This is a genomic window from Mesorhizobium sp. M1E.F.Ca.ET.045.02.1.1 (assembly GCF_003952485.1).
Taxonomy (GTDB): domain Bacteria; phylum Pseudomonadota; class Alphaproteobacteria; order Rhizobiales; family Rhizobiaceae; genus Mesorhizobium.
In genome coordinates this window covers 3,993,061-4,223,746 of sequence record NZ_CP034447.1, presented here as the reverse complement: position 1 = coordinate 4,223,746, position 230,686 = coordinate 3,993,061, and the positions used below count along the sequence as shown (strand labels likewise).

General features: G+C 60.9%; 186 protein-coding genes and 18 pseudogenes (1 of these 204 cut by a window edge). 135 read left to right on the top strand and 69 right to left on the bottom strand.

Going from position 1 to position 230,686, the window contains the following annotated elements:
* The first annotated feature begins 69 nt into the window (after positions 1–69).
* From ntrB to EJ070_RS20315, 7 genes are all read left to right on the top strand, one after another.
* Positions 70–960, top strand: coding sequence for a nitrate ABC transporter permease (gene ntrB / locus EJ070_RS20345; protein WP_126092926.1), 891 nt, complete (start codon positions 70–72; stop codon positions 958–960).
* Between the two features lie 10 nt (positions 961–970).
* The gene (locus EJ070_RS20340) at positions 971–1,768 is read left to right on the top strand and encodes an ABC transporter ATP-binding protein (protein ID WP_126092925.1); all 798 of its coding nucleotides are present in this window, start codon (positions 971–973) and stop codon (positions 1,766–1,768) included.
* Positions 1,769–2,152: 384 nt separating this feature from the next.
* On the top strand, positions 2,153–2,332 hold the full coding sequence (locus EJ070_RS20335; protein WP_126092924.1) for a hypothetical protein: 180 nt from the start codon (positions 2,153–2,155) through the stop codon (positions 2,330–2,332).
* A 64-nt stretch (positions 2,333–2,396) separates the two neighbouring features.
* A complete protein-coding gene (locus tag EJ070_RS20330) occupies positions 2,397–3,698 on the top strand; it encodes a nitrate/nitrite transporter (protein WP_126092923.1) in 1,302 nt (433 codons plus the stop codon).
* Between the two features lie 17 nt (positions 3,699–3,715).
* Positions 3,716–6,166 (top strand): nitrite reductase large subunit NirB, encoded by a 2,451-nt coding sequence (gene nirB, locus EJ070_RS20325; RefSeq protein WP_126092922.1) that lies wholly within the window; start codon positions 3,716–3,718, stop codon positions 6,164–6,166.
* Positions 6,167–6,186: 20 nt separating this feature from the next.
* Positions 6,187–6,516 (top strand): nitrite reductase small subunit NirD, encoded by a 330-nt coding sequence (gene nirD / locus EJ070_RS20320; protein WP_126095845.1) that lies wholly within the window; start codon positions 6,187–6,189, stop codon positions 6,514–6,516.
* A 3-nt stretch (positions 6,517–6,519) separates the two neighbouring features.
* The gene (locus tag EJ070_RS20315; protein WP_126092921.1) at positions 6,520–9,189 is read left to right on the top strand and encodes a nitrate reductase; all 2,670 of its coding nucleotides are present in this window, start codon (positions 6,520–6,522) and stop codon (positions 9,187–9,189) included.
* A gap of 39 nt (positions 9,190–9,228) precedes the next feature.
* On the opposite strand, the gene EJ070_RS36355 is transcribed toward EJ070_RS20315, so the two are convergent.
* Positions 9,229–9,405 (bottom strand): hypothetical protein, encoded by a 177-nt coding sequence (locus tag EJ070_RS36355; RefSeq protein ID WP_189349970.1) that lies wholly within the window; start codon positions 9,403–9,405, stop codon positions 9,229–9,231.
* Between the two features lie 205 nt (positions 9,406–9,610).
* On the opposite strand from EJ070_RS36355, the gene EJ070_RS20310 reads away from it, so the two are divergent.
* On the top strand, positions 9,611–11,557 hold the full coding sequence (locus EJ070_RS20310) for a DUF47 family protein (protein WP_126092920.1): 1,947 nt from the start codon (positions 9,611–9,613) through the stop codon (positions 11,555–11,557).
* 131 nt (positions 11,558–11,688) lie between these two features.
* On the top strand, positions 11,689–13,164 hold the full coding sequence (locus tag EJ070_RS20305) for a PEP/pyruvate-binding domain-containing protein (RefSeq protein ID WP_127221994.1): 1,476 nt from the start codon (positions 11,689–11,691) through the stop codon (positions 13,162–13,164).
* A gap of 161 nt (positions 13,165–13,325) precedes the next feature.
* On the opposite strand, the gene EJ070_RS20300 is transcribed toward EJ070_RS20305, so the two are convergent.
* The 12 genes from EJ070_RS20300 to EJ070_RS20245 form a co-directional block, all read right to left on the bottom strand.
* Positions 13,326–14,063, bottom strand: coding sequence for a DUF1445 domain-containing protein (locus EJ070_RS20300; RefSeq protein ID WP_126092918.1), 738 nt, complete (start codon positions 14,061–14,063; stop codon positions 13,326–13,328).
* A gap of 162 nt (positions 14,064–14,225) precedes the next feature.
* Positions 14,226–15,041, bottom strand: coding sequence for a type III secretion system export apparatus subunit SctT (gene sctT, locus EJ070_RS20295; RefSeq protein ID WP_126092917.1), 816 nt, complete (start codon positions 15,039–15,041; stop codon positions 14,226–14,228).
* A gap of 9 nt (positions 15,042–15,050) precedes the next feature.
* Positions 15,051–15,320 (bottom strand): flagellar biosynthetic protein FliQ, encoded by a 270-nt coding sequence (locus EJ070_RS20290; protein WP_126092916.1) that lies wholly within the window; start codon positions 15,318–15,320, stop codon positions 15,051–15,053.
* 17 nt (positions 15,321–15,337) lie between these two features.
* Positions 15,338–15,991: a type III secretion system export apparatus subunit SctR gene (gene sctR, locus EJ070_RS20285; RefSeq protein WP_126092915.1), complete on the bottom strand. Its 654-nt coding sequence runs from the start codon at positions 15,989–15,991 to the stop codon at positions 15,338–15,340.
* Positions 15,984–17,042, bottom strand: coding sequence for a type III secretion system cytoplasmic ring protein SctQ (gene sctQ / locus EJ070_RS20280; RefSeq protein WP_189349968.1), 1,059 nt, complete (start codon positions 17,040–17,042; stop codon positions 15,984–15,986). The genes sctR and sctQ overlap by 8 nt, the downstream gene beginning before the upstream one ends.
* Before the next feature lie 79 nt (positions 17,043–17,121).
* Positions 17,122–17,610, bottom strand: a complete 489-nt coding sequence (locus EJ070_RS20275) for a hypothetical protein (RefSeq protein WP_126092913.1) — start codon at positions 17,608–17,610, stop codon at positions 17,122–17,124.
* A complete protein-coding gene (locus tag EJ070_RS20270; protein ID WP_126092912.1) occupies positions 17,597–18,949 on the bottom strand; it encodes a FliI/YscN family ATPase in 1,353 nt (450 codons plus the stop codon). The genes EJ070_RS20275 and EJ070_RS20270 overlap by 14 nt, the downstream gene beginning before the upstream one ends.
* A complete protein-coding gene (gene sctL, locus EJ070_RS20265) occupies positions 18,946–19,566 on the bottom strand; it encodes a type III secretion system stator protein SctL (RefSeq protein WP_126092911.1) in 621 nt (206 codons plus the stop codon). Before sctL ends, EJ070_RS20270 begins: the two co-directional genes overlap by 4 nt.
* A 5-nt stretch (positions 19,567–19,571) precedes the next feature.
* Positions 19,572–20,195 (bottom strand): SctK family type III secretion system sorting platform protein, encoded by a 624-nt coding sequence (locus tag EJ070_RS20260; RefSeq protein ID WP_126092910.1) that lies wholly within the window; start codon positions 20,193–20,195, stop codon positions 19,572–19,574.
* Positions 20,192–20,962, bottom strand: a complete 771-nt coding sequence (gene sctJ, locus EJ070_RS20255) for a type III secretion inner membrane ring lipoprotein SctJ (protein ID WP_126092909.1) — start codon at positions 20,960–20,962, stop codon at positions 20,192–20,194. Before sctJ ends, EJ070_RS20260 begins: the two co-directional genes overlap by 4 nt.
* Positions 20,963–21,040: 78 nt before the next feature.
* Positions 21,041–21,715 (bottom strand): hypothetical protein, encoded by a 675-nt coding sequence (locus EJ070_RS20250; RefSeq protein WP_126092908.1) that lies wholly within the window; start codon positions 21,713–21,715, stop codon positions 21,041–21,043.
* Positions 21,690–22,349 carry a type III secretion protein gene (locus EJ070_RS20245; protein ID WP_245464638.1) on the bottom strand — a complete coding sequence of 220 codons (660 nt, stop codon included), beginning with the start codon at positions 22,347–22,349 and terminating at the stop codon, positions 21,690–21,692. The genes EJ070_RS20250 and EJ070_RS20245 overlap by 26 nt, the downstream gene beginning before the upstream one ends.
* A 130-nt stretch (positions 22,350–22,479) precedes the next feature.
* Between EJ070_RS20245 and EJ070_RS20240 the strand changes: the two genes are divergently transcribed.
* Together EJ070_RS20240 and EJ070_RS20235 are read left to right on the top strand one after the other, a co-directional pair.
* A complete protein-coding gene (locus tag EJ070_RS20240; protein WP_348627507.1) occupies positions 22,480–23,292 on the top strand; it encodes a L,D-transpeptidase in 813 nt (270 codons plus the stop codon).
* Positions 23,293–23,327: 35 nt separating this feature from the next.
* Complete coding sequence (locus EJ070_RS20235) at positions 23,328–24,254, top strand: LysR family transcriptional regulator (protein WP_126092907.1); 927 nt, start codon at positions 23,328–23,330, stop codon at positions 24,252–24,254.
* A 28-nt stretch (positions 24,255–24,282) separates the two neighbouring features.
* Here EJ070_RS20235 and EJ070_RS20230 read toward each other — a convergent pair whose 3' ends face one another.
* Positions 24,283–34,491, bottom strand: coding sequence for a LysM peptidoglycan-binding domain-containing protein (locus EJ070_RS20230; RefSeq protein ID WP_126092906.1), 10,209 nt, complete (start codon positions 34,489–34,491; stop codon positions 24,283–24,285).
* Between the two features lie 76 nt (positions 34,492–34,567).
* Positions 34,568–35,653 (bottom strand): MurR/RpiR family transcriptional regulator, encoded by a 1,086-nt coding sequence (locus EJ070_RS20225; protein ID WP_245464637.1) that lies wholly within the window; start codon positions 35,651–35,653, stop codon positions 34,568–34,570.
* Between EJ070_RS20225 and EJ070_RS20220 the strand changes: the two genes are divergently transcribed.
* Positions 35,644–35,826, top strand: a complete 183-nt coding sequence (locus EJ070_RS20220) for a hypothetical protein (RefSeq protein ID WP_126092905.1) — start codon at positions 35,644–35,646, stop codon at positions 35,824–35,826. The two genes, EJ070_RS20225 and EJ070_RS20220, sit on opposite strands and share 10 nt — an antisense overlap.
* A 287-nt stretch (positions 35,827–36,113) precedes the next feature.
* Here EJ070_RS20220 and EJ070_RS37160 read toward each other — a convergent pair whose 3' ends face one another.
* Positions 36,114–36,596, bottom strand: a complete 483-nt coding sequence (locus EJ070_RS37160) for a hypothetical protein (protein ID WP_245464985.1) — start codon at positions 36,594–36,596, stop codon at positions 36,114–36,116.
* Between EJ070_RS37160 and EJ070_RS37155 the strand changes: the two genes are divergently transcribed.
* From EJ070_RS37155 to EJ070_RS20190, 6 genes are read left to right on the top strand one after another with little or no spacing between them, the layout of a single operon-like run.
* Positions 36,522–36,947, top strand: coding sequence for an EscD/YscD/HrpQ family type III secretion system periplasmic domain-containing protein (locus EJ070_RS37155; protein ID WP_348628873.1), 426 nt, complete (start codon positions 36,522–36,524; stop codon positions 36,945–36,947). The genes EJ070_RS37160 and EJ070_RS37155 overlap by 75 nt on opposite strands.
* Positions 36,944–37,387 carry a hypothetical protein gene (locus tag EJ070_RS20210; RefSeq protein ID WP_126092903.1) on the top strand — a complete coding sequence of 148 codons (444 nt, stop codon included), beginning with the start codon at positions 36,944–36,946 and terminating at the stop codon, positions 37,385–37,387. The genes EJ070_RS37155 and EJ070_RS20210 overlap by 4 nt, the downstream gene beginning before the upstream one ends.
* Before the next feature lie 17 nt (positions 37,388–37,404).
* On the top strand, positions 37,405–37,716 hold the full coding sequence (locus EJ070_RS20205; protein ID WP_245464636.1) for a hypothetical protein: 312 nt from the start codon (positions 37,405–37,407) through the stop codon (positions 37,714–37,716).
* A complete protein-coding gene (gene sctV, locus EJ070_RS20200; RefSeq protein ID WP_126092902.1) occupies positions 37,713–39,881 on the top strand; it encodes a type III secretion system export apparatus subunit SctV in 2,169 nt (722 codons plus the stop codon). The genes EJ070_RS20205 and sctV overlap by 4 nt, the downstream gene beginning before the upstream one ends.
* Before the next feature lie 57 nt (positions 39,882–39,938).
* Complete coding sequence (locus EJ070_RS20195) at positions 39,939–41,297, top strand: type II and III secretion system protein family protein (RefSeq protein WP_245464635.1); 1,359 nt, start codon at positions 39,939–39,941, stop codon at positions 41,295–41,297.
* A gap of 12 nt (positions 41,298–41,309) precedes the next feature.
* Complete coding sequence (locus tag EJ070_RS20190) at positions 41,310–41,762, top strand: hypothetical protein (protein WP_126092901.1); 453 nt, start codon at positions 41,310–41,312, stop codon at positions 41,760–41,762.
* On the opposite strand, the gene EJ070_RS20185 is transcribed toward EJ070_RS20190, so the two are convergent.
* Complete coding sequence (locus tag EJ070_RS20185) at positions 41,678–42,640, bottom strand: tetratricopeptide repeat protein (protein WP_245464634.1); 963 nt, start codon at positions 42,638–42,640, stop codon at positions 41,678–41,680. The two genes, EJ070_RS20190 and EJ070_RS20185, sit on opposite strands and share 85 nt — an antisense overlap.
* A gap of 84 nt (positions 42,641–42,724) precedes the next feature.
* On the opposite strand from EJ070_RS20185, the gene EJ070_RS20180 reads away from it, so the two are divergent.
* The gene (locus tag EJ070_RS20180; RefSeq protein WP_126092900.1) at positions 42,725–43,765 is read left to right on the top strand and encodes an EscU/YscU/HrcU family type III secretion system export apparatus switch protein; all 1,041 of its coding nucleotides are present in this window, start codon (positions 42,725–42,727) and stop codon (positions 43,763–43,765) included.
* Positions 43,766–43,927: 162 nt separating this feature from the next.
* Here the strand turns inward: EJ070_RS20180 and EJ070_RS20175 are convergent, their stop codons facing one another.
* Genes EJ070_RS20175 through EJ070_RS20150 form a run of 6 tightly spaced genes read right to left on the bottom strand, consistent with a single transcriptional unit; the run spans position 43,928 to position 50,267 of the window.
* Positions 43,928–44,383 (bottom strand): RpiB/LacA/LacB family sugar-phosphate isomerase, encoded by a 456-nt coding sequence (locus EJ070_RS20175; RefSeq protein ID WP_126092899.1) that lies wholly within the window; start codon positions 44,381–44,383, stop codon positions 43,928–43,930.
* Positions 44,384–44,395: 12 nt separating this feature from the next.
* Positions 44,396–45,163 (bottom strand): triose-phosphate isomerase, encoded by a 768-nt coding sequence (locus EJ070_RS20170; RefSeq protein WP_126092898.1) that lies wholly within the window; start codon positions 45,161–45,163, stop codon positions 44,396–44,398.
* 7 nt (positions 45,164–45,170) lie between these two features.
* Positions 45,171–46,133 (bottom strand): sugar-binding transcriptional regulator, encoded by a 963-nt coding sequence (locus tag EJ070_RS20165; RefSeq protein WP_126092897.1) that lies wholly within the window; start codon positions 46,131–46,133, stop codon positions 45,171–45,173.
* A 42-nt stretch (positions 46,134–46,175) separates the two neighbouring features.
* A complete protein-coding gene (locus tag EJ070_RS20160; protein ID WP_126092896.1) occupies positions 46,176–47,108 on the bottom strand; it encodes a TIM barrel protein in 933 nt (310 codons plus the stop codon).
* Positions 47,109–47,155: 47 nt separating this feature from the next.
* Positions 47,156–48,673: a glycerol-3-phosphate dehydrogenase gene (locus EJ070_RS20155; RefSeq protein ID WP_126092895.1), complete on the bottom strand. Its 1,518-nt coding sequence runs from the start codon at positions 48,671–48,673 to the stop codon at positions 47,156–47,158.
* Positions 48,663–50,267: an FGGY-family carbohydrate kinase gene (locus EJ070_RS20150; protein ID WP_245464633.1), complete on the bottom strand. Its 1,605-nt coding sequence runs from the start codon at positions 50,265–50,267 to the stop codon at positions 48,663–48,665. Before EJ070_RS20150 ends, EJ070_RS20155 begins: the two co-directional genes overlap by 11 nt.
* A 787-nt stretch (positions 50,268–51,054) precedes the next feature.
* Between EJ070_RS20150 and EJ070_RS20145 the strand changes: the two genes are divergently transcribed.
* The 8 genes from EJ070_RS20145 to EJ070_RS20110 all read left to right on the top strand — a co-directional run bounded on the left by EJ070_RS20145 (position 51,055) and on the right by EJ070_RS20110 (position 60,465).
* Entirely contained in the window at positions 51,055–51,711 is a 657-nt protein-coding gene (locus tag EJ070_RS20145; protein ID WP_126092893.1) for a DUF2291 domain-containing protein, read from the top strand.
* Positions 51,708–53,246: a sugar ABC transporter ATP-binding protein gene (locus tag EJ070_RS20140; protein WP_126092892.1), complete on the top strand. Its 1,539-nt coding sequence runs from the start codon at positions 51,708–51,710 to the stop codon at positions 53,244–53,246. The genes EJ070_RS20145 and EJ070_RS20140 overlap by 4 nt, the downstream gene beginning before the upstream one ends.
* Before the next feature lie 20 nt (positions 53,247–53,266).
* The gene (locus EJ070_RS20135; RefSeq protein ID WP_126092891.1) at positions 53,267–54,319 is read left to right on the top strand and encodes an ABC transporter permease; all 1,053 of its coding nucleotides are present in this window, start codon (positions 53,267–53,269) and stop codon (positions 54,317–54,319) included.
* Between the two features lie 116 nt (positions 54,320–54,435).
* Positions 54,436–55,383, top strand: coding sequence for a D-ribose ABC transporter substrate-binding protein (locus EJ070_RS20130; RefSeq protein WP_126092890.1), 948 nt, complete (start codon positions 54,436–54,438; stop codon positions 55,381–55,383).
* Positions 55,384–55,524: 141 nt separating this feature from the next.
* On the top strand, positions 55,525–56,397 hold the full coding sequence (locus EJ070_RS20125; RefSeq protein WP_126092889.1) for a DeoR/GlpR family DNA-binding transcription regulator: 873 nt from the start codon (positions 55,525–55,527) through the stop codon (positions 56,395–56,397).
* 77 nt (positions 56,398–56,474) lie between these two features.
* Positions 56,475–58,001, top strand: a complete 1,527-nt coding sequence (locus tag EJ070_RS20120; RefSeq protein WP_126092888.1) for an FGGY-family carbohydrate kinase — start codon at positions 56,475–56,477, stop codon at positions 57,999–58,001.
* Complete coding sequence (locus tag EJ070_RS20115; protein WP_126092887.1) at positions 57,998–58,765, top strand: DeoR/GlpR family DNA-binding transcription regulator; 768 nt, start codon at positions 57,998–58,000, stop codon at positions 58,763–58,765. Before EJ070_RS20120 ends, EJ070_RS20115 begins: the two co-directional genes overlap by 4 nt.
* On the top strand, positions 58,762–60,465 hold the full coding sequence (locus EJ070_RS20110; RefSeq protein ID WP_126092886.1) for a glycerol-3-phosphate dehydrogenase/oxidase: 1,704 nt from the start codon (positions 58,762–58,764) through the stop codon (positions 60,463–60,465). Before EJ070_RS20115 ends, EJ070_RS20110 begins: the two co-directional genes overlap by 4 nt.
* A gap of 148 nt (positions 60,466–60,613) precedes the next feature.
* Here EJ070_RS20110 and EJ070_RS20105 read toward each other — a convergent pair.
* Positions 60,614–60,835: pseudogene (locus tag EJ070_RS20105) on the bottom strand (GNAT family N-acetyltransferase); the annotation flags it as partial.
* A 412-nt stretch (positions 60,836–61,247) separates the two neighbouring features.
* Here EJ070_RS20105 and EJ070_RS20100 point away from each other — a divergent pair.
* The 3 genes from EJ070_RS20100 to EJ070_RS20090 all read left to right on the top strand — a co-directional run bounded on the left by EJ070_RS20100 (position 61,248) and on the right by EJ070_RS20090 (position 65,042).
* Positions 61,248–63,965, top strand: coding sequence for an AAA family ATPase (locus EJ070_RS20100; RefSeq protein WP_348627519.1), 2,718 nt, complete (start codon positions 61,248–61,250; stop codon positions 63,963–63,965).
* A 163-nt stretch (positions 63,966–64,128) separates the two neighbouring features.
* Complete coding sequence (locus tag EJ070_RS20095; protein WP_245464631.1) at positions 64,129–64,530, top strand: hypothetical protein; 402 nt, start codon at positions 64,129–64,131, stop codon at positions 64,528–64,530.
* Positions 64,531–64,628: 98 nt separating this feature from the next.
* The gene (locus EJ070_RS20090; protein WP_126092884.1) at positions 64,629–65,042 is read left to right on the top strand and encodes a c-type cytochrome; all 414 of its coding nucleotides are present in this window, start codon (positions 64,629–64,631) and stop codon (positions 65,040–65,042) included.
* A gap of 144 nt (positions 65,043–65,186) precedes the next feature.
* Here the strand turns inward: EJ070_RS20090 and gfa are convergent, their stop codons facing one another.
* A complete protein-coding gene (gene gfa / locus EJ070_RS20085) occupies positions 65,187–65,756 on the bottom strand; it encodes an S-(hydroxymethyl)glutathione synthase (RefSeq protein WP_126092883.1) in 570 nt (189 codons plus the stop codon).
* A gap of 67 nt (positions 65,757–65,823) precedes the next feature.
* Positions 65,824–66,951 carry an S-(hydroxymethyl)glutathione dehydrogenase/class III alcohol dehydrogenase gene (locus tag EJ070_RS20080; protein WP_126092882.1) on the bottom strand — a complete coding sequence of 376 codons (1,128 nt, stop codon included), beginning with the start codon at positions 66,949–66,951 and terminating at the stop codon, positions 65,824–65,826.
* A gap of 387 nt (positions 66,952–67,338) precedes the next feature.
* Between EJ070_RS20080 and EJ070_RS20075 the strand changes: the two genes are divergently transcribed.
* The 5 genes from EJ070_RS20075 (at position 67,339) to EJ070_RS20055 (ending at position 71,938) form a co-directional block, all read left to right on the top strand.
* Entirely contained in the window at positions 67,339–68,577 is a 1,239-nt protein-coding gene (locus EJ070_RS20075; RefSeq protein WP_126092881.1) for an ABC transporter substrate-binding protein, read from the top strand.
* Positions 68,578–68,596: 19 nt separating this feature from the next.
* Complete coding sequence (locus EJ070_RS20070) at positions 68,597–69,568, top strand: PQQ-dependent catabolism-associated beta-propeller protein (RefSeq protein WP_126092880.1); 972 nt, start codon at positions 68,597–68,599, stop codon at positions 69,566–69,568.
* An 80-nt stretch (positions 69,569–69,648) separates the two neighbouring features.
* Positions 69,649–70,437 (top strand): ATP-binding cassette domain-containing protein, encoded by a 789-nt coding sequence (locus tag EJ070_RS20065; protein WP_126092879.1) that lies wholly within the window; start codon positions 69,649–69,651, stop codon positions 70,435–70,437.
* A gap of 11 nt (positions 70,438–70,448) precedes the next feature.
* Entirely contained in the window at positions 70,449–71,309 is an 861-nt protein-coding gene (locus EJ070_RS20060; RefSeq protein WP_189350674.1) for an ABC transporter permease, read from the top strand.
* Positions 71,309–71,938 carry a hypothetical protein gene (locus EJ070_RS20055; protein ID WP_126092877.1) on the top strand — a complete coding sequence of 210 codons (630 nt, stop codon included), beginning with the start codon at positions 71,309–71,311 and terminating at the stop codon, positions 71,936–71,938. The genes EJ070_RS20060 and EJ070_RS20055 overlap by 1 nt, the downstream gene beginning before the upstream one ends.
* 77 nt (positions 71,939–72,015) lie before the next feature.
* Here EJ070_RS20055 and EJ070_RS20050 read toward each other — a convergent pair whose 3' ends face one another.
* Both EJ070_RS20050 and EJ070_RS20045 read right to left on the bottom strand, forming a co-directional pair.
* Complete coding sequence (locus EJ070_RS20050) at positions 72,016–72,216, bottom strand: hypothetical protein (protein WP_059185947.1); 201 nt, start codon at positions 72,214–72,216, stop codon at positions 72,016–72,018.
* Between the two features lie 228 nt (positions 72,217–72,444).
* The gene (locus EJ070_RS20045; RefSeq protein ID WP_126092876.1) at positions 72,445–73,434 is read right to left on the bottom strand and encodes a LysR family transcriptional regulator; all 990 of its coding nucleotides are present in this window, start codon (positions 73,432–73,434) and stop codon (positions 72,445–72,447) included.
* A gap of 120 nt (positions 73,435–73,554) precedes the next feature.
* Between EJ070_RS20045 and EJ070_RS20040 the strand changes: the two genes are divergently transcribed.
* The 10 genes and pseudogenes from EJ070_RS20040 (at position 73,555) to EJ070_RS19995 (ending at position 83,589) form a co-directional block, all read left to right on the top strand.
* Positions 73,555–74,604, top strand: a complete 1,050-nt coding sequence (locus tag EJ070_RS20040; RefSeq protein ID WP_126092875.1) for a class 1 fructose-bisphosphatase — start codon at positions 73,555–73,557, stop codon at positions 74,602–74,604.
* A gap of 8 nt (positions 74,605–74,612) precedes the next feature.
* Positions 74,613–75,485 carry a phosphoribulokinase gene (locus tag EJ070_RS20035; protein ID WP_126092874.1) on the top strand — a complete coding sequence of 291 codons (873 nt, stop codon included), beginning with the start codon at positions 74,613–74,615 and terminating at the stop codon, positions 75,483–75,485.
* Positions 75,486–75,495: 10 nt separating this feature from the next.
* Positions 75,496–77,502, top strand: a complete 2,007-nt coding sequence (gene tkt, locus EJ070_RS20030) for a transketolase (protein ID WP_126092873.1) — start codon at positions 75,496–75,498, stop codon at positions 77,500–77,502.
* 11 nt (positions 77,503–77,513) lie between these two features.
* Complete coding sequence (gene fba, locus EJ070_RS20025) at positions 77,514–78,593, top strand: class II fructose-bisphosphate aldolase (RefSeq protein WP_126092872.1); 1,080 nt, start codon at positions 77,514–77,516, stop codon at positions 78,591–78,593.
* A 34-nt stretch (positions 78,594–78,627) separates the two neighbouring features.
* Positions 78,628–80,063 (top strand): annotated as a pseudogene (locus tag EJ070_RS20020) (form I ribulose bisphosphate carboxylase large subunit); the annotation flags it as partial.
* Between the two features lie 33 nt (positions 80,064–80,096).
* A pseudogene (locus EJ070_RS20015) lies at positions 80,097–80,513 on the top strand (ribulose bisphosphate carboxylase small subunit).
* Between the two features lie 20 nt (positions 80,514–80,533).
* Positions 80,534–81,471, top strand: a pseudogene (gene cbbX, locus EJ070_RS20010) (CbbX protein).
* Positions 81,468–82,157, top strand: coding sequence for a ribulose-phosphate 3-epimerase (rpe, locus tag EJ070_RS20005; protein WP_126092871.1), 690 nt, complete (start codon positions 81,468–81,470; stop codon positions 82,155–82,157). Before cbbX ends, rpe begins: the two are co-directional and overlap by 4 nt.
* Positions 82,154–82,858: a phosphoglycolate phosphatase gene (gph, locus tag EJ070_RS20000; RefSeq protein WP_126092870.1), complete on the top strand. Its 705-nt coding sequence runs from the start codon at positions 82,154–82,156 to the stop codon at positions 82,856–82,858. Before rpe ends, gph begins: the two co-directional genes overlap by 4 nt.
* On the top strand, positions 82,858–83,589 hold the full coding sequence (locus tag EJ070_RS19995) for an HAD-IA family hydrolase (protein WP_210211956.1): 732 nt from the start codon (positions 82,858–82,860) through the stop codon (positions 83,587–83,589). Before gph ends, EJ070_RS19995 begins: the two co-directional genes overlap by 1 nt.
* A gap of 529 nt (positions 83,590–84,118) precedes the next feature.
* Here EJ070_RS19995 and EJ070_RS19990 read toward each other — a convergent pair.
* Positions 84,119–84,811 (bottom strand): DUF4760 domain-containing protein, encoded by a 693-nt coding sequence (locus EJ070_RS19990; RefSeq protein WP_126092868.1) that lies wholly within the window; start codon positions 84,809–84,811, stop codon positions 84,119–84,121.
* Between the two features lie 300 nt (positions 84,812–85,111).
* Here EJ070_RS19990 and EJ070_RS19985 point away from each other — a divergent pair, with 300 nt between their 5' ends.
* A complete protein-coding gene (locus EJ070_RS19985; RefSeq protein ID WP_126092867.1) occupies positions 85,112–86,560 on the top strand; it encodes a sigma-54 dependent transcriptional regulator in 1,449 nt (482 codons plus the stop codon).
* A gap of 211 nt (positions 86,561–86,771) precedes the next feature.
* Here EJ070_RS19985 and EJ070_RS36350 read toward each other — a convergent pair whose 3' ends face one another.
* A complete protein-coding gene (locus tag EJ070_RS36350; RefSeq protein ID WP_189349966.1) occupies positions 86,772–87,023 on the bottom strand; it encodes a hypothetical protein in 252 nt (83 codons plus the stop codon).
* Here EJ070_RS36350 and EJ070_RS19975 point away from each other — a divergent pair.
* From EJ070_RS19975 to EJ070_RS19895, 17 genes are all read left to right on the top strand, one after another.
* Positions 87,022–87,984, top strand: a complete 963-nt coding sequence (locus EJ070_RS19975) for a hydrogenase (protein WP_126092865.1) — start codon at positions 87,022–87,024, stop codon at positions 87,982–87,984. The genes EJ070_RS36350 and EJ070_RS19975 overlap by 2 nt on opposite strands.
* A 42-nt stretch (positions 87,985–88,026) precedes the next feature.
* Positions 88,027–89,625, top strand: a complete 1,599-nt coding sequence (locus EJ070_RS19970; RefSeq protein ID WP_126092864.1) for a nickel-dependent hydrogenase large subunit — start codon at positions 88,027–88,029, stop codon at positions 89,623–89,625.
* A gap of 83 nt (positions 89,626–89,708) precedes the next feature.
* On the top strand, positions 89,709–90,023 hold the full coding sequence (locus tag EJ070_RS19965) for a hypothetical protein (protein ID WP_126092863.1): 315 nt from the start codon (positions 89,709–89,711) through the stop codon (positions 90,021–90,023).
* A 38-nt stretch (positions 90,024–90,061) separates the two neighbouring features.
* On the top strand, positions 90,062–90,379 hold the full coding sequence (locus EJ070_RS19960) for a hypothetical protein (RefSeq protein ID WP_126092862.1): 318 nt from the start codon (positions 90,062–90,064) through the stop codon (positions 90,377–90,379).
* Positions 90,380–90,392: 13 nt separating this feature from the next.
* On the top strand, positions 90,393–90,869 hold the full coding sequence (locus EJ070_RS19955; protein ID WP_126092861.1) for a hydrogenase maturation protease: 477 nt from the start codon (positions 90,393–90,395) through the stop codon (positions 90,867–90,869).
* Complete coding sequence (locus EJ070_RS19950; protein ID WP_126092860.1) at positions 90,866–91,183, top strand: hypothetical protein; 318 nt, start codon at positions 90,866–90,868, stop codon at positions 91,181–91,183. The genes EJ070_RS19955 and EJ070_RS19950 overlap by 4 nt, the downstream gene beginning before the upstream one ends.
* A 93-nt stretch (positions 91,184–91,276) precedes the next feature.
* On the top strand, positions 91,277–92,299 hold the full coding sequence (locus EJ070_RS19945) for a hypothetical protein (protein ID WP_126092859.1): 1,023 nt from the start codon (positions 91,277–91,279) through the stop codon (positions 92,297–92,299).
* Between the two features lie 28 nt (positions 92,300–92,327).
* The gene (locus EJ070_RS19940; RefSeq protein WP_245464629.1) at positions 92,328–92,531 is read left to right on the top strand and encodes a hypothetical protein; all 204 of its coding nucleotides are present in this window, start codon (positions 92,328–92,330) and stop codon (positions 92,529–92,531) included.
* Between the two features lie 9 nt (positions 92,532–92,540).
* Positions 92,541–92,765, top strand: coding sequence for a hypothetical protein (locus tag EJ070_RS19935; RefSeq protein WP_126092857.1), 225 nt, complete (start codon positions 92,541–92,543; stop codon positions 92,763–92,765).
* A gap of 13 nt (positions 92,766–92,778) precedes the next feature.
* Complete coding sequence (locus EJ070_RS19930) at positions 92,779–93,648, top strand: NifU family protein (RefSeq protein WP_126092856.1); 870 nt, start codon at positions 92,779–92,781, stop codon at positions 93,646–93,648.
* Complete coding sequence (locus EJ070_RS19925; protein WP_126092855.1) at positions 93,645–94,835, top strand: NHL repeat-containing protein; 1,191 nt, start codon at positions 93,645–93,647, stop codon at positions 94,833–94,835. Before EJ070_RS19930 ends, EJ070_RS19925 begins: the two co-directional genes overlap by 4 nt.
* Positions 94,832–97,288 carry a carbamoyltransferase HypF gene (gene hypF / locus EJ070_RS19920; RefSeq protein WP_245464628.1) on the top strand — a complete coding sequence of 819 codons (2,457 nt, stop codon included), beginning with the start codon at positions 94,832–94,834 and terminating at the stop codon, positions 97,286–97,288. The genes EJ070_RS19925 and hypF overlap by 4 nt, the downstream gene beginning before the upstream one ends.
* On the top strand, positions 97,258–97,539 hold the full coding sequence (locus EJ070_RS19915) for a HypC/HybG/HupF family hydrogenase formation chaperone (RefSeq protein ID WP_126092853.1): 282 nt from the start codon (positions 97,258–97,260) through the stop codon (positions 97,537–97,539). The genes hypF and EJ070_RS19915 overlap by 31 nt, the downstream gene beginning before the upstream one ends.
* An 11-nt stretch (positions 97,540–97,550) precedes the next feature.
* Positions 97,551–98,243 carry an SIS domain-containing protein gene (locus EJ070_RS19910; RefSeq protein ID WP_126092852.1) on the top strand — a complete coding sequence of 231 codons (693 nt, stop codon included), beginning with the start codon at positions 97,551–97,553 and terminating at the stop codon, positions 98,241–98,243.
* A complete protein-coding gene (gene hypD / locus EJ070_RS19905) occupies positions 98,240–99,388 on the top strand; it encodes a hydrogenase formation protein HypD (RefSeq protein WP_126092851.1) in 1,149 nt (382 codons plus the stop codon). The genes EJ070_RS19910 and hypD overlap by 4 nt, the downstream gene beginning before the upstream one ends.
* A complete protein-coding gene (hypE, locus tag EJ070_RS19900; protein WP_126092850.1) occupies positions 99,385–100,449 on the top strand; it encodes a hydrogenase expression/formation protein HypE in 1,065 nt (354 codons plus the stop codon). Before hypD ends, hypE begins: the two co-directional genes overlap by 4 nt.
* Positions 100,450–100,455: 6 nt before the next feature.
* On the top strand, positions 100,456–100,794 hold the full coding sequence (locus EJ070_RS19895) for a hydrogenase maturation nickel metallochaperone HypA (protein WP_126092849.1): 339 nt from the start codon (positions 100,456–100,458) through the stop codon (positions 100,792–100,794).
* Positions 100,795–100,844: 50 nt separating this feature from the next.
* Here the strand turns inward: EJ070_RS19895 and EJ070_RS37145 are convergent, their stop codons facing one another.
* On the bottom strand, positions 100,845–101,012 hold the full coding sequence (locus tag EJ070_RS37145) for a hypothetical protein (protein WP_245464984.1): 168 nt from the start codon (positions 101,010–101,012) through the stop codon (positions 100,845–100,847).
* Between EJ070_RS37145 and hypB the strand changes: the two genes are divergently transcribed.
* Together hypB and EJ070_RS19885 are read left to right on the top strand one after the other, a co-directional pair.
* On the top strand, positions 100,965–101,741 hold the full coding sequence (hypB, locus tag EJ070_RS19890) for a hydrogenase nickel incorporation protein HypB (protein ID WP_245464952.1): 777 nt from the start codon (positions 100,965–100,967) through the stop codon (positions 101,739–101,741). The genes EJ070_RS37145 and hypB overlap by 48 nt on opposite strands.
* 77 nt (positions 101,742–101,818) lie before the next feature.
* A complete protein-coding gene (locus tag EJ070_RS19885; protein ID WP_126092847.1) occupies positions 101,819–102,871 on the top strand; it encodes a HoxN/HupN/NixA family nickel/cobalt transporter in 1,053 nt (350 codons plus the stop codon).
* A gap of 403 nt (positions 102,872–103,274) precedes the next feature.
* Here EJ070_RS19885 and EJ070_RS19875 read toward each other — a convergent pair whose 3' ends face one another.
* Both EJ070_RS19875 and EJ070_RS19870 read right to left on the bottom strand, forming a co-directional pair.
* On the bottom strand, positions 103,275–104,204 hold the full coding sequence (locus tag EJ070_RS19875; RefSeq protein ID WP_126092846.1) for a LysR family transcriptional regulator: 930 nt from the start codon (positions 104,202–104,204) through the stop codon (positions 103,275–103,277).
* The gene (locus EJ070_RS19870; protein ID WP_126092845.1) at positions 104,107–104,742 is read right to left on the bottom strand and encodes a DUF4158 domain-containing protein; all 636 of its coding nucleotides are present in this window, start codon (positions 104,740–104,742) and stop codon (positions 104,107–104,109) included. Before EJ070_RS19870 ends, EJ070_RS19875 begins: the two co-directional genes overlap by 98 nt.
* 428 nt (positions 104,743–105,170) lie before the next feature.
* Between EJ070_RS19870 and EJ070_RS37140 the strand changes: the two genes are divergently transcribed.
* The 9 genes from EJ070_RS37140 to EJ070_RS37635 all read left to right on the top strand — a co-directional run bounded on the left by EJ070_RS37140 (position 105,171) and on the right by EJ070_RS37635 (position 121,145).
* Positions 105,171–105,374, top strand: a complete 204-nt coding sequence (locus EJ070_RS37140) for a hypothetical protein (protein ID WP_245464627.1) — start codon at positions 105,171–105,173, stop codon at positions 105,372–105,374.
* Between the two features lie 185 nt (positions 105,375–105,559).
* The gene (locus EJ070_RS19860) at positions 105,560–105,721 is read left to right on the top strand and encodes a hypothetical protein (RefSeq protein WP_245464626.1); all 162 of its coding nucleotides are present in this window, start codon (positions 105,560–105,562) and stop codon (positions 105,719–105,721) included.
* A gap of 23 nt (positions 105,722–105,744) precedes the next feature.
* Positions 105,745–108,849, top strand: a complete 3,105-nt coding sequence (locus EJ070_RS19855; protein ID WP_126092843.1) for a DUF499 domain-containing protein — start codon at positions 105,745–105,747, stop codon at positions 108,847–108,849.
* The gene (locus EJ070_RS19850) at positions 108,825–109,529 is read left to right on the top strand and encodes a DUF3780 domain-containing protein (protein WP_245464625.1); all 705 of its coding nucleotides are present in this window, start codon (positions 108,825–108,827) and stop codon (positions 109,527–109,529) included. Before EJ070_RS19855 ends, EJ070_RS19850 begins: the two co-directional genes overlap by 25 nt.
* A gap of 12 nt (positions 109,530–109,541) precedes the next feature.
* Positions 109,542–112,463 carry an anti-phage-associated DUF1156 domain-containing protein gene (locus EJ070_RS19845; RefSeq protein ID WP_126092842.1) on the top strand — a complete coding sequence of 974 codons (2,922 nt, stop codon included), beginning with the start codon at positions 109,542–109,544 and terminating at the stop codon, positions 112,461–112,463.
* A 17-nt stretch (positions 112,464–112,480) separates the two neighbouring features.
* Positions 112,481–115,216, top strand: coding sequence for a helicase-related protein (locus tag EJ070_RS19840; RefSeq protein ID WP_245464624.1), 2,736 nt, complete (start codon positions 112,481–112,483; stop codon positions 115,214–115,216).
* Positions 115,213–115,854, top strand: a complete 642-nt coding sequence (locus EJ070_RS19835; RefSeq protein WP_189349964.1) for a GIY-YIG nuclease family protein — start codon at positions 115,213–115,215, stop codon at positions 115,852–115,854. Before EJ070_RS19840 ends, EJ070_RS19835 begins: the two co-directional genes overlap by 4 nt.
* A 326-nt stretch (positions 115,855–116,180) precedes the next feature.
* Positions 116,181–116,390: a transposase gene (locus EJ070_RS19830; RefSeq protein ID WP_245464623.1), complete on the top strand. Its 210-nt coding sequence runs from the start codon at positions 116,181–116,183 to the stop codon at positions 116,388–116,390.
* A 357-nt stretch (positions 116,391–116,747) separates the two neighbouring features.
* Positions 116,748–121,145, top strand: a complete 4,398-nt coding sequence (locus EJ070_RS37635) for a hypothetical protein (RefSeq protein ID WP_126092840.1) — start codon at positions 116,748–116,750, stop codon at positions 121,143–121,145.
* Positions 121,146–121,276: 131 nt separating this feature from the next.
* On the opposite strand, the pseudogene EJ070_RS19820 reads toward EJ070_RS37635, so the two are convergent.
* Positions 121,277–122,432, bottom strand: a pseudogene (locus tag EJ070_RS19820) (RHE_PE00001 family protein).
* 95 nt (positions 122,433–122,527) lie between these two features.
* Between EJ070_RS19820 and EJ070_RS19815 the strand changes: the two are divergent.
* From EJ070_RS19815 to EJ070_RS36345, 4 genes and pseudogenes are all read left to right on the top strand, one after another.
* Positions 122,528–124,178 (top strand): annotated as a pseudogene (locus EJ070_RS19815) (transposase family protein).
* 2 nt (positions 124,179–124,180) lie between these two features.
* On the top strand, positions 124,181–125,059 hold the full coding sequence (locus tag EJ070_RS19810) for a TniB family NTP-binding protein (protein WP_126092839.1): 879 nt from the start codon (positions 124,181–124,183) through the stop codon (positions 125,057–125,059).
* Positions 125,060–125,107: 48 nt separating this feature from the next.
* Entirely contained in the window at positions 125,108–126,049 is a 942-nt protein-coding gene (locus EJ070_RS19805) for a TniQ family protein (protein ID WP_245464621.1), read from the top strand.
* A gap of 259 nt (positions 126,050–126,308) precedes the next feature.
* Positions 126,309–127,613 (top strand): DUF5623 domain-containing protein, encoded by a 1,305-nt coding sequence (locus tag EJ070_RS36345; RefSeq protein WP_245464620.1) that lies wholly within the window; start codon positions 126,309–126,311, stop codon positions 127,611–127,613.
* 26 nt (positions 127,614–127,639) lie between these two features.
* Here the strand turns inward: EJ070_RS36345 and EJ070_RS19795 are convergent, their stop codons facing one another.
* Together EJ070_RS19795 and EJ070_RS19790 are read right to left on the bottom strand one after the other, a co-directional pair.
* Positions 127,640–128,353, bottom strand: coding sequence for an SMC-Scp complex subunit ScpB (locus EJ070_RS19795; protein WP_126092838.1), 714 nt, complete (start codon positions 128,351–128,353; stop codon positions 127,640–127,642).
* Between the two features lie 3 nt (positions 128,354–128,356).
* The gene (locus EJ070_RS19790) at positions 128,357–129,388 is read right to left on the bottom strand and encodes a DUF1403 family protein (protein ID WP_126092837.1); all 1,032 of its coding nucleotides are present in this window, start codon (positions 129,386–129,388) and stop codon (positions 128,357–128,359) included.
* A gap of 497 nt (positions 129,389–129,885) precedes the next feature.
* On the opposite strand from EJ070_RS19790, the gene EJ070_RS19785 reads away from it, so the two are divergent.
* The 5 genes from EJ070_RS19785 (at position 129,886) to EJ070_RS19765 (ending at position 134,999) form a co-directional block, all read left to right on the top strand.
* The gene (locus EJ070_RS19785) at positions 129,886–130,134 is read left to right on the top strand and encodes a hypothetical protein (protein WP_126092836.1); all 249 of its coding nucleotides are present in this window, start codon (positions 129,886–129,888) and stop codon (positions 130,132–130,134) included.
* Between the two features lie 370 nt (positions 130,135–130,504).
* On the top strand, positions 130,505–131,563 hold the full coding sequence (locus EJ070_RS19780) for a tyrosine-type recombinase/integrase (RefSeq protein WP_245464951.1): 1,059 nt from the start codon (positions 130,505–130,507) through the stop codon (positions 131,561–131,563).
* 289 nt (positions 131,564–131,852) lie between these two features.
* Positions 131,853–132,947 carry a hypothetical protein gene (locus EJ070_RS19775; protein ID WP_126095834.1) on the top strand — a complete coding sequence of 365 codons (1,095 nt, stop codon included), beginning with the start codon at positions 131,853–131,855 and terminating at the stop codon, positions 132,945–132,947.
* Between the two features lie 9 nt (positions 132,948–132,956).
* The gene (locus EJ070_RS19770) at positions 132,957–134,126 is read left to right on the top strand and encodes a tyrosine-type recombinase/integrase (RefSeq protein ID WP_126092835.1); all 1,170 of its coding nucleotides are present in this window, start codon (positions 132,957–132,959) and stop codon (positions 134,124–134,126) included.
* Between the two features lie 222 nt (positions 134,127–134,348).
* Positions 134,349–134,999 carry a hypothetical protein gene (locus tag EJ070_RS19765; RefSeq protein ID WP_126092834.1) on the top strand — a complete coding sequence of 217 codons (651 nt, stop codon included), beginning with the start codon at positions 134,349–134,351 and terminating at the stop codon, positions 134,997–134,999.
* 14 nt (positions 135,000–135,013) lie between these two features.
* On the opposite strand, the gene repC is transcribed toward EJ070_RS19765, so the two are convergent.
* From repC to EJ070_RS19720, 7 genes are all read right to left on the bottom strand, one after another.
* Entirely contained in the window at positions 135,014–136,219 is a 1,206-nt protein-coding gene (repC, locus tag EJ070_RS19760) for a plasmid replication protein RepC (RefSeq protein ID WP_126092833.1), read from the bottom strand.
* Positions 136,220–136,373: 154 nt separating this feature from the next.
* The gene (repB, locus tag EJ070_RS19755) at positions 136,374–137,378 is read right to left on the bottom strand and encodes a plasmid partitioning protein RepB (RefSeq protein ID WP_126092832.1); all 1,005 of its coding nucleotides are present in this window, start codon (positions 137,376–137,378) and stop codon (positions 136,374–136,376) included.
* A 67-nt stretch (positions 137,379–137,445) separates the two neighbouring features.
* Entirely contained in the window at positions 137,446–138,651 is a 1,206-nt protein-coding gene (gene repA / locus EJ070_RS19750) for a plasmid partitioning protein RepA (RefSeq protein WP_126095833.1), read from the bottom strand.
* 1,881 nt (positions 138,652–140,532) lie between these two features.
* Entirely contained in the window at positions 140,533–140,817 is a 285-nt protein-coding gene (locus tag EJ070_RS19740; RefSeq protein ID WP_126092831.1) for a type II toxin-antitoxin system RelE/ParE family toxin, read from the bottom strand.
* Complete coding sequence (locus EJ070_RS19735) at positions 140,814–141,068, bottom strand: antitoxin of toxin-antitoxin stability system (RefSeq protein ID WP_245464619.1); 255 nt, start codon at positions 141,066–141,068, stop codon at positions 140,814–140,816. Before EJ070_RS19735 ends, EJ070_RS19740 begins: the two co-directional genes overlap by 4 nt.
* Positions 141,069–141,433: 365 nt before the next feature.
* Positions 141,434–141,643 (bottom strand): hypothetical protein, encoded by a 210-nt coding sequence (locus EJ070_RS19725; protein ID WP_126092829.1) that lies wholly within the window; start codon positions 141,641–141,643, stop codon positions 141,434–141,436.
* 262 nt (positions 141,644–141,905) lie between these two features.
* The gene (locus tag EJ070_RS19720) at positions 141,906–143,048 is read right to left on the bottom strand and encodes a site-specific integrase (RefSeq protein ID WP_126092828.1); all 1,143 of its coding nucleotides are present in this window, start codon (positions 143,046–143,048) and stop codon (positions 141,906–141,908) included.
* 650 nt (positions 143,049–143,698) lie between these two features.
* Here EJ070_RS19720 and EJ070_RS19710 point away from each other — a divergent pair.
* The 7 genes and pseudogenes from EJ070_RS19710 (at position 143,699) to EJ070_RS19680 (ending at position 151,130) form a co-directional block, all read left to right on the top strand.
* Positions 143,699–144,028 carry a hydantoinase B/oxoprolinase family protein gene (locus EJ070_RS19710; RefSeq protein WP_126092826.1) on the top strand — a complete coding sequence of 110 codons (330 nt, stop codon included), beginning with the start codon at positions 143,699–143,701 and terminating at the stop codon, positions 144,026–144,028.
* A gap of 59 nt (positions 144,029–144,087) precedes the next feature.
* Positions 144,088–144,381, top strand: a pseudogene (locus EJ070_RS37135) (transposase); the annotation flags it as partial.
* Positions 144,382–144,629: 248 nt separating this feature from the next.
* On the top strand, positions 144,630–145,403 hold the full coding sequence (locus EJ070_RS19705) for an SDR family oxidoreductase (protein ID WP_245464618.1): 774 nt from the start codon (positions 144,630–144,632) through the stop codon (positions 145,401–145,403).
* Positions 145,404–145,519: 116 nt separating this feature from the next.
* Positions 145,520–146,326: an SDR family oxidoreductase gene (locus EJ070_RS19700; protein WP_189349961.1), complete on the top strand. Its 807-nt coding sequence runs from the start codon at positions 145,520–145,522 to the stop codon at positions 146,324–146,326.
* Positions 146,327–146,372: 46 nt separating this feature from the next.
* Positions 146,373–147,395, top strand: a complete 1,023-nt coding sequence (locus EJ070_RS19695; protein ID WP_126092825.1) for a hypothetical protein — start codon at positions 146,373–146,375, stop codon at positions 147,393–147,395.
* Positions 147,396–147,739: 344 nt separating this feature from the next.
* Positions 147,740–149,581: an HAD-IA family hydrolase gene (locus EJ070_RS36680; protein ID WP_210211955.1), complete on the top strand. Its 1,842-nt coding sequence runs from the start codon at positions 147,740–147,742 to the stop codon at positions 149,579–149,581.
* Between the two features lie 784 nt (positions 149,582–150,365).
* Positions 150,366–151,130: a GntR family transcriptional regulator gene (locus EJ070_RS19680; protein ID WP_126092824.1), complete on the top strand. Its 765-nt coding sequence runs from the start codon at positions 150,366–150,368 to the stop codon at positions 151,128–151,130.
* A 575-nt stretch (positions 151,131–151,705) separates the two neighbouring features.
* Here EJ070_RS19680 and EJ070_RS19675 read toward each other — a convergent pair.
* The 3 genes from EJ070_RS19675 to EJ070_RS19665 all read right to left on the bottom strand — a co-directional run bounded on the left by EJ070_RS19675 (position 151,706) and on the right by EJ070_RS19665 (position 154,702).
* On the bottom strand, positions 151,706–152,056 hold the full coding sequence (locus tag EJ070_RS19675; protein ID WP_126092823.1) for a hypothetical protein: 351 nt from the start codon (positions 152,054–152,056) through the stop codon (positions 151,706–151,708).
* Positions 152,057–152,474: 418 nt separating this feature from the next.
* Positions 152,475–153,509, bottom strand: coding sequence for a proline racemase family protein (locus EJ070_RS19670; protein ID WP_126092822.1), 1,035 nt, complete (start codon positions 153,507–153,509; stop codon positions 152,475–152,477).
* 458 nt (positions 153,510–153,967) lie between these two features.
* Positions 153,968–154,702 carry a GntR family transcriptional regulator gene (locus EJ070_RS19665; RefSeq protein ID WP_126092821.1) on the bottom strand — a complete coding sequence of 245 codons (735 nt, stop codon included), beginning with the start codon at positions 154,700–154,702 and terminating at the stop codon, positions 153,968–153,970.
* A gap of 1,178 nt (positions 154,703–155,880) precedes the next feature.
* Here EJ070_RS19665 and EJ070_RS19660 point away from each other — a divergent pair.
* The 9 genes from EJ070_RS19660 to EJ070_RS19615 all read left to right on the top strand — a co-directional run bounded on the left by EJ070_RS19660 (position 155,881) and on the right by EJ070_RS19615 (position 167,825).
* A complete protein-coding gene (locus EJ070_RS19660) occupies positions 155,881–157,101 on the top strand; it encodes an acetyl-CoA carboxylase biotin carboxylase subunit family protein (protein ID WP_126092820.1) in 1,221 nt (406 codons plus the stop codon).
* A gap of 727 nt (positions 157,102–157,828) precedes the next feature.
* Positions 157,829–158,749: a hypothetical protein gene (locus EJ070_RS19655; protein WP_245464617.1), complete on the top strand. Its 921-nt coding sequence runs from the start codon at positions 157,829–157,831 to the stop codon at positions 158,747–158,749.
* Between the two features lie 1,005 nt (positions 158,750–159,754).
* On the top strand, positions 159,755–160,723 hold the full coding sequence (locus tag EJ070_RS19650) for a hypothetical protein (protein WP_245464616.1): 969 nt from the start codon (positions 159,755–159,757) through the stop codon (positions 160,721–160,723).
* A 339-nt stretch (positions 160,724–161,062) separates the two neighbouring features.
* Positions 161,063–161,974: a dihydrodipicolinate synthase family protein gene (locus tag EJ070_RS19640; RefSeq protein WP_126092818.1), complete on the top strand. Its 912-nt coding sequence runs from the start codon at positions 161,063–161,065 to the stop codon at positions 161,972–161,974.
* A 28-nt stretch (positions 161,975–162,002) separates the two neighbouring features.
* The gene (locus EJ070_RS19635; RefSeq protein ID WP_126092817.1) at positions 162,003–163,481 is read left to right on the top strand and encodes an aldehyde dehydrogenase; all 1,479 of its coding nucleotides are present in this window, start codon (positions 162,003–162,005) and stop codon (positions 163,479–163,481) included.
* Positions 163,482–163,536: 55 nt separating this feature from the next.
* Positions 163,537–164,709 carry a Xaa-Pro peptidase family protein gene (locus EJ070_RS19630; protein WP_126092816.1) on the top strand — a complete coding sequence of 391 codons (1,173 nt, stop codon included), beginning with the start codon at positions 163,537–163,539 and terminating at the stop codon, positions 164,707–164,709.
* Positions 164,710–164,905: 196 nt separating this feature from the next.
* A complete protein-coding gene (locus EJ070_RS19625; protein WP_126092815.1) occupies positions 164,906–165,778 on the top strand; it encodes a dihydrodipicolinate synthase family protein in 873 nt (290 codons plus the stop codon).
* 126 nt (positions 165,779–165,904) lie between these two features.
* Complete coding sequence (gene alr, locus EJ070_RS19620) at positions 165,905–166,978, top strand: alanine racemase (protein ID WP_189349959.1); 1,074 nt, start codon at positions 165,905–165,907, stop codon at positions 166,976–166,978.
* Complete coding sequence (locus EJ070_RS19615) at positions 166,971–167,825, top strand: HAD family hydrolase (RefSeq protein WP_126092813.1); 855 nt, start codon at positions 166,971–166,973, stop codon at positions 167,823–167,825. Before alr (EJ070_RS19620) ends, EJ070_RS19615 begins: the two co-directional genes overlap by 8 nt.
* 594 nt (positions 167,826–168,419) lie before the next feature.
* On the opposite strand, the gene EJ070_RS19610 is transcribed toward EJ070_RS19615, so the two are convergent.
* Positions 168,420–169,100, bottom strand: a complete 681-nt coding sequence (locus EJ070_RS19610; RefSeq protein ID WP_189349955.1) for a transposase — start codon at positions 169,098–169,100, stop codon at positions 168,420–168,422.
* A gap of 431 nt (positions 169,101–169,531) precedes the next feature.
* Between EJ070_RS19610 and EJ070_RS19605 the strand changes: the two genes are divergently transcribed.
* A complete protein-coding gene (locus EJ070_RS19605) occupies positions 169,532–170,323 on the top strand; it encodes an SDR family oxidoreductase (RefSeq protein WP_126092812.1) in 792 nt (263 codons plus the stop codon).
* A gap of 926 nt (positions 170,324–171,249) precedes the next feature.
* On the opposite strand, the pseudogene EJ070_RS19595 reads toward EJ070_RS19605, so the two are convergent.
* The 5 genes and pseudogenes from EJ070_RS19595 to EJ070_RS37120 all read right to left on the bottom strand — a co-directional run.
* Positions 171,250–171,453, bottom strand: a pseudogene (locus tag EJ070_RS19595) (integrase); the annotation flags it as partial.
* A 151-nt stretch (positions 171,454–171,604) separates the two neighbouring features.
* Positions 171,605–172,574 (bottom strand): annotated as a pseudogene (locus tag EJ070_RS19590) (site-specific integrase).
* Positions 172,571–172,954, bottom strand: a complete 384-nt coding sequence (locus EJ070_RS37130; RefSeq protein ID WP_348639558.1) for a tyrosine-type recombinase/integrase — start codon at positions 172,952–172,954, stop codon at positions 172,571–172,573. Before EJ070_RS37130 ends, EJ070_RS19590 begins: the two are co-directional and overlap by 4 nt.
* Positions 172,955–173,510: 556 nt before the next feature.
* Positions 173,511–173,993 carry a site-specific integrase gene (locus tag EJ070_RS37125; protein ID WP_245464615.1) on the bottom strand — a complete coding sequence of 161 codons (483 nt, stop codon included), beginning with the start codon at positions 173,991–173,993 and terminating at the stop codon, positions 173,511–173,513.
* A 248-nt stretch (positions 173,994–174,241) separates the two neighbouring features.
* A complete protein-coding gene (locus tag EJ070_RS37120; RefSeq protein WP_245464614.1) occupies positions 174,242–174,685 on the bottom strand; it encodes a hypothetical protein in 444 nt (147 codons plus the stop codon).
* Positions 174,686–174,834: 149 nt separating this feature from the next.
* Between EJ070_RS37120 and istB the strand changes: the two genes are divergently transcribed.
* From istB to EJ070_RS37115, 5 genes and pseudogenes are all read left to right on the top strand, one after another.
* Positions 174,835–175,716, top strand: a complete 882-nt coding sequence (gene istB, locus EJ070_RS19570; protein WP_126092810.1) for an IS21-like element helper ATPase IstB — start codon at positions 174,835–174,837, stop codon at positions 175,714–175,716.
* A 51-nt stretch (positions 175,717–175,767) separates the two neighbouring features.
* A pseudogene (locus EJ070_RS19565) lies at positions 175,768–176,077 on the top strand (transposase domain-containing protein); the annotation flags it as partial.
* A 65-nt stretch (positions 176,078–176,142) separates the two neighbouring features.
* Positions 176,143–176,674 (top strand): annotated as a pseudogene (locus EJ070_RS19560) (UPF0149 family protein).
* Positions 176,675–176,786: 112 nt separating this feature from the next.
* A pseudogene (locus EJ070_RS19555) lies at positions 176,787–177,123 on the top strand (DDE-type integrase/transposase/recombinase); the annotation flags it as partial.
* Positions 177,124–177,180: 57 nt separating this feature from the next.
* Positions 177,181–177,395: pseudogene (locus EJ070_RS37115) on the top strand (IS5/IS1182 family transposase); the annotation flags it as partial.
* A 25-nt stretch (positions 177,396–177,420) separates the two neighbouring features.
* On the opposite strand, the pseudogene EJ070_RS37110 reads toward EJ070_RS37115, so the two are convergent.
* Positions 177,421–177,494 (bottom strand): annotated as a pseudogene (locus EJ070_RS37110) (hypothetical protein); the annotation flags it as partial.
* 458 nt (positions 177,495–177,952) lie between these two features.
* On the opposite strand from EJ070_RS37110, the gene EJ070_RS19545 reads away from it, so the two are divergent.
* The 8 genes from EJ070_RS19545 (at position 177,953) to EJ070_RS19510 (ending at position 187,571) form a co-directional block, all read left to right on the top strand.
* Entirely contained in the window at positions 177,953–179,125 is a 1,173-nt protein-coding gene (locus EJ070_RS19545) for a Xaa-Pro peptidase family protein (protein WP_189349951.1), read from the top strand.
* Positions 179,126–179,289: 164 nt separating this feature from the next.
* A complete protein-coding gene (locus EJ070_RS19540; RefSeq protein ID WP_126092807.1) occupies positions 179,290–180,477 on the top strand; it encodes a serine hydrolase domain-containing protein in 1,188 nt (395 codons plus the stop codon).
* Positions 180,478–181,064: 587 nt separating this feature from the next.
* Positions 181,065–181,703 (top strand): gamma-glutamyl-gamma-aminobutyrate hydrolase family protein, encoded by a 639-nt coding sequence (locus tag EJ070_RS19535; RefSeq protein WP_210211954.1) that lies wholly within the window; start codon positions 181,065–181,067, stop codon positions 181,701–181,703.
* A 396-nt stretch (positions 181,704–182,099) separates the two neighbouring features.
* Positions 182,100–183,683 carry an ABC transporter substrate-binding protein gene (locus EJ070_RS19530; protein ID WP_126092805.1) on the top strand — a complete coding sequence of 528 codons (1,584 nt, stop codon included), beginning with the start codon at positions 182,100–182,102 and terminating at the stop codon, positions 183,681–183,683.
* A gap of 21 nt (positions 183,684–183,704) precedes the next feature.
* Positions 183,705–184,643, top strand: coding sequence for an ABC transporter permease (locus EJ070_RS19525; RefSeq protein ID WP_126092804.1), 939 nt, complete (start codon positions 183,705–183,707; stop codon positions 184,641–184,643).
* Positions 184,644–184,645: 2 nt separating this feature from the next.
* Positions 184,646–185,539, top strand: a complete 894-nt coding sequence (locus tag EJ070_RS19520) for an ABC transporter permease (RefSeq protein WP_126092803.1) — start codon at positions 184,646–184,648, stop codon at positions 185,537–185,539.
* Positions 185,540–185,562: 23 nt separating this feature from the next.
* Entirely contained in the window at positions 185,563–186,546 is a 984-nt protein-coding gene (locus EJ070_RS19515; protein WP_245464613.1) for an ABC transporter ATP-binding protein, read from the top strand.
* A complete protein-coding gene (locus EJ070_RS19510; protein WP_126092801.1) occupies positions 186,543–187,571 on the top strand; it encodes an ABC transporter ATP-binding protein in 1,029 nt (342 codons plus the stop codon). The genes EJ070_RS19515 and EJ070_RS19510 overlap by 4 nt, the downstream gene beginning before the upstream one ends.
* A 490-nt stretch (positions 187,572–188,061) precedes the next feature.
* Here EJ070_RS19510 and EJ070_RS19505 read toward each other — a convergent pair.
* The 3 genes and pseudogenes from EJ070_RS19505 to EJ070_RS19495 form a co-directional block, all read right to left on the bottom strand.
* Positions 188,062–189,062: pseudogene (locus tag EJ070_RS19505) on the bottom strand (4-hydroxyproline epimerase).
* Between the two features lie 14 nt (positions 189,063–189,076).
* Entirely contained in the window at positions 189,077–190,303 is a 1,227-nt protein-coding gene (locus EJ070_RS19500; protein WP_126092800.1) for an FAD-binding oxidoreductase, read from the bottom strand.
* Positions 190,304–190,880: 577 nt separating this feature from the next.
* A complete protein-coding gene (locus tag EJ070_RS19495; protein ID WP_245464612.1) occupies positions 190,881–193,058 on the bottom strand; it encodes a CocE/NonD family hydrolase in 2,178 nt (725 codons plus the stop codon).
* Between the two features lie 807 nt (positions 193,059–193,865).
* On the opposite strand from EJ070_RS19495, the gene EJ070_RS19485 reads away from it, so the two are divergent.
* A complete protein-coding gene (locus tag EJ070_RS19485) occupies positions 193,866–194,705 on the top strand; it encodes a reverse transcriptase domain-containing protein (RefSeq protein ID WP_126092799.1) in 840 nt (279 codons plus the stop codon).
* On the opposite strand, the pseudogene EJ070_RS19480 reads toward EJ070_RS19485, so the two are convergent.
* Positions 194,652–194,903 (bottom strand): annotated as a pseudogene (locus EJ070_RS19480) (ATP-binding protein); the annotation flags it as partial. The gene EJ070_RS19485 and the pseudogene EJ070_RS19480 sit on opposite strands and share 54 nt — an antisense overlap.
* 5 nt (positions 194,904–194,908) lie before the next feature.
* Here EJ070_RS19480 and EJ070_RS19475 point away from each other — a divergent pair.
* Positions 194,909–195,282: pseudogene (locus EJ070_RS19475) on the top strand (recombinase family protein); the annotation flags it as partial.
* 90 nt (positions 195,283–195,372) lie between these two features.
* Here the strand turns inward: EJ070_RS19475 and EJ070_RS19470 are convergent.
* From EJ070_RS19470 to EJ070_RS19460, 3 genes are all read right to left on the bottom strand, one after another.
* Positions 195,373–196,422: an aldo/keto reductase gene (locus EJ070_RS19470; protein WP_126092798.1), complete on the bottom strand. Its 1,050-nt coding sequence runs from the start codon at positions 196,420–196,422 to the stop codon at positions 195,373–195,375.
* 71 nt (positions 196,423–196,493) lie between these two features.
* Positions 196,494–197,279, bottom strand: coding sequence for a hypothetical protein (locus EJ070_RS19465; RefSeq protein ID WP_210211953.1), 786 nt, complete (start codon positions 197,277–197,279; stop codon positions 196,494–196,496).
* Positions 197,280–197,837: 558 nt separating this feature from the next.
* Positions 197,838–198,869 (bottom strand): IS110 family transposase, encoded by a 1,032-nt coding sequence (locus EJ070_RS19460; protein WP_126092797.1) that lies wholly within the window; start codon positions 198,867–198,869, stop codon positions 197,838–197,840.
* A 360-nt stretch (positions 198,870–199,229) separates the two neighbouring features.
* Between EJ070_RS19460 and EJ070_RS19455 the strand changes: the two genes are divergently transcribed.
* Positions 199,230–200,321, top strand: coding sequence for an IS5 family transposase (locus EJ070_RS19455; protein WP_126092796.1), 1,092 nt, complete (start codon positions 199,230–199,232; stop codon positions 200,319–200,321).
* Positions 200,318–200,662 carry a hypothetical protein gene (locus EJ070_RS19450; protein ID WP_126092795.1) on the top strand — a complete coding sequence of 115 codons (345 nt, stop codon included), beginning with the start codon at positions 200,318–200,320 and terminating at the stop codon, positions 200,660–200,662. Before EJ070_RS19455 ends, EJ070_RS19450 begins: the two co-directional genes overlap by 4 nt.
* Positions 200,663–201,516: 854 nt before the next feature.
* On the opposite strand, the gene EJ070_RS19445 is transcribed toward EJ070_RS19450, so the two are convergent.
* The 3 genes and pseudogenes from EJ070_RS19445 to EJ070_RS19435 form a co-directional block, all read right to left on the bottom strand.
* On the bottom strand, positions 201,517–202,560 hold the full coding sequence (locus tag EJ070_RS19445) for a Gfo/Idh/MocA family oxidoreductase (RefSeq protein WP_126092794.1): 1,044 nt from the start codon (positions 202,558–202,560) through the stop codon (positions 201,517–201,519).
* Positions 202,561–203,071: 511 nt separating this feature from the next.
* A pseudogene (locus tag EJ070_RS37105) lies at positions 203,072–203,557 on the bottom strand (DDE-type integrase/transposase/recombinase); the annotation flags it as partial.
* Between the two features lie 511 nt (positions 203,558–204,068).
* A complete protein-coding gene (locus tag EJ070_RS19435; RefSeq protein WP_245464611.1) occupies positions 204,069–204,920 on the bottom strand; it encodes a hypothetical protein in 852 nt (283 codons plus the stop codon).
* 610 nt (positions 204,921–205,530) lie between these two features.
* Here EJ070_RS19435 and alr (EJ070_RS19430) point away from each other — a divergent pair.
* The 3 genes from alr (EJ070_RS19430) to EJ070_RS19420 are packed head-to-tail and all read left to right on the top strand — an operon-like array spanning position 205,531 to position 208,507.
* On the top strand, positions 205,531–206,697 hold the full coding sequence (gene alr / locus EJ070_RS19430; RefSeq protein ID WP_126092791.1) for an alanine racemase: 1,167 nt from the start codon (positions 205,531–205,533) through the stop codon (positions 206,695–206,697).
* A 20-nt stretch (positions 206,698–206,717) separates the two neighbouring features.
* Positions 206,718–207,572: a DMT family transporter gene (locus EJ070_RS19425; protein ID WP_126092790.1), complete on the top strand. Its 855-nt coding sequence runs from the start codon at positions 206,718–206,720 to the stop codon at positions 207,570–207,572.
* 59 nt (positions 207,573–207,631) lie between these two features.
* Positions 207,632–208,507 carry a TIGR01459 family HAD-type hydrolase gene (locus tag EJ070_RS19420; protein ID WP_126092789.1) on the top strand — a complete coding sequence of 292 codons (876 nt, stop codon included), beginning with the start codon at positions 207,632–207,634 and terminating at the stop codon, positions 208,505–208,507.
* 191 nt (positions 208,508–208,698) lie between these two features.
* On the opposite strand, the gene EJ070_RS19415 is transcribed toward EJ070_RS19420, so the two are convergent.
* From EJ070_RS19415 to dctP, 3 genes are all read right to left on the bottom strand, one after another.
* The gene (locus EJ070_RS19415; protein ID WP_126092788.1) at positions 208,699–209,847 is read right to left on the bottom strand and encodes a mandelate racemase/muconate lactonizing enzyme family protein; all 1,149 of its coding nucleotides are present in this window, start codon (positions 209,845–209,847) and stop codon (positions 208,699–208,701) included.
* Positions 209,848–209,875: 28 nt separating this feature from the next.
* Positions 209,876–210,898: a C45 family peptidase gene (locus EJ070_RS19410; protein ID WP_245464610.1), complete on the bottom strand. Its 1,023-nt coding sequence runs from the start codon at positions 210,896–210,898 to the stop codon at positions 209,876–209,878.
* Between the two features lie 77 nt (positions 210,899–210,975).
* Positions 210,976–212,157, bottom strand: a complete 1,182-nt coding sequence (gene dctP, locus EJ070_RS19405; protein WP_245464609.1) for a TRAP transporter substrate-binding protein DctP — start codon at positions 212,155–212,157, stop codon at positions 210,976–210,978.
* 147 nt (positions 212,158–212,304) lie between these two features.
* Between dctP and EJ070_RS19400 the strand changes: the two genes are divergently transcribed.
* Genes EJ070_RS19400 through EJ070_RS19365 form a run of 8 tightly spaced genes read left to right on the top strand, consistent with a single transcriptional unit; the run spans position 212,305 to position 221,152 of the window.
* Positions 212,305–213,549: a Xaa-Pro peptidase family protein gene (locus EJ070_RS19400; protein WP_245464608.1), complete on the top strand. Its 1,245-nt coding sequence runs from the start codon at positions 212,305–212,307 to the stop codon at positions 213,547–213,549.
* Entirely contained in the window at positions 213,539–214,852 is a 1,314-nt protein-coding gene (gene hutI, locus EJ070_RS19395) for an imidazolonepropionase (RefSeq protein ID WP_126092785.1), read from the top strand. Before EJ070_RS19400 ends, hutI begins: the two co-directional genes overlap by 11 nt.
* Positions 214,853–214,878: 26 nt before the next feature.
* Positions 214,879–215,928, top strand: coding sequence for an ABC transporter substrate-binding protein (locus EJ070_RS19390; protein ID WP_126092784.1), 1,050 nt, complete (start codon positions 214,879–214,881; stop codon positions 215,926–215,928).
* 31 nt (positions 215,929–215,959) lie between these two features.
* Positions 215,960–217,042, top strand: a complete 1,083-nt coding sequence (locus EJ070_RS19385; RefSeq protein ID WP_126092783.1) for an ABC transporter ATP-binding protein — start codon at positions 215,960–215,962, stop codon at positions 217,040–217,042.
* Positions 217,039–217,875, top strand: a complete 837-nt coding sequence (locus EJ070_RS37100; protein WP_126092782.1) for an ABC transporter permease — start codon at positions 217,039–217,041, stop codon at positions 217,873–217,875. Before EJ070_RS19385 ends, EJ070_RS37100 begins: the two co-directional genes overlap by 4 nt.
* Positions 217,872–218,990, top strand: coding sequence for a Gfo/Idh/MocA family oxidoreductase (locus EJ070_RS19375; protein WP_126092781.1), 1,119 nt, complete (start codon positions 217,872–217,874; stop codon positions 218,988–218,990). Before EJ070_RS37100 ends, EJ070_RS19375 begins: the two co-directional genes overlap by 4 nt.
* A gap of 3 nt (positions 218,991–218,993) precedes the next feature.
* Positions 218,994–220,334: an MmgE/PrpD family protein gene (locus EJ070_RS19370; protein WP_126092780.1), complete on the top strand. Its 1,341-nt coding sequence runs from the start codon at positions 218,994–218,996 to the stop codon at positions 220,332–220,334.
* Positions 220,331–221,152 carry an ABC transporter permease gene (locus EJ070_RS19365; protein WP_126092779.1) on the top strand — a complete coding sequence of 274 codons (822 nt, stop codon included), beginning with the start codon at positions 220,331–220,333 and terminating at the stop codon, positions 221,150–221,152. Before EJ070_RS19370 ends, EJ070_RS19365 begins: the two co-directional genes overlap by 4 nt.
* A gap of 20 nt (positions 221,153–221,172) precedes the next feature.
* On the opposite strand, the gene EJ070_RS19360 is transcribed toward EJ070_RS19365, so the two are convergent.
* Both EJ070_RS19360 and EJ070_RS19355 read right to left on the bottom strand, forming a co-directional pair.
* Positions 221,173–221,985, bottom strand: coding sequence for an IclR family transcriptional regulator (locus EJ070_RS19360; RefSeq protein WP_126095825.1), 813 nt, complete (start codon positions 221,983–221,985; stop codon positions 221,173–221,175).
* 70 nt (positions 221,986–222,055) lie between these two features.
* On the bottom strand, positions 222,056–223,441 hold the full coding sequence (locus EJ070_RS19355; RefSeq protein WP_126092778.1) for an MmgE/PrpD family protein: 1,386 nt from the start codon (positions 223,439–223,441) through the stop codon (positions 222,056–222,058).
* A 424-nt stretch (positions 223,442–223,865) separates the two neighbouring features.
* Here EJ070_RS19355 and EJ070_RS19350 point away from each other — a divergent pair, with 424 nt between their 5' ends.
* From EJ070_RS19350 to EJ070_RS19330, 5 genes are all read left to right on the top strand, one after another.
* Positions 223,866–225,002, top strand: a complete 1,137-nt coding sequence (locus EJ070_RS19350) for a Xaa-Pro peptidase family protein (RefSeq protein ID WP_126092777.1) — start codon at positions 223,866–223,868, stop codon at positions 225,000–225,002.
* A 40-nt stretch (positions 225,003–225,042) separates the two neighbouring features.
* Positions 225,043–226,152 (top strand): extracellular solute-binding protein, encoded by a 1,110-nt coding sequence (locus EJ070_RS19345; RefSeq protein ID WP_126092776.1) that lies wholly within the window; start codon positions 225,043–225,045, stop codon positions 226,150–226,152.
* 81 nt (positions 226,153–226,233) lie between these two features.
* Entirely contained in the window at positions 226,234–227,313 is a 1,080-nt protein-coding gene (locus EJ070_RS19340) for an ABC transporter ATP-binding protein (RefSeq protein ID WP_126092775.1), read from the top strand.
* Complete coding sequence (locus tag EJ070_RS19335; protein WP_126092774.1) at positions 227,310–228,203, top strand: ABC transporter permease; 894 nt, start codon at positions 227,310–227,312, stop codon at positions 228,201–228,203. Before EJ070_RS19340 ends, EJ070_RS19335 begins: the two co-directional genes overlap by 4 nt.
* Positions 228,200–229,036, top strand: coding sequence for an ABC transporter permease (locus tag EJ070_RS19330; protein ID WP_126092773.1), 837 nt, complete (start codon positions 228,200–228,202; stop codon positions 229,034–229,036). The genes EJ070_RS19335 and EJ070_RS19330 overlap by 4 nt, the downstream gene beginning before the upstream one ends.
* 43 nt (positions 229,037–229,079) lie before the next feature.
* Here the strand turns inward: EJ070_RS19330 and EJ070_RS37095 are convergent, their stop codons facing one another.
* Positions 229,080–229,322, bottom strand: coding sequence for a hypothetical protein (locus tag EJ070_RS37095; protein WP_245464606.1), 243 nt, complete (start codon positions 229,320–229,322; stop codon positions 229,080–229,082).
* 131 nt (positions 229,323–229,453) lie between these two features.
* Between EJ070_RS37095 and EJ070_RS19325 the strand changes: the two genes are divergently transcribed.
* Positions 229,454–230,455 carry an amidase gene (locus tag EJ070_RS19325; protein ID WP_348639598.1) on the top strand — a complete coding sequence of 334 codons (1,002 nt, stop codon included), beginning with the start codon at positions 229,454–229,456 and terminating at the stop codon, positions 230,453–230,455.
* 148 nt (positions 230,456–230,603) lie between these two features.
* A protein-coding gene (locus EJ070_RS19320) for a dihydroxyacetone kinase subunit DhaK (RefSeq protein ID WP_126092772.1) crosses the window boundary here: on the top strand, positions 230,604–230,686 show its 5' end (the start). The gene runs 916 nt beyond the window's last position; the window shows 83 of its 999 coding nt (coding positions 1–83); its start codon is at positions 230,604–230,606; its stop codon lies off the right edge, out of view.

Below are 230,686 nucleotides of genomic sequence, written 5' to 3'. Positions count from 1 at the left end.
CAACCCAAGCGCAACGGCGCTCGCGCCGTTGTCGCTCCACCGGACTGCCCCACGGAGATTTTCCACGACATGTCCATCCAAACCGTCGAGGACACCAAGGTGAAGGCATTTCCTGCGAAGCCCGCCGAGGTGATTGCCTTCACCGCAAAAGCGCGGCGCCGCATCGACCTCACGGCCATTGTCGGCCGGCTGGCGACGGCACTGGTACCGCCGGCCGTCGTCATCCTCGTCCTGCTCGTCGTCTGGCAGGTGGCCTGCTCTTCGCCGACGGCCAGCCTGCCGCCGCCGAGCCAGGTGTGGAACGAGGCTTACGACCTGATCGCCCATCCGTTCTTCGACAATGGCCCGCAGGACATAGGCCTCGCCTGGCGAGTGCTGATCTCGCTGCAGCGCGTCGCCATCGGCTTCGGCATGGCGGCGGTGGTTGGCGTTGCGCTGGGCGCCCTGGTCGGTCAGTCTGTCTGGGCGATGCGCGGTCTCGATCCGGTCTTCCAGATCCTGCGCACCGTACCACCGCTCGCCTGGCTGCCGCTGTCTCTCGCCGCCTTTCGCGACTCCAACCCGTCGGCGCTGTTCGTGATCTTCATCACCTCGATCTGGCCGGTGATCATCAACACCGCCGTCGGCGTCCGCAACATCCCGGAGGACTACCGCAACGTCGCCCGCATCCTGCGGCTCAACCAGCTCGAGTTCTTCTTCAAGATCATGGTGCCGGCCGCCGCGCCCTACATCTTCACGGGCCTCAGGATCGGCATCGGGCTCTCCTGGCTCGCCATCGTCGCCGCCGAGATGCTTACCGGCGGCGTCGGCATCGGCTTCTTCATCTGGGACGCGTGGAATTCCTCGCGGCTGCCAGACATCATTGTCGCGCTCGTCTATATCGGCGTCACCGGCTTCTGCCTCGACCGGCTGGTTGCGGCGATCGGCGCCTTCGTCACCCGCGGCACAACGGCAAAGTGAGGACGGCGCCATGACCGCCTATCTGAAGCTCGACCATATCGACAAATCCTTCTCTCGTGGCGGCCAGTTCAGCGAGGTGCTGAAGGATATCAGGCTCACCATCGATGCTGGCGAGTTCGTCTCCATCATTGGCCATTCCGGCTGCGGCAAGTCGACCTTGCTCAACCTGATCGCCGGGCTGACCAAGGTTTCCAAGGGCGCCGTGCTGCTCGAGAACAGGGAGGTCGACAGCCCCGGACCGGAGCGCGCCGTGGTTTTCCAGAACCACTCGCTGCTGCCCTGGCTTACCGTCTACGAGAACATCAACCTCGCCGTGTCCAAGGTCTTCGGCCAGACAAAAAGCCGGGCCGAGCGGCATGACTGGATCATGCGCAACCTCGACCTCGTCCAGATGGCGCATGCCAGGGACAAGCGCCCGGCCGAGATATCGGGCGGCATGAAGCAACGCGTCGGCATTGCGCGCGCCCTCGCAATGGAGCCGAAGATCCTTCTGCTCGACGAGCCCTTCGGCGCGCTCGACGCGCTGACCCGCGCCCATCTCCAGGATGCGGTGATGGACATCCACGCCAGGCTGGGCTCGACCATGATCATGATCACCCATGATGTCGACGAGGCGGTGCTTCTGTCCGACCGCATCGTGATGATGACCAACGGCCCGGCGGCCACCATCGGCGAGGTGCTTCCGGTGCCGCTCGCCCGGCCGCGCCGACGCATCGAGCTTGCCTCCGACAGCACCTTCCTGCGCTGCCGCGAGGCGGTGCTGAAGTTCCTCTATGAACGCCACCGCTTCGTCGAAGCGGCGGAGTAAGGCCATGACCGAAAAGCGCACCGCATTGACAATAGGCAATCTACCGCATTGCACAAATATTATGCTGCCCTGCAAGGCATTCTGACTAATCTTTGATCCGCTGCCGGGCTTGGTCAAAAGTCGCACGACAACGTCTTCGTTTTGATTTCATTAGATAATTTAGAGCGCTGTCGAATTGGCACGCTTCCTGCTTTTGAGAATGCAGGCCCGCAAGGGCCAAGAGACACAGGCGTCCAATGGTGGGCGCCACAGGCAAAGCTGCCGCTCAGGTCGACACGCGATCCCGGATGTACGGACGCAAGACCTGGACGGCAGCTTTTTTGTTTTGGACCGAACACGAAAAACGACGGCGCCGATCCCAGGCGGCGCCAGGCGGAGACGAAGATGACGAAACGGATCGGAACTGCGACAACCCTCAAGGATTTCACGCGCCGCGATTTTATCGCCAGCAGCGTCCTGACGGCGGTGCTGTTCACCGCGGCGCTCCTGCTGTTCCCGGCCAATCACGAAACCGAGGGCAAGAGTCCGCAAGTGACCGCGCAAGTCCCGGTCTCGCCGCGCTGACCGATGCCGCGCCTCTGACCAACACAACGCGCGGTGCCTCCCACGCCGCAAACCGGAGCCCAAGATGACCGCAAATCTCCCAGCCGCGCCAAGCCAGGACAGTGCTCCCCGGCAGGCGCTCGTCATGTCCACCATCGCCTTCACCGTCTGCTTCGCGGTGTGGACGATCTTTTCCATCATCGGCGTGCGCATAAAGCAGGAGCTCGGCCTGAACGAGACCGAGTTCGGCCTGCTGGTCGGCACGCCGATCCTCACCGGCTCGCTCGTGCGCATCGTGCTCGGCGTCTGGACCGACCGCTACGGCGGACGTCTGGTCTACACCATGACCATGCTCGCCGCGGCGGTCGCGACCTTCCTGCTCAGCTTTGCGCACACCTATGAGCAGATGCTGATCGCGGCCCTCGGCGTCGGGCTCGCGGGCGGCTCCTTCGCCGTCGGCGTCGCCTATGTCTCGCGCTTCTTCCCGGCCGGCAAACAAGGCACCGCGCTCGGCATCTTCGGTGTCGGCAATGTCGGCGCCGCGGTCACCAAGTTCCTGGCGCCGTTCGTGCTCCTTTCCTGGGGCTGGCAGTCGGTCGCGCTGATCTGGGCGGCCGCGTTGGTCATCATGGCCGTCGCGTTCTGGTTAACCACCAGCGACGATCCGGTCATCCGCGAGCGCCGCGCCGGCAAGGCAGCGCCCGCGAGAAGCTTCTGGCAGGAATTCGCGCCGCTCAAGAACCTGCAGGTCTGGCGCTTCGCCTTCTACTACTTCTTCTCCTTCGGCGCGTTCGTGGCGCTGTCGCTCTGGCTGCCGCGCTACCTCATCGGCGTCTACGGTTTCGGCATCGCCACCGCCGGCATGATCGGCGCCGCCTATTCAATTCCCGCAAGCATCTTCCGCGCCTATGGCGGCGTGCTTTCCGACCGCATCGGCGCCCGTACCGTGCTCTACTGGACCTTCACGGTCTGTGCCGTCGCGACTCTCGTTCTGTCTCTCCCCTCGGCAGACTACGTCGTGCGCGGCATCAGCGGGCCGATCCCCTTCCACTTCGAGATCGGCCCGCTCGCCTTCATCGCCGTCGCCTTCGTGCTCGGCTTCTTCATGAGTCTCGGCAAGGCCGCCGTCTACAAGCACATCCCGGTCTACTATCCGCAGAGCGTCGGCGCGGTCGGCGGCGTGGTGGGCATGATCGGCGGCCTCGGCGGCTTCATCCTGCCGATCGCCTTCGGCGCGCTGAACGACCTCACCGGCGTCTGGTCGAGCTGCTTCATGCTGCTCTTCCTCATCGTCGTCTCGTGCCTGGTCTGGATGCACGTCACCATCCGCCAGATGGAGCGCGCTGCCGCCGCCGAGACCGCACCCCTTTCCTACGCCGCCGAATAGATCGGAGCTGACCGGACATGAGCGAAAAACTCGTCATCATCGGCAACGGCATGGCGCCCGGCAGGATGCTCGAGCATCTGCTGGAGGCAGCACCTGACCGCTACAGCGTCACCATCTTCAATGCCGAGCCGCGCGTGAACTACGACCGCATCATGCTGTCGCCAGTGCTTTCGGGCGAGAAGGCGTTCGAGGAGATCGTCATCCATGGCGACGGCTGGTACATCAAGCACGGCATCACCCTCTACAAGGGCCACAAGATCGTTGCCATCGACAGGGAAGCGAGGACCGTCACCTCGGACCACGGCGTGACCGAGAGCTACGATCAACTCGTCATCGCCACCGGCTCGGTTCCCTTCATCATCCCGGTGCCGGGCAAGGACTTGCCCGGCGTGCTGACCTATCGCGACCTCGACGACGTCAACGCCATGCTGCTCGCCGCGCAGTCGCGCGCCAAGGCGATCGTCATCGGCGGCGGTCTGCTCGGCCTCGAAGCAGCGGCCGGGCTCAAGGAGCGCGGCATGGACGTCACCGTGCTCCACGTCATGCCGACGCTGATGGAGCGCCAGCTCGACCCGGCCGCCGGCTACCTGTTGCAGAAGGCCGTCGAGGCGCGCGGCATCAAGGTCATGACCAAGGCCAACACCAAGGCCATTTTCGGCAATGGCAAGGTCGAGGGCGTCGAGCTCATGGATGGCACGGTCATCCCGGCAACGCTGGTGGTGATGGCGGTCGGCATCCGCCCTAGCATCGCACTCGCCAAGGAGGCAGGGCTGGAGGTCAATCGCGGCATCGTCGTCGACGACCGCATGCAGACCTCCGATCCTACCATCATGGCGCTCGGCGAATGCGCGGAAGTCGGCGGCCACGTCTACGGGCTGGTTGCCCCTCTCTACGAGATGGCCCGCGTCGCGGCGGCCAGGTTGACCGACAGCGAGGACAGGCGTTTCGTCCACTCCGACACGCCGACCAAGCTCAAGGTCACCGGCATCGACCTCTACTCGCTGGGCGATTTCGCCGACGGCGAGGATCGCGAGGAGATCATCCTGCGCGACGCATCAGCGGGCATCTACAAGCGCGTGGTGCTGCAGGACAACCGCATTATCGGCACGGTGCTGTTCGGCGAGACCGCCGACGGCGCCTGGTTCAACGACCTCAAGAAGAAAGCGACCGACATCTCGGAGATGCGCGACACGCTGATCTTCGGACAGGCGTTCCAGGGAGGCACCTCCTCGGACCCTTTGGCGGCCGTTGCGGCACTGGCGGATGATGCGGAAATCTGCGGCTGCAACGGCGTCTGCAAGGGCAAGATCACCGGCGCGATCACGGGCAAGGGGCTGACCGGGCTCGACGACGTGCGCGCCCAGACCAAGGCCTCGGCCTCGTGCGGCTCGTGCACGGGTCTCGTCGAGCAACTCCTGAAGCTCACGCTTGGCGACGCCTACAACCCCGCGGCGGTGCAGCCCATGTGCGGCTGCACGAGCCTTGGCCACGACGACGTGCGCCGCCTGATCAAGGCGAAAGGACTGAAGACGATACCCGCCGTCATGCAGGAGCTCGAATGGAAGACCTCCTGCGGCTGCGCCAAGTGCCGGCCGGCGCTGAACTATTATCTCGTCTGCGACTGGCCGGACCAATATGCCGACGACTATCAGTCGCGGTTCATCAACGAGCGTGTGCACGCCAACATCCAGAAGGACGGCACCTATTCGGTCGTGCCGCGCATGTGGGGCGGGGTGACCAGCGCCGGCGAATTGCGCGCCATCGCCGACGTGGTCGACAAGTTCCGCATCCCGACCGTGAAGGTGACCGGCGGCCAGCGCATCGACATGCTGGGTATCCGCAAGGAGGACCTGCCGGCGGTCTGGGCCGATCTCGGCAAGGCCGGCTTCGTCTCCGGTCATGCCTATGCAAAGGGATTGCGCACGGTGAAGACCTGCGTCGGCTCCGACTGGTGCCGGTTCGGCACACAGGATTCGACTGGTCTCGGCATCCGCATCGAGAAGTTCATGTGGGGTTCGTGGACACCGGCCAAGGTGAAGATGGCGGTGTCGGGATGCCCGCGCAACTGCGCCGAAGCGACCTGCAAGGATGTCGGCGTGGTGTGCGTCGACTCTGGCTACGAGATCCACTTCGCGGGCGCTGCCGGCCTCGACATCAAGGGCACGGAAGTGCTCGGCCTGGTGAAGACCGAGGATGAGGCGCTGGAGGTGATTGTGGCGCTCGTCCAGATGTATCGCGAGCAGGCCCGCTACCTGGAGCGCATCTACAAATGGGTCAAGCGCGTCGGCACTGCCGAGATCAGAAGGCAGATCCTGGATGACGTCGAGCGCCGCAAGACCTTCTTCGACCGCTTCGTCTTTTCCCAGAAATTTGCGCAGGTCGATCCCTGGTCCGAACGCGTCTCCGGCAAGGACAAGCACGAGTTCCGGCCGATGGCGTCGGTAGGGTTCGCGGAGGCGGCGGAATGAGCCGACAGGATAGAGACAACATGAACTGGATCGCCATCGGCTCCATCGCCGACATTCCGCCGCGCGGCGCGCGTTGTGTCGAAACCCCGCAAGGCAAGATCGCGGTCTTCCGCACTGCGGACGATCAGGTTTATGCCATCGACGACCACTGCCCGCACAAGGGCGGGCCGCTCAGCCAAGGCATCGTCCATGGCGCGGCGGTGACCTGTCCGCTGCACAACTGGGTGATCTCGCTGGAGACCGGCGAGGCGCTCGGCGCCGACGAAGGCTCGGTACGGACGATCCCGGTCAAGGTCGAAGGCGAACGGCTTTTCATCGCGCTCGAAGCGCTGGCCTCGAAAGCGGCCTGAGGCATGGAAGAAGCACGCGAGGTGAGGACCGCCTGCCCCTATTGCGGGGTGGGATGCGGCGTGCTGGCCGGGATCGCCGCAGACGGCAAGACGACCGTCCGCGGCGATCCCGAGCACCCGGCCAATTTCGGCCGCCTCTGCTCGAAGGGTGCCGCGCTCGGCGAGACGCTTGGTCTGGAGGGCCGCCTGCTTCAGCCGGAAATCAGCGGCACGCAGACGAGGTGGGAGGAAGCAGTCGACCTTGTGGCCGCGAAATTTTCGCAGGCGATTGCCGAACACGGACCGGACTCGGTCGCCTTCTACGTCTCCGGCCAGTTGCTCACCGAGGATTACTACGTCGCCAACAAGCTGATGAAGGGCTTCATCGGCTCGGCCAACATCGACACCAATTCGCGGCTCTGCATGGCGTCGTCCGTCGCCGGCCACCGCCGCTCCTTCGGCGAGGACATCGTTCCCGGCGTCTATGAGGATTTCGAGCGCGCCGACCTCATCGTGCTCACCGGCTCCAACACCGCATGGTGCCATCCGGTGCTCTACCAGCGCATGCTGGCGGCGCGAAAGGAACGCGGAACCAGGATCGTCGTCATCGATCCTCGCCGCACGGCCACGGCCGACGAGTGCGACCTGCATCTGGCGCTCGATCCGGGCACGGACGTGCTTCTGTTCAACGGGTTGCTCGCGCATCTTGTGCAAGCCGGAAAGATCGATGCCGGCTTCGTCGGCGACCATACGTCCGGCTTCGACGCCGCAGCTTCTTTGGCCGGCGCCGACGCGCCGTCGGTCGCGCGCGTCGCAAAAGGCTGCGGGCTCGCGGCCGCCGATGTCCAGGCCTTCTATGACCTCTTCGCCGGCATCGAGCGGACGGTCACCGTCTATAGTCAGGGCGTCAACCAGTCGGCGCATGGAACCGACAAGGTCAACGCAATCATCAACTGCCATCTCGCCACCGGCCGCATCGGCGAGCCCGGCATGGGGCCGTTCTCGGTCACCGGGCAGCCGAACGCCATGGGCGGCCGCGAGGTGGGAGGCCTGGCAAACCAGCTTGCCGCGCATATGGACTTCGCGGATGGGACCAATATCGACCGGGTCTCCCGCTTCTGGAATGCGCCCAAGGTTGCGCGCCGCGCCGGCCTGAAGGCCGTGGACATGTTCCAGGCGGTTGCCGATGGCCGCATCAAGGCGCTGTGGGTCATGGGCACCAATCCCGCGGTCTCGATGCCCGACGCGTCTCGCGTGCGCGCCGCCTTGTCCAAATGCGATTTCGTCGTGGTCTCGGACGTGACCCGCACCGACACCACACGCTATGCCGACGTGCTGCTGCCGGCCGCAGCCTGGGGCGAGAAGGACGGCACTGTCACCAATTCAGAACGGCGCGTCTCGCGTCAGCGGCCGTTCCTGCCGCCGCCGGGCGAAGCGAAAGCCGACTGGCGCATAATCTGCGATGTAGCCGAACGCATGGGCTTCGGCGATGCCTTCGCCTACCAAGCTCCGGCCGAAATCTTCCGCGAGCACGCCGCGCTCTCGGCCTTCGAAAACGATGGCGAGCGCCTGTTCGATCTCGGCGGCGTGGCCGACCTCAGCGACGTGGACTATGCCTCCTTCGCGCCGCGCCACTGGCCAGCGCCGGACCAAAACGAGCAGCAGACAAGGCTGTTTGCCGATGGCCGCTTCCCAACGCCCGACGGCCGTGCGCGGTTTGTGCCGGTGCGGCAGGAGGCAACGGCTTTCACGGTCGATGCGGACTATCCGCTTGCCCTGAACACTGGCCGGCTGCGCGACCAGTGGCACACAATGACGCGGACCGGAAACGTGCCGCGCCTGATGGCGAATGCGCCGGAGCCCGCAGTCGATCTCAATCCGGCGGATGCGGCCGCGCACCACCTCAAGGACGGCGACCTCGCCCATCTGTCGACGCGCTTCGGCTTTGTCCGCGCGAGGGTCCGCGTGGCCGACGCGCAGCGGCGCGGCCAAGCCTTCATGCCCATGCATTGGAGCGGCCAGTTCGCAGCCAGGGCCGCGGCGGGCCTGCTGTCGTCGCCGGTCACCGATCCGCATTCCGGCCAGCCGGAGCTCAAGCATGTGCCGGCGAGAATCGTGCGCGAAAATACCGGCTGGGCCGGCGTGCTGATCACGCGGCGCGATCTCCGGCCGACAGGTTTCGTTCACTGGAGCCGGTACGCGGTCGAGGGCGGCTGGGTCTACGAACTGACCGGAACTGAGCCGCCGGACCAGGGCATTCTTCTGGCGCGCAAGCTGCTCGGCGTTCAACGGCAGGATCAGCTTCTGGAATACACCGATCGCCGCGGGCTCGCCTATCGCGCGGCTGCGGTCGATGAAGGCGGCGCCATGGCCGAAGCCTTGCTGGTCGCCGCTCCAGACCAATTGCCGATGCGCGACTGGCTGGTGTCGCTCTTGGCCACCCGCCAGCCGCTGTCGGCCGTCGATCGTCACGCGCTGTTGTCGGGCCGCTCGCCCGCACCCATGCCCGCCATCGGCCGGGTCGTGTGCTCGTGCTTCCATGTCGGCGTCAACCAGCTCGCTTCGGCTGTCGCCGCCGGATGCGACAGCCTGGAGGCGATCGGGTCGACACTGTGCGCCGGCACCAACTGCGGTTCCTGCCGCTCGGAGATACGGGCGATCATCGACGCCCGCCAGGTTCAGGCGGCAGAGTGAAATCCGCTGGAGCCGCTTCAAGGTGTATTGAGATTCAGCTCAGGCCGAGCCGAGAACGGTGGCTTCCGAGAACCGGCCTACGCCAGCCGTAGCATTGTCGGGCGCTTCCCCGGCAATCTTGTTCCTGTCGGCATTGTTGAGCTTTGCCGTCGCACGCAGATCCTTCAGCACGGTTTCGCAAGGCGTCGCTGCCGTCGCTGCCGTCGACTTCGACACTCCGCCAGCCGCGATGCCCGCAAAAATCGCGGAGCGTTCTTAACCCGAGACCATCGAAATCCGGGGTCGATGCACCTTCATCCTGAAGTCATACGGGATGATTAGCCTGCAATGCAAAAGCCTGAACGCGCTGTCGTCACCGACAAGATGCAGCGCGGTTCATTGGCGTTGTCAGAAATGCAATGAGGGTCTGGGGATAAGTCGCATGGAGAAGATCGACGTCGTTGCCTCGCTGGGGCAATCGCAGTTGTTGCGTCCCGCTTACCTTAAGGCGGCGCTTGCGGCCAATGACCGCCTCAAATTCTATCTGACGGCGCTTCAGACCGCGTACAGCCATGCCATGCATCCGGACGTAGCGTCCCTTGACCTGCATCGCGAATATGCAGCGGCAAAAGTGGATGCGCCGTGGCTGCTGGCATTGCCTGCTTCCAGCCATCTCAGGGCGTCCGTGCTTCACGCGGATGATTTGCCCAAGCTGGTTGACAAGCTTGCAGCCGATTTGCGGTTGATGGGCCGCCCGCTTGAAGGCGACGCCGATAGAGACCACCACGCTTTGCTTTCAAGGATCGAGGTGTGGTGCGGCTGGCTCGGTGGCCTTGAGCCGGGTTTGCTCGATGCAGGGCAGCTGAGGCAATTGACCAGCGGCAACCGCCGCGAGGACGACAGCTTCCATATCCTGGTGATGGACTTGCACAAGGCCATCAACCGGCTGGCGGCGGATATTTCGGACGAGACGATCGATGGCGCGCATATCTGGCAGTTGTCGCCGGACGACCGGCCTCGCGTGGCCGCCTTCATGCGCGGCCTGAACCGCACGCGGCCCCTGAAACTCACCCACCCCGGCCTCGATACGGCGGCAACGCGCGATGGCACGAGGCTGTTGATTCAGAACGACATCGGCACCAATGACGCGCATGTTCTGGTCATCCAGGTTGAAGGGCTGCGGCTGTCGCTCACCTATTCCGACCTTCACCAGCAGCGCTTCGCTTTCTTTCAGGATCTTCTAGGCGAGATCGGCGCGACCTGGTCCAATGTCGGCTCGCGGGCGACCGAGGGGCTGAACGCTGGAGACGCGTATTATGTCGGGACGGCGACGTTCGACAACGCCGACGAAACGGCGCTGGGCGTGACGCTGGAAGCGCTCGGTTCGCGCATCGTGTTTCTGATCGACTGGAACCGGGCGCGCAAACGTCTGCGACTGCTGGTTGGAAAGGCGAATGCCACGGCGATCCTCGCCGCCAGTGCAAGGCGCGACATCGGGCACATGGGATGGCTCGAAGCCGGCGCCGAGCATCTGCTGTTCGATGCCATGGAATCGATTGGCAGCGAGTTCTTTCGCATCGGTGACCGCCTCGACACCGTGCTCGGCGACGAGCACGCGCGCGCATTCATGCTGGACGCGATGTCTTCGGCCTCTCAGGCCATGCAGGAGCATCAGCCCTTGCCGCGGATCGCGGATTCCGTGCGCCTTCTGCTCGTTCGCCATCTCGGACAACAGCGAGACGTCTTCGAGCTCCTCGGCGAGCATGCCGGGTTCTGCCATGAACTGGCGGAAGGTTTGCGGGACGCGCTGACGCATGGTCTGGAACGCGACGGCAAGGCCGCCGAGAAACTGGCATCGCGCGCGAAAGGATGGGAGCGTCAGGCCGACAATCTGGTGACGCGCTCGCGCGAACGCGCGGAGCACAACACGCGCTGGCTGCCATTCACGCGTCTCATTGAGAGAGCCGACAATATCGCCGACGCACTGGAGGAAGCGACGTTTCTTCTGTCGCTGATCGCCGAGGCTCGCAACAAAGGCTGGCATGGCGAAGTGCGCGAAAAGCTGGTGCGGCTCGCCGAGCGCACCTATGAAGCGGTGCGGGATCACGTCAGGGCGCTGTCGATCGCCGGCATCCTGCGCGACGGCGGCACGGCCGAGGATCACGAAACCTTCATCGCGGTCTCCTGGCGCGCGGTCGAGGCGGAACATCAGTGTGACGAATTGTTGCGCGATGTCCGCCGCGCGCTGGCGCGTCACGTCGACGATCCGCTCACCCTCACTCTGACGACGGACTTCGCGGCAGCCATCGAGCTGGCGACCGATGCCTTGCTGGCGGCGAGCTTCGGCATTCGCGAATTGGCGTTCGACAGCATCGGAGCACGCGGATGAGCGCCTCGATTGCTCGCATCAGACCCGAGGCGAACGAAGCGAAGATCGTATACTCGATCGGCGCGAAGACGGCCGCCGAAAGACCGATCACGCCCGATATTCTAGGCTTCAAGGCCCACAACCTTGCCCGCATGGCGGCGTTCGGCCTTAACGTGCCTCCTGCTTTCGTCATCGGCACCGGCTTTTGCGCGCACCGCGATGACGTCACGCCGGAGATCTGGGGCGACGCGCTGACGACACTCGAGCACGCGTCGGACTTGAGATTGGGAGATTCGAGACGCCCGCTTCTGCTGTCGGTGCGTTCCGGCGCACCTGTGTCGATGCCCGGCATGATGGAAACATTGCTCAATATCGGGCTGACCGAAGCGACGCTTCCCGGCTTCGTTCGCCTGACCGGGCACCCGAGGCTTGCATGGGATGCCTACCGCCGCCTTATCGCCGGTTTCGGCGAGGTGGTAGCCGGCGTGGATGCACAGCATTTCGAGGCCGATCTCGACGCCGTGCGGAACGGCGAAGAACGCAGCCTCGATTTTGTGGCCTTGCGCGATGTGGCAGGTCGACATCTGCAAACATTTGCGAAAGAAGCCGGACATCCGTTTCCGCAGGACGCCAAACAGCAGCTCACCGAGGCGATCGGCGCGGTCTTTCGCTCCTGGTCCAGCGACAAGGCCGTGACCTACCGCAACCTTCACGGCTTGAGCCACGATATGGGCACGGCCGTCACTGTGCAACGCATGGTGTTCGGCAATGCCGGCGGCCTCTCTGGCGCCGGCGTCGGATTCACACGCAACCCCAGCACTGGCGCGCAGAGCCCATGGGTCGATTTCCTGTTCAACGCGCAGGGCGAGGATGTCGTGAGCGGGCGTCGCACAGCCCAAGGACATGACGAGCTCGCTGCCGTCGCACCTTCCCTGTGGGACGAGCTCGTGCAGGTGGCAAACGCCCTTGAGCGACATTTCGGCGACATGCAGGACTTCGAATTCACGATCGAGGACGGCGTGTTGTTCATGCTCCAGACCCGCAACGGCAAGCGCACGCCGCGCGCGGCGGCTCAGATTGCGCTGGATATGCTGGATCAAGGTCTGATCGACGCCGAAACGGCTCGCCTGCGCACAAACGGTCTTGATGCGAGCTCGCTTTCGCTCAGCACGATCTCGACGGAAGACGGAAAGTCACTGTCGCCGATCGCAACCGCCGCTTCGGCCGCGACCGGCGTCGCGAGCGGTGAGATTGCCTTCGAGGAGGATGTCGCGCGCCGACGCAAGCAGGCAGGCGCGCAGGTTATCCTCGTGCGCCGCGACGCGGAGACGCGCGATATCGCGGCACTCGAACTGGCCGATGGCCTTCTGACCCAGCATGGAGCGCGAACGTCGCACGCGGCCGTCGTCGCGCGCCAGCTAGGCAAGGTTTGCCTGGTCGGATGCGAGACCATGATGATCGATGAAGCGGCCAGATGCCTCATCATCGGCGGCGTGAGCTATTCCGAAGGAACCATCCTCACGCTCGACGGCAACAGCGGCAACATCTATGCAGGTGCGGCAAGTGTCAGCAAGAATGTTCCCGAGGAGTTGCTGGCGAGGCTCAACCAGCTGCGCAATCCAAACTGAAGGCTGAGCGCAAAGCGCGGCGCCTGAATCCGTTTCGTAGCGACACGCTTTAAGGGTGGCCGGCCGAGACCTGTATAGAGCGTTTCGAGCGCCTCCAGATGGAGGGAGTCAGATCCACATCACGGGCCAGCCGGTCCGCACGACCGCATCAGGCACACTTGTCACCCATGGAAAGCTCGTGCGTCCACGTCCGTGACCAGCATGTGCCCCGGCGACACGGTGACTGAGATCGCCAGTTTTGCGCGAGCGAGGGCATCCTGGGCAGTGACGCTGCTGGCCCAAAACACGGGAACCTCTCCGTCCACCAGCTCGACCGCATCGCCCCAGTCTGGAGCCGTCATGTCGTATATTCCGATGATCGAAGGCTCCCCGACATGGATGGGAGAGCCGTGAGTATGCGGGAAGCGTGCCGTGAGTGCTCGAACCTTGTCGACGTCGCAGGACCTTACGGGACGCATCGAGACGACCGTCTGGCCAGCGAACGGTCCGGCGCGGGGCGTCTCGACGGTAAGCGGAACTGCCCGGAAGGGCGAAGGCGGGCCAAAATCATCCTGCCAAAGATCGATGATGTCCGTCCTCTGGCCGGTCAGTTCCCCGAAGCGATAGACGTTATACTGAGGGGCATCGGTGCGAATATCGATATCGCCCAGCGCCGGGATCAGCGGACTGCCGGCGCGGCTCAGGCCCACCAATGGACAGGCCTTTGGGTTGTGGACGCAGAACTGGTGAAAATCGCTGGCAAAAGCGCGGGGCAGTATCACGACATTGACCTGGAGCTTGCCACGCGCAAGTCCACCTGTATGCCCCTCATAGGCGCCCGTTCTGACAAGTCTGCGCAGCCTGTTCGCGTCGAAACGCCGCAAATCCTCGTAGACTGGTGAAATGGTCTGGCGAGCCATGGCTTCCGATAAATACCAACATTTCAGAGACGCGTCGGGAGGATGCAAGATCGTTGGCGGCTCGGCCGCTTGTCAAATTATGATAATCTTTCCCAGGTGATAAAACGTATTTATTGGTCGGCCAACATTGTCTTATATTATAAATATCTAATCCGCTTTCTGTTATTCACAGGTGCGGCAGCCGATCGCTTCTATTTGTCGGTCCGCCTCGCGCAGGAAGCCAATATCCCGATCCATATAGAAGAGCAAAAAACTCGAATAGAGCACGAAGACGAGGCCGAACACGCCGGTCTTCACCACCAGCGAAAGCGCGAAAACATTGAGGTGTGGCGAGGCCCGCGCCAGGAACGCGAGAACAATGTCGGACAACAGCATGCTGATGATCAGCGGGAAGACAAGGGTCAATGCCATCACCAGAATGCGGTTCAGCAAACCGAGGAATATCCCGGCGGCGTCCTTGCTGAAGATCGGCAGAAGCCGGTCGATCGGCCAAATCCCGTAGCTGTCGTAAAGACTGGTCAAGGAAAGCTGCAGGCCGCCGGCGGCGAGGTAGATCGTGACCATGATGACGGCGAGCAAGGTGCCGGTGGCGCTCGTCTCGTGGGTCATCATCGGATCGATCAGCGTCCCCATCGTGGACCCGCGCTGAAGGTCCAGGATGTCGCCGGCAGCCTCGGCCGCCCAGAAGGGGATGCCCATCGCCAGCCCGAGCGTTACCCCGATCACCACCTCCTTCAGGATATAGACGGCGATCATCGTGGTGGCGATGTCAGCATTTGTCAGCTTGCTCACGATCGTCGGAAAGACCGGGACCGCCAGCGCCAGGGCAACACCGTTGCGCAGAAGCCCAGGCAGCGGCACGCGCGAAAACAGCGGCATCAAGAGCATGAATCCGGTCACGCGCGCGAGCGCGAAAGCGCCCGCCAGGAGATAGAACTGAAGCTCCCTGATCGACGCGAAGAGTGGTTCGACCGGCATCCGGGCTCCTCAACGCGTGACGACAGGAAACTCGTCCATAGCTGTCGAGGCCTGCTGCGCGATCTGCTGGCCAAGCAGAGGTCCGAACACGACGATGACCAGGAGGATCACCACGAGCTTGATCGTCTGCGGCAGGGACTGGTCCTGAATTTGCGTCAACGCCTGGGCAAGTCCGACAAGAATGCCGACCGCCAGGGCCGCGATGATCGCTGGGCTCGATGCGAACAGCACCGTCAGCAGCGCGCCTTGGACTTTCGCCTGGATGAAGTCGTTGTCCATACGGGGCCTCGACCGCGTCAGCCGTAGCTCAGGATCAGGCCGTGCATCAGCCGTGACCAGCCATCGATGGCGACGAAAAGGAACAGTTTGAGCGGAATCGAAATCAGGACCGGCGAGACCATGATCATGCCGAGCGTCATCAGGATGTTCGCGACGACGATGTCGATGATGAGGAAGGGAAGATAGAGCAGGAAGCCGATCTCGAATGCGCGCGTAAGCTCCGAGGCGACAAAGGCGGGAACAAGGATCGAGAGATCGTCGTCCCTGAGATTCTGGCGCGCCTGTTCCGGCCACAGGCGGCTGGTCCCATCAAGAAAGAACTGCCGCTCTGCCGGCTGGGTGAATTTGATCAGGTGCTGCTGCAATGGTTCCTTCACCAGTTGCGCCGCCCTGGCCAGGTCGTCGGTCGTCCGGAACTGAACCTGCCCTTCCTGAAGCCGGCCCGACATCTCGCTCAGCAACGGTGTCGTGACATAGACGGTGAGCACGAGCGCTATGCCATAGAGCACAAGATTGGGCGGCATCTGCTGGACGCCGAGCGCGTTGCGGACGAGGAAAAGCACGACCGATATCTTCAGGAAGCCGGTCATCGTGACGACGGCCAGCGGGAGCAGCCCGACAAAGCCGACGGCGATCAGAATCCCGAGGAGATTGGGCGAATTGTCAAGCATTGTCGAACATGCGCTCGATTCTCACGCCCAGGCCTTCCCCGATCCGGACGATCTCGCCGCGGCCGACGCGTTTGCCGTTGGCGAGGATGTCGACCGCCGGTTTCGTGACGTCGGCGATGGGAATGATGGCGCCCGGCGCAAGCTGCCTTACCTCGCCGACGGGCATCACCGTGCGGCCGACCTCGAAGGCAAGCGCGACCGGCAATTCGTCGAGAGTCGACTCCTCCAATATCTGGCCGGCTGGCGGCGATGTGCCTTGGTTCATGGTCCACTCCCATTTCGATCCTGCAATCGCGGCCGGCGCGGCAAGCACCCGCGGCCCATCCGCCGTCAGACTGACCGGAGCGAAGAGGCGCTCTGCGATGATGAAAGCCGCGGCGCCTCCTTCCTCGGTGTCGTCGAAAAGAACCACATCGTCGGGCCGCAGGCTTTGAAGCTCGCCAAGGCTGATCGTCAGCGCGCCGCGCCGAAGGCTGACCGCCAGCGGGAACTCGGCCGGAACCGGCGCCTTCGCTTTGCCGATCTCGTCGAGCGCGCGACCAATGCGCATCGCGAGGTCGGCGCTATTCGTGTTCAGGACGCAGTCTATGGACTTGCCCTCGCCGGCCAGGACAAAAGCATATGAGGCTTCGTTCGAAACGATGTCTGCGCGCTCGATCGACGTGATCGTGATCCTCTCGCCCAGCTTGCCCTCGATCCACTGGAGATCTTGTTCGAAAGCGGACTCCAGCAGCAGCGCGGCGTGAGCGGGTGCCAGATGGTTCATGTCGACCAGCTCGTCCGCCTTGGCGAGAGCCCATTCGACAATGGAAAGCGGCAGGCGCAATTTCCCTGCCGCCTCGCCAACGGAAAACGCAATCGTGGATAACCGCTGATCCGCCGGGTTCGGCGCCGGCCAGACAGCCGCGATCGCCACGGTTTTCCCCGCAATCGTAATCTCGGCGGGAACACGGCGTCGGTAGAAGGCGTTCAACGCGCCAACCTCCGCCGCCGCGACGGATTCCAATGTCAACCGCTCGCCGCGGCTCGATCGCCTGGCCGCGCGCTTCACCGGGTTTCCCCGCGCCTTCTTGCTTGCCGCTGCCAAAGACTGAGGCATCACGCTGCCATGCTCTCGGTCACCGACTGCGCTATCGTTCTGAAGAGGGTCGCATTACGCCACGCTCCTCTTCCTCCGAGAGTTCGGCACGAGCGAGGCCACGACCTGCGCTACGCTTGATAAGATCCTCCAACAGGCGGTCCAGCTTCGTCACGCCTTTCATGGTCTTGCGATGATCCTCACGGGCTGCCGACAGCTCCACTCTGCGTCGCTGCTCGGTGATGCCAGCCTCCCGTTCGTTTTCCCGCAATTGCTCGGTTTCCCTGGCGGCGGTCTCGAACCGCCCCTGGAGCCGATAGAGCCTGGCGGCATTCACCGAATGTCCGACAAGCGAACCAAACGCAGCATCCTCGGCATCGGCTGTCGCCTGGAGATGCTCGGCGACGGCGGCAGCCGCCTTCCGGACCTCCTCGGCCGCCTGCCGCGCAGCGGCATATCTTCTGATGACCGCCTCCCTTGCGCGCGCTTCGCGATGGCGCCTGAGATCACGCAATCGAGCGATGACGTCATGGTCCTTCATTGACGATCTCCCGCATGCGTTGGCGTGTTTTGTCGATCGTTTCGTGCGTGGCGGACGCCTGCCGCAGGAAGGCGTTGATGATGTCGATCTTCGCCACCGCCTCGTCCGCAACCGCGTCGTTGCCCCTTTCGTACTCGCCGACGCGCAGCAGCAATTCGACATCGGCGTAGCGGGCAAGCAGCTCGCGCAGCCGGCCGGCATCCGCCCGATGCCCAGGCGGCACCACCGTGTCCATCAGGCGGCTTCGGCTGCGCAGCACGTCGACGGCCGGGAAGTGATTGCGCTGGGCCAGTTCGTTCGACAGGAAGACGTGGCCATCGAGAAGCGCCTGGATTTCCTCGGCGACCGGATCGAGCGTGCCGTCGCCCTCCAGAAGAACACTGTAGAGGCTGGTGATGGAACCGACGCGACCAGGTCCCGAGCGCTCGAGCAGACGCGGCAGGACCGCGAAAAGCGAAGAGGGAAAACCGCGGCGCGTCGGCGGCTCGCCCGAAGCGAGGCCAATCTCGCGCTGCGCGCGGGCAAACCGGGTTATGTTGTCCATTGCCAACAACACGTGCTTGCCTTGGTCGCGAAAATATTCGGCGATGCTGGTGGCCACATAGGCGGCCTTGACGCGCTCGATGGCCGGACGGTCGGATGTCGCGACGACGATGACTGCCCGCGCGAGCCCCTCAGGCCCTAGCTGATGCTGGATGAATTCGCGCACCTCGCGCCCGCGTTCGCCAACCAGAGCAACCACGGCGACATCCGCATCGGTGCCGGTGACGATGTCGGAAAGCAGAACCGATTTGCCGACGCCGGGCTCCCCGAAGATGCCGACGCGCTGTCCGCGCGCGCAAGTGAGCAGCCCATCGAGGGCGCGGATTCCGAGTTGGATCGGCTCGGAAATCAGGCTGCGTTCCAGTGGCGACGGCGGATAGGCGTTGACGGGATAGGTGCCGGTGATGCCGTCCAGCGGCCTGCCGTCCAGCGGCTCGCCGAGCGCGCTGATCACGCGCCCAAGAAGCCCGGGACCGACCGGCACCAACTGGTCCTTCCCGGTCGCAACCACCTCGGTCAGGCTTGAAAGGCCCGTCAGGTCACCAAGCGGCACCAGGACTGCCATCTCGTCCATGAGGCCGACGACTTCGGCCTTGGTCGTCTTGCCTGTCCTGGGGTCCAGGAGGTCGCATATCTCGCCGATCCGAACCTCCTCCACCGTCGCATGGATGACCGTGCCGGTCACCCGCCGCACACGTCCTCTACGGGGCCGGCTTGCATCGTCCCGCAAGTTCGACCGTAGCCCCGGAATGATGGATGCGAGCCGGCTCTCTATGTCGGCAGCCGAGCCCGTCATGCCGGACCCTCGGCCTTGGACCGGAGCGCATCGGCGATCGCATCGAGCTGCGCGTCAATGCTGGCATCGATGACGGCGATGTCGGTCGAAAGAATGCATGTGTCTGCCGCGAGCGTGTCATCCCCGTCGATCTCGATCGTCATGGCCAGATCGCTCTCACGCAGGACCGCGTCCAGTTCATCGCGAACCCTGCCGACGGAGCGGGGATGGACGCGGACTTTCAGATATTTGGCGCGGCGAACGTCAGCGATCGCCTGCCTGGCCGCCTTTGCGACAAGCCTCGTCACGTCAAATTCCCCCAGCATCCGCCTGACAACATCGAGGGCCAGAGCGACGACCTCCGGTTCCAGCCTGGAGAGATAGCGATCCACCCTGATTGTCGTCTCGTCCACCAACCGTGCGGCCTCCGCGTCGCCTTGTGCCTTGCCGTCTTCGTAGCCCTGCGCATATTCGGCCGCGTAGGCCCGCCGGGCGGCCTCGCGCATCTGCTGCGCATCACGTCTGGCCTCATCGAGGAAGGCATGGCCGTCCAGCCACGCACGGGCCTCGCCGGCACGCAGAATGCGGGCGCGAGGGCGCCGGGGCATATCATTGGTCGCGTTGTCCGGCTCGACCATTCTGTCTAACGCATCGCTCGTCGAACAATCGCCGGACCGATCTCGGCAAAGGGTGCGATCGCCGTCCCATCGACGAGTTCGTGCGGCATCAGCTTGAGGCGAACCCGCATGCTCGTGTCGCGGGGCATCGCCTGACACCAGGCGCAAAGGCAACTCAGCCCGTCGGCATGGACGCGATTGTAGATATCATCCAGGGGCTCCAGGGGCTGAATTGGGCCGGCCAGATCGCGGTTCGCGACTGCGGCTGAGCAGATATCCATGCCGAGCGCCGCCTGCAGGGCAGCCGCTTCGCGTCCAGCAATGACTGCGGCGATGCTGCTGGCCTGGTAGATTGCGCCCGAGCGAAGCGCAAGCTCCTCCAACTCCTCGCCCGACGACAGGGCGATCGCCCGATCCACGTCGTCGGCCGGTTCGTCGACGGTGCAAGAAAGCCCGTAATGATCGAGCAGAAGCTTCGACAACCGCTCATGCAGGCGCTGCGACTGGCGCATTCGCTCGCAGGCTGCCTCGCCGATCGTGCCACCGAAACAGTCCGCGAGCCGGGCGGCATCCGCGTAGCTTGCGGGATTGGATATGAACGCATGCCAATCCGAACTGGCGGCAGTTTGCGTCGGGGCAGTCTGGATCATGTCTCTCTCGCCGGCCTTGCGACTGTGTCGAGCGCATAGACACCAGGCCGCCGATACCACTGGACATAGGCCAGCCGGGCAACGAGCGCGAATATGGCCGCCGCCATGCCGTAAAACAGCCACATCGCCGCGGCGACGCTGTCCGGATGCAGCCAAAGACCAAGGAATGTGGTGAAGCCCGCTTCGCGGGTTTCCTGTTCGGGAGGCGGCGCGGCCACCGGAATGAGGGTCACGGAGACATTGTCGTAGGTCAATCCCGCGATGCCCTTGGCCACCAGCATCTTGACCTGAGGGATCAGGTCGTTCATCGGCACCGATGCGCGATGGCGGATGAAGACGGAGGCGGATGACGGAACCAACCGCTGTCTCAGCGGATCGTTCTCGGGCAGCACAAGGTGGACGCGCGCGGAAAGCACGCCGTCGATATCCGAGATCGTCTGCGACAATTCCTGGCTCAGGCCATAGATCATCGTCGCCCGCTCTTCCACCGGCGAGGACACAAGCCCGTCCCGCTTGAACACCTCGCCCAGCGTCTGGAATTCCTGCTTGGGCAATCCGCTCTCGTCGAGAATTGCCATGGCTTCGGCGAAACGGTCCTTCTGCACGGAAACCGTCATTTTGTCGTCCTTGCCGGCTTCGCGCTGGGCCGGTATCCCGTGACGCACCAGCGTGGCCACGATCTCGTTGGCCTGCCGCTGGTCGAGGTTGGAATAAAGCTCCTCCGAGCAGGCCTGCAGCGCAAGCATGCCGATGATTGCGAACGCCATGCGGAACCGGGCACCGCATCGATTGATTGGCGTTGACCGCAGCGGCGGGATCATTGTGCGCACGAACACCCCGTCGCGTTATTGCTGCTTTATCAGCGTGCTGGTGGACGACGTCACCGCGGTCACGCTGCTCGTGACGACCTCCAGATTGGCGGCCGCCCACATCACGGAAATGGACCGTTCGAGGAGCTGCTCGGCATTCTTTGCCGGACCGTCATCGCTTTCCCTGCCCGGCGGAGCCGCCTTGCCGGGATCCTGCATGGCGGCTTTTTCAGCGTCTGCGGGGACGTTCGCCTGGCCAAGGGCCTTCTGGACCTGTTGCATGGTGCCTTCCAACGACTGCACCGCGGAACCAAGCAGCGCCGATGGATCCGTGAACGTTCCGCCTCCCGATTTCTCCACCTCCGCCAGATAGTCGAAGAGCTTGCGCTCGACGATCGGCTCGGTCTTGTCCGATTTGGACGATTGCCCGGCCATTGCGGGATTGGCGCCGGAGGATGCCTGCGCCACCTGTTGTCCTGCCGGCGTGTTGATATCGCCGCGCTCAGACGCGTTGACCTTCGCGGCGTCATGCTTTTCCTGGCTGGCGCCGACCATTCGGTTGCCCGGCTGCGCCGCCGCGCCGGCGGTGATCTGCTGCTGCGAGGTCACGCTGGTCGTCAGGGTTGCGAGCGTGGCTTCCAGAGCTCCAATCGGTGCGATTTGCATGAACCTGCCCTCCCGCTTCCTAGTTCGTTTTGCCCGGCGGGACATTTTGCGCATCCGCCTGCTTTCCGCGGAAAACGCGGACCGAAACGACCTTGCCTGAATCCGGGCCGGAATCCGGCTTCGTGTCGGACGCGGCAGGCGCTCCGAGCGTCTTGCGGACGAGCTCGACATAGGATGGCGGTCCCGACACCGAGACGACATCGTCCTCCTTGGAAACCTTTATCGGAAACCTTGGATCGATGACGCCCAGCCGTGAAAGCCGTTCTTCCGCATGCGCCGCCGCGTTGGCATCGAGCGGGATCATCTCCGTCTGGACTTCGGCTTCGGTCGCGACATTCATGACGATGCCGTCGAAATGCCAGACCAGGCCGTATCGGTTGCAGATCTCGTCGAGGAATTCGCGGGCCGTCCCGACCGGCATGCCGGCGCTCAGGCGCCCTTTGACAAGCTTGCTGACCCGCATGGGCGTGCGCATGTTGCGGCCTAGCTCGACCAGCGCGTCCGTCACCGATTGATCGACAGTGATGTATTTGTACGGCCCGGCAGGCCAGCGCGGTTCAGCGGCGTTCGCCCGCAGCGCATCTCCGAATACGAGGACCGCCGCAAGGCCGCCAATGACGATGGCAGCCTTGGCGCTCGACAGAAAATCCGCATGGCAGGTACCGCGTCCCGTCAACATTGGTCCCTATCGCAGGCGGCTGCGAAAGACCCGCATCGCCCGCTTCATGGTTTGCCCGCCGGTTTCACTCTATCGCGCGCCTTGGAGAATTGGAAGTCCAATTGGATCGCGCATATGAATTCGGTGCCAAATGTTGCGAACGATCTCCAAAGCGATATGGTGCGCGCTGGAATCACCGGTTCGTGATCGCCGGTTCGATGCCTGGACGCAGAAGGGATTGACCTCGGTGTCACTCGCGAACTTGGATGCTCCCGCCAGTTTTCCGGGAAGCGGAAGTGTTGTCGCCCTGCGCCCTAACTTGGCGCTGGGTTCGTCAATTGTGCTTGCCGCCGGTTTGATTGCCGCCATGGTTCCGGCGCAGGCGCAATCGAACAGCGGTTACGACCCCCGAAGCTGGACTTACGATCCGGCCAGAAATGTGCTGGTCTCCCCTTCCGCTCCCAATGCTTCCGGCCAGGCTTCGGAAGAAGAAAGCCGGCACCAGTGGTCGCCAATTCCCAGGGAGATCGTGCATTTCAGCGAGGCTCAACCGAATGGATCGATTGTGATCAACACTTCAGAGCGGCGCCTTTACTACATCCTTGGGAACGGCAAGGCGCTGCGATACGCGGTGGGCGTCGGCAAGGAGGGGCTGGAGTGGTCCGGCCGCGACACGATTTCGAGCAAGAAGAGCTGGCCCGATTGGCGGCCACCTGCCGAAATGCGATCCAGGGAAGCATCGAAGGGCCACTTCCTGCCCGTGCGTGTCGAGGGAGGAACGAACAATCCGCTGGGCGCACGGGCCCTGTATATCGGCAAATCGCTTTATCGCGTCCACGGCACCAACCAGCCATGGACGGTCGGACAGGCCAACTCCTCCGGTTGCATCCGCATGACCAATGAGGACGTTATGGATCTTTACGACCGCGTAAAGGTTGGCGCGCAGATCATTGTGCGTCACTGATCGCTCGACGCCCTACCCTGGAGTGACCGATCCTCGTGATACCTTTCAACATCAAGCAGATCGAAACCTTTCTCCTGGTGGCGACCCTCGGAAGCTTTCGAAAAGCGGCCGAGCGCCTGAACACGACGCAGCCGGCGGTATCCACCCGAATCGCCGGGCTGGAGAAAGCGCTGGGCGCCAAGCTGTTCGAACGCCACAGCGGCACGGTCAAACTGACGGCCGAGGGACAAAGGCTGCTGCCGCCGGCTCAGCGTGTCCTGCACGTGGCGGAGCGGCTGCAGCTGATGGCCAACTCCCTTTCCGAGACTTCGGAAACGGCAAGGGTGCTACGGCTTGGGGTCGCTGAAACGATCGTGCACACCTGGCTTCCGGATTTCCTGAAGGAACTGCAAGCAAGCCATCCGCTTGTCGACACCGATATCGTCGTCGATGCGACGACGACCCTTCGCGGCGAGCTCATGTCACACCGGCTCGACCTCGCGGTGCTGATGGGCCCGGTCCTGGAATACAGCATCGAGAACGTCGAGATGCCTTCATTTCCGCTCGTCTGGGTCTGCTCGCCGCGATTGGAATTGCCCGACCGGAGCAGGCTGACGCTGTGCGACCTGATGCAGTTCCCAATCATCAGCTACGCGCGAACCACGAGGCCCTACAGCGAGCTCTACCACAAGCTGAGCAGCGAGTTCGAGGAGACGCCCCGCATATTCCCGGCCAGTTCGCTGGCCGCATCGGTCAAGATGACCCTCAATGGAATTGGGATTGCCTCGCTCCCGAGGGAAGTCATCCGCGACTACACCGCGAGCGGCAAACTTCGGATCGTCGACTGCGAATGGCATCCCTCCGACTTGCAGTTCACCGCCTCTTATGCCTCCAACCCGTCAAACCCGCTCGCCGGGCAGGCCGCCAGCCTGGCGGCCACCGTCGCGCGCGCATATGCGGCGAAAACCGGCAAGACGCAGTAAGCCGACGGTCGAAGCCAAGCCGTTTTTCTCAGCCGATCGAAGCGGCCGGAAGATAGATGCGATCGCCCGAGAAGATCATGTCCGGGCTTAGGATATGATCCATATTGAGCACCACCGTCTCCGCCACATCCGCTGAATGGGTCTTGGCGATCAGGCGAATGCTGTCGCCGTCTTTCACCTCGACCCACTGGTAGCCGTCTTTCTCCAGCGTCGGGTTCGTGCGGCCTTCGGGATTGCTGCGGCCCTCGGGATGAACCTCGACATAGTCGCCGGAAACCCAGCCGCGATGCATTTTGCCGTCCGGTCCGAAACCTTCGACAGGTATCCATGCCTCTCCTGATGGATCGGTGGCCGGCTTCGCGGTCTGTTCGACGAACGTGCCGGGCTGCAGAACCGTCACCACGGCCGAATCCTCGTCGGGCTGCGCCCGCAAATTCAGCCCCTCATCCGCCGATACCACGAGTTGCGGGAGGTCTTCGGGCGGGGTTTTCGGCTCACCGGGACCATCCGAAGGATCATCGGGTTGCTGCGACGACGCATCGCCATCGCCATCCGGTTTTTTCGGATCGGCTGGAGGGGTCGTCGCCGCGCCCTTCCAAGGCTCCGCGAGCAGGGAGTCCAGCGAGAAGAGAAGCATTCCAATGCCGAAGGTGATGCCCAGGGTCCATCGATCCAATGCAGCCCATCGTTTGTCGGACTTTTGCGCCGCCGCGATATCGGCATCGGTTCGCGGCACCGAACGGCGATTCATCTGGTCCGTTCTGTAGGCCGACGCCCAGAACTCCGCGCAGCCGAACGTGAACATGGTGCCGGCGACTGTGGCGATCGGCGCCGGCCAGGAGTGCAGCGTATAGACGGCGCAGCCAAGCACATAGCCGGGTCCGGCCAGATATTCGGCCAGGTTTCGGATCACCGGCCTGCCGGTGAACGATTGCAGCATCGACTTCGTGCCATAGACGACGTTGCCGAGCGAGAACGTGCTGTTGACGACAATATCCTTGCCCTGGATCATCCCGGTCGCGGCGCCTGGCGCCGCGGCAATGAATGTGGCTCCGCCGAGCGCGTTGAGGAACCGCCCGAACGGCTTGTGATTCGCGGTTGCGTTGGGGAAGATCGCCTGCGCGCCGAAAACGAAGCCTCGCACGCCAAATGCCACCGCTCCGGCGGTGGCGGTCCAGGTCGGCGGCAACGAGCTCCACAACACGTAGGAGGTGGTCGACATGCCGCCGAAGGTGGCGAGCGCCTGGGCGTTTTCCCGCATCCTGGCATGGCTCAGCGCCAGATCGACGCTGGCAGCCTGATCCGGCGTCATCGCCTTTTTGTGGGTCGCCCGGAACGTCGTCAGTTGCAGCACGGACAGCGCATTCGTCTGATCCCCGCTCATCCACTCGAACTGCTCAGGCGTGAACTTGCGGAATTGGCCGGGGCTCATTTCCTCGAACTGTTTTGGTGTCACCGCTTCGATCTGCTTCTGGGTCAGAGCTTCGATGTGGTGGATCGTGAAGGCCCCCCATTGATCGCGGGTCAGCACCGGGATCTGCTTCTCGGTCAGCCACGGCACCTGCTTGGGATCGAGCTTCGCAACGTCCAGGGACCCGATCATGGTTTCAGGGATCGCCTGAACCTGGCGCTCGCCGAGATTCTTCAGCAATCCAGCCTCGCCCAGATCCTCGAACTGCTGTGACGTGAACTTCTCGACCTGGCTGGGCTTGAACCACGGAACCTGGCGCGCTTCCAACGTCGACATGTCGACGAACTTGACCTTGTCTCCTTTAATCGCCTGCACCTGTGGTTTCGTCAGGTGAGGCGTCAAACCGGCCTTGCCGAGATCCTGGAACTGCTGGTTGGTCAGATTCCGGATGTGGCCCTCGGTGAGCCAAGGAACCTGTTTCCCGTCGAGTCCCGCGATGTTGACGTAGCGTATCTTTGCCTTCGGGATACCGCGCAGTTGGCTCTTGGTCAGATAGGGCAGCAAGCCGGCCTGATCCATGTCGCGGAACTGCTGTTCAGTCAGCTCGGCCACCTGCTCGCGCTTGAGCCATGGAATCTGGTTCGGCTGGAAATCGCCCATGACGAGATCCGGCACCTGGTCAAGCGGGGTCGCTCTGACGCCATCTCGGGTGAGTGCATGGTTGGCGGAAGCACCGCGTATCCAAGGCAGGACAACGGCTTCGCCGGTGTTGGAATCGTACACCAGTATGTGCGTCTTGTCCGCCACCTCCGGAGCGTCGGCAGGCGCGCGCGGCCCGTCTGAAGGTGGCACATAAACCTGTTCCGGCCCCCTTGGTTCGGTGCCCAGCATTGCCGCGATGATCACCTTGCCGCTCTCGTCCTCGAGCCGCAGGGTTTTGCCCGGAGCGGCTTCGGTTGTTGCCGATTGCGGCCGCCGCGCTGTCGCGGCGGGTGTGTTGTGTCCGAAGATGTTGCCGATGATTCGCGCGTCATCGAGCGCCCGCTGCAATTCAGCGGAAGGCGGCGCATCGAGGAAGACCCAGCGAGGTTGATAGCCCGAGTTCCCGTTGCGCAGCGCGACGTCCTTGTTGATCTGCTCCTGCAGTTTTGGCGTGAGCGGAACTTCGCGCATCTGGGCGGCGCCGTTGATAGTCGTCCAGCGGTGGTAGGTCTTGACCTCGATCGCCTCGATTTCGTCCTGGCTCTTGAAGACAGGCGAATCCACATATCGCCCACCTTGGCCAACGACAGGATAGGGACCATTCGGATTGGCCTCGATCGGGAAATGCGCCTCTCCAGGCGATCCGTTGAGCTCGCGTGTGTAAACCTCGCCGGCCTTCCACTTTTCAGGTTGCCGCATGTTGCGGACCTGCTGCAGCGAATATGTCGTTGGAGGCGCCGCCTCGATGGCCTTCGGGACCGGCCTTGCGTCCGGTGGCTCACCCTGCGGCTGTCCTTGACCGCCCGGCACATGGTCCTCGGAGGCGCCGCGTATCCACGGCAGGACGTATGCTTCTCCCGTCTCCGGGTCCCGGAACAGAATATGCGACTTGTGCACCAGTTCCGGTTCGTCGCCGCGCGCCTGTGGCCCGTCGGCCGGAGGCACATAGACATTCTCCGCGCTCTTTGGCTCGGTGCCCAGCACTGCGGCGGTGATCACGTTGCCGCTCTCGTCCTCAAGCTGCAGGGTTCTTGGCTGGCCGACTTCGGCTGCTGTGCCGGTCTCGGCGGAAGCTGGTTGCCTGGCCGACGCCGCATTGGCGGCGCCGGCGGCCGCGGGCACTGGCCGTCGAAACGCAAGAGGCCTGGCTGGAGGCGAAGCAGTAACCCCATTCTCACTATACCAGCGTGCAAGCGACTGCTGCTGGTCGGATGGTGCCAGATAGATAAATTCCGGCGGAGGCATCTCGGTTGGTTTTGCCTGTGTCGCTAGGAAGTCACGGACGGCGCTCATCGCGCCAGGTGGAATGAAAGCTTCGTCCTCAAGCGACAGCAACGTGGATTGGCGGAACGCCTCGATCTCGGCCTTCTGACTGGGTGTCGCGGTGGTTTCGATTTCATCCAGCCATTTTGTCAACGACGCCCGGCCGCCTCTCGGAAATGCGAGACCTCCCCCCTTGTCGGCGCGCTGGTCGAGTTCATGCAACCAGCGTGGAACCGCTATTTCCACAGGCAGTTTATCGTCGAAGGTAAATTCACGTCTAACGAAGTCGGCTTTCGCGACGATCGGGGCAACGTCAGGCAAATTCGTTCGGTAAAAGAACCTGATCTCGCCCGTGAACGCCAATGGGAATTGGAGGAACGGGACCGAGGGCACGCGAAACTTGAGGGCCGGGCTCCGCAGCGCAATCGTGACATCAAGTGTCGACGCGACAGCCTCACGCTTGCCAAAAAGGTTGATATAGATCGGACCGCCCGAGCGAACGTAATGATTGTAAGGCGCAGGCAGTTTGCGCAGTAAAATGCGATCCGGACTTGGCAGGAATTTGTGGAATGCCTCGTTGACGATGACCTCGAGCCGGCTTGCGCCGGCATTCCACACACGTCGGCTTCTTCCAGTGAGATCGACAATTGTCTCTCCCAGCGCCAATCCGGGAACAGCAGATTGCCGCATCCCGCTTTTTGAGCCGGGAATGAACAATATCGATTTCTGGGCGTCGATTTCTCCCGACTCGACCAGTCCTCGGATCGTGCTCATGTCAGGATTGTCGGCAAGAGCCTCCGCCGTTTGTTTGTCTTTCACGACGAACTGGGCCCTCAAACGGAGGCGGTCAAGTACTCCCTTGTTTGCGTCGACGAATTCTGAATTGACGACCGTTCCCTCGGGCAATGTCGCGTTCATCGCCACTTCGTAGCGCTTCTCGATGCTTAGCAAACTCGTCAGATAATATTTGTCTTCCAGATAAACCTTCCGATACGGAACGTCGCCGTCGAACTCATAGAATTCTGTCTTGCCGTCCGCTGTTTGACGGAAAAAGTCGCTTTCACCGTCGCTCAAGATGGCCGATTTTGAGCGAAGGGCGAGGCTGAAGGTGAGCTCCACCGCCCAACCCTTGTTCCCTGCCGGACCCTCGACACGGGCAGAACGCGGCATGACCGTGAAGACAGAATCCGAGCCGTCGCCGAACAGCCCTCGATGTGCCGCGTCGAGAAGATCCTCCCCTTTGAATTGAAAGGCGGTCTGGCGCTGAACTTTGAGGCCGAGCTGTGCGAGCGTGATATTGCGATGCTCGTTGGGGCGAATGGAGATTCCCAATTCCTTGCCGAAAATGTAGCGTACCGGTTCGAGCGACCGGTATTTGATACTGTCGGCAAATGACTGCCAAAGGGCACGATAACTGGTGCGTGTTCCGAACCCGACCATGTATGACCGCCAGGTCGGGTTTCCCAGCTGGAATGCCTCCGGCACACCCGGGATCGAATGGACAGCGAGGTTTATCGGATCGGAATTGAACCGGACGCGTCCGAGCGCGGATATCCTGAAATCTCCCCAATTCCGCTGTTTGGCCGGCTTGCCGCCCGCGGGCGGCTCGCCGCCGGGAGCCGCGCTTTCGTCCACCGTGCTGCGCAGCGTTTCTGGAATACCATTTGGACCATAGCGCTCGGCCAGCTCACGGCTGGAATAATAGCCTTTCTCCTGCTCGTAACGGGTCACGAGTTGTTCGGTGGTCAAGCCGTCGAGATAGGCGGAAGGTGTCTTTGGGTCCTTGCCGCTTGTGTAGACGTAGCCGCTCGTGTCTCGTTCAGGCATGCCGGTGAAACTGCGCGTCTCCGGGTCCCATATGAGGCGCACAGGTCCGTCTGTCACGGTCGGCTCGCTCGACAACACGATAATAGGATCGCCGTCAGCGGGAATGGGCGAGCTTCGCTCGGCCGAGCCATCCAGATCGCGGCCCAGCGGCATCGTCGGATCGTCGCCGGCCTCACCCGTCTTGATCAGTTCTCCAGGGATCACGGGATGGTCGGGATCGTGGAAGACCAGTTTGTCGGTCGGGTGATAGACGCCGTCGGGGCCTAGCTCATGCAAGACCATCGGCCGCGACGGCTGGCCGTCGCCCGATGGATCACCCTTGTCACCCGTGGGTGGCGGCGGGTTCCGACCCTCCGACTCGCCGGCCGGCAACGCGCGCTGACCGGTTGGATCTGGCGGTGGAAAGCCCGACGCGGGAGTCCCGTCGCCGCCCCGAGGGCCGGCCGCTCCAGGCATATTGTTCAGCAGCGAACGACCGCCCAGGCCCGTGCCGACCGCGCCGGTACCGATGCCCAGGATGGCGTTCGCAAGTTCAGCAAATGACATTTCGCCGCCATGCTGGGCCAGATCCTCGGCCGACCTGGCAAGCACCGGAACACCAGTGACAACGCCTCCGGCATCAAGGCCCCACGCAACGGTATTCAGCCTGCTGCCGCTTTGCAGATAGCTCGCTGCCTGCTCGGCATAAGAGGATTGCGTTACGTTTACGCGGAGTTTGCCAATGCCCCAACTGGCGTCGCTCATGCGCGCCATACCGAATCCGCCAGCGAAAGCCTCGGACGTGGACAGGCCGGCCCTTGCCAGGCCGAACGTGCGCAGGGCACCGGCTCCTACGGGAAGGAACGCAGTCACGCCGGTCGCGATATTCCAGGCCGACTGACTATCGAAGTCGCCGCCCTGAAGCAGGTGCTCACCTTCCTTGTAAAGCGTCTTGCCGCCAAGAGCTGCGCCGGAGGTGATCGCGATAGGGATGGCCCATTGACCGCCTGGCACGAACGAGACGATGGTGGCGGCGCCGGCAACGATGCCAAGACCGATGTCGGTGGCCTTGTCCCAGAAATCCACCTTGCGTCCGTCGGCGACCTCCACTTCGTCGAGTGAGAATCCATCGGCGCCGAGTTTCATGTCGCCGTCCTTGGCCAGGATCAGCTTGCTCTTGTCACTGAAGATGCGATTCTCATGCTGGAATTCGTCGAAGCTGCCGTAATATTTGCCGGAGCTGTCGACATAGCCGATTTCCTTTCCGTCGCTCTTGATCGCGAACAATGCCGTCGACGATTCCATCCCACCATCAAGCGAGAAGATCGGCACGACCTTGACCTCAGCGTTTTCGCCGGCGCGGTCGGTGATTTCCCCGGTGACCTTCGCCACCCCCTCGCTTGACTGGTCGAGACCAAGTGCCCGGGCAACCGTGCTGCTCAGTTCGCCGGGCTTGTATTGCTTGTAGTCGCCTGTGAACCCGTTGTCATACAACTGCTTGAGCTCGACCTGGTAGCTGGCCAACGCCTGATCCTTATGCTCCTTGAAGTAAGTGTCTTTGAGTCGCGCCTCGTGTTCCTCGTTGCCATCCGTCAGAAGCTTGGGGTTGCTTGCATAGAAGCCGTACCAGTCGCGTGCCGCCACCATCGCTGGGCGGACATCATGTTGCCATGTCTCCAATCGGTTCTTTTCGGTTTCTGCCGAAGCCCTGTCGATTTCCGCAGCCGCTACTTCGGGATGTACCCACAGCCACTGCCCACCCATCTCGATCCTGACCGACTTGCCGCTGGCACCGATTGCGCCCGGCCCGTCCTTTTCGTAGGCGGCGGCAACCTCCGGTGCGACCCACAGATCGTGACCGTTCACCGTGATCTTTACCGGCTTTTCGCCAGGCTTAAGCGTGCCGGCAGGCGCTTCGACGGTTCCCCCGCCATGCTCGGTAATCGCCTTGTCGCGGGCCGTCGTGGCGTCGACCAGCTTGGTTTTCGCATCTTGCAGCTGTGCATCGAACTGCTCGACCTGCACGCCGATGATCTTGGATTTGGCGGCCGCCAGCGCCGATTGCGAACCTGTTCCATGGGGCGTGCAGACCGGCGCCGAAGCCGAGCTTTGCGTCGACGCCAATAACTGCTGCCACTGCTTGTTGAGCGGATCGTTGCGGAAATCGTCCCTGATATTCTTGTCACCGCGATCGTAAGTCAGGGCATATTTCAGGACCGGCGTGTCATTGTTGTTATCGTCGAGGAAAACATCATTCTCATAGGTGTTTACGAGATAGAGCTGCCCGTTTTCCTCGATAACTTTCTGCGATTTCAGTTTGCCGGTGTACTCACCCGCTGCGTTCGTGTAGCCGTCCCAATCAAAATGATGCGGATTTCTCTGCATCGCTCGCGCGACCAAGGCTTGCTTGATCGGCTCGGCCTTGACGGCAAGATCGGCCGCATTTTTTTGCGCAACTCCAAATTCCGCATACGCCTCGGCCAGTGTCACCTGGCTGGCCGCCGGCGCCTGCAGCTTTTTCAGTCCGTCAAGCCTGCCCTTGATTTCGGCATATTCGGGGCTTCCCGGTTTGGCCCCGGCGAGCTCCAGCTCAGTCGTACCCACCATCTGGTCGATCGTGGCCTTATTGCCCCGCGCAGTGTGCAGCGCCGCGTTGATGAAGAGCTGCGTGACTTCAGCGTGCTCGGCTTTGCCCTGCAGGTTGATTTGCTCGCGGGTAGGCCCGCCGGAAGTCCCTACGGCCGGCTTGCTCGGATCGCTGAGCACCGGCAGGGTTGCCTGCTTATCAATAGCATCAAGAAGGCTCTTCTCGCCCTGCTCGTACTCGGCCCTGGCATCGCTGGCACTCTGGAGCATGTTGTTGGCGGTGGTCAGCCGCTTTTGCGCGTCGGCCAGCGTGCCTTTCGGCTCCGGGGCCTGCCATTGCAGCCCATAAGGCGCCAAGACCTTGTCGAGTGTCGTCTCGGCACTCTTCATGGCTCCCTTGTATTCGGGATCCAGCGCATAGACGTCGAGCTGCGCCCCGCTCTGCTCAGGCTTTGCCTGTGCTTCGCCGAGGCGCGCTATCACGGCGTTCTCGGCGGCGATCGCCTTGGCAACTTCCGGATCGAACCATTGCCAGCTCCCGTCGACCATCAGCGGCACCCATTTGCCGCCTGACGGAGCCGTAGCCGACGGCGGCTCGCCGAACGGGCCAACCGATGTGGCGCTGCCGTCGAGATTCGGTGTCGCCGGCTTGCCGCCGCCATATTTCTTGATCGCATCCTTTACTGCTTGCTGCTTGTCCGCGGCTTCTTGGGCAAGCTCGGGACTTGCCCCGCCGAGCACACCTTCCAGAGTCGTCTTGAGAACCGTGTCGGTCTTGGCCTGTTCGGGATCTTTGCTCTGCGGGTTGATTGCCAGCAGCAGTTCGGCCAACGCCTGCTGCGCCGTGCCAACCTCGATCTTCAGGTCGGAGCCGGTGGTGTCGTTATGCAGCGTCATGCTGCCATCGGGCTTGGTGGTCAGCGTATAGCCGTTGAAGGTGACCTCCACGGTCGTGCGCGTACCGTTTTCGATGGTAATTTTTTCGCCCGTGTGGATTATGTTCGGGTTGCGCGACGAACCGAAAAGGTCCGGATTCGTCCGCCTGAGATCATCCAGCGACACGCCATATTTCCGCGCGATCAGGGTCAGATTGTCGTTCGGCTTGACCTCGTACTCGACAGGCTTGCCGCCATTGATCTTCTCGGTGGTGGTCGTCGTCACCCGGCCGTCCTTGTCGGTGACGATCTTGGTTTCGGTTCCTGTCTTCGGATCGACGATCGTGGTCGTGGTCTCGCCCGTCTTGGTATTGCGGACGCTGTTGCGGGTCCCCCCGTTGCCGTCGACGGATTGCGACGTTTCCTTGCCGTCGGCCGTGGTCACGACGGTGCGTTCGTCGTGCTGATAGTCGTAGGAGTAGACCGTCTTGTCGCCGGTATGCGGATCGACGATCTGGACCGACTGCACGTCGCCATTGTCGCTCGTCGCTTGCTGGGTCGTGACCTGATATCCGGCGGCCTGCAATTCGGCGATCACCTGTTCGTTGGTGAGGCCGTTTTCCTTTGCGATCTGGTCGATACTTTTTCCGTCGGCGAGATCGTGTTTGATGTCCTTCGTGGTGGTCCCTCCCGGATCCTGGGAGTACGCCAATATGGTTTTGCGGCCATCCGGACCGGTGACGGTGGTTACAGGCAGCGATGGCCCTTGGCCAGGCGTCACCGTTTCCACCGAAGCGCCATTGGGCAGCGAGGTCCGCTCGGTGACCGTGCCCGTCCCAAGATCGTCCTCGTACCGCGTCGTGATGGCGCCGGTGTCGGAATTGTAGCTGCTGGTCTCCTTGCGGCCGAGCCCGTCGCGGACCGGTGAGGTGGTCGCTGCCCCGTTGGGTTGTTGCTGGACGCTCGTATAGTAGCTGTCATGCTGGTAGTCGTAGTATTGCGTGACCGTGCGGCCGCTGGCATCGGTGATCTTCGTCGTCTGCACGTCGCCATTGCCGCTGGTCGGGTCGGTGGTCGACACTGTCATCCCGCCAGACCTCAGCGCGGCGATGACCTGTTCACGCGTCATGCCGCGGGCCGATGCGATCTGGTCGATGCTTTTGCCGCCCGTGACGTCGTTGACGATATTGCGGGCCGTCGCCGCTTCCGCGGCATTGTCTTCGGGCGTGCCGCCGTCGAGCTTAACCGGCGTCACGGTAGGCCCTAAAAGGTCCGGCTGTTGGTAGAGGGCGGGCACCACCGTCGTGCCATTGCCGGAGGTGCCGGTGCTCGCATTCACGATTTGCAGGTTCGGCGCTGTCGGAACTACGGCTGGCGGCGGTGGTTGAAGCGAACTCAGCTCCGTATTCACCTGTGACAGCTGTTGGCGGGCCTGTGCCGCCCAATCGCGCTCGCCCATCCTGTTGGCGAGCCGGATCTGCTCCCGCAGTTGAGCTGCCTGCGCTTCCAGCCGCGCAATCTGCGCGGCGTTGGCCTTGGCATCGACCTTTTGCGGCTGGACCGGGGGCTTGGCGGGCGTGATCGGGCGAACCATCTGGACGACCTCCGGAAATCACTGTTGGCGGCAGCCTTGCCGCCGTCACGCCCGCCCGATCGCAACCTTTCGGATGCTATCGGGGAGGCTTCCAATAAATGCCGAAAGCAGCAAGCTGCTCTTCCGACTGTTTTACCCGCTCCGCGGCATTCGTTTCAGAGCGCATTGCCGTCACTGCCGCCAGGATCTCGACGGCCGCGAACGCCGGTGCCATGCTTCGGAAGAACGACTGCGAACTTGATGCGACGATGATTGTTTCCCGCGCGATCCGGGTCAGCGGCGACACGCTGCTGTCGGTGATTGCGACCACGCCGACGCCCTGCCGGGCCGCCTGGCGCGCCACGTCGATCGTCGTTCGGTCATAGGGCGCCATGCCGACGGCAAGCAGCACATCGCCGCCTCCCGCAAGCTGGAGAGCATCCAGACCCTGACCAGCCATGTCGCCGACAAGCGTCACCCTGCGGTCGCTCGCGGCCAGGAACGACATGATGTGAACGAAGCGGCTCGCGACCGGATAGGCGGAGCGCGAGCCAAGGGCGAACAGGTTGCGGGACCTTCCCACGAGATCGGCGGCGGCGATGAATTGCATCGCATTGCCATATTCGCCAAGGCTTGAAATCTGGGCCGCGAGGGCGTCGGCAACGACCCCGACAGTCGAAAATCCGGAAGCGCCGTCCCTCTCGCCCCCCTGTCGAGCCGGCTCGCCGGCAGCCGTCTCGCGCAGCGCCCGCGCATAGAGGCTGCGCATGTCCTCGTAGCCATCGAGGCCAAGCCACCGCGCCAGCCGCATCATGGTGCTGTGCGAAACGCCGGCCTGGTGCGCCTGCTCGCGCATCGACATCAATGCGACATCCTTGGGATGATCCAGCACGAATCGCGCGGCGACCCGCAATTGCGGCGGCATGTTCTCGAACCGTTCGACCAACAGCTCGGCCAAAGGACCTTTTTCCATCCTGATATACCCCATTTGCACATCTTGGAAGTTACTCCCCGCCAGCCGGCAACGCAACAGTTGGAACTGAACTGTTTCATAAATTCCAAATGGACTTTCAATTCGGATCGCGCTGCCGTAAACTGCGTTGGCAATCTGCCGGGGTTCGTCGCGTGCGGCTCCGGAGATTGCGACCTGAATAGTCCCCCAAGGAGACAATGATGGCTGCAACCCCTCCCATTACATCCGGCTCCGCCGGATCGCCGGAACAGAACCTCGACAAGATGATCAAGCACCAGGAGCGCATGTTTGGCCTGGAGATCACCAAAGAGATCGCGAAATCCCAGCATGACATGCTCATGAGCACCGCGAGGACGCTCGGTCAGTCGGCCGAAAAGGCCTGAGGCGGGATTCTCAAGCCCCATGCGTCGCCGCAAGCAACCGGCGGCGCACAGATGTTTCTACGCAACCAGGCTGGGTCTCAAATCATATCGGCGGGAGATGAAGTGGCATGACCGCTAACTCTATCGGCAGGTCTGGGGATTTGAATCCGGCGCGTTGGGTCCGCTCGATGATTGCCCCTGGGATTGCCCCTGGCCCTGCATCCGGGTCTTGCGTTGCGCTCAATGTCATTCATGGATTTCATGCCGGCGCGGAACTCAGTCTGGCCGAGCCGCTCTACACGGTCGGATCAAGCACGGAGTCCGACATTGTCCTCACGGATGCCGGCATAGCGCCGATCCACGTCAGGCTGCGGCGCAAAGGCAGCCAGATTGAAATTGAGGCCGTCGGCGGCGACGTCACCCTCGCCACGGGCGAGACGCTCCATGAGGGCCAGGGCAGCCGTTGCAGGCTGCCGGTCGAGATAACGGTCGGCGAAGCCCGTATCCTGCTGACTGACCCGCGGCGCACGCCAGATCGCTGGTCTGTTTCCAACCGTCCCTTCCTCGCTGCGGGCGCGGCTGTCTTTGCCGTATTCGCTGTTTCCATCGCTGCGATCGGCTTTTCCTTCGCCAAGCCGGATATTGCCGAGAGGGCTTCCGCACCCGGCGGCGAGGTGACCAGAGTGGCCTTCGCCGGCGATGCAGGGCAGCGTGTGATGGACGATTCGTCGTCCGAAGAAATGCAGAACGCTGCCGAAGCGGAAAACCAACTCAAGCAGCGTCTCGAGCAATCCGGGATAAGCACGTTGACCGTCGAACGGTCGCCCGGACGCCTGGTGGTCTCGGGTCTGATTCCGGATGACAAGAACGGCGCCTGGACGGAGACGCAGTCTTGGTTCGACCAGGCATTCGGCGCCCGCACTCCCCTGGTCTCCAACGTCATGATCGGCAACGCCGAACAGCCCCCGCGTCTGACGCTGCAGGCGATCTGGTACGGCGCGCGGCCCTATGTCATCGCTGCCGATGGCGCCCGCTACCATGAAGGTGCGTTCACCAATGACGGCTGGACCATCAAGCACATCGGCGAGACGGAACTGGTTCTGACGAAGGGCGGCGCCACGGTCGCGCTGAAATATCCGTGAACCGCCGGCTCGAAGGGCCGCGATTCGACTCGGCAACGAAGGACACCGCCGCAGGCCGCGAATTGCGGCAGGCGGAAGGCGTGCGCGGCCAGGGGATTTACCGGCGTCGGATGAACGGCACCGGCAGGGCCACAAACCGGGCCCAGGGGACAAAACCAACCGCGGGTACGGAAAAGCCCGAAACCGCGGAATTCCAGACTGCGCACGGTTCGGCTGGTGAATCGCTTGATGAGATACTCACCAAGTTCGTCATGCCCGCCATCCCCGAGCCTGCCATCCTGCGTCGGTGCGCATCTATTCTCCGGCATTTCGTGACGCAACAGGTTCCCGATCTGGACGGCGGCGAACAACTCAAGGCCCTCGCCAGAACGCTGATGGAGGATGAGATCGAGCGTCATCGCGATCTGCTTGGCAGGATGCAGGAAGGAATCGAGACCTGACCGATCCGCGTGACACGGTGCAGCTGCTGCACGTCCTGGGCTATCTCTACGGGTGTCACGGGCAGGCAAAGCGGGGCGCGGCGTACCTGCTCATCGCCGCGCAGCTTTCGCCGGGAAATGCCGGCGTGCTGCGGACATTGGCGCACCTGCTCATCCTCGACGGCGAGGCCGACAAGGCGCTCGCGACAATCGCTCGGCTGGAGACCCTGGAGGGAATGGACCATCCGACGCTTGGATTGCTGAAGAGCCGTGCCTTGCTCGCCGCCGGCCGCAAGACGGAGGCGCATGACGCCATGCGAAGCTTCCTGTCGCGACGAGGTGCCGAATGACCGTCTCGGAGCGTCTTGTGCAATTCCTGGCGAGGCTGTCCCGCCGAAGCGATCTCGTCATTGCGATCCTGATGCTGGTCGCGGTGGTGATGATGCTTGTCCCGTTGCCGACCTTCCTTGTCGACGTTCTCATCACCGCCAACATCGCCATCAGCGTGCTTATCCTGCTGGCTTCGTTCTACGTCTCCCATCCGCTCCAGTTCTCCTCGCTGCCGTCGGTCATCCTCATCGCCACCCTGTTCCGGCTGGCCATCACGATCACCACCACGCGACTGATCCTGCTCCAGGCCGATGCAGGCGAGATCATTACCGCCTTCGGCACCTTCGTCGTTGGCGGCAGCATCGCGATCGGCCTGGTGGTTTTCCTGATCATCACGGTCGCGCAGTTCATCGTGGTGGCGCGAGGCGCCGAACGCGTCGCCGAGGTGGCCGCGCGCTTCACGCTCGATGCGCTGCCGGGCAAGCAGATGAGCATCGATGCGGAGCTGCGCAACGGCGACATCGATCAGGCGGAGGCACGCCACCTGCGCCGGCAGCTCGAGCGCGAGAGCCAGTTGTTCGGCGCGATGGACGGCGCCATGAAGTTCGTCAAGGGCGACGTCATCGCCGGCATCGTCATCATCCTGGTCAACCTGATCGGCGGTTTCGCCGTCGGAACGCTGCAGCACGACATGTCGCTGGGAGAAGCCGCCGCGACCTACTCGCTGCTCACGGTGGGCGATGGGCTGGTCGCCCAGATACCGGCGCTGCTTGTCGCCGTGGCCGCCGGCACCATGGTGACGCGGGTCGGCAGCGCGGACGGCACCGACGACCTCGGCCGGCAAATCACCGGCCAGCTTCTGCGGGACTCCCGCGCGCTCGCCCTCGCGGCGGTGATCATGGTCGGCCTGGCCATGGTGCCGGGCTTCCCTTCCATCGTATTTCTCGTCCTCGGTGCCGCTTTCGGTGCCGGTGCCTATGCAGTCAATCGCCGCACTGCCCGGGACCCGGAGCCCCACGATATCGGCGAAACCGCAATGGCCGAGCCGCTGGGGAGGCCTGCGTCGATTTCTGCGACACCCGTCGCGGCGCTGCCTTCTTCCTCCCGCGTCGTCGTACGCGTTGGAGCCGAACTCGCGCCCTCTATTCCGGAGCCGGATTTTGCAACGCTCGCCGACGGCGTGCGCCGCGAACTCTTCGGCGATCTCGGCATCGACGTTCCGCCGATCGGCCTTCAGGTCGACGCGAAGATTCCACCGCGAATGATCCGCATCGATCTGGAAGGAGCACCTATTCTGGACGCGGAGATTCCTGCCGACCGCGTTCTTGTCGAAGCGGATTTGATGCATCTCGATCTGCTCGATGTGACTTACGAAAAGGGCCTTCCGATCGCTGGCCTGCGCAAGGTCATCTGGGTTGACGCTCACCACGTCTCGGCACTGAAGGAAGCCGGCCTCAGCTTCTCCACACCGGCGCAGACCGCGGCCAGGTGGACCGCAAATGCACTGCGCCTCTATGCCGGCCATTTCGTCGGGATCCAGGAAACCCGAAGGCTTCTGTCGGACATGGAGCCGGACTACGCGGATCTGGTCAGGCAGGCGCAGGAGATCGTTCCGCTGCCGAAGATCGCGGAAGTGCTTCGGCGCCTCGTCGATGAAAACGTGCCGATCCGCAATTTGCGGCTGATCCTCGAAGCGCTGATCGAATGGGGTCAGCGCGAACAGGACGTCGTTCTGCTTACGGAACATGTCCGCACGTCCCTGAAGCGCCAGATCAGCTTCCGCGCCGCGGGCCGCGACAACATCATCGCGGCTTACGTTCTGCAGCGCTCGGCCGAGGATATCCTCAGAAGCGCGGTGCAAAACACCTCGACCGGCACGTTCCTGAACCTCTCGGACGACGGCGCCCAGTCCTTGGTCACCGAAATCGAGCGAGCCCTGTCGCAGAGCGACACCGGTGTCTCGCCGGTGGTGCTCGCCGCAATGGATGTGCGCCGTCATATGCGAAGCCTGCTCGCGCACAATGCCGTCGAGCTCCCTGTTCTGTCCTTCCAGGAACTCGCCCAGGAATTCAACGTCCAGCCATTGGCCACGATAGCCGGGCGCTCCGACAAGGGCCGTACGCGCAATGTCTCCCAGTCGCTTCCGCCGGCTCAGGCGAATGCCGGACAAGAGGCGACCTCCTGACGCCGAGGGGGCGGAAGCAGGCGTCGGGGAAATCCACATGCTCAGGAGAGGAACGGCATGACAATCCACGATACCGCAGCAGGCGTTCGGTCCGCCGCTTTCGCCAGGCGGATGGACGCGCGCCGGCTCGCTGTCGCGGCGGCCTGCTTTCTGCTGGCGTTTTTGTTCATGCTTGCCGACGCCTCGGCGCAGAACGCATCGCCACTGCCGAGCAAGCCGACACTCGACCTGCCTGTCGGACAGGGACGCTTGTTGCGGTTCAACGAACCGGTCGAATCCGTGCTGATTGCGGACACCACGATCGCGGACCTTCAGATCGTGTCACCGAGCCTGGTCTATGTTTTCGGCCTCAAGCCCGGCCTGACCAATCTCATTGCGGTCAAAGCCGATGAGCAGATCGAGGCAACGGCTCAATTCCGCGTCACGCCCGATGTCACGCCCGCCAACGAGGCCAAGCACGCGATGCAGCCGAACTCGGCGACAAACCTCCACATTTTCGGGACCCGCATCGTCACCACGGGCGAAGCGCGAGGCATCGACGAGGCGAGGGACCTGGACAATGTCGCGCGCACGTTCTCGCCGCCGGAGCAGCCGCCTCTGAACAACATGACCGTGCAGGGTTCTCAGCAGGTCAATATCCGGGTTCGCTTCGCCGAGGTCTCGCGCACGGAGTTGCAGTCCTACGGCGTCGACTGGTCCGTCGGATACAAAAGCGGCGGCTTCGAATTCAACATGTTCCAGGACAATGGCGTGCCTTCCGGCGACGGGAATTTCGGTCTGCACATGGACCAGGCGCACGGCATCAATTTCGACGTCCTCATCGAAGCGCTGCAGCGCAACGGCGTCGTCAAGATACTGGCCGAACCGAACCTAACTGCCGTGACCGGCCAGACCGCGAACTTTCTCGCCGGCGGCGAAATTCCGGTGCCGATCGCGCAGGGAACTGATGTCACAACCATTCAATACAAGCCTTTCGGCGTGTCCCTCGGCTTCACCCCGACGCTGATCGGCCGCAATCGCATCGCGCTCCATGTCCAGCCGGAGGTCAGCTCCTTGTCGGATGCCGGCGCCGTAAGCGCCAACGGCTTTGCCATGCCGAGTTTCGTGGTGCGGCGAGCGGACACGACGGTCGAGGTGGCAAGCGGCCAGACCTTTGCGATCGCGGGACTTTTCCAGCAACGGACCTCGCGCAATCTGGAGAAGTTTCCGGTTCTCGGCGATGTGCCGGTGCTTGGCCCGCTCTTCCAGTCACAGCGCTTCCAGCGCGAAGAGACGGAACTGGTCATCCTGATCACGCCCTATCTGGTCGCGCCGGTGCGCGACAGCCTCGCCACGCCGCTCGATCGTCCGGCGGCCAAGCGCCACAGCCGCAAGCGGGTCAATGACGCGTCGGCGATGGGCCTGATCGTCAAATAGGGGGGAACAACCATGACATCGCCCATTGCTCTCTGCTCCATTGTCCCGGTGCTGCTTCTGTCGGGTTGCATGAACGGTCCGCGAGAGCCGCAGGACTACTCTCCGGGCTACAGCTACGTTTCGACCGACACCGGCGGTTCCGAAAAAGGCGTCGGCGGCTCCGTCCTCGCTCCCGACGCGTGTCTGGCCGAACCGGCCGATGACGATGGCACGCCCGCCGCGACCAGGCTGACGATCGTCTCGGGCGTCGGCTCCCAGCTGCCGGCCGGCTGCGCCAACGCCTACAACCTCCAACGCATGGCCGAAAGTCAGCGGGACCTGGTCGAGGGCCGGCAGTTGGGGAAAGCGGCCGCGGCGCCGAGCGCAAGGGCCGCGCGGCGCTACCTCGATGGCGAAGAAGCTCCGACCGGCGGAGCCAACAGCGCGCCGCCGACGACGCCGCAGACAACACTTCCCGTCGAGTAACGGGCAGATGCGGCTTTGCCCGCCCTGCCCTGCTCCCGCCATCTGTCTTGGCAACGAGCTCGACGGAAAACCCCTTCGGACGTCCTACCCGTTAGCCGAGGATAGAGCCGAGCGCTTTGGCCCTGGCCTGAGTGCTGCCCTTCGAGCGGATGCCTTGGCCAGCGATGCGCAGGTCGCAGGCCGATCGGCGGCGAAGCCTTGACCTGGTCCTCTTCACCAAGAAGCCCGTATACCACCACGATATTGCGCTTGTGGTGCAACTGCGCATTGGGTGCGGCGGAGACCTTCTGAGCCAGCGGATGCGCGGCGGCGGAATTGCCCTCGAGTGCGGCCGCCAGCGCCATGTTGGTCTCGATATCGAGGTCGCCCGGCGCAAGTTTCAACGCCTGTGCGAACGTCGTTTGCGCCTCGGCCGTCTGGCCCGCGAATGTCTGCGCCACGCCCAGCCGGTTGTAGGCGGTGCTGGTGTTGACCAGCGGCGCGGCCTGCGCGAGGGCGCGCATGCCGGCATCGACATCGCCCGTCTCGATCATCGCCGAGCCGAGGCCGAGCATCGCCTGGCCGTCATTGGGAGCCTTGGCGAGCGCAGCCTGATAGGCCTTGGCGGCCTGGTCCGGATAACCGGCGCGCATGTAGGCCTCGCCCGCCTTGACCAGGGCGATCGGTTTGGCGTCCGGCATCGCCGCCGCACGCTGGTAGAGCGCGATCGCGGTGTCGCTGTCTCCGCGCGCATCGATATCGTCCGCAAGCTTGATCAAGCGTTCCGATTGCGAGGATGGGGCCTGCGCTTTCGCCTTGTCGGCATCGGTTTTGGTCGTCTGACAACCGGTCAATGCCAGCAGGACGACGACTGGCAAGAATACGACATGCTGCCGCATATCCACCTCTCCGTATTCAAGCCCGCCGCACCTTACACAGGTCGTCGGCCGGCTGGAACCACACCAGTGCGATAAGATTGCAACATGGCCGAAGAAGCTGAGGAAAAGAAACTACCGGCATCCGACAAGAAGCTTCGCGACGCCCGGCGGAAAGGTCAGGTTCCACAGAGCCGCGACCTGGTTTCCGGCTTCACTCTCTTTGCAGCCCTTGCCTATCTCTATTTCGCCTGGCCGATGCTCGTCGAACACGTTCTGGATCTCGTGCGGATCGTGACGACACCCAACGGCGGATTCGCGGAGGTCAGCCTGCGGGCCATCCACCATTGGCTCTCGACGGTGATGCTTATAACCCTGCCGCTGGTCGCGATCGTTGTGGTGCTCACTGCTATCTTCGGCATGCTGGGGACATTCGGCCCGGTCTTCTCGTTCGAGCCGCTCAAACCGCAATTCGATCATATCAATCCGGCGAAGGGCCTGCAGAAGATCCTGTCGCTCCGCAACGTCATCGAGTTCACCAAGGGCTTGGCCAAGGTGGTGTTGCTGGCGGGCCTCTTCGTATTCATCCTGATCGCATGGCTTCAGCCGCTCTTCGATGCGCCGGGCTGCGGTCCGTCATGCCTGGAGCCGGTTGTCCAAGCGGTGCTGACGCCATTTGGAATTGCCGCCGCCCTCGCCTTTGTCGCCATCGGCCTGATCGACATTCCCATTCAGCGCTGGTTGTTTCTGCGCGACATGCGCATGACGACCACCGAGTACAAGCGCGAACACAAGGATCTCGAAGGCGATCCGTTGATCAGGCATGAACAGCAGCGGCAGCGGCGCGAGGCGGTGATGCAGCCTGCAAGGCTCGGCGTAAAAAACGCGGTCATCGTCTTCGTGTCCGGCGACCTTGCAGTGGCGCTACGCTACATCAAGGGCGAAACACCCGTACCGACGATCGTTGGCAAGAGCCAGGACCGCGCCGCCAACGATATGGTCGCTCAGGCACGCCAGGCTGGCATTGCCGTGGTCGAAGACCCGGCTCTCGCCGAAGCACTTTTCGAGCGCACGAACACTGGAACCTACATCGGCCAGGAGATGTTCTCGCCCGTCGTTCGCCACCTCGTCCGGCTCGGGCTCACTTGAAAGTTGGATGCGATCAAGGCGCGGATGCCGAATCATCGCCCTCCCCCGCGTCCGCCGCTTCTTCTCCTCATGCCCGGCAAGCCGTTACGCGACTGCCGGATGCGGCAATGGCGATCGCTCCGGCACCACTGACGCGAGCCTGCCTGTGTTGAGGTTTCACAGCTAGCGAGCGTTGTACTTGGCGTCCACGTCGTCGATGGCGGCGACGTTGCCGGCCGACCGACCCTTCGGATCGAAACTTTCCTTCAGATAAGCGTCGGCGATGGCCTTCGCGAGTTCGGTGCCGACGACGCGCGCACCCATGGTAATGATCTGGGCGTTGTTGGAGAGTGCCGCCCGCTCGGCCGAGTAGGTGTCGTGGGTGAGAGCGGCGCGGATGCCCGGTACCTTGTTGGCCGAGATGCAGACGCCGATGCCTGTGCCGCAGATCAGGATGGCCCGGTCATACTTTCCCGCCAGCAGATCGCTGGCGACGCGGTCTGAAAGATTGGCGTAGAAGGGATCGGGACCGGCCTCCGTGCGCGACACCTCCGAAACCTCGTGCTTGTCTTTCAGGTAGTCGGCAAGAACCTTCGCCAGGCCTTCGCCGGCGCTGTCTCCAGCCACTGCAAGTCTCATGGTCAACTCCTTCTAGAGTGCTGCGGCGCATCTGCCGAGGATGTCGAGATAGCCCTCGACGGCCCATGCGGAGCGCCCGATGAAAAGCCCGTCGACATGCGGGCAGGCGATGAGTTCGGCGCAATTGCCGGGATTGACCGAGCCGCCATAGAGGCAGGGCACGCTGCGTTCGAGCACGTCCCCGGCGGCAGCGATGATCTCCGCCTGCCGGGCGTCGGCATAGTCCGAGGTCGCCGGTACGCCGTTTGCGCCGATCGCCCACACCGGCTCATAGGCGAGCAGGATCGGCGCGGTCTTCTGCTCGGCGGTAAGCTTCGACAACGCACTGCGCACCTGCCTGCCGAGCACCTCGCTGGCACGGCCCGCCTCGCGCTCCGCCAAGGTCTCGCCGATGCAGACAAGCGGAACGAGCGCGTGGCGCACCGCAGCTTCCGTCTTGAAGCCAACCGTCTCGTCCGTCTCGCCGAAATGCTCGCGCCGCTCGGAATGGCCGAGCTCGACGATATCGAGGTTGCAGTCCTTGAGCATGATCGGCGAGATTTCGCCGGTCCAGGCGCCTTCGTCGGCCCAATGCATGTTCTGCGCGCCGACCTTGACCGTGGTGTCGTTCAGCATCGCCTTGACCTCGCGCGCCGCCGTGAAGGGCGGGATCACGAAACGCTGGATGCGCGGATCGCCGCCGGGATCGGACGAAAGCCCGCTGGCGAAGGCGCGCGCCTCGGCCAGCGTCTTGTTCATCTTCCAACTGGTGCCGATCCAGACTTGCTTCGGCTGCGTCATGCCATGGTCATCCAGTTTCGCCGACCAGGGCCCGGGCCGTCGGCTCGTCGGTGATCAGACCCTTCAGCCGCGCGCTCTTCAGCACCGCGCGGATCGCCTCGATTTTTGTGGGGCCGCCGGCGATGGCGATGATCCGGCTGTCCGCCGGTCCGTCCAGATCGACGGCGAGCGTACGGGCGGTCAAGGTTGTTTCCAGCACCCGGCCGCGCGCATCGAAAAAGTGGCCGAGCATTTCGCCGACGCCGCCGACGGCGGTGATCTCGGCAATCTCGCGCGGCTCAATCATGCCGGTCGCCACTAGCTGGGCGCCGGCATCCGCCGTGCCGATGCCGACGAATTTCAGCGTCGCCCGGTTCGACATCTCGAAAATCTCGCGCACGCCGCGCTGCGCCAGGAGCACTTCGCGGTCTTCCGCGGAGTTGGCAAAGAAGGGCACCGGCATGACATAGGCCTGTGCGCCGGTCTTTTCGGTCAGTCGATGCATGACGTCGTGCGGGTTGGCGGCATAGTTGCGCGTCAGGCCGCCAAGCAGCGAGACGAAGCGCACGCCGGCGGCCTCGAAGCGCGGCATCTGATGCACCGCGGCGGCGAGCGTGCGGCCGTGGCCGATACCGATGACGCTGTCCTCGCCGCGCTCGATCTCGCGACGCAGGAAACTGGCGCCCGCGAGCCCAAGCGCCCGCAGCGGCAGGCCTTCCTCGCCCAGATCCGGCGCGACCTCGCAGAAGTCCAGCCCGAACCGATCGCAGAGCTGGTTCTCCAGCAGGGCGCATTCGACGATCTCGCCGTCGATCGAGACCTTCACCGCGCCGTCGGCCACAGCCCGGGCAATCAGGCGATGCGCCTTCACCGAGGGCAGCCCGAGTCGCTTCGCCACCTCGGCCTGGGTGAGCCCGCCGGCGTAGTGCAACCAGGCGGCGCGGATCGCGAGCGACCTTTCCGGGTCCAGTTGACCTGGGCGTTTCACCATCTGCAGTCCTTCATCGCGCGTTTGGGCGTCATCGTCGTCGGCTCAGATATTCAGGCTTTGCACGCCGGTGTCGATATGGGGCGCCCAGAAGGCTATGCTTTCGGCGATCTGCGGAATGACCTGCCGATCATCCGGTTCCCGTTCCTTGAAACTCAGCTCCAGGCAGATCTCGTTATCGACGGCGCCACCTTCGGCCAACGCCTTCAGCAGCTTCTCGGGATGGATGCGGCCCCTGGTGTTGAACTCGGCGGTGAAGGGGCGGTGTCCGCCCTTGTCCATAAGGCTTTGCTTGATGTGGATGATCGGCGATACCTTGGGGACCGCGCGGGCCCAGGCATAGGGATCGTAGTCGTCCGGATTGGCGCTGGTCACGTCGCCATGGTCGATGTCGGCCATCATCCACATCGGCACCGCCATTTCGGCCTTGGTCAGCCTGTCCTGCAGCTTCAGGCATTCGGCGATCGTCTGGCCGAACTCGCGCCCGATGCTCATCGGTTCCCAGAAAACGTACTGCAGGCCAGCCGCCTTGGCGTGCTCGGCCACCTCCGCCCAACAGTCGACGGCGATGCGGATCAGCTCCTCACGCCGGACCGGATCGTCATAGTCTCTGAAGGTGAAGATGGCGAACTGGGTGCCGACGCAAACACCGCCGAGGTCGGCGGTTATGTCGGCGAAGGTCTTGAACCAGTCGACATAGTATCGGCGCACGTCGCGGTCGGGATGACCGAAATGGTTGAGCCGGCCATAGGGACCGGTCATGCCGCTCAAGACCCGGACGCCGGTGCGCCGCAGGGCCGCCGTCATCCGCCGGGTCAGCCGCCGGACCACCGGCGCCGGCCAGCTCGGATTAATGAACTCGTGCGTGAGCTGCAGGTCGCGCAGCTGGAGGCCACGGGCGACGGTCTCGATCAGGTCGTCCGGCTCGGCAAAGCGGTTGACCAGCGGGTTGGTGTTCAGGGAAAGCGTCAGCGCCATGACGTGTCGGTCCCGAAGGTGATCCTGGGTCGAAGTCGCATCGGCATTCACGCTGCCTCGGCAAGGCGCTCGGCCTCGAACCATCTGGCGAAGGCGTGCCGTTCGGCCTCGGTGAGATGCAGGTAGTGCTTGGTGCGCCGAAGCAGGATGTCGTCCGGCGTGCGCGCCCATTCCTTGGCGACGAGATAGCGTACCTCCGCCTCGTAGAGCAGCCCGCCGTGATGGCGGCCAAGACCATCTATGCTTGCCGCATCCTTGACGACGTCCTTGGTGCGCGCGCCGTAGAGCCGTCCGTAGTGATGCACGAGATCGCGCGCCATCCACGGATAAGCCTCGCGCAGGCTGTTGGTGAAGGTCTCGTAGTCGGCATTGGGAATTTCGCCGCCGGGCAGCGGCGCATTCCTGGTCCAGTCCTCGCCCATCTGCGGGAAAATATGCTTCAGCCGGCGCATGCCGCGCTCGGCCAGTTCGCGGAAAGTGGTGATCTTGCCGCCGAAGACGTTGAGCAGTGGCACGCCGCCGGTTTCGTCGAGGTCGAAAACGTAATCGCGCGTCACGGCGGACGGGTTGCCCTTGCCGTCGTCGAACAGCGGCCGCACCCCGGAGAAGGAGTGCAGCACGTCCTGGCGCCGCAGCTTCTCCTTGAAGTAGCGGTTCACCGCCGCGAGCAGGTAGTCGATCTCGGACTCGTCGGCCTTCACATCCTCGGCGCGGCCGTCATAGGCGATGTCGGTGGTTCCGATCAGCGCCATGTCCCCTTCATAGGGGTTGATGAAGATAACGCGCCTGTCGTGATTCTGCACCAGATAGGCATTCGCACCCTGCCAGAACTTCGGCACGATGATGTGGCTGCCTTTGACGAGGCGCACGTTGCGCGACGAGTTCGATCCCGCGACACGGCCAATGACGTCTGAAACCCACGGGCCGGCGGCATTGACGACGCAGCGGGCGCGGAAAATGCGCGTTTGCCCCGTCATCGAATTTTTCGTCGTCACCGTCCAAGCGCCATCTTCGCGGCGGGCGGAAACGGCAGACGAGCGGGTGAGCACCTCGGCGCCGCGCTCGGCCGCGCCGACAGCGTTCAGCACCACGAGCCGCGCGTCGTCCACCCAGCAGTCGGAATACTCGAAGCCGTTCGTGTACCGGTCGAGCAACGGTGCTCCTTCCGGATCGCGTCTGAGGTCGAGCGTGCGCGTGCCCGGCAGCTTTTTCCGGCCGCCCAGGTGGTCGTAAAGAAACAGGCCGAGCCGCACCAGCCAGGCCGGCCGGTCCTGCGGACTGTGCGGCAGCACGAAGCGCATCGGCCAGATGATGTGGGGCGCGGCCTTGAGCAGCACCTCGCGCTCGATCAGCGCTTCGCGTACCAGCCGGAACTCGTAATATTCGAGATAGCGCAGGCCGCCATGCACCAGCTTGCCGGAGCGCGAGGAGGTGCCCTCGGCGAGGTCGTCTTTTTCGCACAGCACGACCGACAGGCCGCGACCTGCCGCGTCTCGGGCGATGCCGGCGCCATTGATGCCGCCGCCGATGACGAAGAGATCGACCGTGTTCGGTTCAAGCCCCATCTCTTGCTCCTTCAGGCGTTTCGGCGGAGGCGCCTGCCGCGTTGCGGCGCGCGGCAGCCAGAGCATCCCAGGCAGGCCCCAGCACCTGGCGTGCCGCGCGGAATGCCGTGAAAAGGTCGTCATAGGCCGCAATCAGCGCCGGATCGGGCGTCTCGACGGGCCCCAGCAGCGGCGTGACCCATTCGGCGACGCAGGCGTTCATGTCGGGATACGCGCCGATGGCGACTGCCGCCATCATCGCGCAACCGGCGGCACCGGCTTCCTCGCGCGACGACACGCGCACCGGCGCATGAACCGCCGCCGACAGGATGCCGCGCAATCCCTTCGAACGGGCCGCGCCACCCGAAAGCCGCAGTTCCGACGGCAGGTCGCCCATCGCCGCATAGCAGTCGCGTATGGCGAGCCCCAGCCCTTCGATGACGGCACGGACCACATTCGCATAGCGATGGCTGACCGACAGGCCGACGAATCCGGCACGGGCGTTGGCATTGACGAACGGTCCGCGCTCGCCGGCGTCCGAAATGTAGGGGTGATAGACCACCTGGCCGGGTTGGCTTGCGGCGAGCCACTGATCGATGCGGCCGACCAGTTCACTGTGATTGGCCTCGTGCCCGAATTCTTTCAGCACATCCGCCGCCAGGCCAAGGACCCAGTCGATGTTGAGCGAGGTCGCCATGTTGGTCTGCACCTGCGTCACCAGGCCCGGAATGGGCAGGGCAATGACGTAGCCCGAACCCTCCTTGTTGAGGTGGACCCCGTTCGTGGGCACGGCACGCATGTGGACGCCGGTCGAGCCGACGATCGAGCAGGCGACGTCTCCCTCGCCGCCGCAGACCCCGGCGCCGAGCGCGGTCATGACCATATCGACATAGCCGAGGCTGACGGGAGTACCCGCTTTCAGCCCCGTCTCGGCCGCCGCCTCGGCGGTAAGCGGATGGGTCGCCATCGTGCCGTCGACGATCTCCGGCAAGAGCTTGCGCCGCCGGGAAAGGCCGAGCGCCTCGATGACCGTGTCGTCGTAGCGGCGGGTACGGAAATTGCCGAAGGTGAAGCTCGCCTCCGAGGGGTCGGTGGCGCGCACACCGGTCAGGTTCAGATAGAGCCAGTCCTTGCAGTGCAGCGCGACTTCGGCATGGTCGAGAAGGTCGGGCGAGTAACTGTCCATATGGGCCATCTGACTGCCCTGCTGGCAGGTATTCAGCCCTGTTCCAGTCGCCTCGAAGCGGGCGCGGCTGAGCGGACCCGCGGCCAGGCGCTCGACAGTGGATGACGCGCGTGCGTCGAGCCAGAGCCATGCATCGGCGACCGGCTTGTTTTCACGACCGACGAGCCAGGTGCCGTCGCCCTGTCCGGTGACCGCGAGAGCGGCGGTGCGCGCGCCCAGGTTTTCAACCTTGTCGCCGAGCCCTCGAAGTGCCGCGGCGCAGTCGCGCCAGGTCTGGGGAAGCGACTGCGTCGCCGAGCCGTCGGCACCGGACGCGTATCGGTTCGGAACCGAAGCCGACGCAATCTGACGACCGCTCAGATCGAAGGCGACCGCCTTGATGACCGACGTGCCGGAATCGATGCCTACGATGACATCAGCGCCAGCCACGGACCGCTCCGCTTCCGCTGCCAACATGCCTGGACCGGCAACAGGGCAATGTCTGTTTCCTTCTCGTTTTCCGCCTGCGGCTCGCCGCGAATGCGTGGCCGCGCGAAGAAGCGCCGTTACGCGCTCTCTCGTGACGGCGCTCGCTTTTGCCGCATTCTAAATTATCATGGAAATAACACAATGGTTGATTTTTTTTGCAGACATCGAAAATTTTTTCAGATACGCTGATTTTAGCGAGAGCGAAAACAACGATCCGCCTCACATCGTCTTCGCCAAGCAAACGGGAGAGCGAACAGATAAGCGACCGGCCCCTTCTGACTTGGTTTCAGTTCGCGGCTCGGTATGAGATGGCGAAACGAAATCGCCACTAAATCAGATAGTTACTTGAAAGCATTTCGCAGCCGCGGCGTTTTCTTGCCGCGCCTGCGAAACGCATAGTCTCCCATGATCGGCCATGGCGGCAACTGCTGACGCAGGGTTTCCGCGGGAGGCGGCCTTTTGAGAATTGGCATGGCAGGAGGCTCTCCCGGCGGGTCAAAATCCGGACAAAAGGGAATTCCGATCTAACATGCTTGACGCAAAGATAACACTAATATAACAAATTGCCGGAAATGATGCGGCGGGAGGAAGACGCCGCATCGCGGGTCAAGGGTGGAGAAAATCGATGCAAGCAACCGACCTGAGGATGCCGTGTCATCGACAGGCGGCAGCATCGGGCCGCGCATCGGCCACCATTGCCACACCGGTCGGTGCCCGCCCTGTCTCTTCGCAAGCCGGGATCTGAACGATGAATGTCATGTCAGCCCAGACGCCGAAGGCCCCTGCTGCGTCGCGCCGCGGCCTGATGATTGCGATCGGTCTCGGTGTCGTGGTCCTTGCCGCGATCGCGCTCGACACAAAGGTCGTCCGGATCGGATCGTCCGCCGACGTCAGCCAGGAGGCGTTTTCGCCCGACCGGTTCGGCGAAAAGGAGTTTCCGCGCATCCAGGCATTCGTTGTCGAGCACGCCGTCGACGCCGCGACCTTCGGACCGGCGGTCATGGCCGACAAGAACGCAGCCGCCAAGCAGTATGGAACTGCCTCATCGACCGGCGCAATGATCTCGATCAGGCTGACGGCGGTGGCAGGCGAAGCGAAATCCGGCGTCTACGACCTCAAGGCCGACGGCGTGCCGGCCGACATCCACGTGCGGGTGCAGACCGGCCCGGCCATCAACGGGACCGACTTGCGCGACGCGCCGGGCGACATCGCCTTCGGCAAGTTCAAGAACCAGATCGAGTACCAGGACGCCGGCTCGGGCATCAACCGCGCCATGAAGAAGACGGTCCTTGATGGGATCGACACCGCGGCCCTCTCCGGCAAGACGCTGGAAGTCTTCGGCGTCTTCCGTCTCATCAACCCGAAGAACTGGCTGATCACGCCGGTGAAGGTCACCGTCAAATGAGCGACGTCGCGACCTCCCGGCCAGCCGGTGAAGTGGTTCTGGCGGCGCGCAACATCGCCAAATCCTACAACGGTGTGAAGGCGCTGAAGGGCGTCAACTTCGACATTCACCGCGGCCAGGTGACGACACTGTTCGGCGAGAACGGAGCCGGCAAGTCGACGCTGATGAAAATCCTCTCCGGTGTGGTGCAGCCGACGTCCGGCGAGGTCATTCTCGACGGCCGGCCCATCGTGTTTTCCTCTTCAACCGACGCGCGAAGCCACGGCATCTCGATCATTCATCAGGAGCTCAGCCTCGCGCCCAATCTGTCGGTCCGCGACAACATCTTCATGGGCCGCGAGATCAATGGTCCGACCGGCGTCGACTACGCCGAGGAGGAACGCCAGGTCCGCGAATTGCTGGCGGAACTCGAAGAGGATATCGATCCGCTCACCCTTGTTGAGGAACTGCGCCTCGGACAGCAGCAGATCGTCGAGATCGCCCGGGCGCTTTCGGTCGACAGCCGGATACTCATCATGGACGAGCCGACATCGGCGCTTTCCGCCACCGAGGTCGAGGTTCTTTTCAAGGTGATCCGCGACCTCACCGCCAGGGGCGTGTCGATCGTCTACATCTCGCACCATCTCGAGGAGGCCCTGCAGATCACCGATCACGCCGTGGTGCTGCGGGACGGCAACATGACCGCCTACGCGCCGCGCGCCGATATCGATCTGGAATGGATCGTGCGCAACATGGTCGGCGAGAACTATGATTTGGGCAATCCACCGACCGGCTACGATTTCGGCCCGGTCATGCTCTCGGTCCGCAACCTTACGGTGCCCGATCCGGCCGGAGGCGGCTACAACGTCGTCGACCGCATGTCGCTCGACGTCAGGGCCGGCGAGATAGTCTGCATCTATGGCCTGATGGGGGCCGGCAGGACGGAATTGCTCGAAGCCGTCGCCGGCAAGCTGAGCGCGACATCCGGCGAGATCGTGCTCGAAGGCAAGGAGATTTCCCACCTCGCCATCGGCGAGCGCATCGCCCGCGGCCTTGCGCTCGTGCCCGAGGACCGCCAGCGCTACGGGCTCGTCCAGACGATGTCGGTCGGGCAGAATCTTTCGCTCGCCTCGATCAAGGAGTTCACGCGCGGGGTCTTCACCTCCCTCAAGCTCGAGCGGGCATTGATCCAGAAATCGATCAGGAACGTGACCGTGAAGACCGACGGACCGGATGTGCCGATCGGGTCGTTGTCGGGCGGCAACCAGCAGAAGGTGGTCATCGGCAAGATGCTCGCCACCGATCCCAAGGTTATCCTGCTGGATGAACCCAGTCGCGGCATCGACATCGGCGCCAAGGCCGAGGTGTTCCGGATCCTGGCGGCCCACGCGGCGGCCGGGCAAGCCGTCGTCTACACGACCTCGGAAGTGAACGAGTGCCTGTCGATCGCCCACCGCATCATCATCATGCGGCGCGGCCGGATCTCTGCCGAGTTCACCTCGGACATCACCAAGGAAAAGATCATGGCCGCCTCGGGCGAGGCCGTGGCGGCCTGAGCGGAGCACGGGAACGAACAATGACGCAAACGAGCGCCAACCGCATCTCTTCCCCGGCCTCAGCCGTCAAGGGAACAACCAGCCTCATCAAGCTTTTGCTGAAGGGCCGCGCTTTCTTCGCGCTGATTGCCATCATCGTCGTCTTTTCGTTCCTCTCGCCGAACTACCTCACCGTCTCCAATCTGCTGATCATGTCCTCGCATGTGGCCATCTACGGCATACTCGCGATCGGCATGCTGGTGGTCATACTCAGCGGCGGCATCGACCTGTCGGTCGGCTCGATCCTGGCGCTGTGCGGCGTCGTCGCGGGCGCGCTGATGCAGGGCATAGAGCTGAAACCGCTTGGCGTCATCCTGTTTGCGCCGGTGTGGGCCGTGGTCGTGCTGACCTGCTCGCTCGGCGCCGTGCTCGGCGCGCTCAACGGCATCCTGATCGCCTGGTTCAGGGTACCCGCTTTCGTCACCACTCTGGGAGTCATGTACATGGCGCGCGGCGTCGCGCTGCTGATGACCAACGGCCTCACTTACAACAACCTCGCCGGCAGGCCGGAGCTCGGCAACACCGGCTTCGACTGGCTTGGCTTCAACCGGCTCTTCGGCGTGCCGATCAGCGTGGTGGTCCTGGCGGTCCTCGCCGTGCTGACCGGGCTGATGCTCAGCCGCTCCTCCTTCGGCCGCTGGCTCTACGCCTCTGGCGGCAACGAGAACGCGGCCGACCTGTCGGGCGTGCCGGTCAAGCGGGTCAAGATCACGGTCTACACGCTCTCCGGCATCCTGTCGGCGATCGCCGGCTTGGTGCTCTCTTCGCAGTTGACTTCGGCCGGACCGACCGCCGGCACCACCTACGAGCTGACCGCGATCGCGGCGGTGGTCATCGGCGGCGCCGCGCTGACCGGCGGCCGCGGCACGGTGCGCGGCACCATGCTCGGCGCGTTCGTCATCGGCTTTCTTTCGGACGGCCTCGTCATCATCGGCGTGTCGTCCTACTGGCAGACCGTCTTCACCGGCGCCGTCATCGTGCTCGCCGTGCTCATGAACACCATCCAGTACGGGGCCCGCGGCGTCCGACAATGATGCCGCGCCTCGCCGCAAGCTTCTCCGGGACGCAAGGAGACCGACCGGAAAGAAGGCCGAGACAAATCGGCAACCGCAATCCGCAACCGCAATCTGTAAAAGGGAGAGAGAGAGAAATGATCAATAAAACCAGAAGGATGCTCTTGGTCGCTGCCGCGACGCTGCCGTTCATGGCAAGCCATGCCTGGGCGGCGGGCTTGATCAGCATCATCGTGACCGATCCGGCCAATCCGTATTGGCTCACCGAGGGCCAGGTCGCCAAGGCCACAGCCGAGAGTCTCGGCTACACAGCCAATGTCAGCGCCCACAAGGGCGACACCAATACCGAAAGCACGATGATCGACACTGCCATCACCAACAAATCGGTGGCGATCATCCTCGACCCGGCCAATGCCGACGGTTCGGTCGGCGCGATCAAGAAGGCGGTCGCCGCCAACATCCCGGTCTTCCTGGTCAACGCCGAGATCAACCAGGATGGTCTCGCCAAGGCACAGCTCGTCTCCAACAACGCCCAAGGCGCCGCGATCGGCGCGCAGCAATGGGTCGAGGCGATCGGCGACAAGGGCAACTATGTCGAGTTGTTCGGCAACCCGGCCGACAACAATGCGGCGACACGCTCGAACGGCTATGAGACCGTGCTTACCCAGTATCCGGACCTCAAGAAGGCCGGCAAGGAAGTGGCCAACTGGGACCGCACCCAAGGCTACCAGAAAATGCAATCGCTGCTGCAGGCCCACCCCGACGTCGCGGGTGTCATTTCCGGCAACGACGAGATGGCCCTTGGCGCCATTGCGGCGCTGAAGGAAGCGGGCAAGCTCGACCAGGTGAAGGTCGGCGGCTTCGACGGCTCGCCGGACGCGGTCGCCGCCGTCAAGGCGGGCGAAATGCAATACACGGTACTGCAGCCTGTCGCGGTCTTCTCGGCCGAAGCCGTAAAGCAGGCCGACAAGTTCATCAAGACCGGCTCGACAGGCGCGTCCTCCGAGAAGCAGCTCTTCGATTGTGCCCTGATCACCAAGGACAATGTCGACAAATACACAGGGCCGTTTACGCTTTCCCAGTAAACCACGGACTGGGGCGCGCATCATGCGCGCCCCTTTTCCTGCCGCGCAGAATGCATTCGATGCGCAAAACACTGCTCGCCCTTAACGCACCGCTTGCCATCGGCGCCAGATATGCGAATGGCATCGGCAGGAGAGGCTTGGATGAAAGATCGCGAGATTCGGCCCGAGCAGGCGTTGAAGACCCTTGCTGCGGATCAGGTGCCCGCCGACAGCCGCCACGCGCGTCAGCTTGCACGCCGCCGGATGATGGCCGAGGCCGTGCTGGCCGAGGGCACGATGCGCATCGAGGACCTCACCGAACGCTTCGGCATCAGCCTGATGACCGCGCACCGCGACCTGGACGAACTGGTCGAGAAGGGTCTGCTGCGCAAGACGCGCGGCATCGTCTCGGCCGCGCCGACCAGCCTCATCGAATCGAGCGACGTCTACCGCTCGTCGCGCCAGTCTGCCGAGAAGCGCGCGATCGCGCAGGCGGCGTCCGCCTTCCTGGAACCCGGCCAGGCCGTCTTCTTCGACGATTCCACCACCGTCCTGCAGCTCGTGCCGCATCTTGCGGCGCGCGTGCCGCTGACGGCGATCACCAATTCCATCACCCTGATGAACGAGTTGAAGGGCACGCGGGACCTCACGCTGCTCGGGCTTGGCGGCCAGTTCTACAACTGGTGCAATGCCTTCATGGGGCCGGTCACGGTCACGGAGATCCGGCGGCTGAGGGCCGATCGCGTCTTCATGTCGATGTCGGCCATCACCGACGGCATGGTGTTCCACCAGTCGCCGGAAATGGTCGAGACCAAACGCGCCATGTTCGACAGCTCCGCCATGCGCATCCTGCTGGCTGACCACACCAAGTTCGAGCGCCGGGCACTGTATGCCATGTGCGCGCTCAACGAGTTCGACGTCATCGTCGTCGACGATGGGACCCCACCCAGGCAGATCGAGGCGATGAAGGCAGGCGGCATGAACGTCATCGTCGCCCCCGTTCGGCAAGGAGACGCCGCGGCATCCGAATTGTAACACTTATTGATGTTAATTTAACATCATGATATGGGCATTCTCTAGGAGATGCACGCTATGTGCATGGCGAGGAGCGGATGCCCTGTCTGCTGGGAATTGATAGCGGCCTGACCATGACCAAGGCGGTGGTTTTCGACGAGGCCGGCGCCCCGCTGGCCGTGGCCCGCCGCCGGGTGGCGCAGATCATGTCCGAGCCGCGCCACGTCGAGCGCGATATGAACGGCCTTTGGCGGGCTGCCGCCGAAGCGATCGCGCAAGCGCTGTCCGATTGCGGCCGACCGGCCTCCGACATCGCCGCCGTCGCCACCACTGCGCACGGCGACGGGCTCTATATGCTCGATCGTGATCGCCAGCCGCTCGGACACGGCATCCTGTCGCTGGACAGCCGGGCTGGAGACGTTGCGGCCCGATGGAACGCCGATGGGACGGCCAGGAAGGCTCTGTCGCAGACCGGTCAGGCGCCGCATGCCTCGGCGCCGTCTTCGCTGCTGGCCTGGATACGCGATCACGAGCCGGAGCGCTTTGCCCATATCGGCCACGTGCTTGCCTGCAAGGACTGGCTGCGTTTCTGCCTGACGGGAAGCCTCGGCACCGATCTCACCGAAGCGAGCACTTCGTTCACGGCGGTCGATACGCAAGCATACGCGCCGGACATCCTCTCGATCTTCGGTCTCGAAGCGCTCGGCGATGCCCTGCCGCCGATCGCGCGGCCGGACGAGTTGGTCGGCACCATTACGGCGCAAGCGGCCCGGGACACGGGCCTCGTCGCCGGCACGCCGGTTGTGGCCGGCCTGCACGACGTGACCGCCTCGGCGCTTGGCATCGGCGGCTATGGCGAGGGCGTGGTCGCCATCGTTGCCGGCACCTATTCGATCAACGAGACGGTCTCGGCCGCGCCACGCATCGATGCCCGGTGGTTCTGCCGCAACGGATTGAAGCCCGGCGAATGGAACAACATGTCGATCTCGCCGGCGTCGGCGGCGAACTACGACTGGTTCCTCGACACGCTGTGCGGTTCCGAACGGGCGCAGGCGGAAGCTGACGGGCGCTCGATCCACGCCATCGTCGGTCCGGAAATCGAGGCGGCGTTGGCGCGGCCGTCGACACTGCTCTTCCATCCCTATCTGTTCGGCTCGCCGCATGGTCCGGCTGCCAGCGCCGGCTTCCTCGGGCTGCGCGGCTGGCATGACCGCGGCGACATGCTGCGGGCGGTGATCGAAGGCATTGCCTTCAACCATCGCGTTCACGTCGATGCGCTGCGCGAAGGCTTCCCGGCGCGCGAGGCGCGGCTGACCGGCGGCATTTCCCGTAATTCCGCCTTCGCGCAGATCTTCGCCGATGTGCTCGGCATGCCGATCACGGTCACCGAGACGGAGGAGGCCGCCGCGTGGGGCGCGGCGCTGTGCGCCGGAGCCGGCGTCGGCCTGTTCGCTTCCCCACGGCACGATCCGCGCGAGCTCGCCACGCTCGGCCGCGCCTACCGGCCCGACCCCGAGCGCAGCGCTGCCATGGACAAGCGCTACCGGCTGCACTGCGACATCGCCAACCGCCTCGCCGACGCCTGGCCGTCGATCGAAGCGCTCGCGGAAAAGGGGAAGCCATGAACGCGGACAATCGCCGGCAGGACATTGCCGACTATGTCATTCAGCATGGCGAGGCGCGCATCGACGAGCTTGTCGCGGCCTTTGGCGTCTCGCGCATGACGATCCATCGCCACGTCGATGAACTGGCGCGCCAGGGTGTGTTGCGCAAGCTGCATGGAGCGGTCAGCGCGCAGCCGTCCGGCGTCTACGAGAGCCTTTTCCGCTTCCGCCAGACCCATGCGACCGCCGCCAAGCAGGCGCTCGCCCGGGCGGTTCTGGCCGAGATCGAGCCGGGCCAGGTCGTTCTTCTTGACGATTCGACCACCGCCAACGCGGTCGGCCCGTTCCTGCCGCAGATCGCGCCGTTGACCATCGTCACCAACAGCCTGTCTCTGGCGGAACAACTGGTGGACAAGGACGACCTGAAGCTGATCCTGCTAGGCGGCGAATACCACCCGACCTACAACGCCTTCATCGGCCACATCTGCGAGAGCGCTCTGCAGAAGATCAGGGTGAATCTGCTCATCTGCTCGGCCTCGGCGATCGACAAGACCGCGACGCTGATCCAGGATCCGCAGGTGGTGCGCGTAAAGCAGGCCATGGCCGCCGCCGCCTCGCGCACGGTACTGCTCATCGATTCCTCCAAGTTCGGCAAGGTGGCGCTGCATCTGTTTGCAGACCTCACCGACTTCGATCTCGTGCTCAGCGACGACGGCCTTCCCGACGAGATTGCCGGCAGCCTGAAGGCGGCCGGGGTCAATCTCAAGATCGTGCCGGTGCAATGACCGCGACGTCACGGGATGTCGATGTCCTCATCATCGGTGCCGGCATCAACGGCGCCGGCCTGTTTCGCGATCTGTGCGAACAGGGCCTGAAGGTCGCGATCGTCGACAAGGCGGATTTCGGTTCCGGCACCAGCGCCGCACCGTCGCGGCTCATCCATGGCGGTATCAAATATCTCGAGACGGGCGAGTTGAGCCTCGTCGCGCAATCGACGCTGGAGCGCAACCTTCTGTTGCGCAACGCGCCGCATGCCGTGCGGCCGCTGCCGACCGTCATCCCGATCTTTTCCTGGCTGACGGGGATCGGGGCGGCGCTGCGCACCCTTTTCGGCAGCACGACCGCGCCGCGCGGCCGCGGCGCTCTCCTGATCAAGATCGGTCTCGCCATGTACGACTTCTACGGCGCCCGCCACCGCGTCATGCCCAGGCATACGCTGTGGTCGAAAGCGCGGGCGTTGACCGAGATACCGCCGTTGACGCCACGCATCGTGGCGGCCGGTACCTACTATGACGCCACCGTCCGTCATCCCGAACGGCTGGTGCTCGAGCTTCTTCAGGACGGCATCAGGGCCAGCCCTCAATCCGAGGCCTTCAACTACGCGCATCTGCTGGACAGCGACGGCGGCGTCGTGCGCTTCGCCCTGCCGGAGGGCGGCGAGCGCTGCTTCCGACCGCGCATCGTCGTCAACGCGGCGGGGCCATGGATCGATCGTGTCAACGCAGCGCTTGGCGCACCGTCGCGACTGGTCGGTGGCACCAAGGGTTCGCACATACTGCTCGATCATCCCGACTTGCTGCGGGCGTTGAAAGGCCGCATGATCTACTTCGAGGCCAATGACGGCCGCATATGCCTGGTGTTCGACTATCTCGGCCGGGCGCTGGTTGGCTCGACCGATATCCGCGCCGCCGATCCCGAGACGGTGCGCTGCGAGGATGACGAGATCGACTATTTCCTGGCGAGCTTGCGCGCGCTTTTGCCCGGTCTTTCCTTCGGGCGCGAGCAGATCGTCTATGCCTATTCTGGCATCCGCCCGCTGCCGACGTCGGACGGCACTGCGCCGGGCCTGATCAGCCGCGATCACTCGGCGCCCGTCATGGAAACCGAGGGCGGCCGGAGTTGGCCGATCGTCTCGTTGGTCGGCGGCAAGTGGACGACCTTCCGCGGTTTTGCCGAAGAGGTGGCGGACCTGCTGCTGGCGAGGCTTGGCCGCTCCAGGCGCGTGAGCACGCAAAACCTCGCCATCGGCGGCGGCCGCGATTTTCCGGCCGACGCGGCTGCGCGTGTCCGCTGGATCTCCTCCGTCATGGCTGAGACAGGGGCCTCGCCGGCGCGCGCCGAGGCTCTGCTCGACCGTTATGGCACGACGGCACGCGCCATTCTGGCGCACGAAGCCGGGCGGCAGACGGAGCCGCTTGCGGACGCGTTCGACTATACGCTGGCGGAGATCGATTGGCTGGCGCGCAACGAACGTGTCGTCCACCTGGCCGATATCGTCATGCGCCGCACCGCGCTGGCGATCACAGGCCGGCTCAGCCGGCGCGACCTTGAACGGATTGCCGACACCGCAGCCATTGTGCTGGAGTGGAACCCCGGACGGCGCGAGAAGGAGCTGGAAGCGACCTCAAAGGAGCTCACGGAGCGGCATCGCTTTTGCTTTGAGCAGTCGGAGCCCGTTGCCCGGCGAGACCGACGGTCTGGCTGAGTCTAAAGCATGTCTCCCGAAAGTGGGAACCGGTTTCGGGACAAAGACATGCGTAAAATCAATAGTTTAAAGCGCGGGGAGCGAATCTGAAAGATCGCGACGCGCTTTAAAGGACCACGGCCGTGAAGTTCCATGGGGCCGGCTGCAACTACCCAAGTGTTTGACTGGCAAGTGCATAGGTCATCGGCGCACCTGCGCCGCCGACGGCAAAGTCGGCGAGGCGCTTGCCCATCGACATGGTCAGCACCGTGTCGAAGACCGGCATTCCGCTGTGCGACAGAAAGGCGGCGAACTCGCCGCTCTTCATATGAGTGTCCACCCGCAGAAAGTCGCCCGAATGCTCGGCCACATGCGGCCGAACCACTGCGATGAAGAGGACGCCTGCGTGCACAACATCAGCTGGCGGCATATCATTGCAGGCTGCGCCAACCGATTTAAGAGTCATCCGCCCGGCAGTGCCCCTCGCGAAACCGGCGTGAGGATAGCTGCCTCGATGCGAAGTTCGTCGAACCCATCCCACATACGAGCTGACTTCTTCAACGGTATCGGCCCCACGCCGACAGTCGCCGCCCCCTTTCCATCCCGCATCACACGCTTCGTTTCGGCGTCCGCCACTCGCAGATCGATTCGTGACGGCACCGGGAAGTGATCGGCTCTGCCGGGATTCGGCCTCATTTTAAGCAATGCTAATGGAAAGCAAGCCTAGTTGGGGTACACTCGCGGCTGAAGCGCGTCGCGTTCGGACCGCCTGTTGTGAGGCGCTCCCTGTCTTGTTTTTAAGCATGTCGCAAACGCGGGGCATTCTTGGGCGACATGTTCTGGAAACGATTGCGCCAATGCTGCTCGAGCGAGAGAGACCTCTTAAAACCTTGCTGGCAACCGCGGCCAGTGCCGGCGAAGGTCGGGGCGGCATCGTGCTGCTCGAAGGCGAGGCCGGGATAGGCAAGACTTCGCTGCTGCAGGCATTCACCGAGCGCGCGGGAGAAGGCTGCCGGGTGCTGTGGGGCTGGTGCGAGGCACTGTTCACGCCGCGCCCGCTCGGTCCCCTGCAGGACATGGCGCGGGCGCTCGACCCCCAGATCGCAGCGCTGCTCGACCAGGGGGCCGCGCCCGAGCGGCTCTTTCCCGCGCTGCTGAGCGCGCTTCAGCACGCCAGGGGAACGACTGTGCTCGTTTTCGAGGACGTGCATTGGGCGGATAACGCGACGCTCGATCTCATCCGATATCTCGGGCGCCGCATTTCCGTGCTTCGCGCCATGCTGGTGCTGAGTGCACGCAGCGATGAACTGGTCGCCGACCATCCGCTCACGCATATAAGAGGCGACCTGCCGGCGGCATCGCTGACCCGCATCGCGCTGAAGCCGCTTTCGCCCGAGGCGGTCACGACACTGGCCGAACAGTCGGGCCGCGCCGGCGCCGATCTTTACCAGATCACGGGGGGCAACCCCTTCTTCGTCTCCGAGCTTCTTGCGAGCCGCGGGGCGGAACCGGGGCACGTTCCCGATTCCATCCGCGACGCCGTGTGGTCGCGGTTGTCGCGCCTGACGGACGGCGAGCGCAAGGTGCTGGAGATGATGAGCATCGAGCCGGGCAGCGTCGAGCCGTGGCTGATCCGCGCCCTTCTCGGCGCCGAGGTCGACGCTGTCGTGGATCGCTGCGTGGCCCGCGGATTGCTGCGGCGGGACGTTCAAGGCGCCCTGACCTTCCGCCACGAGCTTGCCAGGCAGGCGACGCTCGAGCGGCTGTCGCCCAGCCTTCAGCGGTCGCTTCATGCCAAGGTGGAGGCGGCAATGGCAGGGCTTCCGGCGGCGCAGGCAAGCACCCAGCTTGCACGCCGGGTGCACCACGCCGCCGCCGCAGATAACGGCGCGCGCGTGCTCGAACTCGCGCCCCAGGCCGCGGCGCAGGCTGCGCGGCTGGGCGCGCATCGTGAAGCCGCCGCGCATCTGGCGACGGCGCTCAGATACATCGCGCAGGTGCCGCCGGCCGAGGCCGCCCAGCTTTACGAATCCTGGGCCTACGAGGCCGGACTGGCGCTGCAGGTCTATGACACGATCATCGAAGCGCGGCATCGCGCCATCGCGCTCTGGCGGGAACTCGGCCGCCCGGACAAGGTCAGCCTCAACCTGCGCAGCCTTTCCAGGCTGCATTGGCGCCGTGGCGAGGGCGAGCAGGCGGAGCACTTCGCCCACGAGGCGGTGCGCGAGGTGGAAAACCTGCCGCCCGGGCCGGAACTGGCGATGGCCTACAGCACCTGCTCGCAACTGCATATGCTGCATTACCGCTTCGACGAGGCGATCGAGTGGGGACTGCGCGCGATCACCCTGGCCGACCGGCTGGGCGAGGTCGAAACGCGCGTCCATGCCTTGAACAATGTCGGCACCTCGCTGCTATTCGACGATCGTCCGGGCGGTCGCGAACGGATGGAGGAAAGCCTGGCGCTCGCGCTCGAGCACGGGTTCCATGACCATGCGGCGCGGGCCTACACCAACTATGCCGAATATGCGGTGGTGTCCAAGGATTTCGCGCTCGCCGAACGGCTGCTCTCCGAAGGCATCGTCTTCGCCGCCCGGCACGACCTCGATTCGCCGGCGCAGTATCTGCTCGGCCGGCAGGCGCAGCTTCGCATGGAACAGGGCCGCTTTCGCGACGCCGAGACCATTGCGCAGGGCGTCATGAAACTGGAACGCCTGCCGGTGGTCATGCACCTGCCGGCGCTCACCGTGCTTGGCAGGGTGCGCGTGCGGCTGGGCGAACCTGGCGGCGCGTCGCTCCTGCAGCAGGCGCTCGAAGAGGGGCTGCCGACCGGCGAACTGCAGCGCATCGTACCGGTCCGTATGGCGCTGACCGAGGCCGCCTGGCTTTCCGAGGACCGCGCCGCCGGCCACGAGCAACTGACGGCGCTGGTCGCAATGGATCTCGACAATTTCCGTCCTTCTGACCTCGGCGAACTGGCGGTCTGGTGGCGGCGATGCGGGATGGAGGAGCCGATGCCGGCGCCGACGACACGGATTCCATGGCGACGCGCGGTCGAACTTGGCGGTGATCCGTTGGCGGCGGCCAAGGAATGGGAGCGCCTGGGCCTTCCCTACGAGGCGGCGCTCGCGCTGATGCAGGTGCGGGGCGCCGATGCCGCGACGGCACTGGCAAGCGCCGTGACCGGGCTCGAGGCGCTGGAGGCGCGCCCCGCCGCGACGCTGGCGCGAAAGCTGGCGCAGCGCCTGGGCGTCGCCGGCCGACTGCCGAAAATGCGCCGGGGTCCGTACACGGTCGCCCGTCAGCATCCACTTGGGCTTACGCAGCACGAGCAGCAGGTGCTCGCCCTGATCGCGGAGGGCAAGAGCAACAAGGAGGTCGCCCGCACCTTGTCGCGATCACCGCGTACGGTCGAGCACCAGGTTTCGGCCGTGCTCGGCAAATTCAACGCCGCCAACCGGATGGAAGTGCTGCTCAGGCTGCGCGGCGAGCCGTGGCTGCTCTCCACCGCCGCCGCGCCCTGATCCCCAGCGAAATAGGAAGGCGGCAGCCGAAATTTGGGTGATCGTACCGATGTGCGCGAAGGCCGCGGGGGGTAGGCTCAAGTCACCTGAAATCCTCAAGTCACCTGAAGTCCCGGGCAGGCCGCCTGTCCGGGAACTCGCCGAACCGAAGGGAGAGATAGCGATGACCAGACGTCTTAGCGCATTTGCATTTGCGCTGCTCGCTGCCACGGGTGGCGCGGCGGCATCGGAACTGGCGCCGGGCAGCGGCCACAGCATCCAGCTCGGCAACTTCAGCGGCGCCGTCTACTACACGGTCGAGCAGGACGGCTACCGGGTCGTCGCGACCATGGCTTCCGGGGCCGAGCAGCAGCCGGTCCGCGTCGTCTCCACGCTCGCACCGGGCCAGCGCATGATGATCTCCGTGCCGCAGGCCGTCGGCCAACCGTCGATCGATTTCGAAATATTGCGCGACGGCAAGGCACTGCTTGTCAGCGAGCCGAACTTCATTCCGTCCGCCGCCGCGGAGAACGACCTGACGCTGGACAGCGCGGAGCCGGTCAAGACGTCTGCCACCGCGCCCTGAATCGGGCTGGTCGGCACCGGGCGGGGGCGCCCATTCCGTCGACTCGGGCGAAGCAACGCAGCGCGGGCTCCCGCCCGCCGCTGTTGGATGACAGACAGATGGGTAGCTTGCTGCAGACGGTTGTCCTGGCTTCCGCTGTCCTGAGCTTCGCGACCGACGCAGGCACGGCGGGGCAGGATGCCGCCGCTCCCGGAAAGTTCTACAGGGTTGTGGACGGCAAGGCCGATGCGCGGACCTATGACGGTTTCAGGCGTTACCATTCGGGCTGCGACCGCTGCCACGGCCCTGACGGCGTGGGGTCGACCTTCGCGCCGTCCCTGGTCAGCCGACTGCCCGACATCGAAGCCTTCCGGCGCGCCGTGCTCAATGGCCGTGCCGACGGCGGCTCGGTGATGAAAGGGTTCGCCGACGATCCCAACTTCGCACCCTATGTGGACGATATCTATGCCTATCTGCAGGCCCGCGCGGACGGCTCGCTCGGCCGCGGGCGGCCCGGCAGACTGCAGCCGTAGAAAGCCTTGGTGCGCCCGCTTCAAGCCTGATCGATGGCGACGTCTTGTCAGCGGGAAGAACGCTCGCTTGCCGCCGCTGCGTTCTATCGCAACAAGATGCCTCATGAATTCCGACTGCCGCGCCCCCCGACGCGGCAACGCGGACTATGCCGCCAGGGCTCCCGACTTCTTCGCGGTCCAGGTGGCGATATAGTCCATCAGGCCGGGACTGAGGCAGTCATAGGGTTCGAGCCCGATCGACTTGAGCTGGGCGCGGATGCCGGCCATGCGGCTCGGGTCGACACCGGATTCGATGATCGAGGAGACGAAGGCGGCGAAGCCCGGCGGCGACCAGCCGTCCTCCTCGAAGCGCTCGGGATGGATGAAGGACAGGCCCTTGAAGGCATGGTCGCGCTCGACCGGGCCGTACATGTGGACGCCGCAGCCGGTGCAGGCATGGCGCAGGATGAGGGCCGAGGAGTCGACGACCTTCAGCTTGTCGCCGTTCTCGGTGACGGTCACGTCGCCGCTGGCGGCAACGGCAACCACCGAGAAGAGCGCGCCTTCCGGCTTCCAGCACTTGGTGCAGCCGCAGGCGTGGTTGTGGGCGATCTGGCCCTTGACCTTCACCTTCACCGGGTTGCTGGTGCAGGCGCAGACCAGCGTGCCGCCGGTAAAGGATGCGCTCTCCTTGGGCAGCCCATTGTCGATCTTCGGATGCAGTTTCTCGGCCATTCGTCCTTCCTCCATGTTGACCACAAGGGTCACGGGCGTTTCGGGCCCGCGGCCCAGCGGCATTGCTTCAGTAAACCACCACACTCCTGATCGACTTGCCCTCATGCATGAGGTCGAAGCCCTTGTTGATGTCCTCCAGCTTCAGCGTATGGGTGATCATCGGATCGATCTGGATCTTCTTTTCCATGTACCAGTCGACGATCCTCGGCACGTCGGTGCGGCCGCGCGCGCCGCCGAAGGCGGTGCCCATCCAGGTGCGGCCGGTGACCAGCTGGAACGGCCTGGTCGAAATCTCCTGGCCGGCGCCGGCGACGCCGATGATGACCGACTTGCCCCAGCCGCGATGCGAGGCCTCCAGCGCCTGGCGCATCACCTTGGTGTTGCCGGTGCAGTCGAAGGTATAGTCGGCGCCGCCGATCTGGTCGGCGCCGCGCTTGGTCATGTTGACGAGATAAGGCACGATGTCGCCGTCGATCTCCTTCGGATTGACGAAATGCGTCATGCCGAACTTCTCGCCCCAGGCCTTCTTGTCGTTGTTCACATCGACGCCGATGATCATGTCGGCGCCGGCAAGGCGAAGACCCTGGATGACGTTCAAGCCGATGCCGCCGAGGCCGAAGACCACCGCGGTGGCACCCTGTTCGACCTTGGCCGTGTTGATCACCGCGCCGATGCCGGTGGTCACCCCGCAGCCGATGTAGCAGATCTTGTCGAAGGGGGCGTCCGGGTTGACCTTGGCGACCGCGATCTCCGGCAGCACGGTGAAGTTGGAGAAGGTCGAGCAGCCCATGTAATGGAACAGTTTCTCGCCATTGACCGAGAAGCGCGAGGTGCCGTCGGGCATCAGGCCTTGCCCCTGCGTGGCGCGGATGGCGGTGCACAGATTGGTCTTGCGCGACAGGCATGACGGGCACTGCCGGCATTCGGGCGTGTAGAGCGGGATGACATGGTCGCCCTTCCGGACCGAGGTCACGCCCTTGCCGACATCGACGACGATGCCGGCGCCCTCATGGCCGAGGATGGCCGGAAAGATGCCTTCCGGATCGGCGCCCGAGAGCGTGAACTCATCGGTGTGGCAGATGCCGGTCGCCTTCACCTCGATAAGCACCTCGCCCTCGCGCGGGCCTTCGAGGTCCACCTCCATGATCTCAAGCGGCTTTCCGGCACCAACAGCGACTGCGGCACGCGTTTTCATGAGGCATTCCTCCCAAGGCTATCGACGAATTTCATATTCCGGCGGGCTTAAGGCCTGCCTCGCAACAAAATGTCCGTTTCCTGGTTGCCGTGAGGTCGCGATAATCGAACGATCCATCTCATAAGTCTATTCTACCAAGGTCCTCCACCCCACCCGCCTCAAGGCAGCCCGCTATGGTAGTGTGCTGAGAGTTCTGCACTTTCCGCGCAGTTTCCCGGAAGCCGTGACGCCGACCTCCTTGCCGCGGGAATAGGACTAAAGCAGAGCCAGGACGTCTGCCCACGAGGTTGATAAATCCCGCAGCTTCACTAAGCTCGCCTTGGGGCACCTTGGCTTCGCGCTAGTCCGGCAACGACCGAGCAAGCGCAAGAAGTGGTAATTTTGTCGATGACAAGTGCGGTGCCGGGCACCTTGGTGGCCTTTTTGTGCTTTCTGTCCCTGACCGCAGGCGCGTTGGCCCAGCAACCGACCTTGCAGCCGGCGGGCGCTATCAAGCCGCAAAGCAAGACAACCGAAATCAAGATAGGCTATTTACGGGCCTACGCGCCGCGACTGACGCTTTCCCTGCTCGATGCGCCGCCGCGCGACGAAGGTGTCGCCGGCGCCAATGTCGCCATCGGCGACAACAATACGACGGGCAAGTTCATCAATCAGAAATTCAGCCTCGACGTCACCGAGATAAAGCCGGAATCCGATGCGGTTCAGGCATTCGACGACCTGATCGCCAAAGGCGACCGCTATGTTGTTGCGGACCTCTCGGCCAAGCAGTTGCTGTCGATCGCCGACATCGCTCGCGACAAAGGTGTGCTGATATTCAACATCGGCGCCACCGACGACAGTCTGCGCGAGGAGGACTGCCGCATAAATGTCTTCCACATCGCGCCGACGCGAAGCATGCTCGCCGACGCGCTGGCGCAGTATCTCATGGTCAAGAAATGGCCGAACTGGGCGCTGCTCTACGGTTCGCATGAGCAGGACCACCTCTATGCGGACGCGTTGCGCCGCGCTGCAGCCCGCTTCGGCGGCCAGATCGTCGCCGAGAAGGAATTCAAGGACACCGGCACAGCCAGGCGCACCGACACTGGCGCCACGCAGATCCAGCTGCAGATCTCGGTATTCACGCAGGACCTGCCGGAGCATGACGTGCTGCTTGTGGCCGACGAGAGCGAGGTGTTCGGGACCTACGTGCCCTACCGCACCTGGACATCGCGGCTGGTCGCAGGCACGGCCGGTCTCGTGGCATCGTCATGGCATCCCGCCAGTGAACAATGGGGCGGTATCCAGATGCAGAGTCGCTTCCTGAAGACGACAGGCCGACGAATGCTGTCCAAGGACATGTCGGCCTGGACGGCCGTGCGGGCCGTCGGCGAAGCCACCACGCGCATCAATGGCGACGATCCGAAAAAGATCAGCGACTACATCCGCTCGGACGATTTCTCGGTCGCCGCCTTCAAGGGACAGAAGCTGACCTTCCGCAAATGGAACCTTCAGCTGCGCCAGCCGATCATGCTCGGCGATACCAAATCGGTCGTTTCGACATCCCCCCAGGAAGGCTATCTCCACCAGGTCTCCGAGCTCGACACCCTCGGCATCGATCAACCGGAAACGAAATGCGTTCTCAAGTAGCGCCAATCGGGAGGAATTCGTGCAGAGACGAGCTCGCGTACTCGCCATTCTCGCAACCGGCATCATGGCCAGCCCGGCATCGGCCTACACGGCCTATGTCTCCAACGAGAAGGACAATACGATGACCGTCGTCGACACTGTGACCATGCAGGTGGTCAAGACCGTCGACGTCGGCCAGAGACCGCGCGGCATCACCATCTCGCACGACGGCAAGTTCATCTATTTGTGCGCCAGCGACGACAATATGATCCAAATCATCGATACCCAGACGCTGCAGGTCGTCGGCACGCTGCCCTCCGGCGACGATCCCGAGTTGTTCGTGCTTTCGCCCGACGGCAAGACGCTCTACGCCGCCAACGAAAACGACAATCTGGTCACCGCGATCGACGTCGACAGCAAGGAGGTCAAGAGCGAGATTCCAGTTGGCGTGGAACCGGAAGGCATGGCCGTCAGCCCGGACGGCAAGACCATGGTCAATACCTCAGAAACCACCAGCATGGCGCACTTCATCGACACCGAGAGCCATGACGTAACCGACAACGTGCTGGTCGACACGCGCCCGCGCTTCGCCGCGTTCAAGCCCGACGGATCGCAGGTCTGGGTCAGTGCCGAGGTCGGCGGCACCGTCAGCGTCATCGATAACGCCAAGCGCGCGGTCGTGAAGAAGATCAAGTTCGCGATTCCTGGACTGCGGGCCGAAACCATTCAGCCGGTAGGTATCGCCATCAGCGCCGACGGCAAGAAGGCCTATGTCGCGCTCGGCCCGGCGAACCATGTCGCGGTGATCAACACCGAAAGCTACGAGGTGGAAAAGTACATCCTCGTCGGCCAACGCGTCTGGCATCTGGACTTCACCCCCGATCAGAAAACACTGATCACCACGAACGGCAATTCCAACGATATCACTTTCATCGATACGGCGACCGACGAGCCGATTCAGTCGGTCACCGTCGGCCAGCAGCCCTGGGGCGTGGTCATATCGCCCCAATAGAAACCAGCCGAAAGACTGAGGCCTGCCCCCGAGGCCATCGAGGTCGAGCGCGCTAGGTAAGCATCCTGAAGGAGCCATCCATGCAGCATGCCGGGACGGGGAAAACGGGAGACGAGGTGGCGGCGCTCGACGTCGCCGGCGTCAGCCATTCATATGGTCCGAAGCGGGCGCTCAACGACGTCTCGTTTTCGATCGCGCCGGCGACTTTCACCGCGCTCCTCGGTCTCAACGGTGCCGGCAAGACAACTCTGTTCTCGTTGATCAGCCACCTTTACGACACGCGCCACGGATCGATCCGCATCTTCGGCCACGACGTCAGCCGTGCTTCCGGCGAGGCGCTCAGACGTGTCGGCATCGTGTTCCAGGCACGCACGCTCGACCTCGATCTGAGCGTATACCAGAACTTCTCCTATCACGCCTCGCTGCATGGCATCGGACGGCACGAAGCCCGGCAGCGCATTGCGGCGCTGATCGAGACGGTCGACATGCAGGGCCGCCAGCATGACAAGGCTCGCAGCCTTTCCGGCGGCCAGATGCGGCGCATCGAGATCGCCAGGGCGCTGCTCCACCGCCCTTCCCTGTTGCTGCTCGACGAAGCGACGGTCGGTCTCGACATCCAGTCGCGCGCGGGCATTCTTGCCACCATCCGCAAGCTGGTCGAGACGGAGGGCATCGGCGTGCTTTGGGCCACGCATCTGATCGACGAAGTCGATGACGGCGACCATGTCGTCGTGCTCAGGCAGGGTGACCTGGTCGCCAAGGGCAAGGTGGCCGACGTCGTCAAGGCAAGTGGTGCCGGTTCGATCGGCGAGGCCTTTTCGAGACTCAGCCGAAGCGAGGCGGCCGGCATTGCGGAGATCTCGCCATGAACTCTCCCGCAATGCCGGAAAAGGTCGCCGCTGTCACGCCAGCGAAGTCCGGCGCGTTCGGCCTTCGTCACTATCTCATCTGCCTCAAAGGTGTCGTCATACGGGAATGCCTGCGCTTCCTGCACCAGCGCGAGCGTTTCATCTCGTCGCTGGTTCGACCGCTCGTCTGGCTGTTCATTTTTGCCGCCGGATTCCGGCAGGTGCTCGGCGTTTCGATCATCCCGCCCTACAAGACCTACGTGCTCTATGAGGTCTATATCACGCCAGGCTTGTGCGGCATGATCCTGCTGTTCTCGGGCATGCAGTCTTCGCTGTCGATGGTCTACGACCGCGAGATGGGCAATATGCGCATCCTGCTGGTCAGCCCATTCCCCCGCTGGTACCTGCTGCTGTCGAAGATGCTCGCCGGTGTTTCCGTATCGATCGCGCAGGTCTACGCCTTCCTGATCGTTGCCTGGTTCTGGGGCGTCAAGGCGCCGCCGCTCGGCTACTTGTTCGTGCTGCCGGCCCTGTTCCTGTCCGGCATGATGCTTTGTGCGCTCGGCATGCTTTTGTCCTCGATGATCAAGCAGCTCGAGAATTTCGCCGGCATCATGAACTTCGTTATCTTTCCCGGCTATTTCGCTTCTCCGGCGCTCTACCCTTTGTGGCGCATCCAGGAAGCGAGCCCGCTTCTTTACAAGCTCTGCCTCGCCAACCCCTTCACCTACGCCGTCGAACTGATCCGCTTCGCCTTCTACGGGCAGATCGATTGGGTGTCGCTGGGTGTCGTCGCCGGCTGCACGCTGCTGTTTCTGGGAGGCGCCATCATCGCTTATGACCCTTCGCGCGGCCTGATAATCCGCAAACAGGGCACGGGAGGAAACGATTGATGGAACGGATGAGGCTTGTACGCAGCCTGGTTGCGGCCGCCATGCTCGTGCCGAACGCCGGCGCCGTGGCCGCGAATACCGATCCGGACTGGCCCTGCGCTCAGCGCAAGGTGCCGCAACTCTCGCTCGCCCAGGTCTGGAATGGACCGGACCTTCCACCAGCGGCGAAGGATTGGTCGCAGGACCCTTCCGTCTCCGCCCTGGTCGAGGAGGTGGCGGCTCGCAGGCTGCCGATAGCAGACGCGCAGATGAAGATCAGGGATTTTGCCGCCTCCCTGCCGGCCGAGCAACTTGCGCCGAAAATGGCGATGCTCTTGCAAGGCATGTTCGACCACATGGACGCCGAGCGTTCGCATGTGATTTCCGGCATTTCCCGTTACGCCCACAGGCAGCTCGAAATGGCCGCCGAATTGCGCAAGCAGGCGTCCGATGTCGATGTCTTGCGCGCAAAACCCGACGCGGATCAGGACGAGGTCGAGCGGCAGACCGACCAGCTGAATTTCGCGACGCGCATCTTCAACGAGCGTGCGCAATCGCTGACTTACGTCTGCGATGTGCCGACGATAATCGAGCAGCGGCTTTATCAGCTGTCCAAGACTGTCTCGGAAACGCTTGCCGCGAAGAAATAACGCATGTCGCCCAAAAGTGCGCAGCGGTTTTGGGAGAACGACTTGCGCGAAATAAAGCCCGCTTCGAAGATGCCCCGTCAGGATCCCCGGCCGGGCAGCACACGCCAGCGCTGCACGAAATAGCCGGGATGTGTCTCCAGCCAATGGGCGACCAGCGGCTGCGCCTGCATGAAGGCCACCCCGGGATTCATGGCCAGGCCGTCCGCCATTTCCTCGCGTTGCTCGCAGGTCTGCGGCACCGCCGTCATGCAGACCATCATCACGATTGTATAAAGCATGCCCCTTCCCCTTCGAATTCCCGAACCTCGCGCCCGGGACCCATAGCGATTTGTCTGCAGGGGTTGGCTGCCTATCCGTCTTGTCTGCGAGTATGAGAGCGCGTGCCCCTGCCCTTTCGCACTGCAACATACCATGCGAGCCCCCCGACCGCCATCGATGGCGGTGCGTTTTCCACGCCCTTGTCGGCTTTCTTTCGCATGATTTCTTCGGCCGGTATGTCGGGCGCTTCACTCTGGCCGCTTTCCAGGCGCTCTCATTTTTTGCATCCGAGCCGCGTCATTCGCTTCGGCGTACGGATACAGTTTGCCGAACAGGGGCAGGTAGGTTGCGCCTCTGCGCATCAGGAAATCGTTGAAGGTCGCCATGGCCGGCGAGATCACATGATCGGTGCGCATCACCGAAAACCATTGCCGGCGGATCGGCATCCCGGCCACGTCGAGAATGACGAGCCGGCCGGCTTCCGTTTCCGCGGCGATGGTGTGCGCGGAGATGAAAGCGATGCCGAGACCTGCCATCACCGCCTGCTTGATCGTCTCGTTCGAGCCCATCTCGACGCCGAGATCGTCGATCCGGCCGGGAACGTCGCTCAGGAATATCTCCAGCGAGATGCGCGTGCCCGAGCCCGGCTCGCGAATGAGGAAATGCTCCTCGGCGATCCTCTGCTTGGAAATGTCGCGTGCCGACGCCAGCGGGTGTTCGGGCGGCGCGATGACAACCAGCGGATGATCGCCGAAGACCGAAGCGCGCACCGAAACTTCCTTGGGCGGACGGCCCATCAGTGCGATGTCGATGTCGTGGTTCTTCAGACTGTCGATCGTTTCGGCGCGATTGCCGACGGCAAGCCGCATGTCGATATCGGGATGCTCCTTCATGAAGCCGGCCATGAGCCGTGGCGCGAAATATTTGGCGGTGGAAACGACGCCGAGCCTCAGGCTGCCGGCGCGCACGCCCTTGATGGCGTCCATCTCGTCTTCGAGCAGGCGAAGCCGCTCCTCGATAGCCTGCGCCGCCTCGACGAAGGCCAGCCCTGCGGCGGTGGGACGCATGCCGTCCGAGGTCCGATCGAACAGGGCCAGTTGGACCTCCTCCTCCACTTGTCGCAACTGGATCGTCACCGCTGGAGGAGAAAGGCCTAACACCTTGGCCGCGCTGACGATTTTTCCGTGGCTGACGATTGCCTGAACGGTCTTGAATTGCCTGAGCGTGAGGTTTCTCATGCGGCATACTAAATTGTTTTTACTGCTCAGGTAAAGTTATTGAATTTTACTTAGCACAGATCGTTTGGTTTCATCCCTCCATCCGGCCCCGAGGAGACACGACCGGACCGGGAGGCTACGATGCCAGCGCCAACGCTCGACGCTTTTCTGAACTCCTATCTCGGCGACTCGCCGGACGAACGCCGCTCCGCGGTCGTGGCCACCGTCCGTCAGCTCACACAGGCTGCCACCAGGGTCCGCAATGCCATCAACCAAGGGGTGCTCGGCACCGCCTTTGCCGGAACCCGCGGCGCCAACGCCGACGGCGACGTTCAGAAGGATCTCGACATCTTTGCCGACGACATCTTTCTCGACGCCATGCGTCACGCTCCGGTCGCGCTCTATGCTTCCGAGGAGCTGGACCGGCCGGTCCTGCTCGACGGACAAGCCCCCCTCGCCGTCGCCATCGACCCGCTGGATGGCTCTTCCAACATCGACGCCAACGTGTCGATCGGAACGATTTTCTCGCTCCTCCCTGCAACTGGCGCGCCGGACGCCAATCCGGCCGCCTCCTTTTTGCAGGCAGGCGTGAGCATGCTGGGCGCCGGGTTCTTTATTTACGGGCCGCAACTGGCGCTCGTTCTGTCGCTCGGCAGCGGCACGCACGTCTTCGTGCATTCGACCAGGCTGGGCACCTTCGTCCAGGCCTACGAAAGCCGGATCATTCCGGAGCGGACCCAGGAGTTCGCCATCAACGCCGCCAACTACCGCCACTGGGACGAGGCCGTGCGCCTCTATGTCGACGACTGCCTGGAAGGCACCGAAGGCCCACGGGAGAAGGACTTCAACATGCGCTGGATCGCCTCGCTTGTCGCTGACTGCTATCGCATATTGATGCGCGGCGGCGTGTTTCTCTATCCCGGCGACCAACGCCGGGGTTACCGCCAAGGCCGGCTTCGGCTCGTCTACGAGGCCAATCCGATTGCCTATCTGATCGAACAGGCGGCCGGTGCCGCGACCGATACGATCACCCGCATCCTCGAAATCGAACCCGAGAGCCTGCATCAGCGCGTCCCCGTGGTCTTCGGATCCGCGCGGGAAGTCGCGCGGATCGCCCGCTACCACACCGAACCCAGCGCTATCGGCGAGCGCGCGCCGCTGTTCAGCCGCCGCGGACTTTTCAGGGCCTGAGCAGCATCATGTCGGCAAGGCACCCCATCATCACCATCACCGGATCGTCGGGCGCGGGCACAACCTCGGTCAAGCGCATCTTCGAGCTGATCTTCCGGCGCGAGAACATCGAGGCTGCCTTCATCGAAGGCGACGCCTTTCATCGCTACGACCGCGCGGCGATGAAGGTGGAGGTCGCCAAGCAGGAAAAGGCAGGCAACCCGAACTTCACCCACTTCCATGCCGAGGCCAACGAGCTCGGGATCCTCGAGGGGGTTTTCGAGGAATATGGCCGCCGAGGGACCGGAAGGACCCGCACCTACGTCCATGACGAGGACGAGGAGAAGCTGTACGGCACGCCGCCGGGGAATTTCACCGATTGGCGCGAATTCGCCCCGAGCGACCTACTCTTCTACGAAGGCCTGCATGGCTGCGTCGTCACCGACAAGATCGACCTGGCCAGGCATGCGGATCTCAAGATCGGCGTGGTGCCGGTCATAAATCTCGAATGGATCCAGAAGATCCATCGCGACCGCGCCACGCGCGGCTATTCCACCGAGGCGGTGATGGATGTGATCCTGCGCCGCATGCCGGACTATGTCCGCTACATCGTCCCGCAATTCTCGCAGACCGCGATCAACTTCCAGCGCGTGCCGATCGTCGACACGTCCAACCCGTTCATCGCGCGCTGGATTCCGACCCCCGACGAATCGATGCTGGTCATCCGCTTCGCCAATCCTCGCGGCATCGATTTCCCCTACCTGCTTTCAATGATCCACGACTCCTTCATGTCGCGGCCGAATTCCATAGTGGTGCCGGGCAACAAGCTCGACCTTGCCATGCAGCTGATCCTGACGCCGCTCATCCTGCAATTGATCGAACGCAAGAAACGTGTGTCGTGAGGAGGACGCCATGACCAGCCTGGCAGCATTGAAGTCCGTCGCCGCCTCTGCCTCCGAGCGCGACATGGCGAACGCCATCCGCGCGCTGGCGATGGACAGCGTGCAGAAGGCCAACTCCGGACATCCGGGCATGCCGATGGGCATGGCCGATGTCGCGACGGTGCTGGTCAGCCGCTTCATCAATATCGACCCGACAGCGCCGGACTGGCCCGATCGCGACCGCTTCGTGCTTTCAGCCGGGCATGGCTCGATGCTGCAATATGCGCTGCATTACCTGCTCGGCTACGAGGACATGCCGATCGAGGAGTTGCAGCGGTTCCGTCAACTGGGCAGCCGTACCGCCGGACATCCGGAGCACGGCCACGCGCTTGGCATCGAGACGACGACCGGTCCGCTCGGACAAGGCATTTCGACCGCTGTCGGCATGGCGCTGGCCGAACGCATGCTTGCCGCCCGCCACGGCGCGGATCTCGTCGACCACTACACCTACGCGATCGCCGGCGACGGCTGCCTGCAGGAAGGCATCAGCCACGAGGCGATCGACCTCGCAGGTCACCTGAAGCTGTCCCGGCTGATCGTGCTGTGGGACGACAACGCCATCTCCATCGACGGACCGACCTCGCTGTCGACGTCGATGGATCAGCCGGCGCGGTTCAAAGCCGCCGGCTGGCATGTCCAGTCGGTGGACGGCCACGACATGGAAGCCGTCGCCGCGGCAATCGAGGCCGCACGGCAGTCGGATCGGCCATCGCTGATCGCCTGCCGCACGGTAATCGGCAAGGGCGCGCCCAATCTGGGCGGTTCGGAAAAGACGCATGGCGCGCCGCTGGGCGATGCGGAGATTGCCGCGACGCGAGAAAACATCGGCTGGGCCTACGCACCGTTCGAGGTGCCGGACGACATCCTTTCCGCCTGGCGCGAGATTGCCGAGCGCGGGCAAGCGGCGCGGCGCGCCTGGGAGCAGCGGCTTGCCGCCTCGCCGCGGCGCAAGGCCTTCGAGCGTGCGATCGGCGGCAAATTGCCCGATGCGGTATTCGAGGCTCTTGCCGCCTTCCGCGAGGAACATGTCGAGAAGGCGACCAAGGTCGCAACGCGCAAGGCCTCCGAGATGGCGCTTGCCGCGATCAACGGCGCAACCGAGCTGACGGTTGGCGGCTCCGCCGATCTCACGCATTCGAACCTGACGATCACCAAAGGCATGGATCGCATCGTGCCGGGTGGCTATGGGGGCCGCTACGTTCACTACGGCATCCGCGAGCACGGCATGGCCGCGGCCATGAACGGCATCGCGCTGCATGGCGGGTTCGTACCCTATGGCGGCACGTTCCTGTGCTTCGCCGACTATGCTCGCGGCGCGATGCGGCTCTCGGCGCTCATGAGCCGGCGCGTCGTCTATGTGATGACGCACGATTCGATCGGCCTCGGCGAGGACGGACCGACCCACCAGCCGATCGAGCATCTGGCGATGCTGCGGGCGACACCGAACCTCAACGTCTTCCGTCCGGCCGACATCATCGAAACCGCGGAATGCTGGGAACTGGCGCTGAAGAGCGAAACGCGGCCGAGCGTGCTGGTGCTCTCGCGCCAAAACCTGCCGATGCTGCGCCAGGCACGCAGCGACGAGAACCGGTCCAGCCGCGGCGCTTACGTCTTGCGCGAGCCGTCCGCGCACCGTGCAGTGACGCTGATCGCCACGGGTTCCGAGGTCGAGATCGCCGTTGCCGCCGCCGAACGGCTCGAACGGGAGCACGGCATCGCCCCCGCCGTCGTCTCGATGCCGTGCTGGGAACTGTTCGAGGAACAGGATGCGGACTACCGCAAGTCCGTCCTCGGCTCCGCGCCGCGCGTCGCGGTCGAAGCCGCCGCCCGGCTCGGCTGGGACCGCTGGATCGGCGAGACGGGCGCTTTTGTCGGCATGACCGGCTTCGGCGCAAGCGCCCCTGCTCCGGATCTCTACAAGCATTTCGACATCACGCCCGAAGCCGTCGCCGCAGCGGCGATGAAGCTCATCATCTAGGAGGACCGACAATGGCCCGCATCACCCTTCGCCAGCTTCTCGACCATGCCGCCGAGCACGGCTACGGCGTGCCGGCATTCAACATCAACAACATGGAACAGGGCCTCGCCATCATGGAGGCGGCGAGCGCTTGCGACGCGCCTGTGATCATCCAGGCCTCGCGCGGCGCCCGCTCCTATGCCAACGACATCATGCTCGCCAGGATGATGGAGGCGCTGACCGAGATCCATCCGGCCATTCCGCTGTGCATCCATCAGGATCACGGCAACAACGAAGCCACCTGCCTTTCGGCGATCCGCCACGGCTTCACCTCGGTGATGATGGACGGATCGTTGATGGCGGACGCCAAGACCCCGGCGACATACGACTATAACGTCGCCATCACCGAACGCGTCGCGCGCATGGCGCATTGGGTCGGCGCTTCCGTCGAAGGCGAGCTCGGCGTGCTCGGCTCGCTGGAAACCGGCCAGGGCGAGGCCGAGGACGGTCACGGCGCAGAGGGCGCACTATCGCACGACCAGCTCTTGACCGATCCCGATCAGGCGGTCGACTTCGTGACCGCCACCCGCGTCGATGCGCTGGCGATCGCCTGCGGCACCTCCCACGGCGCCTACAAGTTCACGCGCAAGCCGGACGGCGACATCCTGGCCATGCAGGTGATCGAGGCGATCCACGAGAAGCTGCCGAACACGCATCTGGTCATGCACGGTTCGTCCTCCGTGCCGCAGGAACTGCAGGACATCATCAACAAGCACGGCGGCGAGATGCCCCAGACCTTCGGCGTTCCGGTCGAGGAGATCGAGCGCGGCATCCGCCACGGCGTGCGCAAAGTCAACATCGACACCGATTGCCGCATGGCCATGGCCGGGCAGTTCCGCCGCGTCGCGACGCAGGATCCGCGCGAATTCGATCCGCGCAAATTCCTGAAGCCCGCCATGGACGCCTTGCGCGACCTTTGCCGCGATCGTTTCGAACGCTTCGGTACCGCCGGCAACGCTTCGAAGATCAAGGTCATCGCCATGGACGAGATGGCGAAACGCTATGCCGCCGGAAAGCTCGACCCGCAAATCGCAACCGCCAAAGCCGCCTGAGCGGCGGTCCGCCAAAAAGGAAAGGACCAGCCTCATGCCCAACAAATCCGAAACCGTGACCGGTAAGGACCGCTACAAATCCGGTGTCATGGAATACAAGAAGATGGGCTATTGGGAGCCCGACTACGAGCCGAAGGATACCGACATAATCTCGGTGTTCAGGATCACGCCCCAGGACGGTGTCGACCCGATAGAGGCTGCCGCAGCCGTCGCCGGCGAATCCTCGACCGCAACCTGGACAGTGGTCTGGACCGACCGGTTGACGGCATCTGAAAAATACCGCGCCAAGGCTTATCGGGTCGACCCCGTGCCGAACGCGCCCGGACAGTATTTCGCCTATATCGCCTACGACCTCGACCTGTTCGAGCCGGGTTCGATCGCCAATCTATCGGCATCGATCATCGGCAACGTCTTCGGTTTCAAGCCGTTGAAGGCATTGCGGCTGGAGGACATGCGTTTCCCCGTCGCATATGTGAAGACCTTCCAGGGTCCGGCGACCGGCATCGTCGTCGAGCGCGAGCGCCTCGACAAGTTCGGCCGCCCGCTGCTCGGCGCCACCGTCAAGCCGAAGCTCGGCCTTTCCGGGCGCAATTACGGCCGCGTCGTCTACGAGTCGCTGAAAGGCGGGCTCGATTTCACCAAGGACGACGAGAACATCAACTCGCAGCCCTTCATGCATTGGCGTGAGCGTTTTCTCTACTGCATGGAGGCCGTCAACAAGGCGCAGGCCGAGACGGGCGAGATCAAGGGAACCTATCTCAACGTCACAGCGGCCACCATGGAGGACATGTACGAACGGGCCGACTTCGCCAAGGAACTCGGCTCCAACATCGTCATGATCGACCTCGTGATCGGCTACACGGCGATCCAGTCGATGGCGAAGTGGGCGCGCAGGAACGACATGATCCTGCACCTCCATCGCGCCGGCCATTCGACCTACACGCGGCAGAAGTCGCACGGCGTCTCCTTCCGCGTCATCGCCAAATGGATGCGGCTTGCCGGCGTCGACCACATCCATGCCGGCACCGTGGTCGGCAAGCTGGAAGGCGACCCGGCGACGACCAAGGGGTTACTACGACATCTGCCGCGAGGACATAACCCGATGAAGCTGGAGAACGGCATCTTCTTCGACCAGCACTGGGCCTCGCTCAACAAGCTGATGCCGGTGGCGTCCGGCGGCATCCATGCCGGCCAGATGCATCAGCTCATCGACCTGCTCGGCGAGGACGTCGTGCTCCAGTTCGGCGGCGGCACAATCGGCATCCGATGGGCATCGCTGCCGGCGCCACCGCCAACCGCGTTGCCCTCGAATGCATGATCCTCGCGCGCAACGAGGGCCGCGACTATGTGCGCGAAGGGCCGCAGATCCTGGAGAACGCGGCCAGGAACTGCCTGCCGCTGAAACAGGCGCTCGAGACCTGGAAGGATGTGACCTTCAACTATGCCTCGACCGACACGCCGGACTTCGTCCGGTGGCAACGGCGCCGAATAAGGAGAACAGTCATGCGCATCACCCAGGGAGCCTTTTCCTTCCTGCCCGACTGACCGACGACCAGATCCGGGCGCAGGTGCAATATTGCATCGACAACAAATGGGCCGTCAGCCTCGAGGTCACCGACGACCCGCACCCGCGCAATACCTATTGGGACATGTGGGGCACCCGATGTTCGACAATCCCGACGCGGCGGCGCTGATGATGGAGCTGAACGCGTGCCGCAAGTCTATGGCGACCGCTATATCCGCGTCGTCGCCTTCGATGCCTCGCATGGCTGGGAATCGGTGAAGCTGTCCTTCATCGCCAATCGTCCGGCCGAGGAACCCGGCTACCGGCTCGAGCGGCAGGAGGCCGCGGGCCGCATGATCCGCTACACCACCAAGCCCTACGCCGCCGACAAGCCGGCTGGAACGAGGTACGGCTGATCGGACAAGAGGAGAATGCCATGTCGGCGCCAGCCTTTGCCGAAACGGAAGTGCCTCAAGCCATCACGCCAGCGGCGATCGATCTGCGTGAGGAATTCGAAACTTCCGGCGTCAAGGACGTCCTGGCCGAGCTCGACCGCGAGCTGATCGGGCTCGCCCCGGTCAAGAGACGCATCCGCGAGACGGCGGCGCTCCTGTTGGTCGAGCGGGCACGGCGCCGCATGGGCCTCGCCCATGAGACGCCGACACTGCATATGAGCTTCACCGGCAATCCCGGCACCGGCAAGACCACCGTCGCGCTGCGAATGGCCGACCTGCTGCATCGGCTGGGCTATATCCGCAAGGGCCATCTGGTTTCGGTTACCCGCGACGACCTGGTCGGCCAATATATCGGCCACACCGCGCCCAAGACCAAGGAGATCCTGAAGAAGGCGATGGGCGGCGTGCTGTTCATCGACGAGGCCTATTATCTCTATCGCCCGAGAACGAGCGCGATTACGGCCAGGAGGCGATCGAGATCCTGCTGCAGGTGATGGAGAACCAGCGCGACGACCTTGTGGTGATCCTCGCCGGCTACTCGCAGCGCATGGACCGCTTCTTCGAAAGCAATCCGGGATTCCGCTCGCGCATTGCCCACCACATCGACTTTCCCGACTATTCCGACGACGAGCTTCTCAGGATCGCGGAACAAATGCTCGACCAGCAAAATTACCTGTTCGACACGAAGGCAACCGCCGCAATGGCCGACTACATCGCACGCCGCCGCGCGCAGCCGCATTTCGCCAACGCCCGCTCGATCCGCAACGCCCTCGATCGGACCCGGCTGCGGCAGGCCAACCGGCTGTTCGAGAGCGCCAAGGGACCGCTTGGCGCCAAGGCGCTGTCGACCATCTCGGCCGACGACATCACCGCCAGCCGGGTCTTCGCATTAAAGCCGGAGGAAGGTGAGCCAAAATGACCGGGAAGACCATAATCGCCCCATCGGTTCTATCGTCGGATTTCTCGCGGCTCGGCGACGAGGTCGAAGCAGTCGCGCGGGCGGGCGCCGACTGGATCCATCTCGATGTGATGGACGGACATTTCGTGCCCAACATCACCTTTGGCCCGCCGGTGATCAAGGCGATCCGCGACCGCACCGACAAGATCTTCGACTGTCATCTGATGATCGCGCCGGCCGATCCCTATCTCGCCGCCTTCGCCGACGCCGGTTGCGACATCATCACGGTGCATGCCGAGGCCGGGCCGCATCTCGACCGCTCGCTGCAGGCGATCAAGAGCCTCGGCAAGAAGGCCGGCGCGTCGCTCAATCCATCGACACCGGAAAGCGTCATCGAATATGTTCTCGACCGGCTCGACCTGGTGCTTTTGATGACGGTCAATCCGGGTTTCGGCGGCCAGGCCTTCATCTCGGCGGTCATCGACAAGGTCAGGCGTGTCAAGGCGCTTGTCGGCCAACGTCCGATCGACATCGAGATCGACGGCGGCGTTACGCCCGAGACGGCTCCTCTGGTCACCGCGGCCGGCGCCAATGTGCTCGTCACCGGCTCCGCCGTCTTCAAGGGCGGTACTGCCGACGCCTACCGAACCAATATAGCCGCGATCCGCCACGCCGCCGACAGGGTGGCCGCGAGGGAACCGGCATGAGTCTCGCTGTAAAGGACATCGAAGGCTCGTCGCTTCGCGCCGTCTTCTTCGATCTCGACGGCACGCTCGTCGATTCTGCTCCGGACATCGCGGCGGCCGTCAATGAATTGATGGCAGGTTTCGGGCTGGCGCCGCATTCATTGGAAGCTGTCCGCGGCATGATCGGCAACGGAATCGGGGCACTGGTGGAGCGTGCGTTCGCCACCCATGGCGTCGCGCTTTCGCGTCAGGAATTTCGCGAGCGCCACGCGACGATGATCGACATCTATGCCGACAATCTCACCCGCTTGTCCATGCTCCGGCCCGGGGCTGCACAGGCCCTGTCGGCTGCCCGCAAAGCGGGATTGCGGACAGGCGTGGTCACCAACAAGCCAGAAGGTTTCTCGCGCATTATTCTGTCGCGTTTCGATCTGCTGGCGGAACTGGACGTTGTGATCGGTGGCGACAGCGGCCACCCGAAAAAGCCCTCCCCCGAGATGCTGCTGGCCGCCTGCAGGAGCTGCGACTGCGATGCACACGAGGCGATGCTTGTCGGCGACAGCGTGACCGACGTGCAAACGGCCAAGGCGGCGGACATGATGTGCGCCATCGTGCGGGGCGGCTATACGGCCGTCGCGCCAGAGGCTCTCGGCGCGGACGTCGTGATCGACCGGCTCGATGAACTCGAACCGAGGTTCTTCGCGGCCTGCAAGGGTCAATAATGCCAATTCGCGCGATCGTCTTCGACGTTGACGGCACGCTGGCGGAGACGGAAGACCTGCACCGACGTGCTTTCAACCAGTCGTTCGCGGAGCACGGCCTAAGCTGGAATTGGGATAGCGCCCTTTATGCTGAACTGCTCGCGATAGCGGGCGGGCGCGAACGCATTATCGCCTATAGCCACAGGATGAAGTGCCAGGTCGATGCTGCCGCCCTGCACGCGCGCAAGACGGATCTCTATAACAAGGCGATCCGGGAGGGCGCCATCGCTCTGCGCCCGGGGGTGGAGGGCTTGATCGATCACGCCAGACGCAAGGGTCTTTTGCTCGCAATCGGGACGACGACAAGCAGGGTGAACGTGATGTCGCTCCTTCAGTCAACTCTGGGCGATGATGGGCCTCGACTATTCGCAACCATCCGGACAGGTGAGGACGTCAAAGCCAAGAAGCCGGATCCTGAGGTCTATCGTTTGGTGCTGTCAGATCTCGGCCTGGAAGGATCGCAATGCATCTGTATCGAGGACTCCAGAAATGGGCTTCTGGCCGCAAGCGGCTCAGGCATGCGCACCGTCATCACCCCCAGCCAGTTCAGCTGTCATGAAGATTTTAGCGGTGCCGATCTGATTTTGCGCAATCTGGCGATGCCATGGTCCTCGGCAGAGTTCCGCCCTTACACGTCCCTGATGGCCCAACCGGTCGAGCTCGGTCGTCTGCTTACGCGTGAACGAGCTTAAGGGAAGATGCCACCTTATCTCGGCAGCCTGCCATCGCCGCCGACGAGGGAGCTTGCGACACGTCTTGGTAAGCAGCCACTCTCTGCAAAGGTAGTTCTTGCGGGCGTAAAACGAAACGCGGACTCGAAAGCTGACAGCGTTGGCAGCACGCAACGCAAGCGGGCCAATCATGGAGTCGACGCCGTGGGTGCGGCCCGTCAAGGAAGTCGCCAAAAAGAAAAAGGCCTCCGAAGAGGCCCTTTTTGGGGTTGTTTAGACTCGTTCGCGTCGTCGACGACGTACAGCTCTCATGAGGGCACCGCAACAGAGTGGTTGGAAAATAGAGCGCGCCTGCGGGACCGGCAATCAACTGTTGCAACTCCCATCGGTGCATTCTGTTGATGCCCGCCAAGGCGCGGCCTTGGCCTCGCCAGACGACACTTTCGACCGCCCGCAGAGCAAGTAAGAGAGAGAGAGAGAGAGAGAGAGAGAGAGACCGGTTTCGACATCCGTGGCCACAAAGCGCCCCCGCAGAGGAGCCTGAACAAGGTCACGAATGACCAGTCCATCGCCGAGAATCATAGGCTGGTATCCGGTCTCGGAAATATTCTAAATAATAAGGCCGCCATCGGACGTACAGCCATATTGCATTGACGAACATATCGGGGCGCTGGCGCTTAACCCAAGGATGACCTTCAATGATTTCGGGAAAGTTGCGCATGATTGGCAGGAAGACCACCGTGGATTCCGTGAACCTACAAATCGTACCTACATAGTAGTCGCGCAGAATTCTCTCATTCACCTGCTTATTGGCAACAGCGATGGCCATTTCCTCAAAGAAATTGTAGACATATGTGATTTTTGATATGAGCGCGACGTCATTGGTATCGCGAGAGACGCAGATGTTTCTAGCTAGAAGGGCATCGATATCGTTGTTCGAATTAATAATCCGACCAACGAAGTGCATGGACGTCATAAGTTCCTTACTGTTGACGTTTTCAGTTAGGAATCGAAAGGCTCGATCACGTTCGTCTGCCTGAAACTTAGCAGCGACGGCGAATACAGCTGCGGCGCCAGCGGTAAAAATGGACGCAGCCGTGACCAAATCTTTGTCATGTCGAGAAATGGCTGCAACAAAAATGAAAATGCCCAGTAGCATGAGCACACTGGACATCACATATAGCGAAAGAGAATTGATCGTCAGTCGGTTGGACCGGGAGATTTCGCCCTCGGTCTCAAACATTACAAGCCGGTGTCGCCGCCCTTGGCCATTTCGCTACTCCCTTTAAGCTGCGCAATGCAGCAGGCATCGTTAGCACATGCAATATGGCCCCTGCGGCCATCCAAGTCAAGGCGCCCAGCTGGGGAACCGGACCAATCCGACCCATGTATCATCCCCTGCTCACCAAGGGAATCCTGTCTAGCACTGATATCGGAGCTTCGCGGTCTGGATCGAAACCGTCGAAGTGCTGTCCGGGCGGCTCGGCGTTGCGCCGGAAGGGGCAAGCTGCTAATCAAGTAGACATTTTGGAAACATGGTTTCATGGACCATTCGGGAACGGTAGTCATTGTTGCCCGGCCGGGCAGCGATTGGACCGATAGCCTTGAGGTGCTGTCGGAACGGTACGCCTATCGGGTGCTGCCGGTTGCCAGTCCGGCCGAGGCACTGACAACAATGAGCAGCATCCATGTCGATTTGGCGGTCGTGGAGGATCGCCAGGATGAGACTGTGGGTCTTGATTTCCTCACCCGGCTGCGCGTGTCTCACCCGGACATCATGCGTGTTTATGTGACACCGGCGCCCTCGTCGCTGTCTTATCAAGCGCTTTCAAAGGCAGCGATTTATCAGTTCCTTCTGACGCCTCTCGACCCGGCGCAGCTCGGTCTAGCCGTTGAGCGGGCCTTGGAAGCGCGTGAACTTCACCGCCGCCATCGTATTCTGTCTCGGGAGTTCAAGATTTCGGGGCCCCTGATGTTCGGGGATCGCCGTGACCCCGTGTTGAGGCCGGAAAGCCACCAGTTCGAAAAACTCGTCTATGCAAGCGAAAAAATGGCAGAGATGTGCGATCTGGCGCGGCAGGCGGCTGTGACCGAACTGCCCATCCTGATCGAGGGCGAGACCGGTACAGGCAAGGAGCTGCTTGCGCGCGCCATCCACTACAATTCACCCAGGCGCGCAAGCCCGCTCCTTGTCCAGAACTGTGGGGGCATGCCGGACGAATTGCTCCAGTCGGAACTGTTCGGCCACAAGCGCGGCGCGTTCACCGGGGCGATTTCGGACCGGCTCGGCCTGTTTCGGGCCGCCGATGCAGGAACGGTCTTCCTGGATGAGATCTCGGATGTGTCGCCATCCTTTCAGGTCAGCCTGCTACGCTTTCTCCAAGAAGGAGAGGTCAAGCCGCTGGGTGCCGACAAGGTCATCCACTGCAACGTCCGCATTATCGCCGCATCAAACAAGCGGCTGCAGGACCTCGTCGCGCAGGGCAAGTTCCGCCAAGACCTTTATTTCCGGCTGAAGGGCTTCGAGTTCGAGGTGCCGCCGCTGCGCGATCGTCCAGAAGATATCGGGCCGCTGGCGGAGTTTTTTGCCGCCAAGCATGCCGATGCGATGGGCCGCAAGGTTCTTGGTATCACCGCCAACACTCTCGAGAAGCTGGCGCTGTGCAGCTTTCCCGGCAACGTGCGCGAACTGGAAAACGAAATTCGCCGCATGGTCGCACTGACCAAGGATGGTGAATACATCACCACCCGCAACATGGCGCCATCACTGCTCGCGACCGCCTCTGCCCGCAAGCAGGGCGACGGTTTAAGGGGCTTCGTTCCCGAAGGGACTACGCTTAAGGACCAGGTCGAGAGTCTCGAAAAACAGATCGTGGGGCGCGCGCTTATACGAAACCACTGGAACCAGAGCCGCACTGCGACCGAGCTCGGTTTGTCGCGCGTGGGGCTTGCCAACAAGATCAAGCGCTACAGTCTCAATGAAAACGGTTGAGAGGCATCCATGAGCACCGATGAAGCGCAAGATCAGGGCACGACGGTCCTGCGATTTCCGCAGTCGCGCGTGTTGCCGTCTGGGCATGCCGAACCGACGCGGTATCTTGGAGTTGGGGCAATGGCCAAAGTAATCGGCGCCCCTGAACATCAGACCACGGGCCATTGGTGCAGCCGCTGCAGAGGTATCTGGTACGGCTATCTTCTGGAGGTCACCTGCCCAGCATGCGGCAACCGCCACGGCTGAGCGGCCGACAAACGGCACAAACGAACTTTCCACCTGCCAAGTTAGTTTGCACATCGGCAAAGAAGAATGCTGCGCCGCAAAACGCCACTCGTTTCGCTAAGTCACTGAGTAACAAAGATTTTCTTACCGCGCCCTGACTTGGCATGTTGCTTGCAATTCCTCTTTCGCAGACGCGCTGCACCCAACGGTCAGCGGCGTAGCGGAGGAGGAAATTCATGGCCAATCTTCTATGGCTCCAGGGCGGAGCCTGCTCGGGCAATACGATGTCGTTCCTCAATGCGGAGGAGCCAAGTGCCTGCGATCTCGTCACCGATTTCGGCATCAACGTGCTCTGGCATCCGTCGCTGGGACTGGAGCTCGGGGATAATCTCAAAAAGCTGCTGAACGCGCTGACCTCCGGCCAGATGCCGCTCGACATCTTCGTCTTCGAAGGTACGGTCGTGAACGCTCCCAACGGCACTGGTGAATGGAACCGTTTCGCCGGGCGCGCGATGCGCGACTGGGTGAGCGACCTTTGCAAAGTGGCCAATTTCGTCGTCGCTGTGGGCGACTGCGCGACCTGGGGCGGCATACCCGCAACGGCGCCGAACCCTTCCGAAAGCCAGGGCCTGCAATTCCTGAAGCGCGACCAAGGCGGTTTCCTTGGCAAGGACTACAAGTCGAAGGCCGGACTGCCCGTGATCAACATTCCAGGCTGCCCCGCTCATCCGGACTGGATCACGCAAATTGTCGTTGCGGTCGCGACCGGGCGCGCGGGCGATCTCACCCTTGACGAGTTCCAGCGTCCGAAAACCTTCTTCACCTCCTTCACCCAGACGGGCTGCACCCGCAACATGCACTTCGCCTACAAGGTGTCCGCCACCGAGTTCGGCCAGCGCAAGGGCTGTCTCTTTTATGACCTCGGCTGCCGTGGCCCGATGACCCATTCTCCGTGCAATCGCGTGCTGTGGAACCGGCAATCCTCCAAGACGCGCGCCGGCATGCCCTGCATGGGCTGCACCGAACCGGAATTCCCGTTCTTCGATCTGGCACCAGGCACCGTCTTCAAGACGCAGACGGTTATGGGCGTGCCGAAGGACATGCCCTCCGGCGTCGACAAGACCGGCTACATTAAGCTGACCGCCGCCGCCAAGGCCGCTTCGCCGCGCTGGGCCGAAGAAGACATCTTCGTCGTCTAAAGCGCGCTTTCCCGAACACGATCGACAAAGGTCAAAGACATTATGTCCGCTGCAGTTCAAACACTTGATATATCGCCCGTCGGCCGCGTTGAGGGCGATCTCGACGTACGTGTCGACATCCAAAATGGCGTTGTGGTCAACGCCTGGACGCAAGCCGAGCTCTTCCGCGGCTTTGAGGTGATCCTACGCGACAAGGATCCGCAGGCGGGGCTCGTTGTTACCCCACGCGCCTGCGGCATCTGCGGTGCCTCCCACCTAACCTGCGCGGCCTGGGCGCTCGACACTGCGTGGAAGGCCGAGGTGCCGCGCAATGCAATCCTTGCCCGCAACCTGGGACAGATCGTGGAAAGCCTTCAGAGCCTGCCCAGGCATCACTACGGCCTGTTCATGATCGACTACACGCACAAGAATTACTCTCACTCGAAATACTATGAGGAAGCCGTCAAGCGCTGGTCGCCATTCACGGGGACCAATTATGAACTCGGCGTGACGATCTCCGGTCGCCCGGTGGAAATCTACGCTCTGCTCGGCGGGCAGTGGCCGCATTCGAGCTATATGGTGCCAGGCGGCGTCATGTGCGCCCCGACGCTGACCGATGTGACCCGTGCCTGGTCGATCCTGGAGCATTTCCGCCGCAACTGGATGGAGCCGGTTTGGCTCGGCTGCTCCTTCGAGCGCTATGAGCAAATCCAGTCCTACGACGACTTCATGGCGTGGCTGGATGAGCGGCCGGAACATGCCAATTCGGATCTTGGCATGTTCTGGCGCATGAGCCTTGATGTCGGCGTCGACAAATACGGCCAAGGACACGGTAAGTACGTCTCTTGGGGCTATCTGCCCCATGAGGATAAGTATAACCGCCCGACGATTGAGGGCCGTAACTCCGCGGTCCTTATGAAGAGCGGCGTCTATGACGGAGCGAGCGATACGCACAAGCTGATGGACCAGGTCTATACGCGAGAAGACCTCAGGCATGCCTGGTATGACGAGCCGGGCGGCATGCATCCATTCGAGCGCGTGACCAAGCCAGTCGGCAAGAATCCGGTCGATTATGACAACAAGTATTCGTGGTCGGTTGCCGTGCGACACGACCAGAACGGACGGCTCGAGGCAGGTCCGCTGGCGCGCCAGTTGATCGCCGGCGGCACGCATGGCGAAAGCTGGCAGCACTTTGATCCGCTGGTGCTGGACATGTACAAGAAACTTGGGGGCGCGAGCGTGATGCTGCGCCACTTCGCGCGCATGCATGAAGGGGTCAAGCTATATCGGCAGGCCGAACACGCACTCAGGGAGTTCCGGTTGAACGATCCCTGGTATGTCAAACCGACCGAAAAGGACGGCAAAGGGTGGGGCGCAACAGAAGCCATTCGCGGGGCACTTTGCCATTGGATCGAGGTGCAAGGCGGCAAGATCAAGAATTATCAGATCATTGCGCCCACGACATGGAATGTGGGGCCGCGCTCCGACGGCGGCGAACTCGGCCCGATCGAACAGGCGCTGATTGGCACGCCGATTGCGGATATGAACGACCCTGTGGAGGTCGGACATGTCTGTCGCTCGTATGATTCTTGCCTTGTGTGCACCGTGCACGCTCACGACGCCAATACCGGCGAGGAGCTTGCCCGTTTCCGCACGGCATAGATATCTGCCGGTTCTACGACGCTGCCCGATCGCCTGCACAAGCTGGCGATCGGCCCGCTCTCCAAATGTCGGGACGGTAGCCGATGAACAATGAGCAACAGCATGCCCTGCTGCGCAAGATGGCGCAGCTCATGAAGTCGGGCCTCGAGACGCAGACCGAACCTTTTCCTGAAACCGAAAAGGAATTCGCTGCGATTCTTGACGAGTTGCGCAAGCTCGATGCGAACGACGTCGAGGCCAAGATGGTCATCAGCGGCTTTGTCGATCATCCTTATGGGCCTGACAGGCAACGCTGCATGGAATGCATGTATTATCTCGTCCACCGAGAATGGTGCGACTTGCCGGAGCTTGCGGTGCCTGTCGACGCGGACTGGTGGTGCCGGCTCTGGCGCATCTGACGTGCCCTTGCGCAGGCGTGCCCTGGAGGGAGGCTGCGATGACGACCATTGACGACGGTCAGTTGCGTGAAACCATCGAGACGCTGCTGACCCGATCGCCGGACACGGAAGCATTTCCACGCGCCGACAGCCATGACGATGTGCTCGCCGTCATTGCCTGCCTGCGGGCGGCCGGAAACGATCTGGCGGCAAAGCTCGCGATCGCGGGCTTCACCTTGCGGCCGGTCGAGCACCAGGGAATAGAGCAGGCGTGTGAGAGCTGCATGTATTATCTGGTGCATCGCAGGTTCTGTGAGCTTCCCGAACTCGACCTGCCGGTCGAGCCGGAGTGGTCGTGCCGGCTTTGGCGGATATGAGGGGCAGGCCAGCATGATCGCGGTCGTCGGCTGCGGCAACCTCAACAGGCAAGACGACGGTGCCGGGCCAGAGGTGATCCGTGTGCTGCGCGCAGCAGGACTGGAAGGACCGGAAGTCAAGCTGCTGGATGCCGGAACGGATGGCATGGCGGTCATGTTCGCCGCCCGCGGCTGCAGGTCGTTGATCCTGGTTGATGCAGCCCGCAGCGGCGTCGAAGCGGGCGCGATCTACGAGGCGCCGGGACACGAAATGGCGCGACCCTATTATCCAGGACTCAATCTGCACGACTTCCGCTGGGATGCAGCCCTCCATGCCGGCCGGCAGATCTTCGGCGCAGCCTTCCCGGACGACGTCACCGTATTCCTGATCGAGGCCGGGCAGCTGGATCTGGGGCTCGGTCTCAGTGTGCCTGTAGCCAAGGCGGCCTTGGTGGTGGCCCAGCGCATTGGGGAAATCGTGGCGGACCGCCTTGCGGCCGGACAGCAATGAACGATGCGACTTTAACCGTGCGCGTGAGCCGCGGCGGCTTGCATTTGTCGGGCGAGGCCTACGAGCGGCATTTCTGCGGGATCAGCGGCATTGTGCTGATGCGACGTGAGGCCGACCTGCTCATCCTGCCGGTGCTGCTGGCGCAGGCAGGAGGATATCTGCTCAAGCGTAAGAACCTGGCAGGCGACCGGGTGGCGCACGCTCCCGACTTCTTTCGGGCGAACGGGATCGCGGATGATGACAAGCGTGAGCTTCAAGTGGTGTGGGACAGCTCTCAGGCCGGCTTCATCGGTCGGGGCGTTTTTGCAAACTAAGTTTGCACATCGTAATTTAAGTAGACAACACTCAAAAAGCTGTTAGCATCAGCCGCAACAGAAGCTGCAACCAAGCAGCATGGGAGGAAAAAGGTGAGGCAATCTCGTGTGGACGAGGAAGTGCGCGCCGCGTTGGCGGCTGCCGACGACCCTTCCGCCTCGCCCCAGGATCGCGCCGAGATGCTCATGGAGATCGCGATGGCTCTTCAGCAGCGTCCGAAATCGCCTGACGAGATCGAGGCCGCGATTGATCTCTACGAACGAGCTGGCGCTATTTGTCCGAGCGGCGAGCATCTGCTGAGCACACGGATTGCCGCTCGTCGGGCAACCGCGCTTCTGGCTCTGCCAAACGGCGGTGCCGATGCTCTCGAGAGAGCCCGAACCGAGCTGGAAAAAGTGGCCCGCCACTTTGCCGATCTCGACCGACCGGAAGAGCTCGCCGAGGCGGAGATGAATCTTGGACTGGCGATCCACAATCTCGCCGGGCTGAACAGGGCCCGCACCACCGATGCCATCTCGGCCTACCAACGGGCGTTGCGCACCTTCGACCGTGTCAGGTTTCCGAAGGAATTCGCCATCCTGCAAAACAATCTGGCGACCGCCTTCCTGTCCATGCCCTTCACCGACAGTCGCGCGAAAATGCGCGAGGCGCTGGCCGTGCAGGCGTTCGAGGAAGGGCTGAAGATCGTCAACCTGATCGATCATCCCACCGAATACGCGATGCTGCAGAACAATCTCGGCAACGCACTGCAATATGCCTCGTCCAGTCATGTCGTGGAAAATAATCTGCGCGCGCTCGAAGCCTATGACGAGGCGCTCAAGGTGCGTACCCGCGCGGCCATGCCGCTGGAATACGCCAACACGATCGCCAACAAGGCGAACTGCCTCTGGAACCTTCCCGACGATCCCGCTGATCCGGCCAACGGCAATCGCGCAAACCTGACGGCTGCGCGCGAATATTACCGCGAATGTCGTGAGATATTCATGGCATCCGGCGAGGCCGACAAAGCGCGCATCGTGGCGGAGGCCTGCGAACAGATCGACCGGGAGCTGCTTTCGGCGCCGGCCACGAAATCCGACGGATTGTCCGGGCCCGTCCAACACCATCTCAATTGACGACAACAAGGAGCGCGAGGTGACATTAGTGGATCTTACTGCAGGCGTAGCAGCGCTGGCGCTGCTAATCGGCATTGTGACGTCGGGCATAGGCGGCGCCATCGGCGGCATGGCGACCGGCGGCAAGGCGATCGGCAACCAGCTGGCCGCGATGATGGGCAGCTTCTACGGTCCGGTCGGCGGCGTGTCTGGCATCGTCGTGGGCTTGATCCTTTTGGCTCTGATTGGCTGAGGTGCAATCATGTGGGAAATGGCGAAAAGCTCGATCATCCTCTTCCTCAAGGGCAAGCTCTTCGCGGACCCCGCCAAGGTCTACAGACAAACCGCGATAGGAGCCCTGGCCACGGCCGCCCTGCTCGTGATCCTGGCCAAGATCGGGGTCCCGGTCGTAGCCGCCGCGGCCGTGGCCGGCCTCGTAGGCGGCGCGGTGCAGCCGTATCTCTTCAAGGACCTTCGGTACCGGTAGGAAACATGGGCAGATGAACGCCGTCGATCTCGTTCCGACCCAACGCGACACGCTCGCCGGATACACCGGAGACATCGAGCGGCTGGAAGCGCTGTTTGCTTCCTGGGACGAGACGCAGCGTTCTGCCGCGGAAGCCTACCGACGCGCCATAGAAGACCTCCAGGGCGAGGCATTCCGGCGTCTGATCCGAGCTCTAAAAACTGATCCGGCAGCGCTCCAGGCGATGAAGACGGCGGCCGCCGACGAGATCGTTTATGCCGTGCTGCGACACCACAACATCCTCAAGCCGAGCTTGAGCGAACGTGTCGAGGCAGCGCTCGACGGCGTGCGCCCGATGCTTGCTTCCCACGGAGGCGACGTCGAGCTGGTGTCGGTGCGTCCGCCATCCATTGAGGTGCGCTTCACCGGGGCCTGTGACGGGTGTCCTGCCTCGGCCTTGACCTTCCATGCCGGCGTCAAAAAGGCGGTGGAGGAGGCCTGTCCGGAAATCACCGACATCCTCCAGGTCAAGGGATCAGGTGCCGGCGCCAACGACAGCGTGCGTTTTGTCAGTCCCTTCGCGCTCGGTGCGGTGGACGGCTGGCATCTGGTCTGCCGGCTCGACGAGATTCCGCAGGGCGGCATCCTCCGCCAGGTGGTCGGCGGCGAAAACGTGATTTTGTCTCGGCAGGGGGCGGTCGTCTCCTGCTTCCAGAATGCTTGCGCTCATCTCGGCCTGGAAATTGACGGCGGCGCGGTCGAGGACGGCATCGTGACCTGCCCGTGGCATGGCTTCCGCTATGATCTTGCCACCGGCGAATGCCTCACTGCTCCCGAGGTGCAACTCCAGCCGCATATGGTCAAGGTGATCGGCAACCGCGTCGAGGTGAGGCTCGCCAGATGACGCGCGTCTCGCTCGCACCCGCTTTCCGGCCGGCTTGCCCGGTCCCCTCGCCGGCCGCGCCGCTGCTCGATCCCGCCGGCGCCAGCATCGTGCTCGGCCACCATGTCGCTGCGAACGGCCTGCCGGTGCCGATCGCGCCGGGCCCCTCGACACTGTTCGGGCCGCGCGGCGTCTGCTTCGCGCTGGGCGGCGCTTTGCTTGTGGCCGACACCGGTCATCATCGGCTGCTTGGTTGGCGCCAGCTCCCGCATGCCGACAACACGCCGGCGGACTTTGTCATCGGCCAGCCGGACTTCTTCGCGGAAGGCCGCAACGCCGGAGACAAGCCCGGATCCGCGACTTTGGACATGCCGACCGGCATTGCCAGTGACGGTCGCGTCCTGGCCGTGGCGGACGCATGGAACCATCGCGTCCTGATCTGGACGTCACTGCCCGAGCACTCCAACCAGCCGGCGGACCTGGTGCTCGGGCAGAAAGACTTCGGCTGCGGACTTGCCAACCGCGGCGACGCCCAGGCGGGCCCCGATACGCTCAATTGGTGCTATGGCGTGACGATTGCGGACGGACGCCTTTTCGTGGCCGATACCGGCAACCGACGCGTTCTGGTCTGGAACGCCTTGCCCGAGACAAACGGCCAGCCGGCGGATCTGGTGTTCGGTCAGCCGGACATGTTCGCACGCGACGACAACGCCGGATCCGGGGCAAGTGCTTCCGGCATGCGCTGGCCGCATACGATCGCGGTGACCGGCGGCAGGATTTTTGTCGCCGATGCTGGAAACAGCCGCATCATGGCCTGGAACGGCATGCCCAATGCAGACGGCGCGCCGGCGAGCTTCATTCTGGGCCAGAAGAACTTTGAGGCTATCGACCATAATCGCGCCGCATACGACCCGAGCGAGCGGGCTTTGCAGATGCCCTATGGCATCGCCGTTCGCGAAGGCACGTTGATTTGCGCCGATACCGCAAATTCGCGCATTGTGGGCTTCCCGCTCGCGGGCCTCGATATGGACGCTCCGGCAACCATGCTGGCAGGGCAGAACGGGTTCGGCCTCAAGGGGGACAATCGCTGGAAGGCGGCCACTCGCGATAGTCTCTGCTGGCCCTTCGCGATCGCGGTGCATGAGGACATGGTTGCGGTGGCCGACACCGGGAACAACCGGGTGCTGCTATGGGAGGCGGCGCCATGACGGCCCTCCCCGCCCGGCAGACCGCGGACCGGCACGAAAGCGTGCAGATCCGCGTACGCGGCCGCGTGCAGGGGGTCGGCTTTCGTCCGACGGTGTGGCGCTTCGCGCAAGAGGCTCTGCTTACCGGTGAAGTGCTGAACGATGGCGAGGGGGTTTTGATCCGGGTGCGCGGACCACGCGACGATATTGCTCGCCTTGTCGAGCGGTTACGGGGCGAGCCGCCGCCGCTGGCGAGCATCGAGGCGATCGAGGTGGCGCCTTTCGTCGGCGGACTGGGCGAAGGCTTCAGGATCATCGCAAGCACGACCGGCGAAGCTCGTACGGAGATCTCGCCGGACGCGGGCATTTGCGCCGCTTGCGCGGCCGAGGTGCTCGACCCCTTTGCGCGCCGCTACCGTTATCCGTTCACCAACTGCACCCATTGCGGCCCTCGCCTGACCATCGTCAAAGGCGTGCCCTACGACCGTGCGTCGACCACGATGGCGCCATTTTTATTTTGTGCCGATTGCGCCGCTGAATATGGCGACCCGGCGGACCGCCGCTTTCACGCCGAACCGATCGCATGTCACGCCTGCGGACCGCAGGCGAGGCTGATCCGCTTCGACGGACGCGCGGTGAGTTACGAGCAGCACTCCATGCTCGATGACGTCGACGCCGCGATGAGCCTGATCCAGAAAGGCGAGATCGTCGCCATCAAGGCGCTCGGTGGTTATCAGCTGGCCTGCGACGCTACGCGCGCCGATGCCGTCGACCGACTAAGGCAATTGAAGCGGCGCGAGCGCAAGCCCTTTGCCCTGATGGCGCGCGACATGGACGTGATCCGCAAATACTGCACCGTCTCGCCTGGGGAAGAACAGGCGCTGCGCTCCGCCGCCGCGCCGATCGTGCTGCTTGATGCTTCGGCGCCGCTGCGTCTGCCCGAGAGTGTGGCGCCGGGCATGGCGACCTACGGCTTCATGCTGCCGTCGACACCTCTGCACGTGCTGTTGTTCCGCCGCATGCCGCGTCCAGTGGTGATGACCAGCGGCAATCTTTCCGAAGAACCGCAGGTGACGGGCGAAGCCGAAGCGGCGGCAAAGCTGGGGGCAATCGCGCCTTTCGCGCTGATCCACGACCGCGATATCGCCAACCGCGTTGACGATAGCGTGGTGCGTCTGGCCGCTGGAAAGGTGCGGATGGTTCGCCGCGCGCGCGGCTATGCGCCGGCCTCGATTCGTCTGCCGCGCGGTTTCGGGACCGCACCGCAGATCCTTGCCTTCGGCCCGCAAATGAAGGCAACCTTCTGTATGGTGAAGGACGGCCGCGCGGTGCTCTCGCAGCACCAGGGCGATCTGGAGAACGCGGCGACCTTCGACGACTACCGCAAGAGCCTCGCACTTTTTCGCGATCTGTTCGATCATCGACCAGATGCGCTGGCCTGCGACAGGCACCCCGAATATGTCTCGAGCAAGCTGGCCCGTCAGCGCGCGCATTCAAAAGGCGTTCCGCTTTTCGAGGTGCAGCATCACCATGCGCACATAGCGGCTTGCCTGGCCGAAAACGACAGACCGTTGGATGCACCCGGAGTGCTCGGCATCGCGCTTGATGGCCTCGGTTTGGGAGCTGCAGGCGAAATCTGGGGCGGCGAGTTCATGCTTGCCGACTATCGCGTTTTCGACAGGCTCGGCACGTTCAAACCCGTGGCGATGCCTGGCGGCGCGCAAGCCTCGCGCGAACCCTGGCGCAATCTTTACGCGCACCTCATGGCCGAGATGAGCTGGACCCAGCTTGCGATGAATTTCGGTGAGCTCGAAGTCTTGCAGGCGCTTGCCGGCAAGCCGCGCGCTACACTCGACGCCATGATCAAGGGCGGCGTCAATTCCGCGCCGGCGTCCTCGTGCGGCCGGCTCTTCGACGCCGTCGCGGCCGCGCTTGGCATCTGTTTTGAGCGCCAGGCCTATGAAGGCGAGGCAGCCATGCGGCTGGAGGCGATCGTCTGTCCGAAAGCCATGGCCGAGGAGGGCGACGAACTCGCCTATCCTCTCACGATCCCCAATCTCAAGGGAAGCGGCCTGCCCTATATCGAGCCGCTCGCCATGTGGAACGCGCTGCTCGGGGATCTGATCTTGCAGACACCCGTGGGCGTGATGGCGGCGCGCTTTCACAGGGGACTGGCCAAGGCCCTTGCGGCGATGACGCTGAAACTTTCGCGCCGCGACGACGAGCGGGGTCCGCGCTTTGACACAGTCGTCCTTTCGGGCGGGTGCTTCCATAACCGCGTGCTGCTCGAGGAGACCCTGCGCCGGATTGAGGAGATGGACTTCAAGGTCCTCACCCACGCCGAGGTGCCCGCCGGCGACGGTGGCGTCGCGCTCGGTCAGGCGGTGATCGCTGCCGCGCATTCTATGGTCGCCGGCAAAGTCCGGCCAGAAGGAGGAAGCCCATGTGCCTCGGTATTCCAGGACGTATCATAAGGATCGACGATGCCGGGCGTAAGCTTGCAACCGTGGACGTGAGCGGCGTCCGGCGCCAGATCAACATCGCCTGCATCGTCGACGCGGAGCACCCGGTGGAGAGCTGCGTCGGCGACTGGGTGCTTGTCCATGTCGGCTTTGCGATGAGCCGCATCGATGAGAACGAGGCGGCTGAGACGTTGAAGATCCTCACAGAACTTGGCGAGGCGCAGGCCGAAATTGAGGCAATGCGTCAATCCGCCCTTCACTAGGGAGATCAGCTATGTCGAATGAAGGCACATTAAGCGGGCTCTATCCGTTTCTTCACGGCAAGACACAGGATCCCGCCAAGCTGCAGACGGCCCTGCTGCATTCGGTGGGCGAAAAGGCACGCGATTCGCGCGAAACGAATGAGGCATTCTTCGGCGGCCAGGCCGAGATTCTTGTGGCCGCCGCGCGCACGCTGGCCGACGTCTATTCCAGCGGCGGCCAGCTTTTTTCGATGGGCAATGGCGGCTCGAGTTGTGACGCGAGCCATGTCGCGGTGGAGTTCGTTCATCCGGTCACTGCGGGACGGCCGGCGCTTGCCGCGACCAACCTTGTCGCTGACCTTGCCATGATTTCGGCCGTCGGTAACGATCTCGGCTTCGACCATGTCTTCGTGCGCCAGCTCGTCGCGCATGCGCGCAAGGGCGATGCCCTGATCGGCATCTCCACCAGCGGCAATTCCCAGAACCTTATTGCCGCCTTCGTGAAGGCCAAGGAGATGGGCGTCTCCACGATCGGACTCGCGGGCGGCGACGGCGGCAAGATGAAGTCTTCCGGCGCGGTCGACCATTGTCTGATCGTGCCGTCGACCTCGATCCACCGCATCCAGGAGTGCCACGTCGCGGCGTACCACATCATGTGGGACCTCGTGCATACGCTGCTAGCGGATGAGCGCGGCTCCGCGGCCAGGAAGGAAAAAGTCCAATGAAATTTGCCGACGAATTCCGCGATCGCGACAAGGCCCTAACGCTTGTGCGTGAGATCGAGAAGTTGTGCTCCCAAATCGAGGTGACGAAGCACCGACCGCTCAACATCATGGAAGTCTGCGGCGGGCATACGCACTCGATCTTTCGATACGGGTTGGAGGGCATGCTGCCGGCGGCAATCGAGCTCGTCCACGGACCGGGCTGCCCGGTCTGTGTGCTGCCGATGGGACGGGTGGACGACTGCGTGGCCATAGCCGAACAGCCAGGTGTTATCTTCACGACGTTCGGGGATGCCATGCGCGTGCCAGGTTCGCGCAAGAGCCTGATGCAGGCCAAGGCCGACGGCGCCGACGTGCGCATGGTGTACTCGCCGATGGACGCGCTGGCGCTCGCGCGCAAGAACCCCGACCGCGAGGTGGTGTTCTTTGGCCTCGGCTTCGAGACCACCATGCCCTCCACTGCGCTTACCGTGCTGCAGGCGGAAGCCGACGGCATCGAGAACTTCTCGGTTTTCTGCAACCACATAACCATCGTGCCGACGATCAAGGCGATCCTGGACAGCCCCGATCTCCATCTCGATGGCTTCCTCGGGCCTGGCCATGTTTCGATGGTGATCGGCACGGCGCCTTACGAGTTCATCGCCAACTTCTACCGGCGTCCTATGGTTGTCGCCGGCTTCGAACCGCTCGACGTGCTGCAGTCGATCTGGATGATCCTGAAGCAGATCAAGGAGGGCCGCGCCGAGATCGAGAACCAGTACACGCGCATCGTGCCCGAAGCGGGAAATGATCCTGCGCTGGCGGCCGTGGCAAAGGTTTATGAGCTGCGGGAGTTCTTCGAATGGCGCGGGCTGGGCTCCATCGACCATTCCGGGGTCAGGGTGCGCGATGACTATGCTCGCTTTGACGCCGAGCGCAAGTTCGCCATTCCCAACATCAAGATCGCCGACCCGAAATCATGCCAGTGCGGTGAGGTTCTGAAAGGGGTGCTCAAACCCTGGCAGTGCAAGGTATTCGGCACGCTCTGCACGCCCGAAATGCCCCTTGGTGCGTTGATGGTTTCGCCCGAGGGTGCCTGCGCGGCCTATTACCAATATGGCGGCGTGAAGCGGCAGGAACGGCCCGACACGGTGCCGGCTGCGCCATGAACCTCATGTCTCCCCCTCCCCGCAAGCTCGGCCGTATCCACGTGCCCGCCGTGACGCTTGCTCATGGCGGTGGCGGCAAGGCGATGAAGGACTTGATTGACGATGTCTTCGTCAGCGCCTTTGCGTCTGCCGAGCCGCAGGCGCTTGAAGACCAGGCGCGTTTCGAGCTCGCCGCGCTGGCTGCTCAGGGCGACAGGCTTGCCTTCACGACCGATTCGTTTGTCGTTGATCCACTGTTCTTCCCCGGCGGCGACATCGGCAAGCTGGCGGTCTTCGGCACTGTCAACGACCTTGCCGTGGGCGGCGCCAAGCCGCTCTACCTGTCCTGCGCGGTCGTCATCGAGGAAGGCATGAAGATTGACGAACTGCGTCGCGTCGCCCAGTCGATGGCCGCTGCAGCGCGGCAGGCGGGCGTCGCGATTGTCACCGGGGACACGAAAGTCGTGCAGCGCGGCGCCTGCGATAAGCTCTTCATCACCACGACGGGCGTGGGTGTGATCCCGGTGGGGATCCAACTTGCCATTGGCGCCATCAGGCGGGGCGACGGCATACTGGTCAACGGTCTCCTCGGCGATCACGGCGCGGCAATCCTAGCGGCGCGCGGCGATCTTGCCCTGGAAACGGAGATCGAGAGCGATTGCGCGCCGCTGCACGGGCTCATCGATGTGATTTTGAAAGCGGCTCCCGGAACGCGCACCATCCGAGATGCGACGCGCGGCGGCATCGCTACTGTGCTCAACGAAATGGCCGAGGCATCGGGCGTCGCGATCGAAATCGAGGAAGCCGCTACGCCGCTACGTGAAGAGGTCCGCGGCTTTTGCGAGATCCTTGGTCTCGACCCGCTCTATCTCGCCAATGAAGGTAAGATCGTCCTCGCGGTTCCACCGGCCGAAATCGATGCGGCCCTGGCCGCGATGCGTGAGCACCCCCTCGGCGCGTGCGCCATGCTCATCGGGCACGCTTATCCCGGGGAAGCCGGACGCGTGACGATGAAGACCGCATTCGGTGGCAAGCGCATCGTCGACATGCTGGTCGGCGAGCAATTGCCGCGGATTTGTTGAGGAACCATGCACGAACTCGGCATCACCCGAAACATCGTTTCGATCGTGGAGGACGCAGCGAAGGGCCGCCGTGTCAGACGCGTTACGCTTGATGTCGGGCGTCTTGCCGGGGTCATGCCGGATGCGCTGGCCTTTTGCTTCGATGTCGTGTCGAAGGGGACGGCGCTTGAAGGCGCCGTGCTCGAGATCAGAGAAATCACCGGCCGCTGCCGCTGTCGCGGCTGCGGCGCCGAGTTCGAAACTTCGACGCTCTACCAAGCCTGTGGCTGCGGCTCGCGATTGCTCGATCGGCTGACTGGCGAGGAACTGAAGATCAGGGAAATGGAACTCGAGGAGGCTGCCTGATGTGCGCGACCTGTGGATGCGGATCAAACACCAACGCCAGGATGCTGAATTTACAGACGGGCCTGGTCCGGCCGTTGGGCGGTCACACCAGCGAGCACCCTGGCCACCATCGCGACGATCATGAGCATGATCATGGCCATTCGCATTCCCACCACCATGGCGATGGGCATGTGCACGACCATGAGCACGGACATCATCACCACGATCATGATGGCCATGAGCATCAACATGGCCATGGGCGCGGGACGACTGTCGTCGAGCTGGAGGCCCGCTTGCTTGCCAAGAACGACACGCTCGCCATGCGCAACCGAGGCTGGTTCGAGGGGCGGGAAATCCTGGCATTGAACATCGTCAGCTCGCCCGGCGCCGGCAAGACGACGCTTTTGGAACGGACAATTCAGGACCTCAAGGACGAAATCCCGATCTTCGTGATCGAAGGCGATCAGGCCACCGCCAATGACGGCGAACGCATTCGCGCCGCCGGGGCAGCGGCGGTTCAGGTCAACACTGGCACGGGATGCCACCTCGAGGCTGACATGGTCGCGCAGGCTCTCCAGGAACTGAGGCCGCCCAGCGGCGCGATGGTGCTGATCGAAAATGTCGGCAATCTCGTCTGTCCCGCGCTGTTCGACCTCGGCGAAGATGCAAAGGTCATCGTTCTCTCGGTAACCGAGGGCCAGGACAAACCGCTCAAGTATCCGAACATGTTCCAGGCGGCCAACCTCATGATCATCAGCAAGACCGATCTGTTGCCCTATGTCGATTTTGATATGGATGTCGCTTTGGCCAATGCACGTGCAGTCAATCCGGCAATCGAGGCGATAGCTTTGTCGGTGCGCAACGGCGAGGGCGTCGACCAGTGGTACGGCTGGCTGCGCAACCATCGGCGATCTCTTGGCCAGTCCTCTGCGATTGCGCCGCAAAGGTCCGCCGCACACAAAATCTAGGCAAAAGCCAAAAAGATTGCGCAGGTGATTGGTCGTCTTTGGCCAAGGCTGCGCGCTACGCGAGTGGGGCATAGATCATGATTGCCAATCTATTCGACGACCGGCCCGATCATCTGCGCTGCAAGACGGTGCTCACTTGCGTTTTTCTGATCGCGGCCAACATAGCCGCCTGGGCATCGACCTGGTTTGCCTTTTCCCATCATCCCGCCCTGCTCGGCACGGCCTTGCTCGCTTATACGTTTGGGCTGAGGCATGCTTTCGATGCCGACCATATCGCTGCGATCGATAATGTCGTGCGCAAGCTGATGCAGGAGAAGAAGGCTCCCTTCTCGGCTGGGCTGTTCTTTTCGCTCGGCCATTCCACGATCGTCGTGCTGGCATCCTTGGCGATCGCCGGGACGGCCGCGGCCCTTCAAGGCCGGTTGGAAAGGTTTCACGAAATTGGCGGCATGATTGGAACCTGCATCTCGGCCCTGTTCCTGCTCGCCATTGGCATCGCGAACCTCTTCATTCTCAAAAGCATCTGGCGGGCCTTTTCGAAAGCTCAACGTGGCGAGCCCATGGTCGAGGAGGATCTGGAGACGCTGCCGGCCGGACGCGGCTTCTTCGCCCGCATTTTCCGGCCAGTGTTTCGCGTCGTCACACGCTCCTGGCATATGTACCCGGTCGGCTTTCTGTTCGGACTCGGGTTCGACACCGCAACCGAAATCGGCCTGCTCGGCATTTCGGCGGCGCAGGCAGCAGCCGGCACGTCGTTCTGGACGATATTGATCTTTCCGGCTCTGTTCACCGCCGGGATGTCGCTCTTGGACACGATCGACAGCGTACTGACCACCCGCGCTTACGGTTGGGCGTTTGTGAATCCGACACGCAAGCTCTGGTACAACATGACGATTACGGCCGCATCCGTGGTGGTCGCCATCTTCATCGGCGGTATCGAGACGCTTGGGCTGATTGCCGACAGGCTGAGCTTGCACGGAGGGGTGTGGAATGTCGTTGGCAACGTGAATGGCGACCTAACCATCTTCGGCTACATCGTTGTCGGAATATTTGTCCTCTGCTGGCTGGTCTCGAATCTTGTCTACAAGCTCAACGGCTACGACAGAGCGGAAGCGATGACGGCTCCGTGACCTGGCGAGAAAAATTATGCCCAACCGCCCTCCGGCCAACGCCGCGCAACCGAATCCGCGTCGGCGCCCCCGCTTAGGCTCGCACGGCACCTACTAAGCAGACGGTGTTCAAGGCTCTTTTCTGATGAGTTCCCGAAGCCGGCTGGGCGTTATCAATTTAACTCGCGTTCAGGGATTTGCGGCATAGACTTTGGCATGAACACCGCGACCGTCAGCTGGCCCCCTGATCCATAGCGAGCGCCAAGCGGCGTCGGCCTGCGCTTGGTGGAGCCGGGCACTGCATGGTCGTGGCGGGCCGAACTCGCCGCCGCCATAGGTCAGATCAACGAGGCTTCATCCGAGCAGCCTTATGTCGCGATCAACCTCTACATCGATCCGCAGGTGACACGCGACCCTCCGTCGGTCAGGGGTTGTTGTCCGGAAGTGTGGCTGACCAGCACCGGCTTTCAATCAACGTTCTGGCGACCTTAGGGATGAGCTTACGGACAGCGGAGACGGCCGGAGAACGTTCATCTGTCGGATTTACGGCCAGCACAACCGACCGGGTAATCACCGGATCGACAATTCTAACCGTCCGGACCAGTCCCTCAGAGGCTTCTTTGTGAACGGCCGACGGGGTAAGTATGGAATAAGTCTTCCCCTCGATCACCATATTGACGATTGTGGAAAGCGAATCGACCTCAAATCTTACGTCCAGCACGCACCCGTGCTGTGCAACGACATCTGCGACCGATCGCCTGGTGTTGTTGCTACGCATAGGAACTGCCAGCGGAAATGCGTGCAGATCGGCAAGAGGTATCGAATCTTCGAAAGGCGGCTTACCCGCCGGCACCACCAAGCAAAATTCTTCGCGTGCCAGCACCATCGTGTGACCCACGGCTTCGGCGGTTCGATAGAGCACCGCCAGGTTGAACCGGCCAGCAGCCATCCATTCCTCAAGCGGCCCGGTCATGCCTTCGATCATCTTGAGCGAAATCCGCGGCAGCTCGTTCATTACCGATTCCAGCAACGGTCCGCTCAGGACGCGGGCGGCCCCGGACGGAATGGCTATTGTGACCTCCCCCGCAGGGGAGATTACCGAGTTGGTCAGTTCCGCTTCGGTGAGATGAATTTCCTCTAAAATTGTCCGCGCCCGCTCGAGCAGCTTCGCTCCGGAAGCCGTCACGGTCACACCGGTCCGGTCACGTAGAAGCAGCTGAGTACCAAAGCGTTCTTCGAGCTGACGCACATGCAAGCTAAGCGCGCTCTGCGCCACGTGAAGGAGCGAAGCCGCCTTCGTAAAACTGCCCGCGTCGACCACGCCTACGAAGTATCTTAGCTGCCTGATTTCCACGGTAAGCATATCCGGCTGGAGCGCGATCTCCAGCGTTCAATATGCCTATCTGGAAAGGAGATAGGCGGCAAGCATCAATACCACCGCAACGGCACCAGAGCCCTGCTCTTTGACCAGCTATCAACAGATTACTCTTGCGTAAGGCGGGTTCCTGCCCCTGGCGAACGGCTCTTATGACGCCTTGGCGAAACACGCGGATGTGGGCAAGCCACCGCGCCGGCCGGCGTATGTCAATGGCGGGATCGTTGCGGCAAAGCAGTTGCTGCCTGCGAAAGCCCGGCGTTAGCTGCGGCCCGTCGCCTGGATCATTGACGACCAACACGTCGAGTCCAGCGAGATGGTCCTGTGTCAACGGTGCGATCAATGCATCGGCCGCCAGGCGCTGCGCTCTGGCGCGGCCGGCCGCAGCCGCTCGCTCCAACGTGCCCGGCGCCGGTAGGATGAATTTCCGTTCCAGCAACGCCTCCATCAGCGCGGCGATGATCGGAAAGCCGCGATCGGTCGATTGTGCTATCCTGGCGGCAAGTTCGACCATCATCGGCACTATCGCGTGCGAACTCCTGGCGCATCTGGGGTGGGTCGATGGGGAAAACTTGTCGAAGCTGTGTTCGAGGGCGAACCGGGTACTTGGCGAATAGTTGCTGCCAGGGCTCGCTGATTTTCTCTCAGTGGGAGGGAGGGGACGTGCCTAAGGATATGGACGCCTTATAAGAACAAAATCGATTTGGTTGAGACGATTGATCCCGAGATCGATAAATCCACCCGGGATTCGGAGGCATCAAAACGCTCGGGGAGATCGATCAAAGAATTGCCACCTTCATCCGCAAGGCGCAAGGATCTGACGCGCGCCGAGCTCGCGCCCTTGCTTGGCCTTTCGATGCAGGTTTATGGCCGCTACGAACGTGCATTTTCAAAGATGCATGTAACCCGAATGATCCACCTGTGCGAAATCCTAGGATTTATTCGATGGAAATGCTGTTGAGCGCTGCCCCGCATCTCTGGGGCCGCACGCCGGAAGAAGCGCGCGACACCATGGAACTCGCGCAACAGGTCGTGTCTATTCTGCACGGCACCAAGCGCGATCTGCTAGCCCTGGTAATGGTGGATTTGGAGCGGGCCGCCGGCGTGACGCCGGGAGAAGCGCAAAAGGGGAACCGGGACAGCCTCTAGACTGGCGGAACCTTTCATTTAATAAATCCGCCCTCACCGAAAACTTCCGCTTGTCGAAAACGAAACTCAACTGCTAGATGCTGAAGATGTCATGTTCTAGCTATCTGGCTATCCGAATGGCGCAAAAACCAATCGTTCGATCCTCGAGTCGAGCGCCAAGCCAACGGATCGACGGTCGGCGATCGTTGCTCGTCTATCTCGATCCGGATGTTATCAAGGCGCTTAAGAAAGCGGCCGTTGATGACGACCGTCATAGCTACGAGATCGCTGAAGAAGCCATCCGGGAATGGCTCCGAGAACGTGAAATCCGGGCGTCCGGCAATGGGGCAAACCCGGCGTTCCGCTAGTAGTTTCGTGCTTGGGGGGATCGATGTCGATCAGAACTGTTCAACAACTATGCGAAATTTCGCCGCTCGTGCAGGATGATGGGCTCGTTGACCAGATCGCCAACGTGGAGGACCTGCACAAGGGCAAGATCGATCCCGATGCATTCTTCCGTAGGAACCATTTCACCGACGGGCTGAATACGCTGATCCGAGGCGGCTTTGACCGGCTCTCGGGGAGGTCGGACGCTGGGGCGTTCTACCTCTCGCAGTCGATGGGCGGCGGCAAGACCCACTCCCTAATCGCGTTCGCCCTGCTAGCCCAGGATGACGGCCTGCGTCACCGGATCATCCCGTCTATCGCGCCTACAGCAACGTTTGGCGCGGCCAAGGTCGTTGTCTTCAACGGTCACCAGAACCCGGCGAACTTTCTGTGGGGCGAGATCGCCGAACGGCTAGGTCGTCCGGATACCATGTCGCGCTTCTGGAAAGACGGCGCCAAGGCCCCTGGTGTCAACGACTGGATCGCGGCTCTCGGTGACGAACCCGTCCTGATTCTGCTCGACGAATTGCCAAGCTATCTTCAGATGGCCGAAGGGCAGACGGTCGGAAACTCGACACTTGCCGACATTACGATCGGCGCGCTCGAGAGGCTCTTCAACGCTCTCAGTCAATTACCTGCGGCCTGCGTGGTGGTGACGAATCTGCTCGACGACGTGTTCGCGGAGGGATCGAATAGACTCAAGACTCTAATTAACACGTTGAACAAGCAGTATGGAAAATACGCCCAGGCAATCACGCCCGTTCAGCAGAACTCGGGTGAGATTTTTCAGATCATCCGCAGGAAGCTGTTCGACCATATTCCCGACGACGATGTGATCGACGAGATCGCTCAGGCCTACGTTGACGAGTTGAACAAGGCCAAGCGCGTCGAAGATATTCCGGTCGTTCCTGAGAGCTACATTGCCCGCATCCGAGAAACCTATCCCTTCCACCCCTCGATCCGAGACGTGGTTGCCCGATTTAAGGAGAACCCGGGATACCAGCAGACGCGCGCACTTATCCGCATCCTCCGCCTTGCCGTCCGAAGCGCATGGAAATCAACCGACCAAGACTTTCTAATTGGCCTGCAGCACCTCGATTTCAACACTCAGGGCGTGGTCGAGGAAGTGCGCAAAATCAACACGCACTTCACCAATGCCATTGCCAAGGATATCGCCGATCGCGGCATGGCAAAGGCCGAGGAGATCGATGCCGGCGTGGGTTCAACCACCGCCACCTCAGTCGCCAAGCTTATACTGATGGCATCCCTGTCGACTGCCGAGCAACCAATCCTCGGCCTGCGCCGCAACGAGATCGTTGAGTTTCTGATCGACCCACTCACGAAGACTCCGGCGATCGCGTCCGCGATCGACAAGCTCACCCAGGAAGCGGAATATCTCTTCTTCGATCCATCGCAGCGCATCTTTTTCGGGCAAACAGCGAACGTCACATCAGAGATCAATAACACTGCGTCGAGCTTGGCGGAGGAGGTCGTCGACCAGGAGCTGCGCCGAAAGCTGGAAGTCGTATTCGAACCAAAAACGAAGTCTCTTTACCGCCAGCTCGCGATTCTGCCGTCGCTCGATCAGATCAAGATCGGCGACGAGGACGTTACACTAATTATCCTGGAGCGTTCGGCGTCAGAGCTTCCCGCCGATCTCGTTAAGTGGTGGGAAGACCTTGATCGGCGCAATCGTGTGCTGATCCTGACGGCCGACCGCAACGCGCTCGGCACACTCCGCTCTGTCGCTCGGCAGATGCGGGCGATCGCCGTCGTTGGGGCGTCTGTCCTGTCGCGTCATGGCAAAGAATCCCCGCAGATGCGCGACGTCGAAAAAATCAGGGAGCGGGCTGCCAACCAGTTTACTTCTGCCGTGCGGGAAGCATTCTCCTCGCTCGTGTTCCCGACGGGCGCGGCGCTGCGGGATTACAGCCAGTTCCGCATGGAGTTCGACAACAACGACTACAAGGGCGAGGAGCAGATCCTCAAGACGCTGGAGGAGCGGGGCAAGTTCTATCCCGCGGCCAAGATTGAGAAGGATATCCGAGCCATCAGAGCTGAAGCCGAGGAGGAGCTTTTCGATGCCGACGCGGTCCCGCGCGCCGAACTGAAGCGGAAGTCGGCAGCTAAGCCTGGATGGTACTGGCTCGCCTCGGGTGGCCTCGACTACGTCATCAACGAGAGCGTGCGAACCAAACACTGGCGCGAGCGTAGCAATCTCATCGAGAAGAAATTCACCCGACAAACGTCGGTGCAGGTCAGATTTGACGGCGCAATCGAACCGATGATCGATAAGGGCGTCTACCGACTCACGGTGACGCCGGAGGACGCCGACGTCGTCTATGCTTCCGAGCACGGTCCTCCCGATCCGAACACGTCTGCGCGAGTCCAGGGCCGTCTGTGGGAGACTAGCGCCTCCAAGGCGTGGTTCATGGCGGTCGATTCGAAAAATGAAGCGGTGTCGGGCCCGATCCTCGAATGGCTCGCGCCAGTACGACTTTCTTCGTCAGCGCAGTCCACCTCCGCGGGCTTCGAGATTACTTGGGCAGTGCTACCGCGTTCGGCGCAGGTGCGCGTCACGTTCGACGGCAGCGATCCGAAGACGGCACCGCCTGCCAAAGCCCCCATGGTCGCGCCCGAAGGTTCCGTTATTGCCCGCCTCATTGCGACCGTCGACGAACGCATCTCCGACACGGTCGAGATCAATCTTATCGCCGGCAAGAAGGCCGAGAAGCGGGTTCTGCGGGACGACCGGCCGGTTCTGCTGCTCGAACGTCAGGAGTTCGTGTCGATCACTGCGCTGACCGACGCGCTCGAAGCGCTCAAGCTTGCGGCAGGCGCGACCATCAGAGGTGGGAAGCTCGAGATCGGAACTGAGGAGGGCGACCTGTTCGTCGACACAGTCTTTGGCGATCAGGTCGCCCTCCTTCCGGCCGCCGTCGAGACCATCATGAGCACCATTGCGCGTGAAGCCGCATTTGAGGCCACTCGCGCGAACGGAGCATTCAACAGCACGAAGTTCACGACCGGAAAGGATTTCCGGGTCTTCGCGGACACCATGAAGCTCGATTTCGAGAGCCTCAAGTGGACGCAGGACAACGTCGACTGATCGAAACCAACAAGGGAATGCGCGTTATGTCTGGCTTCGATTGCGCCGACCATTACCTCGAGCACTGCTATCTCGTGCAGGTGCCGCGCGCCCCAAAGGATGATGTGTACGTCTTCGAGGTTTTCGGTCGTCCTCCGAAGGAGACAGAGGAAAGCTGGGGCCCCGAAGTCATTCACCGAGCCAATCTTGTGAAGGCAAAATGGGATGCTATCTCAGGCGAGGCCCGCCTAGAATTCAACCGCCGTTTGAAGTCGGAACGCAAGAAGGCTGGATCCTGGTCGCTCGGCAACAACGCCGTTCAGCGTCTTCTCGGCAAGGAACTCCTGGTGCTTGTCTGGGCTATCGAAGGTGATGATATTTCGATTGAACAATGCGAGGTTGCCATCCGGAATTGGACTGGCCTCAAGCCCGAGGAGCGTTGGTGGCTCTACACCATGACCGCCGCCTCGACTGGCTATGCGCACCAGACCGCCCTGGGATGGCGCGGTGCGCTCGCGAAGGCGCTGTGTTTCGGAACGAAGCAAGATGTGTTCACGCTCGGCTCAATGATGGGGCGCGGCCGATTGCCGCCCCGGAAGAATGACGGTTTCCAATCTGAGCGGAATTCGGAGCGCACGAAACTCGAGTCCGCCGCTCTCAAGGTCATCGCCAGTCACGGCGACGCATCTGCCTTTGCTTGACCCGGCGGCCAGATGAACACGATGACGTTAATCCCTCCGAAAGTAGCTCCGTTGTCCCTGGCCGATGCCCCCTCTTTCATTGAGCGTGAGCTGCCGGTCGGGCGCATTTCCGCTGAGGCTTACAAAGAACGGAAAGCCGGAGCAGGACAGACGTTGACGGCGCTTGGCTCTTACTGGAAAGGGCGCAAGCCGCTCATCCTCGTTCGAGCCACAGTGCTCGGATGTCTATTGCCCGCGACGAACGATCCGATGAAGGACCTCCGCATTTTCCTGATGCTAATGGGCATGGACGACGCAGCGATCGCCCGGCGCATCAAGTCAATTTCGCCAAGGGACATCGATTCAGATTGGTCAAGTTATCTCAAGCTTGTCGAGCCCGGCGATCGCCCGATCTGGAGGAAGACGCTCACCAAGGAAGACCGACACCGGTTGATTGCCGAATGGCTAGCGACGCTTCCCTATGACGACCGCCTCGCATTTTGCTTCCGGCCCGAGGAATGTAACGAGGACGAGCTTCTTGGCGGCATCTGGGACGAAGTGAACGCGCATCTCAAAACGTCGGCGCGTTCGTTCCCAGAGCTGATCGAGCAACTTGGCATCATGCGGTTTGGCCATCGACCCAAGGTCGCTGACACCTTCTGCGGCGGCGGGTCGATCCCGTTCGAGGCAGCGCGCATGGGGTGCGACGTCTACGCCTCCGATCTCAACCCGATCGCCTGCATGCTAACCTGGGGAGCCTTCAACTTCATCGGCGCCAGCAAAGAGAAGCGTGCCGAGGTCGACGCCGAGCAGAAGCGCGTTGCGCAGGCTGTCGATGCCGAGATCACGCGCCTCGGGGTTGAGCACGATGCCCACGGCAATCGCGCCAAGGCCTATCTCTATTGTCTAGAGACACGCTGCCCGAAGACAGGCTGGATGGTTCCTATGGCACCGTCATGGGTGATCTCGAAGACCCGCAGCGTAGTCGCGCGGCTCGTTCCTGATCACGACCGTAGGTGTTACGAAATCGTCATAGAAACCGGCGTCGACGAAGGGGCAATGAAAGTCGCTGCACAGGGCACCGTCCAAGGTGGCCGCCTTGTTCATCCGATGAACCCTGAGAAGGACGGCGTCGCGATTTCCGTGATCCGTGGCGATCGTCGAGAGGGTCGGATCAACAAAAACGGCCTGCGTCGTTGGGAGAAGCACGACTTCGTGCCCCGACCTGAAGACGCTCTGCAAGAGCGTCTTTATTGCATCCAGTGGATCACCAAGGCGTCGCTTGGTAAGCGCCGACAGCACACCTTCTTCGCTTCAGTGACGGACGAGGACCTTGCCAGGGAACGCCAGGTGGAAGCAGTCGTCCGAGAAAATCTAGCCCGCTGGCAGGAAGAGGGCCTTGTGCCCGACATGCCAATCGAACCGGGTGAGAAGACCGACGAGCCAATCCGCACCCGCGGCTGGACCTATTGGCATCACTTGTTCGGAGCGAGGCAGTTGCTCATGCTGTCTCTCAGCCGACGCGGTATTTCAGCATTTGGCGCCCTTATATTAGCCAACGATCTAAATTTTAATGCGAAGCTTTGCGGAATACATTCCCGCAGTGCTAATTCTGGCCGAGACACTTGCATTGATCGCGTCTTCATAAACCAGGCTCTCAATACTTTGCTGAATTATGGCGTCCGGAGCTTCGAATATGCAGCTGATAACTCCACAAACATACCGTCACTGACACTTCCAGACACTCGACGCGAGGTTGTTCCTCGAAACGCCAACATGCATGGTGTTTCTTGTGAGCTTTTTGTCACCGACCCGCCTTACGCAGACGCAGTCAACTATCACGAGATTACTGAGTTCTTCATCGCCTGGCTGCGCAAGAACGCGCCGCCACCCTTCGATCAGTGGACGTGGGATAGCCAACGATCAAAGGCCATCAAAGGCTCCGATGAAAAGTTCCGCGCCGACATGGTCGATGCCTACAAGGCCATTGCCACCCACATGCCGGACAACGGGCTTCAGGTGGTCATGTTTACCCACCAGGATGCGGGCGTCTGGGCTGACCTGGCGGCAATCATGTGGTCGGCTGGTCTCAGGGTGACAGCTGCGTGGAATATCGTCACCGAAACGGAGAGTGCGCTCAAGGAGGGCAACTACGTTCAGGGCACGATCCTGCTCGTCCTTCGCAAGAGACTGGCGGCGAAGAATGCCAAACGGATGGATATAGAGGGCGAGATCGAGTCCGAGGTGGACCGGCAATTAAAGGTACTCCATGACCTGGACGAGGATTGGACCGCTGAGCGCCTCTACACTGATGGCGATCTACAACTTGCGGCCTACGCGGCGGCGCTTCGCGTCATTACGGGCTACGAGACTATCGACCGCGTCGAGGTGGGTGCAGACGTCTACCGCAAGTTCAAGAAGGGCGAGAAGACTGTCATCCGCGAGTTGATTGAATATGCGGCTTCCGTGGCCAACAACAAGCTCGTGCCTGAGGGCTTCCAGACCGGGCTGTGGCGGGAGCTAGATCCGGCGTCCCGTTTCTACGTGCGCATGCTCGACATGGAATCCAAGGGAACAACGCGGTTCGCCGACTTTCAGGATTTCGCAAAGACCTTCGCCGTCGCCGACCATAAGGCGCTGATGGGGTCGACCAAGGCGAATGCCGCATCGCTCGCAGGTGCCGATGAGATGAAGGCGCGTCTCCTGGAAGGCAAAGGCTTCCCGACATCGCCGCTGCGCCGCGTCCTGTTCGCGATCTACAAGACTATGCAAAAGGAAGATCCCAAGTACGGCATGTCGTATCTGCGGACTGAGTACGGACCCGATTACTGGCCGACGCGCACGAAGCTCGTCGAGTTCGCCCGATATGTGGCGCTCAAGACAGTGAAGACCCGCCCTGCTGAATACGCGGCAGCAGATCTCCTAGCTCAGAAGCTCGAAGTCGATCGCCTCTAAGAGGTAGTCCATATCGCATGGCCATCACGCGTCATTCGTCTCGCCGCACCTCGCTACGCGACATGCTAGGGGAACGACTGTCGCGCGCAGAACGGTATTTGCGCGTCGCTGGCTACTTCCGATCGTCGCTCCTGGAGTTGGTCTCGGAGGAGATTCGAAATGTCGACGAGATTAGGGTCGTCTGCAACGCGGAACTCGACCCGAATGACGTGGCTATTGCAAAGGCAGCCTCCGAGGGGACCAACGCCATTTCTCGCATGCTCGTGGCGAACTGGATGGCGGACCAGACCAGCCTCGACGCGCTCTTCGAGAAGGATCGCTACCGCATTTTGCACGACCTGCTTGTGTCCGGACGGATGAAGGTCAGGGTCGTGCCTCGCGATGGCTCTACTGTATTTCTGCACGGCAAGGCGGGAATCATTGAGTATCGCAATGGCGGGTCGAGCGCTTTCGTTGGCTCGATGAACGAGAGCGCGACCGGCCTGCTCCATTCTTACGAGATCATGTGGGAGGACGATGATCCGGAGGCGACTGCCTGGGTGCGCGAGGAATTCGAACATTTCTGGTCGCTCGGCATCGACCTGCCGAATGCGGTCGTCGAGCACATCGGTGCGGTCTCTCGTCGGATCGAATATCGCTCGATTGAAGAGGCCCGCGATCAGCTTGGTATTGAGAACCCCGCTTCGGTCCTGATTGATCGCCCAATCTACAAGTCCGGCCAAATCCTCCGTCCATGGCAGAAGCGATTCGTCCAGACCTGCGTCGATGACTGGAAGCTCTATCGCAAGGCCCGATTCCTAATTGCCGATGACGTGGGACTCGGCAAGACGCTCTCGATGGCCTCCGCCGCACTCGTCCTTTCCCTCCTCTCCAACGGCGGCGTCCTGATCCTGGCGCCCGCGACCCTCATGCGGCAATGGCAGACGGAGCTTCGGGACAACCTTGGTATCCCATCGGCGATCTGGTCGAGCACGACAAAACAGTGGCTCGACGGCAAAGAGTTGCCGCTCTCTTTTAAGGGCGATTCAGGCGCGGTCGCGCGTTGTCCCATGAGGGTAGGGATTGTCTCTACGGGGTTGATTGTCAGCGGCGATGAGGACAGTGAGATCAGGCACCTCATCAACAAGAAGTTTGCCGTCGTCATCCTCGACGAAGCCCATAAGGCTCGGGCGGACCGCAGCGGCAAGGACGGCACCCGCGTCGGCGAGAAGCGGCTGCTTGCCTTTATGGAGAAGATCGCCGTCAACGCTCAGAGCGTCCTAATCGGCACCGCAACGCCGATTCAGTTGCGGGCCGAGGAACTCCACGACCTTGTCGCGATGCTCGCGAAGGGAGCGAACCATGTGCTCGGGAGCGAAGGCAGCCGCGGCTGGGCTTCCGACGCTTGCATGGGCTATCTGACCGGCGAGATACCATGGCCCATGAACCCAACCGATCAATGGGCTCTGCTCCGCAATCCTTTGCCGCCCTCAGCAGAAGATCCGATTTACCGCCAGGTTCGGACGGCGGCGAAACTTCCCGATAGCAAGGTAGACGGACCGCGATACGACGACCTGTCCCGCGGCGTCAGGGCCGAGCTTCGCCACCAGTTCGAGCGATTGGCGAATCAAACAAATCCCATCATCCGTCGCGTGATTCGGCGCTCGCGCGGCATGCTCGAGGAGGCCAAGCTTCTCGCCCCAATCGAGGTCGTGGTCCACCCCCGCCTTGAGGACGAATTATCCGAACAGTTGTTCGACGGCGGCGGCCTCGAAATGGGCCTCGCGTTTCGTCAAGCCTACGACGCGGCAATCCGGTTCTGCTCCCTCTACGCGAAGGCGCGTCCGGCAGCGGGCTTTATGAAAACGATTCTCTTGCGCCGCATCGGATCGTCAGTCGCCGCAGGTCTCGCCACTACACGGTCAATGCTTGCTGGCGCCACAGTGATGGACGAGGAGGACGATCTGATTGGCGAGAGGTCGCGGCTGCCACTGACGCCCACCGAAATCGATGCGCTAAGAGAGGTTGAAACCAGCCTGGTCGCCGTCTTCGAGCGCGACCGAATGGATCCGAAGGTTGCGGTCATCGTCCACTACCTACAGAACCGTCGATGGCTCGATGACCACGGCATGATCGCTTTCAGTCAGTATTACGACACCGCGGCGTTCGTCGCCGAACGGCTCTGTGAGCAATTCCCAGGAGAGAAGGTCGCTCTCTACGCGGGTGGCGATCGATCGTTCGTGTTTCTCGGCAAAGAACGCCGACGTGCCGATCGCGATGACATCAAGGACAGAGTGAAGACCGGCACCATTCGTCTGGTCGCCGCCACGGACGCGGCCTGCGAGGGTTTGAACCTTCAGCGGCTCGGATCCCAGGTCAACGTGGATCTACCGTGGAATCCGGCGCGCCTCGAACAGCGCAAGGGTCGCATCCAACGCATCGGACAGCGGCGGCAGCAAGTCCATATCGCCAATCTTCGCTATGCGGGTACCTATGAGGATGAAGTCTACGGAGCCTTGTCTGAGCGGTTCGAGGACATCTTCAAGGTTCTGGGACAATTGCCGGATTCGTTCGAGGACGCCTGGGTCGATGCCGTGCTGATGGATCGCGAGGCCGTCCGTATGTTCCCGTCGCGCGTCGACCTCATGAAGTCGCCAGTCGAGAAGCGCTACTGGAGGGACATCGCTGACGACAAGGGACTCGATTGGGAATCGACTGAGAAAATCTTGTCGTCGCGCGATCTTGAGGCTTTCATGCGGACAGGATGGTCATGACCGAACCCGCTGCCCCCGGCATTGTTTATATTTTCACCAACGAGGCCATGCCGGGTTTCGTGAAGATTGGAATGACGCAGGCAAACGACGTCGCGACGCGCCTTCGGCAGCTCGATGTGACCGCCGTTCCCTTGCCTTTCGAATGCCACTACTCGGCCAGGGTTCCTGATTGCAGGAAACTGGAGCGAACGCTGCATTTTGTCTTCGGGGAGAAGCGAGCAAGATTGCGGCGCGAGTTCTTCAAGGTCGATCCCGACCTTGCGAAGGCCATCATCGAGCTGGTGGCGACCGCCGATGTGACGCCGAGCGATGCCGAACAGGGCTTCACTCCTGAAGAGAAGGAGGCCATCGTCGCCACTCGCAAGCGCGCGGACAATCTCACCTTCGATATGATCGGCTTGAAGCCCGGGACCTTGCTGACCTTCTCCAAGGATCCGAATGTCACCTGCACCATCGTCTCGAACCGCAAGGTCTCCTACGAAGGTCAGGAGGTTTACCTGTCGCGCGCGGCGCTACTGGCAGTTCGGAAGATGGGCTACAACTGGCCGTCGGTCCGAGGGTGGGACTACTGGATGCATGACGGAAAGCGGCTGTCGGAAATCATAGCTCCGGTCAGCGACGATGAAGAAAAGGTCTGATGTCAATCGCACGGGGATGCCTCGCCCAAGCCCCCGCGCCGCAGCTCGCGTCGGGATGGCGCGCCTAGTTTTTGACGGCACGGTAAAGTTATCGATCTTTTGAGCAGGCGGATGCCCCGTCCGATGTCCAATCGAATTTCAGGCATCATCGAGACGAGCGATCTTACGCCATGTGGCCATGGCTATATTTCGCAGGCCACGATGGTCGGCGGATGGGAGAGCGTGGCGGGGGAGGTGGAACAAGTTGGCGGATGGGGTCGTGATCGCCCGGCGATTTCGTCATTCTCGACAATGTCGGCCTCAACAAGAACGAGCGCGCCGCACAGTTGGTTCGCCAAAGCGGCGCCTGGTTCCTGTTCCTGCCCCCATACTCGCCAGATCTCAACTCGATCGAGATGGCCTACTCAAAACTCAAGGCGCGGCTGCGAAAGAAGGCGGCCAGAACCTTCGACGCAGTCTGCCAGGCTCTCGGCGATATCTGCCAACTTGTTCGACCCAACCGAATGCAGAAACTTCTTCAAAGCTGCCGGATATGAGGCCGATTAATCGCGACACGCTTTAGGGCAGAGAAAGTTTGCGCACCGCCTCAAACGGAATCAGCTCAAGAGCGTTCGCTTTCATCGATGACCGGCGGCAGATCTCCCCAGTCAAATGGCGACGCCCACCGAAGCTAAAGTTCTCGCCGACCGTGTCGCTTATCGAGAGCTTCACGATTCCAAAATTCTCGGAGAAAACTGGAACGCAGCGGACAAACCACGGTAAACAGGTGCTGGGAGGAGCAGAACGTGCTCGCAGGTGAAATCAGGACCGTAGCTACGCATTCCGACATGGGCCGGGGCGCAGCCCGTAGGCTCTGGAGCCTGGGGCTTAATGCAGGTCCGGTAGAGGACCCATTGACCCGCGATTTCGCAGATGCCGCACTGGAGGAACTTGAGCACCTGCAACACGGCACTCCCGGAGTCCTGAGGCAAGTCCTCGACGGCGCGCAAATCAGTGCCGAACAGCTAAATGTGGAATCCTTTCACGGTCTCATTGAGGTCGTACAGAATGCAGATGACCTGGGGGCGAGCGAGGTCCGTGCCGCGGTCCAAGGCACCGGGGGTCGGCAGAAGCTTTTGGTGGTGCACGATGGTGAACGTGTTCATCTTGAGCATGTAATCGCCATGACGCTAGCCTTCATATCCACCAAGCGGAATGACCCATTCAGCAAGGGAAGATTTGGAATCGGACTGAAGACGCTAGGACGCCTCGGCCGCAGACTGACGGTGCACTGCCAGCCGTATCACTTCGTGATCCAGGGGAGCCAGCTCGAACGCGCCAAGCCCAGAAATTCCATTCCTGGATTGTACGACAGTCGATCCAACCAAACCTTATTGGAGCTGGATTTATTGCCAGGATTCCAGCTCGATGAGTTCAGAAATTGGTTTATCGAGAAAGGAGCGCAGTCCCTGCTGTTCCTCGATGCGGTGCGGCACCTGAAGCTACTCGATCTGGAACGCAAGAAGGTCTTTGCGCATCACGAAATCCATGTGGCAGCGATCGAGCAGAATTTAAGATTGTCCGGCGTGAACGAACCTTGCTGCCGCACAATCCTGAAAGAGCCCGCCACAGGCCGCTCTTGGTCTCGTTACGACATTCACAAGAAGGCTCCGCGCGGCCTCCAACGACGCTACAAGGCGGTAGGCGAGACTACGCCGCTTTCCGTCGCATTGCCCGCTTCACCTGATGAAGGGGGGTGGCTCTATGCGGGTCTGCCTATTGGCGAAGCCAACCGGCTTCCGTTCAGTCTCCATGCGCAATTCGATGTGGACACGGCCCGGCGATCCGTTCAGCGCGAGAAGCTAAATGAGTGGCTGTTCGCACGTCTCGGTGAGTTCGCCGCAGCGTTGGCGGTTTATTTGTTTCGAACGCAACCCGCCCAAGCCTGGAAGGCCGTTCCGCTTCGCAATGAAGCCGTAGCGACAAGCGAGCGCTGGCTTTCGGACCGGTTCCTGGAACTGACGGATACGATTCGACAGAAGGTGAAAAGAAGCGCGGTGATCCAAGTTGAAGGCGCCGAGCGCAGACTGCGCGAGATGGTTTTCGAGGATAGCGCCTTGACCGGAATAATCGGACAGGGAGAGGCAACAGGGCTTCGGCCGAATTGCGTACTACTTCCGGATTCGTGCCGCGATCCGGAACGGAGATGGCAATCGGTCCTCGCTGAACTGGATGAACGTTCAGCTATCGACGTCGCTGAGTCGATCAGCCTTTTCGACTGGCAGGACGAAGACCTCTCTCATCGCGATGTGCGTTGGTTCATCCGACTGGCTCATGTGGCAATCAAGGAAGGTGAAGACGCGCTCCTTGGCCGGGTTCGATGCATTGTAACTGACGATGGCGCTCGCATTGTCCCTCCGGTAGCTGAAGAAGATGGAGAGATGCTTCTCTCTTCGCGAGCAACTAATGCGCTTGTCAGCCGTCTTGGCTTGGCCCGCGCGCTTCACCCGGTCTATCTTTCCCGCTGGCCCCCCGCCGAAGCCGTGCGGAAATGGCTTGAGCAGCAGGGACACCTCGTCGATTCACCTGAGGCAGAGAAAACGCTGGAGGTGATCGCGGCAGTAGACCGCGGCGGTGCTGTACTCCAGTTCAGGGACCCGGAGCTCCTTGAACTGCGTAATCTGTTCGAGAGAGTGCCTAGTGAAATGGCGGCCCGCATCGGACCGAGGATTGGCCGCGTCATCGCCGTCGAGGTGCAGTCCTGGCGAGAACGCAGCAAACAACAGGAGGTTGGAAGGCCGTCCGTCGCATATCTTCCTGCCTCAATCGAGGACAGAGCTGACGGCTGGAGCAAGGCTGCGGCCGAGACCCCCGGTATATTCTGGATTCATCCGCGCTACGAGAAGCTCCTTCAGCGAAAGGGGCAGGAACGGGACGACCGGAAGTCGAAACAATGGCTTGCGTCGCGCGCCTTCTTTCGTCTTCTGGGCGCGGAAGTGGCTCCGCGCCTGTTTGGGCCGGGCCGAGTGGAAGAACGCTACGGCGATCCCGCGCACAGAATCATTTGGTCGCAACTTTCAGACAGTCAGCGGCAAGCGCTGCAAAACCTTAGTCGCCACGCCACGCACCTTAAGGACGACTGGGTTTCTCCAGCGCTCCTGGCTGTCGTGAACGACATCGCGGCGGAGCGAAAAGGTAGGAATCGGAGCGTCCGAGCCCGTGCATTATTGTCAACTCTGGACCGCGAATGGGGCCGTTTGTATTCAGGCCGCGTCAGCGCGTCGGCCGTCTACTCCGATTACACCTGGACGATCGCAGGAACCATTCCCGCCTCCTGGATCGCCCATGCCATGGATATTTCGTGGCTCACCAGCGAGGCCGGCAGGCCGCAAGCCCCACGCGAGCTTGCCGTACGCACCCCCGCAACTGAAGCCATCTTTGGTGATGACTCCAGCCGGTTTGCGCGCGAGCTGGACTCCTCCAGCGCCTCGTCTCCGGTCGTGTCGGCGCTTCGGGTTGAAACGGACCCGCAGGTAACTCAGTTACTCGATCAACTAGAGTCCTTCCGGGAATCGGGCGAGGCACTTCCCCAGCATCAGTTTGATCTGCGCTACGCTGCAATTGCCGCAGCCTGCAACAAGCGCGATCCTGCTCCAGATGACCTGGTCGGGGACATCACGGTCAAACAGCTGCGCGCGCGCTTTGGTGGGCAACGCAACCGACCGGGTTTGATATTCCTTCATGGGCAGTGGCTGCCTCCAGCGCGGGTCTTTTTGGGGCCATCTGTGTTCGGCGCGATGCGCCCCTTCGTTCCCGCCAGATCTCCCGCCGCAGCGCTCTGGCGAGTTCTTCGCATTAAGCCCCCCTCGGTAATGGACTGCGTCGAGATACTCGAAGAGATCGCTGCCTCTCGCGAAACCGAGCCAGATCAGCAAATTCTCGTTGAAACATATGCATATCTGGAAGCGCACCTGGCTGAGGCGTCCCGGATTGAACGACTCACTCTCGCAAGGCTGCCGCTTTGGACAGGGAGAAGCTGGGCAACAAGGCGACCGATCTATGTTTGTGACATACCTGGAGTGGCCGAGGCCCTTTCTCGACATCTCCCGGTGTGGCGTTCGCCCATAGGTCTCGAAGGCGTGCCGGAGCTGGTCAGTGCGATGCAAGTGATCGCAATACCGACAGAGTCGTTCATCCCCAGCGTTGGCCAAAACGCAAATCTGAAAGGAGCAGCCGTCGAAGCGCAAGTCAGGAATGCCGTCCGCCTGTTGATGGAGTGGGTCGCCCGTCATGACAGGGAGTTGACCCATGCAAATTCAGTTCCATGGGACTCCTTTGCGAGAGCCCGCGTCGCCATCGATCCGAATCTCCAGCTTGAGCTTCCCGGAATGGGTGTGGCGCCGATCGTAATTACCGCGCGCGCCCATATTTCGCGGGACCCGCTGACCTTTTATTTCGCGGATACGGACGTGATCGGCGATGATGAAGCCGGACTCGTCATCGCGTCGTTGTTCCAGCGGGGGGATCGAATGAAACTCTCCCTCGCGTGGTCCCACTGCTGGTCAAAGGCTGCAAAAGGAGAGGTGGCCACCATCGGAATTGAGGAGGACGCCGCCGACATAAGCTCGCTTGAGGATTTGTTCCAACAAGCCAAGGGCGCCGCACCTCGTGTGCGAAAGAACCGCATTTCGCCCAAATCTGATCACAATACGCCTACGCCGGACGACGTACCTCCTCAGGCGGTGCGGCGACTGAAGACAGTCCAGCAGCTAGACGAAAAGACCGTCGCTCTTTCGGAAGGACAAGCACCGTTCCGCAGCGAAGGACAGCGAAGGGGGCTGCTGCGAGAAGCGACCAGCAACAAGATACCGGGAGTGGGAAACGGACCAGCCCCAGCTGCCTCTCCGCTTGCGTATTCGCCAAAACAAAAAGAAGACTTGGCGCTCGACGTTTTGCAGCTTGCCATCAACGGCGAAGCAGCAAAGTTGAGGGATTACCGGCACCTTCGCGGAGTTGGAGCGGATGCGCGAGACAAGCTCTTGCGCTATTTTGAAATCAAGGCGTTCTATGGCTCTGTGCCTGACGATGTAACTTTGACGGCCAATGAGGCCGATCAGGCGCTAAAACAGAACGGCAAGTTCTTTCTGGCTGTTATTGGCGGTCTCGAACAGGGCTACGAGACTGTTGTGAAGATTTTTCCTGATCCTTTTCGGACCCTGGCCATTAAGGAAGACAGCTCTGTCAGGCTCTCCGGAGTCACGCGCCGCAAGGCGCCTTTGGAGATCCGATTCCCTGATCTGCAGGGGAAATAATTCCCGTGAAAGCATAAGAAGACTCCAGCCTGAGAACCATGCGGGGCTGTCTGCAAGCATGACGGCTTGCCGACATGCACAAACAACAAAGGGTTCGCACGGCAGCGCGGAACAAACTGCACGTTCTTTCGTCACACGACTCCCCACGCCCTGTAGCCGGCCGGTCACCTCGCGGATGCCGAGTTCGGCGACGAGGCCGAGCGCGGCGCGTTGCGTGACCTTCAGCTCGGCCGCGACCAGTCCGGCCGACACCACCGGCCGCGCCAGGACGAGTTCGATCAGTCTCGGCAGGCTTGAGTTTTTGCGCCGCTTCCTCAGCCGGCGTTCCATCTGGCCCTTGGCCAGTGTCAGCCGGTCGAGTTCCTTCAGCCCGGCCGATGCCGCCTCAGCGAAAGCGTCGAGGCCGGCCAGCAGCCGGGTCGTTCGGTCCGGAGCTTTGCGCCGTTCCCTGGCAATCAGGCGCAGCCCCGAATTAAGAGCGAAAAGATGCGAGCCGACCTTGCCGCTCTGCCTGAGCAGCGCGGCCACCAGAAGCGTGCCGAGCCAATGCTGGTGCTGCAGCGGTTCGATGTCTTGCCACGACTCCCAGGCGACCGCCGCGGCCAGGACGGCCGGCATCGTCTCGCCGCGCAGCTTGTCGATTAAGGCGAGCCAGTCGGCCAGCCGCTGGTCCTCGTCCCAGTCGAGGTCGCGGATCAACGGCCCGAGACTGTTCGGCAAGGCCTCCCGCGCTGTCGCCTCCTGCCCTGCCGTGTCGACGTCCGGGCTGTCCGCGGCGCGCGGCGCGAAATTTCCGCCCGCCAGCAGCCGGCTGGAGCGGGCCAGCACAGCGTCGATCTCGGCCAGTTCCTCGACAAGAGCGTCATCCTGGTCGGTGTCTTCAGCAAGGCTGTCGCCGGCGGGGTTTTCTGGCCAGGTGGCGGCCGTCGCGGAATCGGGTCCGGAGCCGGCCCGTCCCTGGCTCGCCCCGTCGCGCCCGCCCTGCCCTTCGCGGCCGCGCAACGCCAAAATGCCTACGCGAGAAAGCGCCCAGTCGGGTTTGTGGCCAAAAATCCGGCGGCGGGCGCGCAGCACGGCATGGGCCCGGGTAAGTTCGTGGGTCGGGGCGCGGATGTCCATGTGGGCGTCGTGCAGCACGAGGTCTTCTGCATGGACGAGCTCGCCGTCGAGCCACAGCGCCGCGGCCGCATCGCTGAAGTGGGAGCGTTGCAAAAAACCGTCGTGAACCGGGCTTTTGTGCACGCGCTCGTCGAGCCGGGCCAAAAGGTCTTCGGCTGTCGCTTTCACTTCCCGATTTCAATCGAGGAAAAGTCAGGTGTTGTTTAGGTTTAGGCGCTACGACAGCCACAATTTTCCGCTAACAATTTCATTGACTGCTGATTTTGCCGAACCGATTGCACAGCCTGAAACCGGCGTCTGCCGCGTCACACTCCGACGAAGCATGGTCGACGGCGCGCCGCGTTGCCCGCGAGCTCGACAGAATTCTCGACGGCTCGGGACCTCGACGGGCGGCGATCGCGCGCGCGGCGGCCGAGCTGCGTCTCTCGACGCGACAAGTCTACAATCTGATGGCCCGCTACCGTGTCGAACGGACCGTAACGTCGCTCTTGCCCAGCGAGGATAGGACACGGAAGAAGCGACTTCAGCAGGACATCGAGGAGATCATTGCGGCAACGCTGCGAGAGCAGTGGCTCGTGCTGGAGGCTCCGCCGCTCGCTCCCGTCGTGGCTGAGATCCGCGCCCGCTGCGAGGAGGCAGGCCTGGCTCCTCCGTCATACCTCACGGTCGCCCGCCGAATACCCGCACTGTTTGGCCCCGAGGAAATCGCGAAGAAGCGATCCGCGAACCCGAAGCATCTCCACCGGCTAAAGCCACGGCCGGGCTACATCCATGCGGCGCGCCCGCTCGACGTCTGCCAGATCGATCACACGCCGACCGATATCAACTTCGTCGAGGTCATCGACGGCGATGGAACCTTTGTAGGACGTGCCTACCTGACGATTGTCACCGACGTGGCGACGCGCTGTATCCTCGGCTTCTGCCTAACCCTCGAAAAGCCGTCGACGTTGTCGGTCGCGCTCTGCCTCGCCCAGGCCATGTGTCCCAAGGAGACGTGGTTGGCCGCGCGACATCGAGGACGGGTGGCCGATGTTCGGCCGACCTCGTTCGCTCGTCACCGACTCCGCCAAAGAGTTCAAGGGCCATGCTTTCCAGCAGGGGTGCGACGATTACGGTATTCGGATCCGCCGTCGGGATCGCGGCCGCGTCCATCAGGGCGGCGTGGTCGAAAGACTGCTTGGGAAGCTCAACGCCATGCTGGCAACGCAGCCCGGCTCGACGGGCCGATCCGTGGCGGACCGCGACCACTATCCTGCGGAGCGGCTAGCGCGTCTCAGCTTCGCCGATCTCGAGCGATGCGTCGCGCTCGCGGTGATCGACCACAACCTGCAGCAAAACGCGAGGACCCTGAAGGTGCCGGCGTCAGAATGGCACCGACGGGCGCACGATCTTGCGCACTTCGACGATGATGCCGTGCGGGTCCTGCTGGCGTTCATGCCCGGAGCGGAGCGGCGCATCTCACCGCAGGGCGTCAGCATGTTCGGGCTCGACTATTACTCATCCTGGCTGGGCGAGCTTGTTCCGCAGCGAGATCGGCTAGGCAAGCTCGAGCTTCGATACGACCCGCGCGACATCAGCCACATCTATGCCCGCGATCCCGAAACCAGGGAGTTTCGCTCTGTGGAGCGACGTGACGGCATGCTTGCTCCGATGACGTTGTGGGAGCACGAGGCCGACCGGCTGCGGCGCCGCGCCGCAAACGCGCGCACGGATGTCGAGAAGGTAAAGCTGCGCCGGCGGATCGCGGAGATTGCCGGCCGACCGAAGCCATCGAAGGCCGAACTGCGCAATGCCGTTCGCAAATCTCACGCCGCTGACGCGCCCAAGCCCTATCACACGATGCGGCCGGCGACGCCCGAGCCTGCCGATCATCCCGCTCGCCCGAAGCGCCGCCTGCCGGTGGAGGATTGGTGACGTTGGTGGACCATCTATTCGATCACGTTCGCGCGCAGCTCGCCGGCAGCCCGCAAGAGCGGATCGCCTATATTCAGGCGTCGCGATGGATCGGACACCAGGTGGCGGTCACGGCGCATGAACGCCTTGCCGAGCTTCTGTCGCGGCCGCCATCGTTGCGGACCCGAGGCCTGATGCTCGTCGGACCCTATGCCAACGGCAAGACGATGATCGCCGAACGGTTCGCCGTCGGGCATTTGAGAACAGCCGAGCAGCAGCGAGTGTGGGTGGTGCAGACGCGCGAAGGCGCAGGGCTCGCCCATTTCTACGGGTGTATCCTGCAGGCGTTACGCGCGCCGACCGGCGGCAGCCGGGACGTCGGCCGCAAGGCCGAACAGGTCGATCATCTGCTCGACAGGCTGAAGCCCAGGATCCTGATCTTCGATGAGTTCCACAATGCTTTGCGCGGCCGGGCGCGCGACGTCGAGGCCGTGCTTGCCTTCCTTCGGAGGATCGGCCGTCAATTCGACATCTCGCCGGTTCTGATCGGCGAGGTCGCCGTCTACGACTTCGTCAACCAGACCGCCGAAATGGCGACCAGGTTCGACCTTCACGCCGTGCCGCGATGGCAATATGGCGAGGAGTTCCTTGCGCTGCTCGACAGCCTTGAGGGCGCCTTGCCGCTCGCCCGCGCGTCCGAGCTCTCGGATGAACCCTTGGCGCGAAAGATCTTCCAGCTCTCCGAGGGACTGATCGGTGAGATCGTGGCGGTCGTCTCCGCTGCGGCGTCGACCGCAGTGAGATCCGGTGAGGAGCGGATCACGAAATCGGGCATCGAGGCGCTGCGCTACGTCCCGGTCTCGAAGCGCCGCCGGGGGCTGGTGCGCGATGACCTGCTGTGAAGGGTGAAGCGGCGCGTGCGGGCTTCGCGATCGAGGTCCGCGAGCGGTATGGCGACGTCGCGCAAGACCGTTGGCCGGTTTCCGTCGACCCGCTTCCGGACGAGCTGCTGTCGCAGCTGGCTTCACCGGCTTTCACTCGCAAACGGTATCGCGCCGCGGTCATTCGCCGGGGTCCTCGGACTCGGCAACGGGATGTGGTCGCCGCGCCTCGATCTTGATCTTCCGCGCCACGTCGCCGTTTTGCTCGCTGATCAGACAAGTGTTCCGCGTCAAGCGATCATAAAGATGACCATGACCGGTTGCGCATTGATCCCGCTCCTGCTGCCTCGGCGCGAGAGCGCGCACCGGAACCGTTCGACCTGGATGCAGTATTGCCCTCTGTGCCTCGCCGACGACGAAGCACCTTATTTTCGCCGGCAGTGGCGGCTGTCATCTCGGATATCCTGCTTCGTGCATCGTTGCAGCCTTCGCGATCGATGCCCCAGTTGCCGCGCCGGTATCGCCTCCTTTGACCAAGCTGAACTCCGTCCACAGCATGTCTGCGCGCGATGCAGCTTCGATCTGCGTGACGCCCCGAAAACCTCCGTCAATGCGGCGCCTCGGCGGCTCGAACGTGCCATTGCGGACATCTGCAGCATCGAAGTGGCCAAACGCTCGCCCACGATCCAAGATCTGGTTTCTCGGCTGCTGCGTGCACCAGTTGTCGCCGACATTCGCTCGGCAAAGCGCCTGACCGGCCTCTCGGCTGCAACGCGCATCCACTGCTTCAACGCGCTTACGACGCGGCCTGCAGACTGGCTGGTCAGCAATGAGGATGCTGCCGTCGCACATCGACGGCGGGCTATTCTGGCTGCGGGCGGCCATGGAGAACTGATCGCACGGTTCACAGATATCCTGGAGAAGAATCAGCAACCGCGATTGTCGGAGCGCTCACCGCCTCCGAACGCCGGCCTCATCGATCTGCTTGAGGCGTATTCGCGGTTCATTTGACGGCCTGTGCCCGACAGGGCAGCATCTCGCCAGCCGTCCTTGTGACCGACGTAATATTGGGCGAGCAGGACCGTCAGCCAACGCTTCTCACGAAGGGGAATCAGTTGTATTCTGCGAGTCGGTGCTCTGGCAGGAGCGCGCCGCCCGTCGTTGCGAAGCTGTTGACAGCACTGCCGATAGTGACGCTCCCGTTCATGTCATGTTCGGGCTCGCGAGGTGGTTGACGGGTGACACTTCTCAACGAGCCAGGAGAACTGGCATGTCCAAGACAGATGTTCAGCCGTCCTCGATTGAGGGCATAAAGCGCCTTGCCAAGGCCATCTCGAAGAGAGATGCGATCCCACACACCAAAGCGCTCGACACGGCATCACAGGTATCGGGCTTTGGCAATTTTCAGCATGCACATCGATTGCTGAGCAATCGTTCAGCTGATGCCGCCCCGGCGCGGCACGTCGTCTACATCTCCACCTTCTGGCGGGATAGCGAGACACGAACCTCCGGCCGTGAGACGATCCGGGTGTTCCTGTCGACGCCACTCGATGAAATGATCAAGCCGACGCAGTATCGATATGCGCACAAGCTGGGCCGTTTTCGGCGCCATGCCTCAGACCATGTGATCGATGAGTATAGACCGGACTCGGCGAGCGCTGCTCTGGCACGCGCATGCGGAGCCGCGAGGGTACTGCAGTTCATGGATATCACCGGCCTGCGGCCGTCCAAGGCGCGGGTTGAACCGCGAGGAGGATATTCTGCTCGCCTTCCCGGACATGATCATGGAAGTGTCTGGTTCGACCCCGTGGCGAAACACCACGTCGGAGCCGACGAACCTTATTCAGGAAGCGCTCTGTCCAAAATGGCCGAACGTGATGCCTGGGCGCGGCAACACAACTGGTCACTTGCCAAGCCAGATTGGGCAGGAATGTATTTTCCGGAAGGGGGCAGCGAGCTTTTCCTGTATGCCGACGCTTCGAAGGGATATTCGCTCGAGGGGCTGCTGAAGGCACTTTCCAAGGCTTGTGCAGCAATCGTACCCGAGAATTGTGACAGGGTCGCCATCGGGGCTCACGCTCCTTTTGTAACGCCAGGAGAGAAGGCTGCGGCGGAGGCGAAGCGCGCGAAAGACGTCCAACGAAAAGCACCCTCGCCCCGCGGTCCCAAAACGACTGTCGAGTACCGGCTGCCGCTCAGCGGCAAGCCGCGCCGGCGTCCGAAGACGGCCATGCCTGTGGACGCGCATGCCAAGATCGGTTCGCTGCTGAAGGGCGTGCTTGTCGACATGCGAGCGCGGGCGGGCGTCTACAAGCGCATTGATGCCGTCCGAAGCGAGCTTGATGACTGGGTTCAATGCGAACACGATCGGCAGGCCATGTCCGATGCGGTATTTTTCGACCTCTACTACGGAGAGAGTTCCACCGGCGGAAAGCCAGAAACTGGCGAACAGCACGTTAAAAACCTGCGCCTCGCACAGTCCATGCTGGCACAGCACTATCCTGATTGTGCGCCTTTGAGAGACCTCATGGGAAAAATCGATCTCGCGGTCGCATCGCTCGAGAAGATGGGGTGATGGTTAGCGACCCTCGCACCGGCCCGCTATTCGTCGATGGCCACGTCAGTATCGCTCATGCCGGAGTCTGAAAACGCCGGCATGATGTCGCCCGCAAGCAGCTTCTCCTTTGAAAGCAACCCGGCATCCTCAAGCGCCCCGAAGTCGGGAAGGTCCCGCAGAGTATCGAGACCGAACTCGAGCAGGAATTCTTTGGTCGTGACATAGGTGTAGGGCGCGCCGGGCGTCGGGCTGCGGGGGCCGGAGGCGATCAGGCCGGCACCGCGCAGGTTGCCGATCAGATCGCGGCTGATCTCCTTGCCGAAGAAGGACGACAGTTCGGCACGGGTGATCGGCTGGAAGTAGGCTATGCACATGAGCACCAAGACTTCGGACTGCGTGAGGTCGACTGCGTGCTCGCTTCCGCCGACCGCGGTGCGGATGGCATCGGCATAGGCCGGCCGCGTCAGATGCTTCCAGCCGCCGGCGACGGCGACCAGGTCATAGGGTCGGCCGCGCAACTCCTCGCGGATGTCGTCGATAAGCAGATCGATGCTGCAGCTCTTGCCGACGATTCGCGCCAGCGTCTCGCGGCCGACGGGTTCGCTGGCAGCAAAAACGGTCGCCTCGACGCGGTTCATCCATTCACGCCAGCGCACCTCGGGCGGCAGGTGATCCAGCTCCCGGTCAAACAGCTGGTCAGCTGATCGACGATGATCTGACCGACCTTTGCCTCGCCCCGTGCGCTTCGCCTCGGCCATAGATCAAAGCCCGTAGATGCGGAAAGCCGTCCGGCCGGACAGCTCGCGCACGGCGCCGAGATCGACCAGCCGATCGAACAGGCGGCGCAGGCCGCGATCGCTCATGCCGGCGATCTTCTCCGATGGAACGAGCGCGTCGTCCGACAAGAGCCGATCGACGACCGCCTCCGCACCTTTGGCCCTGAGCTTGGGGGCGGCAGTGAGCAGCTTGTCGGCATGCCGCTCGAGCTCGGTGAACAGATCGATGGCGCGCACTGCCGCACGCGCCTGCGCGGCGAGCAGAGTCTTCGCATACTCGGGATCCGCCGCGTTGCTCTTCGACGCAAGGACGGTCGCTGCGCGCCGCGGCCGCCCGGAACCGTTGCCGAGCGCTTCGCCGCCGAGCAGCGGCACCGCGTGCGTCCAGCCCAGCCTCTGCGCGAGCATGGCGTCGGCGAACCAGCATCCGAGGATGCGCGGAAGGCCGCGGGTCTCGACGGCCGCAAAGGCGCCGATCATCGTTCCGATGGTGCCGTCGGTCGCCGCAAGATGCCGCAGCTCGTCGGCCAGACCGTTCGCCGTCTCGTCATCCCCGGCGAGACCCAGGGCGTCAAGCACGCCGGCGACGCTCGCCTCCGTCAGCAACTCTTCCGCAGGCCGCGCCCCCAGCCGGCGCCAGGCCAACAGCATGTGGCCGGCCGGGCCGACATCGTCGCCGGGACGCGTGAGCAGAACGGCGTCGCGTAGCGCAGCCTCGTCCTCGATGCGTCCGGCCTGCCTCGTCGTCATCGCCGTAGCCGCGAGCGCCAGCCGCTGCCGCCATGCGCCGGCCCATCGCTCCCGCCGGCGGACCAAGGCGTCGAGCGCGCCGATCGCGGCGCCCGCGGCGATCGCGACGTCCTCAAGGGCATTTGGCCCAAGCCCTTTCCCGGCAAGGCTTTGCGCATCCGGAACGGCGCGGCGCAGCCAGCCCGGCAGCGCGATCGCCGGGGCGGCCACGGCGGCTCCGAGCGCCGGCGCTTGGTGGCGCGAAGAGGTCGTGGGGCGCAGAATCATCGCGAACAGGATGAATTATGGCGGCGCTTTCCGCAAGCGTCACAGGCCAAAACCGCCGCGCTTGTCGAATGCGCAAAACGAACGATAAAATTGCATTATCCGTCGTTCTCGTCTTTATATAGGAAATGGCCTCTGTCGCTCGCGTTTCACCGCCGGACGGCCGCGTTTTGACGCCAGATCGACGAGAATTCGCGTTCATTGAGCGGACCGGGTCTGCGGCCAATTCCCGGACAGCGGCCAGCGGATGGCCTCTCCCGTCGAGCAGAACGCCGAAATTCACGACAATCGGGCTTCCGGACGAAATCTCGCGCATCCCTTGTGCGGCTGCGCGTAGTCGAGGTCGGTTCCGGGAGAGAGCGAAATGACACTCTAAGGGGCAAGAAAGCCCGTTCCGATCGAACCCACGTGGATTTTGATGCGGGTAGGCCTTGATTTGCAGGGTGCGGCCGTTGTCCAAAACAGACTATACTCAAGAGCGGCCAGAGGAGGACGGGTCTGTGAGCGACCAGGAATTGCAGCACATCATCACCAAATCACGGGACGCCAAACACGGCGGGTTTGGAGTCTTGTCTACAAGCGAGAAGCTAGCCGCTGCACTGGTGCTAAACCGGCCCGACTGGCTGGCCGAAATGAACTACACGCTCGCGGAGGCCATAGAACGCGTCGGTCCGGTATGGCTGACCTTGATTCCGAAAGCAGCGCGCGAGCTGGAATACGAAGACGAGCGCGCAGCGGGTAAGGCATGATCCAGCAGGCCGGCCAGGCGGCATCATCAACCTGTCCTTGTCCGGCCCATGAACCACGGCGGCCTCGCTGTAAGGTTCGTCCGTTCGATTGTCACGAAAAATCCGGTGATTCGGCTAGAATCCGCCAATGAACCCCGAAGATGATTCGCGCCAGATCAATGACTTGCCGTCCGTTGACGAAGCGCGAGCAACAGCCTCTCTCATCGATCAAAACCCCGAAAATCGTGCTCGGCGCAGCTCCGCTCAACCACAGGAAACGGCGACCCCTGTCGATCAGGATGCTGTCGACCAAACCGCGGCGGCGCCCTCGGCCGAGCCCAACGGCTCGAGCACCGACGACCTGCCCGACATCATCGACGTCGTCATGGAGATGGGCCGCGCGCCGGAGCAGCCCTCGGCCGACGCCCCCTCCGCTCTTCCGGTCGTCGCCAATGCCCGCCTGCCGGCGCATCTCGACGCGCTGGCCGATCGCGCCCGCGACTACGTCGAGGCGGCGAGCTCGGCCAATACCCGCCGCGCCTACGCTTCGGACTGGAAGCAGTTTGCGAGCTGGTGCCGTCGCCAGGGTGTCGAGATGTTTCCGCCCGATCCGCAGGTGGTCGGGCTCTACGTCACCGCATGCGCCTCGGGTAAGGCGACCGGCGACAAGAAGCCGAACTCCGTCTCGACGATCGAGCGCCGGCTCTCCTCGCTGACGTGGAACTATGCCCAGCGCGGCCAGCCGCTGGACAGGAAGGACCGCCATATCGCCACCGTCATGGCCGGCATCCGCAACAAGCACGCAGCCCCGCCCCGCCAGAAGGAAGCAGTGTTGCCCGAGGATCTGATCGCCATGCTGGAAACGCTCGACCGCGGCACCCTGCGCGGCCTGCGCGACCGGGCCATGCTGCTGCTGGGCTTTGGCGGCGGCCTGCGCCGCTCCGAAGTCGTCGGCCTCGACGTCGGCCGCGACCAGACCGAGGATTCCTCCGGCTGGATCGAAATCCTCGACAAGGGCATGCTGTTGCGCCTGCGCGGCAAGACCGGCTGGCGCGAGGTCGAGGTCGGGCGCGGCTCGTCCGACACGACCTGCCCCGTGGTCGCGCTGGAGACCTGGCTCAAGCTCGCGCGCATCGCCCACGGGCCGCTGTTCCGGCGCGTCACCGGGCAAGGCAAGTCCGTTGGTGCCGATCGGCTCAACGACCAGGAGGTCGCCCGCCTCGTCAAGCGGACCGCGCTGGCCGCCGGCGTGCGTGGAGATCTGCCGGAGGGCGAACGCGGAATGATGTTTGCCGGCCATTCGCTTCGCGCCGGCCTGGCGTCCTCGGCCGAGGTCGACGAACGCTATGTCCAGAAACAGCTCGGCCACACCTCCGCCGAGATGACACGCAAGTACCAGCGCAGGCGCGACCGGTTTCGTGTCAATCTCACCAAGGCGTCGGGGCTCTGAAAAGCCCCCTCCCCTCCCCCGCTTTCGGCCGCCGAATAGCGGTTCGGAAGAGCAGGATTTTCACCTTAGCGTTTCAATTGAAATTGGGAAGTAAAAGCGACAACGGTTCGTCACTTCCGATGATGCTGCGCAGATCTTCTAACTTCCGATAAGTACCTCTTATCGATAGTGATTGTTTTTGCGGCGCAAATCAGTCATTTTCGGCCCCAAGATGGCGCCGGCGACGTCCCGCGCGGCCGCGAACGACATAGGGAAGGCGGCTATTCCGCCGCGAAAAAGGCCGTCTGGCATGAGCGAAGAAAAACCCGTCCGCCTGCCCGACCCCGCTTCCGTCGAAACCGTGCTCGCCTCTCTGCAGCCGCAGTCGGCCGACGCCGGGCTCGCCCCTGCCCTGAACAAAAGCTTTCCGGGCTTTGCCTTCACCGTCGCGACCATCGACGACCCCTACTGGTGCAATCCTCATGCTGTTGTCGCTGCCGACGGCACCCGCTGCGGCGACCACCGTGCCTGGATCGAGAGCGAGCTGGCCGAACTGGGCGGCGATCTCACCGCCTTCTGGCACCGGCATCGCCAGGACGGGAAAAAATTCGCCGAATGGCGCGGCGCCAGCGCCTTCGCCTTCGCCCCGACCGGGCCGGGCGTCGCCGATTTTTTGCAAGTCTCGCTCGGCCGCGAGATCGAGGTCCTGGCCGGCCCCGTAGTCGATCCCGACTACCGACCCCACAGCGTCGACCATCTGTTCGAGCCGACCTGGGTTTCTCGTGATTCCGCTGCCGGGGCGCAGCAGCTCGCAGGACCAGTCTACCGGCTGCGCGGGCGCGCCGGCGGCGGCATCGTTCACATAAGGAATTTTTTGACGCGCCGGAAGCGTACCGAACGCGAGCAGCTCGAGGCAAGCCGTCCCGAGCTGGCGAACCGTGTCATCCGCGAGGTCGGTCCCGACGGCAAACGCGACACCGCGTTTTTAGACGCCAATCCGGACTGGTTCGATTTTGTCCCACGCGAAAACCGCTTTTTTGCCGACTGGGAGCGGTCGAGCGCTTGCGGCCACCGGATTTTTGCCCATTGGGCCTTCGACATCCACGATCTTGAGCATCGTGGCCGGCGCGAGATCGGTTTTATCCCGCGGCCGCTCAAAATGCCCGCCGGGAAGCTGGCGTTGGAAGACGGTATTTCGGTGCACCGCCTGATGGAGCGGACCGAGGCGATCGACGCGGAGGTGGGCCTGCCCTTCGCCTGGTTCTTTTTTATGACGCACGGGCACTGGGTCGATCCGGACGTCGGCGATGCGATCGCTGAGGGCCTGCGCCAGGGACGGGTGCGTTTGCCCGATCGAGACGCCGCCGTGCTGCTCGCCTGGGCCGACAAAAAATATCTGTTCTGAGCCGCCGTCATGGACCTTCGCCTGTCAAAGTCCGTACCCGACCAAAAACTGCGCCGCGCGGAGGCGCTCGATGCGCTGGATTCGGTGCTGCCATTCGACCGGCGCGATTTTCTGGCCGAACTTTTGACCGACGACGATGTCGCCACGCTGCGCCATCTCGCCAAAGAAGGCATCGGCGAGAATTCCCTGCGCGCCCTGGCCTCGGATCTCGGTTACCTCGAAGCCTGGTCGCTGGCCGCGACCGGTTTTTCGCTGCCCTGGCCGGCGCCGGAGGCGCTGCTGATAAAATTCGTCGCCCATCACCTGTGGGATCCTGCAAAGCGTGAAACCGACGTTTCGCACGGCATGCCGGAAGACGTGACCGCGGCGTTGAAGTCGGCCAAACTGTTGCGTGTCGATGGACCGCACGCGCCGAACACCGTGCGCCGGCGTCTGTCCAGCTGGTCGACGCTGACCGGCTGGCGCGGTCTTGTGGGAAATTTTTCGGCGCCCGGCCTGCGCAGCGCCATAAAGCTCGCGGTGCGCGCCAGCGCCCGCCCCCGCGGCCGCAAGAGCAAGAAGGCGGTGACCGCCGACATTTTGACCGCGCTCCTAAAAGCCTGCGCCGGCGACCGCCTCGTCGACGTGCGCGACCGCGCCCTTCTCGTCACCGCCTTTGCCTCCGGCGGCCGCCGCCGCAGCGAAATCGCTTCGCTCAGGTTCGAGCAGATCGTCGAAGAAGAGCCGGTACCCGCCGATCCGAAGGAACCCGGCGGCGAAAAACTCCCTTGCCTGTCGATCCGGCTCGGCCGGACTAAGACGACACAAGCCGACAGCGACGTCTTCGTGCTGCTCGTCGGCCGGCCTGTTCTGGCCCTGAAAGGCTGGCTCGAGCGCGCCGGGATCAACGAGTGCGCCGTGTTCCGCGGCATCGATCGCTGGGGCAATCTCGAAAAACGCGCCCTGACGCCGCAGGCGGTCAACCTGATCCTCAAGCGCCGCATCGCCGAGGCCGGCCTCGACCCGCAAGCCTTTTCCGCGCATGGCCTGCGCTCGGGCTACCTCACCGAAACCGCCCGCCGCGGCATTCCGCTGCCCGAAGCCATGCAGCAGTCGCAGCACCACTCCGTGCAACAGGCATCGAACTATTACAACGATGCGGAGCGGACGCTCGGCCGGGCGGCGAGAATCATCGTTTAGCGACCCAGACTGCCGACCCGCCGCCAGTTCCCTCAGCCGCTCGGCGGCAAAGCCGATCCTATGGCGGAAAGATCAGCGTCAAAGGGACTTCACCGCGAGGCTGCGCAGGTTCATCATGTCATCGGCGGTTCCTTCGAAGCCGACCCTGCCGGCGAACATTGATGACTACGCGTGCGGGCACTTCGCCCACTCGTTCAGCGCCAACATGATATGGAACCAGCGATGAAGCTTCGCCTCACTATCGCTTTTACGCTCGGCTTTCTGATTGGGGGTTTCGTGGTGCTCGCCGTCATCAGCTCCACGTGGCTGACACAAGCCCTCGCTTACAACTTTAGCTGGGATCGAGGGCGCGAATGGTTCGGCGCTCTCAGTCGCTGGGCTGCCGCAGCGGGCGCGCTCGTTGCTGCCTGGCTGACCGTACCGCACCTGAAAAGGCAGGCTGACTTCATTTGGGGCGACGCGCCCCCGACACTCGACGTAATCGAACATCTCGCCGAAGACAACACTCTCGTCGTCCGCCTCGTTAACTGGAACCGGCGCGCGATATTCCTTGAAGACATTTATGCGTCCACCAAGAAGCGCCCAAAGAATCTCGACGAACAAGTAGCCATCTGGCAGATCGCGGATGAGAATGGAGCGCGCGACGGTGGTTTCCCCGTTCAGATCGATGGGTGGGAAGATCGCGACAAGCGTCCGAGCTTCGTCCGTGTCGACTTGATTCTCCTTAAGCAAATCCCCGGTACCGAAGATGGCTGGACTACCGATGGACGCATCCCCTTCCCCAGCGATGCGACCATCACAGCAAAGGTCCGAATGCTTGGCAACGTCCACCGCAATTTCGAACTTCAGGCGGATGCATTCCCACGTAACTAGATGCCATGCGGGCCTCACCCCGCCATCCTCGCCGTGGCGCCGTTCGCCTTCAGCGCCGCCATCAGCATCGGTCCGACCGAAAACGCCCCTGCCCTGGCCTTGTCAGTCAGCACGCGCAGGTATCCGCCGGCGGAATTGATGTGATGAGCGCGTTGCAGGATGCAGGCAATCACGATCGCGGCGACCTCCTGGCCCATCACATGGCAAGCCTCCTCATACGCCGACGGCGAGACGCCAAGGTAGCCCCGCACCTGGGCGGCGGTAATCATGAAATCGCGCCAATTGCCGATGCCATCGACGGCGTAGTCCGCAATTTCGGGGCAGGCTTTCAGCACCAGCCCCAGCGGATACGTTTTCGGGCGCTCTGCGGTTCTCGTGCTGGGCTCGGCCGTCGCCCCGCTTTTCTCTAAAGCAGGTTCAAATTCAAAAAGAGAGTCGGTGTTTGAATCAGATTGCTGCCGCTCGTTTTGAGAGTCATTGCCGCTCGGATTCGTGGATTTCATATGAGTTTCCAGCAGCTTATCCACATCATCACGCAAGGCGGCCATATCGGCAACGATAGGCTCGAGCTCGGCTATGCAAGCTCGGCGCGGAATTGCCTCCACAACGCTGCGGAAACGCTTCCACAGGCCTCCCCAGTCGCCCGGGACATCTTCGTCAAGGGCCGCCTCTATCAGCTTGTAGATGTCCCGGCGGTGCAAGGTGATCCGCTCGCGCATAAGCCTGAGTGCTCTGTTGTCGGCGCGAACACGCTCGGCCGCCGCTTGGAACTCGTAAGCACGGGCCAGCAGCGGCGCCAGGGAGAAGCCAAAGGCTTCCTCGATCTCTCCTCCCCTGCCCTTGCGGGCGTACCGCTTGCCGTTCGGGCTATCCCGACGGATGATCAGCCCGCAGTCCACAAGAGCCGCCAGGTGCCGCCTGACCGTGGGCTCGGGCATTCCGTGCGCCCTGAGCGACAGCTGTGCGTTCGAGGGAAAGACGATGAGGTCGTTGTCCTCGCTTAAGTCGCTATCAGGATAGAAAGATAGCAACGCATTCAGCACGGCCAGGGCACGATCGCCGATGCCGACGATGCTCTTGCCCTCGCAGAGGTTGCGGTAGATCTGCCACTTGTCGACGACCCTGCCCTTGGGGATCTCACGTGACTCGTTTTGCGCTGCCAGCATGGCAAGCGACATCGCCCGCCGCCCGAAGGGCGTCGTTGCAATACCCGTCTCCATTTTCTTTCACCCTCGATTAGGCAAAAGAAATCTGCTCGCCAAAACGACGCCAATGACTCTTGACAGTGATTCGTGGAGATGCGATTCTCAGCTTGCTTATGGTTGAGAAGGGCTTCCGCGACGGTGACGTTCGGGGGCCTTTTTCTTTTGCGGTTTAGTCTCCTGTTGCCTCTTTCTTCGATGTCCTGAATGCCTCGTAAAGGCTGTCCAGGTTCTCCGAAATGTATTCGCCGAACTCGGCCGCGTCTTTCGCTTTCAGCGCCAGACTGAAGGCCTTTCCATTGTTTTTAATCGTCGCGGCGACTGATTTGTCGGCCGGTGCCCAGGTTCTGTTGATCCGCGGAGCGAGCCCTTTCCTGATCGCCTTGTTGGACTTTGCTCCGTTCAGAAAATCAAAGAGCAAGTTGAAACGCTCGTCAGAATCCGCGGCCGCGAACTCTTCGCTGGCCACATAGCTGTTGGCAATTGGCGTGTTCTTCGGGTTCTCGACGAGCTTCCGAAGATCCAACCACCGGTCGCGTCCAATCCCTTTGGCCGGCCCAATCGCATCAATGATGACCGCAGGGATAGCTTTCGGAATCGTCAGCATCTTAGAGAGCGTCTGGTAGTCGACCGACAGAGCAGATTGGATGGTTTCGCGGCTGAACCCAAGCCCGCCCAGCTGCTGGGCGAACATAACACGCTCAATGAATGTAAGGTTGGCGCGTGCGGAGTTTTCCTGCCCTTGTGCGACAACGTGGTCGATGTCTGCCAGCGTCTTCACCACTGCGCGGACAGGCCTGCCGAGTTGTTTGGCAACTCTCACCCGTCGGTGTCCGAAAACGGCCATGTAGCGGCCTTCGGCGCTGGGATGGGGTCTTACAAGGATTGGGGTATCCTGTCCCCTCTCCCTGACGGCCTCCAGCAGTTCGTGGTATGCGTCGTCCTCATCAACGCTCATGCGATCAGGCACAAATGACCTGTCGACCAGGTCGGGATCAATTTCAATAACCGTTTCGCCTTCGGCGAGCTTGGAGGCTTGCCTGGCCAGTTCATCGATCGACGATGAGATGGACCTCGCCGCTCCGAATTTACGAAACCCGGAAGCTGGCTCGCCATCTTCTGCCGTTTCGGGCGCGGATTCCCGCATCAAATTGTCGAAAATGTGCTTTCTTGCCATTTCAGCGTCCCAAAATTTGGGTCATTCATCTGATTTCATTGCATTAAAACCTGACTTAGACGGCCGTCTATTTCGCACGTCCCCAGGCCCCGTGGATTAGTTCTCTGATTTCCGCGTTAACCGCTTCCATCGACTCCATGGCGCGGTCGTACGTTGCCCTATTCATCCCGGATTTCTCGACCTCATAAAGCGTCTGCTTCGTCAGCCCAGCATCCGAAATAGCGGTCGATTTCAACATCGGCGTCTTGAGCATTTGCGACGCGAGCATTGACTGCATGAATCCGACCATCTGGGCTTGCGGGACGTCGGTCGGCTCGTATCGAGTGATCAAATATCTGAACCAATCTAAATCTACTTCGCCGCCCGCCTGGCGAATTGTCTTCAGGATGTCGCCGAGCATGAGAAGGAACTGCGACATCGACATCAGGTCGAGCATCTGCGGATGTACAGTGATCAGCACCGAACTCGCCGCCGACAGAGCAGTCAGTGTCAAATAGCCGAGCTGGGGCGGACAATCGATTACGACCACGTCATAACGGTCATCGACCTCCTGCAATACCTTTTCGATGCGATTCCAAAACGTCTTGCCGGCGACGGAATTCTTATCCTGCATCGCCAGTGGAGTGTCGTACTCATATTCCTGCAATTCGAGCGATGCAGGGATAAGTTCAAGGCCTGGAAAGTTTGTCGGCAAAATTACGTCGGTGATGGGCTTCCGCTCGTCGTCGTAGCGGATCGCTTCATAGATCGACGGATTCTTGTCGAGTTCGGGTTGGATGCCGTGGAGGGCCGACAGCGAAGCCTGTGGGTCAAGGTCGATGGCCAGTACACGGTGCCCGGTTAGCGCCAGATGTTGCGCAAGGTGTGCGGCCGTCGTCGTCTTTCCGCTGCCCCCCTTGAAATTAACAACAGCAACGACCTGCAGCTTCTCTCCCCTGCGGCGGTGAGGAACGTATTTCTTCACATCGGCTCGGCCGTGACGGTCGAGCCAATGACGCAGCTCCATGATCTGCTCGGCCGAATATGTCCGCCGACCCCCGGCGTGTATAGTTGGCTCGACACCTTTGCCTTCCAGGTGCAGCTTCTTGAGATTGCTAGTCGAAACCCCGAGGAAATACGCCGCTTCCCCGAGTGAGAATTGCCGCAAGGTCTTCCTTGCGTTCGGCGGGAATGTCTCGAAACGAAGCTGGTTCAGTTTCCTGGAAATCTCGCGGCCTTGTGCCAGAATGGTGTCGTCGAACAAAGGTTTCGACACGGGCGCTAATACGTTCATGTTTTTCCGGAACCTCAAGTGACGGCATTTCGGCGAAATTCTTTCGAATGCCGTCATTATGTCCGATTCGTTCGTGCCGACAAGAAATTTTAAGTTAACAAAAGGTTAACGCTAACTGTGCCAGAAAGCTGTGCGGAACTGGTTTGTGTGATTTTGAAACTCGGCACCCCGTGTGTCCGGGCAGGTTGGGAATGCGATCCGACGGTTTCCATGCAAGCGGGGACTGTTCCAGTTTGGTTCTGAGCGCAAGGAAGATCGAAGGATTGTCGGCGATTCCGGCCTCAAGACATACGAGAGTGATAACCGGCTCGTGCAGATCTGGTCTACTCTAGGCAGCGATATTGGAATCAAAATAGGCTACCGAAGCGGCCCCGGTTTGACCGAATGCGCCTTCTGCAACTTCCCCATTCACGGCATCATTGCGTCTGTCGGACCAGCGCTGTCCGCGTTCTCGAAGAATCCGGCTTCGTGAAAGAGACACATTTCCGGCAATCTGAACGGCCAGAAGACTGTTTTCACTAGCTTTTTTTGCCATTTAGACGGCAGTCTATTCGATATGCCATCGCGGTCCGCCGCGCGCATGGCCGACGGCGGACGGTCGCGCCCCCGCCCCAGAGCGTGAACTCCCGCCAAGGCAAGCGTCACCATCTCGACAGCCGCCAGGGGACCTGCGGGCGCGTGCGGGCCGTCGAGACACAACGGGCCTTGCGCCTGGGCCGCTGCCACGTCTTCCGGTATGTCGTGCGTGGACAAACGATCGCGCTTGGCGGGATCCCACGGAAGATGCGCGACGAACTTGATCAGCAGCGCCCTCCGGCGCCGAAGGGCAGCAGCCGACCTATGACGGCCTGGCAACTACGCTTCGAGATAGCCGACGTCCGACGCAAGCGCGTTTAACGAGGTCTCGCCAGTGTCTTCCTTTCCCAGATGGCACCTAGCCAGAAACGCGCGCCGATCGAACGGCAGACCTAATCGAGCGCGTCGATGACGTTGGCGCGCCGTCAGCTTTGCTTGGGATGCGAGCTTTGGCATATGAATTCATGGCAGCCACTCAGAACAGATACGGCTTGTCGGCCCAGGCTAGCAGAATGGCAGCATCTTGGTCGGGCAGCCGCACCCGTCTCGCGCGAAGGCGTTCGGCGATCGCGTGGCCGACATTCGGATCAACCCAATGTCCGTGCGTCATCAGAAAGAACCGGGCGAAGGGCAGGCCTCGTGGATGTCGAAGGCCGGTGGGCAAAGATGCGGTCGGTGGCCGCGCTCGATCGCTCCCCGTCGGCAAAAAAGCGGACATCGCGCGGCACGAAAATGAACCAGTCCGGATTGGCGTCTAAAACGCTCTGTCGCGCATGCCGTCGGGGCCGACCTCACGGATGATGCGGTTTTCGAGCTCGGGCCGCCTCGCCTAGGTTCCACCAATAAGGATCATCGATGGTCACGACGGTGAAGGCAAAACCTGGAAAGTCCTTGTTGAGGGCAGGGGCGAGCTCGGCATCGGCCGACTACCCCTCCAGAGATGCGAGCTCGGCCTCGACGGTGGCGGGCATCGGGCAAGCGGATCGGCTCTATTGTCATTCCGGCGCTCCTCACATCCAGGTGGTCCACTCAAGCAGGGCGAGCGATTCCATTAAACCAGATCAAGGAAAAAGCCACAAAGCCCTGCGTTTCCAGGGCCGCCCAACGATCCAAGGTCAGAATTTTCGCGGATCTGGGCGGCGAGACCAATCACTGTCGACAAGAGTGATTGTGATAAGCGCTGTAGCCTTTAGTTTCCGATCTCAGTTGAAGCGTAAGCTGAAATTCCAGCCCAAATTTCGGTCCTTGCGGGGTGCATTTACGGGAGTGTGGCGCGAAAATCCTGCCTTTGACATCAGCCCCGCCTTACTCTTTTGTCGGCGGCCACCGGCGAGCTGTATGCACCAGAGCCAGCACCCACAAGTTCTCGCCTTCGACTTGGTAAACCAGACGGTAGCTCTCATGTGGAATCAGCTCGCGCGTGCCGGTGATTTTTCCGGTGCGGCCGAGCTTGGGGAAATCCGCCAGCCTCGCCACTGCGTCGCTGAAAAGCTGGTCCATCCGAGCGGCCGCTGACGGGCTGTCGGCCGCAATGTAGTCCCAAATGTCGGCTCGGTCCTGTTCGGCCTCTGGCGTCCATACGACCCTCACGCCTGGCTTGCCGTCTTGGCACGCCGGGCGGCGAAGTCATCCTCGATCTCATCATTCGTCCGGCCTCGGCCGGCCCGCATCGAGGACCGCGCGATCTCGACCTTGCGGCGGAGGAACTCGTCATACTCCCGCTCTTCGCGCCGGCGCTCAATGTAATCACGCATCAGCTCGCGAACCACCTGCGATGCCGGCCGATGGTCGGCTTCGGTTTCGGCCATGAAGGCGTCGCGCAGCTCCGGTTCGAGCTTCAACGTGAAAACCGCCTCTTTCGGCATGCTCGGCTCCTGCGGGCTAGATCCTCATGAAGTATATACGTTGTCATCACCAGCCGGCAAGCCGGCAAAGTCGGTCGCCCTCATGCGGGGGATGGGGCTTGCTCAAAGGACACCTTGGTGAGGAGGGCAAAGCGCGACCGCCTTACCGGGCGAGCGACATGCTTGTCGGATAGCCGCTCGACGTCGACGGTCTTGTTGAAGATGCGCAGGACGAGCGAGGCTCTTGCGATGCCGCCGAGGCGGATTCAGCGCAGTCTGAAATCATGGCTGGATGGATTTGGGAGCGCACGTACCGGCCGTCGTTTCCGTTGGCGCAGCCAGTCGTACGGCCAAGCGGTGGTTCATTCGTCGCCGGCGAGGCCGTCGAACGCCTCCATCAGCGCATCGACGATCGCTTGGCCGAGCGCCCGTGCCGTCTCAGCGATCTCGGCTTCGTTTCCCTTGCGGGCCGCGGTGGCGAGTTCCGAACCCTGATCCGTCAGGATCGCATTGGACCTATCGATTGCCCATTGTGCAAAATCGTTACGGCTGTCGATGATCCTGGTTTCCATCGATGCGCGCTCCTGCGTTTACGATTTGTTGGCCAATTCGGGCTAGGGTCAGGGCGCGCGATGGGTATTGCGTTCGCGCCAATACACTCCTCGAGGCTTGCAGCGTCAAGCTCGCTGGGCAAGCCGTTTCTCCTCACGCAGTCCGCGATATCGGCGATACGGGACCTATTTTCCGTCGTTGAGACCGATCACGTCGGGCCCTTGACGGAAAAGCACTCGTTGTTCGATTCAAACGGGAAGGGGAGGGGGCTTTTCCGATCTCCTACAGGCCACTCGCCTTGGTGAGATTGACGCGGAATCGGTCGCGGCGCCGCTGATACTTTCGGGTCATCTCGGCCGAGGCATGCCCGAGCTGCTTTTGCACGTAGCGCTCGTCGACCTCGGCCGAGGAGGCGAGGCCCGCGCGCAGCGAGTGCCCGGAAAATTTCATCTCGCGCTCGCCCTCCGGAAGATCGCCGCGCACGCCGGCGGCCAGGGCCGTGCGCTTGACCAACCGGGCCACCTCCTGGTCGTGCAGCCGCTCCGAGCCAACAGCCTTGCCTTGGCCGGCGACGCGGCGGAACAGCGGTCCGTGCGGGATGCGAGCGAGCTTCAGCCAGGTCTGCAGGGCGACGACGGGGCAGGTGGCGTCGGACGAGCCGCGGCCGATCTCGACCTCCCGCCAGCCGGTTTTCCCCCGTAAATTCACCAGCACGCCCTTGTCCGGGAAAAATTCGATCCAGCCGCGGCCGTCTTCGGTCTGGTCGCGGCCGCAATCGAGACCGACGATTTCGGAGCGTCGCAGCCCGCCGGCAAAGCCGAGGAGCAAAATAGCGCGGTCGCGCAGCCCGCGAAGGGTGCCGCGATCGAGCGTTTCCAGCATGGCAATCAGATTCTCCGGCAGGATCGCCTCCTTTTGCCGGGGCGGCGCGGCGTGCGTATTGCGTATGCCGGCCATGACAGTCACGATGTGACGGTCCTTGCGGTCGAGCGGCTGCCCGCGCTGGGTGAAATTCCAGCTCAGCGACGACAGCCGCCGCTCGACGGTCGACACGGAGTTGGGCTGCTTGTCTCCGGAGACAGACCCGGACGCGCAAGCGGTGACCACTCGCGGATCAGGCGAGAACGCGTCGACACCCTGCCGCCGCGCCCAGGCGCAAAAATGCTTCCAGTCGGCGGCATAGGCGCGGCGGGTGTTGGCGGAGCTTGCCGCTTCGACATAGTTCCGCGCTCGATCGGCGAGGTTCTCGAGATGCGCCGGCAGGCGCGGATCATCATCCGCATGAGGTGCGGCCGCCGGAAGGGCAGGGGAGGGGGGTTCCGTGTCGTCGCCCATCGCATCAAGTCCCATGGCACGGACGATCTCGATGACGTCCGGTAGATCGTCGTCCTGGCCGGCGCCTTTGGATCTGTCGGCGGCCGTCATGATCAAAGCCTCCCGCCGAGACGAAGCGCGGCATAACCTTGCCTCGTGGGCGCAGCCATGCCGATGGACGGCACGATCAGGTCGTCAACGATCGGCACGTGGGCGCCCTAGGTCTGGAGGGTCGGCCTTTGTCGCTATTCCTGCCGTTAGCCTCTTTCGAGGGGAGATGAAACATGATCGCAGAGCGAGCGTGACAAGGATCACCCAATAAGGTTCCACCAGCCGGTGGAAAGAGCGTCCTTCGCGGGACGATGAATGAGGTGAGTTCGCGAGGGTTGCAGTACCGGTCGCATCACAACGATCAGGACGCGGCCGAGATTGTTCCGCCTCATTCTTCTGATCCCATCAATGGGACGGCCGAGCGCCGATCCCGCCGAGAAGCAAGACCCTGCGAAAGACCTCAGATGCCGGCGAAGCGGAAAGCTCGAAAAGCGCTTGACTTCAACACGCCGAATAGAGAAGCAACCCTCGTCTTTTAATCGCGCGAAAGGGCGGGCCACCGTTCTCCGCCTCGGAACATGACGTCTAGGAGGTGATGAACACGCTGATCCGGTCCTCGTTCTCCACCAACATCAAGGAGCGAAAAGACGCATCTGTCGCGATCTTTGATCGGGGACGGTCGGGTCATCTGCCAGGCGCTCTACATCCCCATGCTGTTGTCCGGGGTGACCATCTCTATCATCACGCCTGTCTTTGTCGGCGGCAAAATCAGTACTTCATCGGCAACATCGGGCCATCACTCCGACGTCGGCGGCGTCGTCCCGGGCTCGACCGACTACATCCTCACGAGCGTCTTCGCTGAAGGTATCCGAATCCTACATATGCGAATAGTCGGTGAAGATGTGCTTGACGAGGAACCTCCTCTCCATGATCGCGCACAACACGCGGGACCCATGGAGTGCATCTTCGACCTGAAAGTGCAGATCGTGGCGAACAAATCAGGGCGCGCGGAGCATACGTCGCTCGGTATGGGTGAGTAGGTCGGCCATGCTCTTCTGTACGCGTCAGGCCGGGCTCTTCCGAAACTTTCCGCAAGCCGCCCTCGCGCGGCAAGGGAGCAGCCATGGCGCTGCCGTGCCGACACCGCGGCCATACAGCTTCGCCGCGACGAGATTAGCCGCCATGTGGCGCGGCGCGCACGCCGTGCTGCTACTCGACCGGGCAGGCTGGCACACGACCGCCAAGTGCTGAATTGAAAACATAACGCTGCTGCTGCTGCCGTCGCGACCCCCGGAACTCAACCCCAGTCGAGAATGTCTTGCAATATCTGCGCGCCAACTGGCTCTCGAACCGCGTCTTCGACGACCATGACGTCATCATCGACGCCGCCTGCGACCTGGCAGAGGCTCATGGCCCAACCCGAAAACTTCATGACCTTGGCATAGTCGCCTGGGGCAAAACCTTAAGTTGCTTACCCAATGCTGTCTTCAGAGCCGGAAGTGCCTTGCGACACAATGTAGGGGATCCGACACAAGAGCAAAACCGACGTTTTATTAGCAGAACTACCCAACTGTTTTTACACGAGTTTCTCGTTTGGCACAGCGCGTGCTTAGCTCTCTGCGAGTGTCAAGAAGCGTGGTGATGGGTGAAATGGATTTAGGGCTTGACGGCAAGGTGGCAATGGTCGCCGCCGCCTCCAGCGGCTTAGGTTTGGCCACAGCTGAGGAACTGGCCAAGGAAGGCTGCCGCCTGTCCATCTGTGGGCGGGATTCGGGGCGGCTAGAAAGAGCAGTGGATCGGTTGCGCAGCGCCGGCGCAGAAGTGCTGGCGCGCCCGACCGATGTAACTGACTGTGAGGATGCAGCGGCTTGGGTTGCCGAAACAGCAAAGCATTTTCGGTGTATCGACATCCTGGTGACGAACTGCGGCGGTGTTGCTGCCGGGCCACCCTCGGCCATGACGCCCAAGGACTTCGACGATGCGTTTGGCCGAGTGCTTTTACCTTCGATCAATCTGGTTAAGGCTGCCTTGCCGTATCTGCGGCGCTCGCCGGCGGGGCGAATATTGATGCTGGCTTCCGAGGCTATTGTACGGACTCCGGTACATTTCGCGCTGTCGGGTGTCGCACGAGCAGGGCTAGTGCCCTACTGCCACACGCTCGTTCAAGAATTGTCGGGGAAGAGCATCACCGTGAACGTGCTTGCTCCTGGTGCCCACAGCACTGCGATTCACGAAGCCAATCGCCTCGGCGACCACGCTGAAGCCATCCGCGCGCTTGAGGATAGGACCCCGGCCCGACGCCTTGGCGATCCCTCCGAATTCGCGGCAGTTGCTACATTCTTGGCCAGCGCCCGGGCGGCCTATGTTAGCGGCGCCCTGATCGTCATCGATGGTGGGCTGAGTGCAACCGTCTGAACAATTCGTTGCACTAGGAGCCATCGCATGAACGAAGCCAACGTAAATAGACCTGTGATCGATCTCGGCCGTTCAATCGCACAAGCGTGTATTCATAGCTGGAGTGGGTAATCTCTATGTCAGATACAGCTCACAATTCTGCGACTGGTGCAGAAGGATACCAAGAGCTCTTCGGAATTGATGGGAAGGTAGTCTGCATTTCAGGCTCAAGCCGAGGTCTAGGGAAGTCACTCGCCACCTGCTTTGGAAGGTTGGGTGCAAAGATAGTCCTTTCCTCGCACAATATCGAAGAGCTGACCCAATCAGAGGCCGAACTTCTGGGCCAAGGAATCAACGTGTCAGCTATCCGCGCTGATGTGCGGTCCCACGACGATTGCAAGGCGCTGATCAGTGGCACGGTCGACCGGTTTGGGCAGATCGATGTGATGGTCTGCAACGCAGGTACCGATATCATTAAGCCAGCGCATTCATATGAAGAGCTGGAATGGGACGAAATCGTCGATACCAATCTGCGTGGCTACTACTATTGTGCCAAGTTTGCCGCCCAGGCAATGCTGGGTCAAGGCGGCGGTAGCATTATCATGACTTCTTCGGTCGCCGGTTCGCTCGGCATACCGGGCCTAGCTGTCTATGCTGCGAGCAAGGGTGGCGTCAATCAACTAACGCGCACCATGGCGGTAGAATGGGCCGATAAGGGTATTCGTGTAAACGCCGTCGCACCTGGATTCATCAACAACTTCATGGATGGGGTGCATCCTAATCTTGACACACCTTATCAGCGCCGCGCAATGGAACTCACTCCGATGCGTCGCCGCGGCAATTTGACCGAGTATTTCGGACCCTACATCTTCCTTGCGAGCCCAGCTGCATCGTTCGTAACAGGCGAGATTCTTTATGTCGATGGGGGCTACTCCGCGAGCTGATGCAGGATGCTTCGGCGTTAGGGCGGTATTTTGAGGAGGTTGGGCCATGTTAAACACAATACCAGATGAGGTGAATTTTTTAGACTGCACCTTGCGAGACGGTGGCTACTACACGAATTGGGATTTCGCACCGGAACTGGTGTCGGACTATGTCGCTGTTATCAACACTCTGCCAGTGCGTATGGTCGAACTAGGGTTCGCCGGAAAGCCTGAGAGCCACGGATATTTCGCCAGTGTGACGAGCTCCAAAGCGGAAAAGGCGGCTGCCGGTCTCCTGGTCAAGGCATGCGTGATGATCGATGCTAAGGATGTGCTTGCGAGCGAACTGCCCACATCCCTGGCCACGATCCGTCTGACAGAAGGACTAGTGCCGGGGCATATCACCACCGTTCGCGTGGCAACGCATTACAGCAACTTGGCTGCCTGCCGGAATATTTTCGCTGAGTTGTCTGACAGGGGCTTCCGCGTGTTTGTGAACCTCATGCAGATCGATGCAGCAGATACTGAAGAAGTTGAGATCTGCCTGAAGGAGTTAGAGCAGCTCGACACCCTTCATGTAGTTTATATCGTGGATTCATTCGGTTCTATTAAGCCGAGCCGCGTTCAAGAGTTCATAGGTCGGTTTGCCAGCCGACTTGAGAGTGAAATCGGATTTCACGGCCATGACAACCGCGGCTACGCACTGATCAATTCAGTAGCAGCCGCAATGGCAGGAGCGACGTGGATAGACTGCACTATGAGTGGCATGGGCCGTGGTGCCGGAAATACGGCGAGTGAGCAGATCCTGCCAATTCTCGCTGGTCTTGAAACCTCGAAGGAACGGGCACTCCTCGAGCACGTCGTGCGTCACTTCGATCCGCTTCGCAAACGGTACGGCTGGGGCAGCAGCGCGGCATATCAATTCGCGGGCTCGAACTTCATCCATCCGTCCTATGTTCAAAAGCTACGTGAAGGCGGGGCATTGTCTGACGCTGCGATTATCGGGCGCCTTTCGGACCTCCAGGCCGCTGAACGGATGAGTTTTGCCAATGAAAAGCTATCGGCGCTGATGGCGCCGGACATCGCCTGATCGCGGATGTTCCTGTTGAGGTGCCGTTTTCCCAATTGGAGGAAGCCATGGCTCTACCAAATGCGATTGTGAAACCATCAGTCCTCCCGTCCGATCCGCGGTTTTCATCAGGCCCTTGCCGTAAACATCCTGGTTGGAGCGTGCGCCCAACTATGCTGCGTTATGTTGGACGAAGTCACCGGAGCTCCGAGGGAGCAGAAAGGCTGAATGGGGTAATCAGGCGCATGGCCTCTTTGCTAGGGCTGCCTGATAGCTGGCTCTGCGGAATAGTGCCCGGTTCGGGCACTGGCGCCTGCAGCATGGCCTTACAAAATCTACTCGGCCCATTTCCAGTCGAGACATTCTTGTCAGACAGCTTCTCGCAGTATTGGGCAAATGAGATCGATACGTTGGCGCTTGCCCCCCAAAGCCGGCACATTTGTGCTTACGGAGATTTTCCGAACACTAGGTGGATCGATCCCAATCATGACATCGTCCTAGTGCTAAACGGCACCAGCAGCGGCGTTTGCCCACCCAATCTTGACTGGATTCTTCCTGACCGTGCCGGGCTCGTGATTGCGGATGCCGTCTCGGCAGCTTTTACGCGGCACATCGACTTCGATCGGATCGATGTTCTGTGCTGGTCATGGCAGAAAGCCCTTGGCGGTGAAGGCGGTCACGGCATGATCGCGCTCTCTCCTCGAGCCCAGGCACGACTAAAAGCCGGCGAACATAAGCCTGTAGCCAGGCTCATGAGACTGCACAACCCCGACGGATCTGTCAACAAAGCGTTCTTTGGCGGCCGGACGATCTCGACCCCCAGCATGTTCGCCGTCGAGGACATCCACTCTGCGCTCGACTGGGCCGAAGCGTGCGGTGGACTACCCGCGCTCCTGAACAGGGTTGCCAATAATTATGCTGTCGTGGACGACTGGGTGAACTCTACTCCCTGGATCGATTGGATTTGCACCAATCCGGCAGCACGCTCCACCTGTTCAATTACTCTTCGGCTTGTACGAGGGCAGTCCGCTGCCGGCGAGAAAGTGGACGACGGTAAAATTGTTGCGGGGATGATCCGTCTACTCGAAAGCGAGGGCGCGGCTTTTGACATCTGGAGCTACGGTGACGCGCCACCGGGATTCCGGATATGGGCGGGGCCTACGGTCGAGACAGACGACTTGGCGATTTTATGCGAGTGGCTGGCGTGGGCTTATAGCGATTGCGAGGCCAGCATACCACCCGAAGCGGGGGTCGTGCGTCACGGCTACTTTCCGACCTCCAAGGCGAGCGCGGTTCAGCCAAGGATGGAGCCGGCTTGTCCTCAAATCGCGGGCCTCGAAAGCCCACCTCCCCAGACGCTGGCAGATTGCTATGACGCGATACTTTTCGACGCGACGGGGGTCCTGATCAGCGAAAATGAAGCCCTGCCTGGCGCTGTTGATATCCTGGCCCGACTTAATGTGTCCGGTCAGCCATACTATATCGTGACGAACATCAGCAGTGGATCGGAGACGGCAATATTCGCACGTCTCCGCCGCGCGGGACTTCCGATTCCGGCGGTCGACCGTATCGTGTCCGCGGGAGGTGTTGCGCGATATCGCGTACTCGAAGAGTTGGCAGCCGGACGGCTAGTTTTATGTGTGGGCAGTGCACATGCTGCGCATGAGATTTTCGGCAAGCATCCAAATCTCCATTGCGCTGATACGGCCGAGACATTTGACATACTCGTGGTGCTCGATGACGAAGGTTACGATTTTAAACGGGCTACCGATCACATCCTGTCGACTTTTCAACAAAGACTAATCGAGACGGGCGAAATGCCCCGTATTATAGCGGCGAACGCGGACATCATTTATCCTAGCAAAAACGGCACACTCATCTTTGGACCAGGCATAATAGGGCCAATGCTTCAGGCTGGATTAGCGCCCTTCAGTGCTCCTCCAATCTCTGTAGAGATTATGGGCAAGCCAGGAAGAGCGATTTTCGAAGAATGCATCGCTCGGGCAGGTACCGACCGTCTTTTGATGGTTGGCGATCAGGTTGATACCGATATCAAGGGCGCAAAGGCTGCAGGGCTCGACGCAGTTCTTGTAACCACTGGCCTCAACAACTCCGGCGAGTTGCGTCAAGGCGAGAACGGCGCTCCTGATTATGTCGCAAAGAACCTCCATCAAATCTTCGACGGCAGTTTGTTTCCACACCTTTGATCAGCGAAGCATTCCAGCACGACAAATCAGGTTTGGGCAGCTTGCAGCGAGATTGCGGAGCTGACAAGGCGCATCTTTGGCGACAGCGGTTGAGCGCCGCAGCATAGTTATGAGGGAGATGGCGTTTATCGTTTACTATTTCGGCGAAAGGGTCCTGATGATGCATGCCACTTTGTGGGTGTTTTGGGCCCGCCAAAATTTGTCGCAGATTTGCAAAGTGCACAGGCAGATGTAATGAGACACAGTGATGCCGTGGCCGCCTGGGGGCGGTGTGACTGGACGCCGGCGGAGAAGGCGTGGATCGCTGCGGAAAGTGGGCAGCCAGGCGGCAACATCCAGCCGTCGCATCGGGGCGTCAGCCGCGGCCTGCTTCAGGTCTAGCGGGGGCCGGCGAGGCTGTGAACCCAGATGTCATGACGGAGGCGACTGCTCTTCAGTTGCTTGAGATGGGTGGAAGCCGCCTTGACCTGACCGGTTTGGTCGAACCAGGCTTGGCGGTTGCTGTTGTGGGTGCCCTGCGAGTGGTGCAGCGATTGCCCCTGCGGTTGAGGAGAAAGTCATTGTAGCGACACAGCCGTCGATTTCCGCCGCGGCATAAGCCGCCTGATTGCGCTGGTCACGGCCGCTCTTGCGACCGCGTCTTTGTATTCCGCCCAAGCGCAGTGATAGGGCTGCGGCTCATATTTTGGGACGGCAACACGCGCGCTCTAGGCGCCTTCCCAGCGGGGAGGAGGTTCAGGATCCGGAGGCAGCCGAGGGTTCCACGTCGTATGAAAGGAAAGTGATGACCAAGAAAAAGGCCGCTCGCAATAACGTAAGCATACCGATCATCAGCAAGGAAACCGGAAGCGCAAGGGTTTATTCTGAGCTCCGCCACAACATCCTCAACATGTCTTTGCCGCCCAGCTACCCGTTGGACGAGGTCAGCCTCAGCCAGCATTTCAATCTTTCGAGATCGCCGATCCGCGAAGCGCTGGTCAGGCTGGCGAGCGAAGGGCTCGCTCTGACGCTTCCAAACAGAAGCACCATCGTCGCCCCGCTCGATTTCCGCAGCGTACCCGAATATTTAGACGCCCTCGACCTCCTACAACGCGCCACGCACCGGTCAGCGGCTTTGCACAGGTCGGAAGAAGAACTTAAGGAAATCGAGGAGGCCGAACGGTCATTCCGCTTGGCCGCACAAGAAGGTTGTGAGAGCGGCGAGTGGCTGGCGATCATCGAGGGCAACTACAATTTCCACATGACGGTCGCGAGGGCGGGTCGGAACCAGTATTTAGCCAGCTTCTACAAGCGCGCGCTTGAGGAAGGCAGGCGTATGCTCTACTTCCGCAACGAATTCCTTTTCAAAAGCCTCGGAGCGACCGTGGATCGGCTTAATCTCGGTCACGTCGAGATCGTGGAGGCCATTCGTGATCGGGACGCCGACCGAGCCGAGCAGTTGGCGTACGAGCACGCCAGCCAGTTTAAGGGGAACTTTCTCGAGTATCTAGAGCAGTCAGTCACTGCAAAAGTGAAGATCGTGATGGTAGGCCGGGCTGCTGGCCGATAGATCATTTCGTGGCAAGGGCGGGTTTCGAAATCTGACTCCCCGCACGATGGTTTCGATGGTCGAATTCACAATGCCGCGACGAATCTTCACCGAAAGGCTCTCTGAGACGATTCAACCGAAAGCTGAGCGAAGGGGTTCGGCTCAGCGAAAGCCATCTGTCGATCGGCGTCGCTGTAGCAGAGGATCCGGGCTCGCGTGTGTCGGACAAGCTCGCCGTGCCGGTGAGCGGCGAAACTCGGTTGCGAAATAATCCGCGCGGTCGGAATTCGAGCCGTCGGAAGCGCCACATGTAATTGGCATCGACGACGGGCTTGGCGCAAAAGGTAGCGCCGGCGTCTAGCCGAGGGCCCCGTCGCGGTGCGCCCGATGCAACGCAGGTCGCCGACCGCTGGCATCTCTTCCAGACATGGGCAAAGCGCTGCATCTAGCCGTCGGCCGCCATCGGTAGGCGGTCAATGCCGCCGGAAAGGCCACGGCGCGGCCGAGATGGCCGCAGACGCCGAGCCGGACCCTTCGGTCGGGATTGATTGCCTGCGCCAGTCGAGGCGCAACCAGCGCAGCGAGCTCTATGATGCTCAATCCTTCAGTTCGGGAGGCCGGCATGGATCCTTTTCGAGACTATCTCTAAAAGCACGGGGGAAGACCAGCGCAACGGGCTGTGGACCGAAATTAAGCACCATGGCTTTGAAGGCAGCAGGGCGACCGTCTACAGGTAGATCCCCGCCCCGCAATGCGCCGGAGCTTTCGATCGCGGGCGAACTTTTGCTGCAGTGGTAGGCGGCGACGATGATACCGGCCTCAAGCAATGGATTGGTAACGCCGCGGACAGCGAACAGGCCTCCGTTGCAGCAGGCACGGCCGTTTCGACCAGGGTACGCCTTGCCGCGTGACCACGTCGGCAAACGAATGCCCATCAGCTGCATCATCGAGGCGCAGTTCGTCGATACGGCTTTGGCGATCTCGTTGTCGGTTTATCATAGAGGGGCCGGCCGACGCGATCATCCCAGCTTCGGAGACCAGCACGCGCTAGCCAATCTCTTTGATCAGACCGGCCAGCGAGTCACCGCTTACGACTGGCTAGAACGGCGCTCAGGCCGACACCGCTGAGGGCCCGGCAGGTCGCAGTCTACCTTCGCCCATCGCTGCGCTCGGTGGACGGGGAGGGCGGGCCCTTCTACAAGTGCGTCTCGAAGAAGCCGTATCCCGCCAAGCAACTGGCGCGGAACACGGCGCCAGCTCAAGGGAACTTCCTTCAACTTCTGGAGCGATCCAACACTTCAAAATTGAAGATCGTAACGTCCTGAATAGGCTCCGGCCGCGGATCGAGGACGAGGTGTCGCAACGTTACTTGAGCAGGTCGAAGGCGTCGCCCCAGCAATCGGACACCATGTACCCAAGCTGGTAGGGGTCGGTCGGGTCGACGCCGATTTGATGAATGCCGTGAATCCAACCGCGCCCGGAAATCCTAGGCAATATGCCGGCCTTGCCAGCCACCTTAGTCGTTCCGATGATCGAGACCTCGAACTCGCTGTCGATGATCGAGCGCGCGATCCGCTTTTCGCCTTCCGCGAACTGGCCACGCGCATACATGGCCGCGAGCCGGGCGCTGTTGCCCGTGCCGCATGGCGAACGGTCGACGCGGCCCGGAGGGACGACCGTGACGCCTTTCATCCGGCCCTGGTCGTCGCCGCCGACGAACATCGTGTAGGACAGCCCGCTCAGACCGGCTATCTCGGGATGCCGGACGTTGAGCTGGGTATCTATGGCCCGATGGATACGGCAGCCGAGATCGACCAGCTTCCTGGCATTCTCGGTCGTCAGCTTCAGGCCGAACTGGTCGGGATCTATGAGCCCGTAGAAGACGCCGCCATAGGAAATGTCCACCACCACCTTGCCAAGACCTGGGACATCCACCTCGGCGTCCAGGAGCAGCGGGAACGACGGCGGCATGTCGAGAGTGACGCGCTCGCATTTCCCGTTTGAACATTTGGCAACGGCCTTGACGAGGCCGGCCGCGGTTTCGATTGTGACGACCGTCTCGGGCTCCTTCATCTCGACCATACCGGTCTCAAGAAGCACCGTGACGAGGCAGATGCTGTTGGAGCCGGACATGGCATGCGCCTTGTCGCCCTGCAGGATAATTAATGCGGCGTCGGCCTCGGGGTGCACCGGTGGCAACAGGAGATTCGTGCTCATCTGCGCGCATCCCCGGGGCTCATTCACCAGGAAGCGGCGCAGCCGGTCGTCCACGTTGTTTATGTGCAGAAGCTTGTCGAGAATTGTCTCGCCGGGAATCGACAGAACACCGCCGGTGATGACACGACCGACGTCTCCTTCGGCGTGTGCTTCCACCATCGTGAAGGTCTTGCTCCAGCGCATTTGGCGCTCCTCAAACTTGGCGAATAAGGCTCGCAGGGTAAGCCTATCGGTCGGCCTTGTCTACATAATGACGACAACTAACTTCCTGCTGCTGGATGCCAACCGGCGCACTATTTCAAGCGGGGCGCGTACGGAGCCGATCCGGGCAGCATATTCTTCGGACGCCTGGTCGGCGGTGACATGTCATAGGGACCGTCCACGGGAAGCCGGCCGGCTCTGCCCCTCGAGCTTCTCGAGATATTGCCGGGAACGCGTACTGCAGATGCAACTCTTGACTCGCTCACCCGCCGTTGCCCTGATCCTGTGGACGCCGGCGTTCCTAGTGGAAATCTGGCGCGGGCCTGGAACGGAAGGTGAGGATTACCTAGGACGTTCGAAACGATCGATCCGCGAACGGCTGCCCAGCTTGTTGGTTTCCCCTCAGGAGTTCCAACATGATCTCCGCCGAGACCGCGGCATCAGGTGGCGATTGCCATTTTCGAGGTGATGCTCCGCTCCATGTATTCCAAGAAGTCCCCCTTGAACTGCCTCGCATGTTCGTGGGCAAGGCGTTCGGCCTCGTTTGCATCTTGAATGCGGATGGCTTCGACCATTTCTCGGTGGTGCTGGTTCAGGCGCTCTACTGTGGAACCCAAGCTTTTGAAGAGGAATTCACTGTGAAAGTAGAGCATCCGTCGCCCTTCTTCCAGAATCCGCTTATAGAATCCGGCAAAATACTGGTTGCGGCCCGCCTGCGCGATCCGGATGTGAAAATCGTAATTACCTTCGATCATAGGCAGCCAGTCGTTGGTATCGAAACTGAGCTTCGCTTTCTTCTCGAATACCACAAGTGTAGCTTCGATTTCCTCCACGTCCCGCTGAGAGCGGCAAATTGCAGCTGAGCGATGGGTAGCGCGCTGCAGAAGATCCAAAGCATCCAGATATTCGGGCACACTGCGGAAATCGAGAGGAGCTACGATCGTGCTGCGATTCTGAAGCGTAACGACCAATCCCTCACTAGCAAGGCGCACCAGGGCCTCGCGGATAGGGGACCGCGAAAGTTGGAAGCGTTTTCCCAACCCTACCTCGTCCAATGGGGCGCTGGGTGGCAGCACCATGCTCAGAATATTGTGGCGGAGCTCGGTATAGACCCGGGTACTTCCGGTTTCCCGGGGAACCGTGGTCTCTCGCGCCGCTGTTTTTTTTACTAGCATAGTCGTCCGTATCCTCGCTCCAGATCAGCTTGATCACCCAGACCTTCGAAGCGCCTCAACGGATTCGCTCAACGGGTCTACCATGATGTTCGGGTGGTTACTATTACCGAGATCGGTCAAGGTCGACAACCTGCATACAACGTTGTGCAACGCCGACTCCAGAGGGGTTTTCATCATTCTGGCGGGCGATCGCCGCAGGGCTAGGTAGCAAAGATGCTGCGCTCGAAGCGGAGTGCCGCAGCCTGTGGGCACCAGATGGTTCCGACAAGCGGCGGTATGCCACCGCGATGTTCATTCTCAGCAAAGCGCTGGTCTGGCGATATCTGTCATTGGCGGGGTACGAGGGCGCACATCTCAGGCCAAGCTTGCGCTCAACGCCACCGTGCGGGCTTTTTCTGGAGGCAACTCCGTCCAGCGCCTCTGCCGACGTTTCCAAGCCAGGGTCTTTTTCGGTCGGCATTGAGGACCGCTGCGACAGGGCGATATCGTCGACGCTGTGGATGCTTAGGTCTGTGCCTACTGGCGCAGCTGCCCGTTTGTGTTCTCGTTGGTGCCGCGCTGCGATAGATTTTCGGATCGCAGAGGTAAATTTGGACACCGGCATCCATGCCGGCGGCCCTTCCACGGAACTGCGGACCATGAACGGGAGCGCCGCTCGGGGCCACGACAAACGCCGGCAAGTTGCTGGTGCCATGAGTAGATACATGCGAAAGCGAAAAGCCTTAGGAAAACGCTCAAGCAGGAAGAAGTGCGGTGCCTCACCTACAAAGACGCCGCCGACGCAGGCAAGCGGATCGGGTCTTCATCGCATCCATCTTCAACCAGCAGCGGGCTGCACTCGGCGAGGAATACTAACAGAAGCATTCACGCCCTTCACGCGCACCTTCACGCTGACGACAGATGGAAAACGCAGCATAAGTTTAAGACGGAGAACTGACCGCGATTTCTGTGTCTCAGTTTACAGGTGTACTCCTTCCCTGTCCGGCTCTGCAAAGGCGCACACGAAGGTTCGAACGGCAGCGTTGCAACAAAACTCGAAATAAAATTCGCAGAGTCTTAACGCCGCAAGATCGTTGACGATGGTAGTCTCGGGGCAAGGTCTGAGGTCAAGCGCGGCTACAAAGATGCCGACAATCCTCCGGACCGCTGCACGGCACGCATAGAAGGGTCCACAGCCGATGGCAAGAGCGCTGATCCTGATTGGAGGTACGGTAATGGGCTCGGGTCTGCTCTACGTCCAGGCCGCTCAGCGTCTTGGCCTCCAGCCAATTACCCTTTCGGCTGATCCAACTCGGTATGACCATTTCACGGCGAAAGGGGCTGAGACAATCCGTGTTGATACAGACGATCTGGATGCGCTGATCCGCGAATGTTCCCGGCTCCGTGCAACCTATGACATTGCTGGCATCACAAGTGCTGCGGATTCGTTCTATGCGACAGCCAGCAAGCTTTGTCGGCACTTCAATCTACCTGGACCGAACCCGGAAGCTATTGAACAATGCTTAGATAAGTACACTCAGCGTCAACTTCTCGCAGCCTCAGGCGTTCCGGTACCTGCTTATCGCTTGGCGGCCAATGCAGCGGATGTAGCCGATTCTGCCGCGGAAATCGGACTGCCGGTGATCGTTAAGCCTGCGGTGGGCAGCGGCAGCGTCGGCGTCCGATTGTGCTCCACTGCCGATGAGGTGGTCGAACACACGAACCATCTGTTGGGCGGGCAGCACATATGGCGGTCTGCGCCAAGGATGCTGATCGAAGAATTCGCGCAAGGGCCCTATTATACCGCTGAGATAATGGGGAATGAGGTCGTTGCAATTGGCACCGGTGACTTCGACTGCCCGCCGCATTTCGTTTGTCGTGGGTTCACATATCCGGCCCAGCTGACTGATGACGAGTATGAGCGTATCGTAGCTGTTTCGCTGAGCTGTTTGCGCGCTCTTGGCCTTGGCTGGGGGCCAACGAACGTTGAACTCCGGTGGACGACGCGTGGGCCAGTCGTCATTGAGGTCAATCCGCGCCTTGCTGGCACGCCCTTTCCTCAACTCGTTCGTCTGGCTTACGGTGTCGATCTCATCACCGAGCACATAAACCTTGTTATCGGCAATGAATGGGATTTGCGAAGAAGGCATTCGCACATTGCGGCCGCGCGGCACCTGATTGCTGATCGCGATGGCACCCTTGATTGGATCGACGGGGACAGTCAGGCGGCTGCTATATCAGGTGTCACCGAGGTCAAATTTTACGTTCAACCCAAGAAGCCGATTCTCAGAAAAGGCGACTATCGAGACTGTATCGGACATGTCATCGCCGCTTCATTCAGTCTTCCCCGCACCGAGGCGATACTTCAGCGTGCCGTCGACGTGATCGGTTGGTCGATCACACCATTTCCCGGCCGTTGACGAACAAAAACAATGCGCGGCCCTCACCTCCCTGACTGATGAAAAGAAAGCGGCTAACGGAAAAGCATCATCATCACAATACCGCGCGAGCATGAGACGGGGGACAAAGGCGGGTGATCTGGCCCTGCAAGCGCCGACGCTTTACAATTGGTGCGATCAGAGAACCTCATCTACAGTCCCGCCTCAAATCCCGATTGAGAATCGCCTTCGTCAAACTCAAGGCCGAGACAATGCATCAAGGCTCTGCGGCGCGCGGTCGGCAACCGCAACATGGACAGCACGGGTCCATCGCCTGCGGCCGGGCGACGAACACCACGCTGTCTGCGTGCGGGAGAATTGGACAACCGAAAAGCTCGGGTGAAATCAGCGAGCGACGGCATAAAGGGGGCAATCACGGCGTCGACTGCGACCGACACTAAGCTGGTCACCCCGTCGCTGCCCGAACCTGGTGTGTGGACCTGCACCGCTTCCGCGGATGCCTGGGGCCGGGTGCGGGCGAAATCCATCGAGGCTCGCGGCGCTGAACATAGGGGCGCATCAAGAAGCCGTATGTACGTCAGCAGTTGCGAGTCTCAACCGGATGCAGCTGACCTGTTGCATTGGCGGATCCATAAACGTGTCCCGACTCTCTCATGTACGCAATTGAATCGATGTGCAGAAACTCGCTTGTATGGCCTCTGCTCAGCCTGGCACGACTTTTGAAACGTCTCTCGTGAGGCGGCAGGAGTTGGCGAGCGATATTCATATCGTGGGTGAGATTGCGATTACTGGAGCGAAGAAGGGAAGCAGCATGTCAGGTCAGGCATCAAGTGCAGAGCGCGGCGAAATTCAGGGGGCGAAGTACGATTTTACGGCAACCTACAATCGCAGGTGGCCGCACGCCTATTTTCGGGCGCATCTGGCCCTGGACTATATGATTGCAGATCGGGCCAAACCGATCTTCGAAAGGATCTTCGCCGATTATCGACGCGTTCGAAACAAGACGAGGTTGAAGATAATCGATGTCGGTTGCTCCTATGGTGTCAACGCTGCCTTACTGCGAACCGATCTCGATCTCGACGATCTGTATGCTGCCTATCTGGGACCCAGCGGATTGCTCTCAAGCCGACAGGCGATCGAGCATCGCGCCTTTTTTCGCAATCAGGGCCTCCGTGACGACATCCAGTTCGTCGGCGTGGATCCATCATTCCGGGCTGTTCGCTATGCGCTCGATCTGGGCCTAATAGAGGCTGGCGTCACGACTGATCTTGAAACGCGTGACTTGACGGTCAAGGAACGTAGCGCACTCGCCGATGCGGATATCCTCATCAGCACCGGCTGTGTGGGTTACGCCACTGAGGCAACCTTTGCACGCGTTTATGAGGCGTCGGCGACGTCACACCCGTGGGTCGTCGCCTTTGCAATGCACCCCTTCAGTTATGACGACATCGCGGCGGCCCTTCGGGCTTTCTCGTTGGAAACAAGGCTCGTAGAACAGTTCAGACAGCGCCAGCGCCGCTTCTCCAGATCGACGGAACGGCAGGCGATCCTGAAGGCTATGGCCGAACTCGGCATGGAGGATCGCCTAGAGCGCACGACCGGCTACATCTATGCGTCCTGCTACATCTCCGCACCGCCAGGCGAATGTCGCCTTCGCCTACGCGGCTAAACGGCGAAATGCTGAAGAGGTCGCCGAAGACGTATCCCGGCGGCATCCGAATGTGGGTACATGTAGGTCGCCTGCAGGAGCCATGGGGAGAACACAGCTAGGCCATGGCAGCGGCATCGACTTACGGGACGCAAGGACCAAAGACTGCATACCGGCAACCTCCCAGTGTGTGAAACTAGCGCAGGCAAACGATGGCCTGCCGGGCAAGGACCGGCGGTAATCTTGCAGCTCCGTCATGACCCTCCTGGCTTCAGCATCCGCGATCATCGCGGCGAGCCGGCCCAGCACCTTTGCCGCGCGCCGCGGCCTCCTGCTTCTTCCAGGCAGGTGGGTCGGGCCGCTGCTCTCCGCTTCAGTTGCATGGCGCAATCGGAAAAGGGACACCCGAAAAAGTAGTCCCTGATAACACGGAGAATGGCAGAATGGCAGGGCACTGCGCAAAGCGCTCGGTTCCCCATGTACGGGCGCGCCGCCTATCCACTCCTCGAGAGCCGACTGCTGGCAGCTGCTTGACGCCGCACAATCAGTGGCGGACGTAAAGGCGTCAAAACGCCCTCTACATGGCCGCGTTGTCGGCTAGTCGCTACAACAAAGACCTTGCGGTCTTCGCCACACGGCTACCCAACGCAGGTAAACCAGCAAAAGTCATCCTCGTCGCCGTCATGCGAAAGTTGGTTATTACAGCCAATGCACTCGTCGCCAGCGATCACATCTGCAGCCCAATCGCTCCTTGACAACAACACAGATGCTCGAATCCTGACATTAACTCCGACAGTGTCTCGCTGCTGGCCCCCATTGGAGACCAATCCAGCGGGACCCTCGGGCCTCTCCTGTCCATTCTGGGAGGCGACGTGCATCGGAGTGTCGAGTACGCGACGCGGTGATGTTCGACTTAGCCTCCCGACTTCTCATGTAAGCAATTGAGCTGGTGTGCAGAAACTCGCTTGTATGGCCTCTGCTCAGCCTGGCACGACTTTTGAAACGTCTCTCGTGAGGCGGCAGGAGTTGGCGAGCGATATTCATATCGTGGGTGAGATTGCGATTACTGGAGCGAAGAAGGGAAGCAGCATGTCAGGTCAGGCATCAAGTGCAGAGCGCGGCGAAATTCAGGGGGCGAAGTACGATTTTACGGCAACCTACAATCGCAGGTGGCCGCACGCCTATTTTCGGGCGCTTCTGGCCCTGGACTATATGCTTCCAGATCGGGCCAAACCGATCTTCGAAAGGATCTTTGCCGATTATCGACGCGTTCGAAACAAGACGAGGTTGAAGATAATCGATGTCGGTTGCTCCTATGGTGTCAACGCTGCCTTACTGCGAACCGATCTCGATCTCGACGATCTGCATGCTGCCTATCTGGGACCCAGCGGATTGCTCTCAAGCCGACAGGCGATCGAGCATCGCGCCTTTTTTCGCAATCAGGGCCTCCGTGACGACATCCAGTTCGTCGGCGTGGATCCATCATTCCGGGCTGTTCGCTATGCGCTCGATCTAGGCCTAATAGAGGCTGGCGTCACGACTGATCTTGAAACGCGTGACTTGACGGTCAAGGAACGTAGCGCACTCGCCGATGCGGATATCCTCATCAGCACCGGCTGTGTGGGTTACGCCACTGAGGCAACCTTTGCACGCGTTTATGAGGCGTCGGCGACGTCACGCCCGTGGGTCGTCGCCTTCGCATCGCACCGCTTCGGTTACGACGACATCGCGGCGGCCCTTCGGGCTTTCTCGTTGGAAACGAGGCTCGTAGAACAGTTCAGACAGCGACAGTGCCGCTTCTCGCCGACGGAACGGCAGGCGATCCTGAAGGCTATGGCCAAACTCGGCATAGAGGATCGCCTAGAGCGCACGACCGGCTACATCTATGCGTCCTGCTACATCTCCGCACCGCCAGGCGAAGCGCGAACGTCTGCCAGGCTGGCCAGCGAAGGGCTCGTGCTTGATGAGAGTTCTTCTGCTCGGAAGTGCCGATGACGAGCGCCTTGCGATTGGCAAGTTTTGAGGTCAGGGGTGACTCCCACGTTGCAGGGTGCTGACCATCGCTGATCCAGCAGGCGATGCATCAGGTGCTGATGCCGCTGTTCGATCCGGGCTTGCTCCCGATCGAGGTCGTCGAGCAGGATGTTCGACAACAGCGGCGACAAGGGGCCGCCCTGCGGCATTCCCTCCGTCCGCCCGCCCATCATCGAAAACCCGTTGACAAAAGCATATGAACGACAATATGTCGACATTAAGAGGAGGCAGGGCGGACCGAAGTTGTGAGCCCGCGCGAGACGACTATTCGCAATTCCTTCATATTGATGGAGATTTCAAATGCAGATACCTCAACTGAGCGGCATCCTGACGGCGCTCGCCACCCCTTATGATGATAGCGGCCGTCTGGACCTGCAGGCCTTGGACAAGCTCGTTGAGTTTCTCATCTCCAATGGAGTGCACGCCCTCATTCCGGGTGGTTCCACGGGCGAATACTATTCCCAGACACTTGAGGAACGGAAAGCCGTCCTGGAGCGGGTGGCCGAGATCGTGAAGGACCGCATTCCGCTTTATGTTGGCGCCAATAGCATGCGGCCCGAGGAGACGATTGAGCTCACCAAATTTGCCGAAGGCCTGGGCTATGGAGCGCAGTTGCTGGCGGCTCCGCCTTACTCCCTACCGGGAAAGTCGGAGCTCATTGCTCATTTCCGCAACATCGCCAAGAACACCTCGCTGCCGATCATCCTCTATAATTTCCCGGCCCGCACCGGCGTGGACATGGACAAGGGGTTCCTCGAAGGCGTCCTCGATATCAACAAGATCTTCGCCATCAAGGAATCGAGCGGTTCAATCTCCCGCTATTACCAGCACATGGTCCTCTATCCCGAGCTGCAACGCGTCTGCGGTTTCGATGATCAGGTCTTGGACCAATTCCTGTGGGGCACGCGCTCCTGGATCGCCGGCGCTTCCAACTTCCTGCCGGCAGAACACGTCGCCCTATACAACGCGTGCGTCGAGAGGGAAGACTTCTTGCTGGGACGTAAGCTGATGAAGGCAATGATGCCTTTGATCTACTTGCTGGAGAACGGAGGTAGGTACAATCAGTACGTCAAATACGGCGTGTCGCTCGCTGGCATTCCGATCGGCGATGTGCGCGCGCCGCTGACCGGCCTGTGCGACGCGGAGCGCTCCGAATTCCGTAAGCTCTACGAAGACCTCAAGTCGCAGAACATCGCCTCCTGGGTGCATTGAAAGTACCCCAACCGGTTGAGGACATAAGATGACCGTCAATATCAAGATCCCCGCGACTTTCGAGACGCGCCCGTTCATCAACGGCAAATATTGCGGCACGGAACGCGGCGAAACTTTTGCGACTTTGAACCCTGCCACAGGCAAGGAATTGGCGCAGGTTTGCTCGGGCGATGAGGCCGACATCAATAAGGCCGTCGCAGCCGCGCGCGCTTCTTTCGAAAGCGGGTCGTGGTCGCGCCAAACGCCGCGCGACCGCAAGAAGACCCTTCTGCGCTTCGCCGATCTGATCGAAAGGAACATCGAAGAGCTCGCGTTGATCGAGACGCTCGATTGCGGAAAGCCTCTCAATGATTCCCGCAACGTCGATCTTCCCGACAGTATCGAGACGCTGCGCTGGCATGCCGAAGCGACGGACAAGCTCTACGACCAGATGTCTCCCGCCCCAGTCGACGTCGTTTCCATGATCTTGCGCGAGCCCGTCGGGGTTGTCGGCGCGGTCCTGCCGTGGAACTTCCCGCTGTTTGTCGCCATGTGGAAGATTGCGCCTGCCCTCGCTACCGGCAATTCCATCGTCATCAAGCCTGCGGAACTGACCTCGCTCTCGCTGCTGCGCCTTGCGGCGATCGCCGCCGAAGCCGGTCTCCCCGAGGGCGTGCTTAACGTCGTGCCAGGCATGGGCCCCACCGCCGGCCGCGCACTCGGCATGCACATGGACGTGGACTGCATCAGCTTTACAGGCTCCGGTGAGGTTGGCCGCCACTTCCTGAAATATGCCGCCGAATCGAACATGAAGCGCATCGTTCTGGAATGTGGTGGCAAGAGCCCTGCGATCGTACTCGATGATGTGACCGACTTCGGGCCGGTGGTCGAGCAGATCGCGGCTGGCTTCCTTTTCTGCCAAGGAGAAAACTGCTCTGCCGGCACACGCCTGATCGTTTCCGAGAAGGTCCGGGAACCTTTGCTCGAGAAGCTCAAGGAAACCGTCAAGACCTGGAAGGTAGGAGATCCGCTGGATGCTGCAACGAAGATCGGAGCCATGATCGAAGAGCCGCATATGCAGAAGGTCCTCTCCTATATCGAGAAGGGCCAATCCGAGGGCGCTAGGCTGACGCTGGGCGGCAATCAGGTATTGACGGGTTCCGGCGGCTATTTCATCGAGCCGACCATCTTCGAAGACGTGTCGAACGATATGGCGATCGCGCGCGAGGAGATTTTCGGCCCCGTCCTGTCGGTCATCACTGTGCATGACGACGCCGAGGCCGTTCGCATCGCGAATGACACCAATTACGGCCTGGCGGCATCTCTCTACACCAACGATCTCAACCGAGCGCACTTGATCGCACGCTCGATCCGCGCCGGCACCGTGTCGGTCAACTGCTATTCCGAAGGCGATTTCGCCGTTCCGTTCGGCGGCTACAAAGAATCAGGTTTCGGCGGGAAGGATAAGGGCTTGGCCGCCCACGACCAGTATACCGAAGCAAAGGCCATCTGGATGCAACTGCGCTAGTTTGTGCAGGGCTGGGTGGACGTTCAGATAACCGATTAAGTGAGGAGGCTCTTATATGAGCGTCAAGAACATTGTGCAGGCGTTTGAGATGTCGGAGTATCGCGCACGCCTCGATAAAGTACGTGCTCGAATGTCGAAGGCGGGGATGGACGCGCTATTAGTTATCTCGAAGGCCGATCAGTTCTATCTCCTCGGGTGCGACGCCCCCGATGCCAGCGATCACGCTGTGCTCGTGACGCTTGATGACGATCCTTATTTCATCCTGCGCAAGATGGACGCTGACGGTGCGACGGAAGCCGGATGCTGGCTCTCGAAAGATCGGGTTATCGCATATCCGGAAAGCTACGTAGGCGGCACAGGTGAGCAAAGCGTCTGGGAATTCATCGGTCAATTTGTCAAGAGCAAGGTGAAGGCGTCCGCACGTATCGGCGTTGAAGTGTCCGCGCTGGGCGTGTTCAGCTATCCAAAGCTTGCCGCCGCATTGGGAGGTCAGGAGCCGATCGACGCTAGTGACCTGGTAGGGGCATGCAAGGTGGTCAAGTCCGAGCGCGAACTTTTCTACATGCGCCAGGCGGCCATGATCGCGGACCGGGCTATACTCGCTGGCATCGACAAGATCGCCATCGGCGCTAGGCATCCTGACGCAGTCGCTGCGACCATGTCAGCGCTGTGTGCCGGCACCAAAGGCATTCCCGGCGGACCGGCGCCCCTTGTTTATCTCCGTGGCGGCGAGTTCGCCAAAGCGCCGCACCAGCCTTGGATGGACGACGGATTCGCGGCTGGGCAGGAATATTATCTGCTATGTAGCGCGACCCGGCTACAGTACCCAGCTCCATTGGCGCGGATAGCTCATCTAGGTCCAGTTGTGCCACACCGGAAGCATCGGCATGAGGGTGCCATGGCCGGGTTCCATGCGGTAGTCGATGCTATGCGCCCGGGCGCGACCTGCGCTGATGTGGCGCGCGCATATCAAAGGGCTATTCGCCCGTACGGGTTCATCAAGGAGGACGGGCGCTTCGGTTACTCCCTTGGGCTCGGCTTTATCGATGGCCCTAGTTTAGCATTTAACAACTACACCGAGATCGTGGCCAATATGACCTTCCATTTCGAATCTACTTTCATTGATCGCGGAGAAACGTACTTGCTCAGTGACACTGTTCAGGTCACCGATACTGGCGCGGAGCTGCTCACCACGGTGCCCCGCGACCTTTTCGAGCGTCCTGCGTGAACATCGGAGTAACAAATTGATCTGCCACCTGCGTGGTCTTTAGCTCGCGAATTCCGTCCGACGAGCCCCTAAGAGGAGCTCGATTGGCAAGGCAAATGGAAGCGGGCCTTGAAGGCTACGACCGATGATCTGACACAGAGAGTTAGAACGCAATAGGATACCTGCGCTATGACGATTGCTCAACAAGGAGATTAGTATGACCACTCTGGAAGGCATTTGCGTTCCTATCTGCACGCCCTTTAAGGACGATGGCGCAACCCTCGACATTGCGGCCTTCGAGGAAAATATCGACTCGCTTGTCGAAAGCGCCGTGCATATCATTGCGGTCAATGGCGGCACCGGCGAATTTCCGTTCCTGTCAGAATCTGAAAAACGCGAGCTGGCCGAAGTGGCCTGCAGACGCGTCAATGGCCGAGTCAAAGTGATCGTCCAGACCTCGGCAATCCGCACCGAAGATGCGGTGGAGAACTCAAGGCACGCCGAAGGCGTCGGTGCTGATGCGGTTCTGGTCCTGCCGCCTTATTTCGAAGGCCCGGGCGAAGAGGGCGTGCGCTGGCACTATGAACAAATCGCCAAGGCGATCAAAACGCCGATCATGGCCTATAACATCCCGGTCTATACCCAATTCGACATCACGCCGGAGATCTTTGCCCGCTTTTCGGCGATCGAGGGGGTGGATTACATCAAAGATAGCACCGCCGATCCCAGCCGCATCGAAAAGCTGACAGCACAGGGCGCCAAAGTGTTCTGCGGCTGTGACTTTCTCAATTTTTTCGCACTTGTGAACGGCGCCGCCGGGCTGTTTACCGGTTCCGGGAACGTAGCGCCAGCACAGATCCGTAAGCTCTGGGATCTGGTGAAGTCCAAGGACTATGAGCAGGCCCAAAACGTCTGGAAGACGCTTCAGCCGATTAGCCGTCTGCTTTGGACGCTGCCCTTCAATCCGGTCGCTAAGGCCGGGAGCGAGATGACCGGCCGTAGGGTCGGCCTGTGCCGCATGCCTGTGCCGCCGCTGAAGCCGGACGAGATGAAGTTGGTCGAAGCCGCGGTCGAGGCGCTTTCGGCCTGATGCCAAATCGAGCCGCCCGACATCGGGCGGCTTGAGCCTCAGATTCGCCGGTTCTAAATGACCCGTCCCCATTCCCTCGGCGCCCTTCCGCATGACGCACGACGCAGCCTTTCCAGTGGGCCGGTCATGTTGGTCGACCTTGCCGCCATCCAGCGCAACTTTCGCAAGCTGGCGCAGATAACGAGTGGCACCTGTGCAGCCATCGTAAAGGGCGATGGCTATGGCCACGGGATGCGCGAGGCATCGCGAGCGCTACAGAGCATTGGCGCCGAGCTATTCTTTTCTGCTCGTTTCGAGGATGCTTTGACGCTACGCGCCGATCTTGGCGCCGGACCACGCATCGCCGTCCTCGATGGCGTTTCGCCGGCGGATATGGTCGAAGCCCGGGCTCGGGACATCATTCCAGTGGTCAATTCGCTGGAGCACCTTCAGGTGATCTCGGCTGTGGCAAAACAGACTGCCCAGAGGGTCCCCGCTTTCATTCATCTTGATACCGCTATGAACAGGCTTGGCCTTGCCTCCGAGGATGACGAGTATGCCGAGCCATTGCTCGCGTCCTGCAGAGTTCAGGCCTACATGACGCATTTCGCCTCAGCCGACGATGTCGATATCGATCTTTGCCGCCGTCAGGTATCCCGACTGACTGAACGTGCTCAGCCCTTGCCTAGAGCGCCGTTTTCTATCGCGAATTCCTGTGGAGTTTTTCTTGGAAGCGAACTGCATGGAGACATTATCCGCCCCGGCAAATCCACGTTTGGGATCAGTCCGCTTGCTGATGCTGACAACCCGATGGAACAACCTGCGACCATACTCGCGCCTGTGGTCCAGATCCGGACGTTGAAGAAGGGCGATCCAGTCGGTTACTCCTGCACCTGGCATGCGCCTGAACCTCGACGAATTGCAATCCTCGCCATTGGTTACGCGAACGGGTTCATGCGCGACAACAGCAATAAGGGTTCTGTGGTGTTCTGCGGTCAGCGCGCGCCCGTGGTAGGCCGAGTGTCAATGGACCTGACAGCCGTGGACATCTCGGCACTTCCCGAAACGGGAGCGCATGTCGGGGCAGCGGCCGAAATTGTCGGCAGCACGATTACCTACCGGGAAGTCGCTGAAACCATCGGTACAAACGAGCACGAAGCGATAATTGCGCTTGGCCGGGGCTGTAAGCGCTTCTTCGTGAATAGGGGGGCAAATGTCTAGCCTCAGATTTGTAAGCGAGCGCTGCAGAACCGCGGTGCCACGGCTTTTCGTTTGCGACGTCGATCGAACCCTGCTGACGCATGATCACGTGTTGCTCCCAGCCGTTTCCGCGGCGGCTCGGTCGCTGCATTCGGTAAGGCTTCCCCTCATTCTGGCATCAGCGCGATCACCTGTGGGGTTGGAACGCGTGCATGCCGACGTGGGTGCTTCGGATACGGTTTGCTGCTTCAACGGCGCATGGATCGGAACGCTCTCGTCAAGAACTACGCTGAAGGAAGCGCGCCTTGATCGCGAAGCAGCGCTTGAGGCAATGACGTTGGTTCACGACCTGGGCGGAAGCCCTATCTGGTTCGATCTAGAGACTTGCTTCGTCCTTGAGTCCGATGAAACCGTTGCAAGAAGGCGCACCGATGTCACTGGCGACCGTCTTCAACTGATCAACACATTAAACGAGGCACCGAAAGCCCCTTTCAAACTGCTTGCCACTTTCCCCGAAGAGACAATCGAAGCTTCCGTTACGCTTCTATCGAGCAAGTTTTCCGGTGAGCTCACGGTAGCGCAATCGGGTCCCAATCTCGTGGAATTGGTTGCAAGTGGCGTCCAAAAGGACGTCATCGCTGCCTTTATCGCGCGCGAGTTTGGCCTCGGTTCAAAGGACGTTGCCGCAGCGGGTGACTCCGATAATGACCTTGGTCTGCTTTGCTGGGCAGGGTTGGCAATCACCGTCTCTAATGCCAAGCCGCATGTTCAAAAAGTTGCAGACATCGTGGCACCCTCTTGCGACGTTGGCGGACTGGCATTGGCTTTTGAGTGGGTGGTTGAACGCAAATCGGCCTTCGTCCGATAATTCCAAGACATCTGCGAGCACCGCCGCAACCCCGGTGGCGGAAGTCGATCGTCTCCTTTCCTTTCGATACCTCGGGAGACCTGCATGAGCCATGTCGTCATTGTTGAAACCGGCATGATCGGCCTCAGCACGGCTCGTGCGCTGTTGTCCGAAGGCTAGCCTTCATATAATCGAAACTCCCCAAATCCGTCGTTTCGCGCTTCGCGTCGGTTACAACCGAGTCTACGCCAACGTCACAACGCGTCGGATCGCACCTGGATCGTAGCCCTTGTCGGCAACCAGAAATGACATAAGGTCTTACTTTTGGCCGCCCAGCAGAGATACCGGTTTTAGAACGTCTTGCGCGGCCCCGTAAATCCGTAATTCGGCAGCAGCCCAGCGTCCACCAAGACCCTAGCCTAGAGCGTTTCACGTTTTGAGAGAATCGTAGGATTCCCACAGCGACTGGTCCGCTCGTCCGGCTAGGGATGCCTCATATCCGGTTTCTGTTCGTCAGGTCGCGGTTTTGCTCCACGCTTCCTTCAGACACCACCTCGCGGTAATGCCCTTGCGCTTTGCTAAGCCTTCACCTCCATCAGGTTGGCTAGGGGACTTTCACCCCCAAGCGGTTGAACATGCTGGGCACACGAGTTCGCGCAGCATGTCGATGGTTGGATTGGTCAGCATTTGCTGATTATCTCCATAATGAAAGTAGCCGGGGCCGCGCACATTGGCATGCTCGCCGACGGCGGCAGGTTCGGCGGTGTGCCTGGAGGCTTTGTGGGATTTGATGAGTGCGGTGATGCTCTTGCAGTTCAGGCCGCCGATATCGAGCGCACGGGCCGAAACGGCTTCGGCCTGCGCCGTGCTGATTGCCTGATAGAGCTTGAGCACGCCGAGGCATGTTCTGAAGCCCTGTTCCGGATGCGGTCTGCTGGCAAGAATTGCGATGATGAGCCCCTCGGTCTGTGGCCCGCACGAACGAGCCCAGCGCCCGAAGCGCTCGGGCGACCATTCCGCGTAACAGCGATGCGAACTGGGCATGTGGTCCGGATCGGTTCCAAAACGGGCTCCGCCATAACGGCGCTGATGGGCAGCGACGCGCTTGCCCTTGAAGAAGATCTCGATCATTCGGCTCGTCGCCCGGACATCCACCTGCTCTCGAATGAGGTTGTGCGGCACGGAGTAGAAATAGCGTTCGAACTCGACATGATAGTCTGTTGATACACGCGCCAGCCGCCACTCAGCGAACTCGTATTCCTCGGCTGGTAGTGCGGCGAGCGCTGGCCGTTCCATCGTCTCGAACAGATCGCGACGGCACTGGGTCCAGTCGGCGCATGGATCCGCTTGACAGCCTCCCGGATTACGGCATTGGCTTCGTCCAGGGAAAAGAAGGTCTGGTTCCTCAGACGACGCCAACACTTTATGGGTCCAGACCCTAACTTCGCACTGCATGCCTGCAGCCGGCATAACTAGTTTACAAAGCAAACATGGGAACGGCATATATTTCAACAATCCTCCATATTCATTTAAAATTACATTAATTATCCTTTTGTTGACGAGCCTCTTAACCGTGGTACACCTATATAACGCAGGTTGGCGAAAAATGGTGCTTGAAAATAATCAAAGGTTAGCATGTATAAGATGGTCGGTTGACTTATAGCAGATGCTCTTTCGCCGTTAGTCCTCGTCGATTCCATCATTTGTCTGGAGCGTATGAAATCACTATGGCCAAAATAGCAATTGTGACAGGCTCAGCAACGGGAATGGGCGCGACTTGCGCCATTGACCTGGCGGCGCGTGGCTGGAACATCGCGATCAATTACACTAAGAGCAAGAAGGAAGCCGATGAGACCTATATAAAAGTTAAAGCGCAAGGTGTCGATGCCATCGTTGTGCAGGCCGACGTAGGGCAGGATGCAGATTGTCGCAAACTGGTTGGTGAGACCCTGAGCAGATGGGGGCGCATCGACGGTCTCATCAACAACGCCGGCACTACAAAATTTCAAAAACCCGGCGACCTTGAAGACATCACACCCGAGGATTTCGATCGCATCTTTCGCGTGAATACCACGGGCGCTTTCATGATGAGCCGGGCTGCGTTTCCGGCCATGAGAAAACAATGGGAGGAACGCAAAGAACGAGGTGCGATTGTAAATGTTTCCTCCAATACTACACTTAGCGGCAATGGCAGTTCAATACCCTATGTCTTGTCTAAGGGGGCCCTAAATACCCTTACCCTAACGCTTGCACGCTGGCTCAGCCCAGCCGTTCGGGTAAATACCATTTCCCCCGGCTTCATTCAAACGCGTTGGATACTTAACGGAGTCGGAGAAGTTGAATACCGAAAGATGAAAGAAGAAGAGGAACAGCGAACGCCTCTGCACCAGGTAGGCACACCGGAACAGATGTCGGAGGCTGTGCTATTCCTCCTGACGGAAGCGTCCAACATTACCGGTCAGATCATTGTTGCTGATGCTGGAAGTCATCTTGGGTTGCTGCCGAACGGTTGCAACTAAACTGGCATCGGCAGGCGCTCCGAGACCGTTTTTGAAAATCGGTTGCGCGGCTATCGTCAGGGCCGCTCGGAGGCGATCCGTTTAGGATTGCTCCGTTTTGAAACGAGAGAGGAACGGACCGATGTCGATAACTGTTCTCGGAATTGATCTTGGCAAGAAACGTGTGCAGCCTCGTTGGGCTGGACGAGGGTGACGCAGTTGTTCTGCGCCGTCGCCTCCGTTGGGATGGTGTTGCGGATTTCGTCGGGACGATGGAGCCTTGCATGGTGGCGATAGAAGTATGCTGCCGCGCGCATCGTCTTGGGCGGATGCTCGCCACCTTGGGCCACATGATTCCGTCTGACACCGCTGCGACCTATGTGCTAACAAGAACGACGAACACACGGTACCGAGGCGATCTCGGAGGCTGTGACGCGGTCGACGATGAGTGCCGATCAAGAGTGACGTACAATCGGACATCCAGGCGCTGCATCGAGCGCGCTGGCGGAACGCCCGGCATTGCTTAGCCACCTGCGCGCTCTTTTGCTGTAGCGCGGAATCGTTGTGGCGCACGGCGGCGCAAGCTGGAGGATGCGCTCAGCGTCTTCGCCCAGACGCCGACGGACAAGGCTCGGGGCTCGCGGAGAGTGCGGAGTCGGGCACCAACATCTCGGCGGTCGCGCGACATTGGGGCGTAAGTCGTGGCCTTCTTTCAATCTGGCGGCGACGGCGGGGCTGGTGCAGGCGAAGGCGACTGCGGAGACGACGTCAGCCCCGCCTAGCGACACAGCCGGTCGACTTTTGCCGCGGCATCAATGGTGTCGTTGCCCTGGTCGCCTCGGCTCTTGCAGCCGATCCCTATTTATGCGTCGGGCGAGATTATGTGGCGGAGCCTTCCTGGTGCCAGCCTGGGCCTGCCGAGTCCGGATTTTTCCGCCACATAATATTTAGATGCTGTTCAGCAGTTGCAGAACGGAGTCATTTGGTCGGAAACGCACGCCGTGATCGCCGGTGACGCCCGCCTTCTCGAGTCCATTGCGCATCATCTCAACATCCGCTGCGGCATAGCGGTGGGTCGTGGCGACCTGTGCGTGCCCGAGCCAGGCTTGGATCGTCAAAAGGTCCACGCCGGACTGGAGAAGCTTCATGGCGAGGGAGTGCCTCCTATGTCTTGATCGATATAGGCGTCACTATCTACCCCGCCCGACTATGTCGGGTAGCTTCGACCGCAACGGCAAACGTCTGAGGAACAAGGAGATTTTCCGCAGAGACGCCCGGGCCACCCGCCATAGTCAGCTCGAACTACAGGCTGTTCAAGAACTCCAGCAGATTGTCGTCGGGCCGGAAGCGGGATGACTTACCGGAATATGGGAGCGTCTTTGCCAATGCCGTCTCCTTCATCGCCACCGTCGCCTCGAGATAGATCTGTGTGGTCTCGACCGATTCATGGCCGAGCCACAGAGCGATGACGGCGCGATCGACGCCGGCCTGCAGGAGGTCCATGGCCATCGTGTGCCTCAGACGATGAACAGTGACGCGCTTTCCGCTCAGCGACGGGCATTTGGCAGAAGCGGTCTGGCGGTGTTTGTTCAGCATGTACTGAACGCCATGAACGCTCAGCCGCTCACCTCTGGCGCTGGGAAACAGGATACTCTCTTCGCCGCGCTGCGGCTCTTTCAGCCAGCTTCTCAAGACGGCGGCCGTAGACTTGGCGAACGGAGTGCAGCGTTCCTTGCGCCCTTTGCCAATGACGCGCAGGTGGGCGCCCGTGCCGAAGAACAGATCATTCCGCTTGAGACCTGTGATCTCCGATAGCCGCAATCCGGTCTGCACCGCAACCAGGAGGAACGCGTGATCGCGGCGACCGGACCAGGTCGATTGATCCGGTGCGGCCAGCAAGGCATCGACCTCTGGGCGGGTCAGGAAATTGACCAATGTTCGAGCGAAGCGCTTGAGCGGAATGCTCGGGCGCTTCGAAGGCGGCATAGCGAAAGAAGGAATGAATTGCCGTGAGGCGCAAGTTGCGGCTGCGGACGCTGATACCCTGGTGGTTCTCCAGGTCATCAAGGAAGGCAACGATTAGCGGCGCGTCGACTTCCTCGAAGTTCAAGCGAGACGGCGGCTTGTGCAGTGTTCGTGCGGCGAACTTCAGCAACTGCCGAAATGTGTCGCGATAGGAGCTGATTGTATGGGGGCTTGACTGCCGCTGTTGCATCAGGCGTTGGATGAAAAAGCGCTCCAAGAGTGGCGCCAGGCTGGCGTGCTTGGTCATGCCCGATGCTCCCAGCGGCGCTCAAGGCGGTGCATTGCTTCCTTCATCAGCTCGGGTGAACCGGTGAGGTACCATTGGGTATCGGCCACGTGGACATGACCGAGATAGGTGGACAAAACAGGCAGGAGCCGCTCGGGATCTTGCTCGGCTTCGTACCAGCGCACCAATGTATTCGTCGCGAACACATGGCGCATGTCATGCAGACGGGGCCCGCGGCTGTCATCCATGCCGCGCAAGCCGATCTGGCGAGACAGAGCATAGAACGTTCGATGAATGTCTCCGACATCAAGGCGATTGCCCAGTTGCGAAGTGAACAAATAGGGAGATGCCGCCTGGGCTGCACAATGATGTCGGCGGCGTTTGAGATATTCCTGAAGCACTCTACAGGTCGACGCGTGCATCGGCACGAGACGGGATTTGCCGAACTTGTGCCGCGGATCGTCAACACTGCAGCGTCGAAATCAACGTCCGCGAGCTTGAGGTTGCGGGCCTCGCCGAGGCGCAGGCCGGAAACGCTTAGCAATCCGAACAGGCAATAGTATGTCCATGGCCTGAGCTTGCAGCGGGTATATCGGCATGGCATCTCCAGAGCGGCCGACAGAAGACGTTGGATGTCTACCTTCGAATAGAGATACGGTCGTGCCCGCTTCGGCCGAAAGGGCAGCGAACCTGCTGGCGGAATCTGAGTTCGCGGATCGGCAGCAGCGCGATAGCGGGCGAATACGCGGACATATCCCAGCCGGGTCGCCCAATGCGAAGGCAGCGCCCGCGACGGTCTTTGAGCCCAGGCAAGGGCCAGTTCCGTCGTGATGTATGGCGTGTCATTGGCCTCCAGGAAGGTAACGAAATCGATCAATCCCCTTCCTGTCTCTCGCAATTTGAACCCCAACCCTCGCCGCATCTCGACGTAGTCTTGAACAGCCTGTCGGAGTGCGCTCATTGGGCTTCTCCCGGCCATGGCAAAGCCAGTGTTCGCAACGCGTCGAGATCGACCTTGGCGTAAATCGCTGTTGTCTGCACATGGCGATGTCCCACAACTTCGCCGATCTCCCCCAACGACGCGCCGCCACGCAGCATCTCTGAGGCAAGCCCATGCCGGAATTGGTGGGTTCCCTTTGTTGGAGAGTCGATGCCGGCCCTCTTTAGTAAGCGTCGGATAATTGACCCGAGTCCACTCGGACCCACGAAGCCTCGGATTGGAGCCTTGTCGCGTAGAAAGACACGGCGGCTGGCATTGCGCGGACGCGCCTTCCGCAGGTAATCGGCGATCGCCTCGCCAACGTCCGCCGGCAATGGAAGCTCGTTGCGTCCGTTTTTGCCGCGCACACGGATCTGACCAGTTGCCCAATCGATATCGTCGAGTTCGAGCGTAACTACCTCGCTCGATCGTAGTCCCAACCGCGCCAGTGCGAGGATCATCGCGTAGTCGCGGCACCCGATGGCCGTCTACCGATCGATGCTGGCGAGCAATTGGCTCACCTCGTCGCGGCCGATCGCACGGGGAATAGATGAAAGCGACCAGTTGGCTACGATCGGGACCGCTGCCGCCAAGTCTAACGTGACGTCCCCACGAAACCGCGCGTAGGAAAGAAAGGACCGCAGTGCGGTCGTCGTGATCTTCGCTCGCCTCAGGTTGAGACGCGACACCTTCTGTTGCACGAACTTTGTCACGTCGTCGGCACGCAACTGTGCGAGCGAGACCTCACCATCCCGAAGCGGTAGTTGAGAAAATCTCGGACGACCGGCCGGTAATTTATGATCGTCTCGCGAGCTAGCGCACGGGCGTCTCGCAAATACCGCTCATATGCCAGCACATGTTGTTCTACCGGCGATGGGTTGTGATCGGCCTCAATCTCTTCGGCGATTGCGTTCTGACTTCGCAGAAAAGCTAACAGATGTCGAAGAGCGGCGGTATCTCCAAGCTTTGGCCGCTGCGCTCGGTCCAGCAAATAACGCCCAGGGTGACCTCCACTTATGTCACTGAGCTCAATCCCCTTATGCCCGAGCCATTTGCTGAAGCCTGCCGCCATCAGCACCTGGTTCCTCATGGAAACCAGACCGTAGCCTCGATCACCGAGCCATTCGGCAAACGGAACAATGTAACTCGCCACCGGACCCTCTGGTGTCGCTCACCGCCGCGATCGCGATCGCGCGTCAACAATGACGAGATCATTCTTCATGGATCCGGAGACCGGGTCACACAGCGGCCGCTCGCCTTCTACGACGCCGTCGCCAGAGCTATGGCACAGGAGAACCGCCCATGAACGCCGCGCTCGATTCCGTGCCGTCGATGATCGACCGCATTCGCCATGACCTTGTAGGCCTGAAGATGCCACGTGCCCTTGAAGCACTCGACCATATTGTCCGCCGCCTGGAGCATGGCGAGCTGTCGGCACTCGAAGCGATCGACATTCTCCTTTCCGAAGAGCTGACCCTGCGCGAGAACAGTCGCATAAAGACGGCGTTGCGGGGGGGTCGGCTGGCAACCATCAAAACGCTCGCCGGATTCGATTTCACTTTCCAGCCCTCCCTCGATCGCGATCGGATCTTCACCCTCGCGCAACTGGGTTTTGTCGAAAGGCACGAGGCCGTCCATTTCCTCGGGCCGCCGGGAACCGGCAAAAGCCATCTCGCCGTGGCGCTCGGCGTCGAGGCTGTCAAAGCGGGCAAGAGCGTCTACTTCTGTACGCTTGCCGACCTCATCGCAGCGCTGTCCAGGGCCGAGCGCGAGGGACGGCTGCAAGAACGCATCCGCTTCTTCTGCAGGCCAGGTCTGCTGATCGTCGATGAGATCGGTTATCTCCCGGTCATCGCCGGCGACGGCAACCTGTTCTTCCAGCTCGTCAACGCCCGCTACGAGAAAGGGGCAATGATCCTGACGTCCAATCGCGGCTTTGCAGAGTGGGGCGATGTTTTTGGAGACGCCGTGGTCGCCACCGCGCTTCTCGACAGGCTTCTGCATCATGCCGTCGTCGTCCAGATCGAAGGATCAAGTTACAGGTTGCGCCAACATGCCGAATTGATGCCTGAACACGTCCGTTCGAAAGCATTGATCAGCCCACCGTCCTTCGCCCCACCCTCACGCCCCCGAGGGCGGCCGCCGAAAAATACCCAATTCTCCGTGTCGTCCGGGGCGGCATAATTGGGGAATTTTACTTCGGCACTTTTGGGGAAATTTCACCCGGCATTGACAGCCTTCCTCACGGACGGACGGATCGAAGTCGATAGCAACGTTGTCGAGCGTTCGCTCAAACCAGTTTGCCTGACGAGGAAGAACAGCCTCTTTGCCGGATCCGCCCGTGGTGGCGAGACATGGGCGGGTGCTGGCATCACTGGTCAACTCGGCACGACTCAATGGTCTCGATCCCGAAACCTGGCTCGCCGACGTGCTCGAGCAGATCGTCTCGGGTGCCATTCCGGTCAATCGGCTCGACGAGCTCTTGCCGTGGAATTGGAAGGCAGACCGGGAAGCACGGGGCCAGCTGGAGCGTGTGGCAGCATGATCGCTCGTCGGTCAAAAGGGCCCGTCGCCGCTCGGCCCGCCGCGGCTTGCTCGCCTTAGCGCCCGATGCTGGACGATGCGGCCTTTGAGGCGTTCCTGCACAAGCGGCGGCCCAATCCGCCTGTCTTCAGCATGGATGGGGTTGACGGCTATCTGACCACCCTCATCATCAGGCCCCGCTTCATCGACGCGCGCCAATGGATTCCTCTGTTTGCAGGTGAGCGAGCGCTGATGGCACTCGAAGGCACAACCGAGGCGCTCGCTGTGCAGACGTTCGTTGCCAACTATCACCGGATCTCGACCGGGCTTGCCGAAACGCCGGAAACCTGGCGCCCGCTCTTTGCGGGGCACAATGACGGTTCCTTCGATCCCTTCCACTGGTCGACTGCCTTCCTGCTCGCCACCGATTTCGCTCCAAGGCTCTGGCGCCCCGTTCTCCGCGGTCATGCCGCAACCGGCGACATCATCGCCCCGATCCGCGACACAACGGGGGTGAACTCTCGTCTGCGATGACGTGGCCGTCGCCGCCGTTGCAAAGGCGGTCATCGCCATCCGCTCGTGCTTCATGCCCAAGCGAGTCAAAGCGGCCCGCATCTGAATCCTGCCTCTGTCAAGCAAGAATACCCGTGCGGTGCTCGTGACGCTTACGTTGCATCCGCTTGAGGCTGCTCGAACTGGCGAAGCTGCCGCGCAGCACGTTCTATTGACAGCGATGGCCGCTGTTCAAGCTAGTGGACAACATGTTGACCAAAGCCTTCGCCCGACTCAATGAGGATGAACGGCCGATCCTGCATTCCGATCAGGGGTGGCAGTACCAGATGCCGGCGTTCCAACGCAGGCTGGAAGCCAGAGGCCTCGCACAGAGCATGTCACGCAAAGGCAACTGCCTCGACAACGTACCTATGGAGAGCTTCTTCGTCATCCTCAAGTCCGAACTCTTCTATCCAGGCAGGTTCGACACCGTCTAAAGCCTCAGCCAGGCCATCAAGGAAAGGGCTGAGCCCTGTGCAATATAGGACCCAGCCCTTAAGCCTACAACTTCAATAAACCGTCCAACTTTATGGGGTCAGTTTAAGCGGGGCGGGCCATATGTTCAAGTTGTGGATGTGGACCGAGCAGAGTCGTGGCGGATGGCCAAGATCGCCAAGAAGACGAAGCGTTTACCCCGTCTGATCTGACAGACGATGAGTGGGGGCAGATCGCGCCCATGATGCCGAAACCGGCCATCGGGGACGGCCGCAGGAGGTGGACTTCGGCGAGTTTGATCAAGGCGTTGCGTTCTCGTTTGCTCCGGCTGCGGCTGGTGGATGCTGCCCGTCCGACAGCCGGTCTACGGCCCGTAATCTTCGGCGAATCCACGCATCCAAATTCGTAAACACCTGTGAGGTCTGGCAAAGGCCGAAGTAGCCGCGCCGCATCGAAACTGCGTGTGCGGAGCCGGATTGGATAACCGCACGTGCCACGGCAGATCGCCTATCCGGCGCATGTGGTGACAGTGGCCACAGCGGGTTCGCGACCGCAACATGGACCAGCCCATCGTCTTTGGCCGAGTGATGAGCACTGGCCCATCAGTCTGCGGGAGAATTTGAGCCATCGAGAGCCGGGTGAATCAGCGAGCAGAAGGCATCGAGCACGGATAGATCACGACATCGACTGCGATCCCGACTCTATGAAACCTATTCGGGATCGCCCGTTACCCGCAATCTGCACCAAATAAAATATGCGGTCGAACCTCGAAAAAAAATTGACAAGTTCACGACAATATGTCGACAGTAGGTGTCGACACACCGGGGGACGCCTTTTCCCAAGCCTGCTCCGTCGGAGGGGCCTTGGACGAGCTGGTGTCGGATGGCGAAATTGGGAGGAGAAGCTTTATATGAACGACAAGAATATTGTGCAGGCGTTTGAGACTTCGGAGTTTCGGACTCGGCTCGATAAGGCGCGTGCGTTGATGTCTAAGGCTGGGATGGACGCGCTGGTGGTGTCCTCACAGGCCGACCAAGTCTATCTCCTGGGGTATGAGTTTCATGCTTATTCGCCGCAGGGCGTGCTCGTGACGCTGGATGACGATCCCTACTTCATCCTGCGTAAGATGGACGCCGACACTGCGGCCGACGCCGGATGCTGGCTTCCGCAGGAACGGGTTGTCGGATACGCCGAAAGCTGCATCACCGGCTCCAGCGGGGAAGGTGCGTGGGAAGCGATCGGGCGGTTCGTCAAGGACAAGGTGGGGGCATCTGCACGTATCGGCGTCGAAGTGTCTGCGCTGAGCATGGTCGACTACCCCAAACTTGTCGGCGCATTAGGAGTTCAGGAGCCGCTTGACGCAAGCGACTTGGTAGCGACGTGTGCGCTGGTCAAGTCCGAGCGCGAGCTTTTCTATATGAGGGAGGCGGCGATGATCACGGACCGGGCTCTGGTTGCCGGTATGGACAAGATCGCCGTCGGAACTCGGCATTGTGAGGCAGCTGCTGCGATCATGTCCGTGCTTTGCGCCGGGGCCGAAGGTATCCCCGGCGGGCCGCCGCCGTGGCTACCGCACATCCGTGGTGGCCGGTTCTCCAACGCGCCGCACCAGCCGTGGATGGACGACGTATTTGCTGCCGGGGAGCAGTATTTTCTGGAGTTGTCCGCTGCACGCCATCGGCACTCGGCTCCAGTAACTCGGATGGCTCATCTCGGCCCTGCCACAGCACGCCGGAAGAACCAACACGAGGGCGGGCTGGCGGGTCTCCAGGCTGCCGTCGACACAATGCGCCCGGGCGCGACGTGCGGCGATGTCGCGCGCGCGTACGATGCGGCTATCCGGCCCTACGGTCTCACTAGGCCATCGCGCATTGGCTACTCCATTGGTGTTGACTCCATTAGTGGAGCTAGCTTGGCGCCCAATAACGACACTGAGATCCTGGCCAATATGACCTTCCACCTTCAGTCTGCTTTCTACGAGCGTGGTGAAAGATACATGTTGAGCGACACTGTCCGGGTGACCGAAAATGGCGCGGAACTGATGAGCGCCATCCCGCACACTTTTGTCGAACGTCCCGCGTGAACTATCGGCGCAACGACAACTCGCGCAGCACAGTCGCCGATCCGCCATCTTGGCTAATGTAGCTTGCGGACAATCAACACGAGCCTCTGTAAGGGCGCGGGATTCGCAGGCGAGGAAGACCTAATGAATTGCACTCGAAAGTTTCCAATCAGGATACCTGCCAAATGACGCTTGCTTCGATACCCAATCCAGATCTGGTTGTCTCGCCGATCGATAACAATGTACACTGGAATCTAGCGAATTTCCGGCGACACGGTTATCAGAACTTGCACACGATCGCTCGTTACGTCATGTCGATTCGTTCGCCACGCTTGCTTCCATTCAGGAAAGACATCGATTTCAGCATCAGAGAGAGACCAGACGTCGCAAGGTTCGTTTCGGTACCGCATTTCTGCGGTTTCGTTGTAGCTCGTGACGACAGGGTCCTCTATGAGGCCTATGCTCCGGACTTCGGGCCGGATAAGCCGCACTCCGTCCAGTCGATCACAAAGACGCTGCTCAATATCATGCTCGGCCGGTGCGTCGCAGACGGTCTCATCGATCTCAATAAACGGGTGAAGGAATACCTGCCCGAGATCGGGACGGGCTATGCGGAGGCTACCGTTAGGGCGGTCGCCGACATGAACGTTGCCAACGACTATAGCGACGACGGTAACGCCCCTGCCGCAATTACATGGTCGACAATTGAGGCCGCCGCGGGCATGCGTTCGCCAGCCGATCTCGCGACGGAGTTAACGATCCGCTCGCTCCTCTGCCAGATCACCAGCGACGATCTTGTGAATCGAACCGGCCACGTCATCTACAAAACGGCTAACACCGAACTGCTCGGCTGGATCGTCGAACGTGTAAGTAAGCGATCGCTGACTAGCTGGCTCATCGAGATCGTGGAGGGGGCAGGTTTTGAGGGTTCCTTGCATATTGCTTGCGACTGCGACGGCGTACCCGTGCTGGGTGGCGGCGCATCGCTTTCCGCCCGCGATCTCGCGCGCTTCGGCCTACTCTTCGCCCGTAAGGGCGCAGGCGTTGACGGGCTCCGTGTCGCCGATGGCGGCTTCATCGAAGAAACACGCTGTGATCACGGACCTCCTTGGCCAAAGCCGCGCGAGGGGATGTACTATAGCCGCCAGACGACGACGAACGGCACCTGGATCGGCCACGGTGGTTATGGTGGGCAATACCTGCTCGCTAACCCCGACACCGGCATCGCGGTTGTCTATATGGCTGTGCATGAAAATGAGAGCGGTGACAGCCCGGGTCTATATCCCCCTCTGATCAACATGATGGCTGACCTCGCAGCAGCTCAATGGTCGACCTCGCAGCAGCTGATTAGACAGGCCACATCTGGGACATAGTTGGCGCGGTGTTTTTCCTGGTTGTGGGGCGAGCGCAACCCTTGGTTCGCTCATCGTCACACATGACCCTATCCGCATAGCGGTCGGGCCTCGTTTGGCGGCCCTTCAGCAGATCTTCTTATTGGCACGGATCAACTCGGCCGTGACACTTGCTCCCTGGTCGACCGCGGTCCCGCTTCGGTGGTGGTGGAACAATTGGCCTAACGTGGAGCCGACCACAGTATCGAAGAGCCCCATGACCTACATCCAGCGCGAGCTGCCGAACTCGCTGGAGCGTAATTACAGACACGCCTAATGGATCGGGTTGAACGGCATTTTTGTATCGCCTGGGCGCGGCCAACTCACCCGGCATGCAGCAGGTCCAATTCAAGCTGAACAATTAACTGGGGATGGATGTCACGGCCGGCGTTGGACCATCAGCGCCGGCAGAGACGACGGCTGGATTCTTAGCGTTTGAACGGGAGACTACGGTGGCTCGTGTTGTATTGGTTCGGCATGAAGATGGTCCGGAGGACGACCGGGTCGTTGCATTTTTCCGAGCGCACGGCGTCCTCCCCCAAACGATCAGACCCTTCTTGGGAGAGCGGTTGGATGATGTAGATGCATCGGTCGTCGGTAGCGTAATCTTTGGCGGGAAATTTAACGTCTTCGACGATCACAAGTACCCTTTTCTCAGGCACGAAAAAGAATGGGCCGAGCAATGCTTGAAGCAAACCGTCCCCCTGCTTGGGATCTGCCTTGGCGCCCAGGTCATGGCTACCGTCCTGGGCGCGAAGGTTGGACCTCTTCCTGGTGATCCGGGCGAGTTCGGCTACTATGAAATCGTCGCAACCGAGGCCGGGAAAGCCTATTTCCCGGAACGGCTGTACGTCGCAGAATCGCACTACCACCAATTCGAGATTCCAGCCGGCGCCGACCACTTGGCCAAAAGCGAGCTTTTTGAGCACCAAGCATTCCGTTACGGCGAGAAGGCCTTTGGATTCCAATTCCATCCCGAAGCAAGTCCCTCCGTCTTTCGCCGATGGCAGCAGGACCCGGGAAAATACGTTAGACCAGGCGCTCAGGACCGTGCCGAGCAGGACAGGCTGATGAACATCCATGACCCAACGCAACATGCCTGGTTCATGGGGTTCCAGGAGCGCTTTTTCGAACCGGCCGTAGAAGCTGCCCGCCGCGACGTCCGGTTTAATCCGGGGCGTGCGGTTAGATATACTAGCGGCCGGTAGCGTAGAGCCGGGCGAGCAGCAGCGTGCTTCTCATGGAAGCCCGACCTTGACGTCGCCGAGCTCGATTATCGCGCGTGTCTATCTTCCGGACATCGCTCGATCGTTCGACTCACCGATTTGCCTGTTTGCGGCCAACAGGGTCATCGCCGAATTTCGCTCATTTCATGAAACTGACCTCAAAACTTCGTTGACAAGTAACGACAATATGTCGACAGTAGCTCGCGGCATCGAAGTGGAGCAGGCGGACAATTCCTGGTCGCTAATCCCGACGGCACCGTGGTGGACTATGTGGCGGTGTTCGAAAACCAGAGCGGAGATAACAAGGACATCTACCCCCTCTAATCCACATGCTGGGCGAACTCGCAGCGATTGATTAAACAGACATGGGAGGAAACTATGAAAGAGGCTATCCAGAACATTGACCGCCGCACCCTTCTTAAGGGAGGAGCCGCCTTGGGCGGTGGAATCATTGCCTCCGGCATGCCGCTCTCGCAGGTCATCTGGGCGGCGGAAGGCAAAGTGCTCAAGGTCGCCCTTCAGTTTGAGCTGGCAAGTTTGGATCCCGGCTTTACCACATCGAGTTACGAATCCAACGTGTTGAACTGCATTTATTCGAAGCTCACGCATTATAAGGCAGGCTCCGTATGGGGCTGGGATCTGGAGGCGGCGGAAAAGCTCGAGCAGGTCGATCCCACGCACATTCGGTTTCAATTAAAGAAAGGCATCAAATTCACTGGCGGCCATGGCGAGGTTACTGCGAAGGACGTCAAGTTCTCATTTGAACGCATCATCAAGCACAAGTCAGCGAATATGTCTGATCTAGGCTCCTTCGATCATGTCGAGGTCGAGGACGATCATACGGGCGTCATCGTGTTTAAGACGCCGTATGTGCCGGTCTGGAACATTACCCTTCCTTATGGCGTCGGCCATATCGTTTCCGAGCAGGCGGTGATGAAGACGACCAAGGACGGCGGCAATTTCGGCATGAAACCGCCGGCGTTCTCTGGGCCTTATGTGCTCGCGGAGTGGAAGCAAAATCAATACACGCTATTGACACGTAATCCCGAGTGGTCTGGACCAAAGCCCGGATTCGATGAAATCCGCATTGTACCGATTACTGACACTAAGACGGCGGAACGCGCCTATCTGGCTGGCGATGTTGATTTCGCGACGATCAGTCTCGATTCGCTGGCGACGTTCAAAAGCAATCCGCCGCCCGATACAAAGGTTGAGGAGCATCCCTCGCTCCGTTACATCTGGCTTGGCATGAATATGGATAACCCGAAGCTGAAGGACATCAATGTCCGGAGAGCAATTCAATGGGCCATCAATGTGCCGCAGATCCTAGACGCTGCCTATGCAGGGCAGGCCGACGTGGCAACCGGGATAATTCCGCCAGGTATGATCGGGCATCGCGAGAAGGCGCTCGTTCCCCCGGAAGGCGACCTCGCCAAGGCCAAGGAGTTCCTGGAAAAGGCGGGTGTGAGCGACCTGCAGTTAACCATCGATTGTGACAACAGTGGCATACCTTCGATAATCGCCCAGACGATTCAGGCGCAGTTGTCGCAGATCGGCATTACTGTCCAAGTTAATGTCCAGGATACCGGTTCCTTCAGCGGGATCGGTCAGGAATCGGAAGGTGATCGCTGGAAGGACTTGCAGCTCTTTATCAGAAACGACAGCAGTCTGCCTGATCCTTATTACTACACGGAGTGGTTCGTGAAATCCCAAGTGGGGGTTTGGAATTGGGCGCGCTTCAGCAGTGACCGCTTTGACGAGCTCAACGCCAAGGCAATCACGATTGAGGATCCAAACGAGCGCGCAAAGCTATATTACGAGATGCAGGACCTCATGGAGGAGTCGGGCGCCCACCGATTCCTGACAAATGGTGGTACTCCTGTCGTGTACCGCACGACTAAGATACAAGCTGCGACCCGTCCGGACGGAGTCCCTTTATATCTCGACTTCAAGCCGGCTTAAGCGGCGGCGACGGGCCGAGGTATGTTGTTTTATTTTTGCAAAAGGTTGGTCCTCGCGGTCACGATCATCGTGACCGCGGTGACGCTGCTCTTCGTGATGATCCATGCCGTGCCGGGAGACCCCGCCGCAATTCTGCTCGGCCCCCGGGCGACGCCTGAGATAAAGGCGCAGCTGCATCAGCAGATGGGGCTCGACAAGCCGTTTCTCGTGCAGATCGCCACCTTCTTCGGCGGACTGCTACACGGCAATTTGGGTTATGATGTGTTCAGCCAGAGGCCGGTCGCCGACATCGTACTTGAGCAACTGCCCTATACGCTTGAGCTGATCCTCGTCTCCATCTTTTGGGCTGTCGCTATCGCCGTGCCGCTAGGCTGCTACTCTGCCATGCGGCGCAATTCCTTACTCGATCAGGCGGTTGGGGTAATGGCGGTGGCGACTATCGCCATTCCTTCCTTTGTCATGGCAGTTTACGCACTGCTGATCTTCGCTGTTGCGCTCCGCTGGCTGCCGGCGATCGGGCCGGGCGAGGGCCTTGGGGATGGGCTCGTCCACCTGATCCTGCCAAGCTTTGCAATGGGGATTGGATGGGTGGGCTATATCTCACGACTGGTGCGCGCGTCCATGCTCGAAACGCTTGGAGAGAACCATATCCGCATGGCCCGCTCCTTCGGGATTTCGGAATGGCGCATTGTTTCCCGTTACGCTCTGCCGCTTGCGATCTTGCCAACGGTAACCATCTTGGGCGTAGGGATCGCGTGGCTCCTGTCGGCAGCGGTGTTTGTCGAGGTGGTGTTCGCAAGGCCAGGCATCGGCGCGCTTATCGTGCAAGCGGTGAATGCGCGTAACTATCCAATTGTGATGGGGGTCGTCGTGGTCACCACCTTCCTTATCGTAATTTCGACAACGGTTTCCGATCTGGTCAATGCAAGCCTTGACCCGCGGGCTCGGGAAAAGCTCTGATCATGACGAGCATAGACACGACTGGTACAGAAGCTCCAGCAAGGCACAATCCAGGTGCCCTCGGAGGCTTCCTGCGGCAACTGCTTAAAAACCGTCTGGGGATGCTTGGCGCCGTGCTAGTCCTGGTCGTGGTAGCGAGCGCAATTTTTGGTCCGCTCATCGTCACACATGACCCTATCCGCATAATGGTTGGGCCTCGTTTGGCGGGCCCTTCAGCAGAATTTCTTCTTGGCACGGATGAACTCGGCCGTGATACTTTTTCGCGTACCATCATGGGCGGCCGCATCCCGCTTCTCGTTGCCTTTGCATCGCTCGGCAGTTCGCTTGTCGTTGGCCTCGTGCTTGGCCTGATAGCAGGGTTCGGGCCGCGCTGGCTCGACAATCTTCTGCTACTATTTTTCGACACGATCCGCTCCTTTCCAGGGATCATATTTGCGTTGGCCATCATTGCGCTTCTTGGCCCCAGCATGTCCAGCGTGATCCTGGTCATCGCAATAACATCGATGCCGATCTATGCGCGTGTCGTGCGCACCCAAACGCAAGCCCTGCGCAACTCCGATTACATTGACGCCGAACGAAGCATGGGCGCCAGCATGACGCGCATCCTTGCCGTTCACATGCTGCCAAACGTGATTGGTCCGCTTCTTATTCTTGTGAGCATGGATGTGCCTGCGGTCATTGCCGTGCAAGCTGGTCTCAGCTTTCTCGGCATGGGTGTGCAGCCACCCACGCCCGACTGGGGAGCTATCCTCAATGAAGGCTATAGCTATATCAATCAGACTCCCTGGCTGGTTTTTGCCGGCGGCATTCCAATAGTGGTCGCCACGCTGGGCTTCACATTCCTTGGCGAGGCATTGCGTGACATAATCGATCCCAAGCTGCGGAAAGACCTATGAGACGTGAGGATCCGACACCGCCAATGTCCGCGCTTCTCGAGGTTCGGAACCTGAACCTCGACTTCGGCTCCCCACGCGGACGTGTTCACGCACTGCGCAACGTTTCGCTGAACGTGCCGACCGGACAGATAGTCGGCATCGTCGGGGAGAGTGGATCCGGCAAATCCACGCTTGCGTATACCGTGATGGGGCTACTTCCAGAAAACGCTCAGGTTACTGCCGGCAGCATTATATTCGAAAGACGCGACCTGCTTACGCTGACTGCCCAGGCGCGACGCAGTCTGATGGGCGATCGCCTCTCCATGATCTTCCAGGATCCGATGACCGCGCTCAATCCGGTGCGGACCATCGAAAGCCAAATGATCGATATCCAACACCACGAACAACGAGGCCGTAGTGAAAAGCGCGCTCGTGCGATCGACATGCTCAAGCGCGTCGGAATTCCCGATCCGCAAAGCCGCATCGGAAATTATCCGCATCAGTTCTCTGGTGGCATGCGCCAGCGCATCTGCATTGCCATGGCACTTCTGGTGAGACCGGCGCTGCTCATAGCCGACGAGCCTACCACAGCGCTTGATGCAACGTTGGAAGTCCAGATCATCCATTTGCTCAAGGATCTGCAAAGGGAGATCGGTTGCTCCATCCTGTTTGTCTCCCATCATCTCGGCGTCGTCGCTGAATTGTGCGACCGAGTTGCCGTCATGTATGCGGGCGAGGTGGTGGAGCAGGGTGCCGTACGCGACATCTTCCATAATCCCGGCCATCCCTACACTCGGGCGCTGCTTGAGTGCGACCCTGGACGGATCAAACAGCGGACGCGCAATTTGCCGACCATCCCCGGAGACGTCCCCAGCCTGCTCGGAAGCAAAAAGGGATGTATCTTCCACCCGCGGTGTCCTCACGCATTCGAGCGCTGCGTGCATGAGACGCCTGGCGAATACCGTGTCGCTGCTGACCAGGTCGCGCGATGCCATCTGCTCGATCGGGCTGGGATGGTTGCGGTATGAGTGCGCTGCTGAGTGTCCAGGACCTGCGCGTCCGCTTCCGCACCATGGGCTCACTGAAGGCGCTCACCACGGGCACGGCAGATCCTTTCATTGACGCTGTGTGCGGCGTCTCCTTTGAAATCCGCAAGGGCGAGACGCTTGCCCTCGTCGGCGAAAGCGGATCTGGCAAATCCACCATCGCGCGCACGATCATCGGCCTTCAGCCGGCTGTTAGCGGCAGCATTCGTTTCGACGGGCAGGAACTTATCGGCCTCAAAGCGGCCGAACGAAAGTCCCACCTGCGCCGCATGACAATGATGTTCCAGGATCCCGTGGGCTCGCTCTCGCCGCGGCTGACCGTGCAGTCGCTCCTCACCGAGCCATTCCGCATACACGGCGTGAGCAATCGCGATCCCGGTGCCGAAGCAGAGCGCCTGTTGCGCACGGTCGGCTTGCCGGCGGACTTTGGGCGCCGCTATCCCCACCAGCTCTCTGGCGGTCAGGCCCGGCGCGTCGGCGTCGCACGTGCCCTTGCACTCAACCCAGACCTGATTATCGCCGACGAGCCCACAGCTGGGCTCGACGTGTCGGTCCAAGGCGAGGTGCTCAATCTGCTTGCTCGCCTGCAGGAGGAACTCGGGATCGCTGTCCTCATCATCACCCACAACCTCAATGTTGTGCGCCACATGGCCGATCGTATGGCGATCATGTATCTCGGCCGCATTGTCGAGATTGGCTCGACCGAAAGTATTTTCGAGTATCCGCGTCACCCATATACGCAAGCTTTGCTGTCGGCCAACCCAGTGCCCGATCCAGACGCCGTTCTCAACCGCATCGAGATCAAAGGCGAGGTGCCGAGCATGCTGAGACGCCCGTCCGGCTGCGAGTTCCACACGCGGTGCCAGTACGCGCAAGACATCTGCCGCCGAGTCTTCCCCGAGCCTTCCACAAGCCCCGCCGACGCATGGCACAGCTTCAGATGCCACTTCCCGCTGCAGCAAAAACCGCAGCAGGCCGCGGGTTCAGCGGCTGCTATCTCGCGGTAGCGGGTGGCTCTGAGAAAGGAGCCGTATGCGCGTATGCGCCGAGCGTGTGGCTCTTGCTTCTATCCCAGATCCTGACCCCGTCACTTCTTGCAGAAGCGCAGACAATGCGCTTATCGCTTGTATAGATACTGTGCTGCTGAAGGGAAATCGCGGGTCTGCCCAGTCACCCATGTTTATCGGTCTATCGCAAGCTGTCGTGCTGCGCTTACTGAGGATTACCGATTTATCGTGCCCTTAATTGAATCAAAATATTCCTGCCAATGAGGATGCGCGAGCATTTTCGCTCGTTTTCTTCTCCTCCGCTATGTTCCGTAGCGACAAAACGCAACGATGTGATTCAAATTCTCCGATATCGCAAATGAAATGGCCTACAAATTACGAACTCTCCGAGGGTCTCTTTCTGAAGGGAACTTTTCGTAGATCGCGATGAACTCGGCTGTCCGACTTGGGTCGATGCGGAGTCGCGTTCTTCATTCTCCGAGGATCGTGGCTACTTTACCTGAAACCCCAAGGCGAGTGGGTCGCGCTTATCGACGAGAATGGTATTATAACCGGTGATACGCGCCCATCCGCTGACGCTCGGAAGAATGGCATGACATCCTGCAACTTCCGCCACATCTTCCACACGACCATGGAATAGAGTGCCGATGATAGACTCGTGAACAAACGTTTCGCCGACGTTCAGCAACCCCTTTGCAACACGTTGTGCCATGCGAGAGGAGGTGCCGGTGCCGCAGGGCGAGCGGTCGATCCCGCGTTCACCGAAAAACACGGCGTTGCGTGCATTTGCTTCCGGGTGCCGGGCCTTATCAGCCCACATAACATGGCTTACTCCAGAAATCCGATCATTCTCTGGATGCACCGGCCTCACGGCATCCTGTACCAATTTGCGGACAACCGGGCTAATCTTGAGGATATCGTCGGCCGTCATGCTGTCGAGACCGGTCCAGTTCTTCTGAGGTTCCACAATGGCATAGAAGTTGCCACCATAGGAGACGTCCACAATCAGTTCTCCAATGCCTGGAACGTCGATTTTCGCGTTACTTGCATGAAGATATGCCGGCACATTATAGATGCGGACCCCGTCAATGAAACGACCGTTTCGTGTGTACTCCACCTCGACGCGGCCGGCGGGCACCTCAAGCGCCAGCCGCCCTTCGGTCTTCGGCACGACAAAACCCTGTTCGAGGGCGGCGGTTACCGTACCGATGGTGCCATGGCCACACATGGGAAGGCAACCGGAAACCTCGATGAACAGTACACCGATATCGCAATCCTCACGTGACGGGGATAGAGAATGGAGCCGGACATGACATCATGGCCGCGAGGCTCGAACATCAACGCCTGACGCACCCAGTCATGGTCGCGCAGGAATATCTGACGCTTTTCGGCCATGCTGACGTTGGGCAGCATAGGAGCTCCGCCGGCAACAACGCGAACGGGGCTGCCACATGTATGGGCATCAATGCATATGAAGGTATGGGGAGTCATTATTATCCTCCAGATCAGGAAAAACGGTTGGCGGAAAAGGGTGTTAGATCGATTGTTGGCGCTCTTTCGGCAACCATGTCTGCGACCAGCCGACCGGTCGTCGGCCCAAGCGTTAGCCCACAATGACTGTGACCATAGGCGTGGATGACGTCATTGCGGCGCGGCGAGAAACCGATCACCGGAAGTGTGTCGGGAGTCGTTGGACGATGCCCCATCCATCGTGTGCCGTCTGTTGATATGAGATCCGGGAGGTAAATCTTGGCCAGTTTTGCCAACGCGTCACTTCGACCATAATTGGCGGGCGCCTTTAGTCCTGCGAATTCGGCGGCGCCGCCGATCCGCAATCCCATATCCATCGGCGTAGCAACGAACTTGCGCTCTGCGAAAATGACCTCCCGGGAAAGCGTCACTCCAGAGTTTGGTATCGTGATGTTGTAGCCGCGTTCGCTTTCAAGCAACACGCGGTCGCCGATGGTCTTGGCGAGACGCGCCGACCATGCACCAGCCGCAATCACCAACTGGTCGAAGTCGATGTCTTGTCCTCCGCACATACGAAGATTCTTGCCTTCGATCGCAAGAGCCTCTCCGCTCACCAGCTTAGCGCCTCTGTTGACCATAAGTTCGCGCAGACGATCGACGACCCTCTTTGGATCATTGAAATGCGACCACTGCGGCGTCATCACCGCTTTCACGACAACTTTGCCAAGCGCCGGCTCCAGCCTGCGCGCCTCGTCGCCGTCTAGCTCATCAAAAACCAGGCCATAGCTTCGACGCAGGTCTCGATCTGCCGCGTCTGCAGCGAAGGCAGCCTCGGTTTCATAGACCCAAAGCGCTCCAACCTGGTGCAGTTCGTGCCTAAGCTTTAGCTCATCGAGCAGAGGAAGATAGTCGTTGTAGATAGGAGCGTTTAAGGCAGCCAGCGCTTTGGTGATACGGAGCATCTCACTTTTCGAGCCACTGCGCATGAAACGCAGGAGCCAGGGTGCGAGTTTCGGAAAATGGGTGGGACGGACAGAGAGCGGGCCAAGCGGGTCGAATAGCCAACCCGGTACTTTCCAAATCAATCCGGGCACACTGGCCGGCACGATTTCGGTGACGCCAAGCGCACCAGCATTCCCGAAGGAGGCCTTATCTCCCGCTGGGTTCCGATCTACGACGGTAACAGAACGACCATCTGCGAGCAGTGCTCGAGCGGCGCTCAGGCCAACAATGCCTGCTCCAACAACGACGATGTGGCTCATCGATCGCTCCGCGTATCGTTCGCCGAAAGGCGACGGTTGATATCTGCAACCAGGCTGGCGGTGGTAATCGTCGAAGTCTTTGGATTGTCTGGAGCAGGGCGATTGGCGAACCTCATAGATGGATCCTCTGTAGGCGCTGTGAACCTCAATATCATGTGTGTTAAGGCTACAGTCGCCAGGGCCCCTGTGAGGCCGGCATTAGGTTGCGAGGGTAAAGCCTGCTGCTTCATCGGCCCTACCTGTAGGAGGGGCCGCGCCGCGAGGCGTCCGCCTATCCCGATCAATTCTTCCCCGTCCATTCAGAAGGGACACTGCTCTAGTCTCACCGCCGGCCACCATCCGTACCTCGAACGCGCTGACCAGCCAGACATCGCCCGGCCTTGGTGCAAGCACTGGAAGCACCATGGCGGCGCACTCAAAGGCGTCGAACGATCTTCCTCACGCTCGCGAACAACGTCGCTGGAACGCCGCCTCCACTGAGCACTCAATCACCGGGGCAATGGCGACCGGCAATGGGATCGGCCCAGGTCTCGAACCTCCGCTTCATTGCCATTTTGTTAGGCAACGACAACCTGGTTCAGACGAGCAGGCGAGGAATGGCACGATCCCAGGTCTTCGCGAAGACTTCCTTATCACGATCGAAAGCCTTGATCTGACCCACGAACAAAAAGTTGTCCTTGGTCAAGCTAAAGCGAATGCAGCTCTCCACGCGAACATCCCAGTCATCGCGTTTCATAGCTTCGACATATTGAGTCTCGAGTTTCGCGCTGGTCGGATCATGGTCAAGTATTTCCGTCACCTCGCTGGCCGTCTTCGAAATTTCCGTGCCGGTGGCGTCAATTCTGTAACGTCCGGCAGCCAAACCAGCAAGCACATCGCCATGAAAAAAGGTACGCGTCGTAAGTTTATTGGTTGCGATATCCCATTCATGGGTTCTGGTTGGCGCAGGTGCTCGCTGCAAAACCGTTCGTCCAGACGTAGGCTCCGGTACGAAAGCCGGACCGAAGGAGTTCAGGTCCGCATCTTCAGCGCGCGGCGGTCGTACAGGGAGTTCGAGCTCGGACCTACCGGTATAAACCCTCAGCGTCACCGGCTCCGGCGAAGGCCAGAACGCCGGCCAATAGGTCGTCGATACGGCAATTCGGATACGTCTGCCGGATTTAAAGACATGGGCACAATCCTGCAAAGGCAAGCGGACGCGATAGCGCTTGCCGGGTTTAACCGGCTCGGGAAACTCATGGCTGTTCCGGTGGGTGAGATTGAGCACACCATAAGTGATCCGCTTCGAGAGGCCGTCGGGCTCGACCTCATTGAGCCGAACGGCCAGGGCGGCCACCGGCTTGTCGACAGCAAGATCGAGCGTGACCACCGGTTGGCCGAGAACTTCGAACTCCTCCTTGAGCGGCTCAGTATCGAATGTCAGCGAGCGAGCATCGTCCACTCGCTGATCGGTCGGCGCCTCGATGTCGATATCTCTAGCACTCCAGCGCGGCGACGTTACTCCGACCGTCTGCAAAGGCTGGAGGACATGGTCGGTTTCAGCACCGGCATTACTCCCTAGTCCATCCTGGGTGAGATAGAGTTTGCGGGGCGTGATGCGCGGCGACGGCCAGCTTTCCTCGGCCACCCACCGTCCCGGACTCTGGTGCATGCCGCGCATTGTCGGCTCTTGCTGCATCCAGGCCCGGTACATCGGCTCGGCCATGATGCCGGTATCGATATCCTTGAGCCAGTAATCCCACCAGCGCAGCGATTCGGTGAGCCAGTCTATCCCCGGCCCTGGATCGACGTCGTTAGGATACTGATGTCCCCAGGGACCGCTGAGCCCCTTGCGCGGGCATTTCAGATTGGTGAGCATGCGGTTAACGGTGCAACGATAGGGATCAGCCCAGCCTCCTACGGCATACACCGCACAATCGATGCTAGCATAGTCTTCACTGATCGATCCGTGCTTCCAGAACGCATCGCGGTGCTGGTGAATAACCCAATTCAGCGAAGGGAAGTCCATGTTCTTGAGCCGCTGCATCCACATCTCGCGCCAGCGGTCCCCTACGATTGCCGGATCGGGCGAGCGTGCACACAGAGCGGGCCATTGTCCTCCCCACTCGAAGAACATATTTTCGTTGATTAAGCCGCCTGTGTGATGCGCGTCGTCTGTATAGCGGTCGTCGGTCGAGCACACCGTGATGATCGCCTTGAGCTCAGGTGGACGGCGCGCAGCCACTTGCAGCGCGCTAAACCCGCCCCAAGATTTCCCGAACATGCCGACCTTGCCGGTACACCAGGGCTGACTGGCCAGCCATGCGATGATCTCCACCCCGTCGTCCTGCTCCTGTTTGACATATTCATCTTGCGGTAGTCCCTCCGAGTCGCCCGATCCGCGAATGTCGGGCCGCACACAGGCATACCCGTGGGATGCCAAATAGGGGTGTATGGTCTCATCGCGAAACCGCGTTACATCACGCTTGCGGTAGGGGATATATTCCAGGAGCGCTGGCACCGGATTTTCCTCGGCATCCTCGGGCAGCCACATGCGAGCCGCAAGCTTCGTGCCATCAGACATCGGAATCCAGATGTTCTCGATGTCGCGCACTCGGCGTGGACCTGTTCGTACTCCAGCCTCTGGGGCTTGGGCGCCGCCTGTCGTTGTGCTCACGGATCTCCCAGCATTGTTGCCGGTGAGAAGCGCCGCGTTCACACCCTCAGGAGCGGTGCGCATTACCGAGCCATCACCGTCCTTCTCGATAGCGGTCATTTGACATACCCCCTCTCTTCGAAGTCGACACAAGCGACGTCGAGTAGCACTGGGTCGCGTTCTCGCCGACTCTCTCCTCCCGGTGCCTATTTGAGGATAACGACAATATGTCGACAGTCAAGTCGACCTTTCACTCTGGGGCGCAACCAAGCAAATCTGCTTTCCAGCATGCCTACCTTCAGAACCGGAACTTTTCGTCGCGGTCGAGTATGTAATTCGGCTTCGCGCTCACGGCTTCGGGCGGGTGGATTTCCCGCAGCTTGGGCGTCGCGGCTAAAAGGCAGGGTAGCAAAAGCGCACTGCGGTGGATCGCGACGGTTAGCAAAAAAACGTGTTGGACTAAGCCGCCGGCACGGGTGGCCCGCTATGAGCGTTCAAATGAAGCGGCATCAAAAGGGACTGGGCGGCTGAAAAGCTCCTTCCGCTTCCCAAGAAGCCGCAGAACTTGCCGGGTATTGAGCGCGGAATTGTGCCTTCCATGCTCTCCCTCATGCGCTGGCGAAGTTGGGTCATGACAAACTCCTCGGCTGAAAGCAGCCACTCCGATGCTGACGCAGTCGAACACATGACCAGCGCGTCAGACGACGCGATCAACATTGGTAAGCGCGCTTTTTGGAGCACACTAGGGCGAGCACCGGGGTCCTGCGGGTCTGGATTGTCGCATTGAAAATTGGGGTTTCGAGCGTCAGCAGGTGTTTTGGTGCGCACGTTCGCCGAAGTTGAACGTCAGCAGATCCTCGATGTCGGCGTCAGTTAAGCGCTGGGGCAATTCAGTGAGCACGTGGCGTAGCCAGGCACGTGCATGGGATGACTATCGACGTCGCCAAGGACCACCTGCGTGAGCATTGGCCAAGCACTCGGTCTCAATTGCTCAAGGGAACCTACCAGCCGCAGCCGGTCAAGCGGGTCGAAATCCCCAAGCCGGAGGGCGGGGTCAGAAAGCTCGACGTGCCTTGCGTCGTCGACAGGCTGATCCAGCAAGCCCTGCTGCAGGTTCTCCAGGAGCAGTGGGACCCGACATTCTCCGAGCACAGCGGCTTCCGTCCGGGACGCTCCGCTCATCAGGCGGTAGCCCAAGCGCAATGCTACATTGCCGAGGGCTACAGCTATGTGGTCGATCTTGATCTCGAAAGATTTTTCGATCGAGTCAATCACGACAGCCTGGTGGCGCGCCTCGCCGCGATGGTGGCGGACAAGCGTGTGCTCAAACTCATCCGGGCATTCCTCAATGCCGGGGTGATGGAGGACGGCTTGGTCCGTCCGGTGGACGAGGGGACCCCGCAAGGCGGTCCGCTCTCGCCCCTCCTGAGTAACCTCCTGCTCGACGATCTCCGCTTCTGCCGCTACGCCGACGACTGCAACGTGTATGTTCGCAGCCGCGCCGTCAGCCGGTTCCTGACCCAGAAGCTGTTGCTGAAGGTCAACGCGGCGAAGGGTTCGGTGGCGCGGCCGGAGGAGCGGAAGTTCCTGGGGTTCAACCTCGCGAATGACGTGAGCGAGCGGCGCATCGCGCCGAAGGCCCTCGCCAAGTTCAAGGCGCTGAGCGGGGATCTGACACGCGGGACCCGGGGCAGAATGCGGCCGCCAAAAACACCCCACGGGGCGGTCGGAGGTGATCAGGATCGATCCCTTCTCGTAGTGCCGTGACACGAGTTGGAAGAACAGGTGGGCGGCATTGCCTCGAAGGGCAGATAGCCAAGTTCGCCGATGATGAGCAGCGTTCGGCCGTGACAGGATCGCCAATTGCTTGTCGAACGAGCCGTCGCTGTGGGCCTTGGCCAGCGTCGCCTCCAAAGTAGCAGCCACGATCAACTGCACGTTGTAATTCTGACGGATCGCCTCCCGCCATCATCATCGATGAATATCTCGGCCGTTCGGGGTCCGGCGCCACCCGGCCGGGCTTCGAGAAACTTCTGGCGGCAAGCCGGGCGGTTGCAGTCCTCGCCATTGAAGCCTCCCGACTGGCGCGCAATGGCCGGGACTGCACACGCCCACCGAGTTTTGCGGCCTTGTCGGAACGCTCATCATCGACGAGGACGGCATCTACGAGCCGCATTATCCGAACGATAGGCTGCTGCTTGGCATGAAGGGCACCATCAGCGAACTGGAACTTTCGATCCTCCGGGCCCCGCACGATCGAAGCTATGAAGCAGAGGCGCGGCGGGGCGAATTTGTGGCGATCAGTTACGCGAAGTCGGGTCGGAACCGGATCGAGAAAGACCCTTATCTGCCGAGGCCGTGCGTCTCAAAGGGAAGCCACGCGCCCAAGAGACACGCGGCCTTTCGAAATGTCGCACGGGCGGAACGACTAAATTTAGGCCTTGGGCACGAAAGGCGATGGGCGTCGGCCCGCGTCTTGCCGCTCTACCATCCAGCCGGGATATTCGGCCGGTAGCGCGCTGACCTCGTCGAGAAGGACGAGATCGTCGGTGTCCAGTTTCACTTCGGTCGCGGCAAGGTTCTGTTCGAGCTGGTCCATGCGGCTGGCGCCGATGATGACGCTCATCACGAAAGGCTTGTCCAGCACGTAGCCCAGCGCCACCGTGGCGACGCTGACGTGATGCTTCTTGGCGATCTCGCGCATGGCGGCGACCGCGGCCCAGGCACGATCCTCGTTGACCGGCGGGAAGTCGAAGGAAGCGCGGCGGCCTTCGCCATTGCCCGGCGCGCCGGGACCATATTTGCCCGACAGCAGCCCGCCGGCCATCGGCGACCAGACCATCAGGCCGAGCTTTTCCTCGTTGAGCAACGGCACGATCTCGCGCTCGAGATCGCGGCCGGCGATGGAATAGTAGGACTGCACCGTCTCGAAGCGGGCATAGTCCTTGCGCCCGGCGATGCCCAGCGCCTTGGCGATGCGCCAGGCCTGCCAGTTGGAGACGCCGACATAACGCACCTTGCCGCTGGCGACGAGGTCGTCGAGCGCCCGCAGCGTCTCGTCGATCGGCGTCACCGTGTCGGTGCCGTGCAGCTGGTAGAGGTCGATATGGTCGGTCTGCAAACGCTCGAGGCTGCCGTCGATCGAATCCATGATGTGGCCGCGCGAGGAGCCGCGCTGGTTCGGACCTTCGCCCATGACGCCGTGCACCTTGGTGGCGATAATCACGTCCGAGCGCTTGACGCCGAGATCCTTGAGCGACTGGCCGAGCAGTCGCTCGGACTGGCCGAAGGAATAGACGTCGGCGGTGTCGAAGAAATTGACGCCGGCGGCGATCGAGCGGGCCACGATCTCGTTCACGCCTTTCTGGTCGAGGCTGGCGATAAGGCGCCATTCAGCGTTCTCGCCGGCGGCGCCGAAGGTAAGGGTGCCGAGGCAGAGTTCGGAGACGAACAGGCCGGTGTTACCGAGTTGGTTGTAGCGCATGGTGGAATTTTTCCCGAGAGAAGGAGTGAATGAGATGACGGAAATAGGAAATAGGAGCGGGCCGTGTCGTTTCAAACGTGGCCATAGTGCTCGCGATGAACGACGACTGAAAAGGCGTAGTCGAGCAACGTACTCCAAGAGAAAATAGGCAACCTCACTTCGCGCTGCACACAGCGTGCGAACGGCTGAAGTCCTGTGCAAACGAAAATCAATGCGCACAGGTCGGGGTTCTTGGAGACGAAGTCCTTACACGCAGTAACGAACTCGGCTTCGGCGCGTTCGAAACTGGCCGTCGGAACCGGAGACCACTTGTCTGCGCTCCACAAATTCTCGAATTCCGGGCACGAATAGTCTTCGCTCACTCCCATGAACGCAAGGTTTGACGTCGGATCGATTCCGACGCTGACGAGATGGTGCTCGGTCAGCCGCCGAGGGAAGGCACACACAATCCCAAGGCGTCTCGTGCTTCCGGTCAGCCGCTGCGCGAGAGGTACCTGCAAAAGGCTCGACATAAATACAGGCACCGATACTTCGGCCGCCACCTCTTTCTGGAAATACGAAAAGTGAGCGCACTCAGCAGCGATGGCTCGGCACCCCATACGTTCGAGTCGACGCGCGGCCTGCAGTATGGGTTCTAGGCAAGCGGATTTATCCGACTGAATTATGAGCCGATCGGTGTCGACACCTTCGACTACGTCGTATTGGACGGGGAATGGATACGCACTTGCGTTCCGTACAGAGCCGGGAAAACCAGGATATACCTCATCGAGCAGCATGATCCCCAAACCCATGCCGCAACCATATGTACCCGGTTGGGGGCGAATGTCATCTATCCCAAAGTCGCGGTTTCCAGACATTATATGACTCCCAAGCTGAGAATGTAGCGGATGAATTAAGGGGGCACTGTCACTCGCGATAAGACCGTCGCCAAAACCTGCCGCCTTACGAGAAGGGGCTTCAAGAGTCGTGCCAACTGCAGAAATATCAGTTGGAAGAGTGTTATGCCCGTCATTCAACGGGTTTAAATATACAGCGCAACGAAGCCACGCCCGACCGTGTCTCAGACTCGACGAAACCGACGTAGGTGTCGGTCGCTGGCGTCAACTGATTCATGTAGTCCAAGGCTCAGAGTCCTCTCTGATTGGGGTCGCCGTGGTCAAGGTGCTCCTGCACTTTTTCTCGGACCGTTCCGCGGGTCACTCGCTTCTCTTCGCGGTCGGCGCTTGGGCCGCCGCATGATGGGGATCAGGAGAGCGAGACGTCTCGATCTGGTTCACGACCTTGCGAACCTTGGTTCGGCAGGTTCAGGACTCTCAACGAGATCGCCTCGCCCATCGTCCCCACGGAACGATCCGGGCATCGCCCTTTCGGGCGAAAGCTTTGTTCGTGTTCCTTGCTCCTTTGATCCGTCTCGGTCACGCTGCCAGTGCGGCAGGCTCCTTTCCAAAGCGGAACTCGGTTGCGTCGGCCCACATGCGGTGCAGGATGACGCCCAGTTTGCGGGCCACCGTCACGCGGGCACGCGCCATGCCGCGGCGTCTGGCGATGTTCATACCCCAGGCGTGCAAGCTCGACCATTTCTTCGAGCGCACGAGCAGCGAATGCGCCGCCTCGTAGAGGGTGGTGCGGGCGAGTTCGTCGCCGCAGCGGCTGACCTTGCCCTGGACGTCGGTCTCGCCCGACTGATAGCGCGCCGGCGTCAGCCCCAGATGTGCCCCCACCGCCCGCGAAGAGCCGAACCGCTCCGGCCGGTCAACGGTGGCGCGGAAGCTGAGCGCGGCGATCGGCCCGACGCCCGGCGCGCTCATCAGCCGCCGACACACTTCCTCCTTGCGGACGATGTGGAGAACCTGCTTGGTCAAGCGGGCGAACTCCTTCAGCGTGACGCTGAGGATCGCAGGAAGCGGCTCGACCATTGCCATCACCTCGGTGCCAGCCAGCTCGCGCACGCGATCAGCAAAGGCGGTGCGCGACGGCGTGCCGAGCTTGACGCCGGTCTCGCGTAGCATGGCGCGCACAACATTCTCGATGCTGCGCATCTCGTTCAGCACAGTGCGGCGGGCAACCAGCAGCGCGCGCCACAACCGGCATTGCCGGCTCTTGACATGCACCTGCCGGTACCAGCCGGTGCGCATGATCTGCGCCAGCGCGCGGGCATCGTTGCGATCGGTCTTGTTCGGCATCGTCTTCATGGCCGCATTGGCCTGGCGTGTCTCGATGCAGATCGCCGGCAGGCCTTCGGCGCGCAATCCGTCGTGAAGCCAGGCCGTCAGCGAGCACGCTTCCAGGCCGAGGCGCTCCAGCGGAAGCCCGACTTTGCGCAGCGCCTTGATCAACGCCTCGGGCTCGCTCGCCGCACGCATTTCCTTGACGATCCGGCCGCTCTCCTCGACCACGCAGATTGCAGTCTCTTCCAAAGACACGTCCAGTCCGGCAAAATACTTCATGACTGCTCCTTCCCGATGCTTGTAGCGAATCAACTCGGCCACGTTCTCACATCTCGACAGGAGCAGCCGCCCTTATCCGGGCTCGGCAAAGACCCTCACCCCATCCGGCCCAAGCCGGCAGTTAACCCTAAAGCTCAGTATAGCGGCAAAGACATATTGAGGATATTGTGGCGGAGCTCGGAATAAGCACTTGCTCGTCCGGGACCCTTGCTGATGACCGGTATGCTAGTTATTGTGAGCGGCCTTTTCTCAGTCATGAATTCCTTTCCTATGACGTCGCCTAGCAGGCTGTTGAAAAAGTCATTCGCCGCCGAGCCATGAGCGTGATTCATTGGCTCCGAAGGGATTCGGAGGTGAAGGGTGCGCGGCGGCGACGATCGAACTGGCGAACTGTTCAGCTACGTGGACCTTGAAGCCCGTGTTCGGCGCAATCATCCATTGCGGGCGATCCGGACCATCGTGAATGAGGCGCTGTCGGCACTGGAGGGGGAGTTCGCGGCGCGGTATTCGCCGATCGGGCGGCCATCGATCCCGCCTGAGAAGCTGCTCAGAGCGATGCTGTTGCAGGCGTTCTATTCGATCCGCTCGGAGCGGCTTTTGATGGAGCGGCTGGAATACGACCTCTTATTCCGCTGGTTCGTCGGCATCGGCGTCGACGATGCGGCATGGAACCATTCAGTGTTCTCGAAGAATCGTGACCGGCTGCTGGAAGGCGACATCGCGGCGAAGTTCCTGGCGGCGGTGCTGGCGCAGCCCAAGGTGAAGAGACTTCTGTCGACGGACCACTTCTCGGTCGACGGCACGCTGGTCGAGGCCTGGGCCTCGATGAAGAGCGTCAAAGCGAAGGACGGTTCGGACGAGCCACCGGCGCAAGGCGGTGGGCGCAACACCGAAGCGGACTTCCATGACCAGAAGCGATCGAACGACACGCATGCCTCGACCACCGATCCGGACGCCAGGCTGTACCGCAAGGGCAAAGGCAAGGAGACCAAGCTGTGCTTCATCGGGCATGGGCTGATGGAGAACCGCCACGGCCTGCTGGTCGATGCCTGCCTGACACTGGCCGACGGACATGCCGAGCGAGTGGCGGCCCTGCACATGATCGAGTCGCGCGCCGAGCGGCCTCGGGCGATCACGCTTGGTGCCGACAAGGCCTACGACGCGGAGGACTTCATCAATGAGTTGCGTTCGATGAAGGTGACGCCGCACGTGGCGCAGAACACGAGCGGGCGAAGTTCGGCGACCGATCGCCGAACGACCCGGCACGGCGGCTATGCCGTCAGCCAGTGTATTCGCAAGCGGATCGAGGAGGCGTTCGGCTGGATCAAGACGGTCGCCGGGCAGGCGAAGACCAAGTTGCGCGGCCGCGACCGCGTCGGGTGGGCCTTCACCTTCGCGGCTGCCGCCTACAACCTGGTGCGGCTGCCCAGGCTCATCGCGGTGCCGACATGACTGCGCCCGCAGGCTGCCAGTTGATCGGCCGCTGGCGCATCGTCGAAGCCGATCTGTGGGATCGCAGCTACCTGAACCTCGGCGGCCCCGCCATGATCACCATCGGCGGCGACAACAATGGCGAGATCGCCTTTGGCGCCCTGCAGGCCAGCCTCGATCTCAGCTACAGCCCCTCGATGGTTCACTTCACATGGGCCGGATGTGACGAGATGGACGAAGTCAGAGGCGACGGCCACGCCGAACTGCTCGACGACGGCTCGATCGAGATCACATTCACCTACCACAACGGCGACGAGGCCATCCTCAAGGCCAAGCGCGATACTTCTTCAACAGCCTGCTAGATCGAATGCAGACCGCTCTCCTAGATGCCGTAATGGGCGACCTAGCCAGGTTTGTGTGGGTGTCACTCAGAATGAGCGGCCGACAGACAGTCGTCGAAATAGCGGACCAGTACCTCGGGCTCGCTGCTCGAGCACGATCGTTCCGGGGTCGCGTCCAAAATGCACAAGCTGCTCTCTTCCAGAGAGACATCGATTCCCGCACAGTGTTCCATGGCTGTTCCTCTCATGATGTATGGAGCCGATCACTCCGACTCCGTTTCAACACCATCATTGATGGTCGAGGCGGGCCATTGTCGCAATGGCTATGGCGCGACTCAGGGTGAGGCAATACGCGTCTCACCTTGATGGTCGCCGCGCACGATGGCTGCATGTCGGGGGCCGTTCTCGCCGAAGATCGACGCCTCGCAATGACGGGACTCACGACTATTATCCGCGGCCGATATCAGCAGCTTCAGAAGCTTCTGCCGCTTGAAGAAACGCGAACGGTTCTCGTGGGCGCCCACATCATTCGGACATCGAGCCAACAATCGCGGCGCTTGATGCTGCTATCGCGGCGATCACCGAGTCCACCAAGCAGAATGCGGCGCGCGACTTCCTCGTGCTGGCACAGGAAAGGCCGCAACACTATCGCACCGCGCGGAACGCTGCCAAGGTGTCCGACATCTACGGCACGGTGACGATGGCCGCGCTTGAGAAAAATCTATAAGGACCTCGAGAGCGCGTTCGCTAGTCACTACCGGGAAGGCCTGCGGCCCGAGGGCTGATTTGCTAGCCCAAATAGTTGGACGCTCCTTGTAAGAGAGGGCGTCTTTGCAGAGCTATTGAGTCAGGCGTAAGCCTCGCGCGCTTGCCATTCACCGTATCGTTTCGACTGGCGTTACACATCCGGTTATTGCCGACGCGATTGCGGCCTGCATGAGAGCGAGACTTCCAATATTGTCCCGACCCGGGCTGGCGTAAGGTGCGACCGTGCCAGTCTCGACGGCGCGTGCAAAGGATGCCAAGCTTTCTCGGCGGCCGAACGACGGCATCTCGGGAAGGCCGATCGGCACTACCGGCTGGCCGCGCCGGCGGATCGCGACGTGATCACCGTGCAACGTGAGATCGCGGTCACCGCGGCAAGTCCAGACGATCTCGCCTTCGGCGCATTCCAAATGCCATTCGCCGCCATAGGGTGTCGCCTCTCCAGCACTAAGCCAGTTACCGCGGTAGGTAACTACGGTACCTCGATCGAAGATGATCGTCGCAGCTGCCCCCGGCGGTTCTCGGAAGGAACTGCCGGGCGGCTGCCAAGCTGTACAATAAACCTGCCGGGGTTCCTGTCCGAGAACCATACGCATAAGGTCAAAGTGATGAATGCTAAGGTCCTCGAGTAGAGGTTGTCGCAAGGCGTAGTAATCTTCCTCGGCCGGAGCATAATTCACAAACCGCCGGAACTCAATGTGGACTGTGCTGATCGTGCCAAGTGCTTGCTGTCTGACAAGCCGGGCGGCGGTTAAGGCTGCAGGAAAAAAGCGGAAGTTCTGGCTCACCATAAGGATGAGGTCGTAACGGTCTGCCATATCGACCAGGTGTGTTGCCTCAACGATAGTAGACACAAACGGCTTCTCCACCAAAACGTGCTTGCCGGCCTCAAGTGCGAGTGCAATGAGAGAAGCATGAGCCGCGAGGTTAGCGGTGATCAAGATTGCGTCGGCATCAATGTTCGAGAGAGCTGCCTCGAGAGTTGAGAAGCACTGGTCCAGGCGAGCCCCTAGCTGCGACCTCACTCTCTGCAGCATTTTTGGGTTCGGCTCCACCCAACCTACCGCCTCGACCTCGGGCACTCGAGGTATTATGGTCTCAGCCCAGTCAATGCCCCATGGACCGAGTCCTACCTGGATTATCCGAACTGGCATAATTCAGGCTCCTTTACTATTCAGACGAAGCAAGGAAGCTGCCTTCGTAGAGGGCGATGCAATCCGCTTCGCGCATTGTGCGTACTTGCTTTTAGCTTTCGCCCTCGGCTGGTCGTTGTCCCAACATGGGTGATGAGCGGTTGAGCCAGCGTTCACGTGCAGCAGATGGTTTCTTTGCCAAGTGGTCGAATGCGAGCAATGTCTCGGCTTTCGATTGCTCACAGGCCGGCGATACGTGTTGGCGGAAGGTCGTTGCTGACGTCCAGAGATATTAATGCGATGCTGCTTCATTTTACATTACTGGTTGTTTTGAGGCCCAAATTCGAGCGCTAAAGCCACAGTTGCGATTGTCAGTGAGGGCCGCTATATATGCAAATTAAGATTTAGTTAAGGTTTTTCGACTGTTTGATGTTATTACCGCATCAGCCACTTGAATGACCTGATATGAGAGGGTTCCGTCGCAAACTCCAGCCGGGGTCGCAAAGGCAGGTTGAGCGTCACGCGGCGCTCGTGCGGCGAGGATTTCGAACTCCTTGGCATGAGGGTGTCTGACCGTAGGCAAACCTCGCCGGTCGTTTGCGCATCATATGAACCATTCGATGCCCAAGAGGATAATTTCGGCGGTTGTCGTGTTGTCGTTGACTTGAAGGCCGAGCATGGACCGGACGCGGCGCTTGATTCACCTGTGATCCTGTTCGATGCGGGTGTTGAAATTCTGGCTCTTGCGGTTCTGATCGGCTTCAGTGCTCGTCGCGATCGATCCCGCAGGCCATTTTCAAGATCGCAAAAGATCAGATGGCCTCGTGATTGGTCTGGCTGCCGTCGATGGCGATACGTTCCGGCCTGCATGGCACTGCAGGGCCTTCCGTAAGAAGAGTTTGGACCGCCGGCAGGTCGCAGCTTTTGCTGAAGAAGAATTCGACCGTATCGCCGAGGCTGTCGATGGCGCGATAGAGGTACATCCATTGGCTCGAACCTTGTTGCAGGTTTCGTCCATGTGCCTCTTTCCAGTGACGCTCCGCTTGCGCCGGTTGAATCGGTCCAGCAGCTTAAGCGAGAAGCGCACGACGGGAACGCCTCGTGATTCCCTCTCAAGTAGTAAATGCCGCTCTAGTAGTGCGCTAACGATACGACGCGTTACCGCCATGGTGAGGCCGAAGGCTTTCGCCATTTCGTGCATGCGCGCCCCTTCCTCCCCCACCTCGACAAGATACTTTAGAAGAGCCACAGAGCGGTCAAGAAGCTGTGCGCCATTTACTTCTTCTGTTTCAGTCTTATTGATTTGCCTTCTCACGATGGCACCCCCTCAAGGTTGTAAAACCGATCGACTTGCCACGGCGCTCAGTGGAAAAAACGGTGTTCCAAGTTCTGCCGGTGATCGGCTGCATTTTCGTGCAATCAGGCGAGACGCTTGCGGTGGCAGACAATCTACAGGCGCCCGGGAGGGTAAAAGGGGCCAGATCGAACTAACAGCTGTACATTTGCAAGCCAGGCCGTGAGTTATGAAGTCAGGCGGCGCGAGTGGCGCCTGATTGAAGGCGACCGCAATATTCGGCGTATTTAGCTGCCAACTCCTCTGCGCGTTTTTCGCACTCATCCAGCGCCATTGCTTCGCAGTCATAGCCGAGCAGCTCACGCAGGATTCCTGCCGATTCTCCCGTGAAGCGCACGGTACCGTCGCTTTCGACCGCCTCAATCCCGTCGTATTTCTGGCATTGCCAATTGATCTCCACCGCATCGTCCAGTGACAAACCTTGAGGCAGTTCGATCGAAATACCAGTTGGAGCAATCCTGACGGGATAGCCTCCCACGAGACCTAGTGGTCCCGGCGCGTGAACAACGCGTTCCAAGTGATCGGCAAACGCACGTAGAATCGCTGTCGCTGACGAAGCGGTGACGGATTGCCCCGCAAGACCTTTCACTCGGCGGAAACGTCCGGCTACGTTCGCAAAGATCTCTTCGTGCCGCAGTTCCTGTGGCTTAACTTCCTGGCCGTTGCGATATATGGTCAAGTGACAAGGTGCTCCGTCCGTGGAACCGGTGCTCGGCATACGATAACTGACATAGTGTTGGGCGAAAAACTGCACATCCACCGCTTTCAGTTCGCAACCCAGAAGATGTGCGGCTGCCAACCTGATGCCCGGAACCGCATTTGCGATGTTGCCGATCCCAATTGTTGGCGAGAGACCCTCGGCCGCAAGCGCGGCATGCGTCACGTCAGGGTAAGATGCGTTTACGACGACGCTCTCCAAATCAGCTTCCCGCACAGCCCTCATGAGGCGTCGTACGAGCACTAGATGCATAGGCGTCCATACGCCTCCGCGTGCTCGATCGATCTGCTGATAGGCATCGGTCGGCAATTGCGTTATCCGCCACCAGGAATGCAAAGTTGTTGCGTTGAAAATTATATCAGGACGGAGAGCCGATAGGCGCTCTGCTGTAGCCTCTGTATTCATCAAATCCAGCGGAACTACCTCGATGGACGGAGAGACCCCGAGGTTTACGGCAGTGTACTTCGCCAGGTTGACCCTCAAGGAGGCTCGCTGCAGATCTCGCGCTCCGACGTGCAGATCGTAGGGTCTGCCGCTTTGACTGAGAAAATCAAGAACGGCCCCGCCAAGTACGCCGTGCCCAACAATGAGGATCTTTACGCTTCCATTCACTGCAGCTCTCCGTTTCCGTTGCCGAAGAGAGTTGTAACGTGAGGCTCATAAGGATGGAAGGAGAGTTCCGTGAAGTTGATGTTGCCTGAGTGAAACAATTTCGCAATATAACTTTTACGTTATATTATAGTTTAAAGTGCTAGACCTCGGGAAATTTTTCTGTTCTTCTCTGGCAAAGCAAGTCGGCAGTTGAGAATCGCTGGCGTGTGACAGGAGGTATGGAGTGCGGCTGAGCTTTTCGATGTACCGGTTGACATGTCGCCCGCCGTGCTTCGAAAGGCGGGCTGAGGGCGGTGGAGAGCAAGACATGTTGGCCTCGGTACGACCTGCCGATGTTGTACTCGAAATCGATCTCAGCGCGATTCAGGCGAACTTTCAGACCATATCGGCCCTCGTTGGCCCAAAGGTAAAAGTAGCCGCTGTCGTAAAAAGCGACGCCTACGGGCTTGGCTTGGTTAAGATTGCAGGCGCCCTCATTGAGGCCGGATGTGATCTGCTCCTCGTCGGCAATCTGCACGAAGCGCTGCTTCTGAGGTCATCCCACATCGGCGCGGACGTTGCGGTTTTTTGCGATGAGTTTGCGAGATATGGCGGCCACTACCGATCGAACGGCCTTATACCAGTTGTGAACAATTGTGTCGAACTGGATGCCATTAGCGGCGCACCCGAGCCGCAAACATACTTCCTCAACGTGGAGACTGGGTTCTCTCGCCTTGGCCTCGCTTTCGGCGACGTACGGCGCGAGTATCTTAGTGGTATCTTTAAGCGGCGTCCGCCTTCGGTCGTACTCAGCCACCTCGCATGCAGCGAACGCGCAGGGGACGCAATGAACTTACTACAAAGGGACCGCTTTCAGGCGACGTCAGATCTGCTTAAACCGGCACTCCGCAGTCTCGCGGCCTCCGCCGGTGTGTGGCTGGGGGAACAATATCACTTCGATATGGTACGGGTGGGCTCGGCACTTTACGGACTTAATAATGCCGGCATCCGGCCAAATCCTTTAAAGCCCGTTGCGAGCCTCAAAGCAAAAACACTGGAGGTGCGCAAAGTCGCAAGGGGTGAGGCAGTTGGATACGGTGCGACTTTTCGCACGGCCCGAGCCAGCCGCATTGCGATCGTCGCGATCGGCTATAGGAATGGCCTTCCATGGGCCTGCGCCAACAAGATATCCGTCCGGTTTGCTGGATATTCTGCTCCTCTAATCGGAAGAGTGTCCATGGAATACATAACGATTGATGTTACGGATGTTCCTGAGACGCTTTGTGGTCCGGGCAGGGAAGCGGAACTGCTGGGCGACGTTTTCACCGTGGATGACCTTGCCGCGACCGCTGGCGTTCATCCACAAGAAGTGCTCACACGTCTCGGCGTCGGTTGCGCAAGGCGGTATCTGGATCGTTCTCCTGCATCTGCGGGGTTCCCGGGCAACTTGACTGATGCGGGCCATGAACACGATCCGCGCGCCATCCCTGGCTAGAGCGAAGAGGCCCGACTGCCTTGCTTCAAAAAAGTTATAGGAAGGGGCTTCTTTTTGTCGCGATCTCTGCCGTCGCGTGGAGCACCGCTGGGCTCTTCATTAGGGTTCTGCCGCTTGACGCTTGGACAATTTTGTTTTGGCGCAGTCTGTTTGCAGCGGTTTTCCTGGCAATTTATCTCGTTGTAGACGGGCCAAGACATAGCCTTCGCCCAACAGGGCGAGGGATTACTGTTGCAGCCTCGTTGGCATTGGCTCTATTGGCGTTCATCCCCGCGTGTCAGCTAACCTCGATCGCCAACGTAGCAGCCCTCTACGGGACGACACCTGTCTTCACGGCTATCATGGGGTGGCTTTGGCTGGGGGAGAAAATTCGTCCTGCGACCCTGTTGGCAATAGTTATGATGGCTGCAGGTATCTGCGTGCTCGTCTGGGGAACAGATCTAGACTCCGACTTGATTGGCAACGCTCTCGCCTTCGTCATGACCTTCATGACCGCGTTTGTTGCTGTGTGTATGCGCCGATACCGCGAAGAATCGCTTCTGGCTTCCGTCTGCGCGGCCAACGTTTTAGTCTCAATGGTCAGCTTGTGCTTCGCTGCGCCATTATCACCAGGTCTGAGACCTCTGGTATACCTTGCGCTTTTTGGCCTGGTGCAAGTGGGATTAGCTTTTGCGTTCTATTCGGCTGGCGCTCGTCGCGTTCCAGCTTCGCAAGCCTCCTTGATTGGAGCGCTAGAAACGCCGCTCGCTCCATTTTGGGTGTGGCTCGCATTCGGCGAAACACCCTCCCTGTCGACCCTGGTTGGGGGTGGGATCATTACCGCATCAACAGTTGGATACCTTTTAGCGATGGCCGGACTCGCGGCACGCCCGTAACGCTGACGTTTGGCTGTCCCAGGAGTTGCAGGAAGGCGTGCAAAAAGGAGCTAATCTCAATGAATAATGTGCAAGCGCCGATCATAATTGAAGGCATCGCGGCGGTCATAAAAACGTATCGTGCCGTCGTTCTGGATCTATGGGGCGTCTTGCACGACGGGAAAGTTGCCTTTCCTCACGCGATCACTGCCATGAATGCTTTGCGAAACAACCGGGTTGATATCTGCCTCCTGTCGAATTCTCCCCGTCGTGCCTACCAAGTTTCTAAACACTTAGCGTCGATGGGAATAAAGCCATCTCAATATAACTATATTGTCACATCCGGAGAGCTGGTTTACAAGGCGCTCGAAAATGCCTCAGACAACTGGCATAGAGCACTAGCAGCTCGCTATTTTCACATCGGACCACCTGAGCTGGCGGGCTTGCTTCGGGGGTTAGATCGGCTCGAGGTCTTTTCACCTCGGGACGCTGACTTTATTCTAACCACCGGGGGGAGCACTCAGCCGCCAGATGAAGCTGCGGCACTGTTGAACGAATGTGCTTTACGCAAACTTCCAATGGTCTGCGCGAATCCCGATTTGGTCGTTTTAATTAGCGATCAACTTGTGGTTTGTGCAGGGGCGCTCGCCGAGCAATACGAAGCGTTGGGAGGGGACGTTTTCTACCATGGAAAGCCGTATTCATCGGCTTACCAACGCGCGCTCGACCTCCTCGGCTACGAAAGACATGAAGTGCTCGCAGTTGGTGATTCGCTACGGACCGACGTTGCGGGTGCTCGAAACGAGGGCATGGACGTGCTCTTCATCGGCAGCGGCATACATAGGTACGCTGCTGGTGAGTTCAAATCAGGCAAATTTCCCAGTGCGCAGCTCCAACAGTTCTTTGCGGGAGAGCCAGTCGTTCCCACGTTCGCTGCTTCCCTCTTTAGGTGGTAGAAGAATAAAGGTGAAATCTGAGCGAGGGTCCGCGCCCCGGATCAGTTCCCGGCGGCTGAATACCTGGCCACGGTCCTCAAGCGTCTGCGCAACAGGTTGAGTAGATCGAGGGTTCCTCGACAGTCCTCAACGAGGAGGCCACGAGTCGCATCCCGAAAGCCGTCTCAGGGGGAGTCTATCGTGGTGAATGCCTATGTGCATGAGGCCCAGAGGTACGGTTCGATGTTTCGTTTGACAAGAACTGCTCCCAGTCCGGGCGCGTCGGATATTTCGAAATATCCAGATCTGCTAAACGGCGGATTCTCAAGCACCTCGACGTAGCCGTCATCGTCCCTGAAGGCAGGATAGTGTTCATGGATCATAAAATTGGTGATATTTGCCTCAATCTGAAGGGTTGCAGCTTCGATTAGACTGCTTCCACACACATGGGGTGCCACGCGCATATTATAGGCTTCGGCCATCGCACAGATTTTCTTTGTCTCCATCAAGCCTCCCGCCGTTCCGACATCCGGCTGAATAATTCCGCAGGCCTGCAACTCGAAAACCTTCCTGAACCCGAACTTCGAATAGACGCGTTCGCCAACAGCAATCGGAATCGGAACCTGTTCTGAGATTACCTTCAGCGCACCATTGTCAAATGGATCGCAAGGCTCTTCGACAAAGCATATATTGAGATCATTGAGTTTCCGGCAAAACCGAATGGTCTCATCGGTAGTCAAGCCCCCACTGAGATCGACCATAAGTTCGACGTCGGGCCCGGCCGCATCACGGACAGCTTTGACTCTGCGGTAAGCAAGCTCAAGTGCATCGGCTGATATTGATCGGCGTGTCACGTGTTGCAAAGCTGGACCAACCCGCTGAGCCAACGGGTAAAATTTCAGCGCTCGATATCCGTCCTTCAGAGGACGTTCTGCCGAACGGGCAAATTCATCCGGCGTATCAGAGGCACCGTACCAGCCATTTGCGTAGGCTCGCACACGGTCCCGGATTTTTCCGCCGAAAAGCTCATAAACGGGGACGCCGAGACATTTGCCTTTGATGTCCCAGAGAGCCTGCTCTATCGCGCTGATGCCGGCAAAGGTGATTGCGCCACCATTCTTTGCCCAGAACGAATGATCATACATTGCAGACCACAGCTCTTCGATCCGGCCGGGGTCTTTGCCGAGTAAGAAGCGTTCCGAGAGATCCTTGATCATCCCTGCCGCCGCGGTCCCGCCAACACCATAGGCTATTCCCGCCTCGCCGACCCCAGTTATGCCTTCGTCCGTCGAGACTTCAACCAAGACAGGATGCAGACGGCCGGATTTCAGCAGATAGATATTTACGCCGGTGATTTTCATGGCTTCCCCACTATCCGTTTGCGTTAGCTTACAGGCTGATCCGCTGATATTCGGCCACCGAGGGCATTCCTCGTGCGAGGAACAAGGTTCTGTCCCAGCACTGCATAGCGACGGAAAAGGCGGTTTGCGTTGGCTCACGCACCGAGGTCTGCTTGCAGACCGCGTCTGGTGCATCGGTTTGATCCCGCAAAGTAACCATCACCTCGTCGGCGTTTGTGCAATGCGCGCCCCGTGCCTTCAGAATCTCGAGCCGCTTCTGGCTAGAAGGGTATTGCCTGGCCAACAGCTCAGCATCTTCGTCATCGCGAATTTGGGCATCCAACGCATGATTGGTGTGAGCAAAGAATGACGCCGATCTGCACACCGACACACCATGTCGGGCTGAAACCTCGACGGAAGCGATTTGGTTGGACGCATCGCCGAAAAGATATGCCCGTCCAGCCATATGTGGCAGTGATTTAGCTCTCTCAATTGCTGCGTCCACGTCTTGGCAGCCAAGAAAAACCCGACGGACAATCTGGCTCGGAATTCCGTCTGAGCGCGACGTTAAGATAAGGTCATTATTGACGAGCCCAAAGCCTGCTCGGTTGAGCCCCACCCAACCGAGGCCACCGGCTGATGCCACGGTCGCGAATTCGAAGCCGCCTGCGCTGACATGAATGAAAAGTGCCTGTTCCGCATCACTCCCCGGCGGTCCATCCCAGTTCTGTGCAATCAAAGCGCCGTCGCTAGTCTGCACTGCCAGACCGCTGCAACCGGTCAAAGCGGACGGCGTAAGAAGCTCGAAGGAACTACGCAACACAATGTCCAACACGTCGCGCCCGACGCCATCTGCGATTCCGCGTATCTCCGCGCCGACCTCGGGAGCCATCATGTCAATCGTCGCGAGAACTGTGCTGGCGCGCTGAAACACCTCCGACATTTCTGCGGTTGACAAGGACGCTAACCGAGCGCCAAGCGACTGACCGATTGCGCCGGCGAAGCGATTGCCATGCTGAAAACCACGCTCGTAGGGAGAGCCCGAAAGCACGACAACTGGAATGGGAGACACGGGAGTCATTCCAATGCGACCCCTCCGCAGAACATGAGGAAAATTAATAGCTCCTCATATACCTGACAATTTTCGTGTCAAGAAAATTCAATCGGGTCGCCGACCTGGGTCAGTGCGTTCATCTCCCTGACCAAGCCCCGGCGCCACACGCCTTCGTTTTCCATCTCTTCAAAGGCTTGGCGGGACTTTGCGCGCCATGCTTTTACCCCGACGTTGCACAAAACCGCTCCGTCCTCCTCCAAGAGGGCAGGCAAAAGATCATGCGTGTGGCCGAGCAAATTCGAACAAAATTCCGCAGCCTCGACGGCAGCTTGTTCCAGCCCGGTTTGAATGTGCGGAGCGAGAATTTGATAACGCTGTAGGTTCATTGCAAATGTCAGGTCGAGCGGCCGGTAGTCCAATGCCGTCATGAACCGAGCAAATCGCGTGAAACGCATGCTCACAACATGACTAAGGTTGGTGATCATCGCCGCAAATTTGCCGTCCTGGAACGCGTCCACCACCTCATTCCACGGAACAACTACAGGTCGGCACCCCATAATCTCGAGATAGCGGAACATGGTATCGTTTTCAGGGCACCTTATAGGCAAGTCTCTTAGGTCATCCGGAGATAAGATAGGGGTTCGCGATAACAAAACCAGAGAAGGACCCCGCTTCCATTTCAAGCTCGGATTTAAAAGTTCGACCGAATTGCTTCGAAGGGCCTGCCTGACTTCTCGATCAAACAAGGAACTCTCCGAGAATCGTTCCAGGTGCTTTTCATCGTCGAAGCAAAATGGGAGTGATGCTAGTTTAACGGGATCCGAATAGTGCTGAAAAAACCCCAGGCTTTCGACGAAAATGTCAATAATTCCGTTGACGAGGGCGCGGACCTGAGTTTCAGCGGGACCAAGTTGCCCCCCGGGAAATACCGAAATCGCAAGATCGTATCCTGTTTTTTGGCTGACTAGGGACGAGAACATCTCGATAGCTCTGCCCTCAGGATCCCAGGACGGTACCAGAGTGCCCAAACAACGCGGCATCTCGGAATCCGACTGAAGAAAATATTGCGCTGGCCGATCCAATTCCAGGCCGAAACGCACCAAAGCTGCGATCGACGCTGGGGCCTTTCCCGTTTCAAGCTTCGACAGCTGCGACACAGACATGCTGACCTTTCCGGCCAGCGCCTCGAGACTAAGGCTCTTGGCCTTCCGGGCCTCGCGCAGCCGCTTTCCAACCAAGCCATTGATCTGTTTTTCCACTTCGGATCTTGCGTCCATTACCGCTCCTGCGCGCTTGCCTCGATCGCGGCCGCTACACTGCACCTAACGCGGGTGGGGAAGGCGGGGGAAATCTCTGGGCCGTTTAGCACCCCTAACATACTCCTAAAGGAAAATATAGGCGGCAGAGGATGCGTAAGAATTTTCTTGACAAGAAAATACAGTCGTGTGCTCATAGGAGGCATCAAGGCCCGTGATCGACACGGCGCCGGAGATTTAGAGAGAGAAGATAAAGCCGTGGCTGGACGGAATATGGCGTTTTCGCCTCAAGAATATCGAGAAAGGTTGGCAAAAGTCCAAAGCGCCATTCAACTGGGCGGGATGGTTGGCCTGCTTGTGCATTCGCCGCATAATATCTGCTATCTCACCGGCTATCACACGTCCGGCTTTTTTGCTTACCAGGTCTTGTTTGTCCCGGCCGAAGGAGAACCTCTGTTATTGGTCCGTGAACTGGAACGGACCAATGCAGACGAGTATTCATGGCTGGCTCTAGACCGGCAGGCTGTTTATCTCGACAACGAAGATCCGGCTTCCGTGACGGGTCGGTGGATGGCTGAACTTGGGTGGACGGCAGCCGGCGACCCAATCGGCGTCGAAAAAACCTGCTTCAATTTGGCAGTAAAAGACTACGAGGAGCTTTGCCATGCTTCGAGGCCCAATAAGGTAGTCGACGGCTCAGGTATCGTCGGTCGTGTGCGGCTCATTAAATCGTCGCAGGAGATTGCTTATGCGCGTCGAGCTGCCGAAATAACCGACGTTGCGATGCGTTCAGGACTTGAGGCCCTCGCCGTCGGGAAAAAAGAACTCGAGATCGCTGCGGCGATCCAGGAACAACAAGTCCTAGGCGGTTCCGAGTACACAAGCCTGCCAAACTACCTCTCATCTGGCTATAGAATGAGGATCGGCCATGCCACGCCGACCGAGAAGGTGATCGAGGCCGGTGACGTCCTCAAATTCGAGATTACGAGCTGCGTTAAGCGTTACAGTGCAGCGATGATGCGCACTGCCGTGATGGGCGCGCCGGCTGCCGAAATAGCTCAGGCCGCTGATCTTCTGATAAGTTGTCAAGACCGTGCCTTCAGCATGATGAAACCAGGCGCAGTTGCTGGTGAAGTCGATGCGGCAGTGCGCCAAACGGTCCTGAAAGCGGGACTTCGGAAAACCTATTATCCGCGAGTTGGCTATTCCTTGGGCATCGGCTTCCCGCCGGTTTCTGGCGAGTGGGAAGTATGCGACTTCATGGCAGGCGATACTTGGCTGCTCCAGGCCGGGATGATCTTTCACATGCTCGTCAATGCCAACGGCATCTCCTTCAGTGAGACTATTCTGGTGACGGAAACGGGTTCGGAGCGCCTGACATCTCTGCCGCGGGAGCTCTACATTGCCCAATAATCCCACCTCGTCGACCCACGCCACTTCCGGCCGGAATTCCCATCAAGGCGAGGCTGCCGGGCTGCTGATCACGAACATTGCTGAACTAACGCCCCTTGATGAATTTGGGCCGGGTCCTCAGAGAGGTGGCCTGAAACACCTAAAGTCGATCAAGAATGCTGCAATCCATGTCGTTGACGGGCGAATAAGGGATTTTGGGCCTGCCGAACGAGTTGTGGCCGGATTGCCGAAGGGAGCAGCGCCTAGAGTTCTTGATGCGTTCGGAGGCGCGGTGGTACCTGGTTTCGTCGACTGCCATACCCACCTGCTCTATAGCGGCTCGCGGGCCGACGAGTACCCAATGCGGGTCGCAGGCGCTAGTTATAGTGAAATTAGTTCCAACGGCGGCGGGGTCACCCGCACAATTCGCGAAAGCAGCGACGCAACCTCAAGCGACCTGAAGCAGGCGTTGACGGCGAGGCTGGAGAAAGCGTTGCTGAACGGGACAACGACTGCGGAAATCAAAACGGGTTACTGGGTCGCCCCGGAAGGAGAAGGCGCGGCGCTAGGTATCATCGCCGGAGTCTCAGCGTCTCAGCCTGTCGACCTCGTTCAAACCTTCCATGTCGCGTTGGGCACGCCGGCACGATTTGGGGGAGCCGGGGAACATGCCAGATACGTCATTGATCACGTTCTACCGGCCGTTGCCTCCTATGCACGCTTCTGCGATGTTGTTTGCGATGTCGGGGCCTTCTCGCACAATGAGGCGCGGCAAATATTGCAAGCAGCAGGCAGGCGCGGTTTAAACTTCAAGATTCACGCCGATGAATTTTCCGCCGCCGGCGGTGCCGAACTCGCGGCTGAGCTTGGCGCTGTTTCAGCCGATCATTTGTGCTTCCTAGGAAAAGACACCGCCCAAACACTGGCCAAGGCACAAACGGTTGCCGTCTTGCTTCCGGCGACGTGTCACTATTTGCTTGCTCCCAGGTTCGCCGACGCCCGCCAACTCATCGACGCCGGAGTACCGATTGCCCTCGGGACAGATCATGGGCCAGGCAGTCCGACCCTTTCGATGCCGTTCGTCATGGGCCTGGCGTGTTCCTGGTTGCGAATGGACCCCGCTGAAGCGTTGGTTGCGGCGACTTGGAACGCCGCTTGCGCCATCGGAGCCGCCTCAACCGCCGGCCAGATCGCGGTCGGGCGGCCAGCAGACCTGGTGGTCCTTAAGGCGCCGACCTATCGGGATTTGCCATATCTGATCGACCAAAACCTTGTCCGATACACGCTTAAGGACGGCGCTGTCTTCGGCAAGCACATAAATTAACAACTTCAACAAAGGGGAACGAAGCCATGAAGTACATTCCATCGAAATTGGCTATTCGGTTAGCCGTTGCAGCATTGTCACTGACCCCAGCGTATGCCCAACAGAAGTTGACCATTTCAGCCTCGGGTGGCTCCTACGATGCCTGCGTCAAACAGGTCTATTCTGACTCCTTCGAGAAGGAGAATGGCATCAAGGTCGTGGTCGGAAGCCCCGCCTATGATACGGGAGTTTGGCGGGCTCAGCAGGAATCGGGAAAAGTCGAGTGGGACGTGGCGACGTCGGATCCGGGCCAGTTGCAGCAGTTAGTGGAGAACGGCTGGGTCCTTCCGCTTGATCCAAAACTGTTGCAAAGCAAGGGAGGGCTCGTCGACTTTCCTGGTATGGTCACCACGAAAGACAACAAAGTTTATGCGCTTCCATCCGAAATTTTCAGCATCGTCGTTACCTACAATTCCGATGCCTTCCCCGGCGAGAAACCTCGCACATGGTCAGACGTGTTCGACGTCAAAAGGTTTCCCGGCAAGCGCCTGTTCTCTAACTCCGTCGTTGATTTCGGCGTGCTCGAGGTCGCCCTGCTGGCCGACGGCGTTGAGCCTTCAAAACTTTATCCGCTCGACGTGGAACGCGCGTTGAAGAAACTCGATACAATCAAGAGTGATATTGCCTGGTACGATTTCGGCACACAGCAGATCGCATTGCTTCAGCAAGGGGAGGCGGTTATCGGCGCAGGCTGGGATGGACGTGTAAAGGCGCTGCAGAAAGAAGGGGTCCATGTCGACTTCTCACCTGATCAGGCGATCGTCAAGCCGGATCTATGGGTGCTGCCGAAAGGCGCGAACGCCGAGGCAGGAGCGCGCTTTCTCCGCCATATCCATGACCCCCAACGCCAGGCGGATTTTGCTAAATGTATCGGATATGCTCCGGCGCTGAAGGGTGCCTACTCGCTGTTGGGCACCGGTCAGAAGTTCACGATCGATCCTCAGGATCTGAGCAAGGTCGTACCATGGGGAGCCAATTATTGGGCCGAACATGCGCGTGACGTCACGACCCGTTTCAACGAATGGCTCACCCAATAAGGGTGAGCGCAGCGTGGCTCTTGGACCATTCATGATGGACAACGTTCCCGTCGATGCCGCTATCTCTGTCAGAGGTATTGCTAAGCGTTTTGGAGAGAAGGAGGTCCTCCGCGGGATCGACTTGGAGATTCCAAACGGTGCTTATGTAACGCTTCTCGGCCCGAGCGGGTCCGGCAAGACCACATTACTTAGGATTGTCGCCGGCTTCAGCGTCGCGGATGCCGGCACGATCAGCATTTCCGGGACGGATGTCACTCGACGTCCGGCCCGGGAGCGGGAACTCGGCATGGTTTTTCAGAACTATGCCTTGTTTCCCCATCTGACCGCTCGAGAAAACATCGAGTACCCGTTGCGTGTTCGAAAGCTCGGCAAGACGGAGCGCCGCGAGCTGGCTGACCAGTATTTAGAGCGCGTCCAGCTGACTGGATGCGCAAACGACTATCCGGGCACACTGTCGGGAGGTCAGCAGCAGCGCGTTGCACTTGCTCGGGGGCTCGTGTGCCGGCCAAAAGTCCTCCTCCTGGATGAGCCGCTAAGCGCGCTGGACAAGCACCTTAGAGGCGACATGCGAGAGTTTCTTAGGCAATTGCAGCGGGACGTCGGGATAACGTTTATTCACGTCACCCACGACCAGAGCGAAGCGCTCGCGCTATCAACGATGGTAGTGATTATGAAGGACGGCCAGTTAGAGCAGGTTGGTAGGCCAGAGGAACTTTACCTCAATCCTAAAACGAGCTTCGTCGCTGGCTTCATCGGGGATAGCAATCTCGTGGCCGCACGAATTCGAGATGCAAACGCCCACTCTACCCTGGTGGAGCTTTCAGACGGCCAACAATGCTTGTTGGCGAAACGTGAACTGGCTGTCCCAAGCGAATGTCATTACGTCCAAATCGTGCTCCGCCCTGAGGACGCTGTCTTCGGTCAAGGGCCCGCGACACCTTCTGTTATGACGAGTGGAGTGGTCATCAAGACGACTTTTATGGGCACTCATCACGAAGTTGTAATGGAGACAAATCTCGGCAAGTTGACCGCCTATTCAAGGGCGGATTTTCCAGCCGGCGGACAAGCGACCGCTATGTGGCCGCTGGACAGGGTCGCGGTGGTCTCGCCATGATTGCTCAGCCATCCTCATCTTCTCGGCTAGCAAATTTCGTGGCTATCGGACCCGGTCTCTTGTTTGTGCTTTGCTTGTTCATTGTGCCGCTCGGCGTACTGGCGCTCCGCAGCATAACGGATCCTCACCTGGGATTTGGAAACTACGACACTTTGGTAACGTCACCTACGTATCTCCGGGTGGCATGGCGCACAATTTGGATCTCGGTCGCAGCAGCAATGATTTGCGCTATCGCTGGAACGCCTGTCGCGTACAGCCTGGCGCACTCGGATCGAAGATCGCGCAATACGCTAATGCTGGCCGTCCTGGTTCTGTCCTTTCTAACCAGCTCGCTGATCCGCACCTTCTCCTGGATGGTGATCTTTGGTGCCCAAGGACCTCTTTCGAGAATGCTCGATATCTTCGGCTGGGGGCCATCTGGTCTTTTGGGTTCATCAACGGCCGTAATTGTCGGGATGGTCCATTTTTTGTTGCCGGTTTACATCCTGACCGCATTTTCTGGCCTCAGAAAGGTTCCTTACCACCTTGTCGCCGCGGCGGAGGGCCTCGGCGCAAGTCGTATTTTCGCTGTAGCTACTGTTTATCTTCCATTGGCGACGCCCTCGATCGTCAACGCCGGTTGCGTGGTCTTCATCATCGGTGTCGGGTTTTTTATCACTCCCGCACTGCTTGGGGGGCCGAGGCAGACCATGCTGGCACAATTGATAGCGCGTAGTGTCACGCAGTTCGGCGACTTTGGTTTTGCCGCCGCCGGCGGCGTCATTCTGCTGGCAATCACATTGGGCTGCTTGTGGATCGTCAGGATACTAGCACGAGGTGGCGCGCCAAAATGATACTCCCATCGACCTCCGAACCTCGCTCACATCGTATCCGCATCGGAATTGCCGGTGCAGGACTTTGGGCCGAGCGGGCGCACGTGCCCTCGTTCTCTCGACTGCCGGAGATAGACATTGTGGGTGTGGCGGACCCCGATCAGAACCGTGCAGCTTCGCTAGCCGACAGGGTGTCAGGTTGCAAGGTTTTCCGAGACGCTCATACAATGCTATCAGCCGGACTAGACGCGATCATCATCGCGACGCCCGAGGACACGCATTACGCGGTCGCAAGGGCTGCCATCGAAAGCGGCGTGCATGTTCTGTGCGAGAAACCTTTGGCCAGGACCGTTGATGAGGCGCGCGGACTCGCCGAGTTGGCCGCCAGATCGAACGTCATCACAAAGATAGGGTTCGTCTTAAGGTATAGCCCGGCTATGAGGCAGCTCAAGCAGCTCGTGGACAGCGGCTACACTGGGAAGATCCACAGCTTCGTATTCTCCAACAACTTCCCTCAGTTCTTTTTTCCTAGTGAGCCGTTCCATTGGGTGATGGACGCCGCACGCACGGGCGGCGGGGCCTTCATGGAGTACGGATGCCACGGTTTGGACCTTGCCAGATGGCTTGTGGGAGAGATCGATGAGATATGCGCCAACGCCGTTACGCTGGTCCAGGAGCGAGCCGACCCCGTGAGCGGAGCCATGCGTAGGATCACTGTCGACGACATTTGCTCATGGCTCGGCCGCTTCGAAGATGGTGCGGAGGGACAATTCCACGTCAGTTGGAGTTCATTGCCTAGCTTCGGTTTTCAAGTTGCCGTCAGCGGCGAAAAGGGCACTCTCGGCTGGCGAATGACGAAATCTTGGCCGTTCGCGGAGGTGCTTGGCTGCCGCGATCCCGACGGAGAATTTCAACCGATCAGTATTGATGAAGCCTTCACGGAAGGTACCGACGGAGCTGCGACCTGGAGGGACTGTTTCGCTGCGGGGCAGGCGCGCCGTTTCCGGGACGAAATAGCTAGTGGCAGGATACCCGAAGGCCCGGACTTTGCAGACGGATTGGCAAACCAGTTCGCTCTCGAGGCGATCAGCCGTTCGCTGAACGATCGTTGTTGGATATCGGTAGAGCGTCGTTGAGCCATGGCCTTTGTTATTGAAACCGTGGCGGACTACGTCAATCGCTTCTCCATTTCCGACACTTCCGATACTACACGAGCCAAAATTGCGGAACTCGTCAGCGATCTTGTCGCGGCGGCTGCGGCCGGGTTTGCAACCGATCCTGCGAGGTCTGCGCGGATAGTCGCGGCCAATCTTTTCCAGAGCGGAGGGGCAGGGGTCTGGTTTTCCGTAGATCGATTGTCATCGTGTGCCGCCGCGTTTTGCAATAGCGCCGCTGCCAGTGCCTTGGACGTGGATGATGGTCATCGGGAGGCGATCGGCCACCCAGGTGCCGCCGTGATCCCCGCGGTTCTCGCCGAGGGCGAAGTCATTGGTGCGAGCGAGGACGACCTGCTTAGTGCAATCGCAGTTGGCTATGAGGTGGGTATCCGTATCGCGGCAGCGCAAACCGATCGAATCGAACGGCGCGATTACGCAACCGGCCGCTGGTCGTCCATCGCGGTCGCTGCAAGTGTCGGACATTTAAGGCGCCTTGAGCGCGGCGCCCTTGCACAAGCCTTAGCGATCGCAGCGACGCATCGTGCATGCCAGATTCCCAGTGGCACCAGCAAAAAGCTTGGCCAGATAAAGGAAGGTATTCCTTGGAGCACGCTAGGCGGGTATTTCGCCGTGGATTTGGCGCAACAAGGCGTAACTGCGTCTCTTGATATATTTGACATTGCTTCTTTGTTCGAAGGCGGTCTGATTACCGGGAGCCTCGGTAGTACGTTTAAGATCGATGCGACCTATACGAAACCATATTGTTGCTGCCGGTGGATACATTCTTCGATCGACGCGCTTTTGATGCTCATGCAGAACCATGGCGTCGGTGCCGATGCCATTGAGGCGATTGTTGTCGATACCATCGGTCCTGCCGCTCGGCTTAACAACAAGACGGCTCCGACTTCCCATTTCGAAGCGCAGTTCAGCGTACCTTACTGTCTGGCTGTTGCGGCGATTGAGGGTGCACAAGCCCTGCTAACCCCCGACATGGGCGACCTCACCGATGCTGCTCGGATCGATTTGGCCAGAAAGGTGATGGTCAGGGCCGACCCTGATTTGGACGCAAGTTTCCCTGCACAGACGGGGTCGAGAGTTTGTCTCGTAAGCCAGCTTGGATCATTTGAAGGCCGTGTCGATTTTCCCAAAGGCGACTCGAGAAACCCGATGACCCCCGACGAAATCGGGCAGAAATTCAGGACCTTGGTTCGGTATGGGCTGGAACCGGCTAGAGCGGAGCGCACCATCGTCGCTGCGGAGGCGATAGGCTCTAGCAAGATGTCGAATATCTTGGACGCGATCGGGTACAGGAAAGCGGTATGATGGATGCTCCAGGAAAAAGTGGCAAAGGCGGGGTGATCTTGGTCGTCTGGATGTTCGTCGTCCTGCTTTTCCTCGTCCTGCCGCTTCCGGTGGTTGGTATCATGTCGCTGTCTTCGGGAAAGTTCCTTTCCTTCCCGCCTCAGAGCATGTCGCTTTACTGGTACCGAGAGACGCTCGGCGACCCAATCTGGATCGGGGCGGCAATCAACTCCCTGGAAGTGGCTCTCATGGCTATTGTCTTGGCGCTGCCCTGTGCAGTTAGCCTGGCGGTCGCGACCTATCCGCTGTCGGACAAGGTCAAGCGTATCGTCAGCTTTCTTGCGCTGGGGCCGCTGATCATCCCAGTCATCGTATTTGCCATTGCACTGTTTTTCGTTTTCGCGAAATTGGGCTTGATTGGCACCAAGCTGGGAATCGCGCTGGGCCACGCCATCTTGGTCATGCCGTTTACCTATATGACAGTCTCGACGGCTCTCGAATATTTTGATGATGGCTTGATCGAAGCGGCGGAAACACTCGGTGCAACGCGGCTTTATGCGTGGCGTACGATTCTCCTACCCTTCATATTCCCCGCTGTGGTCATGGGCGCCACGTTGTCTTTCATGGCTTCATTCGACGAGGCCGTCGTGGCGATCTTTATCGGGCAAGGCTCAACGCTGACATTGCCGAGCTTGATATGGCGGTCGCTCAACGTTGAGCTGACACCGGCCGTCGCTGCTGTAGCGAGTATGGTCACATTAACCGGCCTCTTACTGCAGGGGCTCGCCGTCCTCTGCCTCCGATCATATTTCAATAGCCACGGGCTTAAGTCCCAATAGATCTCGTGTACGGCTGCCACCTAGCTGGCAATCGAGACATCATGTGGATTCATCGTGCGTTCGATTTCAGCGATCTCGCGTCGAAGGACCTGAACGAAGTCTCTTGCGCTGCTCCTTAGGAGCCTTGCGCTCGTCATGTTAATGGCGATCGCACCGGCCACATCTCCGCTCTCTAAGATGATTGGTACGGCTATCGCTGAAATTCCTTCCACAAGGTGCCCGTCATCGACGGCATAGCCGCGCTTGCGAATCTCTGGAAGTCCCTGCCGGATCACGTTCGCCGTCAATCCATGGTAGCGCTCGAATTGTGGTGCGTTGGCTTCTAGAATGACTTCGGCTTGCTTTGGTGGCAGCATTGCCAAGATCGCCTGGCTCGCGGGTCCAACACCAAGAGGTATCTGGCCACCCACCTGCCCGGTGAGGCTGTCGATCCGGTAGCCGCCGTCTTGACGGTCGACGCAGACAGTGTTGAAGCCGTTGCGAGCCATAAGAAAGACAGTATCACCTGTCTCGGCGGCAATCCGCAGCAAGGCAGGCTGACAAACCCGTCGCATTCCCGTCGTGTCTGCGGCCTTCGCTCCAAGCGCAAAAAGGGCCAGCCCCAGCCTGTACCGCTTTGTTGTCTCGTCGCGCTCGATGAAGCGATGCCGCTCCAGCCCGCTGATGATGCGATGTGCCGTCGACATATTTAGTCCGAACGCTTCGGCAATCTCGGAAACGCGCGCACCGCCACGGCCGAGCTCTCCAAGATGATTCAAGATGGCGATGGAACGATCGAGCAATTGCGTCCCTGTCGCCTTCTCCCCGCTTTCAGCCGTCGTCTTCACGTGCACCTCGATCAATCAGCGGATCAAAACGATCCACAAGGTCGTCGCCCAATTATCACGACAGTCTTCAACGAGGCTAGCTACAGGCGGTAGTGGTCGTTGTCTCGACCGCAGGCTCGTCTGTCGACAGAAGGCGCGGAATTGGTCGCTGCAATGTCTCCATCAGGCTACCTAGCTCGCCATCTCGAAGATCCCGGAATGCCGCCAGAAACATTTCCAGATGCTGCTCTTCCAGTCTGGGCTGTGCCACGTTTCGAAACTTGTCCTCCAACTTAGCCCAGCCCATCGGGTTTGCGGGCTCACCCATTGGGGCGAGAACCTCCTTAAACAGCCGCTCGTTCTTCGTCTTTATTACCACGCGTGCTGGAACGGACTGCGGGAATGTCGTGTCAAAGCCAGGATCGATCCGCAACTGAATTCGGCGCGCAAGCGCGATCGTACCGGAATGAGCTAAGTCCTCGTTCGTGATCTGCACCATCGCCTCAGCTCCTTTTGTCAGTGCCATGGCCACGCAAAACGGGACACTATATTGGGCTGATTCCGTCGTGCGTGGCGCCACTTCGTTGTTCAGACGAAGTGCCCATGAGAACGTGTCAATCTCTATCGCGTCTATATCCGCGGCATTTGTCCCGTGCTCCGCCTGAAGGGCCAAGACGGCATCAATCGCGGAATGCGCCCAACGGCAACAGCCGTAAGGCTTGAAGTAAATGCCGTTGATTGCCCACTCGACTCCAAGCCCGTCGAGCAGGCGACCACGGTTGTACACGCTTTCGTTGTCAAGCAGGTCGACCGGCCCGGTAAAGCCCCGGGCCGCCAGTTCGACGGCGACCAGAGCTGTAGCGGTAGCCCAGGGAATGCCTTCTTTCACGTGATTGCCCATTACCTTCGAGTATGCGATCGCGGAAAGGTTTGGCGCAGTCGAGCCGGCTATGGCAATGGCCTGCTCGATTGCATGGGGCTCTAAGCCGCGCAACCAAGCGGCCGCCGCGGCAGCGCCGTAGCCAACCCATGGGCCTGAAACGAGCGTCGTCAGAGTTCCGAAATCCCGCGAGGCAGCCACGCGGACGGCGATCTCATAGCCCAGCGCGATCGCGGGTAGGATTCGGTTGCTGGAACATTTGCATTCCGCTGCCGTGGCCATAACAGCGGGGATGATCGATGCCCCGGGATGTCCGGCGGCCGCGCGATGACCATCATCCAGATCCAAGCTCGACGCACTTGTAGAATTGACGAGAGCTGCACCGGCCGCGCTGGTGCGATGCGGCGCGAACCAAATCGGTGAGTTTCCATGCTGCCACACGGACAGGGCCGCCTTTCGCGTTGCGACCGTAGCATCTTCATTGGCGCCAGCTAGCGCAGCTGTCGTCAAGTCCATCATCGCCGTTTTCGCTTGTTCAACAGCGGGGCCGTTGAGGTCACTAAACTCAAAAAGGAAATCTGCAAAATATCGGGCAATGGTCATGTAGCTGCTGCCACCTCGAATGGGATTGAAGGTCGTCTAAAATGTTATCATTATATGAAAGAAATATGTTGTAAATCCCATAATATGGATATATGGATTAAGCGTGGATGTCGAGTTGACCGGCTGGGACTTATGGCAGATCGCAATTTAGGGCAGTTGGAATGGTTGCGGGCGGCCGTTGCTGCTTGTGGACAGCGTCCGGTCGTCATCGGTGAAATTGGGATATGCGGGCCACAAGTTTACGCCGAGTCGCGGAACGGGGATCAGGCCGGGTGCTCGTCGGCGGCGAGCGGCGGCTTAGGCGGCCTTCACGGATCACGTGGTAAAAACGGCACCCTCCCGCCGACTGCGCCCCGCTCCGGGAAGGCCGCCACTTTCGGCTCTCTATTTCGGCACTTTCGATGCACATACATGGGATGAGCAAATGACTGGAAATCGGCAAGCGTTTACGACCGAAGAATTCAAGACGCGCGTGGGGCAAGTGCAGTCAGAAATGTCGGTTAGGGGCATCGATATTCTTTTGCTGCACGCACCCGAAAATATCTACTACCTCACTGGACACCAGACGTCGGGTCATTTTGCCTACCAGACGCTTGTGCTCGCCCAGAGTGGTGACCCGCAGCTGCTGTTGCGACTTCTGGAAAAGGGAAACGTCGACGAATATTCGTGGCTGCCGGACGCCTTCACTTGGAAAGAGGGCGACGACCTCGTGGAAAAAACGCTCGCCCTGGTGCGCCGTTTCCGCGTTGCCGGCAAAAGCGTCGGCTTGGAGAAGAGGTGCTGGTTTTTGACATCGGCAATCGCAGATGCACTGACCAATGGACTTAGCGATGCCACCATCGTGGATGCGAGCTTGCTTGTCGATCGCGTGCGGGTGATCAAATCGGCTGCCGAGGTCGGCTACATCCGACGTGCAGCACAGATCGCCGAAATCGAGCAGCAGGTCGCGTTTGCAACGATTTGCGACGGAGCCACGGAGGCCCAAGTGGCCGCGGCGGTTTTTGCGGCCGGCGTCAACGCCGGATGCGAGTATACCGGCCTGCCACACCACATCATGTCCGGCTACCGTTATAATGTGTGCCACGCAAACTGGAGCCCGAAGATCATACGGCGGGGCGAATTGGTGCTTTTCGAGCTCTACGGATGTCTCGAACGCTATCATGCAACCCAGATGCGCACAGTGGCCATCGGCCACGCGTCGGATGAGGTAAAGCGGGCCGCCGACATCGTTGTAGCCGCTCAGGATGCCGGCATCGCTGCTATGAAACCCGGTGCTTCGGCTCGCGAGGTGGATGCGCTGGTGCGGAAGCCGATCCGCAAGATCCGGCCGGAATATTACAACCGTAGCGGCTACTCGACCGGCATCGGCTTCCCGCCAAAGACCGCTGAATGGGAAGCACTCGACTTCAACGAACAGGAAGATTGGGAGCTGAAGGAGGGCATGGCCTTTCACATGCTCGCGCTGGCCTGCGGGTTCGGCATCAGCGAGACGGTGGTCGTGACCAGCAACGGAGTTGAGCGCCTCACAGGCTCGAACAGGCGCGAACTCCTGATCAAGTGATCAGGAAACGGAGCGAGCCACAGCAATGGGAGACTTTAATATGTCAAACAACAATATCTTCGACCGGCCACTCCGCCGGCGCACATTTCTCACCGGATCGGCGCTGGCGACAGCGGCCATGGCTCTGCCAGCGCCTTGGGTCGGCAAAGCGTCGGCCCAGCAGTTCGCCGGCAAGGAGATCCGCGTGCTCACTTGGTCAGACGCCACGGGCCAGGCAGCCGTCAAGAACATCCTTAAGACCTTCGAGGCGAAGACTGGTGCCAAGGTCATTGCCGATCTCACCGGCACAACCTCTGACATGATTGCAAAGATCAAGGCGTCAGCGTCGAAGCCGCAATATGACGTAGTGATCCTTTCCGGCTTCGGTGCCAATTCGCTCGCGGATGCCGGCCTGCTTGAGAAGCCGGATACCAGCGCAGTTCCCAACCTGGCACGCGTGCTGCCTGATTATCAGACCGGTGCCAAGGGTCATGGGATTGGGTACTTTTTGTGGAGTGACGGTCTCGTCTACAACACCAAGACTTATCCGTCGGCGCCCAAATCCTATGACGTCCTGTGGGACGCAGCCAATGAAGGCAAGATCTTTCTGCCGCCTCCGGACAATCTCTACGCGCTTGAACTGATAATCGTCGCGGCAAAGGCGGCGGGCGGCGACATCCACAACCCGGATGGTGGGTTCGAGATTTTAAAAAAGCTCAAAGGCAAGAGCCTTACCATCACATCGAACGCGAACCAGATCGGTGATCTGTTCCGCTCCCAGTCCCTAAACGCGGGCGGGGTTTATTCACCCCTTGAACTCTCGCCATTCATCTCGAAACCCGAGTTCAATGTCAGCGGTACCTACAGTCTTGCCGAGGGATTTTTTGTCGACTTGCAGTACATGGTCGTGCCGAAGGGACATCCGGGCGATACCGCGGTAGTCGCCGCCCTCATGAATCACGCACTTGATGGCGAGGTTCAAGGCAAGATGGCAGAAGACGTTTGGTACGGCCCGATCAATCAGGATGCGGTGCTGTCGGAAGGTGCAAAAAAGAGTCCCTTCATTCCATCTCCTGAGGTCATCAAAGAGCACGTCAACAAGGTCGATCCCGCCTATTTGGCAAGTGTGCGGGACGACTGGATCCAGCGCTACACCGACGCAGTGATGTAAGATCACGTTTGGTGTTGGGCCGGCCTCCGGCCCAACACCGCGCCACGCAACCTTTCAACAAGCACGACCCTCCGAGGTGACATGGAACAGAATCCTGTCCTTGAGATTCGCAATCTTTCACGCACCTTCGCTCATGGTGCGGTGAGAGCCGTCGACCAAATTGATCTGGACGTAAAACCGGGTGAGATCGTGTCGATCCTCGGTCCCTCCGGGTGCGGTAAGACGACGACCATGCGCATCATTGCGGGATTGGATCTGCCAACCGCCGGAGAGGTTCGCATCCTCGGCAAAGACGTTGCGGGAAAGCCGCCGCACAAGCGCAACGTAGGCCTGGTTTTCCAGTCGCTGGCAATCTTCCCCCACATGAGCGTCAATCAAAATGTCGCTTTCGGCCTGCGCATGCAGGGTCTCGCCAGCAGCCTGATCGAAACCAAGGTCGCCAAAGCGCTGGAACTCGTACAGCTTTCGCCGGAAAAGTTCGCGGGACGGCGACCAAGCGAGCTGAGCGGGGGGCAGCTTCAGCGGGTAGCCTTGGCGCGAACATTGGTGACTGAACCGGCGCTGGTGCTTTTCGACGAGCCGATGGCCGCACTCGACCGGCGCCTTCGCGACTACATGGCGGTCGAACTCAGGGCAATCCAAAAGCAGCTCGGCATTGCGGCGGTGTATGTCACGCACGACCAGGAAACCGCTTCTATGATGTCGGACCGCGTCATCATCATGAATGCCGGCAAGATCCTGCAATCCGGGACCCCGGAGGAAATCTACGAAGCCCCGAATTCTAGGTTTGTATCCGATTTTCTTGGCGACACCAACACCCTCCAGATTGAGCGCGTGCTCGAACGGAAGGATGGGAAATCGCTCGTGCAGACCAACGCCGGAATCGCCATTCGTCTCGCAGATAGTGCCCACATGGGTGAGGGCGCTTTTGCCATCTTTCGACCCGAGCAGACAATCGTTCATCCGGCCGATCCGGGAGGTGCTTTTCAGGGCAAGGTGATCTCCTCGCAGTTTCGCAGCGGTCTCTACCGCTGGCAGATCCTGCTCCGCGGTGGCAACACGCTTATCGCGCAGTCGACCGAAAACAGACTTGCCTCATCCGCCGGCGACACCGCCTGGGTTACAATCGACCCCGGCAAAGCAAGAATCGTTAGCCAATGACCGCGATCGAGAGCCCCATTACTCCGCTTCAATCGATGGAAAAAGACGCGCCGATCCGCAAGCCTCAGATCGGGCTTCTTCTGCTTCCAGCTGGCATGCTGATCGGTCTCCTGTTGGTCTGCGCCCTTGTCGTCCTGCGCATGAGCGTCGGAGAACGGAATGCCGAATGGACAGGCTGGAGTTTGAGGGCCTACACGCAATTGGCAAGCTCCAGAAACATTAGCATCATAATAGACACAATCTGGATGGCACTGCTGAGTGCGCTGATAACAACGCTCGTAGCCTTCCCGATCGCGCTTTTCCTGACGCGGACGACATCAGCATTCGCCCGACGGCTCGTGCTAGTTGCAATCCTGTTGCCGATGATCATCAGCCTGCTCGTGCAAAGCTTCGGCTGGATGGCTATTCTCGGGCCGAACGGACTCCTCAACCAGGCAATTTCAGCCGCAACCGGAATTGAACGGCCCTTCTCGCTGCTCTTCAACCGCACGGGTGTCATGCTCGGACTCGTTCAGACGAGCATCCCGCTTGCCGTCTTGCCCACCGCCGCCGCGCTCCGCTCAATTCCTCTATCGCTTGAAGAGGCAGCAAATGTTCTTGGAGCGAACCGGATCAGAACCTATCGCCACATAATTCTACCGTTGGCCTGGCCGGGCATGGCTGCGGGCGCCATTCTTGTCTTCGGATTCAATACGGGCGCGTTTGTCGTGCCGTTGCTGCTTGGCGGGTTGAAGGTGACCACGATTGCGGTCGTAATCCGCGATCAAATGGGCTCGCTTTCCAACTGGCCGCTAGGTGCAGCGCTATCGTTCTTGTTGATTCTGTTGGCACTCGCGGTCCAGTCGCTCAACCGCCTCATCGTGCGCACCAATGTGGAGATCAAGGGATGAGCATGCCGACCGCAACCGGGCGTGCCGGAATGGAGTGGCAGCTTGTCAAAGGCATCACTTGCATGCTGCTGGCGCTCATGCTTGCACCGATTTGCATGGTCCTGGTGATTTCATTTACCAGCGGCGACACGCTGCAGTTTCCGCCACCGGCGCTTTCGCTGCGCTGGTATCAGGAAGTCTGGACAATGCTGGTTGGTCCGGACGCCGGCATCGCGAGATTGCGGGAGTCACTGCTTGTCAGCCTGGAAATCGCGGCTCTGACTTCGCTTGTGTGTGTACTTGCTGGTGTCCCGGCTTCTTATGCGCTGGAGCGATATCGTTTCGCGGGCAAGACACTTATCGAAGAGTTGATCGGCCTGCCAGTGGTATTTCCGGCCGTTGTTCTTGGAATTGCCTTGCTGGTGCTGGTAAGCGCCTCCGGTCTCGAAAGTGGCATTTTCCAGATCGTCGTCGCTCATTCGATCGTCGGGCTGCCTTTTCTCATGCGCAACTGCATGACCGCGATGCGCGGCATTGATCCCATGTTGGAGGAAGCTGCGAAGACGCTTGGTGCTTCCCCGCCTAGGGTCTTTTGGGAGATCGTATTGCCGCTAGCCAGCGGCGGTATCGCCTCCGGCGCCATCCTTGTCTTCATCTTGTCTTTCAACGAATTCACGCTGAGCTATTTTCTCTATTCCGTGGATGTCTTCCCCCTCTCTATCTGGCTTTTCCAACAGGCGAACACTTCCTTTAGCCCGGCGGTATTTGCCGTGTCGTCCCTCATTGTTGTCGTCAACGTGGCGGCGGTCTTGGTCGTTGACGCGGTGATCGGAAGCCGCGGATCGGCTGCCTAGTAGCACACGAGAGATTTGTTCAATGGTATTCGACCCGTTCTGGTCAATCGAACAATTGTCGGAACGCTTGGCCCGGCGGGAACTGTCGTCCGTTGAAGCTGTAACCGAACTCGTCAGGCGCATAGCGGCCTTGGATGGCCGGCTGCACGCCTTCTGCCAGATCGACGAAAAGGGCGCTCTGACACGCGCCCTGGCCGCGGACGAGGCACGAGCGAGAGGAACTTCCACGTCCCCCCTGCTTGGCGTGCCGTTCGCCGTAAAGGACATCTTTGATCAGGCCGGCCATGGCACGCACGCCGGCTCAAACGCTCTCAATGACAGGTTACCAACTCGATCGGCAAATGCCGTCGAGAAGCTCGAATCCGCGGGCATGGTCGCCATCGGCCGCACCAATATGGTTGAGTTCGCGTATGGAGGCTGGGGAACAAACCCAGTTCAGGGCGCGCCGCGCAACCCCTGGGGTCTGGACACTCACTTCGTTGCTGGGGGTCAAGCAGCGGCTCGGCGGTTGCGGTTGCTGGTGGATTCGCACCAGCCGCTTTGGGTACCGATACCGGCGGGTCGATCCGCACGCCCGCCGCCTGGTGCGGAATCGTCGGCCTAAAGACTTCGGTGGGACTTGTCGGGCGCGGGGGCGTCGTGCCGTTGTGCCCGACACATGACAGCGTCGGACCGATGACCCGTACCGTCCGAGACGCCGCGCTTCTGTTGGAAATGATGGTGGGATCAGATCCCCGCGATGTCGCCACTTGGTACGTTCCCCCTGTGCGTCCCCTTGCAACAATCGAGAACGGCGTGAAGAGCCTGCGGATCGGAATGCTCTCCGAACGGGATTTGGCCGGCGTCGAGCCCGATATCCGGATGCTATACGATCGCGCCATCGCTGATCTGATGGCTCTTGGCGCCGAATTCCACAAAATCGCTCTGCCATTGTCCATCAGCGACTATCTCGGCCGGGGCGGCGACATCATGAGCGTCGAGAGCTATGCCCTTCTCAGCCCTTATGTCGACCATCCGGACAGCCCGGTGGATCCGGTCATTGCAAAACGCATCAGCCACGGCCGCGACATCAGCGGACCAGCTTACTACCGCCTTCTCGAAACCCGCCGCCTGGCGCAGATCGGCTTTCAGGAAGCGGCGGCAGGATTTGACGCGTTCGTCGCGCCCGGCTCTCATCGAAGCCCAGTACCGCTTGCCGATGTAGAAGAAAACCAGCCCCCCAATCATTTTGGAAGACTGGTGAACTACCTCGATCTTGCCAGCCTAGTGATCCCCGTCGGATTAACATCGAATGGCCTGCCAACTGGCCTGCAGATTGTTGTCAGAAAATTCGACGATGCCTTGGCACTTCGTATCGGACGGACGCTGGAACGTGAGCGTGGCGGCCTGTTTGTGCCGCCGCCGGGGTTGCAACCCTAATGAAGTTTGCCGCCGGATTCCACAACCTGGCGAAGCTCCGCACTACCTATGCCGATGACGGGCTCACCGGATTGCGAGGGTTTTTGAAAATACTGCGGGTGGCTTGTGGCCCCGCTGGACGAGTACTCAAAACTGGCAGAGCGAGAACATGAAGAAGCTGATCAACAGTCCTGAAAAATATGTGGATGAAGCGCTGGCGGGGATGAGCTTGGCGCACCAGGGTGCCTACAA

What these genes read in the sequence shown, in the direction of transcription:
- ntrB (WP_126092926.1), top strand. Translation starts at nt 70, where the DNA reads ATGTCCATCCAAACCGTCGAGGACACCAAGGTGAAGGCATTTCCTGCG.
- EJ070_RS20340 (WP_126092925.1), top strand. Translation starts at nt 971, where the DNA reads ATGACCGCCTATCTGAAGCTCGACCATATCGACAAATCCTTCTCTCGT.
- EJ070_RS20335 (WP_126092924.1), top strand. Translation starts at nt 2,153, where the DNA reads ATGACGAAACGGATCGGAACTGCGACAACCCTCAAGGATTTCACGCGC.
- EJ070_RS20330 (WP_126092923.1), top strand. Translation starts at nt 2,397, where the DNA reads ATGACCGCAAATCTCCCAGCCGCGCCAAGCCAGGACAGTGCTCCCCGG.
- nirB (WP_126092922.1), top strand. Translation starts at nt 3,716, where the DNA reads ATGAGCGAAAAACTCGTCATCATCGGCAACGGCATGGCGCCCGGCAGG.
- nirD (WP_126095845.1), top strand. Translation starts at nt 6,187, where the DNA reads ATGAACTGGATCGCCATCGGCTCCATCGCCGACATTCCGCCGCGCGGC.
- EJ070_RS20315 (WP_126092921.1), top strand. Translation starts at nt 6,520, where the DNA reads ATGGAAGAAGCACGCGAGGTGAGGACCGCCTGCCCCTATTGCGGGGTG.
- EJ070_RS20310 (WP_126092920.1), top strand. Translation starts at nt 9,611, where the DNA reads ATGGAGAAGATCGACGTCGTTGCCTCGCTGGGGCAATCGCAGTTGTTG.
- EJ070_RS20305 (WP_127221994.1), top strand. Translation starts at nt 11,689, where the DNA reads ATGGCGGCGTTCGGCCTTAACGTGCCTCCTGCTTTCGTCATCGGCACC.
- EJ070_RS20300 (WP_126092918.1), bottom strand. Translation starts at nt 14,063, where the DNA reads ATGGCTCGCCAGACCATTTCACCAGTCTACGAGGATTTGCGGCGTTTC.
- sctT (WP_126092917.1), bottom strand. Translation starts at nt 15,041, where the DNA reads ATGCCGGTCGAACCACTCTTCGCGTCGATCAGGGAGCTTCAGTTCTAT.
- EJ070_RS20290 (WP_126092916.1), bottom strand. Translation starts at nt 15,320, where the DNA reads ATGGACAACGACTTCATCCAGGCGAAAGTCCAAGGCGCGCTGCTGACG.
- sctR (WP_126092915.1), bottom strand. Translation starts at nt 15,991, where the DNA reads ATGCTTGACAATTCGCCCAATCTCCTCGGGATTCTGATCGCCGTCGGC.
- EJ070_RS20275 (WP_126092913.1), bottom strand. Translation starts at nt 17,610, where the DNA reads ATGAAGGACCATGACGTCATCGCTCGATTGCGTGATCTCAGGCGCCAT.
- EJ070_RS20270 (WP_126092912.1), bottom strand. Translation starts at nt 18,949, where the DNA reads ATGACGGGCTCGGCTGCCGACATAGAGAGCCGGCTCGCATCCATCATT.
- sctL (WP_126092911.1), bottom strand. Translation starts at nt 19,566, where the DNA reads ATGGTCGAGCCGGACAACGCGACCAATGATATGCCCCGGCGCCCTCGC.
- EJ070_RS20260 (WP_126092910.1), bottom strand. Translation starts at nt 20,195, where the DNA reads ATGATCCAGACTGCCCCGACGCAAACTGCCGCCAGTTCGGATTGGCAT.
- sctJ (WP_126092909.1), bottom strand. Translation starts at nt 20,962, where the DNA reads ATGGCGTTCGCAATCATCGGCATGCTTGCGCTGCAGGCCTGCTCGGAG.
- EJ070_RS20250 (WP_126092908.1), bottom strand. Translation starts at nt 21,715, where the DNA reads ATGTCCCGCCGGGCAAAACGAACTAGGAAGCGGGAGGGCAGGTTCATG.
- EJ070_RS20245 (WP_245464638.1), bottom strand. Translation starts at nt 22,349, where the DNA reads ATGTTGACGGGACGCGGTACCTGCCATGCGGATTTTCTGTCGAGCGCC.
- EJ070_RS20240 (WP_348627507.1), top strand. Translation starts at nt 22,480, where the DNA reads ATGTTGCGAACGATCTCCAAAGCGATATGGTGCGCGCTGGAATCACCG.
- EJ070_RS20230 (WP_126092906.1), bottom strand. Translation starts at nt 34,491, where the DNA reads ATGGTTCGCCCGATCACGCCCGCCAAGCCCCCGGTCCAGCCGCAAAAG.
- EJ070_RS20220 (WP_126092905.1), top strand. Translation starts at nt 35,644, where the DNA reads ATGGCTGCAACCCCTCCCATTACATCCGGCTCCGCCGGATCGCCGGAA.
- EJ070_RS37155 (WP_348628873.1), top strand. Translation starts at nt 36,522, where the DNA reads ATGGACGATTCGTCGTCCGAAGAAATGCAGAACGCTGCCGAAGCGGAA.
- sctV (WP_126092902.1), top strand. Translation starts at nt 37,713, where the DNA reads ATGACCGTCTCGGAGCGTCTTGTGCAATTCCTGGCGAGGCTGTCCCGC.
- EJ070_RS20195 (WP_245464635.1), top strand. Translation starts at nt 39,939, where the DNA reads ATGACAATCCACGATACCGCAGCAGGCGTTCGGTCCGCCGCTTTCGCC.
- EJ070_RS20190 (WP_126092901.1), top strand. Translation starts at nt 41,310, where the DNA reads ATGACATCGCCCATTGCTCTCTGCTCCATTGTCCCGGTGCTGCTTCTG.
- EJ070_RS20185 (WP_245464634.1), bottom strand. Translation starts at nt 42,640, where the DNA reads ATGCGGCAGCATGTCGTATTCTTGCCAGTCGTCGTCCTGCTGGCATTG.
- EJ070_RS20180 (WP_126092900.1), top strand. Translation starts at nt 42,725, where the DNA reads ATGGCCGAAGAAGCTGAGGAAAAGAAACTACCGGCATCCGACAAGAAG.
- EJ070_RS20175 (WP_126092899.1), bottom strand. Translation starts at nt 44,383, where the DNA reads ATGAGACTTGCAGTGGCTGGAGACAGCGCCGGCGAAGGCCTGGCGAAG.
- EJ070_RS20170 (WP_126092898.1), bottom strand. Translation starts at nt 45,163, where the DNA reads ATGACGCAGCCGAAGCAAGTCTGGATCGGCACCAGTTGGAAGATGAAC.
- EJ070_RS20165 (WP_126092897.1), bottom strand. Translation starts at nt 46,133, where the DNA reads ATGGTGAAACGCCCAGGTCAACTGGACCCGGAAAGGTCGCTCGCGATC.
- EJ070_RS20160 (WP_126092896.1), bottom strand. Translation starts at nt 47,108, where the DNA reads ATGGCGCTGACGCTTTCCCTGAACACCAACCCGCTGGTCAACCGCTTT.
- EJ070_RS20155 (WP_126092895.1), bottom strand. Translation starts at nt 48,673, where the DNA reads ATGGGGCTTGAACCGAACACGGTCGATCTCTTCGTCATCGGCGGCGGC.
- EJ070_RS20145 (WP_126092893.1), top strand. Translation starts at nt 51,055, where the DNA reads ATGAATGTCATGTCAGCCCAGACGCCGAAGGCCCCTGCTGCGTCGCGC.
- EJ070_RS20140 (WP_126092892.1), top strand. Translation starts at nt 51,708, where the DNA reads ATGAGCGACGTCGCGACCTCCCGGCCAGCCGGTGAAGTGGTTCTGGCG.
- EJ070_RS20135 (WP_126092891.1), top strand. Translation starts at nt 53,267, where the DNA reads ATGACGCAAACGAGCGCCAACCGCATCTCTTCCCCGGCCTCAGCCGTC.
- EJ070_RS20130 (WP_126092890.1), top strand. Translation starts at nt 54,436, where the DNA reads ATGATCAATAAAACCAGAAGGATGCTCTTGGTCGCTGCCGCGACGCTG.
- EJ070_RS20125 (WP_126092889.1), top strand. Translation starts at nt 55,525, where the DNA reads ATGAAAGATCGCGAGATTCGGCCCGAGCAGGCGTTGAAGACCCTTGCT.
- EJ070_RS20120 (WP_126092888.1), top strand. Translation starts at nt 56,475, where the DNA reads ATGCCCTGTCTGCTGGGAATTGATAGCGGCCTGACCATGACCAAGGCG.
- EJ070_RS20115 (WP_126092887.1), top strand. Translation starts at nt 57,998, where the DNA reads ATGAACGCGGACAATCGCCGGCAGGACATTGCCGACTATGTCATTCAG.
- EJ070_RS20110 (WP_126092886.1), top strand. Translation starts at nt 58,762, where the DNA reads ATGACCGCGACGTCACGGGATGTCGATGTCCTCATCATCGGTGCCGGC.
- EJ070_RS20100 (WP_348627519.1), top strand. Translation starts at nt 61,248, where the DNA reads ATGTCGCAAACGCGGGGCATTCTTGGGCGACATGTTCTGGAAACGATT.
- EJ070_RS20095 (WP_245464631.1), top strand. Translation starts at nt 64,129, where the DNA reads ATGACCAGACGTCTTAGCGCATTTGCATTTGCGCTGCTCGCTGCCACG.
- EJ070_RS20090 (WP_126092884.1), top strand. Translation starts at nt 64,629, where the DNA reads ATGGGTAGCTTGCTGCAGACGGTTGTCCTGGCTTCCGCTGTCCTGAGC.
- gfa (WP_126092883.1), bottom strand. Translation starts at nt 65,756, where the DNA reads ATGGCCGAGAAACTGCATCCGAAGATCGACAATGGGCTGCCCAAGGAG.
- EJ070_RS20080 (WP_126092882.1), bottom strand. Translation starts at nt 66,951, where the DNA reads ATGAAAACGCGTGCCGCAGTCGCTGTTGGTGCCGGAAAGCCGCTTGAG.
- EJ070_RS20075 (WP_126092881.1), top strand. Translation starts at nt 67,339, where the DNA reads ATGACAAGTGCGGTGCCGGGCACCTTGGTGGCCTTTTTGTGCTTTCTG.
- EJ070_RS20065 (WP_126092879.1), top strand. Translation starts at nt 69,649, where the DNA reads ATGCAGCATGCCGGGACGGGGAAAACGGGAGACGAGGTGGCGGCGCTC.
- EJ070_RS20060 (WP_189350674.1), top strand. Translation starts at nt 70,449, where the DNA reads ATGCCGGAAAAGGTCGCCGCTGTCACGCCAGCGAAGTCCGGCGCGTTC.
- EJ070_RS20055 (WP_126092877.1), top strand. Translation starts at nt 71,309, where the DNA reads ATGGAACGGATGAGGCTTGTACGCAGCCTGGTTGCGGCCGCCATGCTC.
- EJ070_RS20050 (WP_059185947.1), bottom strand. Translation starts at nt 72,216, where the DNA reads ATGCTTTATACAATCGTGATGATGGTCTGCATGACGGCGGTGCCGCAG.
- EJ070_RS20045 (WP_126092876.1), bottom strand. Translation starts at nt 73,434, where the DNA reads ATGAGAAACCTCACGCTCAGGCAATTCAAGACCGTTCAGGCAATCGTC.
- EJ070_RS20040 (WP_126092875.1), top strand. Translation starts at nt 73,555, where the DNA reads ATGCCAGCGCCAACGCTCGACGCTTTTCTGAACTCCTATCTCGGCGAC.
- EJ070_RS20035 (WP_126092874.1), top strand. Translation starts at nt 74,613, where the DNA reads ATGTCGGCAAGGCACCCCATCATCACCATCACCGGATCGTCGGGCGCG.
- tkt (WP_126092873.1), top strand. Translation starts at nt 75,496, where the DNA reads ATGACCAGCCTGGCAGCATTGAAGTCCGTCGCCGCCTCTGCCTCCGAG.
- fba (WP_126092872.1), top strand. Translation starts at nt 77,514, where the DNA reads ATGGCCCGCATCACCCTTCGCCAGCTTCTCGACCATGCCGCCGAGCAC.
- rpe (WP_126092871.1), top strand. Translation starts at nt 81,468, where the DNA reads ATGACCGGGAAGACCATAATCGCCCCATCGGTTCTATCGTCGGATTTC.
- gph (WP_126092870.1), top strand. Translation starts at nt 82,154, where the DNA reads ATGAGTCTCGCTGTAAAGGACATCGAAGGCTCGTCGCTTCGCGCCGTC.
- EJ070_RS19995 (WP_210211956.1), top strand. Translation starts at nt 82,858, where the DNA reads ATGCCAATTCGCGCGATCGTCTTCGACGTTGACGGCACGCTGGCGGAG.
- EJ070_RS19990 (WP_126092868.1), bottom strand. Translation starts at nt 84,811, where the DNA reads ATGTTTGAGACCGAGGGCGAAATCTCCCGGTCCAACCGACTGACGATC.
- EJ070_RS19985 (WP_126092867.1), top strand. Translation starts at nt 85,112, where the DNA reads ATGGACCATTCGGGAACGGTAGTCATTGTTGCCCGGCCGGGCAGCGAT.
- EJ070_RS19975 (WP_126092865.1), top strand. Translation starts at nt 87,022, where the DNA reads ATGGCCAATCTTCTATGGCTCCAGGGCGGAGCCTGCTCGGGCAATACG.
- EJ070_RS36350 (WP_189349966.1), bottom strand. Translation starts at nt 87,023, where the DNA reads ATGAATTTCCTCCTCCGCTACGCCGCTGACCGTTGGGTGCAGCGCGTC.
- EJ070_RS19970 (WP_126092864.1), top strand. Translation starts at nt 88,027, where the DNA reads ATGTCCGCTGCAGTTCAAACACTTGATATATCGCCCGTCGGCCGCGTT.
- EJ070_RS19965 (WP_126092863.1), top strand. Translation starts at nt 89,709, where the DNA reads ATGAACAATGAGCAACAGCATGCCCTGCTGCGCAAGATGGCGCAGCTC.
- EJ070_RS19960 (WP_126092862.1), top strand. Translation starts at nt 90,062, where the DNA reads ATGACGACCATTGACGACGGTCAGTTGCGTGAAACCATCGAGACGCTG.
- EJ070_RS19955 (WP_126092861.1), top strand. Translation starts at nt 90,393, where the DNA reads ATGATCGCGGTCGTCGGCTGCGGCAACCTCAACAGGCAAGACGACGGT.
- EJ070_RS19950 (WP_126092860.1), top strand. Translation starts at nt 90,866, where the DNA reads ATGAACGATGCGACTTTAACCGTGCGCGTGAGCCGCGGCGGCTTGCAT.
- EJ070_RS19935 (WP_126092857.1), top strand. Translation starts at nt 92,541, where the DNA reads ATGTGGGAAATGGCGAAAAGCTCGATCATCCTCTTCCTCAAGGGCAAG.
- EJ070_RS19930 (WP_126092856.1), top strand. Translation starts at nt 92,779, where the DNA reads ATGAACGCCGTCGATCTCGTTCCGACCCAACGCGACACGCTCGCCGGA.
- EJ070_RS19925 (WP_126092855.1), top strand. Translation starts at nt 93,645, where the DNA reads ATGACGCGCGTCTCGCTCGCACCCGCTTTCCGGCCGGCTTGCCCGGTC.
- hypF (WP_245464628.1), top strand. Translation starts at nt 94,832, where the DNA reads ATGACGGCCCTCCCCGCCCGGCAGACCGCGGACCGGCACGAAAGCGTG.
- EJ070_RS19915 (WP_126092853.1), top strand. Translation starts at nt 97,258, where the DNA reads ATGTGCCTCGGTATTCCAGGACGTATCATAAGGATCGACGATGCCGGG.
- EJ070_RS19910 (WP_126092852.1), top strand. Translation starts at nt 97,551, where the DNA reads ATGTCGAATGAAGGCACATTAAGCGGGCTCTATCCGTTTCTTCACGGC.
- hypD (WP_126092851.1), top strand. Translation starts at nt 98,240, where the DNA reads ATGAAATTTGCCGACGAATTCCGCGATCGCGACAAGGCCCTAACGCTT.
- hypE (WP_126092850.1), top strand. Translation starts at nt 99,385, where the DNA reads ATGAACCTCATGTCTCCCCCTCCCCGCAAGCTCGGCCGTATCCACGTG.
- EJ070_RS19895 (WP_126092849.1), top strand. Translation starts at nt 100,456, where the DNA reads ATGCACGAACTCGGCATCACCCGAAACATCGTTTCGATCGTGGAGGAC.
- EJ070_RS37145 (WP_245464984.1), bottom strand. Translation starts at nt 101,012, where the DNA reads ATGGCCATCATGATCGTGGTGATGATGTCCGTGCTCATGGTCGTGCAC.
- EJ070_RS19885 (WP_126092847.1), top strand. Translation starts at nt 101,819, where the DNA reads ATGATTGCCAATCTATTCGACGACCGGCCCGATCATCTGCGCTGCAAG.
- EJ070_RS19870 (WP_126092845.1), bottom strand. Translation starts at nt 104,742, where the DNA reads ATGATGGTCGAACTTGCCGCCAGGATAGCACAATCGACCGATCGCGGC.
- EJ070_RS37140 (WP_245464627.1), top strand. Translation starts at nt 105,171, where the DNA reads ATGGAAATGCTGTTGAGCGCTGCCCCGCATCTCTGGGGCCGCACGCCG.
- EJ070_RS19855 (WP_126092843.1), top strand. Translation starts at nt 105,745, where the DNA reads ATGTCGATCAGAACTGTTCAACAACTATGCGAAATTTCGCCGCTCGTG.
- EJ070_RS19845 (WP_126092842.1), top strand. Translation starts at nt 109,542, where the DNA reads ATGAACACGATGACGTTAATCCCTCCGAAAGTAGCTCCGTTGTCCCTG.
- EJ070_RS19840 (WP_245464624.1), top strand. Translation starts at nt 112,481, where the DNA reads ATGGCCATCACGCGTCATTCGTCTCGCCGCACCTCGCTACGCGACATG.
- EJ070_RS19835 (WP_189349964.1), top strand. Translation starts at nt 115,213, where the DNA reads ATGACCGAACCCGCTGCCCCCGGCATTGTTTATATTTTCACCAACGAG.
- EJ070_RS19805 (WP_245464621.1), top strand. Translation starts at nt 125,108, where the DNA reads ATGGCGACGTCGCGCAAGACCGTTGGCCGGTTTCCGTCGACCCGCTTC.
- EJ070_RS36345 (WP_245464620.1), top strand. Translation starts at nt 126,309, where the DNA reads ATGTCCAAGACAGATGTTCAGCCGTCCTCGATTGAGGGCATAAAGCGC.
- EJ070_RS19795 (WP_126092838.1), bottom strand. Translation starts at nt 128,353, where the DNA reads ATGGCCGAGGCGAAGCGCACGGGGCGAGGCAAAGGTCGGTCAGATCAT.
- EJ070_RS19790 (WP_126092837.1), bottom strand. Translation starts at nt 129,388, where the DNA reads ATGATTCTGCGCCCCACGACCTCTTCGCGCCACCAAGCGCCGGCGCTC.
- EJ070_RS19780 (WP_245464951.1), top strand. Translation starts at nt 130,505, where the DNA reads ATGGGCCGCGCGCCGGAGCAGCCCTCGGCCGACGCCCCCTCCGCTCTT.
- EJ070_RS19775 (WP_126095834.1), top strand. Translation starts at nt 131,853, where the DNA reads ATGAGCGAAGAAAAACCCGTCCGCCTGCCCGACCCCGCTTCCGTCGAA.
- EJ070_RS19770 (WP_126092835.1), top strand. Translation starts at nt 132,957, where the DNA reads ATGGACCTTCGCCTGTCAAAGTCCGTACCCGACCAAAAACTGCGCCGC.
- EJ070_RS19765 (WP_126092834.1), top strand. Translation starts at nt 134,349, where the DNA reads ATGAAGCTTCGCCTCACTATCGCTTTTACGCTCGGCTTTCTGATTGGG.
- repC (WP_126092833.1), bottom strand. Translation starts at nt 136,219, where the DNA reads ATGGAGACGGGTATTGCAACGACGCCCTTCGGGCGGCGGGCGATGTCG.
- repB (WP_126092832.1), bottom strand. Translation starts at nt 137,378, where the DNA reads ATGGCAAGAAAGCACATTTTCGACAATTTGATGCGGGAATCCGCGCCC.
- repA (WP_126095833.1), bottom strand. Translation starts at nt 138,651, where the DNA reads ATGAACGTATTAGCGCCCGTGTCGAAACCTTTGTTCGACGACACCATT.
- EJ070_RS19725 (WP_126092829.1), bottom strand. Translation starts at nt 141,643, where the DNA reads ATGGAAACCAGGATCATCGACAGCCGTAACGATTTTGCACAATGGGCA.
- EJ070_RS19720 (WP_126092828.1), bottom strand. Translation starts at nt 143,048, where the DNA reads ATGACGGCCGCCGACAGATCCAAAGGCGCCGGCCAGGACGACGATCTA.
- EJ070_RS19710 (WP_126092826.1), top strand. Translation starts at nt 143,699, where the DNA reads ATGCTGTTGTCCGGGGTGACCATCTCTATCATCACGCCTGTCTTTGTC.
- EJ070_RS19705 (WP_245464618.1), top strand. Translation starts at nt 144,630, where the DNA reads ATGGGTGAAATGGATTTAGGGCTTGACGGCAAGGTGGCAATGGTCGCC.
- EJ070_RS19700 (WP_189349961.1), top strand. Translation starts at nt 145,520, where the DNA reads ATGTCAGATACAGCTCACAATTCTGCGACTGGTGCAGAAGGATACCAA.
- EJ070_RS19695 (WP_126092825.1), top strand. Translation starts at nt 146,373, where the DNA reads ATGTTAAACACAATACCAGATGAGGTGAATTTTTTAGACTGCACCTTG.
- EJ070_RS19680 (WP_126092824.1), top strand. Translation starts at nt 150,366, where the DNA reads ATGACCAAGAAAAAGGCCGCTCGCAATAACGTAAGCATACCGATCATC.
- EJ070_RS19675 (WP_126092823.1), bottom strand. Translation starts at nt 152,056, where the DNA reads ATGATGCAGCTGATGGGCATTCGTTTGCCGACGTGGTCACGCGGCAAG.
- EJ070_RS19670 (WP_126092822.1), bottom strand. Translation starts at nt 153,509, where the DNA reads ATGCGCTGGAGCAAGACCTTCACGATGGTGGAAGCACACGCCGAAGGA.
- EJ070_RS19665 (WP_126092821.1), bottom strand. Translation starts at nt 154,702, where the DNA reads ATGCTAGTAAAAAAAACAGCGGCGCGAGAGACCACGGTTCCCCGGGAA.
- EJ070_RS19660 (WP_126092820.1), top strand. Translation starts at nt 155,881, where the DNA reads ATGGCAAGAGCGCTGATCCTGATTGGAGGTACGGTAATGGGCTCGGGT.
- EJ070_RS19640 (WP_126092818.1), top strand. Translation starts at nt 161,063, where the DNA reads ATGCAGATACCTCAACTGAGCGGCATCCTGACGGCGCTCGCCACCCCT.
- EJ070_RS19635 (WP_126092817.1), top strand. Translation starts at nt 162,003, where the DNA reads ATGACCGTCAATATCAAGATCCCCGCGACTTTCGAGACGCGCCCGTTC.
- EJ070_RS19630 (WP_126092816.1), top strand. Translation starts at nt 163,537, where the DNA reads ATGAGCGTCAAGAACATTGTGCAGGCGTTTGAGATGTCGGAGTATCGC.
- EJ070_RS19625 (WP_126092815.1), top strand. Translation starts at nt 164,906, where the DNA reads ATGACCACTCTGGAAGGCATTTGCGTTCCTATCTGCACGCCCTTTAAG.
- alr (WP_189349959.1), top strand. Translation starts at nt 165,905, where the DNA reads ATGTTGGTCGACCTTGCCGCCATCCAGCGCAACTTTCGCAAGCTGGCG.
- EJ070_RS19615 (WP_126092813.1), top strand. Translation starts at nt 166,971, where the DNA reads ATGTCTAGCCTCAGATTTGTAAGCGAGCGCTGCAGAACCGCGGTGCCA.
- EJ070_RS19610 (WP_189349955.1), bottom strand. Translation starts at nt 169,100, where the DNA reads ATGGAACGGCCAGCGCTCGCCGCACTACCAGCCGAGGAATACGAGTTC.
- EJ070_RS19605 (WP_126092812.1), top strand. Translation starts at nt 169,532, where the DNA reads ATGGCCAAAATAGCAATTGTGACAGGCTCAGCAACGGGAATGGGCGCG.
- EJ070_RS37125 (WP_245464615.1), bottom strand. Translation starts at nt 173,993, where the DNA reads ATGATCCTCGCACTGGCGCGGTTGGGACTACGATCGAGCGAGGTAGTT.
- istB (WP_126092810.1), top strand. Translation starts at nt 174,835, where the DNA reads ATGAACGCCGCGCTCGATTCCGTGCCGTCGATGATCGACCGCATTCGC.
- EJ070_RS19545 (WP_189349951.1), top strand. Translation starts at nt 177,953, where the DNA reads ATGAACGACAAGAATATTGTGCAGGCGTTTGAGACTTCGGAGTTTCGG.
- EJ070_RS19540 (WP_126092807.1), top strand. Translation starts at nt 179,290, where the DNA reads ATGACGCTTGCTTCGATACCCAATCCAGATCTGGTTGTCTCGCCGATC.
- EJ070_RS19530 (WP_126092805.1), top strand. Translation starts at nt 182,100, where the DNA reads ATGAAAGAGGCTATCCAGAACATTGACCGCCGCACCCTTCTTAAGGGA.
- EJ070_RS19525 (WP_126092804.1), top strand. Translation starts at nt 183,705, where the DNA reads ATGTTGTTTTATTTTTGCAAAAGGTTGGTCCTCGCGGTCACGATCATC.
- EJ070_RS19520 (WP_126092803.1), top strand. Translation starts at nt 184,646, where the DNA reads ATGACGAGCATAGACACGACTGGTACAGAAGCTCCAGCAAGGCACAAT.
- EJ070_RS19515 (WP_245464613.1), top strand. Translation starts at nt 185,563, where the DNA reads ATGTCCGCGCTTCTCGAGGTTCGGAACCTGAACCTCGACTTCGGCTCC.
- EJ070_RS19510 (WP_126092801.1), top strand. Translation starts at nt 186,543, where the DNA reads ATGAGTGCGCTGCTGAGTGTCCAGGACCTGCGCGTCCGCTTCCGCACC.
- EJ070_RS19500 (WP_126092800.1), bottom strand. Translation starts at nt 190,303, where the DNA reads ATGAGCCACATCGTCGTTGTTGGAGCAGGCATTGTTGGCCTGAGCGCC.
- EJ070_RS19495 (WP_245464612.1), bottom strand. Translation starts at nt 193,058, where the DNA reads ATGACCGCTATCGAGAAGGACGGTGATGGCTCGGTAATGCGCACCGCT.
- EJ070_RS19485 (WP_126092799.1), top strand. Translation starts at nt 193,866, where the DNA reads ATGACTATCGACGTCGCCAAGGACCACCTGCGTGAGCATTGGCCAAGC.
- EJ070_RS19470 (WP_126092798.1), bottom strand. Translation starts at nt 196,422, where the DNA reads ATGCGCTACAACCAACTCGGTAACACCGGCCTGTTCGTCTCCGAACTC.
- EJ070_RS19465 (WP_210211953.1), bottom strand. Translation starts at nt 197,279, where the DNA reads ATGTCTGGAAACCGCGACTTTGGGATAGATGACATTCGCCCCCAACCG.
- EJ070_RS19460 (WP_126092797.1), bottom strand. Translation starts at nt 198,869, where the DNA reads ATGAAGTATTTTGCCGGACTGGACGTGTCTTTGGAAGAGACTGCAATC.
- EJ070_RS19450 (WP_126092795.1), top strand. Translation starts at nt 200,318, where the DNA reads ATGACTGCGCCCGCAGGCTGCCAGTTGATCGGCCGCTGGCGCATCGTC.
- EJ070_RS19445 (WP_126092794.1), bottom strand. Translation starts at nt 202,560, where the DNA reads ATGCCAGTTCGGATAATCCAGGTAGGACTCGGTCCATGGGGCATTGAC.
- alr (WP_126092791.1), top strand. Translation starts at nt 205,531, where the DNA reads ATGTTGGCCTCGGTACGACCTGCCGATGTTGTACTCGAAATCGATCTC.
- EJ070_RS19420 (WP_126092789.1), top strand. Translation starts at nt 207,632, where the DNA reads ATGAATAATGTGCAAGCGCCGATCATAATTGAAGGCATCGCGGCGGTC.
- EJ070_RS19415 (WP_126092788.1), bottom strand. Translation starts at nt 209,847, where the DNA reads ATGAAAATCACCGGCGTAAATATCTATCTGCTGAAATCCGGCCGTCTG.
- dctP (WP_245464609.1), bottom strand. Translation starts at nt 212,157, where the DNA reads ATGGACGCAAGATCCGAAGTGGAAAAACAGATCAATGGCTTGGTTGGA.
- EJ070_RS19390 (WP_126092784.1), top strand. Translation starts at nt 214,879, where the DNA reads ATGAAGTACATTCCATCGAAATTGGCTATTCGGTTAGCCGTTGCAGCA.
- EJ070_RS19385 (WP_126092783.1), top strand. Translation starts at nt 215,960, where the DNA reads ATGATGGACAACGTTCCCGTCGATGCCGCTATCTCTGTCAGAGGTATT.
- EJ070_RS37100 (WP_126092782.1), top strand. Translation starts at nt 217,039, where the DNA reads ATGATTGCTCAGCCATCCTCATCTTCTCGGCTAGCAAATTTCGTGGCT.
- EJ070_RS19375 (WP_126092781.1), top strand. Translation starts at nt 217,872, where the DNA reads ATGATACTCCCATCGACCTCCGAACCTCGCTCACATCGTATCCGCATC.
- EJ070_RS19370 (WP_126092780.1), top strand. Translation starts at nt 218,994, where the DNA reads ATGGCCTTTGTTATTGAAACCGTGGCGGACTACGTCAATCGCTTCTCC.
- EJ070_RS19365 (WP_126092779.1), top strand. Translation starts at nt 220,331, where the DNA reads ATGATGGATGCTCCAGGAAAAAGTGGCAAAGGCGGGGTGATCTTGGTC.
- EJ070_RS19355 (WP_126092778.1), bottom strand. Translation starts at nt 223,441, where the DNA reads ATGACCATTGCCCGATATTTTGCAGATTTCCTTTTTGAGTTTAGTGAC.
- EJ070_RS19350 (WP_126092777.1), top strand. Translation starts at nt 223,866, where the DNA reads ATGACTGGAAATCGGCAAGCGTTTACGACCGAAGAATTCAAGACGCGC.
- EJ070_RS19345 (WP_126092776.1), top strand. Translation starts at nt 225,043, where the DNA reads ATGTCAAACAACAATATCTTCGACCGGCCACTCCGCCGGCGCACATTT.
- EJ070_RS19340 (WP_126092775.1), top strand. Translation starts at nt 226,234, where the DNA reads ATGGAACAGAATCCTGTCCTTGAGATTCGCAATCTTTCACGCACCTTC.
- EJ070_RS19335 (WP_126092774.1), top strand. Translation starts at nt 227,310, where the DNA reads ATGACCGCGATCGAGAGCCCCATTACTCCGCTTCAATCGATGGAAAAA.
- EJ070_RS19330 (WP_126092773.1), top strand. Translation starts at nt 228,200, where the DNA reads ATGAGCATGCCGACCGCAACCGGGCGTGCCGGAATGGAGTGGCAGCTT.
- EJ070_RS37095 (WP_245464606.1), bottom strand. Translation starts at nt 229,322, where the DNA reads ATGGCCGGCCTGATCAAAGATGTCCTTTACGGCGAACGGCACGCCAAG.